Here is a 225,785-nt window from a genome sequence, read left to right as displayed (position 1 = left end):
AAAAGCCTTCCGGCACTTGGCGGTCGCCCTGGCGACGCTTGGGGCCGAGCTGACCCGACCAGCGGCACATCGGAAACGTCTTCAGATGGACGTAATGACCGTCCGACCGCATCTTCCAGATTTCGAGCTCCGCTTCCTTTTTATAGGCGCGGATCAGCATCGGCGCTTCCTTGGTCGTGCCGGCCTGCTCCATCAGCGCGACAGTCTCGGAAGGGATCGGCGCAAGCGAGCGATGCGCGAGACCGCTCTGCTCGCAGGCCGAAAGCGCAAAGGCCGCGAGGACGGCAAGCCCCAGCGCCGGCGCTATGCCTCGAGTCTTCATAATGTCCCCTCTGGCGGCGCAGTCGCCTCGCGAAGGTCTCAAAAGCGAGCCGCCGCGCCTGATCACGAAAAACAAATAATGGGACGAGAACATGTCCGAATTAGCGAAGAATCGCACGCGTACGGGCTTTTAGGGCCAATCTTCTGGAATTTACGTTAACGCTTCTCTTCAAGTTTCCGGCCCATGGCCAAAAACTTGTCGGCGCGGAATTGTCTCAGCTGTTCGCGCGACAAATTCGACAGGCCGGCAAGTTCCTTGGCGAGCGCGTCTCCGACTGCGCCAATCGCCGCTTGGGGATCGCGATGGGCGCCGCCCGGCGGCTCCGTCACAATCAGGTCGATGATGCCGAACTTTAAGAGATCCTGCGCTGTGATCTTCATGCTCGTCGCCGCCTCTTGCGCCTTGGCGGAATCGCGCCACAGGATCGAGGCCGAGGCTTCGGGCGACGCGACGGTGTAGACCGAGTGCTCAAGCATCAGCACTCTGTTGGCGGCGGCGATCGCGATTGCGCCGCCGGAGCCGCCCTCGCCCACCACCACCGCGACATTGGGCACGCCGAGCAAGAGCGACACGTCGGTCGAGCGGGCGATCGCCTCGGCCTGCCCGCGCTCTTCGGCGTCGATGCCCGGAAACGCGCCAGCCGTATCGACAAGCGAGACCACCGGCAGGCCGAAACGGTCGGCGAGCTCCATCAGGCGTACCGCCTTGCGATAGCCTTCCGGCCGCGCCATGCCGAAATTGTGACGAAGACGGCTCGAGGTGTCCGAGCCCTTCTCCTGGCCGATGACGCAGATCGGCTCGCCGCGGAAGCGCCCGAAACCGCCGACGATCGCGAAGTCCTCGCCGAACAGCCTGTCTCCGGCGAGCGGCGTGAACTCGTCGAAAAGCTGCCGCACATAATCCGAAAAATGTGGTCGCTGCGGGTGCCGCGCCACCTGGATCTTTTGCCAGGGCGTCAGGCCGGCGTAGAGATCCGCGAGCGCCTTCGCGGCTTTGCCCTGGAGCTTGCTGAGCTCCTCGCCGATCGACACGGCCTCTCCGTTTTCGGCCAGCGCACGCAGTTCGTCGACCTTGGTTTCGAGTTCTGCGACGGGCTTTTCGAAGTCGAGATAGGAGCGCATTGAGGCGGCGTTTTCCTTTAGGCGAGGGACGCCTCGCGGGCGCGGGCAAACTCGCCGCAACCGGGTTTGAAGTCAAGGAACACAAAGCGCCAGCGGCGCAGTTGCGAAACTCGATTCAGAGCGTCAAAGTCGCCGTCGACGGAGTAGGTTTCATGATGCGGGAATGGTCGTTCCATGGCGTCTGCGCAAGAGCCGGTTAGCCGCTACATTCGCGCGGCCGACGGGCTCCGCTTGCACTATTTCGACTATCCCGCGCCGCCGGGCGGCGGCGGGAGTCCGCTCCTCCCGGTCGTTTGCCTGCCCGGGCTTGCGCGCTCAGCCGATGATTTCGACCGCGTCGCCAGAACCCTGCAAGCCGACGGCCGCAGGATTCTTGCCCTCGACTATCGTGGACGCGGCCGATCCGACTGGGATCAGGACTGGCGCCGCTATGCCTTCGACGTCGAACAGGGCGACATCGCGGCTCAACTTGCCGATGCAGGCGTCGCGCAAGCGGTGTTTATCGGCACGTCACGCGGCGGTCTTCACACGATGCGCATCGCGGCGCGCCGGCCCGGCGTCGTACGCGGCGCCGTGCTCAACGACATTGGACCGAAGATCGAGCATGCCGGCCTGCTCCGCATTAAACGCTACGTCGGCAAGCTGCCGCCCATCCCGTCTATGCGCGAAGCGATCGCGTTGATGCGGATGACCGCCGGCGTCGATTTTTCCGGCGTCTCGCCGCAGGAGTGGGAAGACTATGCGCGCCTCACCTTTGTCGAGAAAGACGGCAAGGTTCAGCTGCGCTACGATCCGGAATTGTCGCATACGCTCGACTCTGTCCTGCCCGACGTTGCGCCAAAGGAACATTGGGACGACTTCGCCGCGCTGTCGAATGTTCCCATTCTCGCCATCCGCGGCGCGAACTCGGACATTCTCTCGCCCGAGGTCTTCGACGAAATGGCCCGGCGCGCGCCGCGCCTTGAGCGCGCCTGGGTCGAAGGCCAGGCGCACGCGCCGCTGCTGCTTGATCAGCCGACAATTGCGCGCATCGCGGACTTCGTGCGCCAATGTCCATAAATCGCGCGTCACCCACTGCTAAGGCGCATATCCCTGCGCCTGATTAAGTCGGGAGATCGCGACGCCGACATTGATTTCGGCGTTCGCCTCCATGCGCTGCGCCTCGAGTTGAATCTGGCGCACGCGATAGAGATCGAAGGCGCTGATCTCTCCAAGCTTGAACGCTTTGCGCGACAGGTCGAATTGATCGTTGGCGACGATGAGACGGGCGTTGGCGAATGTCGCTGCGCGCCGCGCCGCCGCCAATGATTCACGCGCAGCTTTTATCTCCGCCAGCACGACGCGCTTCGCGCGTTCATATTCGGCTGTGACGCGATCCATCTCGGCAAGCGCCTCGGCGCGTCTTGGCTCATTTCGACCGGCGGTCGGAATCGCAATCCGTAAGCGCACGCCAACTGTCGTCGCATCGGTGCGCTGGTCGGAAATTTGCTGCGACGGGTCGGTCGAATATTGATCGTTATGTTCCTGGCGGCCAAAAATTCCGATTTCGGGATTATCGATCGGCGTCGCGTCGACAAGCTCCGCCTGCGCCCGGGCGCGCGCAAGCGCGGCGCGCGGCGCGCGCAGCGATGGATGCTCCTCGATGTCGATGGCCGGGCGCACCGATTCCAATGCGCCGCTGGGCGGCGCGCCGCCGGTCAAGGCCATGTAAGTGACCTGCGCCACTTTTACCGCGCCCTCCGACTGCGCAAGCTCCGTTTCAGCGGCGAGCGTTTCGTTCTTGGCAAGCAGCGCATCGGTCTGGGCGGCGTCGCCAAGCTCGACGCGGCGCGTCATGTCCGCGCCGATATCGCGCGCAGTGGCGACGCGATTGCGCGCAACGGAAACTTCCCGCGCCGCACGCTGCGCGTTCCACCATGCGTCGCGCAAAACGCCGGCGACTTCCAATCGACGGAGCGCGAGGCGCTCCTCCACCTCGAAGAGTCCGGTGTTCACTGTTCCCGCGAGGGCGTCTCGCTGCCCCGGCAGCCATAACGGCATGCCCAGTTCAAGTTCGGTCTCGTTGTAGTTTCGTAGATTGCCGGCGGCCGCATTGCGCTGATAGCCTGCGACATAAGGCGAGCCTGGCGTCAGCGAATTGACCGTCGCGTAACGCGCGGAGATGGCGCGAAACTGCGCCTCGAGCGACCGGCTCTGGGCGTCGATCAGGACAGCCATCTCAAGATGTTTCGCCAACACGCCGCCGCTTCGCTGGGATGGCGGCCGCGCAGCGGCTTTCTTGGGCGATGTCACGCGCGCCTTCTTGGGCGCAGCTTTGACAGACGCTTTGATTTGCATCTCCGCCGGCTCGCCCTGCTCCTGTGCAAAGACTCCCGTCTCGAAAGGCAAAGCGAACGCAAACAAGGAAAATGCCGTGTAGACCGCGCCTATCTTCATGCGCGAGCGTCCTCGCGCTCATGCATCGGCGCGGGTCGCCGCATCGCGCGCGCGCGGAACTTCTGACGAATGGCCAAGCCCAGATTGGCGGTGCGGTCATAAAGAATCGGCAGCAGGATCAAGGTCAGCACCGTGGCCGAGATCAGCCCGCCGATGACGACGATGGCGAGCGGGCGCTGGATCTCGGCGCCGGGCCCATGCGCGAACAGGAACGGTATCAAGCCGAAGGCCGCGATGGTGGCGGTGAGCATAACGGGCCGCATGCGCCGACGCGCGCCCTCTAACACTGCTTCGCGCGTGCTGCGCGTGCCTTCAGCCACAAGCTTATTGATGTAGGAGATGAGCACGACGCCATTGAGAACCGCGATTCCGATAAGCGCGATAAAGCCGACCGACGAGGGCACGGACATGAATTCTCCCGAAAGCCACAGGCCCAAAATGCCGCCGATCGCCGCGAAAGGCACATTGCAGAACACCAGCGTCGCCTGTAGCACCGAGTTGAAGGTTAGATAAAGCAACAGGAAAATCAGCGCCAGCGCGATCGGCACGACGATCGCGAGTCGGGCCGATGCGCGTTGCTGGTTTTCGAACTGGCCGCCCCATTGATAGCGATATCCTGGCGGCGTCTTTACGTTTTTGGCGACGGCTTTCTTGGCTTCGTCGACGAATCCGACAAGATCCCGTCCCGTCACATTGGCGAGGACGGTGGCGAAGCGACGGCCTTCCTCGCGAATGATCTGGATCGGCCCGTTTTCCACGCGCACGTCGGCGAGTTGCGACAGTTCGACGACTTTGCCTTCCGACGACACCATCGGCAGCCGCGCGAAATCGACGGATGAGCGGCGCGAGGTCTCCGAGCCGCGGATGACGAGCGGCGTGCGGATCGGCCCTTCCAGCACGATGCCGACCGGCTGACCGTCGACCCACACGCGCAGCGCGTCCTGAATCTCGCCGGCGTTCAGGCCAAAGCGCCCGGCCGCCAGCCGATCGACGCGCGCCGTCAGATAGCGCATGCCGTCGTTCTGCAGACCGAAAACGTCGCGCGACCCCTTGATCTTGCGCAATGTCGCGGTAACCTCGCGGGTGAGGCGGTTGAGTTCATCGAGATCGTCGCCAAATATCTTGACGACCACGTCGCCGCGGGCGCCGATAATCATTTCCTGAACGCGCATGTCGATGGGCTGCGAAAAGGCGTAGGAAATGCCGGGCATGCTATCGAGCACGGCGCGAATCTCGCCCATCAGCCAATCTATATTCTTGCCGCGCCATTCGCTTTGCGGCGCAAGCGTCAGGAAATTATCGGTGTCGTTGAGGCCGACGGGATCGATGCCGAGTTCGTCGGCGCCAGCCCGGGCCATCATTCCCTTGACTTCCGGCACGCGCTCCATGATTGCGCGCTGAATGCGCATGTCGGTCTCCGCGGCCATATTGACGCTGATCGTCGGATGTTTGCGGATGGTGATGACGGGCGTGCCCTCGTTCATCACCGGCATGAAGGTCTGGCCGATGCGCGAATAGGCCGTGAAGGCGACGACGAGGCCAATGACGGCGGCGGCGCCGACAATTAGCGGCTTGTCGAGGGCGCGCTTGAGCAGCGGTTCGTAGACGGCGGCGAGCTTGCGCACAAGCCAGGGCTCGTCGGCATGGCCCGGCTTCAGCAACGTCGCGCTCAGCGCCGGCACGACGGTCAGCGACAGCACGAGCGCCGATCCGAGCGCGAAGGCGATGGTCAGCGCCACCGGCGCGAACAGACGCCCTTCCAGCCCTTCGAGAGAGAGCAGCGGCAGAAACACAGTGACGATGATGACGACGCCGGAAGTGAGCGGAACGGCGACCTCGCGAGTCCCTTCAAGCGTCATGAAAATGCGATCGGAAAGACTGACATCATGCGCGTGCGCCATGCGATGTTCGACGTTCTCCACGACGACGACCGCGCAGTCGACCAAAAGTCCAATGGCGATCGCAAGACCGCCGAGCGACATGATATTCGCCGAGAGCCCCCACCAGCGCATGATGCCGAACGTCGCGAGCGCGGCGAGCGGCAAAATGACCGACACGACAATCGCGGCGCGTAGATCGCCGAGGAACAAGACAAGCAGGATGACGACAAGGACGATGGCCTCGATCAGCACTTTCTGTACGGTCCAGACCGCCTTGCCGATCAATTCGCTGCGATCGTAGAAGATTTCGATCTTGGCGCCTTTCGGCAGCGTCGGCTCGATCTCGGCCAGCCGTTCCTTCACGCCCTTGACGACCATGCTCGCGTCGGCGCCGCGCAGACCCAGAACGAGTCCCCACACCGCCTCGCCTTCGCCGTTACGCACGACGACGCCGTTGCGCGGCAACGCGCCATTGCGCACTTCGGCGACGTCGCCGACGCGGACGATGCCGGTGTCCCGCGCGGCGATGACGACAGACCGTATTTCCTCCAGCGATCGCAAGCGGCCTTCGGCGCGCACGAGCAACGCTTCCTCGCCATCGCGCACGCGCCCCGCGCCGTCGTTCTTATTGTTGTTGGAGAGCGCCGACTGGAGCATCTCCACCGTGACGCCGCGAGACGCCATGGCGGCGGGGAACGGCGCAACTTCGAAGGTGCGCACGAAGCCGCCGAGCACGTTGAGGTCGGCGACGCCTGGCAGACCACGGATCGCCGGGCGTATCGTCCAGTCGAGCAACGTGCGTTGCTCCGTCGGCGTGAGGTCGCCGCCGACAATGGTGAACATCACCATCTCGCCGAGCGGCGTAACGATGGGCGCGAGGCCGCCGGAGACGCCTTCCGGCAATTGGCTCTGCGCCTGCGCCAGACGCTCGTTCACCTGCGCGCGCGCCCAGTAGATGTCGGTCCCTTCCGAAAATTCGAAGGTGATCAGCGTCACCGAATAACGCGTCATCGAGCGCATGCGAACGAGGTTGGGAATGCCCTTCGCCGCGAGCTCGATCGGCACAGTGACGCGCGCCTCCAACTCCTCTGGCGTGAGGCCCGGCGCGCGCATGGCGACCAGCACCTGCACCGGCGCGACGTCCGGAAAGGCGTCGATCGGCAGTTTGAAATAGCTGACCGCCCCCCACCCGGCGATGCCGAGCGCGCCAAGAAAGACGAGCAGCCGCTGCTGGAGCGCGACACGGATCAGTCTTTCAAGCATTGCGTATCGTCACCTTTCGGCCTCGGCGAGTTCCGCCAGCAAGGTCAGCAGGCCGCGGGTCGCAACGCGCTCGCCTGCCTTGAGCGCGCCCTGGACGGACGCGGACTGCGGCGTCTCGGAAAGTAGCGTCACCGGGGTCGCGACAAAGCCTTCCGGCGAGCGCACGAACACCCAATTGTGGTTTTTGAAGTTCACCAGAGCGTCGGCGGAAACGCGCCACTGGGAAGCGTCGCCGCCTTTAAGGCGCAGGATCGCCTGGACCGCTTGGCCAGGGCGCAGCGGACTCGATCCAGTCCGAAACTCGGCGACGGCCGTGACCGATTGCGTCGCCGCGTCCACGGTGCGGCCGATGCGAATAAGTCTGCCGTCGATGCCCGCTAAGGGCAAATGCACGCGGTCGACGTTGTCGAGTCCTGCGGCGCGGCCAAGCGGCACTTGCAGATTGACCCAAATGGGGTCGAGCCGCGCAATGGTGATGAGCGGCGCCGAGGCCTGCACGCGCTCTCCGGTGGTTCCGTGTCGCTGCAGCACGGTCCCGGCGACCGGCGCGCGCACGACAAGCGCGCTAGCGAGCTTGCGCTCGCGCTGAAGCGTATTGATCTCCTGATCCGTCATGCCGGCCAGCGACAGAATTTGTCTGCGCTCATCCAGCGCCGAGCGCGCCTGAGTCGCCTCGGCGCGCGTGACGATCAATCGCCGCTCGGCGATGATATGCTCCTTGAACAGCTGCTCGTCGCGCCGCAGCTTCTCGGCCGCGAGATTCGCCTCCGAGACAGCGTGCAGGAAGGCGCGCTGGGCTTCGATGAGCTCCGACGACTTCAGTGTCGCGATCGGCGCGCCTAGTTTGACATCCTCGTCGATTGCGACGAGCAGAGTCTCGACCAGACCGGCGGCGGGGGCCGCCACGATGAGGAGCTGCTGCGGCGGCACCGCGACGACGCCCGGCACGACGAGTTCGCCCATGCCCGACTCCTTCTCGACGGGCTGAGTCTCAACGCCGGCGACGCGCATCTGATCTTCGCTGATTTTGACGAGGATCGGCTCCAGGTTCTGTGTCTCGGCGGGGGCGCCTTGCGCTGTTGGAGCGCTGAGGCCGCCGAGAACGAAAAAGCCCGAGAGAATGCAAAGGACAAAGAAAGGAGCAAGCGCCCGTCGCATGTGTGTGATCATGAACCTTCGCTTTACAGGCCGTCCGCCTGCCTTCCGCTGTCGAGGGCAGCGGGACGCGTTCCAAAGGCGAAGCGGCGCACGCTGAAGTGACGCGCGCAACAGCGGCCGCCGCATTCCTACGGCGCCGCGATGGCGCTCATCTTGCCCGGATGCGGCGACAGGCTCAAGGCAATTCGGCCGCTCGCCGGAGACTTTCCAAAAAAAACCGGCCGTGCGCGTCCGTATTCGTCGGCTCTGGACGTCGCAAACGATGGCTACCGTTCTATAATCACCGCAGAAACGTGGCCCTAGCCCTGAGGAGCGAAATGCGTCATCCGTCGACCGCCGCCATCCGGCTCGCCGATTACCGTCCTGCCGATTTCGCGATCGATTCTGTCGAACTCGATTTCAGCCTGAATCCGACCAAGACCCGCGTCTCCGCGCGACTGGCGCTCCGCCGCAATCCAGCCGGTGATTCTTCTGCGCCACTCGTGCTCGACGGCGACGAGTTGATGCTGCTGGGCGTGAAGCTCGACGGCCGGACGCTCGGGCCCGGCGAATATGAAGCGACGCCGGATCGCCTTACTCTCGCCAACGTCCCTGACGCGCCTTTCACGCTGGAAATCGACACAGAGCTCAATCCGAGCGGCAATACGCAGCTTTCCGGGCTCTATCGCTCCGGCTCGGCCTATTGCACGCAGTGCGAGGCGGAAGGTTTTCGCCGCATCACCTATTTCCTGGACCGGCCCGACGTGCTCAGCGTCTATACGACGCGCATCGAAGCCGAGAAAAGCGAAGCGCCGATCCTGCTGTCGAACGGCAATCCGATCGAGTATGGCGATGTTGCAGGATCCAATCGCCACTATGCCCTCTGGCGCGATCCGTTCCCAAAGCCCTCTTATCTGTTCGCGCTCGTGGGCGGCGATTTGGGCGTTGTGCGCGACGAATTCACGACAATGTCGGGCCGCGTCGTCGAACTGGCCATCTACGTCGAACATGGCAAGGAATCGCGCGCGGCCTATGCGATGGACGCGCTGAAGCGCTCGATGCGCTGGGATGAAGAGAAATTCGGCCGCGAATATGATCTCGACGTGTTCAACATCGTCGCCGTTTCCGACTTCAACATGGGCGCGATGGAGAACAAGGGCCTCAACATCTTCAACGACAAATATGTGCTCGCCTCGCCCGACACCGCGACCGACGGCGATTACGCCGGCATCGAAGGAGTCATCGCGCACGAATATTTCCACAATTGGACGGGCAATCGCATCACCTGTCGAGACTGGTTCCAGCTGTGCCTCAAGGAAGGGTTGACGGTTTTCCGCGACCAGGAATTTTCGGCTGACATGCGCTCGCGCGCGGTTGAGCGCATCGGCGACGTGCGCGGCCTGCGCCTCGCGCAATTTCCCGAAGACGCAGGTCCGCTCGCGCATCCCGTGCGTCCGGACGTCTATCAGGAAATCAACAATTTCTACACGTCGACGGTTTACGAAAAAGGCGCTGAAATCATCCGCATGCTGCGGACGCTGATCGGCGAGGGCAACTTCCGCCGCGGCATGGATCTGTATTTCGAACGCTTCGACGGGACGGCCGCGACGATCGAAGATTTCCTCTCCTGCTTCGCCGCATCATCGGGCCGAGATCTGACGCATTTCGCGCTTTGGTACAGTCAGGCGGGTACGCCCGTCGTGACGACGTCAGGCGAATACGATTCCGCCGCCCAGACGTTCGCCTTGAAGCTCAATCAGCAAACACCTCCAACGCCGGGTCAAAGCGACAAGAAGCCCGTCGTGATCCCGCTGGCGCTCGCGCTCTTTGGCGAGAACGGGCAAAAGCTCGATCTCGTGAGCGAAGACGCCGCGCCGACTGAACTTGCCCGTGGCTTGATCGAACTCGACCGCGCCGAGCGCGTCATCCGTTTCCGCGAGATTCCCTCACGCCCCGTGGTCTCGCTGCTGCGCGGCTTTTCCGCGCCTGTGCGCCTCGAGCCGGCGCCGGCGAGCGAGGATCTTGAGCGTCTGCTCGCCTGCGACGACGATCCGTTCAATCGCTGGCAGGCGTCGCAAAACCTCGCCTTGCGCGCGATCTTCGGTCGACTCGAAACCGGCGCATTGGACGCCCGGGGACTGAGCGAAGCGCTGCGGCTGCTGCTGGCCAAGGCCGAGGACGATCCGGCTTTGGTCGCGCAGGCGCTGTCGCTGCCGTCGGACATCGACCTTGCGCGCGAAAAAGGGCGCGACGTCGACCCGGATCAGCTCTTTGAGGCGCGCATGGCGTTGCGCGCGGAGATCGGCAGGTCGCTCGGCGCTGAGCTCGACGCGATCCACACGCGCTTTTCTGCCGCTGGCGCCTTTACGCCCGACGCCGCGAGCGCGGGACGCCGCGCATTGCGCAACGTGACGCTTGATCTCCTGGCCGCGGGCGATGCTGACAAGGGGCGATCTCTGGCCACGGCGCAGTTCGAAACCGCCGGGAATATGACCGACAAGCTCGCCGCGCTCGCGACATTGGCGCTTCTCGGCGGCCACGCGCGCGAGGAGGCCTTCGCCAAGTTCTACGCACAATACGCCGGCGACGCGCTTGTCATCGACAAATGGTTCTCGCTGCAGGCGATGATTCCGGAAGCGGCGACAACTCAGCGCGTGTTGGGTCTGATGACACATCGGGAATTCTCGATGAGCAATCCCAACCGCGTGCGCGCTTTGATCGGCGCCTTCGCCAACGGCAATCTCACGCGATTTCATGCGCTCGACGGGTCGGGATATGATTTGCTGACGGCCGTCGTTCTCGAAGTCGATCCGAAGAATCCCCAGGTGTCCGCACGGCTTCTCTCGGCGCTGCGGTCCTGGCGCACGATGGAGTCGCGGCGCCGCGACCTCATTGAAGCCCGGCTCAAGCATATCGTCGCGCAGGAAAATCTTTCGGCGGACCTGCGCGACATCGCCACGCGGGCGCTTGGCTGAGGCGCTTGGTTGAGGCGCCCAAAAAAGAGTCGTTAACGTCGCGTTAAGTTCTGGACAATCGCGCGTCGAGAGATTCGAATGAAGGTGATTCGCTCGTAAGCCGCGTTCGCATCACAATCATTTTGGAGGCTATCGATGGCGCGCGCTCCCGCTGCCCGCGTGAAGACTCACGCCCATACCGTCTGGGGAGCGTACCGGTTCGATGAGGACGGCGCAAAGGGCCTGAAGGACTTCTCCTGGCTGCGCCCTCTGGCGTTCGCCGCCTGCGCGGTTTGCCTCGTCTCTCTCGCCGCCTTTGTCGTGTCGCTGACCAGCGCGATGCAGGATCGACTGGTCGAGCAGGCGGTCGACGATCTCGATCTTTTCGTTCGCGCCGTGTCGCAGGACCTGCGCGAAAAAATCAAGACCGACGCCCAAAAGCCGTTCGGCGCGCCGCTCAATCAGCTCGTGCCGCAAGGCGCGCTGGCGCGAGGACGACGCATTCTGGTGACAGACGAGCGCGGCCGCGTCGCCGCCGCCTTTCCGCCGATTCCCTCGACAGACCTCACGCTGTCGCAAGCCATCGGCGCCGAAGACGCGCTCGTCGACTTCGCCGACAACGCCGGCGTCTTGCGCGTCATTTTACCGGATGGCGTTCCCGCCCTCGTGAGCGTCAGAAAGCTGCCGACGCCATTCGGCCAGGTGGCGATGATTTATCCCGTGGACAATGTGCTCGGCGAGTGGCGCGTGATCGCGTCCCGCTATGCGCTGCTGTTCGCCTGCACCACGCTGCTGCTGCTCGTCATCGTCCTCGCCTATTTCCGCCAGAGTCGGCGCCGTCAGGACGTCGAACGCGCCAATACGTTGATCCGCAGGCGCCTCGAGGCGGCGCTTTCGCGCGGCCGCTGCGGCCTTTGGGAATGGGACATCGCGCGCGGCCGGATCTCCTGGTCGGACTCCATGTATGAAATGTTGGGGCTGCCGGCCGAGCGCCGCTCGCTCTCCTATACTGAATTGAGCGCGCTGCTGCATCCCGACGACGGCGACTTCCAATCGATGGCCGACATGGTCGCGAGCGCACGGACGAACAGCGTCGATCACGAGTTCCGGCTGAAGAACGCCGCCGGCGAATGGATCTGGCTGCGCGCGCGGGCGCAGATCGTCGAAGATGGTCGGGAAGCCGGCAAGCATTTGATTGGAATCGCCATTGACGTTTCGGAGCAACGCGCGCTCGCCGAACAAACGGAGATGGCCAATTTGCGCCTGCGCGACGCGATCGACGCCATTTCCGAAGCCTTCGTGCTGTGGGACGCCAAGAACCGCCTCGTGACCTGCAATTCGAAATTTCTCTCGCTGCATGGGCTTTCGCTGGAAGCCGCATCCGCCGGAGCCAACTATCGGCGGATCATGAGCTGCGCCACCGCGCCCTTGATCCGCACCCAGGTCGCTTCGCCAGACGGACCTTCGCCAGACGCCCGCACCTATGAGGCGCAGCTCATCGACGGCCGCTGGCTTCAGATCAATGAGCGCCGCACCAAGGACGGCGGCTATGTCTCCGTGGGCGCCGATATTACGGCGCTCAAGCGCAACGAGGAGAAGCTGCGTGAATCGGAGCGCCGACTCACGGCGAGCGTCGCCGATTTGACCCGCTCGCGACAGACGCTGGAGATGCAGGCGCAGCAGCTCGCGACGCTCGCCGAGCAGTATCATCACCAAAAGGCCGAGGCGGAAGCCGCCTATGTGGCGAAATCGGAATTCCTCGCCAATATGAGCCACGAGCTGCGCACGCCGCTCAACGCCATCATCGGCTTTTCGGAAATGATGGAGGCGGAGCCGTTCGGCGCGCTCGGGTCGCCAAAATATCTCGAATATTGCTGCGGCATACGCCAGGGCGGCAATTACCTCAACGAAGTGCTGTCCGACATTCTCGACATGTCGCGTCTCGAAGCGGGGCTCGTGCGTCTTGCCGAACGGGAGATCAACGTCGCGGAGGCGCTGCGCAAGGCCGTTGGCGCCTGGCGCGCGCGCGCCGACGTGAAGAACATCGAGCTGGTCGCCGACGCCCGCGAGAACCTACGTTGCGTCGGAGACGAAGCGGCGATCGTCAAGACGCTCAGCATCTTTCTGTCCAACGCCGTCAAATTCAGCGAATTCGGACGCGTGGTGCGGGTGCGCGCGCGCGCGCATGGCGGCGCAATCGACGTCTACGTCGAGGATTCAGGGCGCGGCATCGACCCGCGCGCCATCCCCAAGCTCGGCAAGCCGTTCGAACAATGCGCCGATCTGATGGAGAACGGCATGCGGGGGTCCGGGCTCGGCCTCGCCATCGCCCGCGCCCTCATCGAGCTGCATGGCGGCGCGCTGCGCGTCCGCTCCCGTCTTGGAGAAGGCACGGTCGTCATGATGCGGCTTCCGGCGGCCTCGGCGACGGTGACTCCTTTGAAGGCGCGCGCGATCGAAGCCGGCGCATCCGCGAAGATCGCGCCTTACGCGCGCTCCATCCGCGCCGTCGGGCCGACAGTTGTCCGCATCGCGGGCAGCGACAGCGCCACGCGCAATCCAGGCGCGTTGTCTTCGATCCGCAACGCGCCGTGATGCATCCGCGCGACCGCCGCCGCCAGCGACAGGCCGAGACCTGAGCCCGGCCGCGAACGGGAATTCTCAAGCCGCACGAAACGTCCCACGACGCGCTCGCGATCCGATGGCGCGATGCCGGGTCCGCGGTCCGCGACGATGATTTCCACACGATCGCCGACGCGCCGCGCCTCGATGGCGATGCGCGGCGCGTCGCCTGTCCCGCCATATTTCAGCGCGTTGTCCACGAGATTCACCAGCGCCTGCCCGAGCAGTTCGCGACTGCCGGTGACCGCAAGTCCGTCCTGCGCGTCGACATCGAGATTGACGCCCTGCTCTTCGGCGACGGGCTCATACATCTCGGCGATGTCGCGCACGACGGAGTCGGCGTCGAAGACGGCCATATTGTCGCTCGAATAGCCCGCCTCCGCCCGCGCGATCATCAACAAGGCGTTGAAGACGCCGATGAGATTGTCGGACTCTTCGATCACGGCGGCGAGCGCCGCACGATGCTCGCTGTCATCTGAGCCCGACCGCAAGGCCGCCTCGGCGCGGTTGCGCAATCGGGTCAACGGCGTCTTGAGGTCATGCGCGATATTATCGGAAACTTCGCGCAAGCCGGCCATCAGCTCGCTGATGCGCTCGAGCATGGCGTTGAAGTTTTCCGCCAGCCGGTCGAGCTCGTCGCCGGCGCCCGAGATGGCGAGTCGCTCGTGCATATCGCCCGCCATGATGCGGCGCGCCGAGCCCGACATCACGTCGACGCGCTCCAGCATGCGATACGAAACGAACAAGCCGCCAAGCGCCCCGACGAGCGCGAGCCAGAATAGCGACACGCCGAGCGCGCGGCGCAATATGTCGCGAAGCACTTCATGGTCTTCGATGTCATGGCCGATGAGCAGGCGAAAGCCGCCAGGCAGAAGAAACAGCCGCAGCAAGGCCGGATGCTTGACGCCCGGCTCGCCGCGTCGCTCATAGGGCGTCTCGACGAGTTCCGTGCCGCCGGAAGGTGTGAAATTCGGCGGCTCGATATTGCCGACGATGACGTCCCCGGCATGACTCGAGAGCAGATAGAGCGAACCGCCCGGCGCACGCACGCGGCGCTCCACTGCATTGACGAGCTGGCGCAGGCCACCCTGCGCATATTGTTCGGACAACGCCCGGATTTCGGCGTCGACAGTCTGCTCGATCTGCTCATCGAGCACTTCCTTGACGCGTGCGCCGACGCGCGCGAGCACGAGGCCCGCGCCAATTGAGAACAGCACGAGATAGGCGATCGACAGTTTGAACGCTGTCGTGCGGAAAAGCTTACCGAGCGCCGTCACGGATCATATACCCAGCCCCGCGGATGGTGTGCAGAAGCGGGTTCTCGCGGCCTTTGTCGATCTTGGATCGCAGACGGGAAATATGCACGTCGATGACATTGGTCTGCGGATCGAAATGGTAATCCCAGACATTTTCGAGCAGCATCGTGCGGGTCACCACCTGGCCGGCATGTTTCATCAGATATTCCAGCAGCCGGAATTCGCGCGGCTGAAGCACCACCTCCTGGCTGCCGACCGTCACCTTATGCGATAACCGATCGAGCTCCAGATCGCCAACGCGATATTGGGTTTCTTCGCCCTTGGGCCCGACCCGGCGGCGCGCCAGCGCCTCGACCCGCGCCAGCAATTCCGAAAAGGCGTAAGGCTTTGGCAGATAGTCGTCGCCGCCGGCGCGCAGACCCTTCACGCGGTCGTCGACCTGGCCGAGAGCGGAGAGAATGAGCGCCGGCGTTTGAACGCCTTGCTCGCGCAAGCCCGAGATCAGCGACAGCCCGTCCATCTTGGGCAGCATCCTGTCGACGATCAGCACGTCGTAACCGCCTTCGCTGGCGCGTCCATAGCCGGAAAGCCCGTCTGCGGCGTGTTCGGCGACATGGCCTTGTTCACGGAACGCCTTGACGAGGTATTCGCTCGCTTCGCTGTCGTCTTCAATGATCAGAATGCGCATGTTTCACTATAGCTGAGATTGCAAAAAAACGGCAGGCCGGCGCATTGTGCGCCAGCCTGCCCCGCGTTCGGAAGCCAGGAGGGGACTGGCTCTGCCCGACGCTCTTCGTTGCGGAGACCGGCTGCGGGCGGGTGCAGTGTGACGGCCTCGACGCAAGAAGTCCTTAAGCGGCCTTAGCCGGCTCCGCCTCTCACCGGAACGGCGATGAACTTCGCGCCGTCCGCAGATTTCACACGCAGCAGCACCGAGCGCCGTCCCTCTTTGCGCGCCGCCTCAAGTGCGGAGGCGAGTTCGCCACGGGAGCTCACCGGCTGCCCGGCGGCCTCGATAATCACGTCGCCCCTGCGCAATCCCTTTTGGGCGGCGGCGCCGGAGGGATCGAGATCAGTCACGAACAGCCCTTCCCGGCCCGCGCCGCGAATGTCGGCCGCCGGGGCGACCTCGAGCCCAAGGCCGGACAGTTCCGGCCCCCGCTCCGAGAAGCCTTCATCATCGGCGCGTGCTTCCCTTTCGTCAGGAAGGGCGCCCAGTTTCAGCTTCACCGTCTTTTCGGCGCCCGAGCGCAGATAGGTGATGTCCGCCGTCTTGCCAGGGCCAAGGGTCGCGATGCGGCGCGCGAGATCTCGCGACGTGTCGATCTTGTCGCCGTTGACGGCGACGATGATGTCGCCAGACTTCAGGCCGGCCTCTTCCGCCGGCGCGCCGCGCTGCGGCTGCGCGATCAGCGCGCCTTTCGTGGACTTCAGCCCCATGCTGTCGGCGATTTCCGGCGTCACGTTTTGAATCTTGACCCCGATCCAACCACGCGACACGGAGCCCTTTTCCTTAAGCGCCGCGACGACGTCCTTGGCCACCTCGGCCGGAATGGCGAAGCCGATGCCGATCGAACCGCCCGAAGGCGAATAGATCGCCGTATTGACGCCGATCACATTGCCGCGAGAATCAAAGGCCGGACCGCCGGAGTTGCCGCGATTGACCGGCGCGTCAATCTGCAGAAAGTCGTCGTAAGGGCCGGCGCCGATGTCCCGCCCGCGCGCCGAAACGATGCCGGCGGTGACCGAACCTCCGAGACCGAACGGATTTCCGACCGCGATCACCCAGTCGCCGACACGCGGCGCCGCAGAGCCCCAGTCAACATAGGGCAGCTTCGCGCCGTCGCTGATCTTGAGCAGCGCCAGGTCGGTGCGCTTATCCGTGCCGACAACCTTGGCGGGCAGCGTTCTTCCGTCGTCGAGCGCAACGTCGACTTCGCTGGCGTGTTCCACAACGTGGTTATTGGTGACGACATAGCCGTCGGGGCTGATGATGAAACCAGAGCCCTGCGACATCGTCATGTGTTTTTGCGGACGGCCCCCCTGACCTTCTCCGAAGCGCTTGAAAAAGCGATACATGGGGTCGTCAGGCGAGACGTCCGGCATCTCGAAGATGCCGCCGCCCTGTTGATCGTCGACGGCCTTGACCTTGATGGCGACGACAGCGGGCTTGACGCGCTCGACGACGTCCGCGAACGACGCCGGTCCGGCGGCGGTGACAGATCCTGAAAGCGGCGCTTCGGCGTAAGCCGGCGTCAGCGGCGCCGGACCGATCGCTGCGCTCAGCGCGAATGCCGCCGCAGCGCCCATCAGCGCCAGACGGGACGCGCGGCGCGGCGCTTCAACGGCGCGGGCGCGAGGATTGTTTGCGATAGGCATTTTTCGAAAATCTCCATCTTGAACGACGCCGCGTGGAGGAGAAGCGCAACGTCGCCGCAAGATGGAAGATGGAGATCACCGCTTTGCCGGCCAATGGCGGCGGGATGAAACTTTCGTAAGGCGCTAGGCCCAAGCAAACGGTCGCAGGGCGACTGCGCGTGAGAATGCGCAGCGTGAGAGCACTGGCGACGCGCCTCGGCCGGGATGGCGGGCGGCGTTCACAGCCAGCCCGCGCGACGGAGCCGGAAATAAAGATAGCCGCAGATACTCACCGTCACGCCGAGGACGACGTAATAGCCATATTTCCAGTCGAGTTCGGGCATGTGACGGAAGTTCATCCCGTAGACGCCGGCGATGGCCGTGGGCACCGCCAGAATCGCGGCCCAGGCGGCGAGCCGGCGCGAAATGTCGGTTTGCTGGATCTGCGCATTCATCAGGCTCGACTCGAAAGCGAAGGCGAGCGTCTCACGCATCGTGTCGATGCGTTCCTGGACGCGGCGCAGATGGTCGCGAACGTCGCGAAAATGCGGCCGCATCTCCCGGTCGATGGCGACGACGTCGCTGCGCTCCAAGCGACGGCAGACGTCCGAAAGCGGCGTCACGGCGTTGCGCAGATGCAAGAGGTCGCGCCGCAAACTATAGAGCTGCTCAATTTCCGGCTTGCCCATCGTCGTCGCGAGAACATGATCCTCGATGTCCTCGACCTGATCGTTGATCGCGTCGAGCACCGGAAAGTAGTTGTCGACGATGAAATCGAGAATGGCGTAGACAATGAAGTCTTCGCCCTCCGAGAGGCGTTCCGCGCGCGCCTCGCAACGCTCTCGCACATGCGCATACGAACTCGACGCGCCATGGCGCACGCTCACGACATAGCCGGCGCCGATAAAAATATGCGTCTCGCCGAAAGCGATGCGGCCCTCAACCATCTGCGCGGTGCGGGCAACGATGAAAACGCTGTCTTCATATTCTTCGAGCTTGGGAAACTGATGCGCCTTGAACGCGTCCTCGATCGCGAGATGATGCAGCGCGAACTGTTCGCCGACGCGCTCCAGCAGCTGTTGTGACGGCTCGTAGAGTCCGATCCAGACGACATAGCCTTCGCGCTTGGTCCACTCTCCGGCCTCGCCGATCTCAATATCGGCGATCTTATGTCCACCGTGATAGACCGCCGCTGCGACAACCCCCGCTTCCGGAGGCTTTGTCGCGGTCGCTCGCTCGTCCATGCGTCCTGCCCCGGTCAGGACGGCTTTGATCCGCCGCGCGCCACGCCGACTTTTGCAGGGCGCAACACGCGTTCGCCGATCATGTAGCCTTGCTCAACGACCTGAGCCACCGTGCCCGATGGTTGCGTCTCGTCGGGAATTTCGAAGAGCGCTTCATGCTGATTAGGATCGAACCGCGCGCCTTTGGCGTCGATCTTCCTGACGCCGAAGCGCGCGAGCCGCGCAAGAAAATCGCGCTCCATCACGTCGACCCCCTCAAGCAGCGACGCAACCGCCGGCTCGGCGCGCGCCGCCTCGGGCACGCTCTCGATGGCGCGGCGCAGATTATCGGCGAATGACAGCATCTCCCGCGCGAAATTCGCCACGCCATAAGTTTTCGCGTCGGCGATCTCGCGCTCGGCGCGACGGCGCACATTCTCGACTTCGGCGAGGGCGCGAAGAAGCTTATCCTTTAACCCTGCGTTTTCTGCATAGAGATTTTCGAGCTCGGTGAACGGCTCCGGCTGCGCAATGTCGGATTCGGCCGACGGCTGCGACAAGGATGAAGGCTCAGCGCCTTTCCGATTCTCCGTCGACTCAGCCTTTTTGTCTGCGTTCGTTGGATCGCTCATGCTGTCACCATCATTCTTTCGTAAAGGCTTCGATATCTGCGCGCGAAACGTCAAAATCAAGTCGCGGCGGCGGCGGGCGTTTTGGCCCCGCCCGCGCCGGGACCGCGAAACACGTCCAGGAGCTGGCGCTTGATCGTCGCCTGCCGCTGGGGCGAGGCGATCTTCGCGCCCGTCAAATCCGTGACATAGAAGGCGTCGACGGCGCGCTCGCCGAAGGTGACGATATGCGCCGAGGCGATATTGAGATTGAGCCGCGAAATCGAATTGGTGAGCTCGAACAGCAGCCCCTCGCGGTCGAGTCCGGAGACCTCGATGACCGTATAGACGTTCGACAGGCTATTATCGACGACGACCTCAGGCGCGACCGAAAAGGCGTCGGTCGGCAGATGCGCTTTGGCGCGCGCCCGCAGCTCTTCGGACACGACGACCTCGCCGCGCAGCGCCCTGGCGATGAGGCCGGCGATTCGCCCGGCGCGACGCATCTCGTCTTCGTCAAAATCAAAGGCGCGCGAGAAGAAGATCGTGTCGAGCGCGAGACCATCCGCCGTGGTGAAAATATGCGCGTCGACGATATTGGCGCCGCCTGCCGCGCAGCCGCCGGCGATGATCGACAGCAGACGCGGGTTGTCCGGCGCGACGACGGTCAGCTCTACGGCGCCGCGCGTCCTGTCGAGTTCAACCGCGGTCGCCAGCGGCGCGGATGCGTCGTTCATCTCGCGAAGCAGCTCCGCGTGACGCAGCTTGCGGGCGACGTCGACCTTGAGCCAATAGGCCGGATAGTGACGCTTGGCGTAGGCGTCGAACTCCTCGTCGCTCCACTCTGGAAGCGCCGCACGCAGATCGGCTTTCGCGGCCGCGACGCGACTCTTGCGATCGACCGCCGAATGGCCGCCGCCGAGCACAACCTCGGTCTCCCAGTAGAGCACGCGCAGCAGCTGCGCTTTCCAGGCGTCGAGCACGCCGGGCCCGACCGCGTTGATGTCGCAGACGGTAAGAACGAACAGCATCTTCAGCCGCTCCATCGTTTGAACGATGGCGGCGAAATTTTCGATGGTGACGCGGTCGGAGAGATCGCGGCTCTGCGCGAAGCTCGACATGGTGAGATGATGTTCGACGAGCCAGGCGACGGATTCGGTCTCGCCAGGGGTGAAGCCCAGACGCGGACACAGGCTGCGCGCCACCTCCATGCCGGCGAGCGAGTGGTCCTCCTTTCGGCCCTTGGCGATGTCGTGCAGGAGCAGGCCCAGATAAAGCACTTTGCGGTTGACGATCGTCGGCAGGATTTCGTCGACCAGCTGCTGATGCTCCGGCATGCGTCCGGCTTCGAGATCGGACAGTCCGCCGACCACGCGCAGCAGATGCTCGTCGACCGTATAATGATGATACATATTGAATTGCATCATCGCGACGATCTTGCCGAAATCCGGAATGAACCGCCCAAGCACGCCGGTCTCATTCATCCGGCGCAGCGTAATTTCGGTCATGTTGCGCGAGAGCAGGATTTCCAGAAACAGCCGGTTGGCTTCCTTATTCGCGCGCAGATTGGCGTCGATGAGACGCAGCGACAGAGTCACCGCGCGCAAAGCGTCGGGATGCAGCGGCAGGCCGTGATGATCGGCCGTCCAGAACAGCCGGATGATGTTGACCGGATCGCGCTTGAACACATCAGCGTCGACAATGCTGATGCGGTCGTGATCGACGATGAAGTCGCCTTGCGGGGCGCGGCTGCGCCGGCGCCGAAACGGCTGCAGAAAGCGCTCGAAGATGGCGCGCGGCTTCGCCTGCTTTTCTTCAAGCGCCGCGCAGACGATCGCGGTGAGATCGCCGACTTCCTTGGCGACGAGAAAATAGTGCTTCATGAAGCGCTCGACCGGCGAGAGGCCGCTACGGTCGTGATAGCCGAGACGCTTGGCGATCGTCGTTTGCACGTCGAAGGCGAGCCGTTCCTCGGCGCGCCCCGTCGCGAAATGCAGATGACAGCGCACGCGCCACAAAAACTCCTCGCAGCGCTCGAACAGGCTGAGCTCCGCCGCGGTGAAGAGGCCGGCGGCGACGAGCTCCTTCGCCTCGCGTACGCGATAGACATATTTGGCGATCCAGAACAGCGTATTGAGATCGCGCAGGCCGCCTTTGCCTTCCTTCACATTCGGCTCGACGAGATAGCGCGAGGCGCCGGCGCGCATCACCCGCGCGTCGCGTTCGGCGAGCTTGGCGGAGACGAATTCGCGCGTATCCGAACGGGCGATCTCGCGATCGAAGCTCTCGCGGAACTCGCTGAACAGCTCGGCGTTGCCGAGAATGAAGCGCGCTTCGAGAAGCGTCGTTCGAATGGTCATGTCGGCGCGAGCCTGACGCATGCATTCGGCGACGGAGCGCGTCGCATGGCCGACCTTCTGACGCAGATCCCAAAGGATATAAAGGATCGCCTCGATGACGCTTTCGCCCCACGGCGTCTGTTTGTAAGGGACGAGAAACAGCAGATCGATGTCGGAGCCCGGCGCCAGCGTCCCGCGCCCATAGCCGCCCACCGCGATAATGGCGAGACGCTCGGCAAAGGTCGGATTGTCGACGACGTAAACGTAGCGCACGACATAGTCGTAGATGGCGCCGATCAACTCGTCTTCGAGCCCTGAAATCAATCTCGCGCACGCCAGTCCCGAGCCGCGCGCCTCAAGCCGGGCGCGCGCGATCTCGCGTCCTTCCGCCAAGACCGAGCGAAACAATTCGACGATCGCCGTGCGCCGCGCATGGCCGCGCTCACCCTTGCAGATCGCGGCGACCGATGGCGCGAGGGCCTCGCGCAGTCCACGGAACTGCTCGTTGGGATCAAGCCCGGCGAAAACGCTGAGCGGCGCCGCTTCGTTCATGGAGTCAGTTCCGGCGATCGGCCCGATGCGCGCAGGGCGCGCAGACGCGCCTCGATGGCGTCGAAGAGCGGCGGCGCAAGATCCGGCCCGCCGATGCGTTTTAGCGCGCGGAGCCCTGTCGGCGAGGTCACGTTGATCTCGGTGAGCCAGCCATCGATCACGTCGATGCCGACGAAGACCAATCCGCGCCGTTTCAGCTCCGGCCCGAGCCGCGCGCAGATGTCTCTTTCGCGCGCGTTGAGTTCGGACGCCGCCGGCGCCCCGCCGCGCACCAGATTGGAGCGGATGTCGTCATCGGCCGGAATGCGGTTGATCGCGCCCATCGCCTCGCCGTCAATGAGAAGAATGCGCTTGTCGCCCTTGACGATCTCCGGCAGGAACCGCTGCACGACCCAGGGCTCGCGGAAGATCGTCGCGAACATGTCGAACAGCGAACCGAAATTCGGATCGCGCGGCGCGACCTTGAACACCGCGGCGCCGCCATGGCCGTAGAGCGGCTTCATGACGATCTCGCCATGCTTGGCGCGAAAGCGCTCCATCGCGGCGCGGTCGCGCGTGATCAGCGTCGGCGGCATCAGATCGGCGAACTCCATCACGAAGATTTTTTCCGGGGCGTTGCGCACATGCGCGGGGTCGTTGACGACGAGAGTCCTCGGCGCGAGCCGCTCCAGAAAATGCGTGGAGGTAATATAGGCGAGATCGAAGGGCGGGTCCTGACGCAGCAGCACCACGTCCATGTCGCCGAGTTCAAGGTCGGTGGCCTCGCCGAGCGCGTAATAGCGCGAAGGATCGTCGAAAACGTCGATATGGCGCCCGCGCGCCGTCAGCCGGTCGCCTTCGAGCGACAATTGATCCGGCGTGTAGAACCACAGGCGATGGCCCCTGCGCTTCGCCTCCAGCATCAGCGCGAAGGTGGAATCTCCAGCAAAATTAATGCGTTCCAAGGGGTCCATCTGGACCGCAATCTCGAGCATCGATCCCCCTGCCCCGGCCGCCGCCGTCCTGCGCCGGCCTTTGGCGACGGCGCCGCCGCGCGCGGCGACACATAGCAGGAGAACCGTGGCCCTGCGCAAGCCTCAATCGCCCCGGCCCTTAGCGGACGTGGCGGCGCGGGTCAGATCACGTAATCGAAAGAATCATAGGCGAGGCCGCGCAGGATCTGGTCCATGTCGCGCGCCGGCTCCATGCGTGATTCGGTCCCGACCACTTTCGCCGGAACGCCGGCGACGATGGAATTGGGCGGAACCGACTGCAGCACCACCGAGCCTGCGGCGATCCGCGAACAGGCGCCGATCTCGATATTGCCGAGAATTTTGGCGCCCGCGCCGATCATCACGCCGCGCCTGACCTTCGGATGACGGTCGCCCGCGACCTTGCCCGTGCCGCCCAGCGTCACGCCGTGAAGGATCGAAACGTCGTCGTCGACGACCGCCGTCTCGCCGACGACGAAACCGGTTCCGTGATCGAGGAACAGGCCTTTGCCGAAGCGCGCGGCAGGATGAATGTCCGCCGCCAGGGCGTCGGAGGCGCGGCTTTGGATATAAAAAGCGAAGTCGTGTCGCCGCCCGCGCCACAGCGCATGCGCCAGCCGCGCCGACTGGATGGCGTGAAAGCCCTTGAAATAGAGCAGCGGTTCGATCATCCGCCCGCAGGCGGGATCGCGCTCGACATAGGCGGTCAAATCGGCGCGGAAGGCCGCCGCGATCGCCGCATCGTCGCGCACCGCCTGCAGGAAGGCGTCGGCGATCGTCTCGGCGTCCACGGCTGACGCGCCGAGTCGCGCGGCGATGCGATGGACCACCGCCTCTTCGAGCGAGGCGCGATTGAGGATCGCGCCGAGCATCAGCGGCGTCAGCGACGGGTCGAGACGCAGCGCCTCCTCGGCTTCGCGGCGCATATGCGCCCACATCGCCTCCCGCGCAATCAGCTCTTCTGTCGGCGCGTCGGCGCTCATCGTTTAGAACTTCACCTCTGGCGGCGATTGCGCCGCGCCGGCCGCGGAGAATTCCGCCATCGGCTTCGTGCCGGCGAAGAACGTCTTCGCCCAGAGAAGCGTCGGAAAGGTGCGCAGCGACGTGTTGAATTCCCGCACCGCGTCGATGTAGTCGCGGCGCGCGACAGTGATACGGTTCTCGGTGCCTTCGAGCTGCGACTGCAGGGCGAGGAAGTTCTGGTTGGATTTTAAGTCCGGATAGGCTTCGCTCACCGCGATCAGCCGGCCAAGCGCGCCGGTCAGCTGATTTTGCGCCTCCTGGAACTGCTTCATTTTTTCGGGGTCGGTCAGCGAACCCGCGTCGACCTTGACCGACGTCGCCTTGGCGCGGGCCTCGACGACGGAGGTGAGCACGTCCTTCTCCTGCCTGGCGTAGCCCTTCACGGTCTCCACGAGATTTGGAATGAGATCGGCGCGGCGCTGATACTGGGACTGCACGTCCGACCATTTCGCCTTGGCGTTTTCTTCGAGCGTCGGAATCGTATTGTAGCCGCAGCCTGCAAGACTAAAGCTCAGAAAAATCGCGGCGGCGACGGCGCGCCAACGGGAAAAGTCGCTCATATAAATCTCCGTGAGAGCGGCGCGGCGCGCCAGCGATCATCGCGCGGAATGTAAGGCGTGGCCCTCGCCAAGAAAAGGGCGCGGCGCAGCGCCGGAATGAGGTAGAATGCGCCTTCGCCGGAAGGATGCGGAGCAAAATGCAGATCGACGAGATCATTGGCAATTTCGAGCTGCTCGATGAGTGGGAGGATCGCTACCGCTATCTCATCGAGCTTGGGCGCACGCTCGAGCCGCTGCCCAAAGAGGCCTATAAGGACGCGAACAAGGTGCGCGGCTGCGCCAGCCAGGTGTGGCTCGAAACGACGCCGACGCGCGACTCTGAGGGGCATACCGCGCTCGCGTTTCGCGGCGACAGCGACGCGCATATCGTGCGCGGCCTCGTCGCGCTCGTGCTGGCGCTTTACTCGGGACGCACCGCGCAGGAGATCGTCGACACCGACGCGGCGCCGCTGTTTAAGGAGCTCGGCCTCGCCGAACATCTGACGCCGCAACGCGCCAACGGCCTGCGGTCCATGGTCGAGCGCATCAAGAGGGAAGCCAAAGAGGCGATGGCGGCGTAGGCCCCCACCCTGTCCCTCCCCCGCTTCGCGGGAGAGGGGACGCAAACGAGCAGCGCAGCGCTATGGCGTCAGGGTAGATACGCCAGCGCGGCGTCGATGAAGCGCCCGAGTCTCACTCCCTCTCCCGCGAAGCGGGGGAGGGTTGGGGAGGGGGTCCCAGTCTAGCACCACTATGTTCTGTCATTGTTCGGCCGTTTCGCGACTTGAGCGACGCATGGGCTGCGAACCTCTGCCGCGTCACGCCCGCCTTGAGCCGGGCATCCACGAATGCGCCCGTTTTGACGTGGACAGCCCGTGGGACAAGCCCGGCCACGACGGACTGGCCAACGCGTCTCTCGCCGCCGACGAGTCTCGCGCGACGGCTCCGCTCATGTTACGCCTGTAGAATATTTGAGAAGATCCGCAGGGGCATTTTATGGGACGTCAGTCGGCGAGCGACGCCAAAGAAAAATATTCTCGTCGGATTTTTTTTGAAGGCGCGGAGGCGATCGCGGTTCATGCCGCGCTCTGGGCGATCTTCGCCTGTCTCAACCCGACCAGATCCGATGCTGCGCCACGCGCTTCGCATATACGTAATGCGCAATCGGCGGAGCATTTCGCGAAGCGTAGATCTTTGTCGCCGTCCGATAACAAGCGTCCCGAGTTATTGGCGCGCGAAGCGGAGGCGTTTTACAAGCGAGGAATTGCATCTGGAGATAAAGCCGCGTTTGACGCCGCTATTGATCGCTGGAAAAAACTTTTGGACCTGCTCCCGCGCCGAACGTTTCCGCTCCAATGGGCGATGGCCCAGAACAACATCGGCGCTGCGCTTGGCGCGCTTGGCGAGCGAGAGAGCGGGACGGCGACGCTGCAACAGGCCGTCGCCGCCTACCGAGAGGCGCTCAAAGAAAGGACGCGCGCGCGATCTCCGCGAGATTGGGCGGCGACGCAGAATAATCTCGGCGCCGCGCTTCAACTGCTCGGGACGCGGGAGAGTAGTAGAACAACCCTGGAGCAGGCTGCGGCGGCCCTGCGCGAGGCGCTAAAGGAGTGGACGCGCGAGCGGGTTCCGCATGACTGGGCGATGGCCCAGAATAACCTCGGCAATGCGCTTCGTGCGCTCGGCGAGCGAGAGAGTGGGACGGCGACCTTGAAACAGGCCGTCACCGCTTACCGTGATGCTCTCAAGGAATACACGCGCGCGCAGAATCCGCTCGAATGGGCGAGGACGCAGAATAATCTCGGCAATGCGCTTTTGCGGCTGGGGGAACGTGAGAGCGGGACCGCTACCTTGGAACAGGCCGTCACCGCATACCGTGAGGCTCTTAAGGAATACACGCGCGCGCAGAATCCGCTCCGATGGGCGATGGCGCAGAACAATCTCGGCTTTGCGCTTATGCGGCTTGGCGAGCGCGAGAGCGGGACGGCGACCTTGCAACAGGCCGTGGCGACTTTGCGAGAGGCGCTCCAGGAAAGGACGCGCGAGCGCGTTCCGCTGGACTGGGCGATGACCCAGAACGATCTCGCAGTCGCGTTGGCGCGGCTCGGCGAACGCGAGAGTGGGACGGCGAAACTGCAACTAGCCGTGGCGACTTTGCGAGAGGCGCTCCAGGAAAGGACGCGCGAGCGCGTTCCGCTGGACTGGGCGATGACCCAGAACGATCTCGCAGTCGCGTTGGCGCGGCTCGGCGAACGCGAGAGTGGGACGGCGAAACTGCAACTAGCCGTGGCGACTTTGCGAGAGGCGCTCCAGGAAAGGACGCGCGAGCGGGTTCCAGTCCAATGGGCGACGACGCAGAGCAATATCGGCCTTGTGCTCACGAGACTAGGCGAACGAGAGAGCGATCCGGCGACGCTGAGACAGGCAGCCGCGGCTTTCCAAGAGGCGCTCCTCGAAAGGACGCGCGAGCGGGTTCCGTTCGATTGGGCGATGACCCAGAACAATCTCGGCCTTGTGCTTTTTAGACAAGGCGAACGCGAAAGCGATCCAGCGACGCTGAGACGGGCCGCGGAAGCCTTCCGTGAGGCGCTCAAGGAATGGACGCGCGAGCGGGTTCCACTTCAATGGGCCGGGACTCAGAACAATCTCGGCCTTGCGCTGGTGCGGCTCGGAGAGCGCGAGAGCGGAACGGCGACCCTGCAAGAAGCGGCGGCGGCTTTCCGCGAGGCCCTCAAGGAAAGCGCGCGCGAGCGCGTTCCGCTCGATTGGGCGACGACGCAGAACAATCTGGGGAGTGCGCTGGCGATGCTCGGTGAGCGCGAGAGCGGTTGGGCGACGCTACAGGAAGCGGTGGCGGCTTTCCGCGAGGCGCTCAAGGAAAGAACGCGCGAGCGCGTTCCGCTCGACTGGGCGACGACACAGAACAATCTCGGCGGTGCGCTGACGCGGCTTGGGGGACGCCAGAGGGGAACGACGACTCTGCAAGAGGCCATAGCGGCCTTCCGCGAGGCGCTCAAGGAAAAGACACGCAAGCGCGTTCCGCTCGATTGGGCGATGACTCAGAATAATCTTGGGAGTGCGCTCGCTACGCTCGGCGCACGCGAGAGCGGGACAGCGACTCTGGAACAGGCCGTCGCGGCCTTCAGGGAGGCGCTCATGGAAAGGACGCGCGAGCGCGTTCCGCTCGATTGGGCGATGACGCAGAACAATCTGGGACTTGCGCTGGCGGCGCTCGGTGAACGCGAGAGCGGAACGAAGACGCTGCAACATGCGGTCGCCGCTTATCGCGAGGCGCTTGAAGAATGGACGCCCGAAGCTGCTTCCTACCAGCATGGCTTAGCGCAGCGAAATCTCAATCGCGCGCAGATGTTAATAACGCGACGAAGAAGATAGCACGCGTAGAAATCAAGGAATTTCTGCACTGGCGCGATCCGCGCTCGACGGTTGAGCGCATCCGAGGGAAGCGCGCGAGGCGATGGCGGCGTAGACCCCCACCCCAACCCTCCCCCGCTTCGCGGGAGAGGGAGTCCGACTCGGCGCTTCATCAACGTTGCGCCGGCGCATCAATGCCGCGCTGGCTGCGCGGCGCTGCTCGTTAGGGTCCCCTCTCCCATCCGAAGTCGGCTGTTGCCGACTTCGGCGTCGATGCGCAAACCGGGAACACCCGGTTTGCGAAGCGGGGGAGGGACAGGGAGGGGGTTGCCTCTCACACCCTCGGCCGATAATCCTCGGCGCCCCAATGCAGCAGCGCTTCGGCGCGGTCGCGGCCGCGCGCTTCGATCGCGAGCCCGTAATGGCGCGCCAATCGATCGAGCGCGATTTTGAGCACGACTTTCGCCGAGCGGGGCGGCCAGCCGCGTTCGCTTTCGACGATCTCAAGGCCCTTCAGATAGCCGCAGACGTCGGTCAAAAGGCCCGCCAGTTCCGGCCCCGTCGCGTCGACGGCGCGCGCAAGACGCCGGCGCGCGTCGATCGCCACCTCGGAGACGGCGCCGGCGTCGGCGCCTTGGCGCGCCGCGTTGATCGACGCCTCCCAATTCGCGGTCACGCGCTGCAGGAGCTGCGCCTGTTCGATGTCGCGGCGAAAGCGCTCGCCGGCTTCGAGCTGCGCGGCGTCGAGAAAGGTTCGGCCCTCGCGGTCCTTCCGCCGCGCCAGCCAGGCGAGGGGACTTTCCGCGCATCATTGACGAGCGTCGGACGCGCGCCCTTTTCAAGCTGCCGCAGCGCATAGGATGCGTGCTGGGCGCGAAACGGCTCCGCCTGATCGACGTCGAGCGCGGACAATCGGCGCAGATAAGCGCGGCCGGCGTCGGTGAGCGCCAGCCGACGCTCGCCGCCTTCCCGCTCCCATCGCACGAGTCCTTCGGCGAGCGCGGCGTCGGAGGCGGCCGCCGCAAATCGCGCGCGCGCCACGGTGACGCCCTTACGCGCGGCGAGCACGACGAGCGTCGAGGCTTCGAGCGGGCTGAGGGCGCCGCGCGCGCCCGGCTCGGCAAGCGCCTGCAGCAGCCGGCGCATCGCGCGGCCGGTTTCGTCCCTGGTTGGAGTTCGCGCGCTTTTCGTCATCGCACGCTCCCTTGGGCAATCAAGACGCAGATCATGTCGCGCTGCGCGGTCAGCGCGGTTTCGAGCCGGCGGGCGCCGGCGTCGAACAGCGGATCGTCGCGCAGATCTTCGATCGTCGCGCAGGCGTGACGGACAGTGGCGCGGTCGCGCGCGAAAGCTTTGGCGCAGGCCGAAACGCTGGCGCCGAGCGCGACATGGTGGAGATAGACGGCGAGCTGACGCGCCCGCGCGACCGAGGCGCGGGAGCGGCGAGGGGAAAAGAGATCGGCGAAGGGTGCGCCCTGTGCGGCGGCGGCCGCGGCGGCGCTAAGCCCCGGAATAAGCGTCGGATCGAGAAGCATCGAGGTCTCCAGCCAGGTGACGAACAACCGTAAGCTGGAAAATAATCCTATTCAAGGATAAAAAACTTATCCTCATCCGTTCGAGGGAAAGCATTCTGAGCGTCACGGAGGATCATCCATGTCGCACAGGCCACTTCCCGCCCCGCAAGACGACCGCCCCGCCCGCTTCGCCGCAGCAGCCGGCGCGGCGCTCGAGGGCGCCCTCGCCGCCGGTCTCAACGCCTATGACCGCACGAGCGTGCTGACGCGTTTCCATCGCCTGTCGCCTGACTCGATCGCCAGCGAATCGCCCGATGCGGCGCGCGCCGCGCTCAAGGAAATCGAGCGTGCGATGCGCGGCGAACGCGCCCGGCGCGGCCATTGGAGCTATGATCTCAACCGGCATATCAGCCTGCTCGTCGCCCATCGCGCCGAGACCGCGCGGCTCCATCGTCTGCTGAATGGCGGGTAGCGCGGCCGCGCTTCCGCCCAACTGCGCGATGCTTTAAGCTCCGCGCTTTCGATCAGAGACGCAAAGGTCGGCGATGTATCTGGAGAAAATTCTGGCGCTGCTGGCTGCGACGCTCGTCGCGGTCGGAGCCGGCATCGGCCTGACCTGGCTGGCCCTCAATCCCGCGCCGCGCATGGCCGATGCGGGATCGGGGATCGCGGCGCCCGCCAATGGGCAGGTCGACAAGGGAAGCGCGCGGCAGCAGATCGAGGCCCTGATCGCCTCGACGCCGGATTATGCGCGCTACTTCGCCCGGCTCCGCGAGACCTTCACCGCCGATTACGAAGCGGCGATCAATGATTTCGCCACCCGCCTCGCGCAGACGAAGGAAGAGCAGAGCGTCGACTATTATCTGTCCGAGGCGGTGCGCCGCATCCGCACCTCGCGCGGCGCCCTCGCGGCGAAGGCCGAGCCTGAGCCGATCGCCCGCGTCTTCGAAAAGCAGCTCGAAGTGCTGCAGGCGGTGGCGCGGGAGGATAAGCGCATGTGCGTCGCCTTCCTCTACGGCGCGACCAATCTCGACTTTCAGCGATTCGCCGCCTCCCGCCGCCAGATCGTCTCGGACATGGCGCTTGCCGGATTAGAGGCGATCGTCAGCGGACAAGCCAAGAAGATCGATCGGACCGCGCCGACAGAGGCCGACTTCCGGGTGTTGGAGACCGCGCTCGCCGCGCGGGGTCTGAACAAGGTCGAGATCGACGCGCTGCTCGACGGCAAGATGCCGACGCCGCCGCTGGAAGACGCCCGCATGTGCGGCGCCGGGCAGACTTATTTTGAAGTGCTGAAAACCCTGCCCGAACCCGCCCGCACGAAGGTCTACGGGCTGGCGCTGGAGCTGATGGCGCGCTCTTAGCGCGGAGAAGAGCGCGTTACGGCCCCGCATGCGCCGGGAGAGTCGGCGCAGCGCCGCCTCCCGGCTTTGTGGGCGCCTCGAACAGCTGGCGCAGTTGCACGACGGCGATCCGGATCAGCGCATCGCGCGGCCGCGCCGGCCCGATCTCGACCGCCGCCATATTCGCCATCACTTTGGCCAGATTTTCGGTCGGCGCGCCGTCGGCGGTGAACAGCGCCAGATCCTCGTTGGCGCCACCGACGACGCCCTGGGCTATGGTGGCTGCGTAAGTGGCGATCCGCGCCAGCTCCCCGGCGCAATTCGAAACGCCAACCGGCGGCGGTCGCGGCGCGGGCGACGGCGGCAGGTCGGCGAGCGTCGTTTGGGGCGACGGCTGGATCAGCTCGGCGAGCTTTTCCCGCCGCGCGGGAAGCTCGGAGACGCCGGCCATGATCGAGGGCGTCGGCATGAGGTCGACCGGTCTTGCGAGCGGTCGCCGCGCCGTCTTCAGATTGACCCCGCCGCGCCCATATGCCGCCAGCCAGCGCGAGCGGAGCGTGTTCTGAATGCCGCGCCGCGCAATCGCCATGGGGGCGACGCGCTGCGGCGGCATGCGCGCCAGGGTGCGCGGTTTCGCCGAACTGGAATCGGGACTTACGGCGGGCGCCGGCCGCCGGGGAACGGCGGGCGCGAACACAAGCGAACATTGCGCCGGCGCCCAGCGCTCGACGATGGCGCGCGCCGTGCGCCGCCCATAGTTGACGTAGTATCGGCGCAGCAGCAGCGCCGCGACGGCGGCGCCCTCCTCCGCCGATGCGAAGGCGACATGGCCGTCGGAATCGGCGGCGATCTCGCCATTCCACCCCGCGCTCTTGATGCACCAGTAATTGTTGAGCTTGACGCAGCGGGCCGGTTCGCCCGCCTCCGCGCCGAACGCCCGGCGGATCGCGGCGAGGGGCGCCATCTCCAGCGCCAGCGCGCTTTCGAAGCGCCAATTGTCCACGGCGCGCGCTTGAGGCTGATAGGCGGGATTCGGCGTCGCAGCGAACGCCGACAAGGGCGCAACCATCGCCGCCGGCGCCTTATGGGGCGCAGCTAGGGCCAGCATCGTCAGGAGCGCTTCGATCAGCATGGCCGCCTTGCGGGTTGCGAACTGCGCTAGATCACGCTGCATTTGGGCGGAATCGCCCAAATGCAGATAACGTGATCGATTCCAAAAGTTTAGAGCGCGCTCAACGCGAAAAACCGGTTCCCACTTTTTCGCAGCGCGCTCTAGTCGGGGTCTTCCGTCGCCTCGCCCCGTAGAATGCCCGGCGTGACGAAGCGCGCAAGTCGCGCCCCGCCCCTGCCGACGTCGCCCCAATGATCGGTCTCGAAGTCGAGCATCGCCAGCGCCGCCGTTGGGAATTTTGAGCGCATCAGCGCCAAATCTTCCGCCTCGCCCGAACCGGCGAGCCAGGAGGCAAGTTCGGCGAAGCCCGGATTGTGACCGACGGCGAGCAGCGTCGCGACCCTGTCAGGCGTCTGCCGCAAAATCTCGACCAGATGGTCGACGGTCGCAAGATAAATCGTATTCTCGATCAGATGCGTGACATGGCCTGGGAACGCTTCCAGCACCCGGTCGAGGGTCTGCTTGGCGCGACGCGCGTCGGAGGCGACGGCGAGGCCCGGCGCGATGTCGGCGTCGCGCAGATATTCGCCCATGCGCCGCGCATCCTCCATCCCTCGACGGGTGAGCGGACGTTGGCGGTCGCCGCCGGCCGAATGCCGGTCGGCCTTGCCATGGCGCAGGAGCAGGAGTCGACGCATGCGGCCTCTCTATCACGGCGCCGCCGCGCCGCCACGCGCCGCCCCTCGCGAAACGCCGGCTGCGACGAAACTACGCGCCTCTTTACCCCGAAAGGCGCGGCGTGCAAGCTCTCCTCGTTCGTCTTCACAAGGTTTCCTGATGCGCAAATCCCTCGCCATCGGCGTCGTGACGTCGCTTTCGCTCATGAGTTTCGCCGCGCCTTCTCCGGGCGCCGGCGAAAAACCGCTGACGCTCGACAATCTCGTCCTCACGCTCGGCGCGACGACCTATCGTATCCCGCACATCGAAATCGAAGGCGCGAGTCTGCCGGCGATGGAGTTGGCCGCGCTGTTTTTGAGCGGCGACGGAAATGTCGCGGCGCGTCTCGCGCGCATTTCGGCGCGGCGAATCGCCGTGCCTTCCATGTCGAGCGAAAGCCGCAATGAATCGAACATTGAACGCGCCGCGTATCGCCAGCTGCTTTTCGAGAATGTCGTTTCCGGACGCGCCGCGACGGTGCGCGGCGACGGCGGCGAGGAAACGATCGAATCAGCAAAAGGCGGCGTTCAGCGCGTCTCCTGGGGCGCCTCTGTCGCCAAGGGCGTCGATCTTGCCGAACTCGCGCGTCTGGCGCTCTCCACGCGCGGCGACGCCAATGAGCCTCTGAAACCATTGATCGAGGAGGAAATCGTCGAATCGTCGCGCCTTGAAGACGCGAGCGCCAATCTCGTTCTGACGACGGGCCGCCTGAAGATTGAGGGCGTGCGCGGCCGCGCGCTGCGGACTCCCGCCGGCAAACTCATTGAAAGATTCGCGAAGCTCGATCCGGCGAAATCCGAAGATGATCCCGCGCTGAGGCGCGATGTGCTCGACGCGCTTCAATCCTTCGAGGCGGCGGCGATCGACGCTGATGACGTCGTCGCCATCGGCAAGGGCGAACCCGCAGGGAAGCCGTTCACGGCGAAGATCGCGCGCGCCGGTCTGCGCAAAGTCGCGGGCGCCGGCGCCGGCGAGATGTTTTTGGACGATTTCTCGCTCGCCGCGTCTGACGGCGGCCAACTGTCGGTGAAGCGATTTGCGCTGAATGACGTGCAGCTCGCTCCAGTCCTAGAGGGCGCCGCCTATCCCAAGCTGGCGCGCATCGAGCTGCGCGGCGTCGCCGCCGATATTCCCGACCCAAAGATCAGTGAACCATCGCGCATGAAATTCAGCGTCGAGAACGCCAGCGCGACGTTCGACAATTTTATTGGCATGACGCCGACGAAATTCTCCGGCCGCGTCGACAATTTCGTCGTCGATCTTTCCGCGCGCGGCGAAACCCAGACGACATCGCATTTCCTGGCGCTCGGCTATCGCGAACTCGCGCTCTCCGGCGTCGCGGCTGGAGAATGGCGCGAGAAGACATCCGAAGCGGCGCTGGAGCCTGTCGCGATCGACGCCAAAGACATGGGCGTCGCGCATCTTACGGCGCGCTTCGGCAATGTATCGAACGCGGCGTTCTCAACCTCGCCCCTCATTTCGCGCGCCGCCATGCTCACAACATCGATTAAGTCGATCGATCTGACGCTCGAAGGCGACGGCCTCGTCGATCGTGTGCTCGCGCTTGAAGCCAAGGAGCAGAAAACATCCGTCGACAAGGCGCGCGCCGATTACGCCAAGGCCGCCGCGACGGCGATTACGGCGCTCGGCGGCGCAGGGGCAAACGCCAAGCGCATCGCCGACGCGGTTTCGGCCTATATCGAGAAGCCGAAGCGGCTGCATCTGCGCTTCGCCGCGCCAAAGGGCGTCAACGCGATCGACGTGCTGGCGCGAAAACCGAGCGAGATTTTGGAAAGCCTAGAGGTCGAGGCGAGCGCCGACAGGTGATACGCCAGCCGGGGGCTGCTGCTAACCGGCGGTCTGCCAACGCTACTGCACTGTCGCTGTCACTTCTCCGTTTATTGTTTCTATTTTCACGAGAAGTCGCCTGGAACAGATCGCGCCTGGCGCATCTCTATCTTTGGCGGACAGCTCTAAAGGATATTTCCTCTTTGAGGTCGTCGTTGACCATACGTCGAAAACTTTCACGAGCCGCGTGGCGTCCCAGCTCGCGACAATGCGCCAGCGCGCCACATTGTCCTCGTAATCGTCATCATCGCCCGGAACTGAAATCTGCTTTTCAGGAAGCGCCCTTCGAATATGTTCGTTGACATTGGCCTCCGGCGGAACAATGCAAATTGTGTCCGCGGAGAACAACTGGTTCAGATTCAGGATTTGGTTTTGACGAGGCGCGGACAATACGAACTCTGTGACGTCTTGCCCAGAGTCATCTGGCCATAAATATTGAGCAAGGCGAAACAACGGCAAAACGCCAATAATCACAAACGATAGAACGACCATGGTCAGCACAAAATAGTACGCGCGTCTTTCAGTTTTGCTAAACATTTCACTGCCATATTTTTCCTGTCACCGTGCTCTACTTCGGCAGCGGAACTCCTGGTCCTGCCTTCTTCAGAACTTTGCGCTCATAGACAGAAGAAGCCTGACCAAACGGCAATTCTTCTATAACGTTGAGAGCAGACTTGTTGGCAGTCCTCAGTCCATGAATACCTATGGCAAAGAAAGGGCTATCTGGACTGTTTCCAACTTCGTTGCAACCAGCAGCAGAAACGCTCTTTCTGCGATCTGCTGCCCGATATACACTAATATCGACAATATGATCCATTCTGTCGAACTCCGGTGGTGAGCCTTGCAATGAAAACGTTCTTACCGGCAACTCGGCGTCTATCACAATTCTTATACGAAAAATGAAGTACTTTATTGCACATCTCTCAGTCGTCGGCAAAAATTCTTTTGCTCGATCATAGCTTTGTATGTCTTTGAAGACACAATATTTGGCACCTTCTCCGACGGTGATGTACGCCAAATCCCTCGAATTCGATGCGTCCTTGACCGAGATGACGTTGTTCTCAAGGTTGAACTTCACGTCCGAATATTTGGTCGATCTCGCCGGAGCGCCGGGCGGCGCGGAAAATCGGTTGAGAATGTTGAAGTCCGAACTGCACTCGTAGGAGTCGGGATCATCGCCTCTGTAGGTCTCCGCCGCTCCGGCCGGAGCGGCGCTGCCGACCAGCATCGCGGCAAGCAGAACCGCGCCGAGGCGCAGCCTGCCTCCAGCGGCAGACGATGATCTGCGCAAACGCTTGTTGAAAGGCCTCAAGACAATCCTTCCCGTAATTCGCCGCTACACGGGGATAGGCATCGCCAATAGTCGCTGAAACAGTAACCGCTATGCCCACGCCGTCAAGCCGGCCTGCATAAGCAACAGGGCTCCGAATCCAGGTTCACAAGGCGGGCTCTCACCGCGTCATGGCCGCGCTTGTCGCGGCCATCCACGCGACGACACGATGTAATCGTGAGAACATGAGCCGAATGCCTCCACGCGATGCGTTTCGCGATGTCCCGGCGTAGACGCCCGGCGCAAGGCCGGGCATGACGGCTGAAAGAAAGCTGAAATTAACCCGAGTTCGAAGCACTGGCATAAGCAGAGCGCGCGTTTCCGCTGGCGACGACCCATCGCCCACGGCGCGCGCCCCGGCTGCGAGGCGCGTCAGCGCCCGGTAAAATTCGGCTCCCGCTTCTCCAGGAATGCGGCGCGCCCTTCCATGTAATCGGCGCTGTCGAAACAGGCGCGCGTCAGCGCTTCGCATTGCTCATGCGATGAGGCGCCGGGCAGGCGCGCGGCGGCGCGGATCGCCGCCTTGGCGGCGCGCAGTGTCAGAGGCGCGCCGCCGGCGATGTTTTCTGCGAGCGCATGCACGGCGCCTTCAAAACTCTCGGTGGCGAACAGGCGGCTGACGAAGCCGCGCTCCTTGGCTTCATCAGCAGTCAAGCGGCGCGCCGTGTAAAAGAGATCGAACGCCAGTTGCGGGCCGACGGCGGCGACGACATAGGCCATCGCCGCCGGCGGATAGCCGACGCCGAGCTTCGCCGCCGGAATCGCGAATGTCGCTTGCCCATCGGCGATGCGCAGGTCGCAGGCCGCGGCGATTCCGAATCCGCCGCCCATGCAGAAGCCCGACACGGCCGCGATCGTCGGCTTGGAGAGATTCGAAATCGAGTCGAAGGCCTCGACATTGGCGTCCTCATAGATGCGCCCGCCTTCGCTCGTCGCACGCAGGTTGGAGAATTCGCTGATGTCGGCGCCGGAACAGAACGGCAGACCCGGCGCTCCGCTGATGACGAGGATGCGCGCGTCCTCCGCCGCGTCGACGGCGCGCAGCAGCGGCGGCAGCGCGCGCCACATCTCGAAATCGAATGCATTCCGCTTGGCGGGATTTTCGATGTAGAGGCGCGCCACGCCGAATTCGATTGTGACGCGCAGCTTCGGGGTCGCAGATATAATCGCCATTGTTCCTCGGATGCAGAGTTTCAACGTCGCCGGATCGCTCAATAGCAGCCATTCGGCGTCCATGTCGGCTTGTTTTGGACCCCGACAAGGTCGTCCTCATGAACGGCGTCAACGACGCGCACCAGCACGTCGGCGCATCGGCCTCTGTCAAATATACGGGAAAACTCGTCGAGTATTTCGCCGACCGCCGACTCTCTATAACGCCGCCAAGCATTCGATATTGAGCTGTTTCCACGACGGAGAATTCATCGCGGCGTGGATTCACTCAGGAAAGCCGCGCCGGTCGTGAAATAGCGCCGTCTTGCGCGCGGCGCTGCTATAAGCCCGCCATGGACCTCCTTTCTCGCCTGCTCCACCGCGACGGGCTGATGCTGATCATCGACAAGCCCGCCGGCGTCGCCGTCCATCGCGGGCCGAAGGGCGGCGCGAGCCTTGAAGACGCCTTCGACCAGCTGCGCTTTGGCCTGCCCCGGCCGCCGGCGCTGGCCCACCGACTGGACAAGGACACATCCGGTTGCCTCGTTCTTGGGCGCCACCGTAAGGCTCTCGAGCGGCTCGGCGGCCTGTTCAAGTCCGGCCGCATCGGCAAGACATACTGGGCGGTGGTCGAAGGGGCCCCGGCGGGCCAAGAAGGGGAAATCGACCTCCCGCTCGGACGCCTTGACGCCACGCGCGGCTGGTGGATGCAGCCGGACCCTCTGGGTCTGCCCGCTCGCACCTCCTGGCGCGTGCTTGGCGGAAGTCCGGACAGCGCGCTGACGTTCATCGAATTCACGCCGCACACCGGCCGCACGCATCAGATCCGCGTGCATGCCCAGGCGATGGGCTGGCCGATCCTCGGCGATCCCATCTACGGCTCAGGTCGCCGCGAGGACTCAGCCCCGCTACATCTTCATGCGCGCGCGGTGAGCGTGCCGATGCAGGACGGCAAGCCGCCCGTGGAAGCCGTCGCTGCGCCGCCCGCGCATATGCGCCAGGCGCTCGCCGCATGCGGATGGAACGGCGAAGCGCAACCGTAACACGGCGATTGCAAATGACCGCCGAAACGACCACCATATGAGGGAATTCTGGAGCGACCAATGGCGGCCACGCCTTCGACGACCGAAGCCTCATGCGCGAGCGGCCGCAGCGCCTTCGCGCTGGACCGCGCGCTGCTCTACGATCTCGCCGATATCGCGCTGACGGGCGCGAGGCGAAACGGCGCCAGTTACGCCGACGTCAGAATCGGCGAAACGCGGCGCGAATATGCCTTCGCCAAGGACGACCGCTTGGAAAGTTTCGACGAGCGGGCGTCGCAAGGCTTCGGCATGCGCGTGCTGCTCGACGGCTGCTGGGGATTTTATGGCGCGCGGCGGCTCGATCCGCAGAGCCTGCGCGATGGCGTCGAGCGCGCCCTGGAGAACGCCCGCGCGGTGAAGCGGATACAAACCCAGCCGATCGCGCTTGAGCTGCTGCCCGTGCATGAAGCCGAATGGATCATGCCCATGGGCGTCGATCCCTTCGAAGTGTCCGCGGGCGAGAAGGCCGACCTGCTGCTTTCGATCATCGCCAGCGCGCGTGATCATGGCGCGGATTTTTGTTCCGCGTCGCTTTCGGCCACCTGCGAAGAGCGATTCTTCGCCAATAGTCTTGGCAGCCGCATTCATCAAACCCGCACGCGCGTCGCGCCGAACTTTCAGGCGACAGCCATCGACCGCGCCAGCGGCCGTTTCGCGACGCGCGATTGCCTGGCGCCGGCGCGCGGCGCCGGCTGGGACTATATCGTCGGCGCCGGCCTGATCGAGGACGCCGCGCGGGCCGGCGAGGAGGCGCGCGCGAAGCTTGGCGCCAAACCGGTGACGCCGGGCGACTACGACGTCGTGATCGACCCAACGAATCTGTGGCTCACGATTCACGAGACGGTCGGCCATTCGACCGAGCTCGACCGCGTGCTCGGCTGGGAGGCGAATTTCGCCGGAACGAGCTTCGTCAAACCGCATATGCTCAACGAACTGCAGTTCGGCTCCGAATTGATGACGATCGTCGCCGATCGCGCGCAGCCCGGCGCGCTCGCCACGATCGGCTTCGACGACGACGGCGCCCCCGCGGAAGCCGCCGACTTCGCCATCGTCGAAAAGGGCGTGTTCAGGAATTTCCAGATGGCGCTTGGACAGGCGCATCTCATCGGCCTGTCGCATTCGAACGGCTGCGCCTATGCGGACAGTCCGACGACGTTTCCCATTCAGCGCATGCCAAACATCTCGCTCAAGCCCAATCCTCAGAAATGCTCCTTCAGCGATCTCATCAACGATGTCGAGAACGGCATTTACGTCGTCGGCGCCGGCAGCTGGAGCATCGATCAGCAGCGCGACAATTTCCAGTTCGGCGGCCAGCTGTTCTATGAGATCAAGAACGGCAAGCTCGGCGATCTGCTGCGCGACGGCGCCTATCAGGGCCGCACCACGCAATTTTGGAATTCGCTTTCGGGCCTGTGCGATGCGAGCGCCTATCATCTCGACGGCACCTTCACCTGCGGCAAGGCCGAGCCAGTGCAGCTGGCGCCTGTCTCGCATGGCAGCCCGCCGGCGCTGTTTCGCAATGTGCGCGTGCTGAGCACGAGCGACGACGCATAGAGCATGTTCCTTTCTTCAGACGACGCAAAGTCGATCGCCGACAAAGTTCTCGCGCGCTCCAAAGCCGATGCCTGCACGGTGCAGATTCACGGCGGCTTGGACCAGAGTCTGCGTTTCGCGCGCGCCGGCGCGACGACCAATCTTGCGACCGCGGAAGCCAATCTGCGAATCTCATCGCATATCGGCGGGCGCATCGGCTCCTGCAGCACCTCGCGCTTTGACGACGAGGCTGTGGCCGCGGCCGTGGCGCGCTCGGAAGAAATCGCGCGCCTATTGCCCGTCGACCCGGATTATGTCGCGCCGCTCGGCCCGCAGAATTACGGCTTTTCCGACCGCTATGACGACGCGACCGCCAATCTGCGCCTCGACGCGCTCGCCGACGCGGCCGCGCGCGTCATCGCGGAAGGCGCGCGCATCGGCGTCGACACCTTCGGCTGCGCGACGACGGCAAGGCGATTCAACGCATATGCGACGAGCGCCGGCCTTTTCGCCTATGAGCGGCGCAGCGAAATCGATCTTTCCGCCACGGCGCGCAACCGCGCCGATGCTTGGTCGGGCTGGGCGGGCGCGCATCAGTTCTTTGCGGATCGTCTCGACGCCGAGCGAATCGCGCGCGTCGCCTGCGCCAAGGGCGCGTATGACGCGACGCCTGTTGATCTCGAACCCGGCGCCTATACCGTCGTTCTCGAACCGGATGCGACGGCGGAGCTTGCCTTCTGGCTCATCAGAACGATGGAGGCGCGCGCCGCCGACGAGGGGAGAAGCTTCTTCGCGCGTCCTGGCGGCGGAGCGCATTTGGGTGAGAAGCTCTTTGACGAACAGCTCACGATCCGCGTCGATCCGGCCGATCCGCTGGCGCCTGAAGCCGCCTTCGGCTTCGAGGGCGTGCCGCATCGCGCCCGCGCCTTCGTTGAGAACGGCGTCGTGACCACGCTCTATCGTTCGCGCGCGTGGGCGCAAAAGACCGGAGCGGAAGCAATTCCATTTGTACGCAATTTCGTCATGTCGGGCGGCGATGTTTCGATCGACGATATGGTGCGCTCGGTGCGGCGCGGCGTTCTGGTGACGAGACTTTGGTACACCAATATCGTCGACCGGAAGAGCCTGCTGCTGACCGGCCTCACGCGCGACGGCAATTTCCTCATCGAGAACGGCCGCATCGTCGCGCCGATGCGCAACATGCGCTTCAATCAGCGACTGGGCGAGCTGTTCAGCAACATCAAGGCGCTCGGTCCAACGCGTCGGACCTGGCGCGCGGCGGGCGAAGGCGGCGCGCCGGCGGCGCCGGCGATGCTCGTCGAAGGCTTCAATTTCTCGTCGAAGTCGAGCGGGATATAGAGCCCGCGCGCGTTCATGTATGATGCGCGCCTCGCAGCCGGAGCCGCACCATGCGCCTTGTCGCCTTGCTCATCGCTCTCCTCATCGCGGCGCCCGCCCTCGCGCTCGACAAGGTGCGCTTCGCCACCAATTGGCGGGCGCAAGCCGAGCACGGCGGATTCTATCAGGCTATCGCCGACGGCACTTATGCGCGATACGGACTCGACGTGACCCTTTTGCAAGGCGGTCCGCAGCTCAACGCGCGGCTGCTGCTCGCCGCAGGCCGGGTCGACTTCGCGATGGGCGCGAACACCATCCAGATGTTCGAATCGGTGCAGCAGAACGTGCCGGTCGTCACCGTCGCCAGCATGTTTCAGGTCGATCCGGTGATTTTCATGTCGCATCCCGGCGTCGGCCTCGATCGTTTCGAAGATCTGCCCAAGGCGACGGCCTTCATCGCCAGCGACATGCGCGCTTCCGTCTGGCAATGGCTGAAGCAGGCCTATGGGTTCAAGGACCAAAACGCCAAGCCCTATAATTTCAACTCGGCGCCTTTTCTTGCCGACAAGACATCGATTCAGGAGGGAATTCTCACCTCTGAGCCCTACGCGATCGAGCGCGCGGGCGGTTTCACGCCCAATGTCTTTCTTTTGCACGACTACGGCTATGACGGCTATTCGACGACGATCGAGTCGCGCGCCGACACAATCGCCAAGACTCCCGACCTCGTGCAGCGCTTCGTCGACGCCTCGATTGTCGGCTGGTACAATTATCTCTACGGCGACAATGCTCAAGCCAATGCGATGATCAAGCGCGACAATCCGGAGATGACCGACGGTCAGATCGCCTATTCTCTCGCCAAAATGAAGGAGCGCGGGATCGTCGATTCCGGCGACGCGCTGACCTATGGCGTCGGCGTCATCACCGACGCGCGAATGAAGAGCTTTTTCGATAAGATGGCGAAGGCCGGCGTGGTTCCCGCCGACATCGATTACAAACGCGGCTACACGCTGCGTTTCATCGGCAAGAAGGTCGGCATGGAGCTGCGGCCGAAATGACGCCAGGGATCCGACATGAGCGCGCGTGACATCGCGGATGTGCAAGTGACGGCGCCCGCGCTGGTTTCGCTGCGCGCCGTCGGCAAGATTTTCCCAAGCGGGCTCGTCGCCCTCGCCGACTATGATCTCGACGTGCGCGAAGGCGAGATCCTGACGCTGCTCGGTCCCTCGGGCTGCGGCAAGTCGACGGTGTTGCGGCTGATAGCGGGGCTCGCGAGCCCGACGGCAGGCGCGATCGACTGGAGCGCGCCTCAAGTGAAGAACAATATCGGCGTCGTGTTCCAGGATGCGACGCTGCTACCCTGGGCGAGCGTCTTCGACAATGTCTTTCTGCCGCTGCGGCTCAAGGGCGTTCCACGCGAAGCGGCGTCGCCGCGCATCGAAGAGGCGCTCGCGCATGTCGGTCTGCTCAACTTTTCGCGCGCGCTGCCGCGAGAACTCTCCGGCGGGATGCGGATGCGCTGCGCCATCGCCCGCGCCCTGGTGACGCGGCCCACGCTGATGATGATGGACGAACCTTTCGCCGCCCTCGACGAGGTGACGCGCTTCAAACTCAATGACGATCTTCTCGCGCTCAAACGCCGGTTCGGCGCGACGATCGTCTTCGTCACCCATTCGGTGTTCGAAGCCGCCTATCTCTCGACGCGCATCGTGGTGATGTCGCGGCGCGCCGGCAGACTCGTCGACGAGATCGAGATCGACCCGGAGATTCCCCGCGACGACGACTATCGCTCGAGCAAGATCTTCGCCGACGTGTGTCGCCGGGCGTCGCGGGCGCTTCGCGTCTCGATCGAAGAAGCGACGCCGTGATCCAGAAACCAAGCGCGATCCCCTGGCGCGACATCGGCGTGCCGCTCGCGGTTCTTTTCTTAGCGCTCGCGCTGTGGGAAGCGCTCGTGCGCTGGAAAAACATCCCGCCTTATATTCTCCCGGCGCCGAGCGTCATCCTCGCCAAACTCGTCGAGGACCGTGAACTCCTGTTCTCGTCGCTGATGATGACGCTCGGCGTCACCTTCGAGGCGCTTGTCGTCGCCACCATCTGCGGCGTGGCGCTGGCGCTGCTCATCGCGCAATCGAAATGGCTGGAGCGCGCGCTGCTGCCCTTCGCCATCACCTTGCAGGTCACGCCGATCATCGCCATCGCGCCTTTGCTGCTGGTTTATCTGCAACCCGGCAATGCAGTGCTGGTCTGCGCCTTTCTCGTCGCCTTCTTTCCGATTCTTTCGAATACCTCGCTCGGACTCGCCTCCGTCGACTTCGGCTTGCGCGATCTGTTTGACCTTTATCGCGCCTCGCCATGGCAGAAGCTGATTTATCTGCGACTGCCCTCGGCGCTGCCGCAATTCCTCGCTGGCCTGCGCATCGGCGGCGGACTGGCGCTCATCGGCGCCATCGTCGCTGAACTCGCGGCCGGCGCCTCGGGTCAGGGAACCGGCCTCGCCTATCGCATCGTCGAGGCGGGATTCCGTCTCGACATCCCGCGCATGTTCGCGGCGCTGGCGCTCATCTCGCTGAGCGGGCTGGCGATCTACGGCGCGCTCGCCGCGTTCTCCTATGTTCTGCTGCGCGGCTGGCACGAAAGCGCCAGAGCGCAAGACGAATGACGCTCATCCGGGACATTCGCGAGTGGGACGCCACGGCGTGGCGCAGGCTCTGGGCAAGCTATAACGAATTTTACGCAACGTCTGTGCCGATCGACGTGACGGAATTGACCTTGCGCCGCCTGCTCGACCCGACATCCACGATGATTGGACGGATCGCGGAAAGAAACGCGCGCGTCGTCGGCTTCTCGGTCTCTGTGCTGCATGAAAGCAGTTGGACCTCCTCGCCGACGTGTTACCTCGAAGACCTTTTCGTCGATCCAACGCTTCGGGGCGCGGGCCTGGGCCGCGCGCTCGTTCAAGACCTCATCGATCTTGGACGCGCTCGCGGATGGGCGCGCCTCTATTGGCACACGCAAGCCGACAATGAACGCGCGCGGCGTCTCTACGATTCATTCGTTGAAGCCGACAGTTTCGTTCGCTACCGCGTGACGCTGTAGCGCTCATACGGACAATACGTTTGGGCGCCATTCCCGACACGCGCGACGCGCATGATCGGGAATGCTCTGGATTCCCGGTCGGACCTTCGGTCCGCCGAGAATGACATCCGGGCCATTCAAGCGAACGAGGCTTCACTGCTCCGCAATCGCGCTCACTTCGTCGAGATGATAGACGTCGTCGCGAAAATGCACGAGGCCGTCCGCCGACGCCCAGCCGGTCATATAGACCCACGCCACCGGCACATGCTGCGTCAGCCTCACCTCCTCGCGTTCGCCCGACGCAATTTTTGCGTTGATTTCATCCTTGCTCATCGTAGGACCGGATTCGCCGTCAAGCAGCCAGGCCGCGAGATCGACGACGCCCTGCACGCGCACGCAGCCATGCGACAGGAAGCGATAGTCATTGGCGAAGAGATTTCGCGACGGCGTGTCATGCATGTAGACGGAATGGGCATTGGGCATCGAAATACGGATCGAGCCCAGCGAATTGTCCGCGCCGGAATCCTGCCGCAGCGTGTATTGGGCGGCGCGCTCGCTCGCCCAGTTGATCGAGCGCGGATCGACCTCCTCGCGTTGCGCATTGAGCACGCGAATATGCGAGCGCTGCAGATAGGTCGGGTCCTTCAGCATCTTCGGGGCGATCTCGTTCTTGATGATCGAGACCGGAACCGTCCAGGTCGGATTGATGTTGACCGCGACGACCTTTGCCTGCAGTTCCGGCGAATGGTGCTCGGGATCGCCGACGATCGCGGCGTAGCGGCGCACGACGCGATCGTCTTCCACCGCATCGACAGCCGTCGACGGAATATTGACGACGATGTAGCGCGGGCCAAAGGCGAAATCGAACGCGGTGAGCCGCTGTGCGGTGGACTCGAGCTGATGGAAGCGGGTCTCCGCCGGAACGTCGAGTTCGCGTAGCGTCGCGCCGGCGACGACGCCCGTCTGTTTCAGCCCCAGCCGATACTGAAAGCGCTTCACCGCCGCGGTGAGATCGGCGTCCCACTTCTCTTTCGCCGTGTCGACGAGGCTCTCGTCTTCGGCGGCGAGGCGCCGGCGCAGCGTCGACACCGCGGGTCCCTTCGCGCCAGGGCGAAGCGAGACCCCCACTCTCGGCCATCCGCCGCGATCGACGATCTGCCGATAGTGGTCCGCCGCTTTCGAGGTGGTGAAAAATGTCTGAGGCTGCAATGCGGGCGTCGGATCGTCGGACAGCGCCGTCTCGCGCGGCGGCGTGGGTTTTGGCTTTGGCTTTTTCACCGCGGTCTGAGCGGGCGCTGGCGTTGTCGCTTGCGGCACGGCGCTGACAGGCGGCGCAGACGTTACGGGCGCAGGTTCGGGCGGCGCCGCGGGCGCCGGCGGCGCAACGGGCGTCGGCGCCGACTGCGCGGGCGCAGGCGCCGTTTCGGGCGTCGCGGTTTCGGCGCGAAGCGGCGCGCCTGTCGCGAGCATCGACAACAGCGCCCCAATCAGGAAGCCAAGACGAGAAGCGGAAGGAGTTTTCTTCATTTTCATGCCATGTCGGCGCGTGCATAGCGCACAGCGGCGGCGCGCCGCCGCCCGTTGTGAATCACGCGCGCCTATGCTCTAATTTCATCGCATATTCTATTGTTTTGGGGGAGCCATGATTGCAAACAAAGCACTGCGCACGCCATTGCGTGCGCACATCGCCGCAGCTGCGCTGCTCGCACTTGCCGCGGCAAGTCCTGCGTCAGCCGAAGTGAAATACGCCGATCAGGGGGCCCATTGGGCGCCGGCGGACCGCGACGACTTCTATAGTCTCGACCAGGGCGCGCGAATCATGCCGCTCAACTGGATCAGGGCTCTGAGACATTCTGACGGCAAACATTTCCTCGAGGATGGGCTGACCCGCTATGGCTATCTGCCCAATCCGAACAGCCCGACTCCCGGACTGCCGGTGGGCTTTCTCGCCGCCTCCGAACAGGGGGCGCAATTCTTCAGCATGACATGTTCCGCCTGCCATACGCGTCAGATCGACGTCAACGGCGTCTCCTGGCGGATCGATGGGGGGCCGGCGCTCAGCGACTTTCAAAGTCTTCTCGCCGATATCGATACGGCGTTCCAAAAAATTCTCGCCGACGAGGCCGCCTTCGACGAATTCGCCAAAGAGGCGCTTGGCGGCGACCCCAACGAACGCGCGCTGAGGAAGCTGCGAAAGGAGGTCGAGGTCTGGTTCCAGCCTTACGACGTTCTGATGCGCAAATCGCTCCCCAAGCCTGGCTGGGGCGTCGCGCGCGCCGACGCCGTATCGATGATCTTCAACCGCGTCGCCGGACTGGACATCGGAACGACATCGTCGCGGATCATCGAGCAGAACATTGCACTGGCCGACGCGCCGGTGCGTTACCCGTTCCTGTGGAACGCGCCCATTCAGGATATGACGCAGTGGCCGGGATTCGCCCGCAACGGCGACGACATTCTTGGTCTGGCGCGGAACGTCGGCGAAGTCTACGGGGTTTTCGGCATCTACCGTCCGACGCCTCTCACGCTCGCATTGCCGCAACTCGTCAAATTCAATTCTTCCCGGCTCCCCAAACTCATCAACTTCCTCAATGATTCCTCGCTGAATTATCCGGGCCTCATGCGTCTTGAAAATTTGATCCAGCAGATCGGCCCGCCGAAATGGCCGTGGACTCTCGATCCAAAACTCGTCGCGCAAGGCGAAGAAATTTTCAATCGCGATCCCAAGCAGGGCGGCTGCGCGACAGGTTGTCACGAAGTCGCGAAAGGAACGCCCCGACTTTGCAATCTCAACACGTGGAAAACGCCGCTTCAGGATGTCGGAACGGACGTGCGCGAATACAACGTGCTCGGACGCGAGGCGGACACCGGCGTGCTCAATGGCGCAGCGATCCCCTTTGTCCCCGGGATCGACACGCCGCTAAAACCGAAAGACAAGATCATCAGCATTCTCGGCCTCTCGGTGATTGGATCGATCCTCGAAGCGCCGCTCCATTTCGGCGTCGACGTGTTCAAGCCGATCGTTGAAGAGTGCATCCCCGAGTCTCGACAAGCCAGGACGGAGACGGCCGCCAGTCTCATAACCGCCAAGTTCTCGGCGGACCTGCAAAATCTCTACAAGAAGCCCAGCGCGCAACCAGCCCCGGTCTTTGAAGCGCGGGTGATGCGCGGCATCTGGGCGGCGGCGCCTTATCTGCACAATGGCTCCGTGCCGACCCTCGCCGATCTCTTGAAAAAGCCCGCCGACCGTCCGGCCTCCTTCAAGGTCGGCCCGGCCTATGACATTGAGAACGTCGGCTTGGCGAGGGAACAGGGGTCATTCAACTCGACCTACAACGCCGACGATTGCTCGAAACGCGATTCCGGCAACAGCCGCTGCGGCCATGACTTCGGAACTTCGCTTTCAGATCCCGACAAGAAAGCGCTTCTCGAATATTTGAAGAGCCTCTAACGCGAAGGCCGCGCGCGACGATCGCAGCATGAAGACAAGGGGGACGCGCGTCCCCCTTGCCTTTTCTCGCGCCGCCCCGCATACCGCGCCGCAACGCGCAATCCAAAAACCGGGACGGATATGGGGTTCAAATGTGGCATCGTCGGCCTGCCCAACGTCGGCAAGTCGACCCTCTTCAACGCGCTCACGCAGACCGCGGCAGCGCAGGCCGCGAACTATCCCTTCTGCACGATCGAGCCCAATGTCGGCGAAGTCGCCGTTCCCGACCCGAGGCTTGAGGAACTGGCCAGGATCGCCGGCTCCAAAGAGATCATTCCGACGCGCCTGACCTTCGTCGACATCGCCGGCCTGGTGCGCGGCGCCTCCAAGGGCGAAGGGCTGGGCAACCAGTTTCTCGCCAATATCCGCGAATGCGACGCGATCGCCCATGTCGTGCGCTGTTTCGAGGACGGCGACGTGACCCATGTCGAGGGCGGCGTCGATCCCATCCGCGACGTCGAGACGATCGAGACCGAGCTGATGCTCGCCGATCTCGACAGCCTCGAAAAGCGCGTCGTCGCTATGGAGAAAAAAGCCAAGGGCGGCGACAAGGAGGCGAAGGAACTCGCCGATCTGATGAACCGCTGCCTTGTCTTGCTGCGCGAGGGCAAGCCCGCGCGTCTCGCCAAGGTGAGCGCGGAAGAACGCGTCGCCTTCGCGGGTCTCGGGCTCCTCTCGTCGAAGCCGGTGCTGTACGTCTGCAACGTCGAAGAGGCGTCGGCGTCCGAAGGCAATGCCCAATCTGCGAAAGTCGCTGTTCGCGCCGCCGAGGAAGGCGCGGCCGCGGTGGTCGTCTCGGCGAAGATCGAGAGCGAGATCGCCGTGCTGCCGGCCGCCGAGCAGAAGGATTATTTGGAGGCGGTCGGCCTCGTCGAGCCCGGGCTCAATCGCGTCATCCGCGCCGGCTACGACCTCCTGCATCTCATCACCTATTTCACCGTCGGCCCGAAGGAGGCGCGCGCCTGGACCATCGAGAAAGGCGTGCGCGCGCCGGCGGCGGCGGGCGTGATCCATACCGATTTCGAGAAGGGGTTCATTCGCGCCGAGACGATCGCCTATTGCGATTACGTTTCAAACAAGGGCGAAGCGGGCGCGCGCGACGCCGGGCGCTTAAGGCTCGAAGGCAAGGAATATGTCGTCGCCGACGGCGACGTGATGCATTTCAGGTTTAATACGTAAATCCGCAGCGACTCCCCTCTCCCGCATGCGGGAGAGGGTGGCCCGGCCAAAGGGCGTCTGTAAAGACGCCCGTCGCTAACGACGGCCTTTTGGCCGGGTCGGGTGAGGGCGTCGCAATTTCCTGAACGCCTTTGCCCTCATCCGTCGCGCCTTCGCGCGACACCTTCTCCCGCTTGCGGGAGAAGGAGAAACTCAGCATTACGCTAACCAGCCTCACCCCTTCGACAGATTATCGATCCGCTTGTTCAGCTCGTCGAGCTGGCGCTTCAGGTCGGCGACGTCGCCGCCTTCCTTCCGAACGCCGCCATTCTCCTGCTCGTCGAGCGAGGGCGCCGTGGTCATCATGCCTTCCGCCGGCACGCCGAAGGGATTGAACATGGTCAGCGCCTGACGGAAGACGGCCATGTTCTTGCGCGCCTGCTCTTCGAGCGACTGGAACGCCGCCCGTGTCGGCTCGGCGAACGGCGCGCCCCCGACGCCGAGCGCCGAGGTGAACTGATCCCGGAACCTTTGCTGTTCCTTCGTCAGCTTGTCGATCGAGAATTCGAGATAGCTCGGCACAAGCATCTGCATCGAGTCGCCGTAGAAGCGGATGAGCTGGCGCAGGAAGGCGATCGGCAGCAGGCTTTGGCCTTCCTTGCCCTCCTGCTCGAAGATGATTTGGGCCAGAACCGGGCGGGTGATGTCGTCGCCGCTTTTTGCATCGCACACGACGAAATCCTCGCCGCGCTTCACCATCCCGGCAAGGTCTTCCAACGTCACATAGGTGCTCGTTCCGGTGTCATAGAGCCGACGATTGGCGTATTTCTTGATCGTTGTGGGTTTTTTCTCAGTCGCCATACGCCTGACATGCTCCCCTCGCCCCGCGACCGCCACCCGCCTAAAAACAGCCGTCTAGCGTTGGACGATACGCGCAAATTGGCGCCTGCGGCAATATTTTCATGCCGAAAGCCTTTCGCTACCGCTCGATTCCGTGCAAAACGGGCCGCGCTTGCCCACCGCAAGCGCGAAAGGACCAACACTTCGCCCCCTGACTGGCTAAGGCGGTCGGGCGGTTGGACTTATTTTTCGAGGAGATCGACAGATGACCGATATCGTGATCGTTTCCGCGGCGCGCACCGCCGTCGGATCGTTCAACGGAGCCTTTGGAGCGGTTCCGGCCCACGAGCTCGGCGCCGTCGCCATCAAGGCCGCTCTCGAGCGCGCCAACGTCCAGCCCAATGAGGTCAACGAGGTCATTCTCGGGCAGGTGCTCGACTCCGCGCAGGGCCAGAATCCGGCGCGTCAGGCGGCGATCAAGGCCGGCGTTCCGGACAGCGCCACGGCCTTCGGGATCAATCAGGTCTGCGGCTCGGGCCTGCGCGCCGTGGCGCTCGCGGCTCAGCAAATCCAGGCGGGCGACGCCAGCATCATCGTCGCCGGCGGTCAGGAGTCGATGTCGCTCGCGCCGCATGCGTCGCAGCTGCGCACGGGCACGAAAATGGGCGACGTCAAATTCGTCGACACCATGATCATCGACGGGCTCACTGACGCCTTCAACAATTATCACATGGGCGTCACCGCCGAGAACGTCGCCCGGCAGTGGCAGATCACCCGCGAGCAGCAGGACGAATTCGCGGTCAAGTCGCAGAACAAGGCCGAGGCCGCGCAGAAGGCCGGCAAGTTCAAAGACGAAATCATCCCCTATACGATCTCGACCAAAAAGGGCGACGTCGTCGTCGACGCTGACGAATATATCAAGCATGGCGTGACCATCGAGGGCGTCGGCAAGCTGCGCCCGGCCTTCGCCAAGGACGGCACGGTGACGGCGGCGAACGCGTCCGGCCTCAACGACGGCGCCGCGGCGCTCATCGTGATGAGCGCCGAAGAGGCCAAGAAGCGCGGCCTGACCCCGCTGGCGCGCATCGCCTCCTGGGCGACCGCCGGCGTCGATCCGTCGCTGATGGGCTCCGGGCCGATCCCCGCGTCGCGCAAAGCGCTGGAGAAGGCCGGCTGGAAGGTCGCCGATCTCGATCTCATCGAGGCCAACGAAGCCTTCGCGGCGCAGGCGCTCGCGGTCAACAAGGACATGGGCTGGGATCCGGCGATTGTGAACGTCAATGGCGGCGCGATCGCCATCGGCCATCCGATCGGCGCCTCGGGGGCGCGCGTGCTCACCACGCTCCTGCATGAGATGGCGCGTCGCGGCTCCAAGAAGGGCCTCGCGACGCTCTGCATCGGCGGCGGCATGGGCATCGCGCTGACGGTGGAGCGGTAATCATCGGCAGTCGGCAATAGGACGTCGGCAGTAGGCATTCGGATTGCGATATTCTCCGACTGCCTGCTCACGACCGCCGACCGCCGTTTCAAACAATCAACAATTCTGGAGGAGACTCTTTAAATGGCAAGAACTGCAGTTGTGACAGGCGGCACGCGCGGCATCGGCGAAGCGATTTCCAAGGCGCTGAAGGCGGCGGGCTACACTGTCGCGGCGACTTACGCCGGCAATGACGAAGCCGCCAATAAGTTCAAGGCTGAGACAGGCATTCCGGTCTTCAAGTTCGACGTGTCCGACTACGACGCCTGCGCCGCCGGAATCGCGCAGATCGAGAAGGAGATCGGCCCGGTCGACATTCTCGTCAACAACGCCGGCATCACCAAGGACCGTCTGTTCCACAAGATGGAGCTTGCCCAGTGGCAGGCGGTGATCAACACCAATCTCAATTCGCTGTTCAACGTCACGCGCCCGGTCATCAACGGCATGCGTGATCGCGGCTTCGGCCGCATCATCGTCATCTCGTCGATCAACGGCCAGAAGGGCCAGGCCGGCCAGACCAACTATTCCGCCTCCAAGGCCGGCGACATCGGCTTCGTGAAGGCGCTGGCGCAGGAGAGCGCGTCGAAGGGCATCACCGTCAACGCCATCGCGCCGGGCTATATCGCCACCGAGATGGTGAAGGCCGTTCCGCAGGACGTGCTCGACAAGCACATCATTCCCTATATCGCCGTCGGCCGCCTCGGCGAGCCGGAAGAGATCGCGCGCGCCGTCGTGTTCCTGGCCGCCGATGACGCCGGCTTCATCACCGGCTCGACGCTGACGATCAACGGCGGCCAGTATCTGCACTAGATCACGCTGCATTTGGGCGGATCGCCCAAATGCAGATAACGTGATCGATCCCAAAGTTTAGAGCGCGCTCTACGCGAAAAACCGGTTCCCACTTTTTCGCAGCGCGCTCTAAGCGGATGGTCTGTGCGGGCCAGAGAATCGGCCGGTCTTCGCGCCGGCCATCTTTCTGGCCTACGAGGCGAAGCGCTATTCCGCGCAGAGCGAGATGGCCATGAGCGTAGAGGACGATCGACTTCAACCGACGCTTCTCGCGCCCGAGCTGCGATTGAGCGAGATCGTCTCGCCGGTCGGCGGCCTTCGGCCTTTGCCCCCCAGCGCCGGTGCGCAGCAAGCGACCAGCTCAATAAAGTTTATCTCTCAGCGCAGCGGATATGTCGCGCTGATTCTGAACGCCGCCTTTTTTGCCTACATCTCCTACTGGCTCTACCAGAACATCGAATTCGCCGATCTGTCGCAGGAGCTGAAGCAGATCCCCTTAAGCGCGATTCTGATCGCAATGACGATGAATGTGTTCGTCTTGCTGTTCTATGGGTCGCGCCTGTCGACGCTGCTTGGCGGCGGACTCTCGTCCGGTTTTCTGATCGCCACGATGGGATTCACCTTCAACAGTTTAGTTCCGTTCAGGGCTGGCGAAGGCGTGAAAATCTATTTTGGACATTCCTATTATAATTATGCGATCGGCGGCATCAGCGCCGCAGTCCTGCTGGAAAAACTCTACGACGTTACAGCGATCGTCCTTTTGTCATTGCTCATCCTTGCGAACTCAGATTCGCGCATCATCGATCCACGCCTGTTGACCGCAGCCGCCGTGATCCTTTCGATCGTTTTTTGCGGCATGTTCGTCTTCCGGCGAAAAGCCGTCGTCTGGCGCCTTCCGGATTGGCGCATCGTGGGCGCATTGCGGTTGGACGCTTTTTTCAAACAGGCCGGAGGATTGGTCGCCCATCATCGCGCCGCGAGAACGGCGTTCTTCACGGCCTCGATATGGACGACAAACGTCTGCCTGGTCTATGTCGCCTTCAGAACGCTGCTGCCTGAAATCGATTTCACGCTTATGCACGCGATGACGTTGCTGATCATCGGCGCGCTGGCGATCGCCGTTCCCGCGAGCCCCGCCGGCCTGGGGCTGTTCGAGGCCGGCATCGTCGCCTATCTCGTCAACGGCTACGGCCTCCAGAAGGAACGCGCCATTTCCGCGGCCTTGGCGTATCACTTCTCAATCACCGCGCCCCATACGCTGATCATCGTCGGTTTTCTTGGAATTGCATGTTTCAGATGGTTGAAAGAACGCGTGCGCCCTGAGGGCGCTGCGCAAGACTCGGCTTCGACGCTCACCTGAAGGAGCGCCCGCGTGCGCCGCCGCACGGTATGCGGGCGGCGCCTGTTCTACAACGCGCTCATCGAGACATCGAACATCGAGCGCAAGACAATGAACCGCCGCACGTCCAAGATCGCCCAATTCGCTTTCGCCGCCGCCCTCATCGGCGCCGCCTCGGCGCCGCAGGCCGCCGCCGCCCGCGAATTCGTTCATTATCACTCCGAGCTCGATCCCGGCTCCATCGTCGTTAGCGAGCACGAGCGCAAGCTCTATCTCATCGTCGATCAGGACGACGCCATCGCCTACAAGGTGGCGGTGCCGAAGGCAGGCAAAGAATGGAGCGGCGTCGTGCAGATCAACGCCAAATTCGTCGCGCCCGACTGGACGCCGCCGGAAGATGTGAAGCACGATCATCCGGAGCTTCCGGAGGTGATCCCCGGCGGCGCGTCGAATAACCCGATGGGCGCCCGCGCCATGACGCTCAGCGAGGGTCAGGTCGCGATCCACGGCACCACGCAGAAGATGCGCAAGTCGATCGGCTCGGCCGCTTCCTATGGCTGCATCCGCATGCTGAACGAGGACGTCGTCGATCTCTACGACCGCGTCGCCGTCGGCGCGACCGTGGTGGTGGAGCCGTGATACCAACAGCCGTCGCAGCAATGGTCGACGTTGTCATCGTATGATTTGAACGCGCGATTGTTCGATTTTTTGGACCTAGATTGAGGTCGCGGCGCCGGCCGCCGGGGCGAGTTGCTGCTCGAGTTCGGCGATCCGCGCCGTGAGCGGCGCCGTCATCGCGCGCACTTCGTCGAGCGTGTAGCGTTCGGTAATATGCTGCGGGCAGTTCCAGTCGAATCCCTCGACCCTGATCAGGAAGCCGCGTTCGACGCGGGCGCGGTAATCCGGGATTTCGAGCAGAGAGGTCGCCTCGTCGTCGAGACCGACGATCTTCGCGCGCCCGAAGAGCTTCAGCCGCGTCTTGTTTGGATAGTCCATGAAGAACAGCGACACGCGATCGTCGTTCGCGAGATTGCCGAGGCTGATATATTGCCGGTTGCCGCGGAAATCCGCGAAGCCGATCGTGGCGTCATCCAGCACGCGCACGAATCCCGTCGGCCCGCCGCGATGCTGGATGTAAGGCCAGCCGGTTTCGCTGACCGTCGCCATGTAGAACGAATTTCGCGCCGCGATGAATTGAGCCTCCGCTTGGCCGAGCAGATGGTTCCTGGTCTCGGGCGCTCCCTCCATACGCGCATAAGCGTTGCGGCTGCCAAATTGCTCCTGCGCCTTCTTCACCGTCGGGGTAAAGGCGATCTCGGCGTAACGATGCGGCATTGCGTCCTCCTGCAGGCCCACGCCCGCGCCTCTAAAGTCCGAGATCGGAAAGACCCGGGTGATCCGCAGGCCTCGGGCCTTGCGGCCAGCGGAACTTCCGTTCGCTTTCGCTGATGGGCTGATCGTTGATGCTCGCGAAGCGCAGTCGCATCAGACCGCATTCGTCGAACTCCCAATTCTCATTGCCATGGCTGCGGAACCAGTCGCCGCCGTCATCACACGACTCGTAAACGAAGCGCACCGCGATCCGATTCGCGGCAAACGTCCAGAGTTCCTTGATCAAGCGATATTCCAGTTCACGCGCCCATTTGCGCTTCAGGAACGCGACAATTTCGGTTCGGCCGACCGGGAACTCCGCGCGATTGCGCCAGCGGCTGTCCTCGGTGTAGGCGAGGGACACGCGCTCGGCGTCGCGCGTGTTCCAGGCGTCTTCGGCCATGCGAACTTTCTGTATGGCGGTTTCGCGTGTGAACGGCGGCAGCGGCGGGCGGGCGCCGGCGGATTGAGTCGTCTCGGTCATTGAAAGCTCCTCTCTGGATTGAGGAATCCGGCGCAGTGTCAGCCGCGCCGGATTCCAAGATCATCAGGCGGCCTTGTTCAGCTCGATTTCCGGAAAGTCGATCTCGATCTGGGTCGCCTTGCCCAGCAGATTGGTGAAGATGTTCATCGCGACATGCGTGATGATCTCGATGATCTCGCCATCCGAATGGCCGGCCGCGCGCACGGCGTCGAATTCGGCCTTGCTCACCTGTCCGGCATGTTCGACGAGCGCGCGGGCGAAGGCGAGCGCGGCTTCCGCCTTGGCCTCCGACGAACGGCCGTTGCGGTTCGCCAGCATCTCCTGACTGTCCAGACCGGCCTTGCGGCCGATGGCCGTATGCGCCGAGACGCAATACTGGCAGGCGTTCTGTTCGGCGACGGCCAGCGCGATGCGCTCCCGCGTTTTCGGGTCGAGAAAACCCGCGCCGGCGATCCCGTGGATGCCGAGGAACGCGTTCAGCGCCGCCGGGGAATTGGCCAGCACGCGGATGAAGTTGGGGACCGCGCCAAGATTGGCCTGGACGGCGTCCAGCAACTTCTTGGCTTCGCCAGTGGCGGATGTGGGGTCGATGACGGCAATTCGAGCCATAAGGTCAATCCTTGTTTCGTTGACGGCGCGGCGCGCCTCGGCGCCGCTCCTCCAGACAATGGCTGGTTATTTTCATTGTAAGAATATCTGACGTATGGAATTCATTATTCCGATTGGAGGAATAAAATGGATCGCCTCCACGAACTCGAGGTCTTTGTCGCCGTCGCCGACGCCGGCAGCTTCGTGAAAGCGGGAACGCGCTTGCGCCTGTCTCCCCCTGCGGTGACCCGGGCGATTTCCGCGCTTGAAGAGCGTCTCGGCGCCCGCGTCTTCAACCGCACGACCCGCAGCCTAACCATCACTGATGTCGGTCAGCGCTTCCTGGATAGCGCACGGCGCATCCTGACCGATCTCGATTACGCCCAACACGAAGCTGTCGGCGAAACGGCGGTTCCGAATGGCCATATCACGCTGACGGCCTCGGTGACATTTGGTCGGACGGCGCTCGCGCCGGTGGTGTGCGCCTTTCTTAGCCAGCACCCACGCGTAACCATGTCGGTGCTGTTGCTGGATCGCATCGCCAACCTCGTGGAAGAAGCGATCGATCTCGCCGTCCGCATCGGTCCCTTGCCGGCTTCAAATTTGGTCGCGAAAAAGATCGGAACCGTTCGAAGGATCTTGGTTGCGAGCCCGGACTATCTCGTGCGGCGGGGCGTTCCGCAGACTCCAGCCGATCTACGTCTCCACTCAATCATTGCGTTCACCGGCCTTATGCCGAACCGGGAGTGGCGCTTTCTCGACGGCAAAAAAGGCGACAGCGTTTCGTTTGTCCCGCGGCTCGAGATCAATGACGCGGCTGCGGCCATCGCCGCGGCGGAAATGGGGGACGGCATCACCGTGGCGCTGTCGTACATGGTCGCCGATCAGATTCGCGACGGCCGACTCGCGCCGCTTCTCGACGATTTCACGCCGCCGCCCGTCCCAGTTCACCTTGTCTATCCTCAGAGCCGCCTGGTCTCCGCCAAACTGAGAGCTTTCATCGACTTCGCCGCGCCGCGCCTGCATGCAACGCTCGATGGCCTCAGCCTTCCCGCGCCCAATGCCAATGGGCATCCAGCTGACGGGCTTTAGGCATGAGCGTTCGATGATTTTGTTCGTCTGGCTGGGAGTGGATGGTGGAATTCACCACATATATAAGCCGCCTGCCGCCGGATGGTCGGCGGCTGACCGCCCCTACTCTTCCGGCAGCGGAATGAACTCCGCGTCGCCCGGCACGGAAGGGAACTTCCCTTCCCGCCAGTCGCGCTTCGCCTGCTCGATCCGCTCCTTGCTGGAAGAGACGAGATTCCACCAGACAAAGCGGCGTCCGTCGACCGGCGCGCCGCCGAGCAGCATCATCCGCGCATCGGAAAGCGAGCGGATCGTGATCGCGGCGCCGGGGCTGAAGATCAGCAGTTGCGGCTCGTCGAAACGTTCGCCGGCGATCTCGATGACGCCCTCGACGAGATAAAGCGCGCGTTGCTCATAATCGGCGTCGAGCGGCGCTGAGGCGCCGGCGGAGAGACGCACCTCCACATAGAACCAGTCCGACAGGGTCTCCACCGGCGACGTCGTCCCGAACGCGGCGCCTGCGATGACGCGCGCGAACACGCCTTCATCCTCAACGATAGGAAGAACGTTCGCGCTAAAATGCTGGAAGCTCGGCGCGGTTTCTTCTTGCGCCAACGGCAAGGCCAGCCAGCTTTGCACGCCGAGCATCTGTTGCCCCGCCGCGCGCGGCCCCGGCGGCGTGCGCTCGGAATGCACGATGCCGCGCCCGGCGGTCATCAAATTCATCGCGCCAGGCGCGATCTCCTGCACATTCGCCAAACTGTCGCGATGCAGAATGCGCCCGTCGAAAAGATAGGTGACGGTCGCAAGCCCGATATGGGGATGCGGACGCACGTCTATCCCCTGCCCCGGCGCGAATTGAACCGGGCCGAAATGATCGTAAAAGATGAACGGCCCGACCATCTGGCGCCTGTCGTCGGGCAAGGCGCGCCTGACGCTGAAGCCGCCGAGATCGCGGGCGCGTGGCGCAATTCGCAGTTCGATCGTCTGAGCCGCCGTCTCGTCGCCGCCGGGAATGGACATGCTGAGCCTCTTTTCGCGTGTGAGGGTTGCGCGAGTAGCTAACGCCGCCCGTCGACGGATCAAGCGCTCCCAATTACGCGCTGCGGCGCTTGCCCTTCATGACGCATCCGGCGTTCGCCTGCCGCATTTTTTTGCTCTTAACGCAACGCGCCGGCGGATTGGCGTCGTGGCTCATCGCCTGCGGCGCAGAGGTCGACGCGCTCTTCAAGCCGCCAGCGCTCGAATAGAGACTGAAGGACATGGCGAGAGCGGCGACTACCAGGAAGATGAACATTCGCATCTCATCACTCCCCTTTTGATCATGAGACAAGCAGGCCACGACCTTCATCCGAAGCGCGTTGGTTCGCTGTGCTCTCGCACACAAGCGAGCGCCGGCCACGCTTGACGGCGCGAATAAAGGGGCATATGCATGTATTATGACTTCGTTAGATCAAGCCGACGTCACGCTCTGCGCGCAAAACTGCGCGGCCGCGAATATTCGTCGCGCCAGTCGCGCCATGACGCGGCTCTACGGGCAATTCATGGCGGCGACGGGTCTGGAGCCGACGCAATATTCGCTGCTCGTCGCCTGCTCTCTCACCGGAGGCGCGACGGTCAGCAAACTGGCCGAATATTTCGCGCTTGATCGCAGCGCGCTTGCTCGAAACCTAGCGGTTTTGGAGAAGCACGGGCTTGTGAAGGTAAAGCACGGCGACGATCGCCGCACGCGCAAGATTGCGCTCACGCCCTTCGGCGAGGCGACGCTCGCCAACGCGCTGCCGCACTGGCGAGAGGCGCAGAATGCGGTGGAGGCGAAATTCGGCGCCGAACGTCTGCAAAAGCTTCTCTCCGAGCTACGCGTTCTGACGGAGACGACCTCGCCAATCTAAGGTGAACGGCGCCGAGACCGTCGCCGCGCTAAAAGGGGTATATGCAATGGTAGATCGCAGCCTCTCCTTCGCACGTGACCCCGCAGATCTCGATGCGAACGCTCTCCGAGACATTGCTCTTGAGGCCGGCGCCGATGACGTCGGCCTTGTCTCGCTCGACGATCCGGCGCTTGACGATCAGCGGGGCGATATCCTCGCGGCCTTTCCCTTCGCGCGCACGCTCATCTCCTTCGTCCTCCGCATGAACCGCGAGAACATCCGCAGTCCCGCGCGATCCGTCGCCAATCTCGAATTCCACCATGCAGCCGATGATTGCGACGAAGTCGCGCGCGCGATTGCCCACTCCCTCGAAGCACGCGGCGTGCGCGCCGCCTATCCGTCAATGGGATTCCCAATGGAAGCGTCACGCTGGCCGCGCAAGATGTGGATCATCGCGCACAAGCCCGTCGCAATCGCCGCGGGGCTCGGACGGATGGGCATCCATCGCAATGTCATCCATCCGACGTTCGGCAATTTCATTCTGCTCGGCACGGTCGCCGTCGACGTCGATTGCGGCGCGCGCGCCAGGGCGCTCGACTTCAATCCATGCTTCGAATGCAAGCTCTGCGTTGCCGCCTGTCCGACGGGCGCGATTGCGCCGGACGGACATTTCGACTTCGGCGCCTGCTACACGCATAATTACCGGGAGTTCATGGGGGGGTTCGGCGAGTGGGTGGAGACGATCGCGGATGCAAAAAGCGCGCGCGCCTATCGCGCGAAAGTCAGCGACGCCGAGACCGTCTCGATGTGGCAGAGCCTCGCCTTCGGTCCGAACTACAAGGCGGCCTATTGCATGGCCGTCTGCCCGGCAGGCGCGGATGTGATCGGCGCCTATCAAGCGGACAAGAAGCGCTATCTTCAGGAGATCGTCGATCCTCTGCAGAAGAAAGCCGAGACGGTCTACGTCGTCGTGGACTCCGACGCGGAAAGCTATGTGACGCGTCGGTTTCCGGCTAAGCAACTGAAACGCGTCGGCGCACCCTTTCGTCCCCCGACGATCGAGAGCTTCCTCTCCGGACTCAGGCTCGTCTTTCAACGTGGCAAGTCAAACGGTCTCGACGCAGTCTATCACTTCGTCTTCACAGGCGCGGAACATCGCAACGCCACCGTCGCCATCGCAAACAGAACGCTCCGCGTCGACGATGGGCTCGTCGGCGACTCGCGGCTGACCGTGGTCGCCGACTCCGAAACCTGGTTGCGCTTCCTTCGCAAGGAGACGAGCCTCGTCTGGGCGCTGCTGCGCGGCAAGATCCGGCTGCGCGGCGATCCGCGTCTGCTGCTGGCCTTCGGGCGCTGCTTTCCAGGCTGACCCGCCTACCCCGCGTGCGCCTTCGCCGTATGCGCGGCGACGATGTCGCGCGCCTGCTTGCCGACGACTTCCGCGAGATGGTCGAAGCGCGCTTGATAGAAGCCCGCGCCCGCGGTCGCGGAGCGCAGCTCGACGATGAGATTGTCCATCTCCGCCTCGGGAATCAGCGTTTCCAGCTTGTCCCAGCCTTCCCACCCCTCACGCGGGCCGAAGCCCATGATCTGGCCGCGCCGCGCCGAGACGATGCCGGTGGCGCGCGACATGGCGTCGCTCGGCACGAAAATATCGACCGCGAGCACCGGCTCCAGCAGGATCGGCTCGGCCTTTTCCAGAGCTTCGCTCATGCCGATGCGCGCCGCGGTGCGGAACGCCATGTCGGACGAATCGACGGAATGATACGAACCGTCGGTCAGCACCGCCTCTACGTCGACCACCGGAAAGCCTAACGGGCCGTGCAGCAAGGCGTCCTGACAGCCCGCCTCGACGGACGAGAAATATTGCCTGGGCACGGAGCCGCCGTGCACGCGCTCGCTGAAGGCGAATCCTTCGCCGCGGCCGCGTGGCGCGATCTCCATCACCACGTCGCCGAACTGGCCATGTCCGCCCGACTGCTTCTTGTGACGGCCGCGGACGGTGACCTTATGGCGGATCGTTTCGCGATAGGCGACCGTCGGCTTCGAGAAGTCGACCGCGACGTTGAAGCGCGAGGCGAGGCGTTCGAGCGCGACGCGCAAATGCATCTCGCCCTGGCCGAAAAGCTTGATCTGCGACAGCTCCTGGTCATGAACGAAAACGAGCGAAGGATCCTCCTCGATGAGCTTCGTCATCGCCGCGGCGAGGCGCATCTCGTCCTTGCGGTCCTTCACATTGAGCGCCAGGGCGTGCACCGGATCGGGAGTTTCCGCGCGCGTCTTCTGCAGATCCGCCGCGCCCGCGCGCGCGTCGGCGATGATCGTGTCGCCGGTCTGCGCATGATCGAGACGCCCGAGAGCGACGACGTCTCCGGTCTTCGCCTCCGTCGTTTTGCTCGTCGCCGCGCCCATCAAATGCGACATGCCTGAAATGCGATCCTCCCCCTGCGGCGAAGCGACGGTCTGGCCGTCCGCAAAGGCGCCGCGCAGCACGCGCGCAACCGACATTTTTCCGCCGTGCGGCGTGTGGATCGTGCGGAAGACGCGCGCGAGCGCGGGGCCGCTCTCGCCGACGCCAAGCCGCACGCGGGTCGCTTCGATTCCCGGCGCCTCGTGACGCATCGCTTTCAACAACCGCGTCACGCCGGCGCCGCGTTCGGCCGAGCCGATGAACAAAGGCACGACCAGTCCGGCGCGCAATTCCTTGGTGAGATCGTCGAAAATCTGATCGCGCGGCGGCTCGATATCGGAAATCAGCTCCTCCATCAGGGCATCGTCGTAGTCGGCGAGGCGCTCCAGCATCGAGTAGCGGGCTTCCTTCTCGGTCGCGACGTCGCCTCCGGAAATGTCGACGACTTCTGACGGCGCATGTTCGCGATAGACATAGGCGCGCTCCAGCGCGAGATCGATGAAGCCGACCGCGACGCCATTGTTCCAGATCGGGATCTGGCGCAGCAGCAGCGGCGTGCGCGAAGCTTGCTGCAGAATGCTGAGCGCCTCGCGCACATCGATGGTCGCGGCGTCGATCTTGTTCAGGAAGATGAAATGCGGCACGCCAAGCTCTTCGAGCTGGCGCAAAATGAGCTGCAGCGCCGGTATCTTGCGGGGGTCGGCCTCGCAGACGACGACGGCGGCGTCGGCCGCCGGCAGGATATTGCGCGAGTCATGGGCGAATTCGACGGAGCCCGGCAGATCGACGAATGTGTAGCGGTCGCCCATGTAATCGACCGTCGCGACATTGGCCTCGACGCTCATCTGATGGGCGCGGGCTTCCGGACTGGGGTCGCCGACGCTCGCCCCTGCGGCGACGGGACCCTGCCGCGGGATCGCGCCGGCGTGGGCCAGAATAGCCTCGAGAAGTGTGGTCTTGCCGCATTGGAAAGGGCCCGCCAGCGCAATCAGCCGGGGGCCCTGTGCTCTCGCCTCGTGAGAATGCGCTCCTTGGGACGACGCTTGGGACAATGTCTGGCCCATCACTCCCTCCTTATCGTCGGAGCCTGGTTTCGTCCGGCCCCGTTAGCTCATGGTTTCACCATGCGGCCGGGAGCGCAAGACGCCGTCCCTCGCCTGGCGCTTTCACGGTTGCGGAAAGCGCGATAGAAGGCGCAACCCATACGACAACGGAGCTATTATGCGCCCCAGTAAACGCGCGCCCGACGAGATGCGCCAGGTGAGTTTCGAGCGAGGCGTCGCCCGCTACGCCGAGGGCTCTTGCCTTGTTAAATTCGGCAATACGCAGGTGCTCTGCGCGGCGTCGCTCGAGGACAAGCCGCCGCCGTGGCTGCGCGGCCAGGGCCGAGGCTGGGTCACGGCGGAATATTCCATGCTGCCCCGCGCCACCCACACGCGCACGCGTCGCGAGGCCGCCGCCGGAAGGCTCTCGGGACGCACGCAGGAAATCCAGCGTCTCATCGGCCGCTCGCTGCGCGCGGTCACCAATCTGCCAGCGCTTGGCGAGCGGCAGATCGTCGTCGACTGCGATGTCATCCAGGCGGATGGCGGCACGCGCACGGCGTCGATCACCGGCGCCTGGCTGGCGCTGCATGATTGCCTTGATTGGATGCGTTCGCGCTCCATCGTCAAGGAAAGCCCGCTGCGCGATCATGTCGCCGCGGTGTCCTGCGGCATCTTCAACGCAACGCCGGTGATCGATCTCGATTACGCCGAGGATTCGACCGCGGCGACCGACGCGAATTTCGTTCTCACCGGCTCGGGCGGCCTCGTTGAAATTCAGGCGACGGCCGAAGTCGCGGTGTTTTCCCAAGATGAGCTGTCGGCCATGCTGGCGCTCGCCCAGCAGGGAGTTGCGGACCTCGTCGCGCTGCAGAAGGCGGCGCTCGCGTGAGCGATCTCGTCCACGTCAGCAGCAGAAAGACCGCGATCTGATTTTGAAGAGACGGCGCGGCTCAAGCCGCAGGGAAGCTCGTCCCGCGCCGCGCGCCCCGCATCGATCGGGCGTCTCTTTCAGCACCGCTTACGCCGGCGACGGCGGATTGATCGGCTGAGGATCAGTTTCCAACAGCGCATAAAGCAAATGGTCGCGCCACTGTCCGTTGATGTTGAGATAAGAGCGCGCATAGCCCTCCTGCTTGAAACCGACGCGCTCCAGCAAACGCTTGGAGGGCTCGTTCGTCGGTAGGCAAGCCGCCTCGATACGATGGAAGCCGCGCTTCTCGAAAGCATAGGCGCAAGCGGCGCGCGCGGCGCGGGTCATGTGGCCCTTGCCTGCATAGGGTTCGCCCATCCAGTAGCCGAGCGTCGCCGCCTGCGAGACGCCCCGCCGGACATGACCGAAGGAGAGGCCGCCCATCAGCGCATCGTCCTCCTCACGGAAGATGAAGAAGGAATAGGCCTCGTCACGGGCCATTTCCTCGGCGTGGCGGCGCACGCGATAGCGAAAGCTCGCCCGTGTGAGATCGTCGATCGGCCACAGCGGCTCCCAGGGCGTCAGGAAGGAGCGGCTTTTTTCGCGCAGTTCGGCCCACTCCATGTAATCGCGCATTTCGGACGCGCGCAGATAAAGACCGTCGCCTCTAATCGGCAGGTCGCGTCGCCCGATTACGCTGAAGATCGCCATCGTTCTCCTTGCCAGACCTTGTCAGTTCTTCGCCGCCCGCGCGTGCGATGAAATAAATTCGGCGACTCGCGCGCCATCATTTTCAAGAATCGTGAATCGTTCCGGCGCGTCAAGTCGGGCCGCAATATTTTCAGGCGGCTGCGGGCGCAGTCCGATGGCGCGCTCAATAGCGTCCGGAAACTTTGCCGGATGCGCCGTCGAAAGCGCGATGACGGGCGTCGCCGGATCTTTCGCAAGCCGCGCGCGCGCCGCGGTGACGCCGGTCGCCGTATGCGGATCGAGCACATAGCCGGTCTCGCGCCAGGTGCGGCGAATCTCCTCCGTCGTCTCGGCCTCGCCGACGGACTCCGCGTCGAATTCGGCGCGAATGGCGGCGAGCGCCGCAGCTGGAATCTCGAAGGCGCCGGATTGGTCGAGCGAGGCGAAAGCGGCGCGGATCACCGCCGGATCGCGCCCGCTTGCGTCGAATAACAAGCGTTCGAAATTGGATGAAACCTGAATGTCCATCGACGGCGACTGAGTCGGCGTGACGCCCCGCGGCTCGTAACGCCCGCTGGCAAGCGCGCGCGCAAGAATGTCGTTGGCGTTGGTGGCGACGACCAATCTCTCGATCGGCAACCCCATCCGCTTGGCGACATAGCCGGCGAGCACGTCGCCGAAATTGCCCGTCGGCACGGCGAAGGAAATATGCCGATGCGGGGCGCCGAGCGCCACGGCGCTCGTGAAATAATAGACGGTCTGCACGACGACGCGCGCCCAGTTGATCGAATTGACCCCGGCGAGTCCGACGCGTGAGCGAAAGTCGGCGGCGCGAAACAGCCGTTTCAAAATCGCTTGCGCGTCGTCAAACGAGCCCTGCAGCGCGATCGTATGAACATTGTCGTCAGCGACCGTGGTCATTTGCTTGCGCTGCACGTCGGAGACCCGGCCGTGCGGAAACAGGATGAAGACGTCAACGCGATCCAGGCCCTTGAACGCGTCGATCGCCGCGGCGCCCGTATCGCCGGACGTTGCGCCGACGATGGTGGCGCGCAGATTTCGCTCTTCGAGCACATGATTCATCATGCGCCCGAGGAGCTGCATCGCCAGATCCTTGAAGGCGAGCGTCGGCCCGTGAAAAAGTTCGAGTACGAAGAGATTGTCGGCGATCTGCGTCAGCGGCGCGATCGCGCGGTGACGAAACCCGCTATAGGCGCTCTCGGTCTGCGCCCGCAAAATCTCATGCGAAAACGTCTCGCTGAGATAAGGCGCGATCACTTGCGCCGTCGCTTCGGCATAGGGCCGGCCCGCGAGCGCGGCGATCTCGGATGGCGCGAGACGCGGATAGGCGAGCGGCGTGTAGAGCCCGCCGTCGGTCGCGAGACCGGCGAGCAGCACGTCGTCAAAGCCAAGCTGCGCGGCCTCGCCGCGGGTTGAGAGATAGCGCAATCTTCGATCCATCGATGCGGCGGGCGCGCCGCTTGCGACGCGCATGTCATACGATTTCCTTCTGAGCCGTTCAGGGGTCATTCCCGACGCGCGGAGCGCGATTGGGAATCCAGAGCAATACCAGCGCTCCTAGGTAGGCTCTGGATTCCCGATCAGGCCTTCGGCCTTTCGGGAATGACAGATCAGCGAACGGATCAATCGGCGTTCAGTTCATTGCGCCTTTTCATAGCATATTCGCGATCGCCGCAAGGCCGAGGCTACGGCGCGTCGGCGCGCGCCAGGACGCCGCGGGCATAAAGCGCGAATATCACTAGAAGCGCGAGCGACAGGCTGAACCACGTCACGGCGTAGGAGAAGTGATTATTGACGATCATTGGAACGCCCCCCACCGGGCGCGGCCAATCCGGCCCCGCTGCGGGAGCCGCATCAATGACGAGCGCGAAAGGCGCGACGTCCGCTAAGCCGAGAGCGGCGGCGATCGCCGCGGGATCGCGCGCAAAGAAGACGCCCTTCTCGGGCTGGTCGGCGGGCGTGAAGGGGTTGCGGCGCTCCGGCGCGCGCAGCAGTCCAACGAGCGTCGCTTCGCCCGGAGGAGCGGCGCGCACGGCGGCGTCGCCGGCTTTTGAGGCGGGAAGAAATCCCCGATCGACAAGCATGAGGCCGCCGCCCGTCAGCGCGAAGGGCGTGAGCAGCCAATAGCCCGGCTCTCGGCTCGCGCCCTCCGGCGGCGCGGCGAAGACCAGCGCATCGCGGCCGTCGATAAAACGACCCGCCGCGCGCACATGCATGAAGTCGTAATCTTCAGCGCGAAGGCTCGCCCATCCCTCAGGCGGCGGAATCGGCTGCGGCGACTGCGTGGAGCGCTGCTCGACGCGTGCGATCAGCGCCTCTTTCTCGCCGAGCCGCCGCACCTGCCAAAATCCCAGACTGACCAGCAGCGCAAAGAGCAGCGTCGTCGCAACCGCCGGCCCCAGAAGCGCGCGGACGGCGGCGCTCACGACTGATGGCGGCTTTCTTCAGCCTTGTTGAAATATTGCAGGGCGATCAGCAGGCCCTTCATCGGCCGCAGCAGCCCGACGCAGAGAATGGCCGACAGGGGCACCAGGATCGCGGCGTGCACCCAATAGGACGGTTGATATCCCACCTCGACATACCACAGCACCGCGATCGCGACGAAGCCGACGATGGTCATGACCAAGATCGCCGGGCCGTCGCCCGCGTCGGCAAAGGAGAAATCGAGCCCGCAAACCTCGCATGTCGGCGCAACGGTCAGCAGGCCCCGGATCATATGGCCCTTGCCGCAGCGCGGACATCTGCCGAGGATTCCGTCGACATAGAGCGAAACGGGCGGATAGACGTGCTCTTGTGACATGTTGGTCCTCCAACGAAAACGGTCACGGGCGCGCCCGTGACCGTCCAATGTTCAAATTAGCGCAGGCGCGCCTATTCCATTGTCCCGCCCCAGTTCCCCCACACGTAAATGCTGGCGAACAGAAACAACCAGACGACGTCGACGAAGTGCCAGTACCAGGCGGCGAATTCGAAGCCCAAATGCTGGTCCGGCGTGAAGGCGCCCTTGAAGACGCGCAGCAGGCACACGACGAGGAAGATCGTGCCGACGATCACGTGGAAACCGTGAAATCCGGTCGCCATGAAAAAAGTCGAGCCGTAATTCGTCGCCGCCGGCTTCGCCGGGTCGAAGGCGAAGGCGAAGGGCGCGTGGAGATATTCATAGGCCTGAATCGCCGTGAACAGCAGGCCGAGCGCGATCGTCGCGATCAAGCCCTTCTTCAACACGCCGCGATTGTTTTCCAGAAGGCCATGATGGGCCCATGTCAGAGTCGCGCCGGAGCTGAGCAGAATGAGCGTATTGAGGAGCGGCAGTTTCCAGGGGCTTAGCACTTCGATGCCCTTGGGCGGCCAGATGCCCTGGAACAATTCGGTGCGCAGGACCTGCGCCGCATCGGCCGGGAAAAGCGCCGAATTGAAGAACGCCCAGAACCAGGCGACGAAGAACATCACCTCCGAGAAGATGAACAGGATCATGCCGTAGCGATGATGCAGGCGCACGACGGGCGAGTGGAATCCGCCGGCGCTCGCTTCGTGGATGATGTCGCTCCACCACGCGTACATCACCAGCAGAATGCCGCCCAGGCCGACAAAGAACATTGTGCCGCCGAAAGTCATGCCGCCGATCGGCGCGCCCTTGTGCTGCGCCATCCACATGACCGCGCCGATCGCCGTGATGAGCGCGGCGAGCGCGCCCACGATCGGCCACGGACTCGGATCGACCAGATGATAGTCGTGTTCGGGTTTCGCGTGTCCGTCCGCCATCTTGCTCTTCCTTGTCATCGGCCGGCGGTACCGGCCAGTCCCCTAGTTTGCCGTGCGGCCAAGTCGCGCGGCGCCGTCAACCCTTCGGCTTTGCGATCGCCGTCTCGCTCGTCTTCGCCGCGGTGGAATCCTTGATGGCGAAGAACGTGTAGGACAGCGTGATCTCGCGAACGCCGCGCATGCCTTCTTCACGCTCAAGAGCGGGATCGAGATAGAAAACCACCGGCCATTCCTCGGCCTCGTGCGGTCCGAGCCGCTTCTCCTCGAAGCAGAAGCAGGCGACCTTGACGAAGAAGGCGCCGGCCTGGCCGGGCGTGACATTGTAGGCCGCCTGGCCGCTGGTCTCGCGATCAGAAAGATTGGCGACCTTGTAATAGACGGTTTTCGTCTCGCCGGTGCGCAAGGAGATCTTGGCGACCTCGGGCTCGAAGCGCCACGGAAGATCGCGGGCGACATTGGCGTCGAAGCGCACGGTGAGCACGCGCTCGCCGGGGGACGGCGCGCCGGCAAGATTGGTCCTCGGCGTGCCGCCAAAGCCAGTCGCGGCGCAAAAGGCCCGGTAAAGCGGAGCGGAAGCGAAAGACAGGCCGAGCATCGCCGCCGTGCCCACGACCAGCGCCGCCGCGATCATCTGCGGGCGTTTGCGTGATCGAGGCGCCGGCGCGTTCATGGTCAGATCGTCCGATTGACGATGGCCGCGCCAAACTTCACCAGCGTGACGGCGTAGAACAGCACAGCGAGGAGCGCGATCGTCACACCGATCGCGATGTTGCGCGCCCGACGGCTGCGCGCCTGCTCTTCGGTCAGAACGACCCCTGGCCGGTCGAATAGACTGGCGCGCTCTTTCATTTTGTCTCCTGCATCGATCATTTCGCTCACCATTCGCTTGGCCGCCTAGATCAGCGCAAAGATATGCGCCGTCTGCTCGACGACGAGGACCAGGAACAGCAGGAATAGATAGAGGATCGAGAACAAAAACATCCGGCGGGCGGCGAGACGCGCCGCGTCGCCTTCGCGCCGCCTGAAGACCATCGCCGCGACAGCGACGAGCGCGATCCCGCAGCCGATCGAGATGAGCCCATAGGCGAGCGAGGCGAAGCCCATCAGCCAGGGCGCAACGCCGAGCGGCGCGAGCGCCAGCGCATAGATCAGGATTTCGAGCCGCGTGCGGTCTTCGCCGGCGACATTGGGCAGCATCGGCACGCCGGCGCGAGCGTAGTCCTCGCTTCTCAGCAAGGCGAGCGACCAGAAGTGCGGCGGCGTCCACATGAAGATGATCGCAAAGAGCACGACGCTCGCGAGATTGATCTCGCCCGTCGCGGCGGCATAGCCGACCATCGGCGGAAGCGCGCCGGCGGCGCCGCCGATGACGATGTTCATCGGCGTCCAGCGCTTCAGCCACATCGTATAGATCACGACATAGAAGAGAATGGTGAAGGCGAGCAGCGCGGCGGCGAACCAGTTCGCGACATAGCCGAGCGTAAAGACCGACAGCGTCGCCAGCACGAGGCCAAAGGCGAGCGCCGTTTCGGGATCGAGCCGGCCGGCGGGAATTGGCCGCTTGCGCGTGCGCGTCATCAGCGCATCGATATCGGCGTCGTACCACATGTTGAGCGCCCCGGAAGCGCCGGCGCCGACCGCGATCGCGAGGAGCGAAGCAAAGCCGATCAGCGGATGCGGCGGCGTCGGCGCGAGCAACAGGCCGGCGAGCGCGGTGAACACCACAAGCGACATCACGCGCGGCTTGAGCAACGCGAAATAGTCCGACGGCGCCGCGACCGAGATGCGCGGAGCCTGTTCGTCATGCAGATAGGATGCGTCGCTCATGGCGTTTCACTCAAAACCTTGGCCGCCGAGGCGGGCGCAGCGAGCAGCGTCATGCTCGCCAGGGCCGGCTGCATCGTCGGCGCGAGTTCATTCGCGCCGACGCTTCGTTGGTTACCGGCTCGCCCCGGTGATGCGCGGCAGAACCTGGAACTGATGGAACGGCGGCGGCGACGACAGAGTCCATTCCAGCGTCGTTGCGCCCACGCCCCAGGGATTGGCCCCGGCCAGACGCTTCTTCATGAAGGCCTCAATGATCGCGTAGAACCAGACGATCAGCGAGAGCGTGACGAAGATCATGCCGGAGGACGACACCAGATTCCACAGCGCGTAAGCGTCCGGATAGTCGATGTAGCGGCGCGGCATCCCGCCCAGTCCGAGGAAGTGCTGGGGGAAGAAGACGACGTTGACGCCGATGAACAGCAGCCAGAAGTTCGCCTTGGCCAGAGTCTCCGAATACATGTAGCCGGTCATTTTGGGGAACCAGTAATAGAACCCCGCATAGAGCGCGAAGACCGCGCCGAGCGACAGCGTGTAATGGAAGTGCGCGACGACATAGTAGCCCTCGTGGAACTGCTTGTCGGCGCTGGCGTTGGCGAGCACGACCCCGGTGATGCCGCCCATCGTGAACACGAAGATGAAGCCGATCGCCCAGACCATCGGCGCGCGGAACGAGATCGACCCGCCCCACATCGTCGCGATCCAGGAGAAGATCTTGATGCCGGTCGGCACCGCGATCACCATGGTCGCCAGCGTGAAGTAGCGCTGCGCATTGAGCGACATGCCGACCGTATACATGTGGTGCGCCCACACGATGCTGCCGAGCACGCCGATGCTGACCATGGCGTAGGCCATGCCGAGGTAGCCGAACACCGGCTTTTTCGAGAAGGTCGACACGATCTGGCTGATGATGCCGAAGCCGGGAAGAATGACGATGTAGACTTCCGGATGGCCGAAGAACCACAGCAGATGCTGGAACAGAAGCGGATCGCCGCCGCCCGCCGGGTCATAGAACATCGTGCCGAAGTTGCGGTCGGTGAGCAGCATCGTCACGCAGCCGGCAAGCACCGGCAGCACGAGCAGCAGCAGGAAGGCGGTCACGAGCATCGACCACACGAACAGCGGCATCTTGTGCAGCGTCATGCCGGGCGCGCGCATGTTGAAGATCGTCGTGATGAAGTTGATTGCGCCAAGAATCGACGATGCGCCGGCGAGATGCAGCGCCAGGATCACGAAATCCATCGCCGGGCCGGGCGAGCCGGTGTTCGACGACAGCGGCGGATAGAAGGTCCAGCCGCCGCCGAAGCCCTTCATGCCCGGCGCGCCTTCGACGAACATCGAAATGACGGCGAGCACGAGCGAGGCGAAGAGCAGCCAAAATGAAATGTTGTTGAGGCGCGGGAAGGCCATGTCCGGCGCGCCGATCATGATCGGCACGAACCAGTTGCCGAAGCCGCCGATGAGGATCGGCATGGCCATGAAGAAGATCATGAGCACGCCATGGACCGTGATGAACACGTTGTAGAGGTTCTTGCCCGCGTCCAGCGCCATCGACGGATCGGCGCCCTGGAGCGCTTCCGCAAGCCCTGGAAAAATCTGCACGCCCGGATACGCCAGCTCGAGCCGCATGCCGAGCGACAGCAGGAAGCCGATGACGCCGCCAATCGAACCGAGAATGATGTAGAGCGTGCCGATGTCTTTGTGGTTGGTGGAGAAGAGGAAGCGGCGCAAACCCCTCGGATGATCATGCGCCCCGGCCATCGTCGAACTCGCCATCGTCATGTTCCTTAGAAAAACTAGTGTGTACCGTTGCGTCTCGTTTCAGCGGCTATTCAGTGGCTTTCGGCGGCGACCCGCACCCGCGAGTCGGCGCTGGCGAACTTCTGCTTCGCCTGGGCAAGCCACTCATTGTATTTCTCGCGGCTGACCGCGCGGATCACGATCGGCATATAGGCGTGATCCTTGCCGCAGATGAAGAAGCACTGGCCGTAGTAGACGCCTTCCTTCTCGATCTTGAACCATGTCTGATTCAAACGACCGGGGATCGCGTCCATGCGAACGCCGAACGACGGGACGCCGAACGCGTGGATGACGTCGTTCGACGTGATGTGCACGGCGATGACCTCATTGACCGGCACAACCGCCTCATTGTCGACAGACAGCAGACGAAGATCGCCGGGCTGAAGTTCGGATTCGGGCTTCAGCATCTGATCGAAGCCAAAGCCGCCGCCCTGATCCTCGGGATACTTGTAAGACCAATACCACTGATTGCCGGTCACTTTGATCGTGACGGACGCCTCCGGCACCTCAACTTGCTCCGCCAGCAGTCGCAGCGACGGAACGGAGATGAACAGAAGGATCAGAACCGGAATCAAGGTCCAGACGATTTCGAGCGGCGTATTGTGCGTCAGCTTCGAGGGAATGGGGTTCCTCTGCTCGTTGAAGCGATAGCTGACATAGACCAGCAAGCCCAGAACGAAGAGCGCGATGAACGAAATGATCGGCATCAGCACCATGTTGTAGAATTGCTGAGTCCCCAAGCCGACCGGCGTCACCATGTTCGGCAGGCCGAGGCCGCCCGGGGTGGGCTGCCCTTCAACTTGTGCGAGGGCGAAGCCGGCGAACAAAGTCGCAGGAATCGTCACGGCGGCCGCCAATGCGCCACGTGTGAGCATTCGTCGATTGACGTTAAACATTAAAGCCGCCTTTCGAACCCTTCGCCAGACAGTCGTTGTTCTTTTTGCGATTTCCGTGCGCAGCCCGCCCAAAGCCCGCCCCGCTCGGTAGTCGGCCGGTTCAATCACAAACCGTCGGTCCGCGCAATTGTTGCAACGCCAGATTCGGCAGACAAATCGTCGCGTCAAAGCGTTTGCCAAACAATGCGGCGCGAACGCCGTCGACCTTGACAGTTGGAGTCCATTTGATAGGCAACGACCTGTCGCGCTGGACGGCCGGCGGAGACCGGCCAGTTCCCTGCGTTACCATTTGAACGGCCGCGGCGCCGTCAGCCAGGAGCCATCATGAAGTCCTTGCGCGCTGCGAAAACGCGTCGCCTGTTGCGACATCAGGTCGCGCCGGCGGCCTCATTGCTGTTGCTCGGGCTCAGCGCCGTCGCGAGCCACGCGCAAGGCGGCCCCGCCAGAGCTAAATTCGGCGACTGGGAAATGCGCTGCGAGAAGCCCGCAGGCGCGGCTGCGGAACAATGCGCGCTGATCCAAAGCGTGGTCGCCGAGGATAAGAGCAACGTCAACCTCGTCGTCATCGTCTTGAAGACAAGCGACGGCAAGAGCCGTCTGCTGCGTGTGATCGCGCCTCTCGGCGTGCTCCTGCCAAGCGGGCTCGGCTTGAAAATAGACCAAACCGACGTCGGCCGCGCCGGCTTTGTCAAATGTCTGCCGACGGGCTGCGTCGCCGAGGTGATGATGGACGACAAGCTCATCGATCAGCTGAAGAGCGGCAAGACCGCGACCTTCATCATTCACCAGGTTCCGGAAGAAGGCATAGGTCTGCCGCTGACTCTGCAGGGATTCAAGGATGGATTCGCAAAGCTGCCGTAACGATTGCATGAAGCGCCCGGTGGGCAAGCTCTCCAGGACTGCGCGGAGCCGCCTGGCCATTGCTGTTTCAGCGTCCATCGCGCTTACGCCTGTGGCGGCGGCTTTCGAACTGCCGCGGCTTCGCGTGCCCAGCATCTTCGGCGGCGGCGAACAAAAAGAGGGACAGCCCGCGCCGCCTGGCGCGACGCCAGATTGTCCGGAAGTCTTCGTTGAAAGCGGCGCGGCCATGCTGCGCTCGCCGCCGGACGCCGACAGCGCCAACGTGCGCTACCAGCTTTCGCTAGGCGAAACTGCGCGCGAATGCGTGGTCGACGGCGATCGTCTGACGATCAGAGTGGGTCTTGAAGGCTCCGCCGTGCTCGGCGCGCTCGGTCAGCCCGGCGCCTTTGGCGCCAATCTGCGGGTGGCGATTCGCCGTCTGAAAGACGATACGCTCGTCGCCTCGAAGACCTATCGCGTCAGCGCGTCAATCCCAAAAGGCGGCACGCGCGGCGAATTTCAAGTCGTCGCCGATCCGTTCACGGTGCCTCTGATGAGCCCGCGCGCCCAGGACGATTATGAAATTCTGGTCGGCTTCACCCAGGGCGCAGAAAAGCCCGCAGCCGAGAAAAAGCGCAAGGGCGGCTAGAGCAGGCTGCGAAAAGGTTGACAGACTTTTTCGACGCCAACCTGCTCGAGCATTGCGATTTTGAGCGATTCCTTATCGATCACGGGATTCCATGTGATCGGGAAGCGCTCTAAGCCGCCCGTCTCATCAGTGCGCGAGCGACTTCAATTCCTTGATGCCGTCGCCGACGAAATCCTTGCCAGCGCCCGCGCCGGCGGCGAGCGCGCGCTCGGCGATCTTAACCGCGGCGTCGGCGGCGGCGGCGCGCACTTCGGCCGAGGCCTGCGCCTCCGCCTGTGCGATCTTCTGTTCGACCTGCTTGACGCTGCGGTCCATGAATTCGCCGAGCCGGCGACGCCCCTCGGCGGCAATCAGTTCCGCCTCTTCCTTCGCCTGCGCGACGATGGCCTTGGCTTCGGCTTCCGCTTCCGCCCGCTTCTGTTCGAAGGACGCCAGGAGCGCCTCCGCTTCGTTGCGCAACCGTTCGGCTTCGGCGAGCTCGCCCTTGATGCGGTTGATGCGCGCATCAATGAAGGCGGTGAACTTCGAATGCGCGCCGACCCAAATCATCCCGAGAACGAAGATTGAGAAGCCGACGGCGACGTAAAATTCCGCGTCGAAATGCATTGAGCCTCTCCTCAGTTCGACGACGCCGCGTGATGCTTGGCGAGCGCGGCTTGGTCGATTTTGGCGCCGGTGAGCTTCTCGACGATGGCGGCGGCGGCGTCGACGGCGATCTGCTCGACGTTGCCCAGCGCCGTGCGCTTAGCGCTCGCGATGCGCTCGTCGGCGGCGCGGAGCTTCTCCGCGGCCGAAGATTCGGCGAGCGTGCGCTGCTTGGCGGTCTCCTCGCCGATCTTGTGCTGCGCCTCGCGGCCGATGGCTTGCGCTTCGTCGCGGCGATGACGAAGGTTTTCGTCATTGGCGGCCGCGGCGGCCTGCGCCTTCGACTGCATCTCGCGCGCCGCGCCGAGATCTGAAGCGATCTTGGCGCCCCGGTTCTCGATGATGCCGCCCACGCGCGGAAGCGCGATGCGCGACATCAGCACGTAGAGCAATCCGAAAATCACGACGAGCCAGAAGATCTGCGGCGCGAAATTCTCGGTCTGGAAGGGCGGAAAAACGCCCTCATGATGCGCTTCGCCGGCGCCGACGGCCTCGTGCGTCGTCTGCTCGCCCTCGGCGGCGAAAGCGGAAGAGATGATCGCCATGGACATGATCCAAGTCTCGGACAGGGGCCGCGCGGCGGCCGCGCAGCGCATGAGAAAATGCGCCCGGCCGCAAGGCCGGACGCGAAAATTCACTGCTTCAGGAAGAGCAGTATGGCGATGAGAAAGGCGAAGATGCCCAGGCCTTCGGCCAGCGCCGCGCCGATGATGGCGTTGGTGAACTGGGAAGCGGCCGCCGACGGGTTGCGCAGGGCGCCGTTGACGAAGTTGCCGAAAATGATGCCGACGCCGATCGCCGCAGCGCCGGTGCCGATCGCCGCCAGTCCGGCGCCGACGAGTTGCATTTCTGACATATCTTACTCCTGCTGAATGGGGCGACGTTTATTGTTCGATTTTTATCAGTGGCCCGGGTGAATTGCGTCGTTCAGATAGACGCATGTGAGAACGCTGAAGACGAACGCCTGCAGACAGGCGACGAGCAGCTCGAGCGCATAGAGCGCGACGATCGCGAGGATCGGCACGGGCGCGAGCGCCGCCCAGACGCCGGCGCCGAGCAGCATCACCACGAAGCCGCCGAACACGGCGAGAGTGATGTGGCCGGCGAGGATGTTGGCGAACAGACGGACGGAAAGCGACACCGGCCGCGACAGAAAGGAGATGATCTCGATCGGCACCAGCACGACGAGCACCGGCAGCGGCACGCCATGCGGCACGAAAAGGTTAAGGAAGCCGAAGCCGTGGCGATAGAGGCCGTAAACGACCACGAGCGAGATCACCACGATCGCGAAGGCGAAGGTGACGACGATCTGGCTCGTCACCGAATAGCTGTAGGGCACAAGCCCGATCAGATTGGCGATGAGAATGAAGGCGAAGAGCGTGAAGACGAAGGGAAAGAATTTCATCCCTTCCGTCCCGGCGGTCTGACGCACCATGCCGGCGACGAATTCATAGAGCATCTCGGCCATGGCCTGCACGCGGCCCGGCACGATCGCCTTCTTTGTGGTCGCCAGGATCATCAGCGCGACGACGCCAAGCGCGGCGAGCAACATGAACAGCGAGGCGTTGGTGAACGACGTCTCGACGCCGTTGATCTCGAAGGGCCACAGTCGATGCAGCTCGAACTGCTCGATGGGATTGGGCTTTGCGGCTGCTTCTTCCGGATTCATCGCTTTTTCCGGGCGTCGCCGCCCGGCCCCGCTTGGCGCTTGCACGCGCCGTCGTGTTCCCTAGAGGGCTTGCCGATCACATGGACTCATGCGGTCGACAAGGAATCGCTCAAAATCAAAACATTGGAGCAGGTTCTCATCGAAAAAGTCTGTCTTTTTCGGAACCTGCTCTACTCCTCGCCCGGCGCTTTCGGCTTCGCCACGCGATAAACATTCCAAAACCCCGCCGCGACGCCCAGTCCCAGCATGACGATCAAAAGCCAGGGCGTCGTGCCAAGCCATTTGTCCGCCTGCCAGCCGATAACGGCGCTGACCAACACCGCCCCGACGAATTCGGAGAACGCGTTGAGGCCGACGCGCATGGCGCGCGTGAAGCCCTTGCGCTCGGTCCGCGGCGCCGCTTCGGCGGCGGCCTGCTCTTCATCGACCTTGCGCAAGGCCGCGTTGAGCTTTTGAAGCCGCGCGTTGAGCGCCGCGCGCTCCGCGTCTTCCGCGTCGTCGTCGTTCTCGTCGCTCATCGGCGCTGTTCGCCTCGCAAATTGCGCCATGCGCAAAAATTGAACGATGGCGCGACGTCGCGCGACGGAAAAGTCGAACCGTTCGGGAGACGGCGCGAAACTCTCGGCCTTGCGGCCAATCCTTTCGAGCCGCGCGCAACATATTTCCGGTCTTTCATTTAGTCAAGGCGAGGCTCGTTTAGATAACACATTGAACTTTAAGCGTATTTGTCGGAGCCGACCCATCTGCTCTTCGACGAGGCGCCGCGACGCGTCAAAATGCCGGCGCTCGGGCGCGCGGAACTGTGACAGGGGAAAGTCTGTTACGCTTTTATGACGCTTCCCCTGCGATCCTTGGCGCCGCTGATCGGCTTCGTGCTCTTGCTGCTCGCGCCGAGCCTGGGGATCGCCGCCGGCGCGCTATCATTCCAAATCCGCTTCGAGGCGCTGCTTGTCGTTTCCGGTCTTTGCATCGCGGCCTGCGTGCTCGGCGGCTATTCCTTCGCGGAACTCGGTCTGGGCGCGCCCCGAGGCGCTCGCGCCTGGCTGATCTGCGGCGCGCTGACCTGCCTGCTTCTGGCGGGAATCGTCGTCGAAGCGCAGTTCCTGAGTCATTCAAATCCCGAGCCGAACTGGGTCGCCTTCGCGCCCTTCTACTTGCTGGTGTCGAGCCCCTGCCAGGAGATCGTCTGCCGCTCGGTCCCCAAGCTGATCGCCGATCGGCTGCAGATGAGCGGACGCAATTACGTGCTGTTTTCCTCGGCGGTCTTTTCGCTGATGCACGGGGCCTATGGCGACCCCGTGCTGCTCGCCAACACGTTTCTCGCTGGCGTCGCTTGGAGCACCGCCTATCTTTTCACGCGCAACGTCTGGCCGCTGACCGCCTCTCACGCCGCCGTCGGCTCTTTCGCGTTCTGGATCGGACTCGCCTGATCGTCGGTGCGCGGTCCGACGACGATCGCCGCGCGCAGCAGCAGCCACAACACGCAGGCGTTCAGCATATGCCACAGAAAATGCGCGCCGAGCGGAACGGCGGGACAGATCGCGCGGTCGATCGTTCGAAAGACCAGCGAGATGGCGAAAAGCAGCGCGGCGACAGCAAGTGTGCGGGCCGTACCGCGTTGACCGCTCCGTGACCACAGCAGCGCGGCGAAAATCGCTAGCGCGGCGAGCGCCGGCAGATACCCGACCGAACCGTTCAGCGCCTCGAGTGTCGTTGCGAAAAATGAGAGGGCCGCGAAAGCCAGCGTGATCGCCATCGCGCGCATCATCGACAGACGAAAGTAACGGCGAAGCGCCAGTAGGAAATAGCCGTAAATGAAAATTGCAATGGGGATCACGTCGAGCAGCATGGCGCCGCGCGTCGCGACCGTATGGAAGACGAAGCTCCCGACGCCCACCGACGCCGTGACGATGATGAGCGCGAGCGCAGGATAATCCGCCCCGCCCCGCCGTCGCCAAAGAAGAAAGGCGCTGGCGGCCGCGATCACGAAAGCGAAATTGCTCAGCGCATTCGCCGGCTCCGCCCAGAAGGCCGAACTCTGCCTTTCGCAATAATCCATTACCGGCGCGCGCCAATCCATGAGCTTTTTTGCTGGTCAATTGCTACGGCAGGAAGACGCTCTCAAAAGTCGCGGCTCGCGTCGTTGAATTTGTTTGTTTTCATGTTTCACGTTATTGTGACACACGTCGTTACATAAGCTTTGACACATGCAGTTACATTGCTGCGACGCCTTCCTTCAAATCAAGACGCCTTCACGCAGTCCTCGCAAATACAGTGACTTGTATTCACAGACCGCCCTACAGATTTTTGAGACGGTGGCCAGGTCGGTTCATCCAACGGGACTGCGATAGCTCGAGATAATTATGACAGTCAGCAGCGTAGACGAGAAACAAATACGCCAGAGCCGATTTTGATCCACCCATTACTTGAAAAACGCCTGGACTGGAGATACCGCTAAGGCTAAGTTTGGCCATGGATCTTTCCGCTTGCGACAAAGAACCGATCCACATATCCGGCGCGATCCAGCCGCACGGGATTTTGCTCGCGCTCGACCCTGAACACATGACCGTGGTCCAGGTCGCGGGCGACACAATGGCGCTTCTCGGCGTGCCTCCGGAGGCATTGCTCGGCCAGAGTTTGGAGGCCCGCCTCGGCTCTGTTGCGGCGACCAAATTATGCCGTCTCATTGATAAGGCGATCATAATTCCACGCCCGCTACTGGTGTTCGAGACGTCTATCGGCGATTCGACGATGGCGCTCGATGGAGTCGTGCACATCTCCGAGGGATTGATCATCATTGAACTTGAGCCGCAACGCTCCGGGTTCGAGCGGGAGCCTCTGGCGCTCGTGCAGCGCATGATCGCCAATTGCACCGCAACGGAGACGATTTCGCAATTCCTTGCATCCGTAGCCGAAGAGGTTTTCAGAGCCACCGGCTTCGACCGCGTGATGGTCTATCAATTTCTACAAGATGGGTCGGTAAGCGTTATTGCCGAGTCGCGCGCCGAAGGCGTCGACTCGTTTCTCGGGCTTCGATATCCTGCGTCTGATGTTCCGCAGCAGGCGCGACGGCTTTATGTCGCCAATTGGTTGCGACTGATTCCCGACGTAGATTACACGCCAGCGCCGCTCATTCCGGCGGACAACCCGAAAACCGGCCGGCCGCTCGATTTGAGCCACAGCGTCCTGCGAAGCGTCTCGCCCATCCATGTCCAGTATTTGAAGAACATGGGCGTGCAGGCTTCCATGTCGATGTCGATCGTGATCGACGGAGAGTTGTGGGGCTTGATTGCCTGCCATGACTATTCCCCGCATTTTTTAGACACGCGGTTGCGCGCAGCCTGCGAATTGTTTTCGCAAGTCGCTTCCCTTCAGCTCCAGGAGAAGATCTCATCAGAGCTGGCGCGAGAGCGCGTGAAAGCCGGAGAGATCGAGCGCGCGATTGTCACATCGATGGCGCGAGAAGGCTTCAACGACGCGCTGATTTCCAGTCCGCCGAATCTGTTGGATCTCATCCCAGCGAATGGTTGCGCGGTCTTTGTCGATGAAAAATTGACGAGCATTGGCGACGTGCCTTCTGAAAAGCAGATTATGTCGCTGATCCATTGGCTCGACGCCAATGGGCAAGATGGCGTTTTCGTCAGCGAATCTCTCCCTGTGCTGTTTGCGCCAGCAGAAGACTTTCGTCAGGTCGGCTCCGGGGTGCTCGCGATATCCGTTTCGCGGACGCCAAGGGATTACGTGATCTGGTTCAGACCGGAAGTCACGGAAATCGTGAAATGGGCTGGAAACCCGGAAAAGCCCGTTCAGCCCTCGTCCGATGGCGAGACGCTGTCGCCCCGCGCCTCCTTCACGGCCTGGGAACAAATGGTGCGCCTGAAGTCGGAGCCTTGGACCGGAAGGGAAGTGGAATCCGCCAAAGCGCTGCGCACATCGATTATGGAGGTTATTCTTCGCACGCTCGATGAAGCTTTGCGGGAGCGTCATGCAGCGAAAGCCCGTCAAGACATGTTGATGGCCGAACTCGACCATCGGGTGAAAAACACGATCGCCGTCATCCAGTCGCTCGTTCGATTCACGTCACGGTCCGCGGCCTCGCTCGAAGCGTTTCAGGAGGATTTGCAAAATCGGCTGTTCTCCATGGCGCGGATGCAAACTCTCTTGACCGAAAGCAGGTGGGAAGGAGTGTCCATCAAGACATTGGTCGAATCGGAGCTCGAAACTCTTCCTTCGGATTGTTGCCGGGTCACAGGCGACCCGGTGGTGCTCAAACCAAAGGCGGCGCTCGCCATCAGTCTCGCCATTCACGAACTCGCCACGAATGCGCAGAAGTATGGATCTCTCTCGATCCCGGGCGGGCTCGTCAGCATCGACTGGGGCGCCGAAGAGAACAGCCCGGCGGAGTCTTTTGTCATCACATGGAAGGAGAGTGGCGGCCCGCGCGTTACACCGCCCACCAAAAAAGGCTTTGGACGGGTGCTGCTCGGCAAGGCAATCGCGCTCGATCTACAGGGCGCCGTCGAGCTTACGTTCGACCCCGAGGGCGTGCAATGTCGCTTGTCGATGCCGCTCACTCAGATCGCGCGGCGAGATGAGCCGCTCGACAAGAAGAAAGGCGTGCACGTCGCGCCCGCGACCCTCGCAGCGTGCGACAACGCGCGCGTGCTTGTTGTTGAAGACTCCGGTCTAGTGGCGCTGAATGTGTGCGAACTGCTTCGCATGCATAAAATGATCCCGGTCGGACCCTTCGGAATTATTCGAGAGTGTTTGCGCGCGCTCGAGGTCGAAAATTTCGATATCGCTCTGCTAGATATCGATCTCAACGGCGAGCCAGCTTGGCCGATCGCGGACGCGTTGAAGGATGCGGGGAGGCCGTTCGTTTTCACGACCGCTTACGACAGCGATATGCTCATTCCTGCCCGATTCGCCGCCATACCCGTGGTCAACAAGCCCTACTCGGACCAACGATTATTGGAGACGCTGTCCAAGGCTTTAACGCCAACACCCGGCAATTAAGAAAGGGTGTAGGCCGGCATCGGCCTGCTCGGGCGGCACTGTTTTCATTCGGGCAGCTTGTGACCACATGTGGTTTTCGCTGGCGTAAGTCGATGCGCGGGCGGCTGTTTTCAATTTGATCGCCGCCGACGACGATCTCCACCCTCCCCTTGAGGGGGAGGGTCGAAACGCGAAGCGTTTCGGGGTGGGGTGACTTACGGATAAATGCATAAACAAAGTCGCACTGAAATGGCGCACGTCATAAGCAATCATCGGAGAAGGGCTTCACCCCACCCCGCGCCTTCGGCGCGACCCTCCCCCTCAAGGGGAGGGTGTTTACGCCTTCTCTCCCGGCAGCGGCGTCGACTCGCCCAGCGTATCCCGCACATAGAGCTTGATCACCGCGACATAGATGACGACCGTCAGCGGCGCCGCGAAGATCGTCGCGCCCAATCCGAACAGCGTGCCGAACAGCGCGATCGAAATGAGCATGAGCGCCGGCGGCACGCGCACCAATTGCCGCTGGATGAGCGGCATGATCATGTTGCCGTCGAGCTGATGAATGGCGAGGTAAGCGAGGATCGTCCAAAGCATCGTGTAGGGTCCGATCGTGGCCGCGACCGCCACTGAAGGAAAGATCGCCAGAATCGGTCCGATATAGGGGATGAATTCCGAGAGCCCCGATATGGCGCCTAGCGCGAAGGGCGACGGCAGGCCGATGAGCCAGACCGCCACGCCGGCCATGACGCCCATTGTGACCATTTCAATCATCTGACCAAGCAGCCAGCGGCGCAGCGCGGTGGAGACGTGACCGAGCGTTTCGCGCGCTCTGTTGCGCCAGCGCGGCGCAAACAGCAGCGTGAAGCCTTCGCTGTAGAGCGCCGGCTCGCTCGCGATGAACACGCCGGCGAAAAAAGCCACGAGCGCGCCAAGAACGGCCTCGATGCTGATGGTGAACGACCGTCCGATCAGATCCGACAGCGAAAAATCTTCGCTCAACGATTTTGGCAGATAGTCGGACAGTCCCGATCGGGCGATTTCGAGCGAGATCGCGTCCGCCGTGTCCTCGGCGCGGCGCAGCACCTCATGAAATTCCGAAGCCATCGTCCGGCCGAAGAGATAGAAGGTTCCACCGATGATCGCGGCGATCAGCAGGCCCGAAAGCGTGAGCGCCACGCCGCGCGGCAGTCGCAGCTTGAGGAAAGGCGTCGCCACAAGATGAATGAGCGTCGCGACGAGCACCGCGCCTGTCGCAAGCACGATGACATTGAAGAGCAGCCAGATGAGAAACGGCGCGAGGGCGAGCGCAATGAAAATCGCCGAACGCAGAACAAATTCGCTTCTGGTCATGTCAGCTTCGCCCGATCACACGATTGTCATTCGAACCGCTCGCAGGTCATTCCCGACGCGCGTCTTGCGCGCGATCGGGAATCCAGAATCAAAACCAGCATTCCTGGATCGGCTCTGGATTCCCGGTCAGGCCTTCGGCCTGCCGGGAATGACGGCGTTGCGAACAAGATCAAGCGAAATTGCCATCACGCGTTCGCGCCCAAGCGGAGGCCAAGCGCGTTGAACGTCTCAATCCCTCAACTCGCCAACGCGAATTTCTCCGCCTGCTCGAGATCGACCGAGACCAGCTGCGAGATGCCGCGCTCGGCCTGCGTCACGCCGAACAGCCGGTCCATGCGCGCCATGGTGATCGGATTATGGGTGATGGTGACGAAGCGCGTGTCGGTCTTCTTGCGCATCTCCTCCAAGAGATCGCAGAAGCGCTCGACATTGCTGTCATCGAGCGGCGCGTCGACCTCGTCGAGCACGCAGATCGGCGATGGATTGGTCAGGAAGACCGCGAAAATGAGCGACATCGCGGTCAGCGCCTGCTCGCCGCCCGACAGCAGCGTCATCGTCGTCGGCTTCTTGCCCGGCGGGCGCGCGAGAATGTCGAGGCCGGCCTCAAGCGGATCGTCGCTTTCGACAAGCTGCAGTTCGGCCGCGCCGCCGTCAAAAAGGATGGTGAACAACTCCTTGAAATGCGCGTTGACCTTGTCGAAGGCCGCGAGCATGCGCTCGCGCCCCTCCTTGTTGAGACTGGCGATCGCGGCGCGCAATTTCTTGATCGCTTCCGAAAGGTCGTCGCGCTCGGCGATCATCTTTTCGCGCTGCGCCTCGACCTCGGTGAGTTCGTCCTCGGCGCGCAGATTGACCGCGCCGAGCCGTTCGCGGTCGGCGCGCAAATTCTCAAGCCGCCGCTCGATGTCGGCGATCTCCGGCAGATCGTCGCCGTCTTTGACCTCGGCGAGTTGGGCGAGCGCCTGCGGCGTCGATTCGAGATCATGCGCGATGGCGCGCTCGACGTCGGCGACGCGCTGGCGCGCGGCCTCCAGCTGCGCCTCGCTGCGCGCCATCTCTTCGCGCGCGGCGCTCATCGCCTCGAGGGCGGCGCGGGCGGCGCGGTCAGATTCGGCAAGACGCGTTTCGGCGCTGGCGCGCGCGTCGGATGCGTCGCGACGCGCGGCCTCGGCCTCTTCGAGCGCATTCATCAGCGCGCGGCGCTGGCCGATGAAGGCGTCGGGCGCGTCGCCTAGGCGCGCGTTTTCCTCTTGCGCCGTCGCCAGCCGCTCTTCCAGCTCGCCGATGCGGTCCTGCGCCCGATCGCGGCGCTCCGCCCATGACGCCGTTTCTCGCGCGATCGCCGCGAGCCGCGACGCGCGCGCGGCTCTTTCGTGGCGCAGGGAGGCAACCGCGGCCCGCGCCTCGCCGGCCTGGGCGCGCTCGGCCAAAGCGCGGCCACGCAAATTCTCCAAAGCGCCGGCGAGAAAGGCCGGCTCCTCAAGCTGGTCGAGCGCCTGCGTCACGCTTGTGCGCTTCTGCGCGGCCTCGTCGCGATTGGCGAGCGTCCGCGCCTTGGCTTCCTGCAGCGCTGACAGGCGCTGGCCGATCTGCGCCTGACGACGCTCCGCCGTCGAATGGCGTTCGCGCGCTTCCTCCAGGCCAACGCGCGCGCGGCGATGCGCGTCGCGCGCCTCCGCGTCGGCCTGGGCGGCCGCTCGCGTGGCTTCGCGCGCCGCGTTCAGCTCGGCGGTCAGCGAATCGGCAGCGGCCCGCGCGGCGGCGGCTTCGACGCGCAGATCGGCGAGCCGGTTCTTCTCGGCGAGGCGGCGCGCGGCGGCGGTCGGCGCCTCGGCGGCCTGGGTGAAGCCGTCCCAGCGCCACAGATCGCCCTCTTTCGAGACGAGCCGCTGGCCGGGCTTTAGAAGCTTGCGCAGGCTCTCGCCCTCGGTGCGCAGCACGACGCCGATCTGCGCGAGGCGACGGCGCAGCGCCGGCGGCGCCTCGACCAGCGCGGCGAGCGCGCGCACGCCATTGGGCAGGGCCGAATCGCCCTCCCCAGACGTCACCGACCAATGCGCCGGCGCCGAATCTTCGGCCGAGGCGTCGAGATCGTCGCCGAGCGCCGCGCCCAGCGCGGTCTCATAGCCCTTCTCGACGGTCATGCTCTCGACCACCGGCGCCCAGAGGCCGCCGGAGCCGGTTTGCAGCAAATGTTCGAGCGTGCGGATCTCGGTCTCGAGCCGCTGGGCGCGCAGCGCCGCCGGCTCCAGCGGCGTGCGAGCGGCGGTCTCGGCGTCGCGCGCCCGCCGGGTGGCGGCCTCGGCCTCCTGCGTAGCTTCTTCCGCTCCGCGCGCGTCCTGCGCCGCCTGTTCGAACGCCTGGGCGAGACGCTCGACCTCGTCGGCGCCGCCGCCCTGCCCGGCGATCAGCGCAAATTCCGTCTCGATGCGGGTGAGCTCCGCCTCGAAGCGCGCGACCCGCTGATTTTCATCGCGCAGCGCCGCTTCAAGAGCCGATCGCCTGGCGTTGACGCCGGCGAGTTGCTCCTGCGCGCTCGACAGCTCGGCCTCGGTCGCCGCCAGCGCCGCTTCGACGTCGATCAGCCGCGCTTGCGCCTCGGTCTCGCGGCCGGCGTCGTGGGCGTCGCCGCCTTGCAGCTCGGCGCGCTCCTCCTCAAGCCGCTGCGCGACCTCCGCCGCGTCCTGAATCAGCGCGCGTTCGCGCTCGAGATCGCGGCCGAACTGTTCGATATGGCGCTGAAGCTCGGCGATTCTCTGCTTGGCGCGCTGCTCGTCGGCCTCGAGCGCCTGACGCGCGACGACGAGCCGATGCAGCGCCGCGCCGGCCTCCGCCTCCTTGTCGCGCAGCGGCGGCAGCTCATGCGCGGCGACCGCCTGGAACTTCGCCGCCTCCGCCTGCTCCAGCGTGCGGTCCTGCACGCTGCGCCGGCCGGCGTCGAGCTTCGAAGCGGCGCCCTGCAGCTGCTGTGCGGCGAGCTGATAGGCGAGAAGCGCCGCCAGCGCCTCGTTCTTGCGGATCTGCGCCGCGAGCCCGCGGTATTTTGTGGCCTGGCGCGCCTGGCGCTTGAGGCTGTCGGCCTGGCCGTCGACCTGTTTCAACACGTCTTCGAGGCGCGTGAGATTTTCCGACGCGGCGTTGAGGCGCAGCTCAGCCTCGTGCCGGCGCGAATGCAGCCCGGCGACGCCGGCGGCGTCTTCGAGGATGCGGCGGCGCGCCTGCGGCTTCGCCGAAATGATCTCGCCGATCTGTCCCTGGCGCACGAGCGAAGGCGAGCGGGCGCCGGTGGCGGCGTCGGCGAAGAGAAGCTGCACGTCGCGGGCGCGCACCTCGCGGCCGTTGATTCGGTAGGTGGAGCCCTGCTCGCGCTCGATTCGGCGCGTGACCTCGATCGCGTCGGCGTCGTTGAAGGCCGCCGGCGCCGTGCGCGACGAATTGTCGAGCACCAGCCCGACCTCGGCCAGATTGCGCGCCGGGCGCGAGCCGCCGCCCGAGAAAATCACGTCGTCCATGCCGGACGCGCGCATGTTTTTATAGGAGTTTTCGCCCATCACCCAGCGCAGGGCTTCGACCAGATTCGACTTGCCGCAGCCATTGGGGCCGACGACGCCGGTTAAGCCCGGCTCGATGAGGAAATCGGTCGGCTCGCAGAAGCTCTTGAAGCCCAGAAGGCGCAGGCGCTCGAATTTCATTGCCTAAAGACCGCCACAAACTGCAGGGGAAAGCAAGAAAACCGACGCGATATGTTGTGGGTAGGCGCTACCGAAGGCGCTCCCGAGACGGAGGCGCGTCGCATTCCGCCACCGAATCACGATTTTCATTGCATCGCAGGATTGCGGCGGAAAAAATGGATTCGAGACATGAGTCGGCCGTCAGGTGACGGTTCCCTCATCCTTCGAGACGCCTGCGCCGATCTCGGGTTTACCCGTGATCGGCATTTGAAGCCCAAGTCAGGCAAGCCCGACTTGGGTGCAGGCTCCTCAGGATGAGGAAACCTTCAGTCCAACACTGCGAATTTTTGAGCGAAATCGCGAGGCTTAAAAGGCGTAGAATGGGTTCAGCCAGTCCGCGGGACGAAGATTTCTGGGTGTTCGGCTACGGGTCGCTGATGTGGCGGCCGGGCTTCGACTTCCTCGACAGCGCGCTCGCCTGGGTGCACGGCTATCACCGGGCGCTGTGCATCTTCTCGCATGTCCATCGCGGCACGCCGCAGCGGCCGGGGCTGGTGCTCGGGCTCGATCGCGGCGGCTCCTGCCAGGGCGTCGCCTTCAAAATCGCGGCGCGCGACCGCGCCGAAACGATTCGCTATCTGCGCGAACGCGAACTCGTCACCTCGGTCTATCTCGAAAAAACGCTCGGCGTGCGATTCGTCGACGGCGGCGGCGCCAAGGCCCTCGCCTATGTCGTCGACCGCACGCATATCCAATACGCCGGGCGGCTGCCGGAAGATGAGATGATTCGCCTGATCGCCGAAGGCGTCGGCCTCAACGGCGACAATCCCGCCTATGTGCGCAACACCTACGAACATCTGCTGCGGCTCGACATCCATGACGCCGAACTCGCCGAGGTCGTCCGCCGGCTCGATCACGAGTCCTGCAGGACCGGGCCCGCGACCGGCGGCGCCGGCGATGAGCCGACGCCGCTTTGACGCAACGCTTTGCACAACGCTTTTACGCAACGACTAACGCTTGCGCGCACAGACTTGCGCGCACGAAACTCGCGACGCAACGCTGACGCTACAGACGGTCCGCCTGATCAGTTGAGCAGCGACGCGGAAAGATCGCGCAACGACGCGGCGTCGGCGCAAAAATGCACATGCCATTCGGCGACGCCGAGCTCCCGCGCGATCTCGCGCAGCCCGCGGCGGTCGCCGTAGCTGCGTTCCTGCGCGAGAAAGACGCAGACCGGCCGCGTCGCCGCGCCCTCCCGCGCGACGCCGATGACGACGCCATTCGTCACGTCGGCGACGAAAGACTCCTCGCCCGACTGAAACACCGAGCACACATAGCGGCGGCCGGAAGCGCCGCGCCAGGAAAAGAACCGGCTGCGCAGCGAATCCGTCTCGGCGAGCGATAGAAGCGCCTGGCCGCGCGGCGCGGAATCCTCAAGCCCCAAGACGCTGCTAGAGGCGCTGCTAGAGACGCTGCGAGCGATGCTGAAAGACGGATAACGGGGCTGATACATGGCACGATCCGCTAACGAGGATGAACACGGAACATGACTAGAACGAAACGGGCACAACGTCAAGGAGCGCGCGCCCATCCATGTCTCTTGGGTTCCTGGCAAAAGACAGGACAGGCGCGCACGCGCCGCTACTCGCCAACGGCGCAAGACGGTTTCCCGTCTCGCGCTTAGTTATGCATGGCGATGATCTTGGAAGATGTGCGCCAACGCGCATGACGAACGCTTTACCTCTTATCGAGGTGGGCGCCGATTGAGGCTTTCGCAATAGCGCGCGCGCCCTATCCGTTCGCGCCGCCGCCCGCCGTGCGCAGCCAGGCCGCGCCGCAGGCCTTGGCGAGTTCGCGCACGCGCAAAATATAGCTCTGGCGCTCGGTCACCGAGATCACGCCGCGCGCGTCGAGAAGATTGAAGGCGTGGCTCGCCTTGATGCATTGGTCATAGGCCGGCAGCGCCATGAGATGCATCTCGTCGCCCGAGCCCGCGCCAAAATGCAGCAGGCGCTCGCATTCGGATTCGGCGTCCTTGAAATCTTTAAAAAGTTTTCCCGTGTCGGCGGCCTCAAAATTGTGGCGCGAATATTCCTGCTCGGCCTGCAGAAAGACGTCGGCGTAGGTGACTTTTTCGTCGCCGTCGCGGCCGTTGAAATTCAATTCCATGATGCTGTCGACGCCCTGCAGATAGCAGGCGAGACGCTCCAGCCCATAGGTCAGTTCGCCGGCGACCGGCGCGCATTCGAAGCCCGCCACCTGCTGGAAATAAGTGAACTGCGAGACCTCCATGCCGTCGCACCAGCATTCCCACCCGAGCCCCCAGGCGCCGAGCGTCGGGCTTTCCCAATCGTCCTCGACGAAGCGGATGTCGTGGAGCTTCGGATCGACGCCAATCGCCGAAAGCGAAGCGAGATAGAGCTCCTGCAGATCGGGGGGCGAGGGTTTGAGGATCACCTGGAACTGATAGTAATGCTGCAGGCGATTGGGATTCTCGCCATAGCGCCCGTCCTTGGGGCGCCGGCAGGGCTGCGCATAGGCCGCGCGCCACGGCTTCGGGCCGAGCGCGCGCAGCGTCGTGGCCGGATGAAAGGTGCCCGCGCCCATCTCCATGTCATAGGGCTGCAGAATGACGCAGCCCTGCGCCGCCCAGAAGTTTTGCAGGGTGAGGATGAGCCCCTGGAAGGAGCGGATGGGGGAAAGATGGGGGGCGATGGGGGGCATCGCCGCGTATACTCCCTCTCCCAGTTCCTCGGAAGTCGGCTGTTGCCGACTTCCGCATTCAACGCGCAAGTCGGAAAAATCCGACTTGCGTTGAGAGGGTTGGGGTGAGGGGCTGGGAGCGTTGGCTGAAGGATTCTTGACGTTTGCTTCCGTGCTTCGATCAACGCTCATGTCAAAACCCCAAGCCCCTCACCCTTCCCTCTCCCCGCCAGCGGGGAGAGGGTTTGCGCGCAAGCTATTGGCGGGGCCAACGCAGGTCAACGACATGCTTTGCAGACGGCGGGCGGGTGAATATCCGGGATGGGCCAGAGCCGACGTTAAATCCTGAGATTAGGATGCTGCACAGCGGTCCAGTCACGCCCGTCTTCGGCAAAGTCACAATAGATTTCGCTAGGCGTCCATTGAGGAATCTCCTGGAACCGGAAATACGCGCTTAAATCAGAATGCCCACCGAGACCAATCGAGGGAGTGAACTGTGCAGCCAACATAACAACGCATGCGCTGACAGCGTTAATCGCGTGTTCCAAGCTTGCCTGTCGGAAAGCACCCTCACGATCATGTTTGACTTGGTTATACGCGTCATACCAGCTGAGCGATTTTGTCGGCCGCTCGGTGTTCCAGCCGAAAAAAGGCTTGACCGCTGGTAGCCAAGGGTAGCTGGAGAAGCTCACGGCATAACCATCGAGCCTCATTGGCCGAACGAGACGCACGTAGTCTCTGGTGCGGAGCTGTTCCGTGACGGCGCGGTTCGCGACTAGAACGCCGCGCCAGTGAGCCTCTACTTCCGTGGACGCTAAGATCAGAAGGTTCCGAATTTCATGTCCGAATACATCAAGCGTGTCCGGTGCCGGATGCACCGTCTGACAGATTAGGTCCAAGCGGCGCATACGAGCGTTCGCTTGGCCCAACCCTAGAGCGACAATATTCGGATTCTCCGTTACACTCGGGCTACGCATGTAGCGCTGCTTTTCATAGCTCAAGGGGCGTGCCATGCGCGGACAGTATTGCCGCGGGTCAAGCTCTATCTTGTGAAACGAAAGTCGGGACCACCCCCCGCGTTCGATAGCCTCCCAGATCGTTTCTTGTTGAGACGCCTCGAAGTAAGAACCGGGGCCTCTTTCTGGATTGCTGACGCCAAGACGAACCGCCTTACGATCTTTGATCCGCCACACCTGTTCCGCGTGGCCGGAGCCTACAATCCGTAAATAGTAGCCCACATCCGCACCCCGAATTCCATAACTAAGCCTATCGAGGCCAATCTAACAGAGGGTCACGCCCTGGATGGGCAACCCAACTGCCTCCTTTGGGTCATAAGCACTCGTTCAATCCGACCTTCGACCGCCCCAGTCGATGCCGACAGCACAAAACCTAACTCAAAACTCCTGCACCGCGGGGATCGCCTGACCGGCGAGCGGCTCCATGAATTCAGACCGCCCTTGTGCGGGGCGCCGGTGCCAATTCGGCGCCAACCGCGCCGGGCATGATGTCGTCGTGCGATCCTGCAGCCGATCTCAGCGCAACCCTTCCGAAATCTCGCCCCCGCGCGCTACGAGGTCGCGCCTCGCGATTGCGCCGAGGCGCTTTGACGCGCCCGTTACGGCCAACCTTGCATCCGATGGGCGCTTCAAATAGTTCAGACCGCGTCCCCTTTCAGAACCTTTTTCAGAACGACTTGAAGCAGCGCAGCTTTCGCCGTCGCGCGTCGTCAAAACGCGCCTGCGAGAGAGCGCCAATCTTGGCGCCACATTTGGCGCCAAAGCGGCGGCGAACTTGGCCGCGCCCTGGTGGGACATTTCGTGAAAGCCGGCATTTTCAAAGCCTTAACTATTCGTCTTTACCGTAAGCGCGGACAAGAATTCGCCCTAAAGCAGCCCAAGCAAGGCCGTTTAGTTCTGGTGAGAATATGTGAAGGCGTTCCGTGCAGTTCTGGCTTTCGCCGAACTTTGTCGCGATTTCGCGCAAATGTCAGCGAAGCTCAGAGCCTTGCGACGGAAGAGTAATTCGGAGGTAGGGGCGAATGATGCAAGGGATCGGTGCGCCAATCGATTTTATTTCTTTGGATCGTCGCATTTATTCTCGCAAGAGCTCGTCTCATCTGGTCATCGCCGGCGTCGCGCTGGCGGTGAGCCTGTCGGCGGGGTGGTGGGCGCTCTCGCAGCGCCAGGCCGCCCGCTCTGAGACAGCCGCGGCGTTCCACACGCAAAGCGCCTCTGTCGCGCAAAACCCCTACGGGGCCATCGTCGGCCTCGGCGGCCGGCGCCAGACGCTGGCGTTCGCTGAACCGACGCTGCGCGGCGCGCTTGACGCCAGCATCCAGCCCGCGGCGCAAACGCCGTCCGCCATCGTTCCCGAGCAACAGGACGTCGACGACGCGCAGGTCGCCTCGGCCGAGGACGCGCCGCTGCCGCCGCGCCGCCCGGTCGAACTCACCGTCGCCAATCGCGGCCTCTATGAGGGCTCGCTGCGCCGCATGGCGCGCACCACCGTCGTGCCGGGCTCCGGACCGGACGACCGCTCGATCTTCGAGAGATTCTTCGGGCTCGGCGACGCCGCGCAATCGGCGCAAGAGGCGCGCCAGCAGCAGCCGCGCGGACAGGCGCTCGCCTATGCGGCGCCGGACGGCGGCACGCTCTCCGACCTGAAATCCGGCATCCTCGGGGGCGTTTCGGGCGCGGCCGGCGCGGCGGTCGGACCTGCGACGCGCTACGACCGCTACACCGCCGTCTACGACATCTCGACGCATACGGTCTATCTGCCCAGCGGCGCAAAACTCGAGGCGCATTCAGGCCTGCGCGAACATCTCGACGATCCGCGCTACGTTCATTTGCGGATGCGCGGCGCGACGCCGCCGCATGTTTACGATCTCAAGCCGCGCGAAGCGCTGTTCCATGGCGTCGAAGCGCTGCGTCTCACGCCGGTCGGCGGCGAGGGCGCGATCTTCGGCCGCGCCGGCCTTCTCGCCCATACCTACATGCTCGGCCCGAACGGCGATTCGAACGGCTGCGTGTCGTTCCGCGACTATCAGGCCTTCCTGCGCGCTTATAAGAACGGCGAGGTGCGCCGGCTCGCCGTCGTCGCGCATCTGTAAACACTTATTCTTACGCGTGAAAATGAAAGGCGGCCGGTAGCGGCCGCTTTTCTTTGTGATTTGCGCTCGGTCATCCACTTTGGATCGATGACAAGTTCTTGTCGGTATTGCGAAGTTCCATTAGCGTAAAGTTCGGAGCGCATGAGGGGTCGTGCATGTCCGTTTCGATTTATCTCATCAATCCTGCTGGTGATTTTCCAACTTATTTCGGCGGCGAGGCGCTGGCGGCGTCGGGCGTGGCGGGCGGCGTGATGATGGCGGACCTCGCCACGGCGACCGTCGCGGCGCTCGCGCCCAGGGACTTCGCCTTCGAACTTTGCGAAGAGCAGGTCGAACCGGTGAATTTCGACCATCCTGCCGACTACGTCGCGATCACCGGCAAGGTCAGCCAGCGCGGCCGGATGATCGCCATCGCCGACGAATTCCGCCGCCGCGGCAAGCGCGTCATCATCGGCGGCCCTTATGCGAGCCTTTCGCCGGCGCGGCTGCGCGACCACTGCGACGTGCTGGTCAGCGGCGAGATCGAGGAAATCGCCGGCGAAATTTTCTCCGATCTTAGCGCCGGCAAGCCGAAGGACAGCTATGTCGGCGACAAGCCGTCGCTCGCCGCTTCGCCGCCGCCGCGCTGGGATCTTTATCGCAACGACCGCGCGATTCTCGGCGCGGTGCAGACCTCGCGCGGCTGTCCGTTCGAATGCGAATTCTGCGACGTCATTCAATATCTGGGGCGCAAGCAGCGTCACAAGCCGATCGCCAACGTCCTCGCCGAACTCGACGCGCTCTGGGCGGCGGGCTATCGCACGGCCTTCCTCGCCGACGACAATTTCACCGCGTATCGCGCGCACTGCAAGGAGCTGCTCGCGGCGATCGCGCATTGGCGCCGCGATCGTCCGATGGAGTTCGTCACGCAGATCTCCATCGACGCGACGCGCGACGAGGAACTGCTCGACATGTGCGTCGCGGCGGGCCTGACGCAGGTCTTCGTCGGCATCGAGACGCCCAATGTCGAAAGCCTGCGGGAGACCGGCAAGCGGCAGAATCTCAAGATCAGCCTCGTCGACGAAATCCAGAAGCTCGTCCACCATGGCATGTCGGTGATGGGCGGCATGATCGTCGGCTTCGACCATGACGGCCCGAGCGTATTCGCCCAGCAATATGAGTTCGCCATGGCGACGCCGATTCCGATCTTCAGCCTCGGCGCGCTGATGGCCTCGGAGGCGACGCCGCTCTTCGACCGCATCACCCGCGAGGGGCGGCTGCTCACCGGCGGCGTCGAGACCCAGGCGGTGCCGTGGAGCTCCAACATCCAGTGCCAGACGATGAGCATGGAAGAGCTGCATCACGGCATGCAGAATCTCTGCAACGCGATCTACGCCCCGGCCGCCTTCGGCGAACGCATGCTGCGCCTGATCAGCACTTTTGGCCGCCACCGCAAGGCGCCGGCGCCGCAGCCCTTCGATCCGAAATCGCTGCGCGAGGTCGAACAGCAGGCGATGCAGGTCGGCATGGACGTGCGCAAGATGGGCGAGGCGGAAGGCCGCATGTGGAACAAGGTCTGGGGCGCCGCCGTGCGCAAGCCGGAGACCATCACCATCGTCGCGCGCATCATGTTTCAATATGCGCAGGCGCGGCACATGTTTGATAAGGGCAATTACTGGGAGCCGCAGCTCTCGAGCCCGCCCGCGGCGTCGCAGCGCGCGGCGTAAATACGCGTTTCGCCTGAGTCGCAGGCCTGTCATTCCCGACGCGCATCTCACGCGCGATCGGGAATCCAGAGGAAAATCAGCGCTGCTGTATCGGCTCTGGATTCCCGGTCAGGCCTGCGGCCCGCCGGGAATGACAAGCCCAGCGAACTGATCAACCGGGATTCATATTAGACCACTATCGCCTTCAAGATCGACAGCGGCGCTTTCGAGCCCTTGACGCCGGCGAGAAGAATGCGCGTCGCCGGCGCGTCGGCCCGCGTGTGGATCGCCTGGATCGACACGCCCCCTATTCTGCCCTGCACAGCCGCGAGGCATTCGGCGAGCGCGTCGGCGCGGTGGATCATCACGAAAGTTCCGCTAGGCGCGAGCAGCGCGAGACAGGCCCGGACCCAATCCATCAGCGGCGCGCTGGCGATATGGGCGCGCGCCTTGGCCGCGTCGGGCGTCGCGCGCACCTTGCCGGCGTCGTGAAACGGCGGATTGGTGAGCACGAGCGCCGCCCTCTCGTCGATCAGTCCAGCGGCGCGGCGCGATTTCGCCGCGAGAACGTCGGCTTGGTAAACCGTCGCCCTTGCGCCCAGCGCATTTTCGGCGACGTTTTCGCGCGCGAGCGCGCAAGACTCGGGGTCGATCTCCACAAGGCCAACGATCGCGCCAGGCGCGCGCAGCGCCGCCATCAGCCCGACCGCGCCCGACCCCGCGCCGACGTCGAGAATGAGCCCCTGCTGATGTTGGGGCGTCGCGGCGGCGAGAAGCTCCGCCTCGGTGCCGGAGCGGTGGCCGGCGGCGCTTTGACGCAGGCGCAGGCGCCCGCCGAGAAAACCATCCAAACTCGCGTCTTTCATAGGAGCCGAGAGGCTCACATCCCGCGGCGCTCCACCCTCCCCTTGAGGGGGAGGGTGGAGCGCCGGGGTGGGGTGAACCCAAGGTCTTTGCCGCCTGTCACCCCACCCCGCATTGCTATCGCAATGCGACCCTCCCCCTCAAGGGGAGGGTGATTGCGATAGCCTACGCCGCCGACTTGCCGCCTCCATCCCAAAGCCGTAAGTTCGCGCCAGAAAACGTAAGGCTTAAGGGGGGTCCGTGGGTATCGTCATTCCGCTCGATGAGAAAAAGGACGCCGGCCTCGACAGTCTCCTCGAACTCATCAAGCCCGACCTGGAGCGCACCAATCAGCTGATCATTCAGCGCATGGGCTCCGACGTCACGACGATTCCCGAGGTCGCCAATCATCTCATCTCCGCCGGCGGCAAGCGTTTGCGGCCGATGCTCGTTCTCGCCACCGCCGGCATGTGCGGCTACAGGGGCGACGGGCATCTGAAATTCGCCGCCGGCATTGAATTCATGCATACGGCGACGCTGCTCCATGACGACGTCGTCGACGAAAGCGACATGCGCCGCGGCAAGATCGCCGCCCGCATGCTGTGGGGCAATCAGACCTGCGTGCTCGTCGGCGACTTCCTGCTCGGCCACGCCTTCAAAATGATGGTCGAGCCCGGCGTCATCGCGCCGCTCTCCGTGGTTTCGCAAGCCGCCGCGGTGATCGCCGAAGGCGAGATCATGCAGCTCAACGCCGCGAAGGACACTACCACCACCGAGGACGCCTATATGGGCGTCATCCGCCGCAAAACGGCGGAGCTTTTCGCCGCCGCGGCCGAAGTCGGCGTGATGCTCGGCGGCAAGCCGAAGGCGGACGAAGCCGCCGCGCGCAGCTATGGCATGAATCTCGGCGTCGCTTTCCAGCTTATCGACGACGCGCTCGATTATGGCGGCTCGTCCACCAAGCTCGGCAAGAACGTCGGCGACGACTTCCGCGAGGGCAAGATCACGCTCCCCGTGGTGCTCGCCTTCCGTCGCGGCAATGAGAAAGAACGCGAGTTCTGGCGGCGCACGCTGGAAAAGGCCGAAATCAAGGACGGCGACGTCGAGACCGCCTGCGGTCTGATGAAGAAGCACAAGGCGCTCGAAGATACGATCGAGCGCGCGGCGCATTACGGCGCCATCGCACGCGACGCGATGGAGATTTTCCCCGCATCGCCATGGAAGAGCGCGCTGCTCGAAGTCGTCGACTTCTGCATCGACCGCGTCTACTAAAGCAGGTTCCGAAAAAGTTGATCGGACTTTTTCGGTGAGAACCTGCTCCAACGCTTTTATCTGGAGCGATTCCTTATCGATTACATGATTCCATGTGATCGGGAAGCGCTCTAGCGGCGCCGGCCGCGCGAGGCGACCGGCGGACCTATCATCCCTTCAGACAGTCGGTCTTGAAGTGTTTGCGGTCTTTGCCGTGAAGCCCTTTAGCGTCGGCTTGCGCGCGGCAGTCTTTTTCCCTCTCCGCATGCGTCTTCGCCCCTGTCGCGGCGCTCGCCGGCTGCGTAGCGGCGGCAGGCGCCTCGGCGCTCGGCGCGGGCGCTGCTGCAGTCGCGACGCTCTTTGGCGCGATTTCCGCAGGCGGCGCCCAGGCGGTCGGCGCGTCAGGCGCCTTCGTCTCGGCGAGCGCGGCGGCGCCGAAGGAGAGGCTGGCGCATAGGACGCCAGCGACAATGCTTTTCATATTGGTGAACATCTACGTTTCTTCTTTGCTTCGAGGCGCGCCGCAACGCCGCATGTTGATCCAATTGCGGCGCGACTCCATCACGCGCGAGCGCGCGTGCGCCATCGGCCACACCTGAAGCTTAGGCGATTTATGACAGTTTGTCTTTGACGCAACGCAGCAGCGCCAAAAATGGCTAGCGTCGCCACCACACGTAGATCGCGACGCCGGCGATGAAGCTCGAATAGAGGATCTTCCATGCGAGCCGGCGCAGCGCGGACGCGCGGCGCACAGGAATGTCGTTGGGGCGGGAAGTCCTTCGCTCGCCGACGGAAACCGGACTGAGCGCAGCGTGGGAGTAACGCATGAATCGCTCCTCATCCAAAAGCGGACAGGTCATTAGCGGCAAGGCTAAGGCGCGATTGATTTACAAATTGCTTCGATCTCAACTGACCCGAGAGATCGCTTCCAGAGAGATCGCTGCGCGGCGCTGCAAGCAGTGATAAAAGCCTCGGAAAGCAATCGGCGGAGAACGACATGGCCCGCGATACGACGGCGAAGACATCGGATTGGCGCTTCGAACTCGCGGGCGCGGCGCCGCCCGTCGCCGCGCAGCGCCACACGCGCAGAGTCATCCATGGCCGCGTGCTCGATGATCCCTACGACTGGCTCGCGGCGAAAAACTGGCGCGAGGTGCTGCGCGACCCGGATGCGCTTCCCGACGACATCGCCGAGCTGATCGAGACGGAAAACGCTTACTGCGATGGCGTCATGGCGCCGCTCAAAAATTTACGCAGGGCGCTGGTGGCCGAAATGCGCGGCCGCATCAAGGAGGATGACAGCGAGGTTCCCGAGCCGGACGGGCCTTACGCCTATTACGAACGCTTCCACGAGGGCGCGGAACATCCGCTCTACTGCCGGACGCCGCGAGACGGCGGCGCCGAAACCGTGCTCCTCGACGGCGATGCGCTCGCCAAAGGCCACGACTTCTTCGATATCGGCGACGCGGCGCATGCGCCCGATCATGCGCAGCTTGCCTGGAGCGTCGACGACGCGGGCTCGGAGCTATACGACATCCGCACCAGGGCGTTGAGCGATGGCCTCGACCGCGCCGACGTCGTGAGCGACAGCGACGGCGCCGTTGTCTGGCAGGCCAATTCGAAAGCCTACTACTATGTGCTGATCGACGAGAACCATCGCACCGCGCAGGTCTTTCGACACGAAGTGGGCGCCGATCCCGCCGACGACGCGCTGATCATCGAGGAAACCGACAGCGCCTGGTTCGTCAGCCTGCATGAAAGCCGCTGCAGGCGTTTCGCGATTGTGTCCATCCACGGCCATGACGCGACGGAATGCTGGCTCATCGATCTTCGCGAGAGCAATCCGACGCCGCGCATCGTCGCGCCGCGCGAACCGCGCCTGCGCTACGACGTCGAGCCGCATGGCGACCTTCTCTACATACGCAACAACGCCGACGGCGCCGATGATTTCCGCATTTCCGTCGCGCCGCTCGCGGAGCCCGGCCGCGAAAACTGGAAGGACGTCGTTCCCCATCGCCACGGCGTCATGATCGACTCCTTCACCGTCTATGCGCGTTATCTTGTCTGGCTGCTTCGGGAAAACTCCTTGCCGACGATCGTCATCCGCGCGCTCTCCAGCGGCGAGGAACATGCGATTCACTTCGAGGAGGAAGCCTATGCGCTGTCGATCGATCCGGGGCTGGAATTCGACACCGACATTCTGCGCTTCGTCTATTCGTCGATGACGACGCCAGATGAGACTTATGACTACGACATGGCCGCGCGCACGCGCATCCTGCGCAAGCGCCAGGAAATTCCCTCCGGACATGATCCCAAGAAGTATGTAACGCGGCGCTTTCTCGCGACGGCGCGCGACGGCGAAAGCGTGCCGATCACGCTCCTGCATCGCGCCGACTTCATGCCCGGCGGAGACGGCGCGCCGCTGCTGCTCTACGGCTATGGCGCCTATGGCTATGCGCTGTCGGCGGGCTTTAACGAAGACGCGCTATCGCTCGTCGATCGCGGCTTTGTCTATGCGCGCGCCCATATTCGCGGCGGAACGGACAAGGGCTGGCGCTGGTACGAGGACGGCAAGCTCGAGAAGAAGCAAAACAGCTTCTTGGACTTCATCGATTGCGCGCGCCATCTGATCTCCGCCGGCTACACGCGCGAAGGCGGCGTCGTCGCGCAGGGAGGATCGGCGGGCGGTCTGCTGATGGGCGCCGTCGCCAATGAGGCGCCGGAGCTGTTCGCCGGCATCATCGCCAGCGTGCCTTTCGTCGACACGCTGAATACGATGCTGCGCGACGATCTTCCGCTGACGCCGCCCGAATGGCTGGAATGGGGCAACCCGATCGCCAGCGCCGAAGCCTATGATCGCCTCGCGTCCTATTCGCCTTACGACAATGTGCGCGCGCAACACTATCCGCCGATTCTCGCTGTCGCGGGCGTGACCGATCCTCGGGTCACCTATTGGGAGCCGCTCAAATGGGTCGCGAAGCTTCGCGCTACGATGAGCGGCGGCGGACCAGTGATGCTGTTCACCCATATGGGCGCGGGCCACGCCGGCGCCTCGGGCCGATTCGAAGCGCTTGAAGACACGGCGCTGGAATATGCTTTCGCACTCGCCTGCGCCGCGCGCGCCTTCAATGACGCGAAGGATTTCGTGTAATAATATTGAATAAAGCCGCTGCATTTCCCGAGAGAGGGAAATGCAGCGAAGAAAGTCATTTGGTGGGATGCACCCACTCCGAATCGGGGGGAATGACGGGCTTGCTCTCGGCGGCCGGCGGGCTGGTTTCGGCGGGAGCGCTGGGCGCCGCCGTTTCGGCGGGCGCTTCGCTCACCGCAGCGGGCGCTTCGTTTTGATCTTCGGCGCGCACGGGCGCGCTGAAGATTGCGCCCGCGGCGATTGCGGCCGTCAACAGCAGTAGTTTTTTCATATGGCGATTTCCCCTTTGGAGTAAGCCCGAGTCGCGGGGTTGCGCTCATTTATGGCCGGCGCGGATTATAGTCGGCGACTCCTTCCACTCAAGCCGCCGATTGATCATCCGCAGCGAGTCCTGACTCGCAGCTCGAACGGACGCTACGAGCTTGGCCCCTTCTTCCGCCTGATCTCTTCGGGCGGAGCCCATTCCTGGCCGCTTTGTGTTCCTTTCTTTCCCTCGACGCCCGGCGAGCCGGCGGAGGTTCCACTCGACCCCGCCAAACCGCTTTCGTTGACATCAGCCGCTTTCGGATTGTCCTTCTGCACGGCGCCCGATGGCTCGACCGGACTTCCAGCCGCCGGTCCCGAGGTCACGCCCTGCTCCTGCGGTTGCTGAGACTGCTGATCTGGCGGCTGCTGCTGCGTTTGCTGCGGCTGTTGCTGTTGGTCCTGCTGCTGGTCCTCGGCCAACGCGGCAGGCGCCAAAAGGGCGAGGGCGAGGCTTCCGACGACGGCTAATCTTGTCTTCATGTCGACTCCTTGGAGGGGCGCCAATGCGCGACATTCGCCCTGCGGGTAAATGGAGGAGGGAACAAAACTAGCAATGGCGCGAGGCGCGCCATGTAGGGCGCGCCCTGTAGCGCTCGCGTACGCTTTGCCGTATTCAGCTTGCGCTTACGCTAGGAGAAACATGATGGCCGTCGACAGCAAGCACGCCGAAACGATTGCGCTCCACGCCGGCTGGCGCGCTGATGAAACCAACGGCGCCGTCGCCGTTCCGATTTACCAGACGACCTCCTATCAGTTTCACGACACCGAGCACGCCGCCAATCTTTTTGCGCTGAAAGAACTCGGCCACATCTATACGCGCATCGGCAACCCGACGACCGGCGTATTGGAGGCGCGGCTCGCGGCGCTGGAGGGCGGCGTGGCGGCCCTGGCGCTGGCGTCGGGACAGGCGGCGTCGGCGCTGTCGATTCAAAATCTCGCGCGCGTCGGCGACAATGTCGTCTCGTCCACCGATCTTTACGGCGGCACCTGGAACCTCTTCGCCAATACGCTGAAGGACCAGGGTCTCGAGGTGCGCTTCGTCGATCCGGCGGATCCGGAAAATTTCCGCCGCGCCACCGACGATCGCACGCGCGCCTATTACGCCGAGACTCTGCCTAATCCCAAACTCACGGTGTTTCCAATCGCCGAAGTCGCGGCGATCGGCCGGGAGCTCGGCATTCCGCTGATCATGGACAACACCGCCGCGCCGATTCTCTGCCGGCCGATCGATCATGGCGCGGCGATCGTCGTTTATTCGACGACGAAATATCTCGGCGGCCACGGCACGTCGATCGGCGGCGCCATCATCGATTCCGGCAATTTCGACTGGGAGAAATTTCCGCAACGTCAGCCGGCGCTGAACACGCCCGATCCGAGCTATCACGGCGCCGTCTGGGTTGAGGCGGTCAAGCCGATCGGTCCGGTCGCCTATATCATCAAGGCGCGCGCGACGCTGCTACGCGATCTCGGCCCGGCTCCCTCGCCGTTCAACGCCTTTCTGACACTGCAGGGCGTCGAGACGGTGACGCTGCGCATGGAGCGTCATGTGCAGAACGCGCAGAAGGTCGTCGACTTCTTGAGCGAGCGCAGCGAAGTGACGCGGGTCATTCATCCGTCGCAGCAGACAGGCGAGATGCGCCGCCGCGCCGACGCCTATCTGAAGGGCGGCTATGGCGCGCTGCTCGGCTTCGAATTAAAGGGCGGTCTCGACGCCGGCCGCAGATTTATCGACGCGCTGCAGATGTTCTATCACGTCGCCAATATCGGCGACGCGCGCAGCCTCGCCATCCATCCGGCGACGACGACGCATTCTCAGCTCGCGGAGGAGGCGCAGATCGCGAGCGGCGTGACGCCCGGCTATGTGCGGCTCTCGATCGGCATCGAGCACATCGATGACATTATCGCCGATCTGGAAAAGGGGCTGAAAGCGGCGGGCGCGTAAGGCGCTCCCTTCTCCCGTGAAGCGGGAGAAGGTGGCCCCGCGAAGCGGGGTCGGATGAGGGCGATCGCAGCAATGCTTCTTGGTTTACGAAGAATGGCGCCAGCGAAGTTCAAGAGCCATGAGAGCGGATCGTCCATCGCTCGGACGCGTCCCGCGAAGACGAAAGGATTTCCGATCGCACTCTAAAGCCCTCATCCGACCCTCGCTGACGCGAGGGCCACCTTCTCCCACCAAGTGTGAGAAGGATGCGCACAAACGCCATGCGTGTTGCGCCTGACTCAAGGCTTCGTCGCGAGCCGGTCCACGATCGCGCGAATGGCGGCGATCTGCGGCCCCTTCTTGGTGTGGTGCTCGGCGTTGTCGTAGCCCCACCAGTCCCAGCAGGCGTTGGGATTCAACACGAAGTTCAACGTATAGAACGGCCAGCCCCATCCCCAGCGGCTGATCGTTTGCGGGTAAACGACGATGATGTGGTTCGTATCGGCCCAGCGATTGTAGCCGGCGTTTTTGTAGAACGCGTCGCCAACTTCGGCCGCCTGCTGTTTGCAGCCATGCAGGGCGACATGCACGCGGCACGTCTCCAGCGCGCAGACATGCGGCACATACGCGTAGCCGACATCGCTTAGACTGTGATTGTAGGGATTGCCGTCGGGCAGAAATTCCTTCTGGTCGAACTCGACATATTTTCCGGCGGGCTGCGCGCTCGGCGGGTTGAGCGGCCCGTAAATCTGTTCGAGCAAGGCTTTCGCGGCGTCGAAGTCGCAATCGACGATGAACGGAGCCTTGTTCACGCCGCATTGCTTGTCGCCATAGTCCTCGGTCACCATGGCGTGACCCGCGCCGATATCGTTTCGATAGACGATGCGGTCCGGCGGCACATAAAACGCGTAATAATCGCGCGCCGCATCCATCACGACGGGGTGCACCACCTCGTCCTTGCGGCCGGAAAACAGCCAGACGCGCGCGTCATTCAAATTGGCGACGTCGTCTATGGCGCCGGAGCGCGCGAGCGAATCGGTGATGTTCGTAAGATGCGCCGGATCCGGGACAGGATGGCCGGCGTCCGGCTTCATGCAATTATTGGTCGCCTGGTTCGTACTCTGCTCCGCGCAGTCGTAAGGCACGCCGGCGATGATCCCGGCGCCCTTCACAATGCCCGAATGCGCCACATGGAATTGCAACGCCATGGCGGCGCCCGATGAAAGCCCTGACACGGAAGTCTCGGAGAGATTTGCGCCGTAGGGCGGCAGGCGCTCGGCCCCTGACGCGGCGTCGGCTGCAAGACAGCACGTCACGGCGACGGCGATGTGTAATCTGCGCAAAGGAATAAACATGAACTTCTCCTCTAAAATCGTGTGGCGAAGCTTTAGCGGCGGGGAGAAATGATCACATGATCGGCGGCCCCTTCACGATCAGCGGATTGCCCGCGACGACGAGCGCCACTCTTCCCGCACTCCGGGAAACAGCCTGATGCAATTCGCCTGCCGCATCCCGAAAAGCACGCGCCAATGCGTTGTCCGGCACGATCGACAATCCCACCTCGGACGAGACGGCGACGGTCGGCGCCGAGCGGGACGACAACGCGTGAACAAGCGCGGCGCGATCACGCGAAAGATCGGCGCCGCCAATAAGCCGATTGCTCAGCCACAAGGTGAGACAGTCGATCAGCAACGGGCGATCCGCTGGCGCATCGCCAATCGCTTCGACGAGCGCCTGCGCCGCTTCGACGGTGCGCCAATCCTCGCCGCGTCTTGCGCGATGCGCGTCGACGCGCGCACGCATTTCCTCATCGAGAATGTCCGCCGTCGCAATATAGGTCCAGGGCGACGGATGCGTGACGATGAGACTCTCCGCATAGGCGCTTTTGCCTGAACGCGCGCCGCCGAGCACAAGGGTGAGATGCGGATTTTCAGTCATATGCTGGCTCTTTGAAACGGCGTGCGGGCGAGCAACGCCCCCTCGCGGTCGAATATGATGATCTCCAATTCGCTCTCCGCCGGATCCAGCAGCCGCGCGGCGGTTTTCCACGCGGCGCGCGCGACCGGCGCCGAAAGATCGATTCCTGCGCTTTGCCCGATCTGCAACGCTTCGAGCGCGCTGTTGGCGCTCTCGATCAGCGCCGCAATCTCTTCGCCCGCGCCAACCTCGCGCGCGGTTTGGGCGAGCCGCGCAAAATCAACGCTCGAGCGCCCCGAATGAAGATCGAGCCGCCCTTGCGCGAGCTTGGTCATTTTGGCGAAGCCGCCGCCGATCGTGACGCGCGCGACCGGATGGGTGCGAAGATATTTCAAAAGCCCGCCGACGAAATCGCCCATTTCGATGAGGGACGTCTCCGGCAGATCATAAAGCCGCTTCACCGCCGCCTCGGAGGTCGAGCCCGTCGTGCCGGCGACATGCGTCAGGCCGCTGGCGCGCGCCACATCGACGCCGCGATGGATGCTGTCGATCCACGCGGCGCAGGAAAACGGCGTCACGATGCCGGTGGTGCCTAGTATGGAAAGTCCGCCAACGATGCCGAGGCGGCCGTTGAGCGTGTGCTTGGCCAATTCCCTACCGCCGGGGACCGAAATTTCGATGTCGGCGTCCGCGCCGACGCCGATCTGGGCGCTCGCCTCGATGATCGTCTCAACCATCATCTTACGCGGCGTGGGATTGATCGCCGGCTCGCCGGGCGCCAGCGGAAGGCCCGGGCGCGTCACGACGCCGACGCCCTCTCCCGCGAAAAACCGCACGCCCGCGCCGGCAGCGCCGCGGCGCACTTGCACGCATATAAGGGCGCCGTGGGTGACGTCCGGATCGTCGCCGGCGTCCTTGACCACGCCGGCGCGGGCGAAATCCTCGCCGCGTTCGAAGGTCGCGAGCGCGAAGGCGACGCGCTTTCCCGACGGCAACGCGATCTCGACCGGATCGGGAGGCGGCGCATCCGTCATCAGCGCCTCAAAGGCGGCGCGCGTCGCGGCGGTCGCGCAGGCGCCGGTCGTCCAGCCGCGGCGCAAAGGACGCCCACTTCCCGCATCGCTCATGCGCCCTCTTTACCGCGAAGCGCGAGCGCGCGACACCGGCGCGTCGATCCGCTAAAGATGCGGCGATTTCCAGATTTGAGGAGCACGCTTACATGTTGCGCAGCGTTTCATCCTTTCTCGGTCTTATTGCGCTGGCCGCCGATTCGAGCGGCGCCCAGGCGTTCGAGCTCACAAGCCCCGACGTCGCCGAAGGCAAGACGATCGATATGAGGCATGTCTATGATTCCATGAGCTGCACCGGTGAGAATATCTCGCCGGAGCTCCATTGGAGCGACCCGCCGCCCGGCACCAAGAGCTTCGCCGTGCTCGTGCATGATCCCGATGCGCCCACCGGCGGCGCCGGTTTCTGGCACTGGCTCGTCGTCGATATTCCGGCCGACGTTCACGGCTTGAAGCGCGGCGCCGGCGACGCTTCGGGGAAAAATCTGCCGTCCGGCGCGCATCATTTGGAGACGGACTTTGGCGACAAGGCCTATGGCGGTCCCTGCCCGCCGCCCGGCAAGCCGCACCGCTACGTTTTCACCGTCTACGCGCTCAAGACTGAGAAGCTCGGCGACGCCGCTCATGGCCGCACCGCCGCCGCCGGCTTCACCATCAATCAGAATGCGCTGGCCAAGGCCTCGATCACCGCGCTTTTTGGACGGTGAATTTCGGCGTTGCGCTTCTGGCGCTCGCCATTGAGGCGGGCGCCGGCTATCCGGATGCGCTTTTTCGCCGGATCGGCCATCCGATGACATGGATGGGCGCGCTGATCGCCGCGCTCGACCGAGGGCTGAACCGTGAGGGCGACTCCTTCGCGCTTCGACGGGCGAAAGGCGCGGTCGCTCTCGTGGCGCTTCTTGTCATCGCCGGTGGGAGCGGCGCGCTGATCGAACGCGCGGCGCTCGCGCTTCCGCTCGGCTGGATTGCGCTCGCTGTCGTGGCGTCCAGCCTTCTGGCGCAGCGCAGCCTGCATGCGCATGTCGCCGCGGTCGCGGAGGCTCTGACGATCTCGGTGGAGGACGGCCGGGCGGCGGTCGCGAAAATCGTCGGCCGCGACGTAGCGGCACTGGACGAGGCTGGCGTCGCGCGCGCCGCCATCGAGAGCCTCGCCGAGAATTTCTCCGACGGCGTCGTCGCGCCGGCGCTCTGGCTCGCGGTTTTCGGCTTACCTGGCGCTCTCGCCTACAAGGCCGTCAACACCGCCGACAGCATGATCGGCCATAAGTCGGCGCGCTATCTCGCCTTCGGCTGGGCCGCCGCGCGCTGCGACGATTTGATGAATGTTCTCCCCGCGCGCGCATCTGCGGGCCTGCTGACGATCGGCGCCTTGGCGGTGAACGGCGCCTCTCCGGCCAAGGCGCTGGCGGCGGCCTGGCGTGATGCGCCAAAGCACGCCTCTCCCAACGCAGGCTGGCCCGAAGCGGCGGCTGCGGGCGCTCTTGGTCTCAAGCTCGGCGGTCCCCGATCCTACGGCGGGGCTGAGGCGGTGGAGGGCGCGAGTCTGGGCGACGGCAGGCGCGAGGCCAATGCGGCGGATATTCGCCGCGCTTTGTCGCTCTATGAGATTTCAACCGCCACGCTCTGGTTTTCGCTTGCAGTCTGCGCCTTGGCTGCGAGAATATGACAGAGCTGCAAATTTTCAGGTCCGTGGCGCCACAGCTCTGCTCGCCAGATTTCTAACTTAGCCCATCTTGAATGTGTTATAAGTTAGATTGTGCGGTGCAGCATGAAACGCAGCGCGGCGGCTGCGACGGGGGTGGCGGGGAGAAGCGTAAAGATGGACCGTATGTCGTACCAGCTATACGAAATGTTGCACTTGGCTTTCGCGCCGGCGCGGGCGGCGACGGACGCGATGCTGCACGCGATGAAGAATCCGCTCAATCCGCTGCATCACACGTCGTTCGGCCGCAACGTCGCCGCCTCGGCGGAACTGTTCGAGCGTATGACCCGCCGCTACGGGAAACCGCTGTTCGGCCTGGACACGACGGTTGTCGACGGCGCCGAGGTCGAGATCTTCGAGGAGGTTGTCTGGAGCCGTCCGTTTTGCGGCCTGCTGCATTTGAAGCGGCTGTTTACCGGTCCGGCGCCCCGACAGTCGAAATTGCTGATTGTCGCGCCGATGTCCGGCCACTACGCCACGCTGCTGCGCGGCACGGTCGAGGCCTTCCTGCCGACCCACGACGTCTACATCACGGATTGGAGCGACGCGCGCTCGGTGCCGCTCGTCGACGGCTCCTTCGATCTCGATGATTACATCGATTATCTCAGCGAAATCATGCGATTCCTCGCGTTGAACGGAACTGAAACGCCTTTGCATACGCTGGGCGTCTGTCAGGCGTCAGTGCCGCTCATCTGCGCGATCGCCGCGATGGAGGCGGACAACGATCCTGACGTTCCCGAATCCATGGTGCTGATCGGCGGCCCCATCGACACAAGGGTGAATCCGACGGCGGTCAACAAGCTGGCGCAGCAGCGCGGCATGGATTGGTTCCGCAGCCATTGCATTCACACCGTGCCGTTTCCGCACGCGGGCATGGGACGCCAAGTCTATCCGGGCTTTCTGCAGCTCTCCGGCTTCATGTCGATGAATTTCGAGCGCCATATCTCGGCCCATCTCGAAATGTTCGACCATCTCGTCGAGGGGGACGGCGACTCCGCCGAAAGACACCGCGATTTTTACGACGAATATCTTGCGGTGATGGATTTGACCGCAGAATTCTATCTGCAAACCGTGGATCGCATCTTCGTCCGCCACGAGGTGCCGCTCGGACTGTTGCGCCACCGGGGCAATCTCATCGACCTCAAAGCGATCCGCCGCACGGCGCTGTTTGCCGTCGAGGGTGAAAAAGACGACATTTCCGGCGTCGGCCAGACCGAAGCCGCGCTGGATCTCTGCGCCAATATTCCTGCCGCCCGGAAACGCCATTATGTGCAGAAAGGCGTCGGCCATTACGGCGTCTTCAACGGCTCGCGCTTTCGCGACGAGATTGCGCCGCGCATTCGCGCATTCGCGGCCGACATGGAGAGTGTCGACGGCTTAGGGACGACGCGTCCTCGCCTTGCATGGAGCGCGGAATAAAGGCAAACTCCGCGCCCTCGCCGCGATTAGAGTGGGCGTTTTCGCGCGCCCGACCCAATCATCCAAGGAACATTCGATGGACGTGCAGGACGCAGCCTCGCGCGAAGCGCTGCAAAAAGAAATTGACGCCATTCATTGGTATCATGAGTTCGATTTCGGAAACGGGCTGCGCGCCCTCAGCGTGTCGCAGGCCGACGATCACCGCCGCATCTGGCGCTTCATCGAGAACGAGCTCGACAAGATCGATTTCACCGGCAAGAGCGTGCTCGAAATCGGCTGCTGGGACGGTTTCTGGAGCTTTTACGCCGAGCGGCGGGGCGCCAAGCGCGTTGTCGCCACCGACGACGTGAGCCAGAACTGGGCGAGCGGCGCCGGGCTGCGCCTCGCCAAGAAGCTTTTGAATTCCAACGTCGAGATCAATCAGAACGTTTCGATCTACGAAGCCTCGAAGCTCAATGAGACCTTCGACATCATCATCTGTCTCGGCGTCTACTACCACCTTGTCGATCCCTTCGCGGGATTCGCCGAAGTGCGGCATCTCATGCACGAAGGATCGATCGCGATTTTCGAAGGCGACGCGACGCTCGAATTGCGGCCCGACACTTTTTACTGGGACATGTCGGATTCGGCGAAGTCCTGCTTCGTGCCGACGCAGTGGGGCCTCAACCACATGCTGAAGACAACCTATATGGATGTCGCCGCGCAAAGCTGGATGCGTCCGCCGCCGGCGTTCAAGGTCAATGTCGATCCCGCGCATCTTTTCGGTTTCACCGGGGCGCAGGATCCTTCAGGCTTCCCGCCCCTGAAACATCGCGAGCGCATTCTCACCGTGGTGAAGCCCTTCAGCGGCGAAAATCCGCTGCATCCCTATAAGCCGCCGTTCAATCTCGCGAAATTCGACACGCGCTGGAAATAGTACGGAGATCCGTGCATTTGGGCCGTCATTCCCGGCAGCCCAAAGGCCTGACCGGAAATCCAGGGCCGATCCAAGCGCGCTGGTCTTGCTCTGGATTCCCGATCGCGCGCTTTGCGCGCGTCGGGAATGACGCAAGCAGCTTACAGCGTAGGCGTGAGGCCCGCGACGAAATTCTCGCGCGCCAATCTCATCAGCAATCCGCTCGTCGCCTCGTCGGCGACCCAGGCGTCGACGCGCGGATTGCTGAGCTGCGAGGGATCGTGGCCGCTATAGATCTTGTAGCAGGAGGCGATGTACTGCGGCAGCGTCAGGAAGTCGCCCACCGCCGTCGATATATGGTGGTTCTGCAGTTTGAACATATAGCCGCCCTGCGCCCCATAGCGCTTCGCGATTGGCGGATAGATCGGGAAGATCTCGCTGCGCGCGAGATCATGAATGGCGTAATAGTTGAAGTTCACTGTCCGCGGCTTCAGTCCGACCGTCTCGAAAAGCTTCTTGGAGAGATCGAACAGCACGAAGCTCATCGGATGCACGGTGCTGTACATGAAGACGCCGCGGCGCGACCAGTTCATCAGCTCGGCCGAAAGATCGAGGCCATATCTGTCGCGCGTACCGTCGACCAGTTCGCGCGACGCGTCGTTCCACATGTCGAAATAGCCGAGCGCGTCAAAGACGTTCTCGTTGAAGAGCGCGTTCGCCATCTCGACCGACAAGCCCTTGCGATAGGCGAAAAGCGCGATCGCCGAGTGGTAGGGACCGATCGGCCCGCACACGAAACCGTGCATGCGCGACAGATCGTGAATATAGACGAGATCGGGATGAAAGGCCGCGAAGGTGATCGCAGGAAAGATCATCGTCTTCGGCAGGCGCTTGCACAATTCCTCGGATCCGCCGCCGCGCACATGACCGTCTAGAAAGTCATGCGAGAAGACGTAGTCGTAAGTCTCCAGCGTCTTGGCGAAGAGGCCCATCGTCGAGCGGGCGCGGGCGATCATCGAAAAATGGTCGACGGTCGCGCTCGGATCGAGCACTTTCATCGCATAGGCGACGCCGAAACTCTGGCAATTGCCGATGATGGCGATCCGCGGCCCGGTGTTGCGCATGACGCGGCCGGTGATCTTCGCGAGCCGCGGCTCGACGGCGTATTGCCGCCAGGATTTGAGAATTTGTCTGTCAACCTGCGTTAACATGCGGTCTTTCATGGATTGGCGACGACGCGGGCGTTCTCAGCGGCGCCGCCGGGTGACAAGCGGACGGGCGCCGTCTATGTTGCGACGCCAGAAGGCGGCTCGCGAACGACGCGGGAAAAGCTCGATCCGCGACCATCGGCCGGATCAGAAAGGAGTGCGACCATGGCGGAGAACCCCTATAGCTCCCTACCCGACCATCGCTTTTGGCGCAAGGCGGTGACGTCGCTGCCGCCCTTCGCGCTCGATCCGATCATTCGCACGCCTTTCAAGATTTCGCCGCAGGACAAGGTCGCGACGGGCGGCAGCTGCTTCGCGCAGGAGATCGCCATGGGCCTGCAGGCGAGCGGATTCCATTATTATCTCGCCGAGCAACCGCCGGACGGCATGTCCGCGGATGAGGCGCTGCGCCGCAACTACTCAATGTATTCCTGCCGCTACGGCAATCTCTACACGACCGCGCAGCTGCTGCAATTGATCGAACGCGCCTATGGACGCTTCACGCCGCAGCTCGATCACTGGAACAGGCCGGAGGACGGCCGCTTCGTCGATCCGTTCCGGCCGCGCATCGAGCCCGACGGATACGCCACTGTCGACGAGATGCGCGCCGATCGTGAGCGGCATCTCGCCGCGGTCCGCCACATGTTCGAGACGATGGACGTCTTCGTTTTCACATTCGGCCACACCGAGACCTGGCGCCATAAGCCGGATGGCGCAATCCTGCAGCTTGCGCCGGGCGTCGCCGGCGGCGCCTGGGATCCGAGCGTCTACGAGTTCTACAATATGACCGTCAGCGAAGTCGTGCGCGACTTCATGGCCGCCGTCGACCGAATTCGCGAGGTCAATCCCAAGGTTCGCATCGTGCTGAGCGTGTCGCCCGTCGGCATCATCGCGACCTATGAAGACCGGCACGTGATCGAATCGAACTGCGCGGTCAAAGCGATTTTGCGCGCCGCCGCCGACGAGGTGGTCCGGGCCAGGCCGAACATCGCCTATCTCCCGTCTTATGATCTCGCCACGGTTTCTCCGAACGTGCCGATGTTCTATCGGGAGGATACGAGACGCATCAATCCCTATGGCGTCGATCGCGCCATGAGGGTGTTCTTCGACCATTTCACCGATCGCCGAAAAGAGCAGGATGCGGTGAAGGCGGTGAAAATCGACGTCGCCGCTGAAGCCGAGAGCAACTCCCGCGTCGTCTGCGACGAGGAAGCGATCGAGTCAGCTTAAGAACAACGGCGGCGGGTCGGCGGTCGGGGTCGATTCGCCAGGAACGCCGAGTTATGCGCCGACCGCCAAAGGACGCTTGAATGATTATTGGTTCGCTTGCGCTCGCGACGGCTGGCGCTTTCACCGGCGCCTCGCTCTATGTCAATTACGTTGAACAGCCGGCGCGGCTTGCGCTCACTGACGACGCGCTGATCAAGGAGTGGGAGCCCTCCGATCACCGCGGCTTCATTGTGCTCGCAAGTTTTGCCGCGCTTGCCGCCCTCTTCGGCTTCATCGCCTATCGCGAACTCGATGACGTCAGATGGCTTTTCGGCGCGCTCATCGCGATTGCGACCTGGCCCTACACCTATCTTGCCATCGTGCCGCTCAACAATCGCATCCTGGCGCTGATCCAGGCCGACGCGGCGCATGAGGCGCGCAAGGTCATCGACCTTTGGGGGCGTCTGGAGCTGGGTCAAACCGCGCTCGGACTCGTCGCGACGCTGATCTATGTGTGGGCGGCAGGCTGATTCCCGAGACGGCGTTTAGCCAAGGTTCATCGCGGATGCGTTATCTGAGCAACGCATCTTGGAAGCGGCGCCATTCTTGAATTGCGGATGACATGACCTACGATCTTATCGTGATCGGATCCGGTCCAGGCGGTTACGTATGCGCGATCCGCGCGGCGCAACTTGGATTGAAGACGGCCGTCGTCGAGAAGGATTCGACGTTCGGCGGCACATGCCTCAATGTCGGCTGCATTCCGTCGAAGGCGCTGCTCCACGCTTCACATATGTTCGAAGAAGCGGCGCATGGACTCGCGCCGCTTGGCGTCATCGTCGATCCGCCGCGCCTCGATCTTGCGGCGATGATGAAGCACAAGGACGACACCGTTGGCGCGAACGTCAACGGCGTCGCCTTCCTGTTTAGAAAACACAAGATCGAGTCGTTTCGCGGCGTCGGCCGGCTGAAAGGCGCCGGGCGAGTCGAGGTCGTCGGGGCGGACGGCGCCGTTCAGACGCTGGAAGCGAAAAACATCGTCCTCGCCACCGGCTCGGCCGTCGCGCCGCTGCGCGACGCCTCCGGCGCGGAGATCGCGATCGACGAGAAGCTGATCCTTTCATCCACCGGCGCTTTGGCCCTGGCGGAGACGCCGAAGCGGCTGGTCGTCGTCGGCGCGGGCGTCATCGGACTGGAGCTCGGATCGGTCTGGCGGCGGCTGGGAACGGAAGTGATTGCGATCGAATATCTTGATCGCATTCTGCCGGGCTTCGATCTTGAGATCGCCACGCGCTTCCAGAAGATCCTCGAAAAACAGGGCTTCGAATTCCGGCTCGCCTCCAAGGTGACTGGCGTGCGGCGCGAGGGAACCGGCAAGGCCGAGCGCGCCGTCGTCTCCTATTCGTCGGTCGATGGCGCGACATCCGACACGATCGAGGCCGACGCCGTGCTCATCGCGACGGGCCGCATCCCGTTCACGCAGGGCCTCGGACTCGAGGACGCCGGCGTCGCCCTGGAGCGCGGACGCATCGTCATCGACGGCGGCTTCGCGACCAATGTCCCGGGAGTCTACGCCATCGGCGACGTGGTGCGCGGACCGATGCTCGCCCATAAGGCCGAGGATGAAGGCATCGCCGTCGCCGAAATCCTCGCCGGACAGGCGGGGCATGTGAATTACGGCGTCATTCCCAGCGTCGTCTACACGATGCCGGAAGTCGCAGCGGTCGGCATCACCGAGGAAGAGGCCAAATCCGGAGGGATCGAAGTCGCGATCGGCAAATTCCCCTTTACCGCCAATGGCCGCGCGCGCGCGATGCGCGCGACCGACGGTTTCGTGAAGATCATCGCCGACGCCGCGACCGACCGGGTGCTCGGCGTCCATATTGTCGGCGCCGCGGCCGGCGAATTGATCGCTGAAGCTGCTGTGTTGATGGAATTTTCCGGCTCGGCGGAAGATCTCGCGCGCACCTGCCACGCCCATCCGACGCTCTCGGAGGCGATGCGCGAAGCGGCCTTCGCCGTCGCCAAACGCGCCATCCACATGTGAGCTGGTGGTCCATGTCGCCGTCGTGATTCCCGCCGCGCGCGGGCGCTACGCGCCCGCCGCATGTGAGAGGAAGAATTTATGGAAGATTGGAAACGGCGTCTGAGGGAGGCGTTCTGGTTCGCGCTCGCCGTCCTCTTTCTGGTCGAAACCTGGCTGTGGGATCATTTCAGCGCATGGTTGCACGATCTTGGACGCGCACTTGGGCTTGAACGTTACGAACAGCAGTTCAAGGACTTCGTTGCGACGCTTACGCCCCTAAAAACATTGGCGATATTTATCGCGCCGGCGTTCGCGATTATCCCGGCCAAGCTGGTTGGTTTTGAGTTGATCGCGCATGGCCATGTGTTCACGGGACTTTTGGCGATTCTTCTCGCCAAAACACTGGCGCTCGGCGTCATGTCGTTTCTTTTCGACATCTGCCGGGACAAGCTGATGCAGATCGACCGATTTCGTCAGATCTATTCGGTTGTCCTCGAAATTCGCGCCTGGGCGGCGCGACTGGTCGCCCCGTTCAAACAGCGCGTCTTTCAGACCGCCGACGCGATGTGCGGGCGAATAGAAGCGTTCATCGGCGTTGAAGCAGGCTCGCTGACGCGCAGCGTCGCACGCTTGCGCGAACTCGCGCGTCAGAAACGGTCCGCCTGATTATTCGCAGATTGCATATCCAAAGCAAAAATCGTCGCCGTTGGGCGACGGTCGGGAGAGAATTGTCGTGGCGCTTGCAACGCTTGCCGCGAACAGGAACAACATCAAAACGTACAAAACCAAATTGCGCATGACAGGCCCAGCCTTCCGCCTCTCGCTGCAACGGATATAAAAACTTGAAAGGCGCAGCGCTCCGAGTCTCCGCTCTTTCGAGCATTGATTTTGGGCGCGCCGGCCTTTCAAAACAGAAACGCAAATGTCGCGCGCGCGTTCCACGAATTGCGCGACCGAATGATAATTTTTACTGGCAAATCGCATAGCCGTAGCAAGGGTCCGAGGGTTTTGCTTGCGCGGACGAGGCGAGGTAAGCGCCCGCGCCGGCGACTTCCAGCAAGAGAATGCTGACCACCAGGACTAAGCAGCCCATGCTTGTCGTCGGACGCATAACCAATCCCCCTCTTCGATCGCCCGCACCCTGCGAACAATCGCGACATTAAGGTCCGCTTTACCAAGGCGCCGTGCGAGAGCGCACACTGGCGAATGCCAGGGCGAGGCGTCGAAACCACGGTCTACGCGGGCGCGCGGCGCGACTGCGCCCGGCGTATGGCAAAAAAGACGACGCCCTCGCGCGCTGGGCGGAGGGCGTCGTAGGGAAGCTTGATAAACGGGCGAAAAGCTTAGAGCACGACGACTTTCGTGCCGACCTTCACGCGGGTGTAGAGATCGATCGCGTCGATGTCGCGCATGCGGATGCAGCCCGAGGACACCGCCTGTCCGATCTTGTCCGGCTCATTGGTGCCGTGGATACGATAGAGCGTATCCTTGCCGTTCTGATAGAGGTAGAGCGCGCGCGAGCCGAGCGGATTGTCGGGACCGCCCGGCAGACCGCCGGCGTCCGCCGTGGGCTGCAGGTGCGGCCAACGCTCAAGCATGTCCTTGGGCGGGATCCAGCGCGGCCATTCCTGCATGCCACCCACATAGGCGCGGCCGGTGAAGGCCATCGCGTCCTGACCGGTGGCGACGCCGTAGCGCACAGCCTTGCCGCCCGGCATGGTATAATAGAGGAATTTCGAGCGGTTATCGACGATGATCGAACCGACCGGCTCGTTCGTCTTGTAATCGACGAGGTAGCGTTCGTATTGCGAACTTACCCCAGCCTTCGGCGCGAGCGCCATGAATTCGGCGTCGCGGCCGTTAAGCCTCGGATCGGGAAGAGGCGTCCCCCCGTTGCAACCAGCCAAAAAGACAGCGAGAAGCGCGGACGCCGCTGTCACATATCTGAAACTCATTTCAGGCACTCCTTCCCGCCGCAAAACAGTTGTTACGATTTTCTTATCATGAACTTTGGCGCTGGGATCACGTCTTCCGAATTATTCCCTTACTGTTGCGCCGGCGCCACGCTAGCCGGCGCGGCCCACGCTTGACCTTTACTATTTCTTTTTCATGGACAGGAAGCCCGGGAAGGCGGAAAATCATGGTGTTGACTGGCGTAGCGTCGCCCGCCCGGATTGCGTCGCAGCATTGAAAACCCTCCTCGTCACACATGAAAGCGGGCTCCTTCACGAGATGGGTCCCGGCCATCCCGAAGCCCCCGAACGGTTGCGGGCGATCCTGCGCGGCTTGGAGCACGCGCGATTCGCGTCCCTGAACCGGATGAATGCGCCCCAAGCGCAAGCGGAGGCGCTGCAACGCGTCCATCCGCAATCCTATCTTGCAGCCCTAGAGCGCGCCGCGCCGCGCGAAGGCTATACGGCGCTCGATAGCGACACGCTGATGTGTCCTCAGACGATTGAAGCGGTTTGGCGCGCCGCCGGCGGCGCCGTCGCGGCCGTGGACGACGTCATGTCGGGACGCGCCGACAACGCCTTCGTCGCCGTCCGCCCGCCGGGTCATCATGCCGGCGCGCACAATCCGATGGGTTTTTGCTTCGTCAACAATGTCGCCGTGGCCGCGCGCCACGCCTTGGCGGCGCATGGGGCGGAACGGGTGGCGATCGTCGACTTCGACGTCCATCACGGCAATGGCACGCAAGAGATTTTCTGGGCCGACGACAAAGTGCTGTTCTGCTCCACGCATCAGGCGCCCTTTTATCCAGGCACGGGCGGGCGTAACGAGACGGGCGATCATGACAACATCGTCAATGCGCCGCTCCTCGCCGGCTCGACGGGGGACGCCTTTGGCGAAGCGCTCGCCGACCGAATCCTGCCGCGGGTGCGCGATTTCGCGCCCGACCTGATCTTGATTTCGGCGGGCTTTGACGCCCATGAGCGGGATCCGCTCGGCGGCCTGCGGCTCCGCGAGACGGACTTCGGCGATGCGACTAAACGGCTGATGGATATCGCCGACCGGCGCTGCGGCGGCCGCATCGTCTCGATGCTCGAAGGCGGCTATGAGGTCGACGCTCTCAGCCGCAGCGTCAACGCGCATGTGCTCGCGCTCATGGGCGTTGCGGAGAACGCGAACGCCTAGCGGGCGGCCGGTAGCCCTGTGCGCAACCCTGGGCGGTAATGCAAAAGGGCCGCGAGCTGACGCTCCGGCCCTTCTTCATGCGTCTGGATCAACAGGCCTGGCGAACTCAGCCCTGGCGGGCCTTATAGCGCTTCTGCACCTTGTTGATGATGTAGACGCGGCCTTTGCGGCGCACGATCTGGTTGGCGCGATGGCGCGAACGCAGAGATTTCAAAGAGTTGCGGACTTTCATCGGTCTATCCCCGGCAATGGTGAACTGGCCGGGATAACGCCCAGCGCTTCGTTGGCCCCGCCTATGCCCTATTTCGCCCCGGCGATCAAGCCGAGCCTCGGCGCTCAAAACCGCGCATTCGCGAAAAACCGCAGATTCGCGCCCGGGAGCAGCACTTCATCCTTGCGGAAAGAGACGCTGTTGCGGATGTCCTCGTTGAGGAGATTGTCGCCGACGAGTCCCAGCCTCAACTCGCGGCTCAGCGGATCGCCCGGATCGAGCAGCATGCGGTAGCTGATTTCGGCCTTCAGCAGATTATAGCCCTTCGTTGGCGTTTCATTGGTGGGGTCGATATTGCGCTGCGCGAAGGCGTGCAAAAAATTGACCCGCAGCAACCAATTCGAATCTCGCCAGAACAATCCGCCGCCGAGCCGAACGGGCGGGATGCGGGGGACGTTGCCGCCGCCCACGAATGTCGCCCGCACCACGTCAAACTGGTGCTCCGCCCCAAAAACGCCGCCTGCCAGCGTCGCGACGTCGAGTTGGCTCTGAAACTCGCCGCCCCGGAATAGCGCATTGCGCTGCGAATAGATCGCTTCACGCAAATCGCCCTCGCCTTCCAAGGCGCAGCTCGCGATAGTTTCCTCGCAGACCGCGCCGGTGAGATTTCGGAAGATAAAGCCGTCAAAGCGCGTGAGGTAGGCTGTCGCCTCGAAGCGGAATGGGCCGACTGGGCGGCGCAAACCGATTTCGATGGTCTTCGCGCCTTCAATTCGAAGATTCGGATTGCCGATGTCGAAGGTGCCCGTCGCCTCATGGATTCCGCGCGAAAAGAGCTCGGGCGCACGCGGCGCGCGTTCGACATATTGGGCGGTCAGGCTGGCGACGACGCCTTGCGGCAGATCCTGCAGAAAGCCAAAGGCCCCGCTTTTTGGCGTGAAATTGCGCACGCGGGCGATTTGCAGTGCTGGATCAGCGAGGGGTTCGGGAAATGCGTCGAAGACGAGGAGTTCGGGAAATGCGCCGGAGACGGTCGCATGTTCGATGCGTCCGGCCAGCTGCATTCTCGATGTATCGCTCAACCTGAATTCATTGAACCAATAGCCGGCGACGCTTCGCGTCCGATTGGGGTCGAAGAGCCCGCCCTCGCGTCCGGGCGAAGTCAGGATCTGATGCATGCCCTGCACGCCGAAGGCGCTCGTCAGAGTCGCGAAGGACAAGTCCACCGGACGAAGCTGCGTTTCGACCCGCGCCTCGAGATCCTTGTTGGTGAAGGTCTGCTGAACGCCATCGAAACCGCCCTCATTGGCGAGTTCGTGGTGCTTGTAGTCGGTCAGACCCGCCCAGAAGCGGACCGCTTCGATATAGGCCGACTGCGGACGGAGCTCGCCCTTGGTCGTCACGCGCGTCTGACGAAGCTCGATGCGCGTATTGGTCTCCGTCGGCTCGATGCCGGGGATGCGATAGCGCGAGTTGAACTGCGTCACCGCGACGCCGACAAAGCCGCCGTCGAAGAAATAGGAGCCGCCGACCGAACCGCCGGCCGAGCGCATCGACGAATTGGGCTGGCGTCCGAACACCGGCGGCGGCGGGTCCGGCGGAAAAAGATAGGGATAGCCGGGAATAAGGTAGTCGCTGCTGCGCCGGCCGTGGACATCCATGTGGAAGGCGACGTTGCCGCGGCCGACGTCGAGCAGGGTCGCGTTCTCGAGCGAGTTGTCGACAGTCATCACCGCGCCGCGAGTCTCGATGACCGAGCACCCTTCCGTCTCGGCCGTGGGGATGAAAGCAAGACGGCACGGCAAGGCGGTGGGAATGCGGTTGTTCTCGACGTTGACGACGCCGCCGATCGCTTGCGACCCCCAGCGCAGCGTCGCGGGGCCGCGCACCACCTCGACCTGGCTCGCGGCGACGGGGTCGAGGGGTACGGCGTGGTCCTCGCCAAGTTCCGACACGCCGCTGTTGCTGACGCCGTTTTCCTGGATTCGGACTCGGTAGTTGTCGAGCCCGCGCACAATCGGACGGCTCGCCGCGCCGGGCGCGAAGCTCGATCCGGTGACTCCCGGTTTGGAGAAAAGCACGTCGCCCAGCGTCGCGCCCGGCGAGCGCCGCAGCTCCTCATTGGTGACGACCGTGACCGTCGCGAATTGATCGGCGACGATAGGAAGGACGCCTTGCGGCGCCACGGCCGGTTCGCGCGGCTCGGGTCCGCTCGGGCCGGCGACGCTGCGGTTGCGCCCGCCGGGCGCTGGGGGAGTCTGTGGCGGGGAGACGATCTTGGCGCGCTTGATCGGACTCACGGAGCCGACTTCAATCGGCGGCAGGGCCTGCTGAGCCAAGGCGCTCGCAACGCAGGTGAAAATCCCGACGACGGCGCCGCCGGCCGCCGCGCCGACCAAAACACTCTTCTTCATCGACGCCCGCTCTCGCTGATAATGTTATAACATATCATATCCGAGGCGGACTGAGCCGTGTCAATACGCTGTCGCTCGGCGTAAGCAGGTCAGCGCCGACTGTGGCCTCGACGCCACACTTGAGCGGTCAGAGGTTCAGGCGGTCACCTGCGTCTGGCCGGCGCGATAGTTCTCCCAGCCGTGCGCGCGCAGCTTGCAGGCGGGGCATTCGCCGCAGCCATAGCCCCAGTCGAAGCGGCGGCCCCGCTCGCCGAGATAGCAGGTGTGGGTTTCTTCGACGATGAGCCGCACCAGCGTTTCGCCGCCGAGCGATTCCGCCAGTCGCCAGGTCGCCGCCTTGTCGATCCACATCAGCGGCGTATGGATGTTCATGCTGCGGTCCAAGCCGAGACTGAGCGCCTGCGCCATGGCGCGGATCGTCTGGTCGCGGCAATCGGGATAGCCCGAATAGTCCGTCTCGCACATGCCGCCGACGAGATCGGCGACGCCGCGACGATAGGCGAGCGCCGCGGCAAAGGTCAGAAACAGCAGATTGCGCCCTGGAACGAATGTGTTGGGAAGCCCGTCGGCGGCGAAGGCGATCTCGGCGTTCCGCGTCAGCGCCGTCTCGGAGATGGCCCCGAGCGCCTCGATCGAAATCGTGCGATCTTCGCCAAGCCGCTCCGCCCAAAGCGGCGAAAGGCGAACAAGCCCCTCGCGCAACCCGGCGCGGCGCGAGAGTTCGACGCGGTGGCGCTGGCCGTAATCGAATCCGACCGTCTCCACGCGCTCGAAGCGTGACAGCGCCCAGGCGAGGCAGGTCGTCGAGTCCTGCCCGCCTGAAAACAGCACGAGCGCGGCGGAGGAGTGAGTCGGGAGATCGTTCGTCATCGCGCTTAACTTAAATCATGCCGCTAAAACTGCGAGCCGTTGCACCCATATCGAAACCCGAACCGAGATCGACATGCTGCTCTATAATACGCCGCTCGCGCCCAATCCCAGACGCGTCCGCATTTTTCTGGCTGAGAAAAACGTCACGATTCCCATGCGCGACGTCGACCTCATGACGCATGAGCACAAGCAGGAGTCCTATGTGGCGGTCAATGCGCTGGAGGAAGTTCCGGCGCTCCTTCTCGACGATGGCGCGACGCTCACAGAGTCGGTCGCCATCTGCCGCTACATCGAATCGCTCTACCCCGACCCGCCGCTCCTTGGCCGCAACGCGCGCGAACAGGCCTTCATTGAGATGTGGCAGCGCCGGGTGGAATTCCGCCTGTTCACGCCGGTGGCGCTCGCCTTCCGGCACAGCCATCCGGCGCTGGCGCGGCTTGAGTCGCCCCAAAAACCTGAATTCGCCGAGCATCAGCGGCCGCGCGCGCAGAAAATGATGCGCTTTCTCGACCAGGAACTCGCCGCGCGGCGCTTCATCGCTTCCGACGACTTCACCATCGCCGACATCACCGCCATCGTCGCCATGGACCTGACCAAGGCCGCGCGGGTCGAGATCCCTCAAGATCTGCCGAATCTTTCGCGCTGGCGCGCGGAAGTGTCGGCGCGTCCCAGTTTCGTTCGCTGATGACGATACGCGCATCTCGCAAGAAAATTGACGAGATCGCGGCGCATATCCGCGCCTGCCGTCTCTGCGCGGAGACGCCCGAGGGCGCGACACTGCCGCATGAGCCGCGGCCGGTGCTGCGCGTTTCGTCCAGCGCGCGGCTTCTCCTGGCGAGCCAGGCGCCCGGCAATCTCGTCAATCAGACCGGCGTCCCTTTCAACGATCCTTCCGGCGATCGTCTTCGCGACTGGATGGGCGTCGATCGCGAGACCTTCTACGATGTCTCGCGCATCGCCATCGTCCCGATGGGCTTCTGCTTTCCCGGCAACGACGCCGCCGGCGGCGATCTGCCGCCGCGCCCCGAATGTCGCCCGCGCTGGCACGATTCGCTGTTCGCGGCGCTGCCGCAGATAGAGACGGTCGTCGCGATCGGCCGATATGCGCAGGACTATCATTTCGCGCGGCTCGGCCATGCGCTGCCGAGGGGCGCCAGCGTTTCGGAGATCGTCGCGCGCTGGCGCGAATTTGAGAACGCTAGCCCGCTGATCTTTCCCCTCCCCCATCCGTCCTGGCGCAACAGCGGTTGGCTGAAGCGTAATCCCTGGTTCGAAGCCGAGGTCCTGCCGGCGCTGCGCGCCGAGGTCGCGCGGCTCGTGAAAACATGAGACAAGGCGCGCCGTGACGATAGTTCTCATTGGACATGGCGCGCGGCGCGTCGAGATCGGCAATGATTTGCCGCTGACGCTCATCGCCGGCCCCTGCGCGCTGGAGAGCCGCGACCTGGCGCTCAAACTCGCCGGCGAACTCGCCGCAATCGGCGAGCGACTGAAGATCGGAATCGTCTTCAAGGCGTCCTTCGACAAGGCGAACCGCACCAGCGGCGATGCGGCGCGGGGCGTCGGTCTCGACGCCGCGCTGCCGATCTTTGCTGAAATTAGAGAGAAGACCGGCTTGCCGATAACGACCGACGTGCATGAAGCATGGCAATGCGCGCGCGTCGCCGAGGTCGTCGACCTGCTGCAGATCCCCGCCTTTCTCTGCCGGCAGACGGACCTCATCATCGCGGCGGCGAAAACCGGACGCCCGGTCAATATCAAGAAGGGTCAGTTTCTCGCGCCCTGGGACATGATCCACGCCGTCAAGAAAGCGCGCGAGGCCGGCGATGGCGGCGTGCTCGTCACCGAGCGCGGCACGAGCTTTGGCTATAATGCGCTGGTCGCCGACATGCGGGGGCTGCCGATCCTGAGGGAGACCGGCGCGCCCGTCGTCTTCGACGCCACGCATGCCGTGCAGCAGCCGGGCGGACAAGGGACGTCGTCGGGCGGCGAGCGGCGTTTCGTTGCAACGCTCGCCCGCGCCGCCGTAGCGGTTGGCGTCGCGGCGCTTTTCGTTGAGACGCATCCCGATCCGGGCGCGGCGATCTCGGACGGCGCGACGCAAGTCCCGCTCGACGAGCTCGAAACAATGGTCAAGGAGCTGATGGCGTTCGACCGTCTGGCGAAGAATGCGGGTCAATGAAATATTGACCAAAGATTGAAATCTCTCGTGACCATTATCTGATGTCGCGGGCCTTCATGGCGAATAGGTGGACCTTCGTAGCCACACCGCCAACGCCCTGTCAGCATGGGCCGCGTCTCGAAGGACGAGGAGACCTTCCTGCGCGCTCTGGAGCTCACCCTCGTGCTTCGAGACGGCTCCGACGGAGCCTCCTCAGCATGAGGGCGAGGATGGCTGTCCTTCACCTGATTTCCCCTGGCGCGCGCTCCGAGCCTCGGCGGCCATGAAGGACACTGAGCCTAACCCGCCTCCGCATAATCCGTCAGCCAGCCGACCGCGATGATGACAAGGCCCATTCCCGCGAAAAAGGCGAAGGCCGTTCTTTCGGCGGAGATGGCGGGCAAAAAGGCGATCGCGATAAGCGCCGGGCCGACGATCCTTTCGACCCAGCCATGAAGCGCGAAGGCCAATCGCCGAAAGACGCCGAGCGGAAATTTCGTCACGAGCGTCATCGCCAAATGCACGCCCGCGAGCAGCCATGAGAGCTGCGCCGGCAGGCCGCTGAAGCCAAGCACCGCTGGCGCGGCGAGGAAAATCAACACCGTCAGATAGTCGAGATAGCCATGCAGGCGCGCCGTGAGTGGTTTCATTGTGGTTTCTCCGCGTTGGCGGCGCGGCTCGGCCGCTTTCTCCCTCGTTAGGGCGCGGCCCGGTGGCGGTCTGTCACCCGCGTTACAAATCGGCGGGCTTTTCTTTCGCGAGGGATTGCAGCGCGACGTGATTGACGCAGATAAGGTCGCGCCGATAGTCGAGCGCCCCCCGGCGCCGCAAATCGTTCATGATCCGCGTCACGACTGGGCGGCTCGCATGGACGAGATCGGCGATGTCCTGCTGCGTGAGCCTGATTTCGAGCGAATAGCCGTGTGGACAGGGCGCGCCGAACGCGAGCGCAAGCTCTCCCAGCGTTTCGATCAGCCGCGCGGCGACTGTCTTGGTCTGGCGGTCGATCAGCCTGCGCTCGGCGCGTTCCCGCGACGCTTCCAGTCCCGCGCTCAGAAAGCTCGAGAACGACGGGCTTTTCGCGAGGAGACGGGCCACGTCCGAAGGGTCGAACATCAGGACGCACGCGTCGCCGATGGCGCTTGCCGCGTGCGCCGACGCTCGTCCCGGCGACACGCGCCCGAAGAGATCGCCGGCGCCCGCGATGGCGAGCGTGATCTGCGCGCCGCTTTCGGCGACATGAGAAAGCCTGACGACGCCCCGCATCAAACAATAGAGAAAGCCCGGCTCCTCGCCTTGCCGATACAGCGTTTCGCCGTCGGAGAGCTCCGCATCCCGCAGCGAAGGCGCGCAGAGCCGCCACGCGGCGATATTCTCTTCCGACAGCATGTCGTTCCCCGGCGCTTCCGCCTGATCGCGCATCCTATCAAAATCGAAGCTGCGCAAACCATGTTGCTCAAGAGACCGCTGGCGAAGACGATCCACTAAGCCTCCCGCTGGTCAACGTATGAACTTTCCTAATTAAGCGATTACGGTTAAAGGTCTTTATTGCTCAGGCGGGGGTCATGGCGCTCAATCCTTTCGATGACCTAGGCGACAATTTCAAAGCCAAGGCTGCGGCGACCTATGGCTTGATTATCGCGGCGAATGTCTTCGCCTGGACTTGGGCGTGGACGGCCTTCTCCGATCGACCGGGCCTGATGGGAGCGGCCGTTCTGGCCTTTATGTTCGGTCTTCGCCACGCCTTCGACGCCGACCACATCGCCGCCATCGACAATGTCGTGCGCAAATTGATGCAGGACGGCAAGACGCCCTATTCCGTCGGATTTTTCTTCTCGCTCGGCCACTCCACCTTCGTCACCCTCGCATCGGTCATGATGGCGGCGGCGGCCGTGGCCCTGCAGGGCCAGGCGCATGACTATCAGGCCCTCGGCGGCGCCATCGGCACGATGGCGTCTGCTTCATTCCTCATTGTCATCGGCCTTGCAAACCTGCTCCTGCTCAGAGGCATCTGGTCGGCCTACAACCGCGCCCGACTGGGCGAACCCGTCCTCGAAGAGGACCTCGACCGTCTGCTCAACGGGCGAGGCGTGTTCACCCGGGTTTTCCGCCCGCTGTTCCGCTTCGTGTCGCGGTCATGGCACATGTATGTCGTTGGATTTCTGTTCGGACTGGGCTTTGACACGGCGACGGAGATCGGCCTGCTCGGGATTTCGGCGGCGCAGGCCGCGCAAGGCATGTCCTTTTCGACGATTCTGGTGTTTCCGGCCCTGTTCACCGCCGGCATGACCTTGATGGACACCACGGACAGCCTCGTGATGACTGGAGCCTACGGCTGGGCGTTCGACGATCCGCTGAGGAAACTTTGGTACAATCTGGTGATGACCGCGATGTCGGTCATCGTCGCCATTTTCATTGGCGGCATCGAAGCGCTCGGCTTGATCGGCGATAAGCTCGGCTTCGAAGGCGGCCTTTGGCGCCTGGTTCAAGGGCTTAACGACAATCTCGCCAATTTCGGCTTTGCGATCGCCGCGATCCTGATCGCGAGCTGGCTCATCTCTATGCTCGCCTATCGAAGCCAGGGACAAATGAAGGCGTATCGCGGCGCAGTCGGGATGGACTACCCCCCGCAGCGCCAGGAGTCGTGAAGTCCAAGATTCCCGGCATCTGCGTCTTCTTGCCAATCAGAAAGAAAGAACGCGTCGCCTCTTTGCCCTTCAATTCGACGGTCCCGCCGTCCACCAATACGTAATCGTCGCTGAGACGCACCTTCACCGCTTCGGACACGTGAATCTTGTCGGGCTTGGAAGTCGACTCAAATCGGCTGGCGACATTCACGACGTCGCCCCACAGATCATAGGAAAATCGTTTTTTCCCCACGACGCCGGCCGCCACCGTGCCGGTGTGCACGCCCATGCGCATTTGGAGCGGGTAAGAAAGCCCTTCCGCGAAACTCATGATGAAACTTTGCGCGTCTAAAGCAAAGTCCGCGATATGCTGACAGTGCAACGGGTCCCGGTTCGGGACTCCGCCGACCACCATATAGCTGTCGCCGATCGTCTTGATTTTCTCGACGCCGTGCTTTTCGACCAGTTCGTCGAATTTCTCGAAGAGAACGTTGAGCATATTGACGGTGGCATGCGGACCAAGCTTTGCCGAGAGTCCGGTGAAACCGACGATGTCGGAGAAAAACACCGTAACCTCAGGGAAAACTTCCGCGATCGTCTCCTCTCCGCCACGCAGTCGTTCGGCGATCGCGGCAGGAAGAATATTGTGGAGCAGTTTTTCCGAACGGGAGCGTTCGATCTCGAGGTCCGACAAGGCTTTGCCCGAAAGCTTTATCTTGTCTTCGAGCTTGTCGAACGCGACGTTCAGATTTGCAGCCATCGTATTGACGGTGGTGGCGAGTTCGCTGATCTCGTCGCTTCCGAAGACCGAGGCCTGAGCCGCCAGATTTCCCGAGCCAATCTCGCGAACGACCGACATGAGGTGCGACGCTCGAACCGCGAAGCGATTGCGCAAAAAGATCAGGGACAAAACAACCACGCCAAATAATCCGATATTCAAGTAAGAGTTGGCTTCAAACAATTTGTTGGCGAACGACTCTTCTTGCGAAATTCGCCCCGCGTATCTCTGTCGGATCAAATTCTGCATCTGCGCAATGCGCAGCGTTAAATCGCCGTTGAGCTTGCGATATTCATCGCTGAACAGCAGCTTTGTCGCTAAAGCGCGATCGGGCTTGCCCTTGCGGACGAAGGTTCCAGCGCCGTCATCGAACTCGCCATCAACGGCATGCATTGCGGCGCGTTCGATCGCGACCACTCTTTCCAGGAAGCTTCGCGCTTCCTTAAGCTTATTCAATTCATGCGCGGTGACATTTTGGCTTAAGAAGCGCTCTTCGATGGAAACTGCGCCGTCGCTTTTCTTCTCGGGCGGCGGAATGATTCCGCCATTCACGAGATCCCAATAGCCGAAGTTATAGTCCTTCGGCCGAGCGGTTTCGCCGTTGAGAATGGCGCCGATGATGTTGTACCACTCAACGCGTCTCGGATCGTTGCTGGAGATGTAACCGCGCGCAAAGCGCGTCTGCCACTGCGAGGAAAAAACCAAATCCTCAGCAAGCGTGGTCAAGGATTGCAATTCGCGGTGCGATGTCTCCAGACCCTTCTGAGCTTTTTCCAGAAAAACGCCCAGCGCCAAATTGCCGCCTGCGAGCGCGACGAGCAACAGGAAGAAGATCGAGAAGAACGTCCGAAGCTTCATGTTCTCTGGGCCCCGCGATCGGACGGTCTCTTGGTCAGGAGACCGCTGTGACCCATAGGTGATTTGCTAGCGGAGGCACAAGGTTCGACTTTGGGGCGCCCAAACGCCTAGCCTCGCCCCCGGTAGGGCGGCACGCCCTGGTCAGGAAGCCACAGCCCCTCTGGCGGGGCGCCGGTCTGCCAGAAGACGTCGATCGGCATGCCGCCGCGCGGATACCAGTAGCCGCCGATGCGCAGCCATTTCGGCGTCATCGCCGCAACGAGATCGCGCGCGATCCGCAGCGTGCAGTCTTCGTGAAAGGCGCCGTGGTTTCGGAAACTTCCAAGGTAAAGCTTCAGCGCCTTCGACTCGACCAGCCATTCGGCGGGGACATAGTCGATGACGATATGTGCGAAATCGGGTTGCCCGGTCACCGGGCAAAGCGAGGTGAACTCGGGCGCGGTGAAGCGCACGAGATAGTTCGCGTCTTTGTGGGGATTGGGAACGAGATCGAGTTCGGCCTCGTCCGGCGAAGCCGGCAGCGCGGCCATGCGGCCGAGCAGCGCGGCGCCCTTATGCGTCTTGGTCATGCGCGTAACTTGGTCATGCGCGTAACAAAGGCGCGATCGCCGCCGCGTCAAGCGCCAAACGGCTCACGGGTCGCGCGAGTCGGGACATTCGCCCGCGCGCAAGGTGATCGGATGCGCCGACATCCAGCCCGAGAGAAGGCGATTCTCGGGGCTCTCCAGCGCCTTCAGCATTTCGATGCGCACCATTTCGAGCCATTTTTCGCGCCTGTCCGGCGTGTTCATCTCCGCCGGCACGGCGATTTCGAGCGCCTTCACCGCGAATTGATAGGGCAAGGTGTTCCACAACGCCACGCCGCCACGGTCGAGCATCGCCGAAACGTCTTTTTCGGGCATATGCGCGATCTGCTCCTGTTCTGGGATCGGCACGGCGCCCGGCATCCCGCTTTTTGGCGCAACGATCGCGACGCCGTTGCGATAAAAGCGATTTTGCTTCACGCCGCCGCGCGCCGCGATCAGATTGCCGCCGATCACAAAGCTGGCGCCTGTGCTGTCGAGCGCGCATTTCAACGTCCGGTCGAAACAATGGCCGGCGCCGACCATCAGCGCGCTGCATCCGGCCTCGACCCAGCGCGCCAGAGTTTCCGGCTTGACGTCGAGCACATAGGCGAGGCCAGGCATATCCTCGCGCTGATATTCGCAGCGCTGCACGAGGCTCGCCGGCCAGCCGAGAAAATCTTCCTGCGCCGGCGCGCAATTGCCTCGGACGGGAGATTTCTCCAAAGTCGCCTTCGCGGCGGCGACATGCTCCGGCGATTGAGCCCAAGCGGAACTCCAAAGGCCCAAGCAAAGGCAAAAAACGACGCCACGCGCGAATCGCGTTGTGTTTAGGGCCATCCGAACCTCCCGCCGACCGTCGCGCTTGGCGGCGAACGTCCGCTCATTAATCAAGCTCAAGGATAGGGAGGTCCCCTCCCCAGTCAACGGATTTCACCGGCGCGTCTCGCCGCGGCGCAGCACAGATCCCACAAAAGCCCGCAGCGGACACAGAACCTTTTTACGGCTGAGGCTTTTCCGGACCGCGCAATAGGTCTAAGAAGTCGCGCCGCTCCGCGCCGCATCATGAAGAGGCATCCATGACCGAGATCGTCGACATCCACGCCCGCGAAATTCTGGATTCTCGCGGGAACCCGACCGTCGAGGTCGACGTCACCCTGGAGGACGGATCGTCTGGACGCGCGGCGGTGCCGTCCGGCGCCTCGACCGGCGCGCATGAAGCGGCGGAAAAGCGCGATGGCGACAAGTCGCGCTATCTCGGGAAGGGCGTGCTCGCGGCGGTCGACAACGTCAACGACGAAATCGCCGGCGCGCTGCTCGGCTTCGAGGCTGAAGATCAGGTCGCCCTCGACGAGGCGATGATCAAGCTCGATGGGACGCCGAACAAGTCGCGGCTCGGCGCCAACGCCATTCTCGGCGTCTCGCTCGCGGTCGCCAAGGCGGCGGCCGAGGCCTCGGCGCTGCCGCTCTATCGCTATGTGGGCGGCGTGCAGGCGCGGGTGCTGCCGACGCCGATGATGAATATCGTCAATGGCGGCGTGCATGCCGACAATCCGATCGACTTCCAGGAATTCATGATCATGCCGACCGGCGCGCCGAATGTGCGCGACGCCATCCGCTGGGGCGCGGAGATTTTCCACACGCTCAAGTCGGCGCTCAAGAAAGCCGGCCTCAGCACCTCGGTCGGCGATGAAGGCGGTTTCGCGCCCAATCTTCCTTCCGCCGAAGCGGCGCTCGACTTCATCATGAAGGCGATCGAAACGGCAGGCTTCAAGCCCGGCGTCGACGTGCATCTTTGCTCCGACTGCGCCGCGACGGAATTCTTCAAGGACGGCAAATATGTCTACGAAGGCGAAGGCGTGACGCGCTCGATCGACGAGCAGGTCGCCTATCTCGCCAAGCTCGCCAGCGCCTATCCGATCGTGTCGATCGAGGACGGCATGGCCGAAGACGATTGGGAGGGCTGGAAGAAGCTCACCGACGTTCTGGGCGACAAAGTTCAGCTCGTCGGCGACGATCTTTTCGTCACCAATGTCGTGCGCCTCAATGAGGGCATTAAGTTGGGCGTCGCCAATTCGCTGCTCGTCAAAGTCAATCAGATCGGCACGCTGACCGAGACGCTGGCTTCGGTCGAGACCGCGCATCGCGCCGGCTACACCACCGTCTTCTCGCATCGCTCCGGCGAGACCGAGGATTCGACCATCGCCGATCTCGTCGTCGCGACCAACAGCGGCCAGATCAAGACCGGCTCGCTCGCCCGCTCCGACCGCACCGCCAAATACAACCAGCTCATCCGCATCGAGGAGGAGCTGGGCGACGCGGCGATCTACGCCGGCAAAGGCGCGCTCAAGGCGCTGGCGTAACCCCCTCCCCTGCCCTCCCCCGCTTCGCGGGAGAGGGAGTAGATTCGAGCCTTCACTGACGTGCGACGAACCGCCGATCGTTAGCGTCCCCTCTCCCGCGCAGCGGGGGAGGGACAGGGTGGGGGCCAAAAGGCTCCTGCCCAATGACCATGGAAAAAACCTTCGCTCCCGCCTCGATTGAATCGCGCATCCGCGACGCGTGGGAAGAGGCGCAAGCCTTTCGCGCCGGACGGCCCGAACGCGCGCCGGCGGCGCCCTACTCCATCGTCATTCCGCCGCCAAACGTCACCGGCAGCCTGCATATGGGCCATGCGCTCAACAATACGCTGCAGGACATTCTCGTTCGCTATCGCCGCATGAAGGGCGACGACGTGCTCTGGCAGCCGGGCACCGACCACGCCGGCATCGCGACGCAAATGGTCGTCGAACGCCAGCTAATGGAGCGCCAGGAGCATCGCCGCGAACTCGGACGCGAGAAATTCGTCGAGCGCGTATGGGAATGGAAGGCCGAGTCAGGCGGCAAAATCGTCGAACAGCTGAAGCGGCTCGGCGCCAGCTGCGACTGGTCGCGCGAACGGTTCACGCTCGATGAAGGCCTATCGCGCGCGGTGGTGAAGGTTTTCGTGCAGCTCTATCGCGACGGGCTGCTCTACAAGGACAAGCGCCTCGTCAATTGGGACCCGGCGCTGCACACGGCGATCTCCGATCTCGAAGTGCAGCAGGTGGAAGTGAAGGGCCATTTGTGGCGCTTCAAATATCCCATCGTCGACGACGCTGGGAAAGAGACCGGCGAATATATCGTCGTCGCGACGACGCGCCCCGAGACGATGCTTGGCGACACGGCCGTCGCCGTGCATCCGGAAGACGAGCGCTACACGGCGCTGGTTGGAAAACGCGTGCGTCTGCCATTGGTCGGCAGGCTGATCCCGATCGTCGCCGACGAATATTCCGATCCCGAGAAGGGCACCGGCGCGGTGAAAATCACGCCGGCGCATGACTTCAACGATTTCGAGGTCGGCAAGCGGCATGGCCTGCGGCTCGTCAACGTGCTCGACCCGCAGGCGCAGATGACGCTCGCGGCCAACGCCGAGTTTCACGAAGGCGTCGATCCTTCTCCCGAACTCGCGGCGACGGTCTCCGCCCTCGACGGGCTCGATCGTTTCGCGGCGCGCAAGCGCGTCGTCGAAATGATGGAAGAGCGCGAGCTGCTCGACGGCGTCGACGATAATAGACATGTGGTGCCGCATGGCGACCGCTCGGGCGCCGTGCTCGAGCCGCGCCTCACCGACCAGTGGTATGTCGACGCCAAGACTCTGGCGCAACCGGCGCTCAAAGCCGTGCGCGAGGGCCGCACGAACTTCGTGCCGAAGAATTGGGAGAAGACCTATTTCGAGTGGCTGGAGAACATCCAGCCCTGGTGCGTGTCGCGTCAGCTCTGGTGGGGTCATCGCATCCCGGCCTGGTATGACGAGGACGGCAACGCCTATGTCGAAGAGACGGAAGAAGCGGCGCTTGCCGCGGCGCGCGCCAAACGCGGCGATGGCGTGACTCTGACGCGCGACGAAGACGTTCTCGACACCTGGTTTTCATCGGCGCTCTGGCCGTTCTCGACTCTCGGCTGGCCGGAGAAGACGCCGGAGCTCGCGCGCTATTATCCGACGAGCGCCCTCGTCACCGGCTTCGACATCATCTTCTTCTGGGTCGCCCGGATGATGATGATGGGCCTCTATTTCATGGACGAGGTCCCCTTCCGCGACGTCTATATCCACGCGCTCGTTCGCGACGAGAAGGGCGCGAAGATGTCGAAGTCGAAGGGCAATGTCATCGACCCGCTGCGCCTCATCGACGAATATGGCGCCGACGCGCTGCGCTTCACGCTCGCGGCGATGGCGGCGCAAGGCCGCGACATCAAGCTCTCGACGCAGCGCGTCGAAGGCTATCGCAATTTCGCGACGAAGCTGTGGAACGCGTCGCGCTTCGCCGAGATCAACGGCTGCGCGCGCGTTCCAGGCTACGATCCGCGCGGCAATAAGATTACGCTGAACCGCTGGATCGTCGGAGAGGCCGCGCGCGCAACGGCGGACGTGAGCGCGGCGATCGAAGCCTATCGCTTCAATGACGCGGCGAACGCCGTCTATCGCTTTGTCTGGAGCGTCTTCTGCGACTGGTATGTCGAGCTGGCGAAGCCAATGTTGCAAGGGGCCGACGGCGCGGAGAAGGACGAAACGCGCGCAACGACAGCCTTCGTTCTCGACCAAATCTATGCGCTGCTGCATCCCTTCATGCCCTTCCTCACCGAGGAGCTTTGGGCGATCAAGGGCGCGGACGGTCCCAAGCGCGAGACGATGCTGGCGCTCGCCGCTTGGCCCTCGCTCGAAGGACTCGAAGATGCGGAGGCCGAAAGCGAAATCGGCTGGGTCGTCGATGTTATTTCCGAAGTCCGCTCGCTGCGCGCCGAGATGAATCTCACGAGCGAGACCGAGCTGCTGCTGATCGGCGCCGACGACGCGCTGAAAGCGCGTGCGACCCGCTGGGACGAGACGATCCGCAAGCTCGCGCGCCTCTCGCACATCGGCTTCGCTGAGGCGGCGCCAAAGAGCAGCGCCCAGATCATCGTGCGCGGCGGCGTCGCCGCCATGCCGCTCGAAGGCGTAATCGACCTTGGCGCCGAGAGAGCGCGACTGGCGAAAGAGATCGGCAAGCTCGAAGGCGAGGTGAAGAAGCTCGACGCCAAACTCGCCAATGAGGGCTTCCTCGCCAAGGCCGAAGAAGAGGTGATCGACGAGCACCGCGAACGGCGCGAAGAGACGGCGGCGCGCGTCGAAAAGCTCAATGCCGCGCTTACCCGACTAAGCTAGCGACTCGCCTTCTCGACGACGCCGACGATCGGCCCCATCGTCGGCGCAAAACGGTCGTGACGCGAGAGCGAGCGCGCATAGAGCGCCGACGCCGAGCCGCCATCGAGAAACAGCGCGTCCTTGCACTGCAGGCGATCGCGAAAGAGCCGCGCGAATTGATGGAACGTCACCGGCTGGTTGGAGATCGCGAAGCGCACGAGATGACCGTCTTGAACACAGACGCCGTTGCGAAATTTCTGCGACATGCCGTCCCCATGGATGCGGGGATGAATGCGCCCGCCGATGACGAGCATTGGTCCTGACTGGGTGGCGAATTGCGCCCGCTGACGGCTTTTCAGGAAGCGCGCTGTCTCGGTGACGCCGGCGCGCGCGCCGTCGACCCAGAACACGCCATTGGGCTTCAGGTGGAAATTGCCGGCGCCGGAACGCGTATTGGCGCCGCTCAGCGTGCGGCCGTTTTCGACGTAGAGGCCGACCGGCGTGCGATCTTCCGCATACATGCCGGCGTTCATGGCGAAAACGAGCGTTTCGCCCTTATTCGCCAGTCCATCCGCAAGCCGCGCGAAAGAGCCATATATTTCGCCTTTCTCGTCGCGCAGAAAAAGCCGAATGTCGCTTTTGCGCGCATCGAAGTCGCATAGCGTATAGGCGCCGCCCTCCTCGATTTCGGCGCAGGGGCCGGGCTCGGCCGCCGCGGTCGGCGCAAGCCAGAGGACGAAGAGAAGCGCGAGCGGCGAAAGGCGTCTGAACTTCTTCATGAGCCTCCTCATAGCACGCCGCCTCGTTCCGGAATCTGCGCGAGCGGATTGGCGTCAATCGCTCGAGGCCGCCCAATCTTGTCGCGCATTCGCATTCACCAGCGTTAGCACGAGCGTTTCAGATAGCCATTGTTGATATCGATCCGGCGTCCAACCGCCATCACAGACGAGCATGCGATAGACATCGCGACTCGTATACATCCAGAGGATGCGCCGAGCCTCGATCAGTTGGAGACCTTTCTGCTGCTTTTCCGCCGCGAACAGCAAACTCACCCGTTTTTCCTGCATCTCGAATCGGATCCTCTCGAAATCTTGCTCCAATTGTCGAAGAGCGGGCGAGAAGGCCGAAGCGCCCCGAATCAATCCAAGCTCCGCGCTTTCGCTCTCGTAAATGGCGCGTGCGACATGGGCTGACATCGCGATTAATTCGACGGGGTCGGTCACACCTTCCAGCCTTGCAACGGCTTCCTGAAATTGTGGGCCGAATAGGGCGGCATGCATCAGCGCGTGGAGCAATCCCTCCTTTGACTTGAACAGCGAATAAACAGTGGCGGCGGCCACGCCGGCCTTTTCGGCGATCCTAGCGATGGTGACCCCGTCTATTCCCTGACTTGCGAAAAGCTCCTTCGCGGCGTCGAGAACTCGGGTCCGGGTGGCTTCCGCCGACCGGCTCCGGAGTTTCGACGCGTATGGCCGCTTGCCCTGTTCGGACATATTAGATATATCTCACTATATTGAATATATATAACATGGAGCGACTGCGCATGACGTTCCAAGCTTATCTCGACAATATCCGAGCGAAGACAGGCAAGGGGGTCGACGACTTCAAGAATCTCGCGGACGAGAAGGGCTTCACTCAACAAGGGAAATTGAAGGAAGGCGTCAAAGCCGGCGAGATCGTCAAGTGGCTCAAGGACGATTTTGGTCTGGGTCGCGGCCACGCGATGGCCATCTACGCGGCGCTCAAGCCCGCAAAAGCGCCCCTGACTCCATGACCGCGCAGCAAATTCGTCAATGCCGCGAGCCTCGAACGAAGGGAAACTCATCTGACGCAAAAAAATACGACAGCAACTCGCAAATGGTCGCGGTGGGCCGGCTACGGTCTGAGCGGACTTGTAATCCTCTTCATGCTGATGGACGTGACGATGAAGCTCGCGCAGCTCCCTGTCGTCTTGGAAACGACTGTTCAGCTCGGGTGGCCTGCCACGACGGTGAATTCAGTAGGGCTCGTCTTGCTCGCATGCACGGCGCTGTATGCCTATCCCAGAACATCTGTGCTCGGAGCGATCCTTCTCACTGCTTATCTCGGCGGGGCCGTCGCGACTCATGCGCGCATTGGGAGCCCTTTTTTCAGTCACACGCTCTTTGGAGTTTATGTCGGCTTCATGCTTTGGGGCGCTCTCTACTTAAGGAATGATCGCATACGCACGCTCGTCCCATACAGTCGATGAAAGCCCTTCGTCATCCGACGGAACGGGCGTGACCTGCAATCGACAGCGACGCGATTCCTCGAAGTGCTTCTCCGTTCCGAATGTTGGTTGCGATATTCAGCCGACGATGTGCGTGATCGTCCAAACGCCTGGCGCTTCCCTCGTTAGCGATGCCCTGCAAGCGATCGAGCAGCTCGCATCGATGGGAATTTTCAACGTTCTTTTCGCCGATGAATGTCGCGTTATGCTCCAGATCATGGGCGATCGATCGATCGAGACGTCCGCGAGGCGATCGACGGGATCGTGAGCAGAGTATACGATGTCGTCCCGACCAATGACTTGGCGATCGCCGACCGCGTCTTGGGTCTCGCCTATGCCGCCGATGGCGATGTCCCCCGGACAATGATCATTCCCCGCACATCGCTGGGCCTCGACGCCATCTCCGCCAGACTGTTTGAATCCCGCCTGCGCCCGGAGTAAATCTCCACGTCCTGGCCCCCGGCGCAGAGCAATGCGCCGGCCCCACACCGGAGCCACCCTTGTCCCATTCCATCACTGAAGCCGTCGAGGCCGTGGCCCGTGGCGAAATCGTTATCGTCACCGATGACGACGATCGCGAGAACGAAGGCGACCTCGTCGTCGCCGCGTCGCTCTGCACGCCCGAGAAAATGGCCTTCATCATCCGCCACACGAGCGGGATCGTCTGCGCGCCGCTCACGCTCGAGGAGGCGCGCCGTCTGCACCTTGCGCCCATGGTCGCGGAAAACGACGCGCCGCTCGCCACCGCATTCACCATCACCGTCGACACGCGCCACGGGCTCACCACCGGAATCTCCGCCGAGCAGCGCTGCAATACGGTGCGCGCGCTCGCCAATGGCAATATGGGCGCGAGCGACTTCGTGCGGCCCGGCCATGTCTTCCCGCTGATCGCCAAGGACGGCGGCGTGCTGATGCGCTCCGGACATACGGAAGCCGCCGTCGATCTGTGCAAGCTTGCCGGCCTGCCGCCGGTCGGCGTCATTTGCGAACTCGCCAATGACGACGGCACGGTGATGACCGGCCGCCAGATCGAGGAATTCGCGCGCGCGCACGCCTTCAAACTCGTGTCGGTGTCCGATCTTATCGCGTTTCGGCAGGCGCGCGAAAAGCTCGTCGAACGCGTCGCGACTTTCCCCGTCGCCACAGAGGCCGGGGAAATGATCGGCCACGCCTATGTGACGCCGTTCGACAGCGTGCAGCACTTCGCCTTCGTTCTGGGGGCGATCGGCGACGGACGCGACGTGCCGACGCGGCTGCATCGCGCCGATATTCTCGCGGATGTGTTCGGGGGCGCCGACACGATCAAGAAGACGCTGCATCGCTTTGCCCGCGAAGGGCGCGGCGTGCTGGTCTATCTGCGCGACGGCGCGGCGGGCGTCCCGGCCAATATTGTCGGACGCCAAGGGGGGCAAGCGGGCCAAGGGGACCAAGAGGAAAACGCCGCGGAAACGCGCAAGCGGCAATGGCTCGACGTCGGCCTCGGCGCGCAGATTTTGAAGGACCTCGGCGTTTCGTCGATCCGTCTGCGCTCCTCGTCGTCAAAGCCCCGCGCCTTCGTCGGGCTCTCGGGCTTTGGCATCGAGATCAGCGCGGTGGAGCCGGTGGAGTGAGCGGCTTCTGACGGGCTCGCCGCACGCTTGTCTCCATAGACCTCACTTCGCGCGCGGATGCGCCGAGCGATAGGCGTCGAGGAGCCGCGTCTTGTCGACGGCGGTATAGATCTGCGTCGTCGAGAGCGAGGCGTGGCCGAGCAATTCCTGGATCGTGCGCAGATCGCCGCCGCGACCCAGAAGATGCGTGGCGAACGAATGACGCAGCGCATGCGGCGTCGCGCTCTCGGGCAGACCGAGCGCCCCGCGCAGGCGCTGGACGGCGAGCTGGATGATGCGCGGCGAGAGCGGCCCGCCGCGCGCCCCAACAAACAGCGGCCCGCCGGCGAGATCATAGGGACAGAGCGCGAGATAGGCCTCGATCGCCGCGCGCACCGGCGCGATGACCGGCACGGTCCGGCTCTTGCCGCCCTTCCCCAGGATCGTGACCCGATCGGCGGCGCCGATCGGCGCCGCGGCGCTTCCGATCGACAGCGCCTCGGAAATTCGCAGGCCGGCGCCGTAGAGCAGCGCCAGCACGGCGGCGTCGCGCGCGATCACCCAGGGCTCTCGCGCCTCGCCCGCTCTCTGTGCGGGGTCCACGATGTCGCGGGCGTCGGGGATGGTGAGCGCTTTGGGGAGGCTGTGCGGACGCTTGGGCGGACGCACGGCGCCAAAGACATCGGTGCGGGCGAGGCCCTTCTTCTCGATGAAGCGCAGAAAATTGCGAACCGCGGCGAGCGCCCGCAGCAGCGACCGGCTTTCCAAGCCATCGCGGCGACGCTTGGCCATGAAAGCGCGCAGGTCGGGGGGTTGAAGCGACTTAAGCGCGGCCGCGTCCGGCCGCTCTCCCAGATGCTGCGCCAGAAAACCCAAAAAATTGGCGAGGTCCCGGCCATAGGCGTCGACCGTGTGCCGAGAGGCGCGCCGCTCGCCGGCAAGATAGCGCAACCATAGCGCCGCTTCCTCGGCGATGGCCGGCGCCGCCTGAAAGTAAGAGGCGTCGGGAAGCGGCTTCTGTCGGGGCGCTCTGACGGGCGAATCGCGCATAAGCGACTATCGCCCAAAAAGATGAATGAAGGCCGTGAATCGTCGGTTATTCGCCCGACTTGATCTCGGCTTTCGCCTTGGTCAGCATCTCGTCCATGGTGCGGCGGATCTGATGCTCGGACTGGTTCACGCCCGCCGCCTCAAAATCCTTCTTCACCACAGCCACGACCCGCTCATCGGCGTCGGCGGCGACTTCCGCTGCGACCAGAGCGTCCGCGTAAGCCTGCGCCTCGGCGCCGGTCTTGCCGAGCTTTTCAGCCGCCCAGAGGCCAAGCAGCTTGTTGCGGCGCGCTTCGGCGCGAAACTGCAGCTCCTCTTCATGGACAAAGCGTTTTTCGAAGGAATCTTCGCGCTGGTCGAACGTGCTCATGTCCATCCTCGGCCGGGTTGTTCTTAAATCAGGACTCGGCGATCATGCGCCGCATCGGCGTCGGCTCGATATATGCGTATTCGCGCGCAAAGCCAATGCCGGAAAGCGTCGTCCTGGCCGCGACGAAAACGACCGCTATGATGCGGGCGCGGACGCGGACATGGCGCGCCGCGCGCCGAATTGCAAAAGGCGCGCCGATTCGGCAATTTGTAACAGCCTAGAGAGTTTTCCGTCCGGCGATCGGACCAAGCAGGGGCGCTTCATGAAGAAATTTGCATGCGTTATTTTATCCGCCTTGGCCCTGACGAGCCCGGCCTTCGCCCAGAAAATGACCAGCGACGACCTCAAATGGATCAACCAATGCATCAGCGATAACAAAGGCGAGGAAGGCGGGACGCCCGCCATTATCCGCGCCTATTGCATGTGCATGAACGAGAAGATGGACGACAACGAAACCCGATCCGTCACTCAGTGGGAAAAGGCCAATCCTGAGGCCCGGCAGGACTGCGAGAAACAGGCCGGCTGGAAGTAGCGTAAACGCCAAAGCCGCTTTGTGTTTGCGCCATGAGCGTCGCAGGGGCGAACGGGCGCGGTCGGAAAATCGTCGACCAGATGCTCAAATTACGGGCGCCCGCGCGTGCAAGAGGAACCAACACGGCGACGCCGCCGCTGGCCGCCGCCCTTTCAGTTTCATTGTATCGTCTTTCTCTTTGCGATAGAGTGCGCTGTCGGCTTGTCACTGGCCGCCAAAGACGCTACGACCGCCGGTGCTCGCGGCAGGGCGCACGCCCGCCGCCGCTCCCTGAGAGCCGCCCAGAAGCCGGCATGCGTTCACACTTCGGAGGAGCGACGACCCGCCACATGGACTTCCTCAAGCCCCGGTTGATCCCAATGAACCGCCGACGCCGCATCTACGAAGGCAAGGCCAAGGTCCTCTATGAGGGCCCTGAGCCCGGCACTTTGATTCAGCACTTCAAGGACGACGCCACGGCCTTCAACGCGAAGAAACACGAGGTGATCGACGGGAAGGGCGTGCTCAACAACCGGATCTCCGAATATATCTTCCAGCATTTGAACAGCATCGGCGTGCCGACCCACTTCATCCGCCGGCTGAACATGCGCGAGCAGCTCATCCGCGAGGTGGAGATCATCCCGCTCGAAGTCGTCGTGCGCAACGTCGCGGCCGGCTCGCTGGCCAAGCGTCTCGGGATGGAAGAGGGCACGCAACTGCCCCGCTCGATCATTGAATTCTACTATAAGAATGACGCGCTCGACGACCCGATGGTGTCCGAGGAGCATATCACCGCCTTCGGCTGGGCGACTCCCCAGGAGATCGACGACGTCATGGCGCTCGCCATCCGCGTCAATGACTTCCTTTCGGGCCTGTTCCTCGGCGTCGGAATCCGCCTCGTCGACTTCAAAATGGAATGCGGTCGGCTCTGGGAAGGCGACATGATGCGAATCGTCGTCGCCGACGAGATTTCGCCCGACAGCTGCCGGCTGTGGGACATCAAGTCGAACGACAAGCTCGACAAGGATCGCTTCCGTCGCGATCTCGGCGGGCTGGTCGAGGCCTATACCGAAGTCGCGCGCCGTCTCGGCATCATGCAGGAAAACGAGACGATCCGCACCGGCGCGCCGAAGCTCGTGCAGTAGGCAATCCCGAAGGGCCGCCATGGGCGTTCCTCATCTCGATTCAGGTCCAATGGGCGCGGAGGAATTCTTCGCGTTCACCGCGACACGCCCCGACGACGAAAAATGGGAGCTGATCGAAGGGGAGCCGGTCTTGAACGCTTCCGCCAGCCGTCTGCATCAAAAGATCATCGGCAACGTATTTTTTGCCCTGTCAGAGATTTCTCGCCAAAGAAATCCGGGTTGGGAGATCATTCCCGGGATCGGCGTGCGCCTCTCTGAATTAAGCGTTCCCGTTCCTGATCTGCTGATCCGACCCGATGACAATCTTGAGGGCGTCGAATGCAATGACATGATCATCGCGTTTGAGGTTCTGTCGCCATCCACAGCGAACAAGGATCTGCGCTGGAAACGGAAAGCCTATGCGACGCTGCCATCGCTCAGGCAGTATGTGGTCATCGCGCAGGACGCGGTTGAAGTCGTCTCCTTCGATCGCGCCAATGAGTTCTCGGAACGCCGCTTCGAGACGGCGGAGAGCGTGCTCGACCTGCCCCTTATCGGCGCGTCGATCGACTTGCGCGAGATCTATCGCGGCACGGGTCTGCTCTAACGCGCCGGCTTGCGCTTCGCGCGTCGAGCCAGTAACCGTTCGCCATCTTCTGAACTTGGAATAGCGCATGAAAGCCCGCGTCGTCGTCACCCTCAAATCCGGCGTCCTCGATCCGCAAGGCAAGGCGATCGAAGGCGCGCTGAAGTCGCTTGGCGTCGAAGGCGTCGCCAGCGTGCGGCAAGGCAAGGTGTTTGACGTGGAGCTCGCCGGCGCCGACGCCACCGCCGCCAAGGCGCAGTTGCAAGCCGCCTGCGAGAAGCTGCTCGCCAACACCGTGATCGAAAACTATCAGATCGATCTGTGATGAAAGCCGCCGTCGTCGTTTTCCCCGGCTCCAATCGCGAAGGCGACATGGCCCGCGCGCTGACACAGGCGACCGGGCGCCAGCCATCGATGTTGTGGCATGCCGATCACGAGCTGCCCGCCGGGACTGACCTCGTCGTATTGCCCGGAGGCTTTTCCTACGGCGATTATCTGCGCTGCGGCGCGATCGCCGGCCGCGCCGCCATCATGGACGCGGTGCGCGCGCACGCCGCGCGCGGCGGACTGGTGCTGGGCGTCTGCAACGGCTTCCAGATTCTTTGCGAAAGCGGCCTGCTGCCAGGTGTGCTGATGCGCAACGCTAATTTGCGCTTCGTCTGTCGGATGCAGCATCTCAAGGTCGAACGGAACGACACCGCCTTCACCCGGCAATATGCAAAGGGTCAGACGATCGAAGTCTGCATCGCGCATGGCGAGGGCAATTACGAAGCCGATGACCCGACGATAGATCGCCTGGAGGGCGAAGGCCTCGTCGCCTTCCGCTACTGCGACTCGGCCGGCAATGTCGGCGGCGAGGCCAATCCCAACGGCTCGCGCAACGATATCGCCGGAATCTATTCGGAAGGGCGCAATGTCCTCGGCCTGATGCCGCATCCCGAAAATCTCATCGACGCGCTCGTCGGCGGAACCGACGGCCGCGGGCTTTTCGAGAGCCTCGCCAGCGCGGCGTGATCCTCACGCTTTTGGCGGCAGCGGAAAGAGCCCGGTGAAGCGTTCGGCGAGGGCGCGGTCGCCCTCGACCCAAAGCGCCTTCTCAGCTTCAAGCGCCTCGAGCGGCGCGCCGCCATAGACCGCCGCGGCGATCGCCCTCGCCGGCCCGGCGAAGACGACGTCGGCGCCCTCCAACGCTTGCCGGGCGGCGTCGCATGCGCCGCCGTGGATTTGCACGAGGAACGTCTCGTCGCCGATGCGAAACCCGATGCGCGCGTTCAATCCCTCTGCTTTGCGGGCGTCGAACATCGTCTTGAACGACAGCATCAGCGAGGCGGCGCTGAGAGGCAGCGTTGGGTCATGCAGTGGCGAGCGCGCCGCCCAGCGGCCGAGGACGCCCAACACCGGCTCGATCTCATAGCCCCAGGGCGTCAGCTCGTACACATGGCTCGCCGCCGGCGGCGGCAGCTTGCGCCGGCTCAGCGCGCCGATGCCCTCCAGCCGCTCCAGCCGCTGCGTCAGCACATTGGCGCTGATTCCGGGAAGATCGGCGCGCAGGTCGCTGAATCTTTTCGGCCCGAACATCAGTTCGCGCATCACCAGCAGCGCCCAGCGTTCGCCAATCAGATCGAGCGCATGGGCGGCGCCGCAGGCGTCGTCATAGGTGCGCGCGGAAGGGCGACTCTTATCCGCGGTCTTTTTAGTTATTTTTACTAACTTCATTGTTGCATTTTATAACTTGTGCGGTAGGTTCGGCAACGTGCGGTTTGAGGAGCGTCCATGTCCAAGCTTATTTTCGTCAATCTTCCTGTCACCGATCTGCCCAGGGCGACCGCTTTCTACGAGGCGGTCGGGGCCAGGAAAAACCCGCAGTTCTCCGACCACACGGGATCCTGCCTGGTTTTCTCCGACACCATTCACGCGATGCTTTTGACCCATGAAAAATTCCGCCAGTTCACGACGAAAGAGATCGCCGATGCGCATAGGAGCGCAGAAGTTCTGATCTGTATTTCGGCCGACAGCCGCGCCGACGTCGACGCCGTCGTTGAAAAGGCGACTCGCGCCGGCGGCGCCCCGGATCCGACGCCGACGCAGGATTTCGGCTTCATGTATGGCCGCAGCTTCGAAGATCCCGATGGTCATATCTGGGAGATTATGTGGATGGACGCCGAGGCGGCGTCGAAGGCATGCCAACAAGAAAAGACCTGCCAGCAAGAAGGAGCGACGCAATGAGCTATGTCGACGGTTTCGTGATTCCCGTGCCCACTGGCAAGAAGGAAGATTACCATAAGGCCGCCGCGCAGATGTGGCCGATCATGAAGGAGTGGGGCGCGCTACGCGTCGTCGAATGTTGGGGCGACGACCTGCCCGACGGCAAAGTCACCGACTTTAAACGCGCCGTCGCCGCCGAGAGCGGCGAAAACATCGTGTTCTCGTGGGTCCTATGGCCGTCCAAAGAGGTGCGCGACGCGGCGCACAAGAAAATGCATGAAGACCCGCGCATGAAAGACATGCCGATGCCCTTCGACGGCAAACGCATGATCTTCGGCGGCTTCAGCGTATTGATGGACGAAGGCGCGTCATGACGCTCGCGCTGTATGGCCATCCGTTTTCGTCCTACACGCAAAAGGCGCTGATTGCGCTTTACGAGAACGACACGGCTTTCCAGTTTCGCTCGCTCGAAGACAAGCAGGCGGAAGCGGAGTGGGCCGCGCTTTGGCCCATCAAGCGGATGCCGCTTCTGCTCGACGATGATCGCAGCGTCATGGAGGCCAGCGTCATCGTCGAATATCTGGACCTACGCCACCCTGGCCGAACGACGCTCGTGCCGCGCGATGCGCAGGCGGCGATCGAGGTCCGCTTCATGGACCGGTTCTTCGACAATTACATCATGACGCCGATGCAAAGAATTGTGTTCGATCGTCTGCGCTCGGAAGAGGATCGCGATTCATTTGGAGTCGCTGAAGCGCGTCGGGCGCTGGACACGGCATACGGCTGGCTAAACGAAAATATGGAAGGTCGCGAATGGGCGGCGGGAGAGGATTTCTCGCTCGCCGATTGCGCAGCGGCGCCGGCGCTTTTCTACGCCGACTGGACGCACCCCATCGACAACGCGCTCGTCAATTTAAAGGCCTATCGCCAGCGGCTGCTTGCGCGCCCCTCCTTCGCGAGAGCCGTGGACGGAGCAAGACCTTATCGCGCTTATTTTCCGCTCGGCGCGCCGGATCGGGACTGACGCCGCCCGCTTACCGCCGCGCCGCGCGCGCGACGTTCCACAGCGCGCGCTCGGCCTCCATCTGCGCCACGCCGGCGTTGGCGCGCGCCCGCATCTGTGCGGCGCGCAGCGGCTCGATCAGCGCGCCAAGCCGCGCGGATGACCAGCTCTTGAGCTGTTCGTCCATCAGCGCGCGGTGCATGAAGCCGAAGCCGGCGCGCATCAGCGCCGAAACGCCGACATCGGGTCGCCCGCCCTCGCGCTCCATGGCGAGACGGGCGCGATGCAGCGCCACGGCGTAGCGCAGCGCCCCGATGACGAGCTGCTGCGCATCGCCGCCCTGCGCGAAATAAGCGTCGAGCGCCGCGCCCATATCGGCGGCGCCCGCGAAAGCCGCCGTCACCATGCGATCCGACGCGATGTTCGAGGCATGCGCGACAATCGCTTCGACGTCCTTGGCTTCGACATGCTCGCGGCCATGCATATAGAGCGCGAGCTTTTCAAGCTCGGCGCGACTCATCAGCCGGTCTTCCCCAAGCGCGCCGAGCAGCAGGCCGCGGGCTTCCGGACTCGCGACAAGGCCGGCGTCGCGCAGGCTACGATCGATCAGCGCCTGCAAATCCGCTTCCGCGTCGGGCTGGCACTCGATCGCCGCGCCCTGCTTGGCGCCCTCGACCAGCTTGCGCAGCGGCGCGTCGCGCCTCAGCGCGCCAGCGGTCAGCACGACCGTGCAATGCGCCGGCGGCGCGCCGATAAGCGACGTCAGCGCCGGAATGACGGATTTGGCGCCGGTCTCGACGAGGATGGCGCGCCGTCCGCCAAAGAGCGGCGTGGTGTTGGCCTCGTCGAGCAGCGCAAGCGGGTCGGAGGAGACGCCATCGCCGCTCATCTCGACGAACTGGAAAGGATCGCGGCGATCGTCGACGCGTTTTTCGACAAGCGCGAGCGCGCGCTCACGCACCATGCCCGCGTCGGAGCCAAAGACCAGGAAAAGAAAGACGCCCTCGGGCGGCGCGGCGATGAAGCGTTCGGCGTCGCGACTCTTGACCGCCGTCATGAGGCGCTATCGTCCGCCCCTGCCGTCAATAGCGAACGACGGCGGGAGCCGGTACAGAAGACAGGCGCGTAGCGAGCACGGTGGCGATTCTGGTGCGGATCGAATCCGCGATCACCCGCGCGTTACGGATCTCTGCGTCGCGCGCGGCGCGCACATTGGAGAAGCGGTTCGAGAATCGATCGTAGCTCACGATGTTGAAAGCGATGCCTTTCGTGACCTCCACCTCATCAGGGATGGTGACGAGCCGATATTCGGCGTCGACGATCACCGTCGCCGATGTGGCGCGGCCGGTCACAGTGTCGAGAATCGGCGTCTGCACGCGCTCGCGGAGCACGACCATCAGACGGTAGCGCGGCGGCGGCTGCGAGCCAGTCCCGTTCAGGCCGAAGATCAGATCGTTTCGGACATAGTGGCCGAGCCGCTGCGGAATTTCGTCAACCGCGACCGACTGCAGCTCGGCCGCGAGCGGCGCGGAGTCGAGCCCAAATCCTGCCGGCGCATAAAGCGGCTGGATGCAGCCGGCGAGCGGCAGGGCGAGCAGCGCTGCGCACATCATCGCCAAGCGCCGGAACCGGGCAATCGGCAGGTCGGCAGTCGGCAGTCGTCCGAATGCCGATTGCCGATTGCCGACTGCCGCTTTGCTAAACGACCACATTGACGATCCTTTTCGGAACGAGAATGAACTTCCTCAGCGGCTTGCCTTCCATGGCGCGCTGAACGCCATCTTGCGCCAAAGCCTCTTTGCGAATCGTTTCTTCGTCGGCGTCATGGGCGACAAGAATTTCGGCGCGCTTTTTGCCGTTGACCTGCACCGGCAGGCTTATCATCTCCTGGGCCAACAGGGTAGGATCGGCCGCCGGCCAAGCCGCTTCAGCAACCAGACCTTTGTGGCCCAAATCGGCCCAGCACTCCTCGGCGACATGCGGCGTCATCGGCGCGACAAGCCGAATGAGCGCGTCGGCCGCCTCGCGGAAGGCGAAGGCGAGATCGTCCGGAACCGGCGTTTGCGTCACGGCGTCGAGCGCGCTGGTCAGCTCATTGGCGAATTCGCGTATGCGGGCGATGGCGCTGTTGAACCGCAGCCGCTCGATATTTTCGCTCGCCTGGGCGATCGAACGATGCGTCGCCTTGCGCACGGCGAGCGCGAGATCGTGAAACGCCGCCGGCGGCTCAGCCCCGACGGGGGCCGCCACATGCCCCAGTTCGCCGGTCAGGCGCCACAGGCGCTGCACGAAGCGCCAGGCGCCCTGCGCGCCCTCGTCCGACCAGATGACGTCGCGGTCGGGCGGGCTGTCGGACAGGACGAAGAGCCGCGCCGTATCGGCGCCATAACTCGCGACAATGTCGTCGGGATCGACAGTATTCTTCTTCGACTTCGACATTTTCTCAATCGCGCCGATTTCGAGCCGCTCACCGGTGCTTACAAGATTCGCAACGCGAATGTTGCCAGTCGAAATCTTCAGACCGCCCTTTGCCGGCTCATTAGGGGTAGAGCTCGTTGCCGTTTGAATGGCTGTGCCCGCACTCGGAACACTCGACGCCGGCACAAATTCAAATCGAACGTCAGAGGGAGACACCCATTCCCCAGTCTGAGCCTTATAGGTCTCATGCACGACCATGCCCTGGGTGAAGAGCCCGGCGAAGGGCTCGGCGACCGCCGCGTGGCCGGAATCGCGCATGGCGCGGGCGAAGAAGCGCGAATAGAGAAGATGCAGAATCGCGTGCTCGATGCCGCCGATATATTGATCGACCGGCAGCCAGCGCGCGAGCGCCTCGGCGCTCGCCGGCGCCGTCTCATTATGCGGGTCGGCGAAGCGCGCGTAATACCAGGACGAGTCGACGAACGTGTCCATCGTGTCGGTCTCGCGCCGCGCCGGCGCGCCGCATGAGGGACAGGGGACATTTTTCCAGCTTGCGTGGCGATCGAGCGGATTGCCGGGCTGATCGAAGGAGACGTCTTCGGGCAACCGCACCGGCAGATCGGCCTCCGGAACCGGGACCGGGCCGCAATTCTCGCAATGAATGATGGGGATCGGGCAGCCCCAGTAGCGCTGGCGCGAAATCCCCCAGTCGCGCAGCTTGTAATTCACCTTCCGCTCGCCCTGGGGATGGCCGAACAGCGCCGTGGTCGTCAGACGGTTGGCGACGTCGTCCTTCGCCTCCGGCACAGTGAGCCGGTCGAGAAAGCCGGAATTGACCAGCCTCCCCTCGGCCTCGAAGGCTTCGCCGCTTGTCGCGATCTGCTTTTCGAGCTCTTGGGGATCGAGGTCTTCCGGGCAGACGACGACCTTGAAGCCGAGCGCATATTTCGTCGCGAAATCGAGGTCGCGCTGGTCATGCGCCGGGCAGCCGAAGATCGCGCCCGTGCCGTAGTCCATCAGAATGAAGTTCGCGACATAGACCGGCAGCGTCCAGTTCGGATCGAACGGATGAACGACGCGCAGCCCCGTGTCGTAGCCCATCTTTTCCGCGGTCTCGATCGCTTCCGCGGACGTCGCGCCGCGCCGGCACTCCTCGGCGAAGGCGGCGAGCGCCGGGTCCTTCTGCGCGGCGGCTTTCGCCAGCGGATGATCGGCGGCGAGCGCGACGAATTTCGCGCCAAACAGCGTATCGGCGCGGGTGGTGAAGACTTCGATCTCGCGCATCCCGTCAAGCGGCTCGGCCAGCGCGAAGCGCACGAGCATGCCCTCCGAGCGCCCGATCCAATTGCGCTGCATGAGGCGCACCTTCTCGGGCCAGCGGTCGAGATCGTCGAGCGCGGAGAGCAGCTCTTCGGAATAGTCGGTGATCTTGAAGAACCACTGCGTCAGCTCGCGCTGCTCGACGAGCGCGCCGGACCGCCAGCCGCGCCCGTCGATGACCTGCTCATTGGCGAGCACCGTCATGTCGACCGGGTCCCAGTTCACCTTCGACTTCTTGCGGACGACGATGCCGGCTTTCAGGAAATCGAGAAAAAGCTTCTGCTGGCGCCCGTAATATTCGGGATCGCAGGTCGCGATCTCGCGCGACCAGTCGAGCGACAGCCCCAGCGTTTTGAGCTGCGCCCGCATCGCCGCGATGTTGGCGTAGGTCCATTGCGCCGGATGCGCGCCGGTCTGCGCCGCGGCGTTTTCGGCGGGAAGGCCGAAGGCGTCCCAGCCCATCGGATGCAGGACGTCAAAGCCCCTGGCGCGCATGAAGCGCGCGATCACGTCCCCCATCGAGTAATTGCGCACATGGCCCATGTGCAGCCGGCCCGAAGGATAGGGAAACATCTCGAGCACGTAATATTTGGGCGCGCCGATGCGTTCGCCTGCCTTAAAAGACTGTTTTTCTTCCCAAATCTTTTGCCATCGGGGCTCCGCCTCGGCAAAATTATAGCGTTCGGGTCTCATTTGCTGGCGAGTCCGGTCAAAAGGCTTGCGGGATTGCGCCTCTAATGCCGGGCGGTCGGGGGGATGTCAAAGGCAGGAGCCGTTCGCAGAGCCACGAAAAAGCTCGGGGGCCGTAAGCACGGCCCCCGACAGTTCCCCATGATCTCACGCCTTCGCCGAAAGCCCGACGGTGATCCAGCTGACGCCCTCGAAGATCAGATTGATCGCGAGGAAGAGGCCAAGGATGTAGAGGCCTGACATCGGCCACTGGGCCAGGATCATTCCGCCCAGCACGATGCTGATCACGCCCGAGAACGCCACGAGGCCCCAGGGGCCGACGTCGCGGATGTGCCAGGCGAGGATCAGCTTGAACAGGCCGGCGGCGATCAGCGCGACGCCGATGATCGCCGTCAACGACACCGCCGCGAGCAAAGGATCGCGGAAGACCAGAAAGCCCGCGACGATCGTGATAAGCCCGATCGCGCCCCAGAGCAGCGCCCTGGTCCAGGGCCGGATCTGAACGGCCGTGATAATCTCCATCGCGCCGGCGACGAGCATCGCCGCGCCGACATAGAAGACGGTCACGAGCGTGGCGGTGGTGACGTCGTAGAGTGCGAACAATCCGCCGATGAGCATGAGCGCGCCAAGCGCGACGATCCATCCCCATTTGCGGCGCAGATGATGCAGTTGCATCGTGCGCCCGTCGTAAGTCAGGCTGTCATTGACCATTATCGGCCTCCAATTCGGTGGGAACAATCCTTGGTAGGCGGGACGCGTTTCTCAATAATGAACGTGTGCGACGATACCGCCCCTCGCCCGCCCTTTTGCCCGCCGCAAGCTTAACGCGCCGGACTGCACGAAGTTCCGCGCTGCGAAGTCGTAAACCATTCGGCGCTTGACCCGGCCGCCGAAATCGCGATTTTCGCGCCATGGGAGCCGCCGATCGCCTTGAATCGACACGCGAAGCGATTCGCCGCGCTGCAGTGGACTGTGGCCGCGATCCTGGCGCCATTCGCCTCATCTGCGTCACCAAGACCTTTCCGGCCGAGGACGTGGCGCCGCTGCTGGAAGCGGGCCATCGCGTCTTCGGGGAGAACCGCGTGCAGGAGGCTTTGTCGAAGTGGCCACCCTTGCGCGAAAAATATCCGGACATCGAATTGCATCTCATCGGCCCGCTGCAGTCGAATAAGACGCGCGAGGCGGTCGAGCTCTTCGACGTCATCGAGAGCGTCGACCGCGAAAAGATCGCCAAGGCGCTGTCCGAGGAAATCGCCAGGACCGGCAAGCGCCTGCGGCTCTTCGTTCAGGTCAACACCGGCGCCGAGCCGCAAAAGGCCGGCGTTCTTCCCGAAAGCGCCGACGGCTTTCTGGCCGCCTGTCGCGACATTCATGGGCTGCGCATCGAAGGGCTGATGTGCGTGCCGCCCGTGGGCGAACAGGCGTCGCCGCATTTCGCGCTGCTCGCCGACATCGCCGCGCGCAATGGGATCAAGGAACTGTCCATGGGCATGAGTTCGGATTTCGAACTCGCGATCCAGTTAGGGGCGACCTATGTCCGCGTCGGCTCGGCGATCATGGGCGAGCGGGATTATCCCGCGTGAAATGGCGGCCCCCTCCCCAACCCTCCCCCGCTTCGCGGGAGAGGGAGCAGGCCACGCCCCTCATCGCCATTTCTCGAAAAGCGTCGCGGCTCCGGTTCGCGAATACCGCTCGTTAGCGTCCCCTCTCCCATCCGAAGTCGGCTGTTGACGACTTCGGGGTCGATGCGCAAACCGGGAGCACCCGGTTTGCGAAGCGGGGGAGGGACAGGGAGGGGGCTCAGCGCTATTCGATCAACAGCGCGACCTTGCGTCCCAACCGCGGCAGAAGCCGCGCCATATCGCGGGCGCGCAATGCGACGCAGCCGGCCGTGGGCGAAAGATCATCCGTGGCGATATGAAAGAAAATCGCGCTGCCGCGACCGCGCACCCGCGGACAAAGATTATAGCCCATGACGCCGACGGCGTCATAGAGCACGTCCTTGCGCCACATTTCCTCATGGCCGAGGCGCGACGGCGCCTGCAGCGGTTTGTTATAAAGAAACGAGCGCGGATCATCGCACCAGAGATCATGCGGCCGCGTTCGCCGCCATGGCAGATGCAAGGGCGCAGGCGCGCGCAGGTAAAAATAGAGGAGCGGCCAACGGCCGGCCGGGCTCGCGCCGTCGCCTTCGCGCTTGTTGCGTTTAATTCCGCTGCGGCCAAGCGCACAAGGAAGAACGAGCGAGCCGGCGATCAGCCTTCCCTCGTGCGGGCGGCCGCCAATGCGCCGCGCGACGCGCAGCAAGGCCAGTCCGGCAGGTTTCGTCCGGGTCGTTCGGCAGTGCATGATGCGTTCATATGCGCCGCTCGCCGGCGCGTCTGACCGCCTATAGCAGGAATACCCGCGAGGAGCGCCACCAGCTGATGTCCCTTTCGCGCATTTTGAGCATCGCCGCCAACGCCACGTTGCGGGCGACGCTCGTCGAGCAATTCGCCGCGCTCGGCCGCTATGCGCTGCGCGAAGGCCAGCTCGGCGCGCCGGGACAAGATTGGCCGGATGCGGCGATCGTGGACGACGCCCATTGCGATCTCAAGGCGCTTGCCGATGCGCGCGCGCGGGGCTGCAGGACCCGTGTCGTGCTCATCGCCGATGAACCGAAATCGCCGCCGCTCGGGGTCGACGCCGTCGTGACGCGTCCCATCCGCTTTGCGGAATTGGTCGAGCTCATCGATTTCGCGCCGGCGCGGGCCGCAGTCGGCCCCTTTCATTTCGAGGCCGGCGAACTCCGGGCGCCTTCTGGCGCGCGCTTGAAGCTGACCGAAAAAGAGACGGCGATTCTCGCGAGGCTGGCGCGCGCCCATGGCGCGGCGGTCTCGCGCGAGGCGCTGCTTCGCGACGTGTGGGGCTACGGTCCGAATATGTCGACCCGTACGCTCGAAACGCACATTCACCGTCTGAGACGCAAGCTCGAGCCGTCGCCCGAACAGCCGCGCTGGCTCAAAACCGAACGCGACGGGTACCGGCTCGCCGCCAGCGAAGAGGACCCCGCGTCTTAACGCTTACGCCACGCCGCCGGCGCATATAGAGATAGCGTGGGGCACGCCGAACAAAGTGACATGACGCTGGACGACGATATCGACAATCTCGCGCGCATCCCTCTCTTTTCGATCTTCGAGCCGAACGCCCTGCGTCTGCTCGCGCTTTCCACAGAAACGCGCCTGCTGCGCGCCGGCGATGTCCTGTTTCGACGCGGCGAAATGTCGGACGGCGGCTATGTGCTCACCTTGGGGTCGATCGCGCTGACCGCCTCAAACGACGGACGAGCACAATCGAAGATCGTCCGGCCCTGGACGCTGATCGGCGAAACCGCCCTCCTCGCGCCCTCGACCCGCCCCGCCAGCGCCATCGCCCAGGAGCCGGCCACGGTGCTTAAGATCTTGCGGCCGTTGTTTCATTTGATTTTGGAGCAGCATCCGGCGACCGCCGCTCGCGTGCGCGATTTCTTTCGTTGCAGGCTTTTGGATTTCATCCACGATATCGGCGCCGAGGCGTCGGCGTCTGACCGCGACGTTGGGCGCTTAACGTAAACGCCAAAAAAAGTCCCGTTTCAGCCTCTCGCAGCGGATCATGTTCAGCCTAAGTAAGTTGTTAGTGCGGCGTGAGCTCCAGGGGAGTTTGCGACGCACGCGGCGAGACGCCGCGCCAGGAGGAGGATAAATGATGCGAAAAGCCCTAAAATTGGCGCTCTCCGGCGCGCTCTGCAGCGCGACATTGGCGACCGCCGTTCCCACCGAAGCGCTCGCCGGGCCGATGAGCGCGCCCGATCGGTCAATTGTCGCACCTTCGAGCCCGGTCGAAAATGTTTGGTATCGTCGCGGCTGGGGCAATCGCGGCGGCTGGGGCCGGCGCTACGGCTACCGGCGCGGCTATTACAACCCCGGCGGCGCCATCGCCGCGGGCGTGGGCCTCGGACTTCTGGGCGCCGGCCTCGCGGCTTCGAGCGGTTATGGCGGCTATGGCTACCCCTATGGCTATTACCCGGCCGCCTACAGCGGATGGGGAGATCCCTGGGGCGGCTGGGGCGGCGGCGGCTGGGGTGGCGGCGGCTGGGGCGGCGGCTGGGGTGGCGGTGGCTGGGGCGGCGGCTGGGGCGGCTGGGGCGGCGGCTGGGGCTGGTAAGCTCAACATTTCTCCAGGCGGTCTGAACGGCGGCGCGGGACTCGCGCCGCCTTTTTGCCGTTGCCGGAGACGAATTGTAGAAGCGGACGCCGCGTCCCCGCGGCGCCGACAAACACGCTAGGCCTCCGCTCCAAAATGGGGAATTCTCAGGCGACCACCATCGCAACGACGCCCTTCGCCGATCAACGCCCGGGCACATCCGGCCTGCGCAAGAAAGTCGAGGTCTTCAAGCAGCGCCACTATCTTGAAAACTTCATTCAATCGATCTTCGACAGTCTGGAGGGCTATCAGGGCGCAACGTTCGTCGTCGGCGGCGACGGCCGCTATTACAACCGCGAGGCGATTCAAAAGATCTTGAAGATCGCCGCCGCCAACGGCGTCGGCCGAATCGTCATCGGACAAAGCGGCATATTGTCCACGCCCGCGGCCTCGGCGCTCATTCGCGCGCTTACGGCCTTCGGCGGAATCGTACTGTCGGCCAGCCATAATCCTGGCGGTCCGCATGGCGACTTCGGCATTAAATACAACGTCGCGAACGGCGGCCCGGCGCCCGAGAAGGTGACGGACGCGATCTACGCGCGCACGCGCGAGATCACCTCGTTCAGGATCATCGAAGCCCTCGACGTCGATATCGACAGGCTCGGCGAAACCGCGATCGGCGACATGCGCGTCGATGTGGTCGACAGCGTCGCGAATTACAAAGCGCTGATGCAGACGCTCTTCGACTTCGATCGCATCCGCGACGCTTTTCGCTCAGGCTTCACCTTCACCTTCGACGCCATGTCGGCCGTCACCGGCCCCTATGCGCGCGTGCTGTTCGAAGAGGAGCTCGGGGCGCGGCCGGGCAGCGTCATCAACGCGACGCCCCTGCCCGATTTCGGCGGTCATCATCCCGACCCCAATCTCGTCCACGCCAAGCATCTTTACGATCTCGCCATGTCGGACGCCGCACCCGATCTTTGCGCAGCGTCGGACGGCGACGGCGATCGCAATCTGATCATCGGCCGCGGCCGTTTCGTCACGCCTTCGGACAGTCTCGCGATCCTCGCCGCCAACGCCACGATCGCGCCGGGCTATCGCAAAGGCGTCGCAGGAATTGCGCGATCCATGCCGACAAGCGCCGCCGCCGACCGTGTCGCGGAAAGGCTCGGCGTCCCGCTCTTCGAGACGCCGACGGGGTGGAAATATTTCGGCAATCTGCTCGACGCCGGTCTCGTGACGATCTGCGGCGAGGAAAGCGCCGGCGCGGGCTCCGACCATGTGCGCGAGAAGGACGGGCTGTGGGCGGTGCTGTTCTGGCTCGACATTATCGCAGCGCGCAAAGAGAGCGTCGACGCCATCGTTCGACAACATTGGACGACCTATGGACGCAATTATTATTCGCGTCACGACTATGAGGAAGTCGCGAGCGACGGCGCCCATGCGCTGATCGACGCGCTGCGCCAACGTCTGCCGACTCTCAAGGGCCAATATTTCAGCGGCCTTGAAGTCGCGACGGCCGACGACTTCGCCTATCACGATCCGGTCGACGGCTCGGACTCGCAGCATCAGGGCCTGCGGGTGATTTTCACTGATGGCTCACGGATCGTCTATCGGCTGTCGGGCACCGGCACGGCCGGCGCCACGCTGCGGGTCTATATCGAGCGCTACGAACCCGATCCCGCGCGGCAACATATGGAGACGGAGGCGGCGCTCGCCGATCTCGTAAGCCTATCGCGCGACCTCGCCGCCATCGAACGCTATACGCAGCGCGCTGCGCCGAGCGTCATCACCTGAGCGTGCGTGCGCTTCCGTACAAATCCGCAGCTACCGTTTGCGTCTGACGAAGGGAATTGGTTTTGCCGCAGCGGACTTCTCGGTCGTCGACGCTGTCGCGCTGAACAGAGCCTTTCGCACCGCCTTCGCTACGGATTGCTCGGCGTCGATTGCGATCACGCCGAGATCGAGCGCGGATTGCGGCGCAAGCGCGCCGTCGAGCACGGAGGCGAGGACTGTTTCATTGGTCACGACCACGACATCGCCGGGCGCTGGTCCTGCGACATGCATTTCGATGTCGTAGCCCCCCGCGCTTGCGGCCAATCGCGACCACAGCTGAGAGTCGATGAAGAGAACGGAGATTTTCGGCGCCAGGATCAGCGTCTCGGGAGTCGCCGCAAGCCGACGCTCGAGGCTTTGGATGCGGCCTGCGGCGCGCCAATAGCCTTTCGGGCCAGGCTCGATCGGCGCAATCGCAGCGCGACTGACGACGCCGCTTGCGACCGCGTCGCTGAGTGCGAAAGCGACCGCAAGCGACTTTGGATGCATTGCGCTGAATCCGTCGCCGAGCCGCCCATCGAAGCCGCAGGCCATGCCCGTCTGAGGGCTGACGAAAACGGCAAAAAAAAGCGTCAAGCCGGCGACGACGCTGAGCTGCGGGCGCATATCGAGAGCGCTCCCGCCGCTCAAGGCGTCACGATGTGGAACCAGAACGGGAACTTGTCGAGCAATCCGACGAACTCCACAAACGTCTCGCGCTTGCCTTCGACTTTCAGCTCTCCCGAGGCGATCGCCTGTTCGGGCGTGAGCAGGCCAAGCTCGATCCGATCGAGCGTCGATTTTTTGAGCGTGGCCTTCGCGTCCGGATTGAGAGCTGGCTTGTCAGAATAGTTCAGCACGCCATTTTCGACCGCCAGCCTGTAGAGCTTTTTCAGGTCGGTGAACTCAACATTGAGGATCAGCTTTTTCCCGACGGCCTTCGGTCCGTTCAAGCGTACGGCAAGATAATCCCACGTCATTTCCGGAGGCATCGCCTCGATCGTGTCGGCGCTTGCCGTGTTCAGGCCGCCCGACTCTGGAACGCCATTGCGCAATTCGAACGCGCCTTGCAGATAGATGGCGCGCCACGGCCCGGACTCGGCCTGGTAGCCCATCTGTTCATAGGCGTCGGCGAGCAGATCCTTGGCTTCCTTATTGTTGGGATCGGCGAAAACCGCATGGGTGAGCGCTTCGGCTACCCAGCGATACCCGCCCTTGTCGAAATCCGCTCTGGCGCGTTTTAAAATCGCCGGCGCGCCGCCCATGTATTCGACGTATTTCTTCGCCGCCTCGGCGCGCGGTAGCTGGTCCAGCGTCGTCGGGTTGCCGTCGTAGAAGCCCATATAGCGCTGATAGACCGCGCGCGAATTGTGTTTGAGCGAGCCATAATATCCGCGGTCGGCCCATGTCTTGTCGAGTTCCGGCGGAAGCTGAATCATGTTGGAGAGTTCAACGCCCGTGTAGCCCTTGTTCAACAGGTTTACGGACTGGTCGTGAATATATTTGTAAAGATCGCGTTGCTTCTTGAGATAGTCGACGATCTTTTCTCGTCCCCAGAGCGGCCAGTGATGGCTCTGGAACTTGACGTCGATCTTGTCCGCGAAAAGATCGATCGTCTCATCGAGGTAACGCGCCCATTTCAGCGCGTCCCGCACCTGAGCGCCGCGCAAGGTGAGAATGTTGTGCATCGTGTTGGTCGCATTCTCGGCCATCCACATCGCGCGGAACTGCGGGAAATAGGTGTTCATCTCGGCCGGCGCCTCGGTGCCCGGCGTCATTTGGAAGACCATGCGCACGCCGTCGATCGTGACGGTCTCGCCGGTTTTCTTGATCTCGCGCGTCGGCAAAATGAGCGATATGACGCCGGTCGACGTAGTCTGGCCCAGTCCTGCGCCCACGCTGCCGCGTTCGTCGCGCGGCAACATCGCGCCATACATGAAGATCGCGCGGCGGCTCATGGCGTTGCCGGCGATGACGTTTTCGCTCACCGCATGTTCAGCAAAATGTTCCGGCGCGAGAACCTGGATCTTGCCCGCCTTCACATCGGCTGCATCAACGATGCCGCGCGCGCCGCCGTAGTGATCGACATGCGAGTGGCTGTAGACGACGGCGACGATCGGACGCTTGCCGAGGTTCTGCGCGACGAGCTCGAAGGCGGCCTTCGCGGTTTCGGTCGAGATCAGCGGATCGAAGACAATCCAGCCTTTGTCGCCTCTGATGAAAGTTATGTTCGATAAATCATAGCCGCGGACCTGAAAAATGCGGTCGTGAACCTTGTATAGGCCGTAATGCATGTTGAGTTGCGCATTGCGCCAAAGACTCGGATTGACCGAATCGGGCGCTGGCTTGTCGACGATGAAGGACTTGAAGCTTTCCATGTCCCAGACGACCCTGCCCGAAGCGTCCTTGATCGTCAGCGAGTCGGGCTTGGCGATGAGACCGCGCGCGGCGTTGTCAAAATCTTCACGGTCGTCGAAATTCAGGCTCTGCAATACGGCCCGATTGGCGGACTTCGTGGCTTCCGTCGCAGGCTTGGGCGCCGTTTGCGCGTAAGCGAGGGTGGCGGCGATTGCGATGAGTGCGCTCAGGATCGACGAGAATGATTTGCGTCGCGCGTCCAACATGCGGCCCTCCATTAAAGGCTTGCCCCGTCGGCTGTCCCGCGCAAAGAATTATCTGGAATAGAATTCATGGCAACCAAAAAACGGACCCGCCCCCGCCGTCATTGCGCCGATCATGACAGACGGGCCGTGACGCCGGTGATTCGCGTGAATGATGCAGCCCTCCAATGCGAGACAAGCGACGCAATGGAAATCAGCGAAGACGAACCCAAGACTCTCAGCGAGCATCCATTCCGCGAGGCTGTTCTCGCGGAGCTGCACGCGCGGCCGTTCCTGCCGCTCGATGCGCCGCGGCGCGTCTATCACTACGCCTTCGCCACGGACCACGAAGCGGCGGCCGCCGATCGAGAAGCGATCGGCGCGCTCGCGCTCGCGCATGGCGTGCTGGCGCCGGACCCGGGCGCGCGATTCCACTACTTTATCTTTGGCGACTGGCGGCTTCGCTGGGAGCAACATAGCGAATTCACCACCTACAGCTGGTCGACCGGCGTCGGCGCTGAAATCCCCTTCGCGCATGCCGACCCGTTCAAAGCGGGCGAAATCTCCTTCAAGCCGCCAGGCGTTCTCATCGTCGCGACGCAGCTCTGCGTCGTCGACGGCGCACGATCGGTCGAAGAGCTTGCATCCTGTTTCAATTCGCAGAGTCTGTGCGTCGTCGGCGTCGAAGATCGTGAAGCGCAGGTTCTGACCGACTTCGCCGTCGACGCCTATGGCTTTACGCGCATGCTGATCCGCGGAAATGCGCTGCCGCGTTTCGAAGCCGGCCGACTCGCGCAGCGCGTCCTCGAGATCGAAACCTATCGTACGATGGCGCTGCTCGGGCTGCCGCTCGCGCGGCAAGTGTCGCCGCAGCTCGCCGATATGGAGCGAGAGCTGTCGGGCATCACCGAGGCGCTGAACGAAGCGCATGATATGCGCGTCAATCACCTTTTGCTGAAACGGCTCTCGGACCTGCTCGCGAGCGGTCAGGCGCTGTCGACGCGCACGGCCTTCCGTTTCGACGCGAGCCGCGCCTATCGCGCGCTGGTGAAGAACCGGCTTACCCAGCTGCAGGAACGCCGCGAAGGACAATATGTGACGATTTCTGATTTTCTTAGCGCGCGACTCGATCCGGCGATCGAAACCTGCAACGCCGTCGAGGCGCGCCAGACCCGCTTTTCAACGCAGGTCGAGCGCGCGACCGATCTGATGCGCACCGGCATCACGCTGGAGATGGAGCGGCAGAACGGCGCGCTGCTTGAAGAGATGAACCGCCGCACACGGTTGCAGATGCGGCTCAACCGCATCGTGCAGGGAATCACGATCGCCGGGCTCGCCTATTTTCTTACCGGACTCTTCAGCTTTATCGCCAAGGGGCTCAAGGCCGCCGGCGCCCTTCCGCCGCAGGTTTCCGCCGATCTCGTCGCCGCTCTCGCGATGCCGATCGCCGTGCTCATCGCCATGGCGTTCATGGCCCGCGTTCACAGATTGTCGCGAGAGGCGGCGGAGGAGGAACACTTGGATTAACGTCTATTCGACGTCGAAGGGCGCGACTCCTGTCGGCTGGCCGTTTTCGCCAAGGGTGATCTTCTCGATGCGCGCTTCGGCCTCGGCGAGAAGCGCCTCGCAGCGCGCCTGCAGCGCCTTGCCGCGCGCATAGAGCTTTACCGACTCGTCGAGCGAGACGGCGCCTTTCTCCAGGTCGGCGACGATACGCTCGAGCTCCTGCATCGCCTGTTCGAAAGGCAATGATGCGATGTCAGCGGCGGCGTCCGGCTTCTGCGTCATGGCGTCTCTCATAGACGAAGCGCCCATCATTGGCTATGCGGCGGCTGCGCGATCGCCGGGCTCGGCACGGCCCACAATGCGCAGAATCGCCGGAAATTCCTCGCGCGTGCGGCGCTCGATCTCGTCGAGCGCGTCATGGGCGCATTGCACGGATACGGCCGCGTTCAGACGGCAACGGAAGTTGACGACGATGCCCCCGGCCGTTTCGCGGACTCGAACGTCCCGCACTTGCGCCGGCGGTCGGGTCTGAGCGGCGACGCGCGCAAGCGCCGCCTCGATGGCCCCAGCAGTTGCGGGATCGGCGACCTGCGCCGCGAGCAATTGCAGTTCGAGCGGCTCGATATGCGTATCGACTTCGGCGTCGGCGCCGAACTCGTCGCGCAGCGCGCTCTCGAAGTCGGCGGCGATCGCATGCGCGCGGCCGAGCGGCATGGCGCCATCGAGTTCGACGTCGACGCCGATCGATAGCCTGCCCTCGATCTGCTGGGCGATGACATGATGGGCGTGGATGTGGCGACGCGCCCCAACCAGCAGGATCCGTTCCGCGATCGTTTCGTCGTCCAGCGCCCGCGGCTCGATCGACAGCGTGACCCGGGCGCGCGGCGTGACTGTGGCGATCGCGTCGGCGACGGCCGATTTGATGCGCGCCGCCTGCTCGACGCGCAGGCCGCGCGAAACGCCGATCGTCGCCTCGCCGACGATGTCAGGGCCAATCGTGCGCAGTCGCAGCGAATCGATCGCGATGACGCCCGGCACGTCGACGATCGCGCTCTCCAGATGCGGCGCCATTTCGCGTGGGGCGGCGTCGAGCAAAGTGTCGATGGTGCGACGGCCCAGCCGGAAACCCGCGATGGCGATGAAGACGGCGACGCCCAAGGCGGCGAGCGCGTCGCCGCGCTCGAACCCGTAATGCGCCGCAACGAGACCGAGCAGCACCAGCGCCGATGACACCAGATCGCTCGAAAAATGCAGCGCGTCAGCGGCCAGAGCGTCGCTGCCCTCTTCCTTTGCGATCCGCCGCAACTGCCGCGAGCGCACGAAATCGACGACGATCGAAACGACCAGAACGCCATAGATCGGCCAGCCGGCGTCGATCACGACATCCGTCTCCTGCAGCCGCCTCCAGGCTTCGCCGACGATGAACAAGGCGAGGCCGAAGAGGAAGCCGGTTTGGATCAGCGCGGCCAGCGCCTCATATTTGCCATGGCCATAGTGATGTTCCTCGTCCGCCGGCTTTTCTGCTTCGCGCACCGCGAAGAAGGTCAGCACTGTCGCGCCGGTGTCCACGAAGGCGTGCCCCGACTCCGACAGCAGCGCGAGCGAGCCAGACCACAGACCGGCCGCGAGCTTTGCCGCCGCGAGCAAAGCGCTGGCGGCGATCGACGCCTTGGCGGCCGCCAGCTTGACGCTCGGCGCCGCTCGAGGAAGAGACTTCGTCTCGGTCACGTCAATAGGAACCTGTGTTTGGGAGCGCCTGCGCTCTAGCAGGCGCCCGGCGTGGGCGCAAATCCGCGCCCGCGGAACGCTATTATTATGGCGGACGCACCAAATAGGAGCCTCATGTGAGATTTCTGCACACCATGATCCGAGTCGGCGACCTCGACCGCTCGCTTGAATTCTTTTGCGGCGTGCTTGGACTTCAGGAGGTGCGCCGCACCCAGAACGAAAAGGCGCGCTATACGCTCGTCTATCTCGCCGCGCCCGAGGACGCCGCGCAAGCCAAGGAACACGGCGCGCCGACGATCGAACTCACCCATAACTGGGACGAACACGAATATTCCGGAGGGCGGAATTTCGGTCACATCGCCTTCGCCGTCGATAATATTTACGACGTTTGCGCGCGGCTGCAGGCGGCGGGCGTGACGATCAATCGGCCACCGCGCGACGGCCATATGGCCTTCGTGCAATCGCCGGATTTGATCTCCATCGAGCTGTTGCAGAAGGGCGCGCCGCTGCCGCCAACGGAACCCTGGGCGTCGGCGCCTAACATTGGCGGTTGGTAGAGGCAAGGCTACTGCGGCGCCGCACGATCTTTTGCGTCGCATCTACGAATTTTTCAGCTGCTCGGAACTATTGCTCTGGCCATGAGTTGAGTCCCGAGTCGTGCTGCGGCCTCAGCTCGGCTGATCACTATGTCGTTGATTTACCGGCGAACTTCGTCGTGAAGCTGTCATGGCCCTCAGTTAGAAGGCGGCAGCGCGCGGCATGGGGAGCGAAAGTCTCTCGGCTCTTGCGCCGATAGCCTTGTTCGCGGGGCTTGAGAGATCCCGTCCGATCGTCGGACGCGGAATTTTTTCAGCAGTCATACAGATAACGTTCAGCTTGACTGGATAGCTTGGCGGGAACGAACGCGCCTGAACGGGGCGACGGAAACTGATGTCGCGGAGATAAGCAACCGCGGCCAACAAAGGGTTCCAAAACATGGAACGTTCAAGGGCGGAGGTCGTCATGGTCATCGTGGATCTGATCAATTCCTGCTCGAACGACAAGGTGGCGCATGCCGCCTTGGCTTGCATTGGCGGCGGCTTCGCCGAGCGCGTGCGCGCCGCGGCAGAAGAGAAAGGCGTCAGCGTTGGCAGATTCGTCGCGATGGCGGTGCGCGATTTCGCGAGCCGGTCGGATGAAGCCGCGCAAGAGGCGCTTCGGGCCAAGGTTGTCCGCGACGACCAGCCTCTGCTCCGAGGATTGCGGGAGGTCCTTCAAGTGGCGCTGGAGCGCGGCCCCTTCGTCCTCGACAGCGAGGCGATGGCGGCGACGCCGCCCTACGCCTTCAGCGCCGCGCGAGAGAATGCGCTGCGATATCACTGACACTGTCCAATCGACGTTTATGAAATGGCGGCCTCGCTTCGGCGACGTCGCCATTTGCGCGTTTAGGCCTACATGAGAGTAGCGTAAGACACTTTCCGGGCCAGGGATGACGCATTTTCTCGACCAGGCGCAGATCGCCGCCATCCTTTCGACCTACGGCTATTGGGCGATCTTTATCGTCGTGGCCCTGGAAAGCGCCGGCATTCCGCTGCCCGGCGAAACCATGCTCGTCGGCGCGGCGATTTACGCGCGGCTCTCCGGAGCGATCGCCATCGAGAATATCGTCGTGGCGGCCGCTGCTGGCGCGATCGTCGGAGACAATGTCGGTTATTGGCTGGGGCGGGAATACGGAACGAAGCTTCTCGAACGCTACGGCCATCATGTCGGGCTCGGCCCGGAGAAGCTGCGCCTTGGCCAATATCTCTTCTATCGCTGGGGCGGCGCGATCGTCTTTTTCGGCCGCTTCGTCGCGCTGCTGCGCATTCTCGCGGCCTCGCTCGCCGGCGCAAACCATCTGCCGCCTGGCCGCTTCTTCATCTATAATGCGACGGGCGGCGTCGTTTGGGCCTGCGTATTCGGCTTTGGCGCTTATTACCTCACCGCTGGCTTCGAAAAAATCGAAGGTCCCATCGCAATGGCCCTCATCGGCGGGCTCGTCATCGGGCTGTTTGTGCTTTGGCGCTACTATAAACGGCACGAGGCGCGGCTGATGCGGGAAGCCGACGCCATGCTAAGCCAGCGACGCTAGATCACCTGCATTTGGGCGCTCTAGCCGAAACGGGCGCCCATGCGCGCGTCGATGAGCGCGCGGTTCAGTTCGCGCGCCAGCTCCGCTTTCTGATCCGGCCCTAAGAAGGCGCCGATCTCGATGCATTCGCCGCGCGAGATCAGCGCCACCCGCTCCGTCCCGAATTCTTCGTGGACCGTCTGTTCAAGCCGCACCCAGGAGGGGTTGAAGCGCCATTCCTTTCGTTGTCCGCGCGCGCCGATTTGCGCGAAAACGAGCTCCAGCGGCGTGAGGTCGAGCGTCTCATGACTGCGGGCGGCGCGGAAGCTGACGCGGAAGGCGAGATAGAGACCGACCGCGTCGAGGCCCATGAAGCCGGCGACGGGCCAGGCGCCCATGAAGAAGAAGGGCAGCGCAAAAAGGGCCTGTCCAAAACAGAAAATCAAGATGAAAAGGTAGAAGGCGTGCGGCGTCATCGACCGATGCGGCGTCAGCCGCGCTTCGTAAATTTTCCGCTCGAAGGGGTCGGACATTTCTCCTGCCGGCTTTGTCCCTGAGATTCTAAAAGTTATAACGCGCCCATGGCGGAAACAATCAGTCAGCGCGCGCGCGTCGCTAAAAAACCGCGCGCCGGCCGGCGGCCGGCGGCCGCTGAAGCCGCGCGCATCGAAGAGATTTTCGCGCGTCTCGCAGCCGCGAATCCCGAACCCAAGACTGAACTCGGTTACAAAAATTCGTTTACGCTGCTCGTCGCCGTCGTTCTGTCCGCGCAAGCGACCGACGCCGGCGTCAACAAGGCGACTCCCGCGCTCTTCGCGCTCGCCGACACGCCCGCCAAAATGGCGGCGCTCGGCGAAGAGCGCGTGCGCGACCTCATCAAAACGATAGGCCTGTTTCGCGCCAAGGCGAAAAATATCGTCGCCCTGTCGCGATTGTTGCTCGAACGGCATGGCGGAGAGGTGCCGCGCACGCGCGAGGAATTGACGGCGCTCCCAGGCGTCGGCGGCAAGACCGCGAATGTCGTGCTCAATGTCGCCTTCGGCGAGCCGGCGATCGCGGTCGACACCCATATCTTCCGGGTCTCCAACCGGCTGCCGCTCGCAAGCGGCAAGACGCCCGAAGAGGTCGAAGCGGGACTGGAACGCATCGTGCCAGAGAAATATCTCCTGCACGCGCATCACTGGCTCATTCTGCACGGTCGCTATGTGTGCAAGGCGCGCACGCCAGAATGCCCGCGCTGCCCCATCGCCGATCTCTGCCGGTTCAAAGCCAAGACGCTCTGATCGTCCGATCCTTGCAGCCCCACGCGGCGTTGAGGACAAAGTCACAGACGCGCATCGGGCGACGTGGGATCTGTTCCAATCAAGCCGAAGGACCGAACGATGTCGGAGCGAGCCGTGATGAATTACAAAATGGCGATCATCATCATGGGCGGACTGCTGCTTGTCGCCGCCATGATCCCTTATGCCTACAAATCGCGATGCACGACTGCGGAATGCACGCCGGAGCGTCCGTATTGATCCGCCAGACGGCGATCCGAGACGCCTGCCGCGCAGGCGTCTCGCAATGTTCTCGCGTCAATTGACCTGGCAGGTCGATTCATATCTTCCGCAGGCCCGGGCGTCGCCCCTGTCGCAGCTCTGTTTCCAGGTCCGGCAACCCGGCTTTTTCCACGGCTGGCTTTCGAATTCCCCGCCTCCCCCGCCGCGACTCGGCCGCTGTCCCTGGCCGCTGTCGACGCAGAACTTCTGGGAGATGAAGCAGCTCACCCTGCCGCCTTCCTGACAGGAAGACCTGGCGGGCTGATAATGAACAGCGCCGCTCCCATAGTTCGCTTCGAGCCTTCGAACCTCGACCAGCCCCTTGTTGTTGGCCTTTGAAAGCGCTTCGTCTCTGGAATAGCCGCTGGCCGAAGCCTGCAACACGCCGCAGAAAGCCAAGGCGCTTCCAGAAAGCGAAACCAGCGAAAGAAACATCGTGGTCGAGATAAGCGCAATACGTCTGAAGTTCATTCTGCCCCCCCTTTTTCGCCCCGGCTCAGGCTAAGCCTGCCGCGGGACGAAAGATAGAGGGCGAGAGTTCTACCGGCCCAAGATCCAGCCTTCCCAAACAGCGCTTGAAGGCGGCAATACCACGCTCGCCTCTGCAAGGTCTTTCTTTATCACGCTGATCATCGCGAGGAGGCCGACAAGAGCATCGAAAGCGTCTTCCCCACCCTCGCTTTCGTCGAACCCTCTTCGCACTACGTTTTCCGCAGCGTGGAGACAAACCTTACGCTCCCGAGCCCAGCGTAGGATTGCCTCTGCTTTCTTTTGTCTGTCCTCCTGCCTTCGCTTGCTTTCTCCATGCCGGAAGCTTGCGCCAAGACATGCGTATGCATCCGCCGGATAGGTTTCAGCGATGACCAAGCAGGCGTGCGATGCTAGGTCCTCAAGCTGGCCGGCAAAGGGCCAGAGAAGAGCTCCGCCTTTCAATGCAGGTCGAACAATTTCCTGCCAGCCTGTGAGAGCGCCCTTACCGACCTGATTTGCTCCCAAAGTCCAAAAAAGTGAGCAGGCCGCTCGTCTGCCATTTCCGCCCTTTTCGCATTTCCGAATGAGGTCGCTGAACGACTCTACACCTAGTCCAGCTACGAGCGAGTCTCGCCTCACGCCCCTAAACGACCTATGAGGAAAGAAAGGTCGTTTGAGCGTGACTTCGGCGGCGGATTCGGCGACGGCAAAGAAATTGTCCCATCCTGGCGCGTTGCCGAACGCCAAAAGAGCTTTCTGGAAGCTGCCGAAACAGGTCTTACTTCCGTATGCGAGAGGAACGCCTATCGGAAAGTCGAAGCCGGCTAGGACGCGATTGCCGCGAGATTTTTTCTCAAACAGTTCGTCCAGAAAGAGCTCCGCCACGCCGACTTTACGCGGGACATCAACAGTCCAATTCTCAACAGTGCGCGTGGCACACGCGACCCAACGCTTGTTCGCATGCATGCTCCAGTCGGCATGATAGAGAATGTTGAACATCACGGTCCTTCGCCGGCCGGCTGCAAAAGGGCTAGATGACCTTCCCCAGCCGCCCGGCCAGGTCCTGAATATATTGCCAGGCGACACGGCCGGAGCGGCCGCCGCGGGTGATCGACCACTCCAGCGCCTCGGCGCGGATCGTCGCCTCGGGCGCGTTAAGGCCAAAATGGTCGGCGTAGCCGAAGACCATCGCGAGATAGTCGTCCTGGCTGCAATTGTGAAAGCCGATCCAAAGTCCAAAGCGATCGGAGAGCGAGATTTTCTCCTCGATCACCTCGCCGGGATGGATGGCGGTGGCGCTCTCATTTTCCATCATGTCGCGCGGCAACAAATGGCGGCGATTCGACGTGGCGTAAAACAGCACATTGTCCGGCCGTCCTTCGACGCCGCCTTCGAGAGCGGTCTTCAGCGCCTTGTAGCTCGTCTCCGCGCCGTCGAACGACAGGTCGTCGCAAAAGACGATGAAGCGGAAGGACGCCTGCGCCAACGCGCCGAGCAGCGCGGGCAGCGCTTCAATATCCTCGCGATGAATTTCGATGAGTTTCAGCCCCTTCTCGGCCAGCGCCCCGTGAATCGACTTCACCAGCGAGGATTTGCCCATGCCGCGCGCGCCCCACATCAGCGCGTTGTTGGCGGGCAGGCCTTGCGCGAAGCGGCTGGTGTTGGCGAGAAGCATGTCGCGCTGACGGTCGACGCCCTTGAGCAGCGCCAGGTCGACGCGATTGATGCGGCGCACGGGATGGAACGCCCCGCCGGCGGCGCGCCAGACGAACGCCTCGGCGGCGGAGAAATCCGGCGCGGACGGCGGCGGCGGCGCGAGGCGCTCCAGCGCCCCGGCGATGCGGGCCAGCAGCTGCGCGAGATCCTCTTGCGACATGAAATCTTTCTCATCATTGGCGCCACGCTCCCTCGTCCTTCGAGACGCGTGCTCCGCACGCTCCTCAGGATGAGGGAGCTTGTAGCTCGCGTCAGTCCGTATACGAGTGATGGGGTCAAGCCCTTTGATTTCGCGGAACCAAGGCCCCCTCATCCTGAGGAGCGCCCGTAGGGCGCGTCTCGAAGGACGAGGGGCCTGCTCCTTTTCCCATTGACGACCGCTTGTCGACTCTCAAAGCTGATTTAGGGGGATAGCCGGATTATATCCCGGCGCAAAGCCGCTTTCTCGCTGTCCAAAAAGGAAGGTTCCTTGACGTCAAACGCCAACGCCCTTTTGGACCGCGCCAAGGTCGTCATTCAGCCTCTCGACGCGAAGAGGGCCGAAGAGGCGCTCGCCCGGGTGTTGGAGAGGGACCGGGCCGCCAATAGCGCGCTCGCGGCGCTGTTGCGGGAGCGGCCGAAAGCGCGCGATCTGCTGCTCGGCGTCTTGGGCGCGTCGCCCTATCTGACCGACCTTGCCGCGCGCGATCCGGCTCGGCTCGTGAGAGCGCTTGAGAGCGATCCCGCGCAGCGCGTCGAGGCGCTGATCGACGAAACGCGAAACATCGAAACCCCAGACGAAGCCGAACTGATGCGCCTGCTGCGCGTCACGAAGCAGGAGGCCGCGCTCGTCATAGCGCTCGCCGATCTTTCCAAAGTCTGGGACATGCCGGAGGCGACGCAGGCGCTCACGCGGATCGCCGACGCCACCCTTTCCGCCGCCATTCGCTTCACCCTGCGCGCCGCGGCGCTCGCCGGCAAGATCGAACTCGCCGATCAGCGCGATCCGGAACGCGGCTCCGGGTGGATTTTTCTCGGCATGGGCAAGGGCGGCGCCTTCGAGCTGAACTACTCCTCCGACATCGATCTCATCGTGTTCTTCGACCGCTCGCGGGCGCGCCTCGCCGAACCGTCGGAGGACGTCGATTTCTTCGTCAGACTGACGAAACGGATCGTGCGGATCATGAGCGAGCGCACCGCCGACGGCTATGTGTTTCGCACCGATTTGCGGCTGCGTCCCGATCCGGGCGCGACGCCGATCGCGATCCCGCTCGAAGCGGCGATGAGCTATTACGAAAGCATGGGCCAGAACTGGGAGCGCGCCGCCTATATCAAGGCGCGGCCGGTGGCGGGCGACATCTTCGCGGGCGAGCAGTTCCTGCAGGAGCTCGCGCCCTTCATTTGGCGCAAATATTTCGACTTCGCCGCCATCGCCGACGTGCATTCGATCAAGCGCCAGATTCACGCCCATAAGGGACATGGCGCGATCGCCGTCGCCGGCCACAACATCAAACTGGGACGCGGCGGCATTCGCGAGATCGAATTCTTCGTGCAGACGCAGCAGCTCATCACCGGCGGCCGCGATCGGCGCCTGCGCGGGCGCTCGACTCTGGCGATGCTCGACCAGCTCGTCGAGAGCGGCTGGGTGGCGCGCGAGGCGCGCGACGATCTGCGCGAGGCCTATCTCTTTCTGCGGGACGTCGAGCATCGCATCCAGATGGTCGCCGACGAGCAGAAGCACACGCTGCCGGAGACTGAAGACGGCGTCGCCGTCATCGGCTGCATGATGGGGTTTTCAGGCTACGCCGACTTCGCCGAAGCGCTGCTGAAGCGGCTCGACGTGGTGCAGAGCCATTATGCGAAGCTTTTCGAAAGCGCGCCGCAGCTCACCTCGTCGGCCGGCAATCTCGTCTTCACCGGCGACGACGACGATCCGGGCACGATCGAGACGCTCGCCAATATGGGTTTCGCCAACCCCAAGACGGTGACGGCGACCATTCGCGGCTGGCATTTCGGCCGCTACGCCGCGACCCGCTCCACCGTCGCGCGCGAACGGCTGACGGAACTGACGCCCATCCTGCTCGAAGCCATCGCCGCAACGGAGAACGCCGACGCCGCGTTTCTCGCCTTCGACAGGCTCATCTCAAAACTGCCGGCAGGGGTGCAGCTCTTTTCCCTCCTCGTCTCGCAGCCGCGGCTTCTCAAACTCCTCGCCGCGATTACGGGCGCGGCGCCCAAGCTCGCCGCAACGATCTCCCGGCGCCCGCGCGTGCTCGACGCGCTGATGGAGCCGGCTTTTTTCGAGACGGCGCCGACGCAAAGCGATTTGGAGGAACGCCTCGCCGGGCAATTCGCCGAAGCGCGCTCTTATGAAGACGCGCTCGACCGCGCCCGCATCTTCGGACAGGAGCAGAAATTCCTCATCGGCGTGCGCATTCTGACGGGCTCACTGTCGGTCGAGGAAGCCGGCTTCGCCTATACGCGACTCGCCGAAACGCTGATCGCCCGGCTCTTCGCGCGCGTCTGCGAGGAATTCGCCAAAACGCATGGAGCGATCGATGGCGGCGCGTGTGCGGTCATCGCCATGGGCAAGCTTGGCGGATGCGAGATGACGGCCGCGTCCGATCTCGATCTGATGCTGCTCTATGACGCCGACCCACTGGCGGAATCAACGGGCGGCGGACGGCCGATTTCAACGCAGCAATATTATGGCCGCCTCACGCAGAGGCTGATCAGCGCCCTTTCCGCGCCCACGGCCGAAGGCCTGCTCTATGAGGTGGATTTTCGTTTGCGCCCGTCCGGCAACAGCGGGCCGCTCGCCGTAAGTCTCGCCGCCTTTTCGGACTATCAGGCTCATGAAGCGTGGACATGGGAGCACATGGCCTTGACCCGCGCGCGCGTCGTCGCGGGTCCCGAGGCGTTCACACAACGGGTCGAAGCAGCGATCCAAGTGGCGCTGACGCATCCTCGCGACGCGCAAAAACTAAAGGACGACGTTTTGTCCATGCGCCGGCGGATCGAAAAGGAAAAGGGCGCGACGAGCCCTTGGGAGGTCAAGCAGGTCCCCGGCGGATTGATCGACGTCGAGTTCATCGCGCAATATTTGATGCTGCTGCATGGTCCGCAGCGCCCTGAGCTTTTTTCAACGAACGCCACGGTCGCCCTGCAGCGTGTAAAAGACGCCGGGTTTCTCGACGCGGGCGCGGCGGATTCGCTGGCGGAGGCCTCAAAGCTCTACCAAGGGCTGACGCAATTGCTGCGGCTCGCCATCGACGACGCGTTCCGTCCCGCCGACGCGCCGCGCGGACTGGCGGAGCTGTTGCTGCGCGTCGGCGACGCGCCGGATCTTTCCAATCTTGAAGCGCTGCTCGCCGATACGCAGAAGCGAACCCGGGAAATTTTCACGAGCGTCGTCGGCGAAGTGGCCGAGCGCCCGGTTTCGGCGTAGCCGGGAGTTGTCAGAACCGCCCGCTCGGGCATAGATACGCCGGATTCCTCGCGCAGGAGCATTTCCCGCCGGCGGCGACGGCCGCTTTTGTTCAGGGCCGGCCCGGCCTCTTTTTGGAGCACATCATGTCTCACGCCCGCAAGAATGCGCGTTCTTTCGCCCGCGCCGCGCTCGGAGCGACCGCGCTCGCCGCCCTGCTGGCGATGAGCGCCGTCGGCGCCTCATCTGCGGTCGCGAAAACCCTCGCCAAGGTCAATGGCGTCGAGATCACCGACGAGGATCTGAAGCTCGCGATGGAGGATCTTGGCCCCGCCATTCCGCGTCAGCTCGAGGGAAAGGCGCGCGAAACCTATGTGCTCGACTTCCTCATCGACGAGCAGCTCGTCGTGCAGAAGGCGCAGGCCGACAAGCTCGCCGAGACGCCGGAATTCGCCAAAAAGCTCGCCTATTTGCGCGACAAAGCGCTGATGGAGACGCTGCTCGGCGACGTCGCCAAGAATGCGGCGACTGCAGCGGCCGTCAAGCAGACCTATGACGAAGCGGCGAAAAACCAGAAGCCCGAAACCGAATATCACGCGCACCACATTCTGGTGCCGACCGAAGAAGAGGCGAAAGCCGCGCTGAAGCGCGTCAAGGCCGGCGAGGATTTCGGCAAGGTCGCGACCGAACTTTCCAAGGACCCCGGCGCCAAGGGCGGCGACCTCGGCTGGTTCACGAAAGACCGCATGGTGCCGGAGTTCGGCGACGCGGCGGCGAAGATGGAGCCGGGTCAGGTCTCCGATCCGATCAAGACGCAATTCGGCTGGCACATCATCAAGCTCGACGAGAAGCGCCCGAAAGTCTTCCCGCCGCTCGATGAGGTGAAGGATCAGGTCGGCCGCTACGTCGTGCAGAAGGCGCAGAGCGAACTCGTCATGAAATTGCGCGAGGGCGCCAAGATCGAACGCTCCGACGCGCCGGCCGAGGGCGCGCCCGGCGCCAAGCCGGCCCCGGCGCAGAAGCCCGCCGAAGCGCCGAAGAAGAAGTAAGCGCGCCCCCTTCGCCCTCCCCTCAAAGGGGAGGGTCGAAAGGCAAGGCTTCGGGCGGGGACGCGGCCGGTGCGGATAAAAGTCGAGGGAAGCGAAGCGGGCCCGACCGTCAGCCTTGACGCCGACCTGTAGCGCCGGGCACATCCGCGCAGGTCCACTCCGATTGACAAGGCTCCGCAATGGCTCACGACGCCGCCGTCTCCCCGCTCGCGCCGAAATCGGCGCCCCAAATCCCGCCGCTCGAGGGCGTGCGCTTCGGCGTCGGCGCCGCAGGCGTGCGCTACGCCGGACGCACCGATGTGATGCTGGCGTTGCTCGATCCGCGAACGACGGTCGCGGGCGTTTTCACCAAATCCAAATGTCCCTCGGCGCCGGTGGACTGGTGCCGCGACAAGCTGAAGGGCGGCAAGGCGCGCGCGCTGCTGGTCAATTCCGGCAACGCCAACGCCTTTACCGGCAAGACCGGCGCGCAGGCGGTCAAATTCTCGGCGAAGCTCGCCGCCGCGGCGACCGGCGCGCCCGAGCGCCAGATTTTTCTGGCGTCCACGGGGGTCATCGGCGAACCGCTCGACGCGCATAAATTCGATGGCGTGCTGGAGAGGCTCGCGCAGGAGGCGCGGCCCGACGGCTGGCTGGACGCCGCGCACGCCATCATGACGACCGACACCTATCCGAAGCTCTCCACCCGGACGACGACGATCGCCGGCGTCGAAGTGACGATCAGCGGCTTCGCCAAGGGCGCGGGCATGATCGCGCCGGATATGGCGACGATGCTCGCCTTCGTCTTCACCGACGCCGCCATCGGCGCCGAGGCGCTACAGACGATGCTCGAGAGCGGCGCAAAGGGAAGCTTCAACGCCATCACCGTCGACGGCGACACGTCGACGTCAGACACGCTACTGCTCTTTGCGACGGGAGCGACGAAGAAACGCGGCGCGCCGAAGATCGAAAAGGCGAGCGACAAGCGGCTGATCGAATTCAAGCGTGCGCTCGACGCCGTGCTGCTCGATCTCGCCCATCAGGTGGTGAGGGACGGCGAAGGCGCGCGCAAATTCGTCGAGGTGACAGTGACGGGCGCCGACAGCGCCAAGGCGGCGAAGCGCGTCGCCTTCTCCATAGCCAATTCGCCGCTTGTGAAGACGGCGATCGCCGGCGAGGACGCCAATTGGGGCCGCATCGTCATGGCGGTCGGCAAGGCCGGCGAGAAGGCAGATCGCGACAGGCTCGCGATCTGGTTCGGCGGCGTGCGCGTTGCCCACAAGGGGCTGCGCGACCCCGATTATGACGAAGCGGAAGTGTCGCAGATCATGAAGCGCGACGACATCGTCATCAACGTCGATCTTGGACTGGGCAAAGGCGCCGCGACCGTGTGGACCTGCGATCTCACCAAGGACTATGTCGCGATCAACGGCGATTACAGGAGCTGATCCGCCGGATGATCCTCTCGGGCGCGATGACCATCACGGCGCCCGACCTCGCGCCAACGACGGCGGCTGAGCGGCCGCTGAGCGGCGCAGTCGTCAGAACGATGCCTGACGTGCTAGATTGCCGCATCGGCGCCGAAGCCGCCTCGCCGGTCTGATCCGCGGGGCGTGCAGCGTCGGCGCCGGTTAAAGTGTGCGATCTGCGTTTTCGTGGAGCGTTATTGTCATGCGTTGCGTCAAGCTTCTCTTCGTGGCGCCGCTCGCCCTGCTCTCAGCCTGCAACGCCGCGCGCGGCCCCTCGCCGGGCGTCGGCTTCGATCCGTCGCAGGCGAATTACATCCGGGCGCCCGGCCGGGGCGTCATCGCCGGACAGGCCTTTCTGCGCGATGGCTCGGGATCGAACGTGCGCTACGCCGCCGGCGAAACCGTGAGGCTGATACCGGCCACGACCTATGCGCAGACCCGCATCAAGAATTTTTACGGCTCGGTGAAATTCCTCCCGGCCGCGTCAATTCCGAAGGTCGAGCCGGACACGCAATACGCCTCTTTGACCCGCACGACGACGACGGAGCCGAACGGACGATTCACCTTCGAGAATGTCGCCCCCGGACGCTATTATCTCACCACCCAGCTCATCTGGAAGCCGAAGGATGCGCACGCGCCTGAAGGCGGCGCAATGTATGAAGAAGTGACGCTCACCGGCAAGGAAAACGGCCCGGTGAAAGTCGTTCTCTCCGGCAATTGAGCGCGCCTGTGTCTCTCTTGCTCGTCGTGGCGGCGGCGCTCGTCGACGCCGACAATCGCGTGCTGATCGCGCAACGTCCCGAAGGCAAACAGCTCGCCGGTCTGTGGGAGTTTCCCGGCGGCAAGCTGCATCCCGGCGAGCGGCCGGAAGACGCTCTCGCCCGCGAACTCGAAGAAGAACTCGGCGTGCGGGTCTGCGCGCCCTGCCTCGCGCCGTTGACCTTCGCGAGCCACGCCTACGACGACTTCCATCTTCTGATGCCGCTCTACGTCTGCCGTAAGTGGGAGGGCTTTATTTCTCCGATGGAGGGACAGGCGGTGAAATGGGCGCGGGCGCGCGATTTGCGCAACTATCCGATGCCGCCCGCCGACGCGCCACTGATCGGGCCGCTGATCGATCTGCTGGGTTGATCGGACGGCCGGCTGGCGAATTTTTTTGAGCGTTGGTTCTATGAGCTGAAGGATTTGCTGATCATGATCAGTGACGGCGCTGCGCGTACAGAAAGCTCCAACCGTCGCGCCCGCCATGCGGCTGGGAAAACTTTGCGCCAGCTCGTCCCGCGCGAGTCGCTGGCGGATTTTACGCCTGCCGCAAACCGAAACGCTCTCGCGATCATCGCCGAGACCGAACGGGATCGAATCCAATCCTTGATTCCGCTTCGCCGCAAATCCATGGCGGAGTCGCCGCACGCCTTTCTGCGCGGCGCCGCCGATGTGATGGCCGCCGATCTTTCGACGCAACCGGCGCCCGGCATTCTCGCGCAGGTCTGCGGCGACTGCCATTTGATGAATTTCGGCGCCTTCGTCTCGCCGGAAGGACATCCGCTCTTCGATCTGAATGATTTCGACGAGACATTGCCGGATGTGGACGTCACGATCGATTTGCGCCGCTTGGCGACAAGCGCCGTCGTCGCAGCCCTTGGCGCCGGCAAGAGCGAGCAGACAGCAAGATCCACGGCGCGCGCCGCCGTCAAAGCCTACCGCCGCGCGGTGACCAAACTCGCCGCCTTCTCGCCGCTCGAGGCGTGGAATACCCGCGTGCCGCTGCGTGACGTCGCCGCCGGCCTCCGCGATCGGGTTCTCCACGACGCGGTACACGCCGCGATCGCGTCGCACAAAAACGAAGATGATTATGCGGACAATTTTCCAAGGATCGCGAAAGACTCTTCCGGCGATTGGCGAGTCGAGGACAAGCCGCCGCGGCTCTTCCATCTCGATGACGGCGAGGCCAATCAATTCGACGTCAACGGACTCATTGCCGCCGCCTTCGCGAAGTTGCCGCCGCACGTCGCCTCTTTGTTGCGCCGCTATGGTTTGTGCGACATCGCTTTCAAGGCCGTTGGCGTCGGCAGCGTCGGCACCTATTGCACGATCGCGTTGTTCATGAGCCCGGACGATGAGCGGCTCTTCCTTCAAATCAAGGAAGCGAAGCGCTCAGTGCTGGAACGCTTCGGCCTTGGCGCATGGCCCGGCGCGCAGGCCGAGCGCGTCGTGGAAGGTCAGCGCATGATGCAGGCGGCGTCGGACATATTTTTAGGGCCCATGCTCGACCCTGCGTCTAAGCGCGAATTCTACATGCGCCAGCTGAAGACGCGCCGTTTGGGCGGACTTACCGAATTGCTGCAGAATCACGACCTTCTGAATTACGCGAAACTATGCGGACGCACCTTGGCGCGCGCCCATGCGCGTTCCGCCGACGCCGTGACTCTCGCCGGATACATGGGCAAGAGCGAAGCGTTCGACGACGCGCTCGCATCTTTCGCGATGCTCTATGCGCAGCAAAACGCTATGGACTACGAAGCATTCTGTAAGCAGGGCGACGCTAAGCCTGCTCGTCCCTGACGGTCGCGTAGCTCGCCGGAATCGACAGCGTCCAAATCAATCCATCGGGCGGAAAGTTGAGCGTCGCCGTCCCATCCAGCGCCTGCGCGACAAGTCGCTTGATGACCTTATGGCCAAAGCCTTCGCGCGGCGGCATCGCCACCGCCGGGCCGCCGCTCTCGCGCCATTCGATATTGAGCCGACCGTCTTCGAAGCGCCATGTCAGCGAGACGGCGCCGTCCGGCCGCGACAGGCCGCCAAAACTTAGCGCGTTCGTGGCGAGTTCATGCAAAGCGAGGCCGATGTTCTGGGCCGCCTCCGGCTTCAGCATGATTTTCGGGCCATCGATCGTCGCGCGCGACGACACGTCGCCCTGCGGCACGTCCATGCAATAGGCGAGCTGAGCGCGCACCAATTCGCGCATCGAGGCGCCGCGCCAATCCTGCGACACGAGCAGATCATGCGCCATCGACAGCGCCTGCAGGCGGGCGCCGAATTTGCGCTGGAAATCTTCGACCGAAGGCGAGCCGGCGGCCGTCTGCCGCGACATCGCCTGCACCACGGCGAGCAGGTTCTTCGAGCGATGCACGAGTTCACGCAAGAGCACGCGCACATGCTGCTCGCGCTGCTTGCGCGGCGTGATGTCGCGCGCGGTGCCGAGAATGCGGACCGCGCGCCCTTCGTCGAAAAAAGTGCGGCCGCGCACCGAGACCCAGCGCTCGATGCGGTCGGTCTGGCCGATGACGCGATATTCGATCTCGTAATCGCCCTCGTGGGTGGGATCGAGCGCGACGCCGACAGCCTCTTTCGTACGCTTCTTGTCCTGCGGATGCAGCGCGCTGCGGAAAATCTCGAAACTCGCCGGAACGCCTTCTGGAAGGCCCCACAAGCGGCGCACGCGCTCGTCGATATGCACTTCGCCCGTCAGCAGGTTCCAGTCCCAGATGCCGGTGCGCCCGGCGTCGAGCGCAAGCTGCATCCGCTCCAGGGCGAAGGCCTGCTCGTCGCAGAAGGACCGCGGGTCGCGCGCATCCTCGGTCGTTGGGCGAATTTCCGTGTCGGTCACGCGGCGCCTATCGTCGTGGGAGAGCGACACCATACTCCCAGACGCGTCCGGGCGCGAGGGGCTAGATATCCACGAGTTCCGTCGCGAACGCGGCGCGCTCCTGGATGAAGGCGAAGCGCGCTTCAGGCCTGTTGCCCATCAGCCGCTCGACGCAGTCTGCTGTCTCCTCGCGATCTTCCGGCTCCACGACGACTTTGAGGAGCGTGCGCTTGCTCGGGTCCATCGTCGTTTCCTTGAGCTGAGCCGCGCTCATCTCGCCCAGCCCCTTGAAGCGGCCGGTCTCGATCTTTCCCTTCCCGGTCAGCTCCTTGGCGATCAATTCGTCCCGATGTTCATTGTCGCGCGCATAGACGGTTTTCGCGCCCTGCGTCAGCTTGTAGAGCGGCGGCTGCGCCAGATAGAGATGGCCGTTCTCGATGAGGCGCGGCATCTGCCGATAGAAGAAGGTGATGAGCAGCGACGCGATATGCGCGCCGTCGACGTCGGCGTCGGTCATCACGATCACTTTCTCGTAACGCAGATCTTCGTCGCGGTAATGCGCGCCCAGTCCGCAGCCGAGCGCCTGCGTCAGATCGGCGAGCTGCTGATTGGCGAGGAGCTTGTCCTTCGTCGCCGAGGCGACATTCAAAATCTTGCCGCGCAGCGGCAAAATGGCCTGCGTCGTGCGGTTGCGCGCCTCCTTCGCCGACCCGCCGGCGGAGTCGCCTTCGACGATGAACAACTCCGATCCCTGCGCCGAATTATTCGTGCAGTCGACGAGCTTGCCGGGCAGCCGCAGCTTGCGGGTCGCGGTCTTGCGGGCGATGTCCTTCTCGGCGCGCCGGCGCAGGCGCTCCTCGGCGCGCTCGACGGCGAAGTCCAAGAGCTTATTGGCCTGCGAGGGCGCGCCGGCGAGCCAATGATCGAAGGCGTCCCGCACCGCGCTTTCGACGATGCGCGCCGCCTCGGCGCTCATCAGCCGGCTTTTGTTCTGTCCCTGAAACTCCGGCTCGCGCATGAAGACCGAGATCATCGCGGCCGACTGGCCCATGAGATCGTCGGCGGCGATGTCCTTGGCGCGTTTCGCCTGTCCGACCCGCTCGGCGTGATCCTTGAGCGCCTTTAGGAGCGCGGCGCGAAACCCCGCCTCGTGCGTGCCGCCGTCGGGCGTCGGAATCGTGTTGCAATAGGAATGGACAAAACCGTCATCCTCGGCGAGCCAGGAGACCGCCCATTCGAGCGAGCCATGGCCGCCTTCGCGCGTGATCTTGCCGACGAAGGGCTGATCGGCGACGAGTTCCTTCCCGTGAATCTCGCGCGCCAGATAATCCTTCAGGCCGCCGGGAAAGCGCAGCACCGCCTCCGGCGGCGTGTCCGCGCCGGGGTCGATCAGCGAAGGATCGCAGCGCCAGCGGATTTCGACGCCGCCGAAGAGATAGGCCTTGGAGCGCGACATGCGGAAGAGCCGCGCCGGCTTCCAATGCGCGCCCGCGCCGAAAATCTGCGCGTCGGGCTTGAAGCGCACCTTGGTGCCGCGCCGATTGTTGACGCGGCCAAGCGTCTTGAGCTTGCCGAGCGGCAGGCCCCGTGAAAACTCCTGGCCGTAGAGTTGGCCGGCGATCGCCACCTCGACTTCAAGCTTTTCGGACAGCGCATTGACGACCGAGACGCCGACGCCGTGCAGACCGCCGGAGGTCTGATAGGCGCCTGAATCGAACTTGCCGCCCGCGTGGAGCGTGGTCATCACCACTTCCAGCGCCGATTTCTTGGGAAATTTCGGATGGGACTCGACCGGAATGCCGCGGCCGTTGTCATTGACCGTGAGCCAGCCGTCAGTTTCCAGCGTCACTTCGATGAAGGTCGCATGGCCGGCCACGGCCTCGTCCATGGCGTTGTCCAGCACCTCGGCGAAGAGGTGGTGCATCGCCGCCTCGTCGGTGCCGCCGATATACATGCCGGGGCGCCGGCGGACGGGCTCAAGCCCCTCCAGCACTTCGATGGAGGCGGCGGAATATTCCGCCGGCCCGCGCTTTGGGGCGGGTTTCGACGCGGGCGCCTTGCGCGGCGCGCCGCTGAACAGATCGGGTTTTGAAGCCATGGGCGATCTTAGCGCGATTCGCGACAGCGTGGGTCGGTTCGGCGCACGCGCATTCGCCTGGCCGACATAGGGAATTCACAAAAAAGGCAGACGAGGCTTGCGCTTGTCGCACAGGCGACGCTGAGGCATGCTCGCGCCCCGGCTAAATACTCACTTAAGGATTTTTGCTCAACCGAAAAAATTGGAGCCAATCCATGGCGCACGACAAACAATTAGCGGTGTACGAGGTCGCCCCGCCACCCGCCGCCAAGGCCTTCACGCCCGCTTTCTTCGTCGAAAGCACGGCGCCCGATAATATCGACGACAAGGAAAGCGCGCCGTCAACTCCTGAAAATTGCGAACCTTCGGAGATCGATAAGATCGTCAAGCTATTGGCTAAACAGGAGAACCCTAAACTTCTGATTACCGTCCACGGCTTCAACACGCCGCGAAAGAAAGTTCTCGAAACCTTCAAAGAATCTTTCATCGCGTTGAACGACGACGACGCGCTCAAGAACCGCGGTCTCGTTTGCATCGGTTATCGTTGGCCCTCAGAAGCGATGGGAACCCCTTGGCGAAGCGGTTTGAACGCCGCGCCGTTGTTCCTCCTTGGCATTCTCTTCGTCTCACTCGCCGCCGTATATCTCGTGAACTTCTCTTTCGAAATTTGCGACTGGTGGAAGCTCACGCGCGTCGTCGTGACGGCCGTGACCGCGGCGATGGCCATCATTCCCCTCACGCTTTTTGGCTTGCGGCTCATCGTCTATTTTCGTGACGGCTTTCGAGCGACGAATTACGGCGTGCCCGACCTCGTCAACCTTATTCGCGAGATCGACGACAGGCTTCCCAAACGGCCGAGCGATGATCCCGACGACCTTATCGGAAGAGTTGATCTTTCCTTTATCGGCCACAGCATGGGCGGCTTCGTCGTCACCAACGCCGTACGCATTCTCTCCGACGTGTTTTCCCCACTTGCGATCGCCGCCATGCGCCATGGCCCGGAGACGCTGGGAAGCGAAGAGGAGCGCATGCGGCGGGAGCTCAGATCGAAGATCGGGAAAAATTTTATATTGCGCCGCCTCGTGCTGGTCTCGCCCGACATTCCCTCGGAAGTGCTGCTGCTCGGCCGAAGCAATGCGCTGCATTCGTCGTTGATCCGCTTTCAGGAGGCCCATCTTTTCTCCAATGAAGGCGACGAAGTCCTGCGCGACATTTCGACGACGGCGAATTTCTTCTCGCTGCCCACGAAGAGCCGCAGGTTCGGCTATCGCCTCGGCAATGTCGGCGTGCTGACCGGCTGGGGACTTTCCGAACAACTGACGCTCGGCAATCTGCGCGTCGGCGCGCGCACCCTTTACGAGCTTTACGCGGAACTCGACGCCGTGCAGTCGGAAGAGTCATTCGCGCAGCGGCTGACCTATTTCGACTGCACCGACAGCATCGACGCCGAGGGCCGCGGCGTGGTGACGGACGCCGCGCCCGGCGTGTCGCCGAATCTGTCCTGGCTTGGACATCTGCGCCTGCTTTGGGTCTATGTCAGAGGCGATGTTGACGTCCACTCCGGCTATTTCCTGAAGCCCAGCCTCGTGCGCGAACTGATCTATCGCTTCGCCGCCATCGGCTATGGCGACGCCGAGAGGCTTTACGGCGGCCTCGCCGCGTTGAGCGCGGAATGTGAAAAATATCAGATCAAGGCGCTCAAAGCGGGTGAGCGCAGCGTCGCCGCCGCCGCGGCGGAAGACGCGAAAGCAGCCGTGTCGCCATGATCGGCCTCATCGTCGCGCTCTTCAGCGTGCTGCTGCCGCTGGCGCATCTAACGCTCAGCAAGACGCCAATGACTCGCGCGCGCGTCGTTCGGCTGCTACTGCTGTACGCGCTGGTTCTCGACGTCGGCGTCATCGGCCTGCCGCTCGGTTTCGTGCCGCACGTCTTCTTCCCCGATCAGACCGCGCGCAGCATCGGCTGGGCGCCGGGCAGCCCGTTCCAATTCGAAGTCGGCGTTCACGACGGCGCCTGGGGCATTCTGGGTTTTCTCTGCATTTGGATCCGCGGCGCCTTTTGGCTCGCCACCGGACTTGGATGGTCGTTGTTCATGCTCGGGGCGACCTATGGCCACATCGAGCAGACGCTTCGCGCAGGGGACTATGCGCCCTACAACTTTTTGACGATCTTCTCCGATGGCTTTATCGCCGTCTGGCTGCTCCTGCTGCTTTACCTTCGCCATCGATGGGACGCGGAGAAAGGCTAGGCGCAGATCGAGGGGCCGCGCGGATTCACGCATGCGGCGAGCGAGCGCCATCAGAGGGTGAGATGGAAACGAAGGTCGATGAAATCGCCGAGCGCATCTATCGCCTGTCGACATTCGTGCCGGAGATCGCGGCGCCGGCCGGTTTCACCTTCAACCAGTTCCTCATCGACGCCGACGAGCCGCTGCTGTTTCACTGCGGACCACGTGCGCTGTTTCCTTGCGTATCGAAGGCCTTGGGCGCGACCATGCCGATCGAACGGCTGCGCTGGATTTCCTTCGGCCATGTCGAAGCCGATGAATGCGGCGCGATGAATCTGTGGCTCGCGGCTGCGCCGCACGCGCAAGTGATTCATGGCCAGACCGCCTGCATGGTGTCGCTCAACGATCTCGCCGACCGGCCGCCGCGCGCGCTTGCGGATGGCGAAATCTTGCACATCGGCGAAAGGCGCGTGCGCTACATCGATACGCCGCATGTGCCGCATGCGTGGGAATCAGGTCTGATCTATGAGGAGACGACCCGCACGCTATTTTGCGGCGATCTTCTCACGCAAATCGGTGAAGGGCCGGCCGTCACGAAAAAGAGTGTGCTCGAAGCGGCGATGACGGCGGAGAACGCCTTTCAGGCCACGTCGCTGACGCCGATGACAGGCCCGACGATCCGCATGCTCGCGGCGCTGGAGCCCCGTCGCCTCGCCGTGATGCATGGCTCGAGTTTCGAAGGCGACTGCGCCGCCCTGCTCTCGCAGCTCGCGGATTTTTATGACGCGGCGATCGCAGCGAAGAGCGCGCATCCGCCTTCCCCTTGAGGACGAAGCGCGTAACCTCACCCTCCCCTTGAGGGCGGGTCGCATTGCGCAGCAATGCTCAATCCGTCAACAGGCGCGCGTTGAGCCGTCGCTTAACGACAAATCCTTTGCGATGTGGCACCCCACCCCGGCGCTGCGCGCCGACCCTCCCCCTCAAGGGGAGGGTGGGTAAAGCGCCGCATGGATCGTATCCAGCACGCCATCGATATTGTCGTAAACTTCGGCATTCCAGAAGCGCAGAACGCGGTAGCCTTCGCTTTCGAGCCATGCCGTCCGGCGCGCGTCTTTGTCCGCTACGCCTGGTTCCGTATGCGACGGTCCGTCGAGTTCGATCACAAGCCGTGCGCGCAGCGAGACGAAATCGACGACATACGGACCGACCGGCGCCTGACGCCGAAAATGCGTCTTGACGAGCGGCACGCGGTCGAGCGCGCGCCACAGGCGATCTTCGGCGCTCGTCGTATTGACGCGAAGCCGCTTCGCATTGGCGCGACGAAAGCCGCTAAGCCCGTCATTATTTTTCATCGAGCCTCATTCTTACGCTTCTTTGGGCAAAGGGCGTAACCTCACCCTCCCCTTGAGGGGGAGGGTCGCATTGCGCAGCAATGCGGGGTGGGGTGACCGCGCGGAATCTATTAAATTGGAAGAAGTCAGTTTGGCGACGGCTGCTCCGTGGCGAAGATTTTCGACACGCGTCACCCCACCCCGGCGCTTCGCGCCGACCCTCCCCCTCTAGGGGAGGGTGAAATCGCGCGAGTGGGATCGAACGCTATCGTCAAGAGAGTTTTCGTCGAGCTTCGTGCATCGGTTAGCCACCCTCCCCTTGAGGGGGACGGTCGCATTGCGAAGCAATGCGGGGTGGGGTGAAGGCGCAGACGCATCGACGCCATGTCCATCCTGCGGTAAGACATTCAGCCAAAACCTTAAGGAAAACATGCAACGCTTCTTCGTCGCTCTCGCCGCCTGTCTCGCCTGCGTCTTCCTCGCCACGCCGGCCCAGGCGGAAAAACTGCGTATCGCGCTGCAGAAGACCGGCGCGCTTGGCTGGGAACTTGCCGTCGCCAAGGCGTTCGGCCTCGATACGGAAGCCAAGCTCGACATCGACGCCACCGAACTCGCCTCGACCGACGCCGGCAAGATCGCCATCCAGGGCGGCGGCGCCGACCTCATCCTCTCCGATTGGCTCTGGGTCGCGCGCCAGCGCGCGCAGGGCGCGAAGCTGACCTTCTACCCGCATTCCTCGGCGATCGGCGCGGTGATGACCAAGAACCCCACGATCAAGAGCGTCAAGGATCTCGCCGGCAAGAAACTTGGCGTCGCCGGCGGGCCGCTCGACAAGAGCTGGCTCATGCTTAAGGCCTATGCGCTCAAGAATGGCGTCGATCTCGACAAGTCCGCAACCGTGCTCTACGGCGCGCCGCCGCTCATCGCCGAAAAGGCGCTGCAGGGCGAGATTGACGCGGCGCTCGTATTCTGGAATTTCGCCGCCGATCTTGAAGGGCAAGGCTTCACCCGCGCCGTCGAACTCACCGACGTCGAGAAGGCGCTCGGCGCCAAGGGCGACGTCGTCGTCACCGGCTATGTCTTCGACGAAGGTTTCGCAGCGAAGAACAGCGACGCGCTGGCGCGCTTCTTCTCAATGACGAAGAAGGCGAAAGAGCTGATCGCGACTTCTGACAAGGCTTGGGACGTGGTCAAGACGCAGCGCCTCGTCGGCAAGGACGCCAAGACGCTCGACGTCTACCGCAAGCGCTATGTCGCCGGCGCGCCGAAACGCTCGATCGCGCAGGAAGAGGCCGACGCGCGCGCGCTCTATGGCGCGCTCGCCGCGCTCGGCGGCGAAAAGCTCGTCGGCCCCAGCAAGACGCTTGATCCCGGAACCTTCTACAAGGACGCCAAGGGCAAGCCGCATTGATCCGTTTCATCTCGCTTGCCGCTCTGCTCCTGCTTTGGCAAATCGGTGCGTCACTATCCGATCCGCGCCGCCTTCCGGGACCTTCGGCCGTTTTCGAGAAGATTTATGAAGAGGCGGTCTCCGGCGCCCTCTTCTCCAATCTCGCGATCACGCTGGCGCGGGTTATCGCCGCCTTCGCGCTCGCCATGAGTTTCGGGACGGCGATCGGCTATGTCATGGGTCGCAACAAGCTCGCGGACCGGCTGCTCGATCCCTGGCTGATCACGCTGCTCAATCTGCCGGCGCTGGTCGTCATCGTGCTCGCTTACGTCTGGGCGGGCCTCACGGAAGTCGCCGCGATCGGCGCCGTCGCGCTCAACAAGCTGCCCAACGCCATCGTCGTCGTGCGCGAAGGCGCGCGGGCGCTTGATCCGCATCTTGAGGACATGGCGCATGTGTTTCGCTTTTCTTCCGCCGCGCGTGTCAAGCATCTCGTCCTGCCGCAGCTCGCGCCCTATCTTGCGGCGGCGACGCGCTCCGGCCTGTCGCTCGTCTGGAAGATCGTTCTCGTCGTCGAACTGCTGGGGCGCTCGAACGGCGTCGGATTCGAAATCAACATGGCCTTCCAGCTCTTTGACATGAAGCTTCTGCTTGCTTACGCGCTTCCCTTCGTCGCGCTGATGCTCGGCGTCGAAACTTTCCTGGTGCAGCCTCTTGAACGACACGTCTCGCGCTGGCGGCGCGGCGTCTCTCGACGTCTCGATCGCGTCTAAGGATTATCATTCCGGCAGCGGCAGCTCGCTTCGCGCGCTGGAAGATTTGCGGCTGACGCTGCCAGCGGGACAGGCGGGCGCGGTCGTCGGCCCTTCCGGCTGCGGCAAGACCACGCTGCTGCGGCTCATCGCCGGACTCGACAAGGACTATGTCGGAACCATCGTCCTGCCCGAACACGGCCGACTCGGCATGGTTTTCCAAGAGCCGCGATTGCTGCCCTGGCGCAGCGTCATCGACAATATCCGCATCGCCGCGCCGCATGCGCGCGAAGACGACATCGCCGCGCTTCTCGACGAACTCGGTCTCGCCGAGCACGCATCGCATTTCCCGCGCGAACTCTCGCTGGGGCTCGCCCGGCGCGTCGCGCTTGCGCGGGCGCTCGCCGTCAAGCCGGACCTGCTGCTGCTCGACGAGCCGCTTGTGTCGCTCGACGCGGCGCTTGCCCGAGATCTGCGCGAGATGATCGCAAGGCTCATCGATGAGCGGCGCATCACCACGCTGATCGTGACGCACGATCTGCGCGAGGCGATTGCGCTGGGCGACAGGCTGTTTCTATTGTCGGCGCGCCCTGCCTGCGTCGTCGCGACGATTGATGTGCCAGCGCCGCGCAGGCTGCAGAAAGATGCCGCCGAGGCGCTCGAGACCCAGGCGCGAGAGGCGCTCGCCGCTGCGCGCGCCGGGGCGCAGCCGAGACATCACTAGCGCTTGAGCGTCTCCTGCTTCACCAGGGAATATTTTCGCCGCGGTAGTCGAGATAGCGGCGCGTGTCGGCGAGGGTCAGGGACTCGGCGACTCGAATGATTCCGGCCACGCTGTCGCGCACGTCGAGCTTGGCGTCCGGCCCGCCCATGTCGGTGCGCACCCAGCCGGGATGCATCGCGACGACGATAATGCGCTCCGCCTTCAGATCGGCGGCGAGACATTGCGCGATCTTGTTCAGCCCCGCTTTAGACACGCGGTAGGCGACGTTGAATGTCCCCTCGAGCGACATCGAGCCGAGTATGCTCGACATCATGACGATGCGGGGATGCGCGCCGCGTTTTATCAGCGGCAGAAAGGCCTGGACGACGCGCAGCGGGCCCAGCGTATTGACCGAGAGAAGATCGAGCGCGCCTTCGAAATCCATATCGGTGGAGGATTGGCGCTGCGGCCCATAGGCGCCGGCGTTGACGATGAGCGCGTCGACAGGATCGGAAACCTGCGCGGCGGCGGCCTCGATCTCGGCCTCATTGCGAACGTCGAACTGCAGGATCGCCGCCTCGGGCGCGGCCGCTTTCAACGCCGCCGCTCCCGCCGCGCTGCGCACGCTCGCGGTCACCCGCTCCCCGCGCGCTGTAAGCTGACGCGCAGCCTCCAATCCAATGCCGCGGCTCGCGCCGGCGATGAGCCAATGGGACATGTCCTGTTCCTATGCGTTTGCATAAAATATCTCTGCTGCTTGGGAATATAGCGTCGATGCGGCGCGGGACAGGCTTGTCCAAGGTCATGTGGCGGTGCAGTATTCGCCTTGTTCAAGGGGGCTTTTTTCATGAACGACATGACAATGGAGGCGGCGCAACGCGCGCCGGAGTCGAGCGATATTGTTTTCACCGGCCACGACGACGAATTTCGCGACCTCCTGTTCAAAGGCGCGCCTCTCGAGATCGTCACCGTCGGCTTCTACCGTTTCTGGCTCGCCACAAAAATCCGCCAGCATCTGTGGTCGCATACGATTCTCGACGGCGACGCCTTCGCCTATCTCGGCACGGCGCGCGAATTGCTCATCGGCTTCTTCTTCGCCATGGCGATCCTGGCGCCGATCTATCTCGCCTCCTTCCTGCTCGGCGTCGAAGTCGAACGTGAGAAGTCTTTCGCTTCTTTGCTGATCGGCGTGTTCTTTGTGGCGTTCTGGCAGTTCGCCACCTATCGCGCCCGGCGCTATCGCCTGCATCGCACCGCCTGGCGCGGACTACGCTTTCAAATGGATGGCTCCGGCCTTTCCTATGCGCTACGCGCCATGGGCTGGGAACTCCTAACGATCATATCCCTGGGGTTGGCTCTGCCATGGATGCAGGCGGCGCTGGAGCGCTACAAAATGCGCCACACCTACTATGGCGAGCTTCGCGGCGATTTCGTCGCGACCGGCGACAATTTCTTCAAGCACGGCTGGCGACTATGGGTCGGGGCTGCGCTCACGACGACCACTTTCTTCGCGGGTCCAGTCCTCACTGGAATAACGAAGGAAGCAGGCTGGCTCCTGTTGATGCTGCCGACTCTTGCCGCCACCGTCTTCATCTACGCGCGGTATAAGGCGTTGCAGTGGAAGTGGTGGCTCGAGGGCGTGTGCATCGGCGACGTGCGGGCGACTTCGACCCTGGAGCGTCACGCGCTGTCAGGAAATTACTGGACTTTTACCGGCCTTCTCTTTGCTTCGGTAGTGGCCGCGCTGACCGTCGCACTCGCCATTGGGCTCATGCCTAAGATCCCCGGAATCATTTTGGGCGTACTGATCTATCTCGCGCTGATCGTGCAATATTCGATTCTGTGGCGAACCTACTTCGTCCAGCGGGTGTGGCGGATCGTCGTCAATTCGCTGACGATTCACAATTTGCACGCCGCTCAAGAAGTCGCGATGCGGCTCGATGCATCGCCGCCGACGGCGCTCGGCGAAGGCTTCGCCGACAGTCTTGATGTCGTGGGGTTCTGATCAAGGTGACAGCGAAGTTCGAAGCGATCTATTTCGACGGCTTGGTCAATAAAAAGCGCCGAGTGACGCTCGTTTTAGGTCCGACGCTGGACATATGCGAGGACGGCGCGGTTCTCTCCGCGTGGTCCTACGTCGACGTGCGGCGCATTCCAGCGCCGCCCGACGTGATGCGGCTGCGGGCGATTGGCGCGGCGCAATTGGCGCATCTCGATATCCGAGATGGTGACACTCAGCGCGAGATTGAACGCCATTGTCCGAAGCTCGCGGATGACGCGGCGCTGCACGCCGACGGGTCGACGCTTAACATCGTCGGCTGGTCGTTCGCTGCAACCGTTTCAATCGTCGGCCTGGTCTGGTTCGGGGTTCCCTTCGCCGCCGACCGGCTCGCGCCACTCGTGCCGGTCGCGTGGGAAAAACGTCTCGGCGATGCGGCTGAAGGGCAAGTGCGGGAGCTATTTGACGGGAAGAGCTGTGCGTCCCCCAAGGGCGCCGCCGCGCTCGCGAAGCTTTCCCAACGCTTGCAGGATGCATCCGGCCTTCGCCTGCCAGCGACAATCGAGGCGATCTCCTCGAAGACGCCAAACGCCTTCGCGCTGCCAGGGGGCAAGGTCTTCATCCTGGCCGGGCTCTTGGAGAAGGCGCAGTCGCAGGACGAAATCCTCGGCGTTCTGGCGCACGAGTTCGGCCATTTACAGAACCGCGATCATCTTCGCCGCGTCATCGCCGATGGCGGAATCGCCTATCTCTTCGGCCTGCTCTTTGGCGACGTGACGGGCGGCGGCGCCATCGTCTTCGTCGGCAAGACCCTGCTCACCGCCGCCAATTCGCGCGAAACCGAAGCGCAGGCCGACGCATTCGCAGCGCAAACGCTGGCCCGCCTCGGCCGGCCCGCGAAACCGATGGGCGAATTGCTGCTGCGCGTGACGGGCAAGGAAAAAGACGGCTTCCTCACCATCCTTCACGATCACCCCTTGAGCGAAGACAGACTCGCCAAGCTCTCGGCGGCGGACAAAGCCACGGCTGAACCCGTGCTCACCGCCGACGAATGGAAGGCGTTGCAGAAGATCTGCGACTAGCCCCGCCTAGATCGCCGGCGCATGCGTCGACTCGATTCGCGCGACGCCGTCGCGCACCGCCGCCTGCACCTTCTCGAAGGCGCGCACCTCGATCTGGCGCACGCGCTCGCGCGACACGCCGAATTCCTCGGAGAGCGTTTCGAGCGTGACAGGATCGTCGGACAGACGCCGCGCCTCGAAGATGCGCCGCTCGCGCGGATTGAGCACGTCAAGCGCGCCGCGTAGCGCCTTCAGGCGATTGTCGCTTTCTTCGTGGGCGACGAGCAGATGCTCCTGATCGACGCTGTCGTCGACGAGCCAGTCCTGCCATTCGCCTTCGCCTTCCTCGCGCAGAGGCGTGTTGAGCGAAGCGTCGCCGCCCATGCGGCGATTCATGTCGATGACGTCCTGCTTGGACACGCCAAGCCGATGCGCGATCTTTTCGACGTTCTCAGGCCGTAGGTCGCCTTCCTCGAAGGCGGAGATGCGGCTCTTGGCCTTGCGAAGATTGAAGAAGAGCTTTTTTTGACTCGCGGTGGTGCCCATTTTGACGAGCGACCAGGAGCGCAAAATATACTCTTGGATGGAGGCGCGGATCCACCACATTGCATAAGTCGCGAGGCGGAAGCCGCGCTCGGGCTCGAAGCGCTTGACCGCCTGCATGAGGCCGACATTGCCTTCGGAAACGATTTCCCCGATCGGCAAGCCGTAGCCGCGATAGCCCATGGCGATCTTCGCCACGAGTCGCAGATGCGACGTGATGAGCTCCTGCGCGGCCTTGGCGTCCTCATGCTCGCGCCAGCGCTTGGCAAGCATATATTCCTGCTGCGGCTCCAACATTGGAAACCGCCTGATTTCAGAAAGATAGCGGGCTAGGCCATCTTCTGAGACGATTGGCAAGGCATTCGCCATAAGTCCCTCCTGACGAACCCCCTGAGTAAGGCGGGTCCGCGATGCGCGGCCACAAAACGCCGGCCGCGACAGGGGGTCATTATAGGGCGCCCCTAGTGGGCTGGAAAATGACAATTGCGTGAAGGGAGGCTAAAGCACGGATTAAGATTCAGCAATGTGAATGACGCGTTTCAAAGGCTCGGCCGCGCGAGTTCGGCCGCGCAAGTTTGGCGAAGATTCTGCCCGTTATATTTCGCGATCTTCGGGCGCGAACTCATTTCGACATGCCGCCCAGCACGCCGCGCAGAATTTGGCGCGCGATCTGTGTTCCGGCGGACCGCGCCGCCGATTGAATCGCGGCGCGCGCCGCAAGTTCCGCGGTCGACATGCGCTTCTTGTCGCCCTTGCCAAAAATGCCGCCCAATATGCCGCCGAGCGCGCCGAGCAGACCGCCGCCCGCGCCGCTTCCAGCCTCGTCCTTGCCGGCGCCCTTGGCGCGCGCCTGCAGCATTTCGAATGCGGATTCGCGATCGACCATCGTGTCGTATTTTCCCCCGAAGGCGCTCGCGGCCATCACGGCCTTCCGCTCCTGCGGCGATATCGGTCCCACGCGGGCGGACGGCGGCGCGATCAACGTGCGTTCGACGACTTCGGGCGTTCCCTTGGCGTCGAGCATCGACACCAGCGCTTCGCCGACTCCAAGCTGCATGATCGCCTCGGCTTCCTCGAGGGCGCGATTGTCGCGAAAGGTCTCCGCGGCGGCGCGCACCGCCTTCTGATCGCGAGGCGTGAAGGCGCGCAGCACATGTTGAATGCGATTGCCGAGCTGGCCCAGAACCGTGTCCGGCACGTCGAGCGGATTTTGCGTGATGAAATAGACGCCGACGCCTTTGGACCGGATCAGGCGCACGACCTGCTCGATCGCGGACAGCAGCGCCTTCGGCGCGTCGCTGAAGAGAAGATGCGCCTCGTCGAAGAAGAACACGAGCTTCGGCTTTTCGAGATCGCCCACTTCCGGCAGGGCTTCGAACAGCTCGGAAAGCATCCAAAGAAGGAAGGTCGCGTAGAGGCGCGGCGCGCGCATGACTTTGTCTGCGGCGAGAATATTGATCACGCCGCGGCCGTCGCGATCGACTCGCAGGAAATCCATGATGTCGAGCGCCGGCTCGCCGAAGAAGTTTGCGCCGCCTTGCGTCTCCAGCACCAACAGCTGCCGCTGAATGGCGCCGACGCTCGCGGGCGCCACATTTCCGTATTTCTGTTTGTAGGCTGCGGCGTTCTCCGCAACATGCGCGAGCATCGCCCGCAAATCCTTCAAATCGAGCAGCAACATGCCCTGCTCGTCCGCAACCCTGAAAACGACATTCAGAACGCCCTCTTGGACGTCGTTCAAATCGAGCAGGCGCGACAGAAGCAGCGGCCCCATTTCCGAGATCGACGCCCGAACCGGGTGTCCCTGTTCGCCAAAAACGTCCCAGAAGGCGACGGGAAACCGATCGGGTTCGTAGAGAACGCCAATCTCCTTGGCGCGTGCGACGAAGGCCGACTTGCCTTCGCCCGGCTGCGACAGACCCGCAAGATCGCCTTTGACGTCGGCGAGAAAGACGCAGGTTCCGGCGTTCGAGAAGCCTTCGGCGAGCAGCTGCAGCGAAACGGTTTTGCCGCCGCCGGTGGCGCCCGCGATCAAGCCATGGCGATTGCCAAGCGCGAGCAGAAGGTAGTGGCACGCGCGTGGTTTTCCGTCCGCTACGCTTGCGCCGACGAGGATTTTGCCGGGAACGGCGCCTGAAGTTTCGCTCATGGTTAAAGCGCTTTCACAGATCGGGAATCGCGATTGCGCGAAGCTACACCATCGGCGCGGGACACGCATGTCCGTCCCGTTCGGCGCAGTCTGGGCGCGACAGCGCTTGGCGAATGCAAAAGGGCGGGATAAGTTCCCGCCGGGAGAGGGTCCAATGAAGCTACGCTTGGCGATGATCGGCGTCGTCGCCGCCGCCGGCGTCGCGCAGGCGGTCGGCGCGACGAAGCCGCGAACGGCGCCGGCGAAGCTGGCGCAAACCGTCGATCTGGAGAACCAGCGTCCCGTGCCGCTGAAAAGCTTCGAGATCGTCATGGCGGCAAAAGACAAGACGACGCCGGAAGCCATCGTCGGGAAGCTTGATCAGCCGCTGGCCGCCGGAGGCCGCACGCGGTTTCCGATCACCGGCGCCAGAGGTTGCCGCTTTGAGGCGCGTTGGGCGTTCGACGACGCCAAGGATTCAGGCGACGTGGACTTATGCAATGACGCCCATATAGTTTTCGCGGATTAATCCTATTCGCGGTCCGCTCAGCGGACCGGCTGCGGCGCGCGCCGCCCATGACAACAATCAGGAAACGCACGATGGCCAACGGATCGAAGGGTGGCGCAAAGGGAGTCAAGCGCGGCGCAAAGGGCGCACAGTCCACAAGCGGACTAGGAATTTCGAGGCCGCTGCTGATCGGCGTCGGCGCTGTCTTCGCGCTCATCTTCGGCGCCTTTGTCTACTTCACCAGCGGCAAGCCCACGACGTCGACGGAAACCATCGGCGGACCTTTTCAGCTCACCGCGCATACCGGGCAGCCGGTGACAGAGCAGGATTTCCTCGGACGCCCCTTCCTCGTCTTCTTCGGCTATACGCACTGTCCCGATATTTGTCACACCACGCTCTTCGAGATGTCGGAGATCTTGCGGGCGATGGGGCCGGACGCGAAAGTCGGCGCGCTGTTCGTCACCGTCGATCCGGAACGAGACACGCCCGAAGCTCTCAAAGATTATCTCTCCAATTTCGATCCGCGCATCATCGGCGTCACCGGTTCGCGCGCGTCGCTCGATCCCGTGTTGCGGGAATATCGCATCTTCTCTAAGCGTGCGCCCGGCAAAGACGAGGACTATTCCGTCGACCACACCACTGTCGTCTATCTGATGGACAAGAACGGCCGCTTTGTAAGCCCGTTCAACGTGGCGCGGCGCCCCGCCGAAGCCGCGCGTGAGCTTGAACGCCATCTGTAGCGCGCACAGTCGCCTGCATCGCAGAGCGCGCAAAAAAGCAACGCAAGGGAAATATTTTCATCAAGCCGCAATTTTGGAACTCGCGACTCATATGGCCTTTGCGCTAGCATGAGCGTTATGCTTCGACTCCTGCGCCAAGGACCGACGCCGACTGGCGGCGCGTCAATTCTCACATTGGTCCACGCCGGCGAAACAATTCTCGTCGCTTTGCGTCGGTCACAGAATGCGCGGCGATTCACTTTGCGCGTGCGCTTCGCCGCACGCGATGCGGTGTTGACGATGCCGCAGCGGGCGTCATTGCGCGATGCGCGAGATTTCGCTCAGCGCCACGCCGCCTGGATCGCTTCGCGTCTCGACAGGCTTCCCGCAACCATCCCCTTCGCGCATGGTTCGGTCGCGCCTCTTCGCGGCGTCGATCATGTGATCGCCCATCATCCGGACCGCCGGGGGGTCACCTGGATCGAGCCAAGAGACGACGCCGAGGCTCCCTTCGCGCTTTGCGTCGCGGGTCAGACCGAACATGTGCACCGCCGCGTTCAGGACCACCTGAAGCGGGAGGCGCGACGCGACCTTGAAGAGGCGGTCGCCCGCCATACCGGCGCACTCAGTCTGCCGCCCCGCGGCGTAAGCCTGCGCGATCCGATCAGCCGATGGGGATCATGTTCGGCCTCCGGCTCGCTGAATTTTTCCTGGCGGCTGATCATGGCGCCGCCGTTCGTCCTCGATTACCTCGCCGCCCATGAGGTCGCGCATCTCGTGCATCTCGACCATTCGTCGCGATTTTGGACGCTGACGCGGCGGCTCTGCGCCGACACGGATCACGCCGAAGCCTGGCTCTCCGCCCATGGCGCGCATCTCCATAAATACGGAGCCAAGGCGCGATGATCGACCGCCGCGCCCTGCTCGGACTCGCCCTGCTCCTGCCCCTGCAGCAAGCCGCGTCGGCGCTGGCCGAAGAGCCACGCAAACGCTTGCTCGTTCTCGATTTCGAGCTGGTCGACACGTCAAACGAGCCTGTCGACCAAAGCGCCGAACATGCAAAGCGACTGGCGCGGGCGCGTGACGACATCGGCGCGGGACTCGCCGCGCGGGGCGTCTATGACGTCGTCGACCGGGCTCCCATCGCCGCGGATCTCGACGCGATCTTGAAACAGACCTACATTCGCACCTGCAACGGCTGCGAGTTGACGCTTGCGCGCAAGGCCGGCGCCGATCTCGTTCTGACGGGCGTCGTCAATAAGGTCAGCACGCTGATTCTCAGCATGGGCGTTTCAATCGCGCGCGTCTCGACGAGCGAACTGATCTATCATCAGGGGTTCGATTTTCGCGGCGACAATGATCAATCCTGGGCGCGCGCGACGAAATTCTTCGTCGATCGCATCGCCCGCGATCCGCTGAATTGAACCAAGGAGGCCCGTATGAGCCAGAGCGCTGGCTGTGAGCCGACGGCGACGTCGCGCCCGCCCTGGTCTATGGTGGCGCAAGCCCGCGCGCGCGGCGCCTTGCTCGACGCCCTCGTGCGGCGGGCGCAGGCGCTGCCGCCCATCCGCATGGGCGTCATCCATCCTTGTGACGCGCGCTCGGTCGAAGGCGCGATCGCCGCGCGCGACAAAGGGCTGATCGTCCCGACTCTTATCGGACCGCGGGCGAAGATCGAGGCGGCCGCGCGCGCGAGCGGGGTTTCGCTCGAAGGCGTCGAGATCGTCGACGCGCCACACAGCCACGCCGCCGCCGATCAGGCGGTGGAGCTCGTGCGCCGCGGCCGGCTGCACGCGCTGATGAAAGGCGCGCTGCATACGGACGAACTGATGACCGCGGTCATACGCGACGGCGCCGGGCTGCGCACGGACCGGCGGATCAGCCATGTCTTTGTGATCGACGCGCCGTATTATCATAAGTTGCTGCTCGTCACCGACGCCGCGATCAACATTGCGCCGACGCTCGACACCAAGCGCGACATCGTGCGCAACGCCGTCGATCTCGCGCATGCGATCGGCATCGAGCGTCCCAAAGTGGCGCTGCTTTCTGCGGTGGAGACCGTCGAGGGGAAAATCCCGTCGACCATCGAGGCGGCGGCGCTCTGCAAGATGGCCGACCGCGGCCAGATCGCCGGCGCCGCGCTTGACGGACCGCTGGCCTTCGACAACGCCATCTCGCGCGAAGCGGCCGACGCCAAGCACATTGAGTCCGAGGTCGCCGGCGACGCGGACATTCTGGTCGCGCCCGATCTCGAGGCGGGCAATATTTTGGCGAAGCAGCTCGTGTTCCTGGGCGGCGCCGACACGGCGGGGCTGGTCCTCGGCGCCCGCGTCCCGATCGTGCTGACGAGCCGCGCCGACGACGTCGATTCGCGCGTCGTCTCTTCGGCGCTGGCGCAGATTTTTACGCATCGGCCGCGCGCCGCGCCGTAGAGCGCGCTGCGAAAAAGTGGGACCCGGTTTTTCGCGCAAAGCGCGCGCGCCCAAATGCTGCGTGATCTGGCGTTCTCGACAGAACGCCCCCCGCGTGGCAGAACGCGGCGCAAGATTTCCCGAAAAGGGCGGCTGACCTTCGCCCGCATGCTTCGAGACGGCTCCTTCGGAGCCTCCTCAGCATGAGGGCGCAAGCGGCGCGCTTTACGTTTCCCTCATCCTGAGGAGCCCGCGGAGCGGGCGTCTCGAAGGACGAGGAAACGTCCACATTAGAAACCAATATGACCGACCTCGCCAAACTCGAAGATGACACGCTGCGCCAGATCGACGAGGCCGCCGACGAGGCGGCGCTTGAAGCCGTGCGCCTCGCCTCGCTCGGCAAGAAGGGCGCGATTTCGGCGCTGCTCGCAACGCTCGGAAAAATGTCGCCCGAGGAGCGCAAGACCGAGGGCGCGAAGATCAACGCGCTGAAAGACAAGGCGGCCGGGGCGATCGCCGCGCGACGCGAACAGCTTGCGGAAGCGGCTTTGGCGGCGCGCCTTACGGCCGAGACGCTCGATATGACGCTGCCTGCGCCGGCGGGTGCGCTGGAGCGCGGTCGCATCCATCCGATTTCCCAGGTCACGGACGAGCTCTCGATCATCTTCGCCGACATGGGCTTCGCTGTCGCCGAGGGGCCGGACATCGAGAGCGACGATTATAATTTCACCAGGCTCAACTTCCCCGAGGGGCATCCGGCGCGGGAGATGCAGGACACGTTCTTTCTGACCGCCGAGTCAGGAGAGAAACGGCTGCTGCGGACCCATACGAGCCCGGTCCAGGTGCGCACCATGCTGTCGCAGACGCCGCCGATCCGAGTCATCTGCCCTGGCCGGGTCTATCGCTGCGACTTCGACCAGACGCATACGCCGATGTTCCATCAGATCGAAGGACTCGTCATCGATGAGACGACGCATCTTGGGCATCTCAAATGGACGCTCGAAGAATTTTTAAGGAGCTTCTTCGAAGTGAAGGGCGTCAAGCTGCGCTTTCGACCCTCCTTCTTCCCCTTCACCGAACCCTCGATGGAGGTCGATGTTCAGTGCCGGCGCCAGGGCGGCGAAATCCGCTTCGGCGAGGGCGAGGACTGGATGGAGATCCTGGGCTGCGGCATGGTGCACCCAAACGTGCTGAGAAACTGCGGCATCGATCCGGACCGTTATCAGGGCTTCGCCTTCGGCGTCGGCGTCGACCGGCTGGCCATGCTGAAATATGGCATGTCGGATCTGCGCGCCTTCTTCGACGCGGACACGCGCTGGCTGGAGCATTATGGTTTCAGGCCGCTCGACTTCCCGACGCTCGCCGGCGGGTTGAGCAGCTAACGACAATCCCTCCGCGTCATGGCCGGACTTGTCCCGGCCATCCACGTAACGCCGAACAGTAATAGAGACACGAAACCAGAATGGCGCCGCTCACTTTCATTATTCCGCAGCCTCACGGCGTGGATGCCCGCGACAAGCGCGGGCATGACGAGCCCTTGGCGCCGGCGCTCGACAACTTCAAAGTTCTCAACAAATGAAACTCACCCTCTCCTGGCTCAAGGAACATCTCGACACGTCGGCCTCGCTGAGCGAGATCGTCGAGACGCTGACGCGCATCGGCCTTGAGGTCGAACATGTGCACGACCCCGCCGCGCAGCTGAAAGATTTCACCATCGCGCGGGTGATCGAGGCGAAACCGCATCCGAACGCCGATCGTTTGCGGGTCTGTATGGTCGACACGGGGAGCGGCGCGCCGGTGCAGGTCGTCTGCGGCGCGCCCAACGCCCGCACCGGCATGAAGAGCGTTTTTTCAGCCCCCGGCACATTCATTCCCGGAAAGAAGATCACGCTCGGCAAGGGCGTCATCCGCGGCGTCGAGTCGCTCGGCATGCTGTGCTCTGCAGCCGAACTCGAACTTTCCAACGACCATGAAGGCATCATCGATCTGCCGGAAGACGCGCCGGTCGGCGCCGTCTATGCGCAGTGGGCCGGGCTCGACGATCCGATCATAGAGATCAATCTGACGCCCAATCGCCCCGACGCCGCCGGCGTCTACGGCATCGCGCGCGACCTCGCGGCGGCGGGCCTCGGCGTCCTCAAGAACAAAGACATTGCGCCAGTCGAGGGCAAGTTCCCCTGCCCTGTCGGCGTGACGCTCGACTTCGCGCAGGAAGACAAGCATCTCGCGCCCTTCTTCGGCCTGCGCCTGGTGCGCGGCGTCAAAAACGGACCCAGCCCGGCCTGGCTGCAGGCGCGCTTACGCGAAATCGGCCTTCGCCCGATCAACGCGCTGGTCGACATCACCAATTTTCTGACCTTCGATCGCGCGCGCCCGCTGCACGTCTTCGACGCGAAAAAGGTGAAGGGCGATCTCGTCGTGCGCCTTGCGCGAAAAGGCGAGAGCCTGCACGCGCTCGACGGGCGGACATACGAACTCGACGAGAGCATGGTCGTCATCTGCGACGAGGCCGGACCGGAATCGCTTGCGGGCGTGATGGGCGGCGAGGCCTCCGGCTGCGATGACTCGACGACCGACGTGCTGATCGAAACCGCGCTCTGGGACCCGATGAATATCGCGCACACCGGCCGCAAGCTCGGCATTGTCACCGACGCGCGCTACCGTTTTGAGCGCGGCGTCGATCCGGCCTTTGCGCTGCCGGGGATCGAACTTGCGACGCAGCTCGTGCTGGAATTCTGCGGCGGCGAGCCGTCCGAACTCACGCTTGCGGGCGAGCTGCCGCTGCTCTCGCGCGCGATCAATTTCCCCTGGAGCGAAACCAAGCGGCTCACGGGCCTCGACGCGCCGCGTGAAGACGCGGCGAAGATTCTCGAGCGCCTCGGCTTCAGCGTCGAGAGCGCCGGCGCCGACGTCGCCCATGTCGCCGCGCCAAGCTGGCGTCCGGACATCGAGAGCAAGGCCGACATCGTCGAGGAAATCGTGCGGATGATCGGCGTCGACAATGTGCCCTCGACGCCGCTGCCGCGCGCCGAGGGCGTCGCGCCGCCCGTCCTGACCGTGATGCAGAAGCGCGCCCGCAACGCGCGCCGTGCGCTCGCCGGCCAGGGCCTCGTCGAGGCGGTGACCTGGTCCTTCGTCTCCAAGGAGCAGGCGGAGGCGTTTGGCGGCGGCAAGCCGTCGCTGGCGCTCGCCAATCCGATCGCCGCCGATCTTTCCGACATGCGGCCGAGCCTGTTGCCGGGCCTTGTCGCGGCCGCCGGCCGCAACGCCGCGCGCGGGCTTGGCGATCAGAACCTGTTCGAAGTCGGCCAGATCTTTTTCGACGCCACCGAGACCGGCCAGCGCCTCGCGGCGGCGGGCGTGCGGCGCGGACTCGCCGGAGCCGGGCGACACTGGTCAGCGCCGGCGCGGGAGGCTGGCGCTTTCGACGCCAAGACCGACGCCATGGCGTTGCTGAATGCGCTCGGCGTCGCGACCGGCGGATTGCAGATGGTTCCTGGCGGCCCGCCATGGTTTCACCCCGGCCGCTCGGCGACGCTGCAATTCGGACCGAAGAACATCGTCGGCCATTTCGGCGAACTGCACCCGCGCGCGTTGAAAATCATGGATGTCGAGGGGCCGGTGGCGGCTTTCGAGATCATTCTCGACGCGCTCCCCGCACCCAAGGCGAAGCCGACGAAGATCAAGCCAAAGCTCGATATTTCGGATCTTCAGCCGGTTTCGCGCGATTTCGCCTTTATCGTCGATCGCACGGCGGCGGCCGGCGATCTGGCAAAGGCGGCGCAGGGCGCTGATCGGACTCTGATCGCCGATGTCGCCGTCTTCGACGTCTATGAAGGCAAGGGCGTCCCCGAGGGCAAAAAATCGATCGGTCTCGCCGTCACCCTGCAGCCGCGCGAAAAGACCCTGACCGACGCGGAGATCGAGGCGGTGGCCCAGAAGATCGTGGCGGAGGCGCAAAAAAAATGCGGCGCGGCGCTGAGAGGATGATTAACCGTTATTTCACAGCGAGCCGTCATTGCGAGCGAAGCGAAGCAATCCAGCGCTTTGAGGCCGCCCCTGGATTGCTTTGTCGCTGCGCTCCTCGCAATGACGCGCGCATTTTTGGCGCCGTGTTCTTCGCCGCGTCGCTCCTCCTCGCCAGCCCCGCGCTCGCCGCGCCGCGAAGCATCGACGATTGCGAAGCGATCAAGGAAGCCGACGGCTACAACCGCTGCCTCGCCTCCTTCGGGCCGACGCGCGGCCAGCATGGGGCGACCTATCCCGGCGTCGCCGCCGAAGGCGGCCACAGCGGGAAAGCTTCGAACCGCAGCGCCTCTCGCCCGCCGTCTCGCTCTGGCGGCGCGCGGCTTTCCGCCAGCCGGGGCGGCCGCGTTCGGATGGAGTTCACGCCGGGCCGGCGGTAACGCCGCTGAACAGGGTGAGAAACATCGTTTTTCCCCTTGGCAAACTCCTCTACTCCCCTTAAATAGACGATCCGGGGCTGGCCAATCGACCTGCGGCCCCGTTTTCAGTTTTGAGCTTCCGCCTCGACTCAAGTCCATACAGGGCTTAGGAAAAGGCGGTGGATAGGCCGGCGGACCCGGGGGTTCTCCCTCGTGTCCCGTCCGGCCATGTCCTGTCCGAGACTGCCGGCGCACGCAAGGGGTTCTTACCCTGTAGCGGCTCAATCGGCCAAAGGGAAGGCGGAGCGATCCGTCGTCTTAAAGGCGGCCTGCACAGACGGGGAAACCGGAATTTTAGAGGCCGCAAACGGGCTTCCCGCGTGCGTCCTTCGAATTTGGTTCGCGCCCCTTCAACCGCCGCGGCGTTGCGCCGTGACGGGGACAGGATCTACGGCGTCGCTCGCCTCAAGCGAGCGGCATGTCGCAACCGGCGGGATTTCCCGCCAGTAGAGAGAGCAACCGTGGACAGAGCGGAGAAAAAGGAAGCGGTCGCGGCGTTACGCGAAGTCTTTTCGAAGACCGGCGTCGTCGTCGTCGCTCACTACTCCGGCCTGACCGTGGCCCAGCTGCAAAACCTGCGCAAGCAGGCCCGCAATGCTGGCGCGACGGTCCAGGTCGCGAAGAACCGCCTCGCCAAGATCGCTCTCGATGGCGCCGACGTCGCCTCTATCGCGCCCCTGCTCAAGGGGCCGACCCTGATCGCCTATTCGGACGATCCGGTGGCGGCGCCGAAAGTCGCCGTGGCCTTCGCCAAGGACAACAACAAGTTTGTCATCCTGGGCGGCGCCATGGGCAAGACTGCTCTGAATCCGGACAGCGTCAAGTCGCTTGCGACGATGCCGTCCCTCGACGAACTGCGCGCCAAGCTCGTGGGCCTCATCCAGGCGCCCGCGACCAAGATCGCTCAGCTCTCGACCGCGCCAGCCGCCAAGCTCGCGCGCGTCTTCGGAGCCTACGCCAATCGAGACGCGGCCTAAGAGGCCGACAACCAGACAAACCAAATTCAAAGGACGCAACAAATGGCAAATCTTGAAAAGATCGTCGAAGACCTCTCGGCGCTGACCGTCCTCGAGGCGGCTGAACTCGCGAAGCTCCTCGAGGAGAAGTGGGGCGTTTCCGCTGCCGCCGCCGTCGCCGTCGCCGCCGCTCCGGGCGCCGCCGCCGCTGCGCCGGTCGTGGAGGAGAAAACCGAGTTCAACGTGATCCTGGCCGCGACCGGCGAGAAGAAGATCGAGGTCATCAAGGAGGTCCGCGCGATCACCGGCCTCGGCCTGAAGGAAGCCAAGGACCTGGTCGAAGGCGCGCCCAAGCCCGTCAAGGAAGGCGTGAACAAGGACGAGGCCGAGAAGATCAAGGCCGCCCTCGAAAAGGTCGGCGCCAAGGTCGAACTCAAGTAATTCCTCCGCCGCCTTTGGCGGCGTTGCGATTGTCGCAGCCCCGGCGCGCCGGGGCTGCGGCCAATGAACAAAAGGCGCTCACGGCCGCGGGAACCCGCCGCAAGACGAGCGCCTGACGGGCAAGGACCTCTCGCAGCGGGACGGTCGGCTCAACGAAGAAAGAGGCTCGAAAAGCGACATGGCTCAGACGTCGGCGAGAAAGTTCACCGGTCGCAAGCGCATCCGCAAATTCTTCGGACATATCCGCGAAGCGGCGGAAATGCCGAATCTGATCGAGGTCCAAAAGGCCTCCTATGATCAGTTCCTTCTTGTCGACGAGCCCAAAGGCGGCCGTCCCGACGAGGGGTTGCAGTCTGTCTTCAAGTCCGTCTTTCCGATCTCCGACTTCGCGCAGGTCTCTCTGCTCGAATTCGTGCGCTACGAGTTCGAGCAGCCGAAATATGACGTCGACGAGTGCCGCCAGCGCGGCATGACCTACGCTGCGCCGCTCAAAGTGACGCTGCGCCTCATCGTGTTCGATGTCGATCCCGATACGCAGGCGAAGTCGGTCAAGGACATCAAGGAGCAGGACGTCTACATGGGCGACATGCCCTTCATGACGTCGAACGGCACCTTCGTCGTCAACGGCACCGAGCGCGTCATCGTCTCGCAGATGCATCGCTCGCCGGGCGTGTTCTTCGACCACGACAAGGGCAAAAGCCATTCTTCGGGCAAGCTGCTGTTCGCCGCCCGCATCATTCCCTATCGCGGATCCTGGCTCGACATCGAGTTCGACGCCAAGGACATCGTCTATGCGCGCATCGACCGCCGCCGCAAGATTCCGGTGACGTCGCTCCTGTTCGCGCTCGGCCTCGACGGCGAAGAGATTCTGTCGACGTTTTACAAGACCATCATGTACACGCAGGACGGCGAAAACTGGCGCATGCCGTTCGACGCCGAGCGCATCAAGGGCGTGAAGGCTGTCGCCGATATGGTCGACGCCGACACCGGCCAGGTGATTCTCGAAGCCGGCAAGAAGCTCGCCGTGCGCGCCGCGCGCCAACTCGCCGAGAAGGGCGTGAAGGCGATCCGCGTCGCGCCCGAAGAGCTCTACGGCCAATATCTCGCGCAGGACCTCTTCGACCCCGCCACCGGCGAGATCTTCGCCGAAGCGGGCGAAGAGATCACCGTGAAGACGCTGCCGCTGCTGATCGAAAAAGGCTTCGACGAGCTGCCGGTGCTCGACATCGACCACATCAATATCGGGCCGTACATCCGCAATACGCTCGCGGTCGACAAGAACTCGATCCGCGAAGAAGCGCTGTTCGACATCTATCGCGTCATGCGCCCGGGCGAGCCGCCGACGATGGACACGGCGGAAAACATGTTCCACTCGCTGTTCTTCGATCCCGAGCGCTATGATCTCTCGGCCGTCGGCCGCGTGAAGATGAACATGCGCCTCGATCTCGACGCGCCGGACACGACGCGGACGCTGCGGCGCGAGGATATCCTCGCGGTCGTCAAGGCGCTCGTCGATCTGCGCGATGGTCGCGGCGAAATCGACGACATCGACCATCTCGGCAATCGCCGCGTGCGTTCGGTCGGCGAGCTGATGGAGAATCAGTATCGCCTCGGCCTGCTGCGCATGGAGCGCGCGATCAAGGAGCGCATGTCGTCGGTCGATATCGACACGGTCATGCCGCAGGACCTGATCAACGCCAAGCCGGCGGCCGCCGCCGTGCGCGAGTTCTTCGGTTCGTCGCAGCTGTCGCAGTTCATGGACCAGACCAATCCGCTGTCGGAGATCACGCATAAGCGTCGTCTCTCGGCGCTTGGCCCGGGCGGACTCACCCGTGAAAGGGCGGGCTTCGAGGTGCGCGACGTGCATCCGACGCATTACGGCCGCATCTGTCCGATCGAGACGCCGGAAGGTCCGAACATCGGCCTGATCAATTCGCTCGCGACCTTCGCCCGCGTCAACAAATACGGCTTCATCGAAGCGCCGTATCGCCGCGTGCGCGACAGCAAGGTGACCGGCGAAGTCGCCTATCTGTCGGCGATGGAGGAGGCGAAATATCACGTCGCTCAGGCGAACGCGCAAGTCGACAAGGACGGCAATCTGACGGAAGACCTCGTGCTCTGCCGTCACGCCGGCGACGTCATGCTCGTGCCGCGCGAGAAGGTCGACGCGATGGACGTGTCGCCCAAGCAGCTCGTGTCGGTGGCCGCGGCGCTGATTCCGTTCCTCGAGAACGATGACGCCAACCGCGCGCTGATGGGCTCGAACATGCAGCGCCAGGCCGTGCCGCTCGTCAAGGCCGACGCGCCGCTCGTCGGCACCGGCATGGAGGCGATCGTGGCGCGCGACTCCGGCGCCGCCATCTCGGCGCGCCGGACCGGCGTGGTCGATCAGATCGACGCGACCCGTATCGTCATCCGCGCGACCGAAGAACTTGATCCGGGCAAGCCCGGCGTCGACATCTATCGGCTGATGAAGTTCCAGCGCTCGAACCAGTCGACCTGCATCAACCAGAAGCCGCTCGTTCGCGTCGGCGATCTTGTGGTGAAGGGCGACATCATCGCCGACGGTCCGTCGACCGACCTTGGCGATCTGGCGCTCGGGCGCAATGTGCTCGTCGCCTTCATGCCTTGGAACGGCTACAACTTCGAGGACTCGATCCTCCTGAACGAGCGCATCGTCAAGGACGACGTGTTCACCTCCATTCACATCGATGAATTCGAGGTGATGGCGCGCGACACGAAGCTCGGTCCGGAAGAAATCACCCGCGATATTCCCAACGTCTCGGAAGAGACGCTGAAGAATCTCGACGAGGCGGGCATCGTCTATATCGGCGCCGAAGTGCAGGCGGGCGACATTCTCGTCGGCAAGATCACGCCCAAGGGCGAAAGCCCGATGACGCCGGAAGAGAAGCTTCTGCGCGCCATCTTCGGCGAAAAGGCCTCCGACGTGCGCGACACGTCGCTGCGCGTGCCGCCGGGCGTTCAGGGAACGATCGTCGAGGTGCGCGTCTTCAACCGCCACGGCGTCGAAAAGGACGAGCGCGCCCAGGCGATCGAACGCGAGGAGATCGAGCGTCTCGCGAAGGACCGCGACGACGAGCTCGCGATCCTGGACCGCAACGTCTATACGCGTCTGTGTGAAACGCTGATCGGCAAGGTCGGCATCGCCGGCCCGAAGTCCTTCAGGAAGGGCGAGAAGCTGACTCAGGCGATCCTCGACGAATATCCCCGCTCGCAGTGGTGGACCTTCGTCGTTGAGGACGACGCGCTGATGGCGTCGATCGAAGCCGTGCGCAAGCAATATGACGAGTCGAAGAAGGGGCTTGAAAACCGCTTCCTCGACAAGGTCGAGAAACTGCAGCGCGGCGACGAACTGCCGCCCGGCGTGATGAAGATGGTCAAGGTCTTCGTCGCGGTGAAGCGCAAGATCCAGCCCGGCGACAAAATGGCCGGCCGCCATGGCAACAAGGGCGTCGTTTCGCGCATCGTGCCGCAGGAAGACATGCCGTTCCTCGAGGACGGCACGCCTGTCGACATCGTGCTCAATCCGCTCGGCGTGCCGAGCCGGATGAACGTCGGACAGATTCTCGAGACGCATCTCGGCTGGGCCTGCGCCGGTCTCGGCAAGCAGGTCGGCCAGGCCGTCGACGCCTATTATCGCAACAAAGACGTCAAGCCTTTGCGCAAAGCGTTGACCGGAATCTACGGCGACGATCCGGAACTCGCCTCGCTCGACGATACGAGCCTCGTGGAAGTCGGCAAGGATCTGAAGCGCGGGGTTCCAATCGCGACGCCGGTGTTCGACGGCGCGCGCGAGAAGGACATCGTCGAAATGCTGGAGAAGGCGGGGCTAGCCTCGTCAGGTCAGGTGAGGCTCTTCGACGGACGCACCGGCGAAACCTTCGACCGTAAGGTGACCGTCGGCTACATCTATATGCTGAAGCTGCATCATCTCGTCGACGATAAGATCCACGCGCGCTCCATCGGCCCCTACTCGCTCGTCACCCAGCAGCCGCTGGGCGGCAAGGCGCAGTTCGGCGGTCAGCGCTTCGGCGAAATGGAGGTCTGGGCGCTCGAAGCCTATGGCGCCGCGTACACGCTGCAGGAGATGCTGACCGTGAAGTCGGACGACGTCGCCGGCCGCACCAAGGTCTATGAGTCGATCGTGCGCGGCGACGACACGTTCGAGTCGGGCATTCCAGAGAGCTTCAACGTGCTCATCAAGGAGATGCGCTCACTGGCGCTGAACGTCGAACTGACCAACGCCGAGCCGGAAGAAGAAGAAGCGCCGCCCACGGCGGCCGAGGCGGCGGAGTAATCGCATAGCGAAGCGCGCCCCTTCTCCCGCTTGCGGGAGAAGGTGTCAGGCGAAGCCTGACGGATGAGGGCTGGCGCCGCTTCTTGAAGATCGAAGCGCCCTCACCCGACCCCGCTTCGCGGGGCCACCCTCTCCCGTGAACGGGAGAGGGACGCGCAAATGGATTTAGACCGGCGGAGCGTACAAGCGCTTCCATCCCGGTCCAGGAGAAGACCATGAATCAGCAAGAGGTCATGAATCTCTTCAATCCGGTCGTGGCGACGCAGGCCTTCGACCAGATTCAGATTTCGATCGCAAGCCCGGAGAAGATTCTTTCCTGGTCTTACGGCGAGATCAAAAAGCCCGAGACGATCAACTACCGCACGTTCAAGCCCGAGCGCGACGGTCTGTTCTGCGCGCGCATCTTCGGTCCGATCAAGGACTATGAATGCCTGTGCGGCAAATATAAGCGGATGAAATACAAGGGCGTCATTTGCGAGAAGTGCGGCGTCGAGGTCACCCTCGCGCGCGTGCGGCGTGACCGCATGGGCCACATCTCGCTCGCCGCGCCCGTCGCCCACATCTGGTTTTTGAAGTCGCTGCCCTCGCGCATCGGCCTGTTGCTCGACATGACGCTCAAGGATCTTGAGCGCATCCTCTACTTCGAGTCGTATATCGTCCTCGACGCGGGCCTGACGCCGCTCAAAGAGCGTCAGTTGCTGTCGGAAGACGAATATATGCGCGCGCAGGACGAATATGGCCAAGACACGTTCACGGCCATGATCGGCGCGGAAGCGATCCGCAAACTTCTTGAGTCGATGGACCTGGAAGGGATCGCCGCGTCGCTGCGCATCGAGATCTCCGAAGCGAAGACCGAGCTCAAGCCCAAGAAGCTGGCGAAGCGCCTCAAGATCATCGAAGCTTTCCTGCAGTCGGGCAATCGCCCCGAATGGATGATCCTCAAGGAAGTTCCGGTCATTCCGCCGGATCTGCGTCCGCTCGTGCCGCTGGACGGCGGCCGCTTCGCGACCTCGGATTTGAACGATCTCTACCGCCGCGTCATCAACCGCAATAATCGTCTGAAGCGGCTGATCGAATTGCGCGCGCCGGACATCATCATCCGTAACGAGAAGCGCATGTTGCAGGAGGCCGTCGACGCGCTGTTCGACAACGGCCGCCGCGGACGCGTGATCACGGGCGCCAACAAGCGTCCGCTGAAGTCGCTCGCCGACATGCTGAAGGGCAAGCAGGGCCGCTTCCGTCAGAACCTGCTCGGCAAGCGCGTCGATTATTCCGGCCGCTCGGTGATCGTCGTCGGTCCCGAGCTGAAGCTGCATCAGTGCGGCCTGCCGAAGAAGATGGCGCTCGAGCTGTTCAAGCCCTTCATCTATTCGCGTCTCGACGCCAAGGGCTATTCGGCGACCGTCAAGCAGGCGAAGAAGCTCGTCGAAAAGGAAAAGCCGGAAGTCTGGGACATCCTCGACGAGGTCATTCGCGAGCATCCGGTGCTGCTGAATCGCGCGCCGACCCTGCACCGTCTCGGCATTCAGGCGTTCGAGCCCGTGCTGATCGAGGGCAAGGCGATCCAGCTGCATCCGCTCGTCTGCGCCGCCTTCAACGCCGACTTCGACGGCGACCAGATGGCCGTCCACGTGCCGCTGTCGCTTGAAGCGCAGCTCGAAGCGCGCGTGCTGATGATGTCGACGAACAACATTTTGCACCCGGCCAATGGTCAGCCGATCATCGTGCCGTCGCAGGATATCGTTCTCGGACTCTATTATCTCACGCTTGAGCGCGACGGCGAACCCGGACAGGGGATGGCGTTCGCGAGCCAGGGCGAGATCGAGCACGCGATCGCCGCCAAGGCGGTCACGCTCCACACCAAGATCAAGGGCCGCGCCTGGACCTATGATGAGAAGGGCAAGCGCGTATCGAAGATTTTCGACACGACGCCCGGCCGCATGATCCTCGGCCAGCTCATGCCGAGGCACGACAAGATTCCCTTCGACGTCGTCAACAGACTGATGACCAAGAAGGAAATCTCGAACATGATCGACACCGTCTACCGCAACTGCGGTCAGAAGGAGACGGTCATCTTCTGCGATCGCATCATGTCGCTTGGCTTCCGCGAAGCCTTCAAGGCGGGCATCTCCTTCGGCAAGGACGACATGGTCGTGCCGGAAAACAAGGAGGCGATCGTCTCCGAGACGCGCGCGGCGGCCAAGGAGTACGAGCAGCAGTATAATGACGGCCTGATCACCCAGGGCGAAAAATACAACAAGGTCGTCGACGCCTGGATGAAGTGCACCGACAAGCTCGCCGAAGAGATGATGCAGCGCATCTCGTCCGTGAGCAAGGACGAGCATGGCCGCGACATGCCGATCAACTCGATCTATATGATGTCGCATTCCGGCGCGCGCGGCTCGCCGCAGCAGATGAAGCAGCTTGCGGCGATGCGCGGACTGATGGCCAAGCCCTCGGGCGAGATCATCGAGAGCCCGATCATCTCGAACTTCAAGGAGGGCCTCACCGTCCTTGAATACTTCAACTCCACCCACGGCGCCCGCAAGGGTCTCGCCGACACGGCGTTGAAGACGGCGAACTCGGGCTATCTCACGCGACGCCTCGTTGACGTCGCGCAGGATTCGATCATCTCGTCGACCGACTGCGGCTCCCAGAACGGCATCCGCATGCGCGCGATCATCGACGCGGGACAGGTCGTCGCCTCGTTGACGTCGCGCATCCTCGGCCGCACCGCGGCGGAGCCTCTGATGTCGCAGGACGGCAAGACCGTGATCGTGCCCGCCGGCGAGATGATCCAGGAGCAGCACATCGACGCGATCAACGCCGCCGGCATTCAGGAGGTGAAGATCCGCTCGGTCCTGACCTGCGAGGCCAAGAACGGCGTCTGCGGCAAATGCTATGGACGCGATCTCGCGCGCGGCACGCCCGTCAATATGGGCGAAGCCGTCGGCGTCATCGCGGCGCAGTCGATCGGCGAACCGGGCACGCAGCTCACCATGCGCACCTTCCATATCGGCGGCGCGGCGCAGCTGGCTGACCAGTCGTTCATCGAGTCGAACTTCGAGGGCAAGGTGCATGTCCGCAATCGCCATCTCGCCCTCAACTCGGATGGCGATCTCATCGTCATGGCGCGTAACGTCGCCATCGTGATCGTCGGCCCGAACGGCGAGGAGCGGGCGGTGAACCGCCTCCTCTATGGCGCCAAAATGAAGGTCGACGAGGGCGACAAGGTGAAGCGCGGCCAGCGAATGGCTGAGTGGGACCCCTACACGCGTCCGATCATCAGCGAAGTCGACGGCGTCATCGGCTTCGAGGAACTCGTCGAAGGCCAATCGATGGCGGAGACGGTCGACGAATCGACCGGCATCACCAAGCGCATGGTCATGGACTATCGCCTCAACCTGCGCTCGGCGAGCCTGAAGCCGTCGATCGTCATCAAGGCCGCCGACGGCAAGATCGTCAAACTGGCCCGCGGCGGCGACGCGCGCTACTTGCTGCCCGTCGACTCGATCATCGCCGTCGAACCCGGCGGCACGGTGAAGGCCGGCGACATTGTCGCGCGTATTTCGGTGGAGAGCGCCAAGACCCGCGACATCACCGGCGGTCTGCCGCGCGTCGCGGAGCTTTTCGAGGCGCGGCGTCCGAAGGATCACGCGATCATCGCGGAAATCTCCGGCACGGTCGCCTTCGGCAAGGACTACAAGAACAAGCAGCGCATCACCATCACGCCGACCGAGGAAGGCGCGGATCCGGTCGAGTATCTGATCCCGAAGGGCAAGCATATCCATCTTCAGGATGGCGACGTCGTCGAGAAGGGCGATTACATCGTCGACGGCAATCCGGCGCCGCATGACATTCTGGCGATCAAGGGCGTGGAGGAGCTTGCGGCTTACCTCGTCAACGAGATCCAGGAGGTCTATCGGCTGCAGGGCGTCAACATCAACGACAAGCACATCGAAGTGATCGTGCGTCAGATGTTGCAGAAGATCGATATCGTCGATCCGGGCGACACCGGCTTCCTCGAGGGCGAGCAGGTCGACAAGCTGGAGCTCGAAGAAGCGAACGCCAAGGCGCTCGAGAACGGCGGCAAGCCTGCTCACGGCACGCCGGTGCTTCTCGGCATCACCAAGGCCTCGCTGCAGACGCGGTCCTTCTTCTCGGCCGCGTCCTTCCAGGAGACGACGCGCGTCCTCACCGAGGCCGCCGTCAACGGCAAGATCGACCCGCTCGTCGGCCTCAAGGAGAACGTCATCGTTGGCCGGCTCATTCCGGCCGGCACCGGCGCGGCGATGTCCAAGTTCCGCGCCGTCGCGGGCGGGCGCGATGAACTCATCATCGAGCAGCGCGCCGAAACCGCTGAACCTGCGCCGGCGCTGCCGCCCGCGGAATGAGATCGCCTACACGCTGAGACCAAAAAGGCCGCCCCTCGCCGGGCGGCCTTTTTTGTTGGACGGATTGGAGCCGTTACACATCGAGAGTTCCCCTCGCCTGCGACCGCTCCACCCTTCCGATCGTGTCGCCGACGACATAGATTGCCGTCGTGTCCTCCCTGCTGTCCTCCTCTCTGTCCCTCCCCGCTCGCGCGGCGCGCGGGCTGATCTTCGTCTACCGCGTCACCTTCTCAGCCTTCGCGGGACGCTTTTGCCGCTATGCGCCCACCTGCTCCGAATACGCCGACGAAGCCATCGCCAAACATGGTTTATGGGCCGGAGGCTGGATGGGATTCGCGCGCATCTGCCGCTGCCGTCCGGGCGGCGGCGCGGGTTACGATCCCACGCCCGAGGCTCTGCGCGCCGACGCCAGCCCGCTGACGCCCTGGCGCTATGGCGTCTGGCGCCAGCGCCCGTTTTGCGAAGCGGTCGACTCTGAGCGCGAGACAGACGCCGGGCGCCCTTAATTGAGCACGACGACTTTCGTTCCGACCTTCACGCGGCTGTAGAGATCGACGACGTCCTTGTTGGTCATGCGGATGCAACCCGATGACACGGCGGCGCCGATCGTGTCCGGCTCGTTGGAGCCATGAATGCGATATTGGCTCGAGCCGAGGTAGAGCGCGCGCGCGCCAAGCGGATTTTCCATGCCGCCGGCCATGTGGCGCGGCAAATCCGGTCTGCGTTTGAGCATCTGCGGCGGCGGACTCCAGTCCGGCCACTCGCGCTTGCGCGAAATCGTTTTTTCGCCGGACCAGGTGAAGCCCATTCGGCCGACGCCGACGCCATATTCAATCGCGCGTCCATCGCCGAGCACGTAATAGAGCCGACGGTCCTTGGTCGAGATGACGACCGTGCCGCGCTTGAATTGCGGATGGCGCCAATAGACGGCCTGCCGCGGTATCGCCTGCTCGCGAAACACATTGAGGAAGTCGGCGAGCGGACCGCGATTGATCGGACTGTCGAACGCCTGCGCCGGGGCCGCCGTGAAGAGAAGCGCGGCAAAAATGATTGATCCGTTGTTTCGGCGCATGGTTGATCTCCCAAAAGCTGCGGACAGACCTTTTTGGGCGATTGCGGCTGATTTCGGGTCGCCGATAGGACGAGAAAATCCCGCGCGCCGTTCGGCTGCTCAGATCGTCGCGTTCGACGCGCCCCCGGCCCTCTTGGCGCATCGGTTGAGGATTTCGATCACTTCATCATCGCTGATCTGGCGAAAATCCCGGTAGAAAAAGCCGATCGCGCCGAATGCGCGATGCGTCTCAAGACAAACAATCTCATCGACTTCAGCGCTAAGAGACTCCAGCGTATCTGGAGGCGCGACCGGCACGGCCAGCACAAGCTTCTTCGGCGCGCGGGCGCGGACGGCGCGCAAGGCCGCGCGCGTCGTCGCGCCGGTGGCGACGCCGTCATCGACGACGATGGCGATGCGCCCTTCAACCGCCGCTCGCTCACGGCGGCCGAGATAGAGCCGCCGGCGCCGCTCGATTTCCTCCAGTTCGCGCGCGCACACTCTCTCAAACTCCTGTTCGCTCACATCCGCCATAGCGATCACGTCCTCATTGCGCACGACGACCGGCGCGCCGCCGTCCGCCACGGCGCCCATCGCCAGCTCCGGCTGGAAGGGCACGCCGATTTTCCTGACGAGCACGAGATCGAGCGGAGCCTTCAGCAAAACCGCGATCGGTTCTGCAACGGGCGCTCCGCCGCGCGGCAGGGCGAAGATGACGACATCCTCGCCCTTGAATTTCTCAAGCGCGGCGGCAAGGCGACGTCCAGCGTCGATTCGGTCGTAAAAGGACATGGCGCCCTCACCTTCCTGTCGGCGCGTCGGCGGCGAGCGCCGACTGCGCAACATTAAGATAGCGCGTCGCCAGCGGTTCCCACTTCGTTGGCTCACGTGGCGACTCATCGAGAAGATGCGCCACGGACTGCCGCGCGCGCAGCACCGCACGCCAAGCCGCGTAAAGCGACACCAGGCGTCGCGGGGGTTCGCAGGAGAGGCGCTGCGCCACTTTGTCGACGAGTTCGACGCCGAGCGCGCTCGCGCCAAGCAGCGCGCATTCGACGCCAAGATAGGCAAGCTCATCGAAGGGATCGACCTGGCGCAGTTCGGCGTTGAACTCCAGACAGTCGAATATGGCGATGGTGTCGCGAAAACAGATGTGCTCCGGGCGCAAGTCGCCATGCCGTCGACGACCTGGCGTTGAAAGACGCGCTCCTGCAACAGTGATCGGCTGGCAGCCAGCCTCGCGTCGAGGATGTCGAGTAGAACGGGCGTGCGCCCATGGTCGAGCGCGAAATCCCGCCGCGTCAGAACGTCTCGATTCTTTTCCTGCTCGCGAAAAAAACGCAGCGCATAATCCTCGGCGCTGATCGAGGAGCGTTCGACGCCGCGATAGAAATTCCCCAATGTGTCGCAAAGCGCGTCAATCTGCGCCGCGCTCAAGCGATCTTCGGCGATCAGCCGATCAAGCATCGCTTCGCGCGGCAGTCGGCGCATTTCGACAAGCCAGTCGACGACGGCCCCCTCGCCGCCAAGCGCCATGCCGCCCACCGCGCTATCGGTCAGCGGCGCGACGCCCAAATACACATCGGCCGCGAGCCGGCGGTTCAGGCGCACCTCCTCGCGACAATTGTGTTCGCGAGAATCGATCGTCGAGAAGTCGAGAAAGGGATAGCGAACGGGTTTCTTGAGCTTGTAGACCTTGTCGCCTGCCAGAAAGACATAGGACATATGCGTTTCCAGCACGGCCACCGACGCCGGCGCGTGTGGATAGGCGCCAGGCGCGCTGAGAAATCGAACCTTCTCGGCAATTGAGGGCAAGCCCGCGTCGCCAATGGCGCGCGTTCCGCTATGAGGGATCGACTGCATCGTCGCGGCTTTCTCAGCCCGTGACACAGATGAAGGGCGCAGCTCGCGTGCGGGCCTTTCCGGACGACCGCCTGTCAGACAGGACAAGATGCAGGTTGTTCTCGGAACGCCGGCCGATGAGCTGCCCGTCCGGATCTTTGATCGAGACGCGACAGGCTGTCGCACCTGCACAGCCATCCTCGAGCCTTTCGATCATGCGCATGATCTTCTCTTGAGGTCGGAGGGCGGCTCAAAGCCCTGAAAATCGATCTTCCGCTGCCTTTGCATCGAAATTCCTCCAAAGCTGAGGCGCGCATGAACGTCCTCAAGAGGATATGGCGAGGGCTGAGCGGATTCTCCAGAAGAAGATTCATACTGCGACGCCATGAAGGACGCCATGTAGGCTGAAACGTCCAATCTGCACGAGGTCCCTATGACGAGCGACTTCACGACCGCCGACGTCGCGATCGGCCCCCATCGATTGGAGGGATCGCTGTACCTGCCTCAATCGCCACAGGGGCTCATCATTTTCGCGCATGGCAGCGGCTCCTCGCGCTTCAGTCCGCGCAACAGATATGTCGCGGAGCGACTCGTCGCGCGGGGATTCGCCTGTTTGCTGTTCGATCTCCTCACCGCCGAGGAAGGCGAATTCCGCCGCAACGTCTTCGACATTGAACTGCTCGGCGCGCGCGTTGGCGAGGCGATCGACTGGACGAGGGACAGCGATGTTGCGCGCTTGCCCATCGGGCTGTTCGGGGCGAGCACGGGCGCCGCCGCCGCGCTCGTCGCCGCAGCCGACGAACCACGCGTCGCCGCCATCGTCTCGCGTGGCGGTCGGCCCGATCTTGCAGGCGACGCGCTGCGGCGGGTTCAAGCGCCGACGTTGCTGATCGTCGGCGGACTGGACTATGGCGTGATTGAACTCAATCGCAGCGCGCAGCAGCTGCTCGGATGCCGGAACCGTCTCGACATCGTTCCCGGCGCCACCCATCTCTTCGAGGAGCCCGGCACATTGGAGAGCGCCGTCGAGCGCGCGACCAAATGGTTTGTAGAGTGTCTTTGCGCGCCTCAGGCGTGACCCAAGAATAACGCCCAAGAATAACACATGCTAAATAATTTTCTTAGCGCAGGGGGTTTGAAACATGATGACGGAGGCGCTGACCGAACCGCCGCGCGAAGCGGATGGCAGCCTTGCGCTCTTCGCGCTCGGCGCCAGCATATCTTTTGGCGAAGACGTCGCAGAGGCGCTTGGCGCTGAGCTCGCGCCGCTGGAAGACCGCGAGTTCGAAGACGGCGAATATAAGATCAGGCCGCTCGAAAATGTGCGTGGCCGCGACTGCTACATCGTTTTCACCCTAAACGGCGACGAGGTCGCGAGCAGCGCCGACAAGCTCTGCAAACTGCTGTTCTTCGTTGGCGCGCTGAAGGACGCGGGCGCTCAGCGCGTCACGGCCGTCACGCCCTATCTGTGCTTCGCGCGCAAGGACAGGCGCACCAAGCCCCGCGACCCGGTCACCACGCGCTATGTCGCGCAGCTGTTTGAAGCGCTTGGGACGGACCGTGTGGTCTGCGTCGACGTCCACAACATCGCCGCTTTTCAGAACGCCTTTCGTTGCGAGACGGTTCACCTTGACGCTCAAGCGCTGTTTGCGCGTCATGTCGTGGCCAACATCGGGGACGGGCCTGTCGCCGTGGTCTCTCCCGATCTTGGCGGCGAGAAGCGCGCGGAGCTTTTTCGGCTGCGGCTTGAACGCATGCTGAAGCGGCCCGTGGCCAAGGCCTTCATGGATAAATACCGAAGCGAGGGCCGCGTCGTTGGCGATATTTTCGCGGGCGACGTCAAGAATCGCACCGCGATCATCATCGACGACCTCATCGCCGGCGGCGGCACGGTGGCGCGCACCGCTGCGGCCTGCCGCGCGAATGGCGCGGCGCACGTCTGGGTCGCGGCGACGCACGGCGTCTTTTCGCAAAAGGCTGCGTCCGCGCTAAAGAGTGCGCCGATCGACCAGCTCATCATCACCGATACAACGCCGCTGCAACCATCCATGGCGGCCGCGCTTGGCGATCGGTTGATCCTGGTCAGCGTCGCCGGTCTCCTGGCAGAAGCGATCCGACGCCTGCACGCAAATGGCTCGATCACGCAGCTTCTGGAGGACGGGCCCTAGCCGCTGGGCGCTCTGGTTGCGTCCTGCAGCGACTCGCGCCACAAGCCTCGCATGAACTTGGAAGACATCGTCATTCGCGAAATGTCCAAGAGCGAACTTGATCGCGCGCTCGATTGGGCCGCGGCCGAGGGCTGGAATCCGGGGCTTTACGACGCGGAGAGTTTCTACGAAGTCGATCCGAAAGGATTCTTCATCGCCGAACGCGCGGGCGAGCCTCTGGGCTGCATCTCCGCCGTCGCCTATGACGAGTCCTTCGGCTATGTCGGGCTATTCATCGTTCGTCCGCCCTACCGTGGACAGGGCGTCGGCCTTCGCCTCTTGGACGTCGTACTGCGGCATGTGCGGGGGCGCAATGTCGGGCTCGACGCCGCGATCGACCTTCAACAGACGTATGCGCGATACGGATTCACATTCGCCTATCGCAACATACGTCATCGATGCGGCGGCGGCGGCGAAGCGCCTCCAGACCTGACTGAATTGGCCGACGTCCCCTTCGACGAGATCGTGCAATATGACCAGACGGTCTTTCCGACATCGCGACCGAATTTTCTTTCGCGCTGGATCGCTCAGCCGCAGAGCGCGGCGCTCGCCGTGGTGAAGCAAGGGCGGCTCGCCGGCTATGGCGTGCTGCGCGCGTGTCGCGACGGCTACAAGATCGGGCCGCTGTTCGCGAATGATTCTGAAATCGCCGACGCGCTGTTTCAAGGCTTATGCGCGCGCGCCGCGGGTGCGCCGGTGTTTCTCGACACGCCCGAAGCGAACGCCGCCGCCATCGCGCTGGCGCAGCGACGCCAGATGACCGCTATGTTCGACACGGCGCGCATGTATACGGAAGGAACGCCGCCGGGTCGCATCGACCGCTGCTACGGCGTCACGACCTTCGAACTCGGGTGATTCGCTTCGCCGGACTGGACGCCGAGGCGATCGATAAGATCAGAGGCCGCGGCGCTCGGCGCGATCAACGTCGGATCGTCGTCGGCTTCGCCCGAACGGTTGACGCGCGGCGAGACGATCCATTCCTGCAGAGCCTCTTCGGGCGGCAATCGGAGCAATGCGCCAGGATCCTCGCCCGACATCCATGCGTTGGCGTCGCGCCAGTCGAGAATGACCGGCATGCGATCATGGAACCGGCGCATCCAGCCATTCGCAGGACCGACGATGATCGTCGTGGAGTCGATCGTGGCATCGCTCTCAATATCGCGACAGCTCTCGCACAAGCCGGCGAAGGCGAGCGGGCGGCCGTCGGGCGTTGTGAAATAATGCGGCGTCCTAGCGCCTTTCGCCCCGGTCCATTCATAGAAGCCCGACGCCGGGATGATGCAGCGCCGAGATGCGAAGGCCGAGCGGAACATCGGTTTTTCGGCGACCGTCTCGGCGCGCGCGTTGAAGGTTGCAGGCAGTTCGCGCAGGGGCTTCTTCCACCAGGAGGGCGCAAAGCCCCAGCGCATCTGGACAAGCTCATGTCCTGCCGGCGTCGGTCTGATGACCTCGATCATCGTCGTCGGCGCCACATTGTAGCGCGGCTGCAGATTGCGCGGCTGGCCGATCAAATCGGCAAGCCGCTGGAGCTCCTCCCAGGAGAGATGCTGCGTAAAGCGCCCGCACATTGAGCGAGACCGTCCTGTCTCAGTAGTAGTAGTGCCGATGACGGCGGTAATATGGGCGCGGCGCCGTCGCGGCGCCAATGATCGCGCCGCCCGCTGCGCCGACCGCCGCCGTGGCGAGCGTCGGGCCGGCGAGTCCGCCCGAGGCAAGCGCGCCGATGCCGGCGCCGCCCAGACCGCCGATGACGCCGCCGCCGAGGGCGCGTTCCGCGGGCGTGTAGCAGCCATAAAGCGGCAGTGAGGCCGCCAGAAGCGTCGCAAGGACGAGGGCTTTCTTGGCCCGGCGGGGCGTGGCGATGCTGTGCATTTTCATTCCCTTGTTCACACTCTTCTCGCCGCTTTGGCGCTGAAGCCAAGCCTTCGCGGCGCATCGCCGAATGAACCCAGATTTACGCCAGAACGATGGCCCTGTCGTGAAGCCACAGGCCAGAACGAGGCCTCGAGAAGGCCACAGCCGGGGCGCTCGATGACGACGCGCAACACTTGTTTCGTCTTCCTTCTAATTGGAACATTTCGCAAATAAGAACGCTGCGAACAGCGATTTCTGCAAGACTTCCGATGAGGGATCAATTGTATTGACGCAGGAAGTCGCCTGTTAAATCTTTATACCATGCACGCGGCGCCGCTGAGACTTTCAGCATCGAACCCTCAACCAAAAAATCCGGCGCGCAACCCCTCGCGTGACGTTCCGTGCCCTCAAGGAGAGAATGATGTGCGATCTGGCGCGCGAGAGAAAACGCATTGATTCGATCCTCGCCGAAGCGATGAACCAATACTCGGCGCGGCTGTCGATCGATGAAACCGAGCTTGCCGGCTATGGGCTTGCGGCGCTGCGCAGCCACTATGCGCTTTCCTGTTCTGATGAATGCATGCGCAAGCGATGTGACGAATTCGCCGCGCTCGTCGCGCTGTCGCGTCGTGCGCAGCAGCATGCGTGGCAGACGGCATGAAATATTCGGCGACAGGAAAGAAGGAACGCGCGATGTTCATGGCCTCGAACCAGTTCAAGGTCGTCAAGGGCTGCGAAGAAACATTCGAAACGGCTTGGCGAGAGACAAGCGTCCGCCTGCGGGAAGCTGCCGGTCTCATCGGCTTTCAATTCCATAGGGGAAAGGAGTGCGGTCCGCACGTGCTCTATTTCTCGGTGACCATGTGGGAGACGGAGGAGCGCTTCATCGATTGGCGACGCGCCGAACTCTATGGCCCGCCAAGCGGCGACACTGGACCGCGCTGCGCCTCAAGGCTGGAGGAGTTCGACGCGACGGTCTCCAGAAGCAATCCGCAATAAGCGCCGATGGCGTTTTCTAGGAGAAAGACATGTTGGGAATTGGGGACAGCATACCGCCTTTCGTCGTGACCGGCGTAAAGCCGGGATTTAACGAGATCGAAGAAAACGGCGAGACAGCCTTCGAAACGCTCTGCGAGACGAGCTTTCCAGGCATGTGGAAAATCATCTTCTTCTATCCGAAGGACTTTACCTTCGTTTGTCCGACGGAAATCGCGGCTTTCGCGCGCTTGTCGAAGGATTTCGCCGAGCGCGACGCCGTCGTTCTCGGCGGCTCGAGCGATAATGAGTTCGTGAAGCTTGCTTGGCGGCGCGACCACCGTGACCTGAAGAGCTTGCCGATCTGGCAGTTCGCCGACTCGAAGGGCGATCTGATCGATGGCCTCGGCGTGCGCGCGCCTTCAGGCGTCGCCTATCGCGCCACCTTCGTCGTCGATCCTGGCAATGTCATTCAACATATCTATGCGACGAATCTCGACGTCGGCCGCGCGCCGGACGACACGCTGCGCGTCCTCGACGCCTTGCAGACCGGCGCGCTTTGCCCCTGTAGCCGGCCGGTCGGCGGAGAAACGCTTATCCCCGCGGCATGATCGCGGACGCGGCGCCCGGCAACTGCAGCGTCAGACATTTCGCGGCGCCGCCCGCTTTCATGAATTCCGAGAGCGGCGTCACGACGGGCGTGAAGCCGGCGTCGGTCAGGCGTGAGCGAAGATCGTCGGAACAGGCGTTGAGGAAAACGCGCCCGGCGACTTCGACAGCGTTGCAGGCGAAAGCGAGCGCGTCCTTCTCGCCGACTTCGATCCGCTTCTCCGCTGGCGCGATGGCGCGGATCGCTTCCCGCGACGCGATGTCAAAGGCCGCCGGGTAATACATCAGCCAGCCGCCGCTTAAGGGGCAGAAGCAGGTGTCGAGATGATAGAAGCGCGGGTCTATGAGCCTCAGCGCGACGGCGCGCCGACCGAAGATCTTTTGAAGATGCTTGGGCGCTTCTTCGCTTGAGCGCCAGCCATAGCCGCACCAGACAATGGCCCGCGCGTGATCGAGAAGCGCGTCGCCGGCGCCCTCGAACGGAACATTCTCCGGCCAGGGCGCGATCGAATAACCCTGCGCTTCGAACCATTCGCAAAACAGACGCTCCTCGGGCCGCCGCTCCTTGGCGTGGAATCGGCTCACGACAGCCTTCTCGCCGATCGCAAGTCCCGCATTGGCGGTGAAGACCATGTCCGGCAGGCCCGGCGTCGGCGCGACGAAAGCGATATCGCTATGCGCCGCCAGCTTGCCGCGCAAGTTCTCCCATTGCGCCTGCGCGCGCGGCAGCGCTGCTTGCCCGATCTGGTTTTCCATCCACGGGTTGATGATGTAGTCGATGCCGAAATGATCCGGCGCGCACATCAGCAGCGCACCACGCGCAGGCGCAGGCCGTGGCGGCGCGGCCTCGCGCGCGTCGCTCCGCGGCGCATCGCTCAACACAGCGGCTTCAGCGTCGAAGCGCATCAACGAATTCTCTGGCGTTGAACGTCCGTCGATCATGCGGGCTGTCCCGTCCTTACGTGAGTTGCGACGTCTTCCTGCTCCGCGTCGAGCGGATGCAGCAGTGAGAACAGATCTTTCGGGTCTGCGGGCTCAGCGATCAGCTCGATCGTTCGGCCGACGCCCGTCTCCCGCGCAAGGTCGCGCAACAGGCGCAACACCGAAAAATCCTCGATGGCGAAACCGACGCTGTCGAAGATGGTGATCGCGTCTTTGGAGGAGCGCCCTGGCTGATGACCGCGTAGAATTTCCCGCAGTTCCGTCACCGGATGCTCCGGGCCGAGTTGCTGAATTTCGCCCTCGCCGCGCGTCTGCGGCGCATATTCGACGAATATTTCGGCGCGCAGCAGCAGGTCGCGCGCAAGCTCGGTCTTGCCCGGACAGTCGCCGCCGACCGCATTGATATGGGTTCCAGGCCCAACCATGTCATCCGTTAGTATCGTGGCGCATTTCTTGTCCGCCGTGATCGTCGTGATGATGTCTGCGCCGGATGCGGCGCTGCGCGCGTCGATGCACCGAATGATCGTCAGACCGAAGTCGGCCATGTTGCGCTCGAACTTCTCGACGGCGTCAGGGTCGACATCGAAGACGCGAAGCCGGTCAACGCCAAGAACGGCGTGAAAGGCGCATGCTTGAAACTCCGATTGGGCGCCAAGGCCGATCAGCGCCATTGTCTTGCTGTCGGGCCGGGCGAGATGCGCCGCCGCCAGCGCCGAAGTGGCGCCGGTCCGGAAGGCGGTGGCGAGCGTCATGTCGGCGATGAGCGTCGGATAGCCAGTTTCGACATCGGCGAGCGCGCCGAAGGCGACGACGGTCTGCAGGTTGAAGTGCGTGTTGCCGGGATGACCGTTGACGAATTTAAAGGCGAAAGCTTCGCCGTCGCTCGTCGGCATCAATTCAATGACGCCGCGCGGCGAATGGCTCGCGTAACGCGGCGACTTCTCGAACGCGTCCCAGCGGATAAAGTCCCGACGCAGATAGTCGACGAGCCGCAACCAAAAGCGTCGCGCGCCCACTTCTCCAACAATGCGGGCGATATCTCGCGCGCTGAGAAACGTCACCATGCCTTCTCCCATCGACCCATGTCGGGAGACTAGAACGCGGCGCTGCTAATCAAAATCACCATAAATTGTCAAAAAAGCTGGAGTTTTGTCATTTCGGCCATAGATATTGACCGTTTCCACAGAGGCGTGGGCCATGGACGACCTCGACCACCGACTCATCGCGCTGCTGCGGACGGACGCGCGGGCTTCTTTATCCCAGCTCGCCAAGGCGCTCGGCGTCTCGCGCGGAACGGTCCAGAACCGACTCGACAAGCTCATCGCGTCCGACGTGATCCTGGGCTTTACGGTTCGGCTGAAAAATCCTTCCGCACCCGATCGCATCCGGGCGATCATGATGGTCGAAGTCTCCGGCAAGAATTCCCGCCGCGTCGCTCAGGCGCTACGCGGGCTTCCGCAGATCCACACGCTTTACAGCACCAACGGGCCTTTCGACCTCATCGCGGAAATCGAATGCGCCAATCTCGAGGAATTCGATCGGGTGCTGTCGGGCGTGAGGATGATCGAAGGGATCGCTCGAAGCGAGACGAGTCTACTGCTCGCTCCCGCCTGAGCCTTCTCAGTGCAACGCCTGCGCTGCTTTTGAATCGCTGGGAGCCAGCCTCTCGTCCCCCTCCGATGCGCGCGGCAGGAACACGCGCGCGATCAGTCCGTGGGGTTCGCGGTCGAGCAGCGACACGGATCCGCCGTGGTTCTCGACGAGCGAGCGCACGATCGATAGCCCCAATCCAAATCCGCTGTGCTCGTCAAGGGTTCGTCCGGGCTGACCGCGAACGAAAGGCTCGAATGCGGTCTGCTTGCTTTCCGCTGACATTCCTGGCCCGTCGTCGATGACGTCGACCTGTATCAGTCCTTCCGGCCGATCGGTCAGAAGCACGTCCACTTTCTTCGCGTGATGCGTCGCGTTCTCGACGAGATTGGTAAAAATGCGCTGCATGTCGGGGAGCGATCCGAAAATCATTTGGCGTCCGCCGCCGTGGTAGGTCACATGATGCCCGAGGTCGCAGAACTCGTCGGCGACCGTTTGCAGAACGCTGTCGAGATCGACCAGGGAACAGTCGGACTTGTCGTCTCCTTCAGCGCGCAAATACTGCAGATTCTTGAACAGCATTGCGTCCATGAGATCGACGTCGCGCATCATCCGCTGCTGAAGGCTTTGATCTGGCACGAACTCCGTTTTTAGCTTCAGGCGCGTGATAATTGTTCGCAAGTCATGACTCACCGCCGCAAGCACATGGGCGCGCGCGGCGATCATCTTGCTGATGCGCGCCTGCATACGATTGAGCGAGCGGGTCAATTCGCGCACCTCGTGAGGACCTCGTTCGGGAAGCGGCGACTTCGTATCGACATCGTTTGGAATCTGCTCAGCATATTTTGCCAGTCGTCGCAGCGGCGCCATGATCGCGTTCAGCGCCCAGAACACGAAGATCGCCGTGAATATGATAAAGGACAGCGCCGTTCGCGCGCCCTGAGTCAGGATAAACGGTTCGTCATCGGCATGCTGCCAAAGCCATCGCCATATCGAACCGGGAGATTTTTGATGCTCGGCGATTGAGACCGTCGCGTAGCCGCCTCTATGCAATTCGACAGCGAGGACGCCGTAATCTTCAGGCGTTGAATTGTCGACCTTGAACACGTCTGCACCGTTCCACAACAGCGAGTCGATGTGGCGAATTTCATTGTCAAAGGCGAGATCGCCGCCGCCCGTCGAAGAATTCGCCGCCGGAGGACGCGCCTCCTGAATCTCGATACTGGCGTAGGGAACGGCGTGAGAGAGCGCTGAAATGACATTGGCTCTCTCCGAGAGCGGCGCGACGTCCAGAGCGAGGATTATGCTCGCGATGAAATCTCCTTGGTCGACGATGTGCCGCCTGCCGAACACATGGAACATGCCGATGACGATGGTTTGGAACGCCACGATCGACACGAAAATGAGCAGCGTAATCTGCACGGCCAGTTTGTTGAGCCGGAACCGCCAGGGAACGCGAGTTGAGTTCATGCGCGTGTGACCTGCGTGGAAAAGATATAGCCTTCGGACCGCACCGTCTGGATGAACGCGGGCTTTTTGGGATCCGTTTCGATCTTCTGTCGAAGCCGGCTGATCAGCACGTCAATGCTCCGCTCAAAGGGACCGGTCGTTGGGCCATGCGTCATGTTGATCAGTTGCTCGCGCGTCAACACCCGGTTGGGATTTTCGCACAAGGCATGCAACAGATCGAATTCGGCGCCGGTCATGGCCACCTTTATGCCGCACGGCGCGACGACCTCTCGAGCGAGCACGTCGACGCGCCAGCCCGAGAAAAGATACGCTTGCCGTACAGCGCGCCCGTCGACGACGTTCGCGTTCGGGGTTTCGGTTCGCCTCAAAACGGCGCGGATACGCGCCAGCAGCTCGCGCGAATTGAAGGGCTTGACGATGTAGTCGTCGGCCCCGAGCTCCAGCCCCAATATCTTGTCGATGTCCTCCGACTGCGCCGTCAGTATGATTATTGGAATGCGTCTCTCGGCGCGCATACGCCGGCAAATGGAGAATCCGTCTTCGCCCGGAAGATTAAGATCCAGGATCAACAGGTCGTAGACGCCGGCGCTGAACGCCGCGTCCATTTCCTGGGCGTTTGCGGCGACCTTCGTCTGAAGGTCGTGACCCGCGAGATAAAGCGAAATGAACTCGCCGATTTCGGCGTCATCCTCGACGATCAGAATTGAAATGGGAGATGCCACTGGTCGCGCGATCACTTTCGTTGGGAGGAGCGGAAACTAATAATGCAGTGTTTCTACAGTGTTTCCATCACAAAAACGATTGCGCCCCGCGACGATTCCGCAGCTCTGTCCGATCTCGTCCGATTTGAGAAAAGAATCAGAAACAATCTCCGTGGTCTGAAAAACTGGAGAAACACGACGGCCACTGGCCTGTCCTATGTTGCGACCGCTAAGGGGTGCGCCAAGGTTTCGACTGAGCGCGATGGCAAGGACACCATATGAAAAGCAAGGCTCATGCTGTCACCCGCGACCTGGAAGCGGACGTGGTTGAGGCAAGCGCCTCTCGGCGCGCCGGGTCATCGGCGCAAGACGAATGGCTGGGCAAGGACCTATGCGGACCCGCCATGGATGAGAATCGCTCAAATTTCGCAGGGACGAGTCCCACCCGGTTCACGCCGAAAACCGGCCTCGCCGGATTGGCCGAAAATTGGCGCGCCGACATTCTGTCCGGCTTTCTGGTTTTTCTTATCGCGCTGCCGCTCTGCCTCGGCATTTCGATGGCCTCCGGCTTTCCGCCGCAGGCGGGCATCATCACCGCCGTCGTCGGCGGCCTGCTGGTGTCACGAATCAATGGCTCCTTCGTCACCATCACCGGTCCGGCGGCGGGCCTCATCGTGGTCATTCTGGACTCGGTGCAGGCGCTCGGCGACGGCGACGCCAAAGCTGGCTACCACTACACCTTAGCCGCGATTGTATGCGCCAGCGTCATTCAGATGCTGATGGGCGTCATGAAAGCCGGCAAGATGAGCGCCTTTTTTCCGTCCTCAGCCGTGCACGGCATGTTGGCGGCGATCGGCATCATCATTATGGCCAAGCAGATTCACGTCATGCTCGGCGTGAAGCCGGATGCGCAGACTCTGTTTGAGACGATTGCGGCGATCCCCGCAAGCATTCGCGACATGAATCCGGAAGTCGCCATAATCGGCGGCATTGGGCTTTTGATCCTGATCGCCTGGTCGCTGGTGAAGAGTCGCCGACTGAAAATGATCCCGGCGCCGCTCGTCGTCGTCATCATCGGCATGGCGCTCGCGCAATATTACGATCTCGACGATGAACATATCTATCTCTTCCTGCCGGACACGCCGTTCCTGCCGCATCACGAATTCACGATCGGTCCGAAATTCCTCGTCTCGATTCCGCAGAACTTCCTGTCCGGCTTCGCCTTCCCGAACTTCTCGCTGATCGGCTCCAGCATGTTCTGGCAGCAGGTCTTCGCCATCTGTCTCGTCGGCAGCCTGGAGAGCCTGCTCAGCTCGGCGGCGGTCGACAAGCTCGACCCTTATAAGCGCACCTCAGATCTCAACCGCGACCTCGCGGCGGTCGGCTTCGGCAACATCATCTGCGGCCTGATTGGCGGTCTGCCGATGATCGCAGAAATCGTCCGCAGCTCCGCCAATGTGAATAATGGCGCGCGCACAGGATGGGCGAATTTCTTCCATGGATTGTTCCTGCTGATCTTCGTCGCACTCTTTCCGAGGGTCATTCACGAGATCCCGCTTGCCGCCCTTGCCGCGCTGCTGGTGTTCACCGGCTACCGACTTGCGTCGCCGCTCGAGTTCAAGAAGACGCTGGCGATCGGCTGGGACCAGCTCACCGTTTTCGTGATCACCATCATCGGCGTGCTGGCGACCGATCTCTTGATCGGCGTCGCCATCGGCATCGCCGCCGAGTTCCTGTTCCACTTCTGGCGCAGCGTCAATTGGGGACAGGTCTTCAAGCTGCGTCGCGACATCGTGGAGAGCGAGCCCGGCGTCTACGAGGTCAAGATCGGCGGCGCGGCCTTTTTCGCCAATTACCTCGCGCTCAAGGGCGATCTCGCGAAGCTCCCAAAGGGCAAAGCGGTGATCTTTGATCTCTCAGAGTCCTGGTGCGTCGATCATACGGTGATGGAGAACCTTCATCACTTCTGCGAGGACTATGAAGCAAATGGCGGCCACGCAGAGGTTCGCGGACTGGATCAACACGTCGCGACGTCAAAGCACCCCCTCGCCCCGCGCAAGCGCAGCGTCTAGTCCGTAAAGTTCACGCAGGGCGCGACCGACGACCGCCGCGTCGAATCGAAGGTGATACGTATGCCGCTCTACCTGGCGCTGACCTCTGTCAGCGCCCTGCTCGCCGTCAGCGTCTACGCCATCCTGGACAGGCGGAACCATGACGTCAGCCGCAACGTCTACCGCCTTTGCATCGGCCTCTGCGGCGTCATTTTCCTCGCAGCGGTCATGCCAAGGGGCGCTCATGTCATTTCGACGGCTTTGCCGCTCGGACTGCCGTGGATCGGCATGCATTTTCGCATCGACGTCCTGACCGCTTTTTTTCTCGCCGTCGTCAATCTGGGCGGCGCGGCGGCGAGCGCCTACGCGATCGGCTATGGCGCGCATGAGAAAGAGCCGATGCGCGTGCTGCCGTTCTATCCAGCTTTTCTCGCTGGCATGAACCTCGTCGTGCTGGCCGACGACGCCTTCACCTTTCTCGTCGCTTGGGAGTTCATGTCGCTCACGTCATGGGCGCTCGTGCTGACGCACCATCATGAGGAGGAGAACAGGCGCGCGGGCTTCGTCTATCTGTTGATGGCGAGCTTCGGCGGTTTTGCGCTGTTGATGGCGTTTGGCGTTCTCGGGGGCGTCGGCGGCGCCTACGACTTCGCCTCGATTCGCGAGTCGACGAAGGCGGGATGGACGTCGGGCCTCGTCCTGGCCCTCGCGTTAGTCGGCATGGGGTCCAAAGCCGGACTCGCGCCCTTGCATATCTGGTTGCCGCTCGCCCATCCCGCGGCGCCGAGCCACGTCTCGGCCCTGATGAGCGGCGTTATGACGAAGGTCGCCGTCTACGGCTTCATTCGCGTCGTGTTCGATTTGCTCGGGCCGCCGGCCTTCTGGTGGTCGGTCGAGCCGATGACCTTTGGCGCGGCGAGCGCGCTCATCGGCGTTCTCTTCGCGACGATTCAGAGCGATTTGAAGAAGCTGCTCGCCTACAGCACTATCGAAAACATTGGCGTCATTTTCATCGCGCTCGGACTCGCCTTGGCGTTCAAGGCCAATGGCATGGCGCTGCCGGCCGCGCTCGCCTTCACGGCGGCGCTCTTTCACGTTTTCAATCATTCGCTGTTCAAGAGCCTGCTGTTCTTTGGCGCCGGCGCGGTATTGAATGCGAGCGGCGAAAGAAGCATCGAGCGGCTCGGCGGTCTTATTCACGCCATGCCGAAAACGGCGTTCCTTTTTCTCGGCGGCTGCGTCGCCATCGCCGCCCTGCCGCCGCTGAACGGCTTCGTGTCGGAATGGCTGGTCTTTCAGGCGATCCTGCTGAGCCCGGCGCTGCCGCAATGGACCGTGAAGCTCCTCGTTCCGGCGGTCGGCGTGGCGCTGGCGCTGAGCGCGGCGCTCGGCGCCGGCTGTTACATCCGCGCCTATGGCGTCGCTTTTCTGGGGCGTCCCCGCAGCGAAGCGGCGCGCAGGGCGCACGACCCGGATCGCTGGTCGCTCGGCACTATGGCGGTTTTGCTGACGCTGTGCCTCATCGCCGGTCTGCTGCCGAGCCTCCTCATCGACACGATCTCACCCGTGGCGAAAGATTTTGTCGGCGGCCGCATGCCGACGCAGGCCGAACTCTCCTGGCTCTCGATCGCGCCCGTCGCCGAAAGCCGCAGCTCCTACAATGGGCTTCTGGTCTTCGTGTTCATTCTTTTCTCCGCCTATTCGGCGAGATGGGTCATCCACAAATTCGGCACGGCGCGGTCGCGGCGCGCGCCGGCGTGGGATTGCGGCTACATCGAAGCCAGCCCCACGACCCAATACACCGGCAGCAGCTTCGCGCAGCCGATCCGGCGCACCCTTGGCGTTATGGCCTTTTCGGTGCGGGAGCGCCTCGACATGCCGGCGCCCGGCGATACGCGGGCCGCGCGCCTCAGCGTCGAAATCAAGGATCGAATCTTCGATTATCTTTATGCGCCCCTCACCCGGGCGGTCGAGTCCTGCGCCGAGCGGCTGAACGTCCTCAGTCTTATGACGATCCAGGAATATCTCGCGCTGGTTTTCGCCGCGCTCGTCTTCCTCCTGGTGCTGGTGGCGATATGACTCTTCTTTTCAACCTCCTGGCGCAGAGCCTCCAAATGCTTTTAGTGCTTGCGCTGGCGCCGCTTCTGATCGGCTTCGTTCGAAAGCTGAAGGCGCGTCTCTTGCGCCGCAAAGGACCGCCGATCATTCAGCCCTGGCTCGACCTCATTCGGCTGCTGCGCAAGGAGGTCGTCCTCGCGGACAACGCGTCGTGGCTGTATCGCTCGGCGCCTTATCTGATCTTTGCGATGATCTGGGTCGCCGCATCGCTGGTGCCGACATTCGCCACCGGACTGACGTTCAGCTGGTCGGCCGATCTCATCGCCATCATCGCCCTGCTCGGCAGCGCCCGTTTCTTCCTTGCTCTCGCGGGCATGGACATTGGAACGAGTTTTGGCGGCATCGGCTCCAGTCGCGAGGCGATGTTCGGCTCGCTCGCGGAGCCGGCGATGATGATGATCGTCTTCACCGTCTCCTTCGTCGCCGGAACGACGCAGCTCTCGGAAATTGCAGCCTACATGGTCGCGAATATGGAATTGCGCGCCTCGGTCGGGATGGCGCTCGTCGCGCTCCTCATCGTCGCCATCGCAGAAAATGGACGGATTCCCGTCGATAATCCGGCGACCCATCTTGAGTTGACGATGGTGCATGAGGCGATGGTTCTCGAATATTCCGGGCGCTATCTCGCGCTCATTGAACTCGCTTCCGCGCTCAAGCTGCTGCTTTATATCTCGCTCATCGCTTGCGTCTTTTTCCCCGTTGGGCTCGCGTCGCACGATGCCGGCGCGGAGGCGATGATGATCGGCCTTTGCGCTTACGTCCTGAAGCTGGCGATCGGCGGCGGCGCGCTCGCGTTGTTCGAGACGTCCACTGCCAAGATGCGCATCTTTCGCGTGCCGGACTTTCTCGGCGCGGGGCTGATGCTTGGCCTCCTGGCGACGCTGCTCGTTTTCGTAACACGGAGCCTCTGATGGAGCTTTTGACGATCGACATCGCCCATGTGCTGGCGGGCGCGCTCCTCCTGACGAGCTTCATGCTGCTGTATCAGGACAGAATATCAGGGCTCATCAATATCTACACGCTCCACGCCGTCATTCTGTCGCTGTCGGTCGCCTGGCAGGCCTATTACCAGGACGCGCCGCACCTCTATTTCACAGCTTGCATCGCGGCGGTCTTCAAGGCGCTGATCATTCCCTTCAGCCTTCGCCGCATCATCAAGCGTTTGCGCATCCACCGCACCGTCGAGGTCGTTGGCGGCGTCGGCATAACCATGCTCATCGGCATATTTCTTGTGGCGCTGTCGCTCGTCGTCATGCTGCCGGCGACCGCCTCCGCTGATCCGCTGTCGCGCGAGGACATCGCTTTCGCCTTGGCGATCGTGCTGCTGGGGCTGTTGATGATGGTGACGCGACGCAACGCCGTGAGCCAGATTATCGGCTTCATGTCGCTGGAAAATGGTCTGGTTTTAGCTGCGGCAGGGGCGAACGGCATGCCGCTCGTCGTCGAGATCAGCGTCGCCTTTTCCATTCTCATCGCCTTCATCGTGATCGGCATCTTCCTGTTTCGCATCCGCGAGCGATTCGACAACGTCGACCTTTCTGAACTCGATCGCGTGCGCGGAGGACGTTCATGAGTTCCGATCTCTTCCTGGTCTCGAACGCGCTTATTGGCATTCCCGCCGCCGCGGCCATTGCGGTCGCGCTTGAACCGGCCTACCGACGCTCGGCGATCATCAATCTCTGCGCCTCCGGCGCGACGTTTCTCTTCGCGCTTGTGCTTCTCGTCGTCGAGCCCGAAAGCGGCGGCTATCTCTTTGTCGACGACCTCAACATCGTCTTTATTGTGCTCTCGACCTTCATCGGCTTCACCACGAGCGTCTATAGCGCGAGCTATATCGACCATGAGATGGAAACTGGCCGGCTGACCACGAGGAACGTGCGCTTCTATCACGCGATGTATCAGTCGCTGATGTGCGCGATGAATCTGGCGCTGCTCGCCAGCAACATCGGCCTCATGTGGGTCGCGGTCGAAGTCGCGACCCTGACGACCGTGTTGATGGTCGGCATGTACCGCACGCCGCACGCGCTCGAGGCCGCTTGGAAATATTTCATCCTCGGCAGCGTCGGGATCGCCCTGGCGCTCTTTGGCACGATCCTCATTTACATGGCGGCCGAGCCGGTTCTGGGACAGGGCTATGACGCCATGGTCTGGACGACGCTGATGTCGCAGGCGCCGCAGTTCAATCCCCGGATGCTCAACGTCGCCTTCGTGTTCCTGATGCTCGGCTACGGCACCAAGGTCGGCCTGGCGCCGATGCACGCCTGGCTCCCGGACGCGCATGCGGAAGGCCCGACGCCGATTTCGGCGGTCCTGTCCGGCCTCCTGCTCAATGTCGCGCTCTATGCGGTGCTGCGGTTCAAGATGCTGCTGACCGCGAATGCGGCGGCGATTACGCCGGGTCCGCTGATGATCACGCTCGGCCTTGCATCGCTCATCATGGCGGCCTTCATGCTCTACCGCCGCGGCGACATTAAGCGGCTGTTCGCCTACTCCTCCATCGAGCACATGGGCATCATCGCCTTCGCCTTCGGCATGGGCGGACCGCTCGCCAACTTCGCCGGCCTGCTGCACATGACGATGCACAGCCTGACGAAGTCCGCGATCTTCTTCTCGGTCGGCCACATCGCGCAGGCCAAGGGCACGCAGAAGATCGCCGACATCAGAGGACTGACGCAGAGCCATCCGGCGCTGGGCTGGTCTCTCGTCGTCGGCGTCGTGGCGATCATCGGTCTGCCCCCGCTCGGAATCTTCATGAGCGAATTTCTCGTCGTGAGTTCGACCTTCGCGCGCCAGCCGCTCCTCGCCATTCCGCTGGTTTTCGGCCTGCTGCTGGCTTTT

216 protein-coding genes (2 of these 216 cut by a window edge) are annotated in these 225,785 nt (G+C 63.4%); 114 read left to right on the top strand and 102 right to left on the bottom strand.

The features are described 5' to 3' along the window. On the bottom strand, positions 1-322 hold the beginning of the coding sequence (locus IYY11_RS20725) for a murein L,D-transpeptidase family protein (RefSeq protein WP_196405616.1). It extends 935 nt beyond the left edge of the window; the window shows 322 of its 1,257 coding nt (coding positions 1-322); the start codon lies at positions 320-322; the stop codon falls past the left edge of the window. A gap of 155 nt (positions 323-477) precedes the next feature. Then, positions 478-1,443 (bottom strand): acetyl-CoA carboxylase carboxyltransferase subunit alpha, encoded by a 966-nt coding sequence (locus IYY11_RS20720; RefSeq protein WP_196405615.1) that lies wholly within the window; start codon positions 1,441-1,443, stop codon positions 478-480. 174 nt (positions 1,444-1,617) lie between these two features. Between IYY11_RS20720 and IYY11_RS20715 the strand changes: the two genes are divergently transcribed. Beyond that, entirely contained in the window at positions 1,618-2,502 is an 885-nt protein-coding gene (locus tag IYY11_RS20715) for an alpha/beta fold hydrolase (protein ID WP_196405614.1), read from the top strand. A gap of 18 nt (positions 2,503-2,520) precedes the next feature. Here IYY11_RS20715 and IYY11_RS20710 read toward each other — a convergent pair whose 3' ends face one another. The 3 genes from IYY11_RS20710 to IYY11_RS20700 are packed head-to-tail and all read right to left on the bottom strand — an operon-like array spanning position 2,521 to position 8,192. Next, positions 2,521-3,879 (bottom strand): TolC family protein, encoded by a 1,359-nt coding sequence (locus IYY11_RS20710; protein ID WP_196405613.1) that lies wholly within the window; start codon positions 3,877-3,879, stop codon positions 2,521-2,523. Continuing rightward, positions 3,876-7,022: an efflux RND transporter permease subunit gene (locus IYY11_RS20705; RefSeq protein ID WP_196405612.1), complete on the bottom strand. Its 3,147-nt coding sequence runs from the start codon at positions 7,020-7,022 to the stop codon at positions 3,876-3,878. Before IYY11_RS20705 ends, IYY11_RS20710 begins: the two co-directional genes overlap by 4 nt. Before the next feature lie 9 nt (positions 7,023-7,031). After that, positions 7,032-8,192: an efflux RND transporter periplasmic adaptor subunit gene (locus IYY11_RS20700; protein ID WP_196405611.1), complete on the bottom strand. Its 1,161-nt coding sequence runs from the start codon at positions 8,190-8,192 to the stop codon at positions 7,032-7,034. Between the two features lie 305 nt (positions 8,193-8,497). Here IYY11_RS20700 and pepN point away from each other — a divergent pair, with 305 nt between their 5' ends. Next, entirely contained in the window at positions 8,498-11,134 is a 2,637-nt protein-coding gene (pepN, locus tag IYY11_RS20695; protein ID WP_196405610.1) for an aminopeptidase N, read from the top strand. A gap of 135 nt (positions 11,135-11,269) precedes the next feature. Beyond that, the gene (locus IYY11_RS20690) at positions 11,270-13,708 is read left to right on the top strand and encodes a PAS domain-containing sensor histidine kinase (protein WP_196405609.1); all 2,439 of its coding nucleotides are present in this window, start codon (positions 11,270-11,272) and stop codon (positions 13,706-13,708) included. Here the strand turns inward: IYY11_RS20690 and IYY11_RS20685 are convergent. The 9 genes from IYY11_RS20685 to IYY11_RS20645 form a co-directional block, all read right to left on the bottom strand. Beyond that, positions 13,600-15,012: a HAMP domain-containing sensor histidine kinase gene (locus IYY11_RS20685; protein ID WP_196405608.1), complete on the bottom strand. Its 1,413-nt coding sequence runs from the start codon at positions 15,010-15,012 to the stop codon at positions 13,600-13,602. The two genes, IYY11_RS20690 and IYY11_RS20685, sit on opposite strands and share 109 nt — an antisense overlap. Continuing rightward, positions 14,996-15,679 (bottom strand): response regulator transcription factor, encoded by a 684-nt coding sequence (locus tag IYY11_RS20680; RefSeq protein WP_018407552.1) that lies wholly within the window; start codon positions 15,677-15,679, stop codon positions 14,996-14,998. The genes IYY11_RS20685 and IYY11_RS20680 overlap by 17 nt, the downstream gene beginning before the upstream one ends. Before the next feature lie 173 nt (positions 15,680-15,852). Beyond that, complete coding sequence (locus IYY11_RS20675) at positions 15,853-17,370, bottom strand: Do family serine endopeptidase (RefSeq protein ID WP_409455269.1); 1,518 nt, start codon at positions 17,368-17,370, stop codon at positions 15,853-15,855. 218 nt (positions 17,371-17,588) lie between these two features. Continuing rightward, a complete protein-coding gene (gene corA, locus IYY11_RS20670) occupies positions 17,589-18,593 on the bottom strand; it encodes a magnesium/cobalt transporter CorA (RefSeq protein WP_196405607.1) in 1,005 nt (334 codons plus the stop codon). A gap of 14 nt (positions 18,594-18,607) precedes the next feature. Then, on the bottom strand, positions 18,608-19,204 hold the full coding sequence (gene grpE, locus IYY11_RS20665) for a nucleotide exchange factor GrpE (protein ID WP_196405606.1): 597 nt from the start codon (positions 19,202-19,204) through the stop codon (positions 18,608-18,610). A gap of 56 nt (positions 19,205-19,260) precedes the next feature. Further along, entirely contained in the window at positions 19,261-22,071 is a 2,811-nt protein-coding gene (locus IYY11_RS20660) for a [protein-PII] uridylyltransferase (protein WP_196405605.1), read from the bottom strand. Next, a complete protein-coding gene (gene gshB / locus IYY11_RS20655; protein ID WP_196405908.1) occupies positions 22,068-23,045 on the bottom strand; it encodes a glutathione synthase in 978 nt (325 codons plus the stop codon). The genes IYY11_RS20660 and gshB overlap by 4 nt, the downstream gene beginning before the upstream one ends. Positions 23,046-23,185: 140 nt before the next feature. Beyond that, positions 23,186-24,025 (bottom strand): serine O-acetyltransferase, encoded by an 840-nt coding sequence (gene cysE / locus IYY11_RS20650; protein WP_196405604.1) that lies wholly within the window; start codon positions 24,023-24,025, stop codon positions 23,186-23,188. A 3-nt stretch (positions 24,026-24,028) separates the two neighbouring features. Beyond that, entirely contained in the window at positions 24,029-24,625 is a 597-nt protein-coding gene (locus IYY11_RS20645; RefSeq protein WP_196405603.1) for a LemA family protein, read from the bottom strand. 137 nt (positions 24,626-24,762) lie between these two features. Between IYY11_RS20645 and IYY11_RS20640 the strand changes: the two genes are divergently transcribed. The 3 genes from IYY11_RS20640 (at position 24,763) to IYY11_RS20630 (ending at position 27,997) form a co-directional block, all read left to right on the top strand. Continuing rightward, positions 24,763-25,185 carry a SufE family protein gene (locus IYY11_RS20640; RefSeq protein ID WP_196405602.1) on the top strand — a complete coding sequence of 141 codons (423 nt, stop codon included), beginning with the start codon at positions 24,763-24,765 and terminating at the stop codon, positions 25,183-25,185. Between the two features lie 214 nt (positions 25,186-25,399). Next, positions 25,400-25,570 carry a hypothetical protein gene (locus IYY11_RS20635; protein WP_196405601.1) on the top strand — a complete coding sequence of 57 codons (171 nt, stop codon included), beginning with the start codon at positions 25,400-25,402 and terminating at the stop codon, positions 25,568-25,570. A gap of 354 nt (positions 25,571-25,924) precedes the next feature. Then, entirely contained in the window at positions 25,925-27,997 is a 2,073-nt protein-coding gene (locus tag IYY11_RS20630) for a tetratricopeptide repeat protein (protein ID WP_246720141.1), read from the top strand. A 313-nt stretch (positions 27,998-28,310) separates the two neighbouring features. Here IYY11_RS20630 and IYY11_RS23125 read toward each other — a convergent pair whose 3' ends face one another. From IYY11_RS23125 to IYY11_RS20620, 3 genes are read right to left on the bottom strand one after another with little or no spacing between them, the layout of a single operon-like run. Next, on the bottom strand, positions 28,311-28,760 hold the full coding sequence (locus IYY11_RS23125; RefSeq protein ID WP_246720166.1) for a DUF6456 domain-containing protein: 450 nt from the start codon (positions 28,758-28,760) through the stop codon (positions 28,311-28,313). Continuing rightward, positions 28,649-29,170, bottom strand: coding sequence for a hypothetical protein (locus IYY11_RS23120; RefSeq protein WP_246720140.1), 522 nt, complete (start codon positions 29,168-29,170; stop codon positions 28,649-28,651). Before IYY11_RS23120 ends, IYY11_RS23125 begins: the two co-directional genes overlap by 112 nt. After that, positions 29,167-29,511 carry a helix-turn-helix domain-containing protein gene (locus tag IYY11_RS20620; RefSeq protein WP_196405600.1) on the bottom strand — a complete coding sequence of 115 codons (345 nt, stop codon included), beginning with the start codon at positions 29,509-29,511 and terminating at the stop codon, positions 29,167-29,169. The genes IYY11_RS23120 and IYY11_RS20620 overlap by 4 nt, the downstream gene beginning before the upstream one ends. Before the next feature lie 118 nt (positions 29,512-29,629). Here IYY11_RS20620 and IYY11_RS20615 point away from each other — a divergent pair, with 118 nt between their 5' ends. Then, positions 29,630-29,962, top strand: coding sequence for a DUF6477 family protein (locus IYY11_RS20615; protein ID WP_196405599.1), 333 nt, complete (start codon positions 29,630-29,632; stop codon positions 29,960-29,962). A gap of 73 nt (positions 29,963-30,035) precedes the next feature. After that, on the top strand, positions 30,036-30,854 hold the full coding sequence (locus tag IYY11_RS20610) for a hypothetical protein (protein WP_196405598.1): 819 nt from the start codon (positions 30,036-30,038) through the stop codon (positions 30,852-30,854). Positions 30,855-30,870: 16 nt separating this feature from the next. On the opposite strand, the gene IYY11_RS20605 is transcribed toward IYY11_RS20610, so the two are convergent. Beyond that, positions 30,871-32,007, bottom strand: a complete 1,137-nt coding sequence (locus tag IYY11_RS20605) for a hypothetical protein (RefSeq protein WP_246720139.1) — start codon at positions 32,005-32,007, stop codon at positions 30,871-30,873. Positions 32,008-32,105: 98 nt separating this feature from the next. After that, entirely contained in the window at positions 32,106-32,642 is a 537-nt protein-coding gene (locus IYY11_RS20600; RefSeq protein ID WP_196405597.1) for a SixA phosphatase family protein, read from the bottom strand. Between the two features lie 139 nt (positions 32,643-32,781). Here IYY11_RS20600 and IYY11_RS20595 point away from each other — a divergent pair, with 139 nt between their 5' ends. After that, positions 32,782-34,488 (top strand): hypothetical protein, encoded by a 1,707-nt coding sequence (locus tag IYY11_RS20595; protein WP_196405596.1) that lies wholly within the window; start codon positions 32,782-32,784, stop codon positions 34,486-34,488. Positions 34,489-34,530: 42 nt separating this feature from the next. Here IYY11_RS20595 and IYY11_RS20590 read toward each other — a convergent pair whose 3' ends face one another. The 3 genes from IYY11_RS20590 to IYY11_RS20580 all read right to left on the bottom strand — a co-directional run bounded on the left by IYY11_RS20590 (position 34,531) and on the right by IYY11_RS20580 (position 37,012). Continuing rightward, on the bottom strand, positions 34,531-35,046 hold the full coding sequence (locus tag IYY11_RS20590) for a hypothetical protein (RefSeq protein WP_196405595.1): 516 nt from the start codon (positions 35,044-35,046) through the stop codon (positions 34,531-34,533). Between the two features lie 31 nt (positions 35,047-35,077). Continuing rightward, positions 35,078-35,821, bottom strand: a complete 744-nt coding sequence (locus IYY11_RS20585) for a hypothetical protein (RefSeq protein WP_196405594.1) — start codon at positions 35,819-35,821, stop codon at positions 35,078-35,080. A 390-nt stretch (positions 35,822-36,211) separates the two neighbouring features. Further along, positions 36,212-37,012 (bottom strand): enoyl-CoA hydratase, encoded by an 801-nt coding sequence (locus tag IYY11_RS20580; RefSeq protein WP_196405593.1) that lies wholly within the window; start codon positions 37,010-37,012, stop codon positions 36,212-36,214. A 329-nt stretch (positions 37,013-37,341) separates the two neighbouring features. On the opposite strand from IYY11_RS20580, the gene IYY11_RS20575 reads away from it, so the two are divergent. The 7 genes from IYY11_RS20575 to IYY11_RS20545 are packed head-to-tail and all read left to right on the top strand — an operon-like array spanning position 37,342 to position 44,040. Next, a complete protein-coding gene (locus IYY11_RS20575) occupies positions 37,342-38,031 on the top strand; it encodes an RluA family pseudouridine synthase (protein WP_196405592.1) in 690 nt (229 codons plus the stop codon). 60 nt (positions 38,032-38,091) lie between these two features. Beyond that, positions 38,092-39,624: a TldD/PmbA family protein gene (locus IYY11_RS20570; RefSeq protein ID WP_196405591.1), complete on the top strand. Its 1,533-nt coding sequence runs from the start codon at positions 38,092-38,094 to the stop codon at positions 39,622-39,624. Between the two features lie 3 nt (positions 39,625-39,627). Then, positions 39,628-40,962, top strand: coding sequence for a TldD/PmbA family protein (locus IYY11_RS20565; RefSeq protein ID WP_196405590.1), 1,335 nt, complete (start codon positions 39,628-39,630; stop codon positions 40,960-40,962). A 50-nt stretch (positions 40,963-41,012) separates the two neighbouring features. Further along, complete coding sequence (locus IYY11_RS20560) at positions 41,013-41,999, top strand: ABC transporter substrate-binding protein (protein WP_196405589.1); 987 nt, start codon at positions 41,013-41,015, stop codon at positions 41,997-41,999. A 15-nt stretch (positions 42,000-42,014) separates the two neighbouring features. Next, positions 42,015-42,809, top strand: a complete 795-nt coding sequence (locus tag IYY11_RS20555) for an ABC transporter ATP-binding protein (protein ID WP_196405588.1) — start codon at positions 42,015-42,017, stop codon at positions 42,807-42,809. Further along, a complete protein-coding gene (locus IYY11_RS20550; protein ID WP_196405587.1) occupies positions 42,806-43,603 on the top strand; it encodes an ABC transporter permease in 798 nt (265 codons plus the stop codon). The genes IYY11_RS20555 and IYY11_RS20550 overlap by 4 nt, the downstream gene beginning before the upstream one ends. Then, entirely contained in the window at positions 43,600-44,040 is a 441-nt protein-coding gene (locus tag IYY11_RS20545; protein WP_196405586.1) for a GNAT family N-acetyltransferase, read from the top strand. Before IYY11_RS20550 ends, IYY11_RS20545 begins: the two co-directional genes overlap by 4 nt. Before the next feature lie 132 nt (positions 44,041-44,172). On the opposite strand, the gene IYY11_RS20540 is transcribed toward IYY11_RS20545, so the two are convergent. Next, positions 44,173-45,546 carry a murein L,D-transpeptidase gene (locus IYY11_RS20540; protein ID WP_246720138.1) on the bottom strand — a complete coding sequence of 458 codons (1,374 nt, stop codon included), beginning with the start codon at positions 45,544-45,546 and terminating at the stop codon, positions 44,173-44,175. 115 nt (positions 45,547-45,661) lie between these two features. Between IYY11_RS20540 and IYY11_RS20535 the strand changes: the two genes are divergently transcribed. Both IYY11_RS20535 and ychF read left to right on the top strand, forming a co-directional pair. Next, on the top strand, positions 45,662-47,470 hold the full coding sequence (locus tag IYY11_RS20535) for a di-heme-cytochrome C peroxidase (protein ID WP_196405584.1): 1,809 nt from the start codon (positions 45,662-45,664) through the stop codon (positions 47,468-47,470). A gap of 120 nt (positions 47,471-47,590) precedes the next feature. Then, positions 47,591-48,688 (top strand): redox-regulated ATPase YchF, encoded by a 1,098-nt coding sequence (gene ychF / locus IYY11_RS20530; RefSeq protein ID WP_196405583.1) that lies wholly within the window; start codon positions 47,591-47,593, stop codon positions 48,686-48,688. Between the two features lie 213 nt (positions 48,689-48,901). Here ychF and phaR read toward each other — a convergent pair whose 3' ends face one another. Next, positions 48,902-49,528: a polyhydroxyalkanoate synthesis repressor PhaR gene (gene phaR, locus IYY11_RS20525; protein WP_196405582.1), complete on the bottom strand. Its 627-nt coding sequence runs from the start codon at positions 49,526-49,528 to the stop codon at positions 48,902-48,904. A gap of 244 nt (positions 49,529-49,772) precedes the next feature. Here phaR and IYY11_RS20520 point away from each other — a divergent pair, with 244 nt between their 5' ends. The 4 genes from IYY11_RS20520 (at position 49,773) to IYY11_RS20505 (ending at position 53,751) form a co-directional block, all read left to right on the top strand. Then, positions 49,773-50,945: an acetyl-CoA C-acetyltransferase gene (locus tag IYY11_RS20520; protein WP_196405581.1), complete on the top strand. Its 1,173-nt coding sequence runs from the start codon at positions 49,773-49,775 to the stop codon at positions 50,943-50,945. A gap of 123 nt (positions 50,946-51,068) precedes the next feature. Continuing rightward, positions 51,069-51,794, top strand: coding sequence for an acetoacetyl-CoA reductase (phbB, locus tag IYY11_RS20515; RefSeq protein WP_026222828.1), 726 nt, complete (start codon positions 51,069-51,071; stop codon positions 51,792-51,794). Between the two features lie 211 nt (positions 51,795-52,005). Further along, positions 52,006-53,133 (top strand): lysylphosphatidylglycerol synthase transmembrane domain-containing protein, encoded by a 1,128-nt coding sequence (locus IYY11_RS20510; RefSeq protein ID WP_246720137.1) that lies wholly within the window; start codon positions 52,006-52,008, stop codon positions 53,131-53,133. 12 nt (positions 53,134-53,145) lie between these two features. Further along, the gene (locus IYY11_RS20505) at positions 53,146-53,751 is read left to right on the top strand and encodes a L,D-transpeptidase (protein WP_196405580.1); all 606 of its coding nucleotides are present in this window, start codon (positions 53,146-53,148) and stop codon (positions 53,749-53,751) included. 75 nt (positions 53,752-53,826) lie between these two features. On the opposite strand, the gene IYY11_RS20500 is transcribed toward IYY11_RS20505, so the two are convergent. From IYY11_RS20500 to IYY11_RS20490, 3 genes are all read right to left on the bottom strand, one after another. Continuing rightward, positions 53,827-54,447 carry a pyridoxamine 5'-phosphate oxidase family protein gene (locus tag IYY11_RS20500; RefSeq protein WP_196405579.1) on the bottom strand — a complete coding sequence of 207 codons (621 nt, stop codon included), beginning with the start codon at positions 54,445-54,447 and terminating at the stop codon, positions 53,827-53,829. 31 nt (positions 54,448-54,478) lie between these two features. Further along, positions 54,479-54,967, bottom strand: coding sequence for a DUF1348 family protein (locus IYY11_RS20495; protein ID WP_196405578.1), 489 nt, complete (start codon positions 54,965-54,967; stop codon positions 54,479-54,481). A 63-nt stretch (positions 54,968-55,030) separates the two neighbouring features. Next, positions 55,031-55,576: a carboxymuconolactone decarboxylase family protein gene (locus tag IYY11_RS20490; protein WP_196405577.1), complete on the bottom strand. Its 546-nt coding sequence runs from the start codon at positions 55,574-55,576 to the stop codon at positions 55,031-55,033. A 126-nt stretch (positions 55,577-55,702) separates the two neighbouring features. On the opposite strand from IYY11_RS20490, the gene IYY11_RS20485 reads away from it, so the two are divergent. After that, the gene (locus tag IYY11_RS20485) at positions 55,703-56,647 is read left to right on the top strand and encodes a LysR family transcriptional regulator (protein ID WP_196405576.1); all 945 of its coding nucleotides are present in this window, start codon (positions 55,703-55,705) and stop codon (positions 56,645-56,647) included. 102 nt (positions 56,648-56,749) lie between these two features. On the opposite strand, the gene IYY11_RS20480 is transcribed toward IYY11_RS20485, so the two are convergent. Together IYY11_RS20480 and IYY11_RS20475 are read right to left on the bottom strand one after the other, a co-directional pair. After that, positions 56,750-57,649 carry a pirin family protein gene (locus IYY11_RS20480; protein WP_196405575.1) on the bottom strand — a complete coding sequence of 300 codons (900 nt, stop codon included), beginning with the start codon at positions 57,647-57,649 and terminating at the stop codon, positions 56,750-56,752. Positions 57,650-57,722: 73 nt separating this feature from the next. Further along, positions 57,723-57,929 carry a hypothetical protein gene (locus IYY11_RS20475; RefSeq protein ID WP_246720136.1) on the bottom strand — a complete coding sequence of 69 codons (207 nt, stop codon included), beginning with the start codon at positions 57,927-57,929 and terminating at the stop codon, positions 57,723-57,725. Between the two features lie 136 nt (positions 57,930-58,065). On the opposite strand from IYY11_RS20475, the gene IYY11_RS20470 reads away from it, so the two are divergent. Both IYY11_RS20470 and IYY11_RS20465 read left to right on the top strand, forming a co-directional pair. Then, positions 58,066-58,518, top strand: a complete 453-nt coding sequence (locus IYY11_RS20470; RefSeq protein ID WP_196405574.1) for a MarR family winged helix-turn-helix transcriptional regulator — start codon at positions 58,066-58,068, stop codon at positions 58,516-58,518. 46 nt (positions 58,519-58,564) lie between these two features. Next, a complete protein-coding gene (locus tag IYY11_RS20465) occupies positions 58,565-59,866 on the top strand; it encodes an SCP2 sterol-binding domain-containing protein (RefSeq protein ID WP_196405573.1) in 1,302 nt (433 codons plus the stop codon). Positions 59,867-59,871: 5 nt separating this feature from the next. Here IYY11_RS20465 and IYY11_RS20460 read toward each other — a convergent pair whose 3' ends face one another. Beyond that, a complete protein-coding gene (locus IYY11_RS20460) occupies positions 59,872-61,971 on the bottom strand; it encodes an elongation factor G (RefSeq protein WP_196405572.1) in 2,100 nt (699 codons plus the stop codon). 157 nt (positions 61,972-62,128) lie between these two features. On the opposite strand from IYY11_RS20460, the gene rph reads away from it, so the two are divergent. Next, complete coding sequence (rph, locus tag IYY11_RS20455) at positions 62,129-62,842, top strand: ribonuclease PH (RefSeq protein ID WP_018407504.1); 714 nt, start codon at positions 62,129-62,131, stop codon at positions 62,840-62,842. Positions 62,843-62,971: 129 nt separating this feature from the next. On the opposite strand, the gene IYY11_RS20450 is transcribed toward rph, so the two are convergent. From IYY11_RS20450 to coxB, 10 genes are all read right to left on the bottom strand, one after another. Further along, positions 62,972-63,574 carry a GNAT family N-acetyltransferase gene (locus IYY11_RS20450; protein WP_014892534.1) on the bottom strand — a complete coding sequence of 201 codons (603 nt, stop codon included), beginning with the start codon at positions 63,572-63,574 and terminating at the stop codon, positions 62,972-62,974. A 21-nt stretch (positions 63,575-63,595) separates the two neighbouring features. After that, positions 63,596-65,002 (bottom strand): threonine synthase, encoded by a 1,407-nt coding sequence (thrC, locus tag IYY11_RS20445; protein ID WP_196405903.1) that lies wholly within the window; start codon positions 65,000-65,002, stop codon positions 63,596-63,598. A gap of 257 nt (positions 65,003-65,259) precedes the next feature. Then, complete coding sequence (locus IYY11_RS20440) at positions 65,260-66,000, bottom strand: SURF1 family protein (protein WP_196405571.1); 741 nt, start codon at positions 65,998-66,000, stop codon at positions 65,260-65,262. Then, the gene (locus tag IYY11_RS20435) at positions 65,997-66,374 is read right to left on the bottom strand and encodes a DUF983 domain-containing protein (protein WP_196405570.1); all 378 of its coding nucleotides are present in this window, start codon (positions 66,372-66,374) and stop codon (positions 65,997-65,999) included. The genes IYY11_RS20440 and IYY11_RS20435 overlap by 4 nt, the downstream gene beginning before the upstream one ends. A gap of 71 nt (positions 66,375-66,445) precedes the next feature. After that, complete coding sequence (locus tag IYY11_RS20430; protein WP_196405569.1) at positions 66,446-67,336, bottom strand: cytochrome c oxidase subunit 3; 891 nt, start codon at positions 67,334-67,336, stop codon at positions 66,446-66,448. Between the two features lie 76 nt (positions 67,337-67,412). After that, positions 67,413-68,006, bottom strand: a complete 594-nt coding sequence (locus IYY11_RS20425) for a cytochrome c oxidase assembly protein (RefSeq protein WP_196405568.1) — start codon at positions 68,004-68,006, stop codon at positions 67,413-67,415. A 2-nt stretch (positions 68,007-68,008) separates the two neighbouring features. Then, positions 68,009-68,185 carry a CoxF gene (locus tag IYY11_RS20420; RefSeq protein ID WP_175093738.1) on the bottom strand — a complete coding sequence of 59 codons (177 nt, stop codon included), beginning with the start codon at positions 68,183-68,185 and terminating at the stop codon, positions 68,009-68,011. 45 nt (positions 68,186-68,230) lie between these two features. Beyond that, positions 68,231-69,163 carry a heme o synthase gene (locus tag IYY11_RS20415; RefSeq protein WP_196405567.1) on the bottom strand — a complete coding sequence of 311 codons (933 nt, stop codon included), beginning with the start codon at positions 69,161-69,163 and terminating at the stop codon, positions 68,231-68,233. A gap of 111 nt (positions 69,164-69,274) precedes the next feature. Beyond that, complete coding sequence (gene ctaD / locus IYY11_RS20410; protein ID WP_196405566.1) at positions 69,275-70,936, bottom strand: cytochrome c oxidase subunit I; 1,662 nt, start codon at positions 70,934-70,936, stop codon at positions 69,275-69,277. Between the two features lie 56 nt (positions 70,937-70,992). Continuing rightward, complete coding sequence (gene coxB, locus IYY11_RS20405; protein WP_196405565.1) at positions 70,993-71,856, bottom strand: cytochrome c oxidase subunit II; 864 nt, start codon at positions 71,854-71,856, stop codon at positions 70,993-70,995. Between the two features lie 324 nt (positions 71,857-72,180). Here coxB and IYY11_RS20400 point away from each other — a divergent pair, with 324 nt between their 5' ends. Together IYY11_RS20400 and IYY11_RS20395 are read left to right on the top strand one after the other, a co-directional pair. Then, entirely contained in the window at positions 72,181-72,717 is a 537-nt protein-coding gene (locus IYY11_RS20400; RefSeq protein ID WP_196405564.1) for an invasion associated locus B family protein, read from the top strand. 7 nt (positions 72,718-72,724) lie between these two features. After that, a complete protein-coding gene (locus IYY11_RS20395) occupies positions 72,725-73,345 on the top strand; it encodes a hypothetical protein (RefSeq protein WP_196405563.1) in 621 nt (206 codons plus the stop codon). 126 nt (positions 73,346-73,471) lie between these two features. On the opposite strand, the gene IYY11_RS20390 is transcribed toward IYY11_RS20395, so the two are convergent. From IYY11_RS20390 to IYY11_RS20370, 5 genes are all read right to left on the bottom strand, one after another. Next, on the bottom strand, positions 73,472-73,951 hold the full coding sequence (locus tag IYY11_RS20390; RefSeq protein ID WP_196405562.1) for an ATP F0F1 synthase subunit B: 480 nt from the start codon (positions 73,949-73,951) through the stop codon (positions 73,472-73,474). Between the two features lie 11 nt (positions 73,952-73,962). Continuing rightward, positions 73,963-74,535, bottom strand: a complete 573-nt coding sequence (locus tag IYY11_RS20385; RefSeq protein WP_246720135.1) for an ATPase — start codon at positions 74,533-74,535, stop codon at positions 73,963-73,965. An 89-nt stretch (positions 74,536-74,624) separates the two neighbouring features. After that, positions 74,625-74,846, bottom strand: coding sequence for a F0F1 ATP synthase subunit C (locus tag IYY11_RS20380; RefSeq protein WP_014892520.1), 222 nt, complete (start codon positions 74,844-74,846; stop codon positions 74,625-74,627). 45 nt (positions 74,847-74,891) lie between these two features. Beyond that, positions 74,892-75,659, bottom strand: coding sequence for a F0F1 ATP synthase subunit A (locus IYY11_RS20375; RefSeq protein WP_196405560.1), 768 nt, complete (start codon positions 75,657-75,659; stop codon positions 74,892-74,894). A gap of 170 nt (positions 75,660-75,829) precedes the next feature. Beyond that, the gene (locus IYY11_RS20370) at positions 75,830-76,177 is read right to left on the bottom strand and encodes an AtpZ/AtpI family protein (RefSeq protein WP_196405559.1); all 348 of its coding nucleotides are present in this window, start codon (positions 76,175-76,177) and stop codon (positions 75,830-75,832) included. A gap of 312 nt (positions 76,178-76,489) precedes the next feature. On the opposite strand from IYY11_RS20370, the gene IYY11_RS20365 reads away from it, so the two are divergent. Next, complete coding sequence (locus tag IYY11_RS20365) at positions 76,490-77,089, top strand: CPBP family intramembrane glutamic endopeptidase (RefSeq protein WP_196405558.1); 600 nt, start codon at positions 76,490-76,492, stop codon at positions 77,087-77,089. Here the strand turns inward: IYY11_RS20365 and IYY11_RS20360 are convergent. Beyond that, positions 77,044-77,718: a ceramidase domain-containing protein gene (locus IYY11_RS20360; protein ID WP_409455268.1), complete on the bottom strand. Its 675-nt coding sequence runs from the start codon at positions 77,716-77,718 to the stop codon at positions 77,044-77,046. The genes IYY11_RS20365 and IYY11_RS20360 overlap by 46 nt on opposite strands. A 413-nt stretch (positions 77,719-78,131) precedes the next feature. Between IYY11_RS20360 and IYY11_RS20355 the strand changes: the two genes are divergently transcribed. Beyond that, the gene (locus IYY11_RS20355) at positions 78,132-80,675 is read left to right on the top strand and encodes an HWE histidine kinase domain-containing protein (protein WP_196405556.1); all 2,544 of its coding nucleotides are present in this window, start codon (positions 78,132-78,134) and stop codon (positions 80,673-80,675) included. A 315-nt stretch (positions 80,676-80,990) separates the two neighbouring features. Here the strand turns inward: IYY11_RS20355 and IYY11_RS20350 are convergent, their stop codons facing one another. Both IYY11_RS20350 and smc read right to left on the bottom strand, forming a co-directional pair. Beyond that, positions 80,991-82,004: an AI-2E family transporter gene (locus tag IYY11_RS20350; protein WP_196405555.1), complete on the bottom strand. Its 1,014-nt coding sequence runs from the start codon at positions 82,002-82,004 to the stop codon at positions 80,991-80,993. Positions 82,005-82,240: 236 nt separating this feature from the next. Then, on the bottom strand, positions 82,241-85,696 hold the full coding sequence (smc, locus tag IYY11_RS20345) for a chromosome segregation protein SMC (protein ID WP_196405554.1): 3,456 nt from the start codon (positions 85,694-85,696) through the stop codon (positions 82,241-82,243). Positions 85,697-86,055: 359 nt separating this feature from the next. On the opposite strand from smc, the gene IYY11_RS20340 reads away from it, so the two are divergent. Further along, the gene (locus IYY11_RS20340; protein WP_196405553.1) at positions 86,056-86,652 is read left to right on the top strand and encodes a gamma-glutamylcyclotransferase; all 597 of its coding nucleotides are present in this window, start codon (positions 86,056-86,058) and stop codon (positions 86,650-86,652) included. Between the two features lie 107 nt (positions 86,653-86,759). On the opposite strand, the gene IYY11_RS20335 is transcribed toward IYY11_RS20340, so the two are convergent. The 3 genes from IYY11_RS20335 to IYY11_RS20325 all read right to left on the bottom strand — a co-directional run bounded on the left by IYY11_RS20335 (position 86,760) and on the right by IYY11_RS20325 (position 89,616). Then, positions 86,760-87,188 carry a hypothetical protein gene (locus IYY11_RS20335; RefSeq protein WP_246720133.1) on the bottom strand — a complete coding sequence of 143 codons (429 nt, stop codon included), beginning with the start codon at positions 87,186-87,188 and terminating at the stop codon, positions 86,760-86,762. Between the two features lie 278 nt (positions 87,189-87,466). Continuing rightward, on the bottom strand, positions 87,467-88,399 hold the full coding sequence (locus IYY11_RS20330) for a glycine--tRNA ligase subunit alpha (protein WP_196405552.1): 933 nt from the start codon (positions 88,397-88,399) through the stop codon (positions 87,467-87,469). Positions 88,400-88,716: 317 nt separating this feature from the next. Beyond that, complete coding sequence (locus IYY11_RS20325) at positions 88,717-89,616, bottom strand: hypothetical protein (protein ID WP_196405551.1); 900 nt, start codon at positions 89,614-89,616, stop codon at positions 88,717-88,719. Between the two features lie 800 nt (positions 89,617-90,416). On the opposite strand from IYY11_RS20325, the gene IYY11_RS20320 reads away from it, so the two are divergent. Continuing rightward, on the top strand, positions 90,417-91,487 hold the full coding sequence (locus tag IYY11_RS20320) for a DUF2778 domain-containing protein (protein ID WP_196405550.1): 1,071 nt from the start codon (positions 90,417-90,419) through the stop codon (positions 91,485-91,487). Between the two features lie 155 nt (positions 91,488-91,642). Then, positions 91,643-93,193: a radical SAM protein gene (locus tag IYY11_RS20315; RefSeq protein WP_196405549.1), complete on the top strand. Its 1,551-nt coding sequence runs from the start codon at positions 91,643-91,645 to the stop codon at positions 93,191-93,193. Between the two features lie 167 nt (positions 93,194-93,360). On the opposite strand, the gene IYY11_RS20310 is transcribed toward IYY11_RS20315, so the two are convergent. Continuing rightward, positions 93,361-94,023 (bottom strand): tRNA1(Val) (adenine(37)-N6)-methyltransferase, encoded by a 663-nt coding sequence (locus IYY11_RS20310; protein ID WP_246720132.1) that lies wholly within the window; start codon positions 94,021-94,023, stop codon positions 93,361-93,363. Between the two features lie 253 nt (positions 94,024-94,276). On the opposite strand from IYY11_RS20310, the gene IYY11_RS20305 reads away from it, so the two are divergent. Further along, a complete protein-coding gene (locus IYY11_RS20305) occupies positions 94,277-95,287 on the top strand; it encodes a polyprenyl synthetase family protein (RefSeq protein WP_196405547.1) in 1,011 nt (336 codons plus the stop codon). A 148-nt stretch (positions 95,288-95,435) separates the two neighbouring features. Here the strand turns inward: IYY11_RS20305 and IYY11_RS20300 are convergent, their stop codons facing one another. After that, positions 95,436-95,759, bottom strand: coding sequence for a PsiF family protein (locus IYY11_RS20300; protein WP_196405546.1), 324 nt, complete (start codon positions 95,757-95,759; stop codon positions 95,436-95,438). 163 nt (positions 95,760-95,922) lie between these two features. Further along, positions 95,923-96,093 carry a hypothetical protein gene (locus tag IYY11_RS20295; RefSeq protein ID WP_196405545.1) on the bottom strand — a complete coding sequence of 57 codons (171 nt, stop codon included), beginning with the start codon at positions 96,091-96,093 and terminating at the stop codon, positions 95,923-95,925. A 170-nt stretch (positions 96,094-96,263) separates the two neighbouring features. Here IYY11_RS20295 and IYY11_RS20290 point away from each other — a divergent pair, with 170 nt between their 5' ends. Beyond that, a complete protein-coding gene (locus IYY11_RS20290) occupies positions 96,264-98,417 on the top strand; it encodes a S9 family peptidase (RefSeq protein ID WP_196405544.1) in 2,154 nt (717 codons plus the stop codon). A 55-nt stretch (positions 98,418-98,472) separates the two neighbouring features. Here IYY11_RS20290 and IYY11_RS20285 read toward each other — a convergent pair whose 3' ends face one another. Next, on the bottom strand, positions 98,473-98,688 hold the full coding sequence (locus IYY11_RS20285) for a hypothetical protein (protein ID WP_196405543.1): 216 nt from the start codon (positions 98,686-98,688) through the stop codon (positions 98,473-98,475). A 143-nt stretch (positions 98,689-98,831) separates the two neighbouring features. Next, a complete protein-coding gene (locus IYY11_RS20280) occupies positions 98,832-99,203 on the bottom strand; it encodes a hypothetical protein (protein ID WP_196405542.1) in 372 nt (123 codons plus the stop codon). A gap of 163 nt (positions 99,204-99,366) precedes the next feature. On the opposite strand from IYY11_RS20280, the gene IYY11_RS20275 reads away from it, so the two are divergent. Continuing rightward, entirely contained in the window at positions 99,367-100,665 is a 1,299-nt protein-coding gene (locus IYY11_RS20275; RefSeq protein WP_196405901.1) for an O-acetylhomoserine aminocarboxypropyltransferase/cysteine synthase family protein, read from the top strand. Positions 100,666-100,943: 278 nt separating this feature from the next. Here the strand turns inward: IYY11_RS20275 and IYY11_RS20270 are convergent, their stop codons facing one another. The 3 genes from IYY11_RS20270 to IYY11_RS20260 are packed head-to-tail and all read right to left on the bottom strand — an operon-like array spanning position 100,944 to position 103,688. Beyond that, on the bottom strand, positions 100,944-101,999 hold the full coding sequence (locus IYY11_RS20270) for a polyhydroxybutyrate depolymerase (RefSeq protein WP_196405541.1): 1,056 nt from the start codon (positions 101,997-101,999) through the stop codon (positions 100,944-100,946). Positions 102,000-102,051: 52 nt separating this feature from the next. Continuing rightward, a complete protein-coding gene (gene cobU, locus IYY11_RS20265; RefSeq protein ID WP_196405540.1) occupies positions 102,052-102,582 on the bottom strand; it encodes a bifunctional adenosylcobinamide kinase/adenosylcobinamide-phosphate guanylyltransferase in 531 nt (176 codons plus the stop codon). Further along, complete coding sequence (locus IYY11_RS20260; protein WP_196405539.1) at positions 102,579-103,688, bottom strand: cobalt-precorrin-5B (C(1))-methyltransferase; 1,110 nt, start codon at positions 103,686-103,688, stop codon at positions 102,579-102,581. The genes cobU and IYY11_RS20260 overlap by 4 nt, the downstream gene beginning before the upstream one ends. A gap of 92 nt (positions 103,689-103,780) precedes the next feature. Between IYY11_RS20260 and IYY11_RS20255 the strand changes: the two genes are divergently transcribed. The 4 genes from IYY11_RS20255 (at position 103,781) to IYY11_RS20240 (ending at position 107,665) form a co-directional block, all read left to right on the top strand. Next, on the top strand, positions 103,781-104,335 hold the full coding sequence (locus IYY11_RS20255; RefSeq protein ID WP_196405538.1) for a YbhB/YbcL family Raf kinase inhibitor-like protein: 555 nt from the start codon (positions 103,781-103,783) through the stop codon (positions 104,333-104,335). After that, entirely contained in the window at positions 104,332-105,294 is a 963-nt protein-coding gene (gene cbiB / locus IYY11_RS20250; protein ID WP_196405537.1) for an adenosylcobinamide-phosphate synthase CbiB, read from the top strand. Before IYY11_RS20255 ends, cbiB begins: the two co-directional genes overlap by 4 nt. A gap of 153 nt (positions 105,295-105,447) precedes the next feature. Continuing rightward, positions 105,448-106,749, top strand: a complete 1,302-nt coding sequence (locus tag IYY11_RS20245) for a polyhydroxyalkanoate depolymerase (protein ID WP_196405536.1) — start codon at positions 105,448-105,450, stop codon at positions 106,747-106,749. 76 nt (positions 106,750-106,825) lie between these two features. Continuing rightward, the gene (locus IYY11_RS20240) at positions 106,826-107,665 is read left to right on the top strand and encodes a bifunctional 2-polyprenyl-6-hydroxyphenol methylase/3-demethylubiquinol 3-O-methyltransferase UbiG (protein ID WP_196405535.1); all 840 of its coding nucleotides are present in this window, start codon (positions 106,826-106,828) and stop codon (positions 107,663-107,665) included. Positions 107,666-107,805: 140 nt separating this feature from the next. Here IYY11_RS20240 and IYY11_RS20235 read toward each other — a convergent pair whose 3' ends face one another. After that, on the bottom strand, positions 107,806-108,855 hold the full coding sequence (locus IYY11_RS20235) for a WcbI family polysaccharide biosynthesis putative acetyltransferase (RefSeq protein ID WP_196405534.1): 1,050 nt from the start codon (positions 108,853-108,855) through the stop codon (positions 107,806-107,808). A 162-nt stretch (positions 108,856-109,017) separates the two neighbouring features. Here IYY11_RS20235 and IYY11_RS20230 point away from each other — a divergent pair, with 162 nt between their 5' ends. The 4 genes from IYY11_RS20230 (at position 109,018) to IYY11_RS20215 (ending at position 112,753) form a co-directional block, all read left to right on the top strand. Continuing rightward, positions 109,018-110,082, top strand: coding sequence for a GSCFA domain-containing protein (locus tag IYY11_RS20230; RefSeq protein WP_196405533.1), 1,065 nt, complete (start codon positions 109,018-109,020; stop codon positions 110,080-110,082). 80 nt (positions 110,083-110,162) lie between these two features. Further along, the gene (locus IYY11_RS20225; RefSeq protein WP_196405532.1) at positions 110,163-110,591 is read left to right on the top strand and encodes a DUF1772 domain-containing protein; all 429 of its coding nucleotides are present in this window, start codon (positions 110,163-110,165) and stop codon (positions 110,589-110,591) included. 92 nt (positions 110,592-110,683) lie between these two features. Then, positions 110,684-112,108 carry a dihydrolipoyl dehydrogenase gene (gene lpdA / locus IYY11_RS20220; protein ID WP_196405531.1) on the top strand — a complete coding sequence of 475 codons (1,425 nt, stop codon included), beginning with the start codon at positions 110,684-110,686 and terminating at the stop codon, positions 112,106-112,108. A gap of 78 nt (positions 112,109-112,186) precedes the next feature. Next, on the top strand, positions 112,187-112,753 hold the full coding sequence (locus tag IYY11_RS20215) for a hypothetical protein (RefSeq protein ID WP_196405530.1): 567 nt from the start codon (positions 112,187-112,189) through the stop codon (positions 112,751-112,753). Between the two features lie 677 nt (positions 112,754-113,430). Here the strand turns inward: IYY11_RS20215 and IYY11_RS20210 are convergent. Continuing rightward, positions 113,431-114,042 (bottom strand): L,D-transpeptidase, encoded by a 612-nt coding sequence (locus IYY11_RS20210; protein WP_196405529.1) that lies wholly within the window; start codon positions 114,040-114,042, stop codon positions 113,431-113,433. 277 nt (positions 114,043-114,319) lie between these two features. On the opposite strand from IYY11_RS20210, the gene IYY11_RS20205 reads away from it, so the two are divergent. Further along, positions 114,320-115,222, top strand: a complete 903-nt coding sequence (locus tag IYY11_RS20205) for a histone deacetylase family protein (protein WP_196405900.1) — start codon at positions 114,320-114,322, stop codon at positions 115,220-115,222. A 106-nt stretch (positions 115,223-115,328) separates the two neighbouring features. Here IYY11_RS20205 and ykgO read toward each other — a convergent pair whose 3' ends face one another. From ykgO to queC, 3 genes are all read right to left on the bottom strand, one after another. After that, positions 115,329-115,454, bottom strand: a complete 126-nt coding sequence (ykgO, locus tag IYY11_RS20200) for a type B 50S ribosomal protein L36 (RefSeq protein ID WP_018407448.1) — start codon at positions 115,452-115,454, stop codon at positions 115,329-115,331. Between the two features lie 104 nt (positions 115,455-115,558). Next, the gene (locus IYY11_RS20195) at positions 115,559-117,847 is read right to left on the bottom strand and encodes a TonB-dependent receptor (RefSeq protein WP_196405528.1); all 2,289 of its coding nucleotides are present in this window, start codon (positions 117,845-117,847) and stop codon (positions 115,559-115,561) included. 135 nt (positions 117,848-117,982) lie between these two features. After that, the gene (queC, locus tag IYY11_RS20190; protein ID WP_196405527.1) at positions 117,983-118,717 is read right to left on the bottom strand and encodes a 7-cyano-7-deazaguanine synthase QueC; all 735 of its coding nucleotides are present in this window, start codon (positions 118,715-118,717) and stop codon (positions 117,983-117,985) included. A 73-nt stretch (positions 118,718-118,790) separates the two neighbouring features. Here queC and IYY11_RS20185 point away from each other — a divergent pair, with 73 nt between their 5' ends. Genes IYY11_RS20185 through kdsA form a run of 3 tightly spaced genes read left to right on the top strand, consistent with a single transcriptional unit; the run spans position 118,791 to position 120,899 of the window. Further along, positions 118,791-119,402, top strand: coding sequence for a glutathione S-transferase family protein (locus tag IYY11_RS20185; RefSeq protein ID WP_196405526.1), 612 nt, complete (start codon positions 118,791-118,793; stop codon positions 119,400-119,402). Next, positions 119,402-120,046, top strand: a complete 645-nt coding sequence (locus IYY11_RS20180) for a uracil-DNA glycosylase family protein (protein ID WP_196405525.1) — start codon at positions 119,402-119,404, stop codon at positions 120,044-120,046. Before IYY11_RS20185 ends, IYY11_RS20180 begins: the two co-directional genes overlap by 1 nt. A gap of 13 nt (positions 120,047-120,059) precedes the next feature. Then, positions 120,060-120,899: a 3-deoxy-8-phosphooctulonate synthase gene (gene kdsA, locus IYY11_RS20175; protein ID WP_196405524.1), complete on the top strand. Its 840-nt coding sequence runs from the start codon at positions 120,060-120,062 to the stop codon at positions 120,897-120,899. Between the two features lie 278 nt (positions 120,900-121,177). Here the strand turns inward: kdsA and IYY11_RS20170 are convergent, their stop codons facing one another. Next, on the bottom strand, positions 121,178-121,528 hold the full coding sequence (locus IYY11_RS20170) for a hypothetical protein (RefSeq protein ID WP_196405523.1): 351 nt from the start codon (positions 121,526-121,528) through the stop codon (positions 121,178-121,180). Between the two features lie 82 nt (positions 121,529-121,610). Next, positions 121,611-122,300: a Crp/Fnr family transcriptional regulator gene (locus IYY11_RS20165; protein WP_246720128.1), complete on the bottom strand. Its 690-nt coding sequence runs from the start codon at positions 122,298-122,300 to the stop codon at positions 121,611-121,613. Positions 122,301-122,443: 143 nt separating this feature from the next. Here IYY11_RS20165 and IYY11_RS20160 point away from each other — a divergent pair, with 143 nt between their 5' ends. Then, positions 122,444-123,526, top strand: coding sequence for a HoxN/HupN/NixA family nickel/cobalt transporter (locus tag IYY11_RS20160; RefSeq protein ID WP_196405521.1), 1,083 nt, complete (start codon positions 122,444-122,446; stop codon positions 123,524-123,526). Here IYY11_RS20160 and IYY11_RS20155 read toward each other — a convergent pair. The 3 genes from IYY11_RS20155 to IYY11_RS20145 form a co-directional block, all read right to left on the bottom strand. Continuing rightward, positions 123,438-125,141 carry an adenylate/guanylate cyclase domain-containing protein gene (locus tag IYY11_RS20155; RefSeq protein ID WP_196405520.1) on the bottom strand — a complete coding sequence of 568 codons (1,704 nt, stop codon included), beginning with the start codon at positions 125,139-125,141 and terminating at the stop codon, positions 123,438-123,440. The two genes, IYY11_RS20160 and IYY11_RS20155, sit on opposite strands and share 89 nt — an antisense overlap. A gap of 107 nt (positions 125,142-125,248) precedes the next feature. After that, positions 125,249-125,710, bottom strand: a complete 462-nt coding sequence (queF, locus tag IYY11_RS20150; protein WP_196405519.1) for a preQ(1) synthase — start codon at positions 125,708-125,710, stop codon at positions 125,249-125,251. 63 nt (positions 125,711-125,773) lie between these two features. Continuing rightward, positions 125,774-126,430 (bottom strand): hypothetical protein, encoded by a 657-nt coding sequence (locus IYY11_RS20145; RefSeq protein WP_246720126.1) that lies wholly within the window; start codon positions 126,428-126,430, stop codon positions 125,774-125,776. 353 nt (positions 126,431-126,783) lie between these two features. Between IYY11_RS20145 and eno the strand changes: the two genes are divergently transcribed. Both eno and IYY11_RS20135 read left to right on the top strand, forming a co-directional pair. Beyond that, positions 126,784-128,067, top strand: coding sequence for a phosphopyruvate hydratase (gene eno / locus IYY11_RS20140; RefSeq protein WP_196405517.1), 1,284 nt, complete (start codon positions 126,784-126,786; stop codon positions 128,065-128,067). A 149-nt stretch (positions 128,068-128,216) separates the two neighbouring features. Beyond that, positions 128,217-130,925, top strand: a complete 2,709-nt coding sequence (locus tag IYY11_RS20135) for a valine--tRNA ligase (protein ID WP_196405899.1) — start codon at positions 128,217-128,219, stop codon at positions 130,923-130,925. Here IYY11_RS20135 and IYY11_RS20130 read toward each other — a convergent pair. Further along, positions 130,922-131,683: a phosphodiester glycosidase family protein gene (locus IYY11_RS20130; protein ID WP_196405516.1), complete on the bottom strand. Its 762-nt coding sequence runs from the start codon at positions 131,681-131,683 to the stop codon at positions 130,922-130,924. The two genes, IYY11_RS20135 and IYY11_RS20130, sit on opposite strands and share 4 nt — an antisense overlap. 54 nt (positions 131,684-131,737) lie before the next feature. Further along, positions 131,738-132,397 (bottom strand): TetR/AcrR family transcriptional regulator, encoded by a 660-nt coding sequence (locus IYY11_RS20125; protein WP_196405515.1) that lies wholly within the window; start codon positions 132,395-132,397, stop codon positions 131,738-131,740. A gap of 50 nt (positions 132,398-132,447) precedes the next feature. On the opposite strand from IYY11_RS20125, the gene IYY11_RS20120 reads away from it, so the two are divergent. From IYY11_RS20120 to ribB, 4 genes are all read left to right on the top strand, one after another. Then, a complete protein-coding gene (locus IYY11_RS20120; protein ID WP_196405514.1) occupies positions 132,448-132,678 on the top strand; it encodes a DUF4287 domain-containing protein in 231 nt (76 codons plus the stop codon). Between the two features lie 51 nt (positions 132,679-132,729). Continuing rightward, positions 132,730-133,134, top strand: coding sequence for a DoxX family protein (locus IYY11_RS20115; protein ID WP_196405898.1), 405 nt, complete (start codon positions 132,730-132,732; stop codon positions 133,132-133,134). A gap of 282 nt (positions 133,135-133,416) precedes the next feature. Further along, complete coding sequence (locus tag IYY11_RS20110; RefSeq protein ID WP_196405513.1) at positions 133,417-133,593, top strand: hypothetical protein; 177 nt, start codon at positions 133,417-133,419, stop codon at positions 133,591-133,593. Positions 133,594-133,652: 59 nt separating this feature from the next. Further along, positions 133,653-134,762 (top strand): 3,4-dihydroxy-2-butanone-4-phosphate synthase, encoded by a 1,110-nt coding sequence (ribB, locus tag IYY11_RS20105; protein ID WP_196405512.1) that lies wholly within the window; start codon positions 133,653-133,655, stop codon positions 134,760-134,762. Positions 134,763-134,804: 42 nt separating this feature from the next. On the opposite strand, the gene IYY11_RS20100 is transcribed toward ribB, so the two are convergent. Beyond that, positions 134,805-135,791, bottom strand: a complete 987-nt coding sequence (locus IYY11_RS20100; RefSeq protein WP_196405511.1) for a tyrosine recombinase XerC — start codon at positions 135,789-135,791, stop codon at positions 134,805-134,807. Between the two features lie 46 nt (positions 135,792-135,837). Continuing rightward, positions 135,838-136,161 (bottom strand): DUF1476 domain-containing protein, encoded by a 324-nt coding sequence (locus IYY11_RS20095; RefSeq protein WP_196405510.1) that lies wholly within the window; start codon positions 136,159-136,161, stop codon positions 135,838-135,840. A gap of 160 nt (positions 136,162-136,321) precedes the next feature. On the opposite strand from IYY11_RS20095, the gene IYY11_RS20090 reads away from it, so the two are divergent. From IYY11_RS20090 to purQ, 5 genes are all read left to right on the top strand, one after another. Further along, entirely contained in the window at positions 136,322-136,693 is a 372-nt protein-coding gene (locus IYY11_RS20090) for a hypothetical protein (protein WP_246720125.1), read from the top strand. Between the two features lie 329 nt (positions 136,694-137,022). Beyond that, positions 137,023-137,817, top strand: coding sequence for a phosphoribosylaminoimidazolesuccinocarboxamide synthase (gene purC, locus IYY11_RS20085; RefSeq protein ID WP_014892432.1), 795 nt, complete (start codon positions 137,023-137,025; stop codon positions 137,815-137,817). 19 nt (positions 137,818-137,836) lie between these two features. Further along, complete coding sequence (locus tag IYY11_RS20080; RefSeq protein ID WP_196405509.1) at positions 137,837-138,403, top strand: Uma2 family endonuclease; 567 nt, start codon at positions 137,837-137,839, stop codon at positions 138,401-138,403. Between the two features lie 67 nt (positions 138,404-138,470). Next, positions 138,471-138,707, top strand: a complete 237-nt coding sequence (gene purS / locus IYY11_RS20075; protein WP_196405508.1) for a phosphoribosylformylglycinamidine synthase subunit PurS — start codon at positions 138,471-138,473, stop codon at positions 138,705-138,707. Further along, on the top strand, positions 138,707-139,396 hold the full coding sequence (gene purQ / locus IYY11_RS20070) for a phosphoribosylformylglycinamidine synthase subunit PurQ (RefSeq protein WP_196405507.1): 690 nt from the start codon (positions 138,707-138,709) through the stop codon (positions 139,394-139,396). Before purS ends, purQ begins: the two co-directional genes overlap by 1 nt. A gap of 3 nt (positions 139,397-139,399) precedes the next feature. On the opposite strand, the gene IYY11_RS20065 is transcribed toward purQ, so the two are convergent. Further along, the gene (locus tag IYY11_RS20065) at positions 139,400-140,098 is read right to left on the bottom strand and encodes a winged helix-turn-helix transcriptional regulator (protein ID WP_196405506.1); all 699 of its coding nucleotides are present in this window, start codon (positions 140,096-140,098) and stop codon (positions 139,400-139,402) included. A gap of 57 nt (positions 140,099-140,155) precedes the next feature. Between IYY11_RS20065 and IYY11_RS20060 the strand changes: the two genes are divergently transcribed. The 3 genes from IYY11_RS20060 to IYY11_RS20050 are packed head-to-tail and all read left to right on the top strand — an operon-like array spanning position 140,156 to position 141,611. Next, entirely contained in the window at positions 140,156-140,608 is a 453-nt protein-coding gene (locus tag IYY11_RS20060) for a VOC family protein (RefSeq protein WP_196405505.1), read from the top strand. Further along, on the top strand, positions 140,605-140,961 hold the full coding sequence (locus IYY11_RS20055; RefSeq protein ID WP_196405504.1) for a DUF1428 domain-containing protein: 357 nt from the start codon (positions 140,605-140,607) through the stop codon (positions 140,959-140,961). Before IYY11_RS20060 ends, IYY11_RS20055 begins: the two co-directional genes overlap by 4 nt. Continuing rightward, positions 140,958-141,611, top strand: a complete 654-nt coding sequence (locus IYY11_RS20050) for a glutathione S-transferase family protein (protein ID WP_196405503.1) — start codon at positions 140,958-140,960, stop codon at positions 141,609-141,611. The genes IYY11_RS20055 and IYY11_RS20050 overlap by 4 nt, the downstream gene beginning before the upstream one ends. Positions 141,612-141,621: 10 nt before the next feature. On the opposite strand, the gene holA is transcribed toward IYY11_RS20050, so the two are convergent. The 4 genes from holA to IYY11_RS20030 all read right to left on the bottom strand — a co-directional run bounded on the left by holA (position 141,622) and on the right by IYY11_RS20030 (position 146,729). Beyond that, complete coding sequence (holA, locus tag IYY11_RS20045; RefSeq protein ID WP_196405502.1) at positions 141,622-142,647, bottom strand: DNA polymerase III subunit delta; 1,026 nt, start codon at positions 142,645-142,647, stop codon at positions 141,622-141,624. Between the two features lie 25 nt (positions 142,648-142,672). Beyond that, positions 142,673-143,302, bottom strand: a complete 630-nt coding sequence (locus IYY11_RS20040; protein WP_246720124.1) for an LPS assembly lipoprotein LptE — start codon at positions 143,300-143,302, stop codon at positions 142,673-142,675. Further along, positions 143,289-146,021: a leucine--tRNA ligase gene (gene leuS, locus IYY11_RS20035; protein WP_196405500.1), complete on the bottom strand. Its 2,733-nt coding sequence runs from the start codon at positions 146,019-146,021 to the stop codon at positions 143,289-143,291. The genes IYY11_RS20040 and leuS overlap by 14 nt, the downstream gene beginning before the upstream one ends. Before the next feature lie 144 nt (positions 146,022-146,165). After that, positions 146,166-146,729: an HdeD family acid-resistance protein gene (locus IYY11_RS20030; protein ID WP_196405499.1), complete on the bottom strand. Its 564-nt coding sequence runs from the start codon at positions 146,727-146,729 to the stop codon at positions 146,166-146,168. A gap of 200 nt (positions 146,730-146,929) precedes the next feature. Here IYY11_RS20030 and IYY11_RS20025 point away from each other — a divergent pair, with 200 nt between their 5' ends. After that, positions 146,930-147,601, top strand: a complete 672-nt coding sequence (locus tag IYY11_RS20025; RefSeq protein WP_196405498.1) for a YggS family pyridoxal phosphate-dependent enzyme — start codon at positions 146,930-146,932, stop codon at positions 147,599-147,601. A 223-nt stretch (positions 147,602-147,824) separates the two neighbouring features. On the opposite strand, the gene IYY11_RS20020 is transcribed toward IYY11_RS20025, so the two are convergent. After that, on the bottom strand, positions 147,825-148,367 hold the full coding sequence (locus IYY11_RS20020) for a L,D-transpeptidase (RefSeq protein ID WP_196405497.1): 543 nt from the start codon (positions 148,365-148,367) through the stop codon (positions 147,825-147,827). A 77-nt stretch (positions 148,368-148,444) separates the two neighbouring features. On the opposite strand from IYY11_RS20020, the gene IYY11_RS20015 reads away from it, so the two are divergent. The 4 genes from IYY11_RS20015 (at position 148,445) to IYY11_RS20000 (ending at position 151,976) form a co-directional block, all read left to right on the top strand. Then, positions 148,445-149,077, top strand: coding sequence for a winged helix-turn-helix domain-containing protein (locus IYY11_RS20015; RefSeq protein WP_196405496.1), 633 nt, complete (start codon positions 148,445-148,447; stop codon positions 149,075-149,077). 60 nt (positions 149,078-149,137) lie between these two features. Further along, positions 149,138-149,608, top strand: a complete 471-nt coding sequence (locus IYY11_RS20010; RefSeq protein WP_196405495.1) for a cyclic nucleotide-binding domain-containing protein — start codon at positions 149,138-149,140, stop codon at positions 149,606-149,608. Positions 149,609-149,738: 130 nt separating this feature from the next. Further along, entirely contained in the window at positions 149,739-150,200 is a 462-nt protein-coding gene (locus tag IYY11_RS20005) for a hypothetical protein (protein ID WP_281431710.1), read from the top strand. A gap of 135 nt (positions 150,201-150,335) precedes the next feature. Next, a complete protein-coding gene (locus IYY11_RS20000; RefSeq protein WP_196405494.1) occupies positions 150,336-151,976 on the top strand; it encodes an alpha-D-glucose phosphate-specific phosphoglucomutase in 1,641 nt (546 codons plus the stop codon). A gap of 30 nt (positions 151,977-152,006) precedes the next feature. On the opposite strand, the gene IYY11_RS19995 is transcribed toward IYY11_RS20000, so the two are convergent. Together IYY11_RS19995 and IYY11_RS19990 are read right to left on the bottom strand one after the other, a co-directional pair. After that, the gene (locus IYY11_RS19995) at positions 152,007-152,621 is read right to left on the bottom strand and encodes a hypothetical protein (protein ID WP_196405493.1); all 615 of its coding nucleotides are present in this window, start codon (positions 152,619-152,621) and stop codon (positions 152,007-152,009) included. A gap of 20 nt (positions 152,622-152,641) precedes the next feature. After that, a complete protein-coding gene (locus IYY11_RS19990) occupies positions 152,642-154,618 on the bottom strand; it encodes an alkyl/aryl-sulfatase (protein ID WP_196405492.1) in 1,977 nt (658 codons plus the stop codon). 183 nt (positions 154,619-154,801) lie between these two features. Between IYY11_RS19990 and IYY11_RS19985 the strand changes: the two genes are divergently transcribed. Further along, on the top strand, positions 154,802-156,121 hold the full coding sequence (locus IYY11_RS19985) for a DUF3422 family protein (protein ID WP_196405491.1): 1,320 nt from the start codon (positions 154,802-154,804) through the stop codon (positions 156,119-156,121). Between the two features lie 3 nt (positions 156,122-156,124). Here the strand turns inward: IYY11_RS19985 and IYY11_RS19980 are convergent, their stop codons facing one another. Next, positions 156,125-156,382: an exodeoxyribonuclease VII small subunit gene (locus tag IYY11_RS19980; protein WP_196405490.1), complete on the bottom strand. Its 258-nt coding sequence runs from the start codon at positions 156,380-156,382 to the stop codon at positions 156,125-156,127. A 33-nt stretch (positions 156,383-156,415) separates the two neighbouring features. Continuing rightward, positions 156,416-157,828 carry a cation diffusion facilitator family transporter gene (locus IYY11_RS19975; RefSeq protein WP_196405489.1) on the bottom strand — a complete coding sequence of 471 codons (1,413 nt, stop codon included), beginning with the start codon at positions 157,826-157,828 and terminating at the stop codon, positions 156,416-156,418. 116 nt (positions 157,829-157,944) lie between these two features. Between IYY11_RS19975 and gloA the strand changes: the two genes are divergently transcribed. From gloA to IYY11_RS19960, 3 genes are all read left to right on the top strand, one after another. Continuing rightward, complete coding sequence (gene gloA, locus IYY11_RS19970) at positions 157,945-158,385, top strand: lactoylglutathione lyase (protein ID WP_196405488.1); 441 nt, start codon at positions 157,945-157,947, stop codon at positions 158,383-158,385. 418 nt (positions 158,386-158,803) lie between these two features. Further along, a complete protein-coding gene (locus IYY11_RS19965) occupies positions 158,804-159,190 on the top strand; it encodes a hypothetical protein (protein WP_196405487.1) in 387 nt (128 codons plus the stop codon). A 106-nt stretch (positions 159,191-159,296) separates the two neighbouring features. Beyond that, positions 159,297-159,938, top strand: coding sequence for a DedA family protein (locus IYY11_RS19960; protein ID WP_196405486.1), 642 nt, complete (start codon positions 159,297-159,299; stop codon positions 159,936-159,938). A 20-nt stretch (positions 159,939-159,958) separates the two neighbouring features. On the opposite strand, the gene IYY11_RS19955 is transcribed toward IYY11_RS19960, so the two are convergent. Continuing rightward, positions 159,959-160,450, bottom strand: coding sequence for a DUF2244 domain-containing protein (locus IYY11_RS19955; protein ID WP_196405485.1), 492 nt, complete (start codon positions 160,448-160,450; stop codon positions 159,959-159,961). Positions 160,451-160,498: 48 nt separating this feature from the next. Between IYY11_RS19955 and nth the strand changes: the two genes are divergently transcribed. Then, positions 160,499-161,200, top strand: coding sequence for an endonuclease III (gene nth / locus IYY11_RS19950; protein WP_196405484.1), 702 nt, complete (start codon positions 160,499-160,501; stop codon positions 161,198-161,200). A 99-nt stretch (positions 161,201-161,299) separates the two neighbouring features. Continuing rightward, entirely contained in the window at positions 161,300-161,437 is a 138-nt protein-coding gene (locus IYY11_RS19945; protein ID WP_196405483.1) for a hypothetical protein, read from the top strand. A 57-nt stretch (positions 161,438-161,494) separates the two neighbouring features. Here the strand turns inward: IYY11_RS19945 and IYY11_RS19940 are convergent, their stop codons facing one another. The 3 genes from IYY11_RS19940 to IYY11_RS19930 form a co-directional block, all read right to left on the bottom strand. Next, on the bottom strand, positions 161,495-161,929 hold the full coding sequence (locus tag IYY11_RS19940; protein WP_196405482.1) for a hypothetical protein: 435 nt from the start codon (positions 161,927-161,929) through the stop codon (positions 161,495-161,497). Positions 161,930-161,998: 69 nt separating this feature from the next. Then, positions 161,999-162,928: a DUF429 domain-containing protein gene (locus tag IYY11_RS19935; RefSeq protein WP_196405481.1), complete on the bottom strand. Its 930-nt coding sequence runs from the start codon at positions 162,926-162,928 to the stop codon at positions 161,999-162,001. Positions 162,929-162,959: 31 nt separating this feature from the next. Next, complete coding sequence (locus IYY11_RS19930; protein ID WP_196405480.1) at positions 162,960-163,805, bottom strand: ATP-binding protein; 846 nt, start codon at positions 163,803-163,805, stop codon at positions 162,960-162,962. Between the two features lie 309 nt (positions 163,806-164,114). On the opposite strand from IYY11_RS19930, the gene IYY11_RS19925 reads away from it, so the two are divergent. From IYY11_RS19925 to IYY11_RS19895, 7 genes are all read left to right on the top strand, one after another. Beyond that, entirely contained in the window at positions 164,115-167,072 is a 2,958-nt protein-coding gene (locus IYY11_RS19925) for a bifunctional [glutamine synthetase] adenylyltransferase/[glutamine synthetase]-adenylyl-L-tyrosine phosphorylase (RefSeq protein ID WP_196405479.1), read from the top strand. A 125-nt stretch (positions 167,073-167,197) separates the two neighbouring features. Beyond that, positions 167,198-168,100 (top strand): peptidylprolyl isomerase, encoded by a 903-nt coding sequence (locus tag IYY11_RS19920; RefSeq protein WP_196405478.1) that lies wholly within the window; start codon positions 167,198-167,200, stop codon positions 168,098-168,100. Between the two features lie 179 nt (positions 168,101-168,279). Next, a complete protein-coding gene (argJ, locus tag IYY11_RS19915) occupies positions 168,280-169,527 on the top strand; it encodes a bifunctional glutamate N-acetyltransferase/amino-acid acetyltransferase ArgJ (protein WP_196405477.1) in 1,248 nt (415 codons plus the stop codon). Positions 169,528-169,535: 8 nt separating this feature from the next. Beyond that, positions 169,536-169,682 (top strand): hypothetical protein, encoded by a 147-nt coding sequence (locus IYY11_RS19910; RefSeq protein ID WP_196405476.1) that lies wholly within the window; start codon positions 169,536-169,538, stop codon positions 169,680-169,682. A 68-nt stretch (positions 169,683-169,750) separates the two neighbouring features. Continuing rightward, positions 169,751-170,269, top strand: coding sequence for a carboxypeptidase-like regulatory domain-containing protein (locus IYY11_RS19905; RefSeq protein ID WP_196405475.1), 519 nt, complete (start codon positions 169,751-169,753; stop codon positions 170,267-170,269). A gap of 17 nt (positions 170,270-170,286) precedes the next feature. Continuing rightward, complete coding sequence (locus IYY11_RS19900) at positions 170,287-170,679, top strand: (deoxy)nucleoside triphosphate pyrophosphohydrolase (RefSeq protein WP_014892397.1); 393 nt, start codon at positions 170,287-170,289, stop codon at positions 170,677-170,679. Between the two features lie 63 nt (positions 170,680-170,742). After that, entirely contained in the window at positions 170,743-172,110 is a 1,368-nt protein-coding gene (locus IYY11_RS19895; RefSeq protein ID WP_196405474.1) for a DUF2252 domain-containing protein, read from the top strand. On the opposite strand, the gene IYY11_RS19890 is transcribed toward IYY11_RS19895, so the two are convergent. Beyond that, positions 172,091-173,155: a sensor histidine kinase gene (locus tag IYY11_RS19890; RefSeq protein ID WP_196405473.1), complete on the bottom strand. Its 1,065-nt coding sequence runs from the start codon at positions 173,153-173,155 to the stop codon at positions 172,091-172,093. The genes IYY11_RS19895 and IYY11_RS19890 overlap by 20 nt on opposite strands. A 61-nt stretch (positions 173,156-173,216) precedes the next feature. Next, entirely contained in the window at positions 173,217-175,232 is a 2,016-nt protein-coding gene (gene parE, locus IYY11_RS19885) for a DNA topoisomerase IV subunit B (protein ID WP_196405472.1), read from the bottom strand. 194 nt (positions 175,233-175,426) lie between these two features. Between parE and IYY11_RS19880 the strand changes: the two genes are divergently transcribed. The 3 genes from IYY11_RS19880 to IYY11_RS19870 all read left to right on the top strand — a co-directional run bounded on the left by IYY11_RS19880 (position 175,427) and on the right by IYY11_RS19870 (position 178,265). Beyond that, positions 175,427-176,977, top strand: coding sequence for an alpha/beta hydrolase (locus IYY11_RS19880; protein ID WP_196405471.1), 1,551 nt, complete (start codon positions 175,427-175,429; stop codon positions 176,975-176,977). Further along, positions 176,974-177,459 (top strand): DUF6790 family protein, encoded by a 486-nt coding sequence (locus IYY11_RS19875; protein ID WP_196405470.1) that lies wholly within the window; start codon positions 176,974-176,976, stop codon positions 177,457-177,459. The genes IYY11_RS19880 and IYY11_RS19875 overlap by 4 nt, the downstream gene beginning before the upstream one ends. Positions 177,460-177,521: 62 nt before the next feature. Then, positions 177,522-178,265, top strand: a complete 744-nt coding sequence (locus IYY11_RS19870; RefSeq protein ID WP_196405469.1) for an MBL fold metallo-hydrolase — start codon at positions 177,522-177,524, stop codon at positions 178,263-178,265. A gap of 153 nt (positions 178,266-178,418) precedes the next feature. Here IYY11_RS19870 and IYY11_RS19865 read toward each other — a convergent pair whose 3' ends face one another. Beyond that, complete coding sequence (locus IYY11_RS19865) at positions 178,419-178,790, bottom strand: endonuclease domain-containing protein (protein WP_196405468.1); 372 nt, start codon at positions 178,788-178,790, stop codon at positions 178,419-178,421. Positions 178,791-179,199: 409 nt separating this feature from the next. On the opposite strand from IYY11_RS19865, the gene IYY11_RS19860 reads away from it, so the two are divergent. From IYY11_RS19860 to IYY11_RS19850, 3 genes are read left to right on the top strand one after another with little or no spacing between them, the layout of a single operon-like run. Further along, positions 179,200-180,180 carry an ABC transporter substrate-binding protein gene (locus IYY11_RS19860; RefSeq protein ID WP_196405467.1) on the top strand — a complete coding sequence of 327 codons (981 nt, stop codon included), beginning with the start codon at positions 179,200-179,202 and terminating at the stop codon, positions 180,178-180,180. Then, positions 180,177-180,932, top strand: a complete 756-nt coding sequence (locus IYY11_RS19855) for an ABC transporter permease (RefSeq protein WP_196405466.1) — start codon at positions 180,177-180,179, stop codon at positions 180,930-180,932. The genes IYY11_RS19860 and IYY11_RS19855 overlap by 4 nt, the downstream gene beginning before the upstream one ends. Beyond that, complete coding sequence (locus tag IYY11_RS19850; RefSeq protein WP_196405465.1) at positions 180,874-181,635, top strand: ABC transporter ATP-binding protein; 762 nt, start codon at positions 180,874-180,876, stop codon at positions 181,633-181,635. The genes IYY11_RS19855 and IYY11_RS19850 overlap by 59 nt, the downstream gene beginning before the upstream one ends. A 19-nt stretch (positions 181,636-181,654) precedes the next feature. Here the strand turns inward: IYY11_RS19850 and IYY11_RS19845 are convergent, their stop codons facing one another. Continuing rightward, entirely contained in the window at positions 181,655-182,332 is a 678-nt protein-coding gene (locus IYY11_RS19845) for an SDR family oxidoreductase (protein WP_196405464.1), read from the bottom strand. A gap of 129 nt (positions 182,333-182,461) precedes the next feature. On the opposite strand from IYY11_RS19845, the gene IYY11_RS19840 reads away from it, so the two are divergent. Both IYY11_RS19840 and IYY11_RS19835 read left to right on the top strand, forming a co-directional pair. Beyond that, positions 182,462-183,619, top strand: a complete 1,158-nt coding sequence (locus IYY11_RS19840; RefSeq protein WP_196405463.1) for a YjgN family protein — start codon at positions 182,462-182,464, stop codon at positions 183,617-183,619. Between the two features lie 5 nt (positions 183,620-183,624). Further along, positions 183,625-184,695 (top strand): M48 family metallopeptidase, encoded by a 1,071-nt coding sequence (locus tag IYY11_RS19835; protein WP_196405462.1) that lies wholly within the window; start codon positions 183,625-183,627, stop codon positions 184,693-184,695. A 6-nt stretch (positions 184,696-184,701) separates the two neighbouring features. Here IYY11_RS19835 and rpoH read toward each other — a convergent pair whose 3' ends face one another. Both rpoH and IYY11_RS19825 read right to left on the bottom strand, forming a co-directional pair. Then, complete coding sequence (gene rpoH / locus IYY11_RS19830) at positions 184,702-185,586, bottom strand: RNA polymerase sigma factor RpoH (RefSeq protein WP_196405461.1); 885 nt, start codon at positions 185,584-185,586, stop codon at positions 184,702-184,704. Positions 185,587-185,839: 253 nt separating this feature from the next. Then, a complete protein-coding gene (locus IYY11_RS19825; protein WP_196405460.1) occupies positions 185,840-187,366 on the bottom strand; it encodes a helicase HerA-like domain-containing protein in 1,527 nt (508 codons plus the stop codon). A 154-nt stretch (positions 187,367-187,520) separates the two neighbouring features. On the opposite strand from IYY11_RS19825, the gene IYY11_RS19820 reads away from it, so the two are divergent. The 13 genes from IYY11_RS19820 (at position 187,521) to yidD (ending at position 206,043) form a co-directional block, all read left to right on the top strand. Further along, positions 187,521-187,874, top strand: a complete 354-nt coding sequence (locus IYY11_RS19820; protein ID WP_196405459.1) for a hypothetical protein — start codon at positions 187,521-187,523, stop codon at positions 187,872-187,874. Positions 187,875-187,945: 71 nt separating this feature from the next. Then, positions 187,946-188,593 carry an SCO family protein gene (locus tag IYY11_RS19815; protein WP_196405458.1) on the top strand — a complete coding sequence of 216 codons (648 nt, stop codon included), beginning with the start codon at positions 187,946-187,948 and terminating at the stop codon, positions 188,591-188,593. 117 nt (positions 188,594-188,710) lie between these two features. Further along, positions 188,711-189,478 carry a M48 family metallopeptidase gene (locus IYY11_RS19810; protein WP_196405895.1) on the top strand — a complete coding sequence of 256 codons (768 nt, stop codon included), beginning with the start codon at positions 188,711-188,713 and terminating at the stop codon, positions 189,476-189,478. Continuing rightward, on the top strand, positions 189,475-189,996 hold the full coding sequence (locus IYY11_RS19805) for a DUF3280 domain-containing protein (protein WP_196405457.1): 522 nt from the start codon (positions 189,475-189,477) through the stop codon (positions 189,994-189,996). The genes IYY11_RS19810 and IYY11_RS19805 overlap by 4 nt, the downstream gene beginning before the upstream one ends. A gap of 15 nt (positions 189,997-190,011) precedes the next feature. Further along, complete coding sequence (locus IYY11_RS19800) at positions 190,012-191,004, top strand: bifunctional enoyl-CoA hydratase/phosphate acetyltransferase (protein WP_246720123.1); 993 nt, start codon at positions 190,012-190,014, stop codon at positions 191,002-191,004. Between the two features lie 281 nt (positions 191,005-191,285). Beyond that, positions 191,286-192,365 (top strand): phenylalanine--tRNA ligase subunit alpha, encoded by a 1,080-nt coding sequence (gene pheS / locus IYY11_RS19795; protein WP_196405456.1) that lies wholly within the window; start codon positions 191,286-191,288, stop codon positions 192,363-192,365. Between the two features lie 193 nt (positions 192,366-192,558). After that, positions 192,559-194,973 carry a phenylalanine--tRNA ligase subunit beta gene (pheT, locus tag IYY11_RS19790; RefSeq protein ID WP_196405455.1) on the top strand — a complete coding sequence of 805 codons (2,415 nt, stop codon included), beginning with the start codon at positions 192,559-192,561 and terminating at the stop codon, positions 194,971-194,973. Positions 194,974-195,095: 122 nt separating this feature from the next. Further along, the gene (locus IYY11_RS19785) at positions 195,096-195,389 is read left to right on the top strand and encodes a hypothetical protein (protein WP_210331467.1); all 294 of its coding nucleotides are present in this window, start codon (positions 195,096-195,098) and stop codon (positions 195,387-195,389) included. A gap of 500 nt (positions 195,390-195,889) precedes the next feature. Then, complete coding sequence (gene rplJ / locus IYY11_RS19780; protein WP_018407366.1) at positions 195,890-196,405, top strand: 50S ribosomal protein L10; 516 nt, start codon at positions 195,890-195,892, stop codon at positions 196,403-196,405. Between the two features lie 42 nt (positions 196,406-196,447). Further along, on the top strand, positions 196,448-196,825 hold the full coding sequence (gene rplL / locus IYY11_RS19775) for a 50S ribosomal protein L7/L12 (RefSeq protein WP_196405453.1): 378 nt from the start codon (positions 196,448-196,450) through the stop codon (positions 196,823-196,825). Between the two features lie 178 nt (positions 196,826-197,003). Beyond that, positions 197,004-201,143: a DNA-directed RNA polymerase subunit beta gene (rpoB, locus tag IYY11_RS19770; protein WP_196405452.1), complete on the top strand. Its 4,140-nt coding sequence runs from the start codon at positions 197,004-197,006 to the stop codon at positions 201,141-201,143. A gap of 215 nt (positions 201,144-201,358) precedes the next feature. Next, complete coding sequence (gene rpoC, locus IYY11_RS19765; protein WP_196405451.1) at positions 201,359-205,537, top strand: DNA-directed RNA polymerase subunit beta'; 4,179 nt, start codon at positions 201,359-201,361, stop codon at positions 205,535-205,537. Between the two features lie 149 nt (positions 205,538-205,686). Then, the gene (gene yidD / locus IYY11_RS19760) at positions 205,687-206,043 is read left to right on the top strand and encodes a membrane protein insertion efficiency factor YidD (protein ID WP_196405450.1); all 357 of its coding nucleotides are present in this window, start codon (positions 205,687-205,689) and stop codon (positions 206,041-206,043) included. On the opposite strand, the gene IYY11_RS19755 is transcribed toward yidD, so the two are convergent. The 3 genes from IYY11_RS19755 to IYY11_RS19740 all read right to left on the bottom strand — a co-directional run bounded on the left by IYY11_RS19755 (position 206,040) and on the right by IYY11_RS19740 (position 208,653). Continuing rightward, positions 206,040-206,609 (bottom strand): L,D-transpeptidase, encoded by a 570-nt coding sequence (locus tag IYY11_RS19755; RefSeq protein ID WP_196405449.1) that lies wholly within the window; start codon positions 206,607-206,609, stop codon positions 206,040-206,042. The two genes, yidD and IYY11_RS19755, sit on opposite strands and share 4 nt — an antisense overlap. Positions 206,610-206,708: 99 nt before the next feature. Beyond that, the gene (locus IYY11_RS19750; RefSeq protein ID WP_196405448.1) at positions 206,709-207,380 is read right to left on the bottom strand and encodes a phosphoribosyltransferase; all 672 of its coding nucleotides are present in this window, start codon (positions 207,378-207,380) and stop codon (positions 206,709-206,711) included. Positions 207,381-208,464: 1,084 nt separating this feature from the next. Beyond that, positions 208,465-208,653: a hypothetical protein gene (locus IYY11_RS19740; protein WP_196405447.1), complete on the bottom strand. Its 189-nt coding sequence runs from the start codon at positions 208,651-208,653 to the stop codon at positions 208,465-208,467. Positions 208,654-208,863: 210 nt separating this feature from the next. Here IYY11_RS19740 and IYY11_RS19735 point away from each other — a divergent pair, with 210 nt between their 5' ends. From IYY11_RS19735 to IYY11_RS19725, 3 genes are all read left to right on the top strand, one after another. Then, the gene (locus IYY11_RS19735) at positions 208,864-209,508 is read left to right on the top strand and encodes a dienelactone hydrolase family protein (protein WP_196405446.1); all 645 of its coding nucleotides are present in this window, start codon (positions 208,864-208,866) and stop codon (positions 209,506-209,508) included. A 64-nt stretch (positions 209,509-209,572) separates the two neighbouring features. Next, on the top strand, positions 209,573-210,598 hold the full coding sequence (locus IYY11_RS19730; protein ID WP_196405445.1) for a ribose-phosphate pyrophosphokinase: 1,026 nt from the start codon (positions 209,573-209,575) through the stop codon (positions 210,596-210,598). Positions 210,599-210,649: 51 nt separating this feature from the next. After that, the gene (locus IYY11_RS19725) at positions 210,650-211,492 is read left to right on the top strand and encodes a GNAT family N-acetyltransferase (protein WP_196405444.1); all 843 of its coding nucleotides are present in this window, start codon (positions 210,650-210,652) and stop codon (positions 211,490-211,492) included. On the opposite strand, the gene IYY11_RS19720 is transcribed toward IYY11_RS19725, so the two are convergent. Both IYY11_RS19720 and IYY11_RS19715 read right to left on the bottom strand, forming a co-directional pair. After that, complete coding sequence (locus tag IYY11_RS19720; protein ID WP_196405443.1) at positions 211,462-212,205, bottom strand: SOS response-associated peptidase; 744 nt, start codon at positions 212,203-212,205, stop codon at positions 211,462-211,464. The two genes, IYY11_RS19725 and IYY11_RS19720, sit on opposite strands and share 31 nt — an antisense overlap. 19 nt (positions 212,206-212,224) lie before the next feature. Beyond that, positions 212,225-212,509 carry a hypothetical protein gene (locus IYY11_RS19715; protein ID WP_196405893.1) on the bottom strand — a complete coding sequence of 95 codons (285 nt, stop codon included), beginning with the start codon at positions 212,507-212,509 and terminating at the stop codon, positions 212,225-212,227. Between the two features lie 400 nt (positions 212,510-212,909). Here IYY11_RS19715 and IYY11_RS19710 point away from each other — a divergent pair, with 400 nt between their 5' ends. The 3 genes from IYY11_RS19710 to IYY11_RS19700 are packed head-to-tail and all read left to right on the top strand — an operon-like array spanning position 212,910 to position 214,077. Beyond that, complete coding sequence (locus IYY11_RS19710; protein WP_123175101.1) at positions 212,910-213,152, top strand: hypothetical protein; 243 nt, start codon at positions 212,910-212,912, stop codon at positions 213,150-213,152. Continuing rightward, positions 213,149-213,490 carry an antibiotic biosynthesis monooxygenase gene (locus IYY11_RS19705; RefSeq protein WP_196401486.1) on the top strand — a complete coding sequence of 114 codons (342 nt, stop codon included), beginning with the start codon at positions 213,149-213,151 and terminating at the stop codon, positions 213,488-213,490. The genes IYY11_RS19710 and IYY11_RS19705 overlap by 4 nt, the downstream gene beginning before the upstream one ends. Positions 213,491-213,519: 29 nt before the next feature. After that, positions 213,520-214,077 carry a peroxiredoxin gene (locus IYY11_RS19700; protein WP_196405442.1) on the top strand — a complete coding sequence of 186 codons (558 nt, stop codon included), beginning with the start codon at positions 213,520-213,522 and terminating at the stop codon, positions 214,075-214,077. Here IYY11_RS19700 and IYY11_RS19695 read toward each other — a convergent pair. Both IYY11_RS19695 and IYY11_RS19690 read right to left on the bottom strand, forming a co-directional pair. Further along, positions 214,061-214,981 (bottom strand): dimethylarginine dimethylaminohydrolase family protein, encoded by a 921-nt coding sequence (locus IYY11_RS19695; RefSeq protein WP_246720122.1) that lies wholly within the window; start codon positions 214,979-214,981, stop codon positions 214,061-214,063. The two genes, IYY11_RS19700 and IYY11_RS19695, sit on opposite strands and share 17 nt — an antisense overlap. A 32-nt stretch (positions 214,982-215,013) precedes the next feature. Then, positions 215,014-216,081 (bottom strand): ornithine cyclodeaminase, encoded by a 1,068-nt coding sequence (locus IYY11_RS19690; protein ID WP_196405440.1) that lies wholly within the window; start codon positions 216,079-216,081, stop codon positions 215,014-215,016. A gap of 133 nt (positions 216,082-216,214) precedes the next feature. Between IYY11_RS19690 and IYY11_RS19685 the strand changes: the two genes are divergently transcribed. Next, positions 216,215-216,631 carry an Lrp/AsnC family transcriptional regulator gene (locus tag IYY11_RS19685; RefSeq protein WP_196405439.1) on the top strand — a complete coding sequence of 139 codons (417 nt, stop codon included), beginning with the start codon at positions 216,215-216,217 and terminating at the stop codon, positions 216,629-216,631. A gap of 6 nt (positions 216,632-216,637) precedes the next feature. On the opposite strand, the gene IYY11_RS19680 is transcribed toward IYY11_RS19685, so the two are convergent. Together IYY11_RS19680 and IYY11_RS19675 are read right to left on the bottom strand one after the other, a co-directional pair. Then, positions 216,638-218,077 carry an ATP-binding protein gene (locus tag IYY11_RS19680; protein ID WP_196405438.1) on the bottom strand — a complete coding sequence of 480 codons (1,440 nt, stop codon included), beginning with the start codon at positions 218,075-218,077 and terminating at the stop codon, positions 216,638-216,640. Next, complete coding sequence (locus IYY11_RS19675; RefSeq protein WP_196405437.1) at positions 218,074-218,799, bottom strand: response regulator; 726 nt, start codon at positions 218,797-218,799, stop codon at positions 218,074-218,076. Before IYY11_RS19675 ends, IYY11_RS19680 begins: the two co-directional genes overlap by 4 nt. 257 nt (positions 218,800-219,056) lie before the next feature. Here IYY11_RS19675 and IYY11_RS19670 point away from each other — a divergent pair, with 257 nt between their 5' ends. The 5 genes in view from IYY11_RS19670 to IYY11_RS19650 are tightly spaced (at most 60 nt apart) and all read left to right on the top strand, a layout consistent with a single transcriptional unit that may run on beyond the window. Then, complete coding sequence (locus tag IYY11_RS19670; RefSeq protein WP_210331466.1) at positions 219,057-220,850, top strand: SulP family inorganic anion transporter; 1,794 nt, start codon at positions 219,057-219,059, stop codon at positions 220,848-220,850. A 60-nt stretch (positions 220,851-220,910) separates the two neighbouring features. Next, entirely contained in the window at positions 220,911-222,908 is a 1,998-nt protein-coding gene (hyfB, locus tag IYY11_RS19665; protein WP_196405436.1) for a hydrogenase 4 subunit B, read from the top strand. Continuing rightward, positions 222,905-223,858: a respiratory chain complex I subunit 1 family protein gene (locus tag IYY11_RS19660; RefSeq protein WP_196405435.1), complete on the top strand. Its 954-nt coding sequence runs from the start codon at positions 222,905-222,907 to the stop codon at positions 223,856-223,858. The genes hyfB and IYY11_RS19660 overlap by 4 nt, the downstream gene beginning before the upstream one ends. After that, positions 223,858-224,520 carry a hydrogenase-4 component E gene (locus IYY11_RS19655; RefSeq protein WP_196405434.1) on the top strand — a complete coding sequence of 221 codons (663 nt, stop codon included), beginning with the start codon at positions 223,858-223,860 and terminating at the stop codon, positions 224,518-224,520. The genes IYY11_RS19660 and IYY11_RS19655 overlap by 1 nt, the downstream gene beginning before the upstream one ends. Further along, on the top strand, positions 224,517-225,785 hold the 5' portion of the coding sequence (locus IYY11_RS19650; protein WP_196405433.1) for a hydrogenase 4 subunit F. The gene runs 180 nt beyond the window's last position; only the first 1,269 of its 1,449 coding nucleotides appear in the window; it begins with the start codon at positions 224,517-224,519; its stop codon lies beyond the right edge, outside the window. The genes IYY11_RS19655 and IYY11_RS19650 overlap by 4 nt, the downstream gene beginning before the upstream one ends.

The sequence above is a fragment of the Methylocystis sp. H62 genome (genome assembly GCF_015709515.1).
Classification (GTDB): Bacteria; Pseudomonadota; Alphaproteobacteria; order Rhizobiales; family Beijerinckiaceae; genus Methylocystis.
Note: the sequence above shows the minus strand (reverse complement) of the source record. Positions and strands in the feature narration are given on the sequence as shown.

Bases quoted from the DNA above. Each gene is read 5' to 3' on its own strand.
- IYY11_RS20720 (WP_196405615.1), bottom strand. From the start codon at position 1,443: ATGCGCTCCTATCTCGACTTCGAAAAGCCCGTCGCAGAACTCGAAACC.
- IYY11_RS20715 (WP_196405614.1), top strand. From the start codon at position 1,618: ATGGCGTCTGCGCAAGAGCCGGTTAGCCGCTACATTCGCGCGGCCGAC.
- IYY11_RS20710 (WP_196405613.1), bottom strand. From the start codon at position 3,879: ATGAAGATAGGCGCGGTCTACACGGCATTTTCCTTGTTTGCGTTCGCT.
- IYY11_RS20705 (WP_196405612.1), bottom strand. From the start codon at position 7,022: ATGCTTGAAAGACTGATCCGTGTCGCGCTCCAGCAGCGGCTGCTCGTC.
- IYY11_RS20700 (WP_196405611.1), bottom strand. From the start codon at position 8,192: ATGATCACACACATGCGACGGGCGCTTGCTCCTTTCTTTGTCCTTTGC.
- pepN (WP_196405610.1), top strand. From the start codon at position 8,498: ATGCGTCATCCGTCGACCGCCGCCATCCGGCTCGCCGATTACCGTCCT.
- IYY11_RS20690 (WP_196405609.1), top strand. From the start codon at position 11,270: ATGGCGCGCGCTCCCGCTGCCCGCGTGAAGACTCACGCCCATACCGTC.
- IYY11_RS20680 (WP_018407552.1), bottom strand. From the start codon at position 15,679: ATGCGCATTCTGATCATTGAAGACGACAGCGAAGCGAGCGAATACCTC.
- IYY11_RS20675 (WP_409455269.1), bottom strand. From the start codon at position 17,370: ATGCCTATCGCAAACAATCCTCGCGCCCGCGCCGTTGAAGCGCCGCGC.
- corA (WP_196405607.1), bottom strand. From the start codon at position 18,593: ATGGACGAGCGAGCGACCGCGACAAAGCCTCCGGAAGCGGGGGTTGTC.
- grpE (WP_196405606.1), bottom strand. From the start codon at position 19,204: ATGAGCGATCCAACGAACGCAGACAAAAAGGCTGAGTCGACGGAGAAT.
- IYY11_RS20660 (WP_196405605.1), bottom strand. From the start codon at position 22,071: ATGAACGAAGCGGCGCCGCTCAGCGTTTTCGCCGGGCTTGATCCCAAC.
- gshB (WP_196405908.1), bottom strand. From the start codon at position 23,045: ATGCTCGAGATTGCGGTCCAGATGGACCCCTTGGAACGCATTAATTTT.
- cysE (WP_196405604.1), bottom strand. From the start codon at position 24,025: ATGAGCGCCGACGCGCCGACAGAAGAGCTGATTGCGCGGGAGGCGATG.
- IYY11_RS20645 (WP_196405603.1), bottom strand. From the start codon at position 24,625: ATGAGCGACTTTTCCCGTTGGCGCGCCGTCGCCGCCGCGATTTTTCTG.
- IYY11_RS20640 (WP_196405602.1), top strand. From the start codon at position 24,763: ATGCAGATCGACGAGATCATTGGCAATTTCGAGCTGCTCGATGAGTGG.
- IYY11_RS20635 (WP_196405601.1), top strand. From the start codon at position 25,400: ATGGGCTGCGAACCTCTGCCGCGTCACGCCCGCCTTGAGCCGGGCATC.
- IYY11_RS23120 (WP_246720140.1), bottom strand. From the start codon at position 29,170: ATGACGAAAAGCGCGCGAACTCCAACCAGGGACGAAACCGGCCGCGCG.
- IYY11_RS20620 (WP_196405600.1), bottom strand. From the start codon at position 29,511: ATGCTTCTCGATCCGACGCTTATTCCGGGGCTTAGCGCCGCCGCGGCC.
- IYY11_RS20615 (WP_196405599.1), top strand. From the start codon at position 29,630: ATGTCGCACAGGCCACTTCCCGCCCCGCAAGACGACCGCCCCGCCCGC.
- IYY11_RS20610 (WP_196405598.1), top strand. From the start codon at position 30,036: ATGTATCTGGAGAAAATTCTGGCGCTGCTGGCTGCGACGCTCGTCGCG.
- IYY11_RS20605 (WP_246720139.1), bottom strand. From the start codon at position 32,007: ATGCAGCGTGATCTAGCGCAGTTCGCAACCCGCAAGGCGGCCATGCTG.
- IYY11_RS20600 (WP_196405597.1), bottom strand. From the start codon at position 32,642: ATGCGTCGACTCCTGCTCCTGCGCCATGGCAAGGCCGACCGGCATTCG.
- IYY11_RS20595 (WP_196405596.1), top strand. From the start codon at position 32,782: ATGCGCAAATCCCTCGCCATCGGCGTCGTGACGTCGCTTTCGCTCATG.
- IYY11_RS20590 (WP_196405595.1), bottom strand. From the start codon at position 35,046: ATGTTTAGCAAAACTGAAAGACGCGCGTACTATTTTGTGCTGACCATG.
- IYY11_RS20580 (WP_196405593.1), bottom strand. From the start codon at position 37,012: ATGGCGATTATATCTGCGACCCCGAAGCTGCGCGTCACAATCGAATTC.
- IYY11_RS20575 (WP_196405592.1), top strand. From the start codon at position 37,342: ATGGACCTCCTTTCTCGCCTGCTCCACCGCGACGGGCTGATGCTGATC.
- IYY11_RS20570 (WP_196405591.1), top strand. From the start codon at position 38,092: ATGGCGGCCACGCCTTCGACGACCGAAGCCTCATGCGCGAGCGGCCGC.
- IYY11_RS20565 (WP_196405590.1), top strand. From the start codon at position 39,628: ATGTTCCTTTCTTCAGACGACGCAAAGTCGATCGCCGACAAAGTTCTC.
- IYY11_RS20560 (WP_196405589.1), top strand. From the start codon at position 41,013: ATGCGCCTTGTCGCCTTGCTCATCGCTCTCCTCATCGCGGCGCCCGCC.
- IYY11_RS20555 (WP_196405588.1), top strand. From the start codon at position 42,015: ATGAGCGCGCGTGACATCGCGGATGTGCAAGTGACGGCGCCCGCGCTG.
- IYY11_RS20545 (WP_196405586.1), top strand. From the start codon at position 43,600: ATGACGCTCATCCGGGACATTCGCGAGTGGGACGCCACGGCGTGGCGC.
- IYY11_RS20540 (WP_246720138.1), bottom strand. From the start codon at position 45,546: ATGAAGAAAACTCCTTCCGCTTCTCGTCTTGGCTTCCTGATTGGGGCG.
- IYY11_RS20535 (WP_196405584.1), top strand. From the start codon at position 45,662: ATGATTGCAAACAAAGCACTGCGCACGCCATTGCGTGCGCACATCGCC.
- ychF (WP_196405583.1), top strand. From the start codon at position 47,591: ATGGGGTTCAAATGTGGCATCGTCGGCCTGCCCAACGTCGGCAAGTCG.
- phaR (WP_196405582.1), bottom strand. From the start codon at position 49,528: ATGGCGACTGAGAAAAAACCCACAACGATCAAGAAATACGCCAATCGT.
- IYY11_RS20520 (WP_196405581.1), top strand. From the start codon at position 49,773: ATGACCGATATCGTGATCGTTTCCGCGGCGCGCACCGCCGTCGGATCG.
- phbB (WP_026222828.1), top strand. From the start codon at position 51,069: ATGGCAAGAACTGCAGTTGTGACAGGCGGCACGCGCGGCATCGGCGAA.
- IYY11_RS20510 (WP_246720137.1), top strand. From the start codon at position 52,006: ATGAGCGTAGAGGACGATCGACTTCAACCGACGCTTCTCGCGCCCGAG.
- IYY11_RS20500 (WP_196405579.1), bottom strand. From the start codon at position 54,447: ATGCCGCATCGTTACGCCGAGATCGCCTTTACCCCGACGGTGAAGAAG.
- IYY11_RS20495 (WP_196405578.1), bottom strand. From the start codon at position 54,967: ATGACCGAGACGACTCAATCCGCCGGCGCCCGCCCGCCGCTGCCGCCG.
- IYY11_RS20490 (WP_196405577.1), bottom strand. From the start codon at position 55,576: ATGGCTCGAATTGCCGTCATCGACCCCACATCCGCCACTGGCGAAGCC.
- IYY11_RS20485 (WP_196405576.1), top strand. From the start codon at position 55,703: ATGGATCGCCTCCACGAACTCGAGGTCTTTGTCGCCGTCGCCGACGCC.
- IYY11_RS20480 (WP_196405575.1), bottom strand. From the start codon at position 57,649: ATGTCCATTCCCGGCGGCGACGAGACGGCGGCTCAGACGATCGAACTG.
- IYY11_RS20475 (WP_246720136.1), bottom strand. From the start codon at position 57,929: ATGCGAATGTTCATCTTCCTGGTAGTCGCCGCTCTCGCCATGTCCTTC.
- IYY11_RS20470 (WP_196405574.1), top strand. From the start codon at position 58,066: ATGACTTCGTTAGATCAAGCCGACGTCACGCTCTGCGCGCAAAACTGC.
- IYY11_RS20465 (WP_196405573.1), top strand. From the start codon at position 58,565: ATGGTAGATCGCAGCCTCTCCTTCGCACGTGACCCCGCAGATCTCGAT.
- IYY11_RS20460 (WP_196405572.1), bottom strand. From the start codon at position 61,971: ATGGGCCAGACATTGTCCCAAGCGTCGTCCCAAGGAGCGCATTCTCAC.
- rph (WP_018407504.1), top strand. From the start codon at position 62,129: ATGCGCCCCAGTAAACGCGCGCCCGACGAGATGCGCCAGGTGAGTTTC.
- IYY11_RS20450 (WP_014892534.1), bottom strand. From the start codon at position 63,574: ATGGCGATCTTCAGCGTAATCGGGCGACGCGACCTGCCGATTAGAGGC.
- IYY11_RS20435 (WP_196405570.1), bottom strand. From the start codon at position 66,374: ATGTCACAAGAGCACGTCTATCCGCCCGTTTCGCTCTATGTCGACGGA.
- IYY11_RS20430 (WP_196405569.1), bottom strand. From the start codon at position 67,336: ATGGCGGACGGACACGCGAAACCCGAACACGACTATCATCTGGTCGAT.
- IYY11_RS20425 (WP_196405568.1), bottom strand. From the start codon at position 68,006: ATGAACGCGCCGGCGCCTCGATCACGCAAACGCCCGCAGATGATCGCG.
- IYY11_RS20420 (WP_175093738.1), bottom strand. From the start codon at position 68,185: ATGAAAGAGCGCGCCAGTCTATTCGACCGGCCAGGGGTCGTTCTGACC.
- IYY11_RS20415 (WP_196405567.1), bottom strand. From the start codon at position 69,163: ATGAGCGACGCATCCTATCTGCATGACGAACAGGCTCCGCGCATCTCG.
- ctaD (WP_196405566.1), bottom strand. From the start codon at position 70,936: ATGGCGAGTTCGACGATGGCCGGGGCGCATGATCATCCGAGGGGTTTG.
- coxB (WP_196405565.1), bottom strand. From the start codon at position 71,856: ATGTTTAACGTCAATCGACGAATGCTCACACGTGGCGCATTGGCGGCC.
- IYY11_RS20400 (WP_196405564.1), top strand. From the start codon at position 72,181: ATGAAGTCCTTGCGCGCTGCGAAAACGCGTCGCCTGTTGCGACATCAG.
- IYY11_RS20395 (WP_196405563.1), top strand. From the start codon at position 72,725: ATGAAGCGCCCGGTGGGCAAGCTCTCCAGGACTGCGCGGAGCCGCCTG.
- IYY11_RS20390 (WP_196405562.1), bottom strand. From the start codon at position 73,951: ATGCATTTCGACGCGGAATTTTACGTCGCCGTCGGCTTCTCAATCTTC.
- IYY11_RS20385 (WP_246720135.1), bottom strand. From the start codon at position 74,535: ATGGCGATCATCTCTTCCGCTTTCGCCGCCGAGGGCGAGCAGACGACG.
- IYY11_RS20380 (WP_014892520.1), bottom strand. From the start codon at position 74,846: ATGTCAGAAATGCAACTCGTCGGCGCCGGACTGGCGGCGATCGGCACC.
- IYY11_RS20375 (WP_196405560.1), bottom strand. From the start codon at position 75,659: ATGAATCCGGAAGAAGCAGCCGCAAAGCCCAATCCCATCGAGCAGTTC.
- IYY11_RS20370 (WP_196405559.1), bottom strand. From the start codon at position 76,177: ATGAGCGACGAGAACGACGACGACGCGGAAGACGCGGAGCGCGCGGCG.
- IYY11_RS20365 (WP_196405558.1), top strand. From the start codon at position 76,490: ATGACGCTTCCCCTGCGATCCTTGGCGCCGCTGATCGGCTTCGTGCTC.
- IYY11_RS20360 (WP_409455268.1), bottom strand. From the start codon at position 77,718: ATGGATTATTGCGAAAGGCAGAGTTCGGCCTTCTGGGCGGAGCCGGCG.
- IYY11_RS20355 (WP_196405556.1), top strand. From the start codon at position 78,132: ATGGATCTTTCCGCTTGCGACAAAGAACCGATCCACATATCCGGCGCG.
- IYY11_RS20350 (WP_196405555.1), bottom strand. From the start codon at position 82,004: ATGACCAGAAGCGAATTTGTTCTGCGTTCGGCGATTTTCATTGCGCTC.
- smc (WP_196405554.1), bottom strand. From the start codon at position 85,696: ATGAAATTCGAGCGCCTGCGCCTTCTGGGCTTCAAGAGCTTCTGCGAG.
- IYY11_RS20340 (WP_196405553.1), top strand. From the start codon at position 86,056: ATGGGTTCAGCCAGTCCGCGGGACGAAGATTTCTGGGTGTTCGGCTAC.
- IYY11_RS20335 (WP_246720133.1), bottom strand. From the start codon at position 87,188: ATGTATCAGCCCCGTTATCCGTCTTTCAGCATCGCTCGCAGCGTCTCT.
- IYY11_RS20330 (WP_196405552.1), bottom strand. From the start codon at position 88,399: ATGCCCCCCATCGCCCCCCATCTTTCCCCCATCCGCTCCTTCCAGGGG.
- IYY11_RS20320 (WP_196405550.1), top strand. From the start codon at position 90,417: ATGATGCAAGGGATCGGTGCGCCAATCGATTTTATTTCTTTGGATCGT.
- IYY11_RS20315 (WP_196405549.1), top strand. From the start codon at position 91,643: ATGTCCGTTTCGATTTATCTCATCAATCCTGCTGGTGATTTTCCAACT.
- IYY11_RS20300 (WP_196405546.1), bottom strand. From the start codon at position 95,759: ATGTTCACCAATATGAAAAGCATTGTCGCTGGCGTCCTATGCGCCAGC.
- IYY11_RS20295 (WP_196405545.1), bottom strand. From the start codon at position 96,093: ATGCGTTACTCCCACGCTGCGCTCAGTCCGGTTTCCGTCGGCGAGCGA.
- IYY11_RS20290 (WP_196405544.1), top strand. From the start codon at position 96,264: ATGGCCCGCGATACGACGGCGAAGACATCGGATTGGCGCTTCGAACTC.
- IYY11_RS20285 (WP_196405543.1), bottom strand. From the start codon at position 98,688: ATGAAAAAACTACTGCTGTTGACGGCCGCAATCGCCGCGGGCGCAATC.
- IYY11_RS20280 (WP_196405542.1), bottom strand. From the start codon at position 99,203: ATGAAGACAAGATTAGCCGTCGTCGGAAGCCTCGCCCTCGCCCTTTTG.
- IYY11_RS20275 (WP_196405901.1), top strand. From the start codon at position 99,367: ATGGCCGTCGACAGCAAGCACGCCGAAACGATTGCGCTCCACGCCGGC.
- IYY11_RS20270 (WP_196405541.1), bottom strand. From the start codon at position 101,999: ATGTTTATTCCTTTGCGCAGATTACACATCGCCGTCGCCGTGACGTGC.
- cobU (WP_196405540.1), bottom strand. From the start codon at position 102,582: ATGACTGAAAATCCGCATCTCACCCTTGTGCTCGGCGGCGCGCGTTCA.
- IYY11_RS20260 (WP_196405539.1), bottom strand. From the start codon at position 103,688: ATGAGCGATGCGGGAAGTGGGCGTCCTTTGCGCCGCGGCTGGACGACC.
- IYY11_RS20255 (WP_196405538.1), top strand. From the start codon at position 103,781: ATGTTGCGCAGCGTTTCATCCTTTCTCGGTCTTATTGCGCTGGCCGCC.
- IYY11_RS20245 (WP_196405536.1), top strand. From the start codon at position 105,448: ATGGACCGTATGTCGTACCAGCTATACGAAATGTTGCACTTGGCTTTC.
- IYY11_RS20240 (WP_196405535.1), top strand. From the start codon at position 106,826: ATGGACGTGCAGGACGCAGCCTCGCGCGAAGCGCTGCAAAAAGAAATT.
- IYY11_RS20235 (WP_196405534.1), bottom strand. From the start codon at position 108,855: ATGTTAACGCAGGTTGACAGACAAATTCTCAAATCCTGGCGGCAATAC.
- IYY11_RS20230 (WP_196405533.1), top strand. From the start codon at position 109,018: ATGGCGGAGAACCCCTATAGCTCCCTACCCGACCATCGCTTTTGGCGC.
- IYY11_RS20225 (WP_196405532.1), top strand. From the start codon at position 110,163: ATGATTATTGGTTCGCTTGCGCTCGCGACGGCTGGCGCTTTCACCGGC.
- lpdA (WP_196405531.1), top strand. From the start codon at position 110,684: ATGACCTACGATCTTATCGTGATCGGATCCGGTCCAGGCGGTTACGTA.
- IYY11_RS20215 (WP_196405530.1), top strand. From the start codon at position 112,187: ATGGAAGATTGGAAACGGCGTCTGAGGGAGGCGTTCTGGTTCGCGCTC.
- IYY11_RS20210 (WP_196405529.1), bottom strand. From the start codon at position 114,042: ATGAGTTTCAGATATGTGACAGCGGCGTCCGCGCTTCTCGCTGTCTTT.
- IYY11_RS20205 (WP_196405900.1), top strand. From the start codon at position 114,320: ATGGGTCCCGGCCATCCCGAAGCCCCCGAACGGTTGCGGGCGATCCTG.
- ykgO (WP_018407448.1), bottom strand. From the start codon at position 115,454: ATGAAAGTCCGCAACTCTTTGAAATCTCTGCGTTCGCGCCATCGCGCC.
- IYY11_RS20195 (WP_196405528.1), bottom strand. From the start codon at position 117,847: ATGAAGAAGAGTGTTTTGGTCGGCGCGGCGGCCGGCGGCGCCGTCGTC.
- queC (WP_196405527.1), bottom strand. From the start codon at position 118,717: ATGACGAACGATCTCCCGACTCACTCCTCCGCCGCGCTCGTGCTGTTT.
- IYY11_RS20185 (WP_196405526.1), top strand. From the start codon at position 118,791: ATGCTGCTCTATAATACGCCGCTCGCGCCCAATCCCAGACGCGTCCGC.
- IYY11_RS20180 (WP_196405525.1), top strand. From the start codon at position 119,402: ATGACGATACGCGCATCTCGCAAGAAAATTGACGAGATCGCGGCGCAT.
- IYY11_RS20170 (WP_196405523.1), bottom strand. From the start codon at position 121,528: ATGAAACCACTCACGGCGCGCCTGCATGGCTATCTCGACTATCTGACG.
- IYY11_RS20165 (WP_246720128.1), bottom strand. From the start codon at position 122,300: ATGCGCGATCAGGCGGAAGCGCCGGGGAACGACATGCTGTCGGAAGAG.
- IYY11_RS20160 (WP_196405521.1), top strand. From the start codon at position 122,444: ATGGCGCTCAATCCTTTCGATGACCTAGGCGACAATTTCAAAGCCAAG.
- IYY11_RS20155 (WP_196405520.1), bottom strand. From the start codon at position 125,141: ATGAAGCTTCGGACGTTCTTCTCGATCTTCTTCCTGTTGCTCGTCGCG.
- queF (WP_196405519.1), bottom strand. From the start codon at position 125,710: ATGACCAAGACGCATAAGGGCGCCGCGCTGCTCGGCCGCATGGCCGCG.
- eno (WP_196405517.1), top strand. From the start codon at position 126,784: ATGACCGAGATCGTCGACATCCACGCCCGCGAAATTCTGGATTCTCGC.
- IYY11_RS20135 (WP_196405899.1), top strand. From the start codon at position 128,217: ATGGAAAAAACCTTCGCTCCCGCCTCGATTGAATCGCGCATCCGCGAC.
- IYY11_RS20130 (WP_196405516.1), bottom strand. From the start codon at position 131,683: ATGAAGAAGTTCAGACGCCTTTCGCCGCTCGCGCTTCTCTTCGTCCTC.
- IYY11_RS20125 (WP_196405515.1), bottom strand. From the start codon at position 132,397: ATGTCCGAACAGGGCAAGCGGCCATACGCGTCGAAACTCCGGAGCCGG.
- IYY11_RS20120 (WP_196405514.1), top strand. From the start codon at position 132,448: ATGACGTTCCAAGCTTATCTCGACAATATCCGAGCGAAGACAGGCAAG.
- IYY11_RS20100 (WP_196405511.1), bottom strand. From the start codon at position 135,791: ATGCGCGATTCGCCCGTCAGAGCGCCCCGACAGAAGCCGCTTCCCGAC.
- IYY11_RS20095 (WP_196405510.1), bottom strand. From the start codon at position 136,161: ATGAGCACGTTCGACCAGCGCGAAGATTCCTTCGAAAAACGCTTTGTC.
- IYY11_RS20090 (WP_246720125.1), top strand. From the start codon at position 136,322: ATGGCGCGCCGCGCGCCGAATTGCAAAAGGCGCGCCGATTCGGCAATT.
- purC (WP_014892432.1), top strand. From the start codon at position 137,023: ATGGACTTCCTCAAGCCCCGGTTGATCCCAATGAACCGCCGACGCCGC.
- IYY11_RS20080 (WP_196405509.1), top strand. From the start codon at position 137,837: ATGGGCGTTCCTCATCTCGATTCAGGTCCAATGGGCGCGGAGGAATTC.
- purS (WP_196405508.1), top strand. From the start codon at position 138,471: ATGAAAGCCCGCGTCGTCGTCACCCTCAAATCCGGCGTCCTCGATCCG.
- purQ (WP_196405507.1), top strand. From the start codon at position 138,707: ATGAAAGCCGCCGTCGTCGTTTTCCCCGGCTCCAATCGCGAAGGCGAC.
- IYY11_RS20065 (WP_196405506.1), bottom strand. From the start codon at position 140,098: ATGAAGTTAGTAAAAATAACTAAAAAGACCGCGGATAAGAGTCGCCCT.
- IYY11_RS20060 (WP_196405505.1), top strand. From the start codon at position 140,156: ATGTCCAAGCTTATTTTCGTCAATCTTCCTGTCACCGATCTGCCCAGG.
- IYY11_RS20055 (WP_196405504.1), top strand. From the start codon at position 140,605: ATGAGCTATGTCGACGGTTTCGTGATTCCCGTGCCCACTGGCAAGAAG.
- IYY11_RS20050 (WP_196405503.1), top strand. From the start codon at position 140,958: ATGACGCTCGCGCTGTATGGCCATCCGTTTTCGTCCTACACGCAAAAG.
- holA (WP_196405502.1), bottom strand. From the start codon at position 142,647: ATGACGGCGGTCAAGAGTCGCGACGCCGAACGCTTCATCGCCGCGCCG.
- IYY11_RS20040 (WP_246720124.1), bottom strand. From the start codon at position 143,302: ATGTGGTCGTTTAGCAAAGCGGCAGTCGGCAATCGGCAATCGGCATTC.
- leuS (WP_196405500.1), bottom strand. From the start codon at position 146,021: ATGAGACCCGAACGCTATAATTTTGCCGAGGCGGAGCCCCGATGGCAA.
- IYY11_RS20030 (WP_196405499.1), bottom strand. From the start codon at position 146,729: ATGGTCAATGACAGCCTGACTTACGACGGGCGCACGATGCAACTGCAT.
- IYY11_RS20025 (WP_196405498.1), top strand. From the start codon at position 146,930: ATGGGAGCCGCCGATCGCCTTGAATCGACACGCGAAGCGATTCGCCGC.
- IYY11_RS20020 (WP_196405497.1), bottom strand. From the start codon at position 148,367: ATGCACTGCCGAACGACCCGGACGAAACCTGCCGGACTGGCCTTGCTG.
- IYY11_RS20015 (WP_196405496.1), top strand. From the start codon at position 148,445: ATGTCCCTTTCGCGCATTTTGAGCATCGCCGCCAACGCCACGTTGCGG.
- IYY11_RS20010 (WP_196405495.1), top strand. From the start codon at position 149,138: ATGACGCTGGACGACGATATCGACAATCTCGCGCGCATCCCTCTCTTT.
- IYY11_RS20005 (WP_281431710.1), top strand. From the start codon at position 149,739: ATGATGCGAAAAGCCCTAAAATTGGCGCTCTCCGGCGCGCTCTGCAGC.
- IYY11_RS20000 (WP_196405494.1), top strand. From the start codon at position 150,336: ATGGGGAATTCTCAGGCGACCACCATCGCAACGACGCCCTTCGCCGAT.
- IYY11_RS19995 (WP_196405493.1), bottom strand. From the start codon at position 152,621: ATGCGCCCGCAGCTCAGCGTCGTCGCCGGCTTGACGCTTTTTTTTGCC.
- IYY11_RS19990 (WP_196405492.1), bottom strand. From the start codon at position 154,618: ATGTTGGACGCGCGACGCAAATCATTCTCGTCGATCCTGAGCGCACTC.
- IYY11_RS19985 (WP_196405491.1), top strand. From the start codon at position 154,802: ATGGAAATCAGCGAAGACGAACCCAAGACTCTCAGCGAGCATCCATTC.
- IYY11_RS19980 (WP_196405490.1), bottom strand. From the start codon at position 156,382: ATGACGCAGAAGCCGGACGCCGCCGCTGACATCGCATCATTGCCTTTC.
- IYY11_RS19965 (WP_196405487.1), top strand. From the start codon at position 158,804: ATGGAACGTTCAAGGGCGGAGGTCGTCATGGTCATCGTGGATCTGATC.
- IYY11_RS19960 (WP_196405486.1), top strand. From the start codon at position 159,297: ATGACGCATTTTCTCGACCAGGCGCAGATCGCCGCCATCCTTTCGACC.
- IYY11_RS19955 (WP_196405485.1), bottom strand. From the start codon at position 160,450: ATGTCCGACCCCTTCGAGCGGAAAATTTACGAAGCGCGGCTGACGCCG.
- nth (WP_196405484.1), top strand. From the start codon at position 160,499: ATGGCGGAAACAATCAGTCAGCGCGCGCGCGTCGCTAAAAAACCGCGC.
- IYY11_RS19945 (WP_196405483.1), top strand. From the start codon at position 161,300: ATGTCGGAGCGAGCCGTGATGAATTACAAAATGGCGATCATCATCATG.
- IYY11_RS19940 (WP_196405482.1), bottom strand. From the start codon at position 161,929: ATGAACTTCAGACGTATTGCGCTTATCTCGACCACGATGTTTCTTTCG.
- IYY11_RS19935 (WP_196405481.1), bottom strand. From the start codon at position 162,928: ATGTTCAACATTCTCTATCATGCCGACTGGAGCATGCATGCGAACAAG.
- IYY11_RS19930 (WP_196405480.1), bottom strand. From the start codon at position 163,805: ATGTCGCAAGAGGATCTCGCGCAGCTGCTGGCCCGCATCGCCGGGGCG.
- IYY11_RS19920 (WP_196405478.1), top strand. From the start codon at position 167,198: ATGTCTCACGCCCGCAAGAATGCGCGTTCTTTCGCCCGCGCCGCGCTC.
- argJ (WP_196405477.1), top strand. From the start codon at position 168,280: ATGGCTCACGACGCCGCCGTCTCCCCGCTCGCGCCGAAATCGGCGCCC.
- IYY11_RS19910 (WP_196405476.1), top strand. From the start codon at position 169,536: ATGATCCTCTCGGGCGCGATGACCATCACGGCGCCCGACCTCGCGCCA.
- IYY11_RS19905 (WP_196405475.1), top strand. From the start codon at position 169,751: ATGCGTTGCGTCAAGCTTCTCTTCGTGGCGCCGCTCGCCCTGCTCTCA.
- IYY11_RS19895 (WP_196405474.1), top strand. From the start codon at position 170,743: ATGATCAGTGACGGCGCTGCGCGTACAGAAAGCTCCAACCGTCGCGCC.
- parE (WP_196405472.1), bottom strand. From the start codon at position 175,232: ATGGCTTCAAAACCCGATCTGTTCAGCGGCGCGCCGCGCAAGGCGCCC.
- IYY11_RS19880 (WP_196405471.1), top strand. From the start codon at position 175,427: ATGGCGCACGACAAACAATTAGCGGTGTACGAGGTCGCCCCGCCACCC.
- IYY11_RS19875 (WP_196405470.1), top strand. From the start codon at position 176,974: ATGATCGGCCTCATCGTCGCGCTCTTCAGCGTGCTGCTGCCGCTGGCG.
- IYY11_RS19870 (WP_196405469.1), top strand. From the start codon at position 177,522: ATGGAAACGAAGGTCGATGAAATCGCCGAGCGCATCTATCGCCTGTCG.
- IYY11_RS19865 (WP_196405468.1), bottom strand. From the start codon at position 178,790: ATGAAAAATAATGACGGGCTTAGCGGCTTTCGTCGCGCCAATGCGAAG.
- IYY11_RS19860 (WP_196405467.1), top strand. From the start codon at position 179,200: ATGCAACGCTTCTTCGTCGCTCTCGCCGCCTGTCTCGCCTGCGTCTTC.
- IYY11_RS19845 (WP_196405464.1), bottom strand. From the start codon at position 182,332: ATGTCCCATTGGCTCATCGCCGGCGCGAGCCGCGGCATTGGATTGGAG.
- IYY11_RS19840 (WP_196405463.1), top strand. From the start codon at position 182,462: ATGAACGACATGACAATGGAGGCGGCGCAACGCGCGCCGGAGTCGAGC.
- rpoH (WP_196405461.1), bottom strand. From the start codon at position 185,586: ATGGCGAATGCCTTGCCAATCGTCTCAGAAGATGGCCTAGCCCGCTAT.
- IYY11_RS19825 (WP_196405460.1), bottom strand. From the start codon at position 187,366: ATGAGCGAAACTTCAGGCGCCGTTCCCGGCAAAATCCTCGTCGGCGCA.
- IYY11_RS19820 (WP_196405459.1), top strand. From the start codon at position 187,521: ATGAAGCTACGCTTGGCGATGATCGGCGTCGTCGCCGCCGCCGGCGTC.
- IYY11_RS19815 (WP_196405458.1), top strand. From the start codon at position 187,946: ATGGCCAACGGATCGAAGGGTGGCGCAAAGGGAGTCAAGCGCGGCGCA.
- IYY11_RS19810 (WP_196405895.1), top strand. From the start codon at position 188,711: ATGCTTCGACTCCTGCGCCAAGGACCGACGCCGACTGGCGGCGCGTCA.
- IYY11_RS19805 (WP_196405457.1), top strand. From the start codon at position 189,475: ATGATCGACCGCCGCGCCCTGCTCGGACTCGCCCTGCTCCTGCCCCTG.
- IYY11_RS19800 (WP_246720123.1), top strand. From the start codon at position 190,012: ATGAGCCAGAGCGCTGGCTGTGAGCCGACGGCGACGTCGCGCCCGCCC.
- pheS (WP_196405456.1), top strand. From the start codon at position 191,286: ATGACCGACCTCGCCAAACTCGAAGATGACACGCTGCGCCAGATCGAC.
- pheT (WP_196405455.1), top strand. From the start codon at position 192,559: ATGAAACTCACCCTCTCCTGGCTCAAGGAACATCTCGACACGTCGGCC.
- rplL (WP_196405453.1), top strand. From the start codon at position 196,448: ATGGCAAATCTTGAAAAGATCGTCGAAGACCTCTCGGCGCTGACCGTC.
- rpoB (WP_196405452.1), top strand. From the start codon at position 197,004: ATGGCTCAGACGTCGGCGAGAAAGTTCACCGGTCGCAAGCGCATCCGC.
- rpoC (WP_196405451.1), top strand. From the start codon at position 201,359: ATGAATCAGCAAGAGGTCATGAATCTCTTCAATCCGGTCGTGGCGACG.
- IYY11_RS19755 (WP_196405449.1), bottom strand. From the start codon at position 206,609: ATGCGCCGAAACAACGGATCAATCATTTTTGCCGCGCTTCTCTTCACG.
- IYY11_RS19750 (WP_196405448.1), bottom strand. From the start codon at position 207,380: ATGTCCTTTTACGACCGAATCGACGCTGGACGTCGCCTTGCCGCCGCG.
- IYY11_RS19740 (WP_196405447.1), bottom strand. From the start codon at position 208,653: ATGCGCATGATCGAAAGGCTCGAGGATGGCTGTGCAGGTGCGACAGCC.
- IYY11_RS19735 (WP_196405446.1), top strand. From the start codon at position 208,864: ATGACGAGCGACTTCACGACCGCCGACGTCGCGATCGGCCCCCATCGA.
- IYY11_RS19730 (WP_196405445.1), top strand. From the start codon at position 209,573: ATGATGACGGAGGCGCTGACCGAACCGCCGCGCGAAGCGGATGGCAGC.
- IYY11_RS19725 (WP_196405444.1), top strand. From the start codon at position 210,650: ATGAACTTGGAAGACATCGTCATTCGCGAAATGTCCAAGAGCGAACTT.
- IYY11_RS19720 (WP_196405443.1), bottom strand. From the start codon at position 212,205: ATGTGCGGGCGCTTTACGCAGCATCTCTCCTGGGAGGAGCTCCAGCGG.
- IYY11_RS19715 (WP_196405893.1), bottom strand. From the start codon at position 212,509: ATGCACAGCATCGCCACGCCCCGCCGGGCCAAGAAAGCCCTCGTCCTT.
- IYY11_RS19710 (WP_123175101.1), top strand. From the start codon at position 212,910: ATGATGTGCGATCTGGCGCGCGAGAGAAAACGCATTGATTCGATCCTC.
- IYY11_RS19705 (WP_196401486.1), top strand. From the start codon at position 213,149: ATGAAATATTCGGCGACAGGAAAGAAGGAACGCGCGATGTTCATGGCC.
- IYY11_RS19700 (WP_196405442.1), top strand. From the start codon at position 213,520: ATGTTGGGAATTGGGGACAGCATACCGCCTTTCGTCGTGACCGGCGTA.
- IYY11_RS19695 (WP_246720122.1), bottom strand. From the start codon at position 214,981: ATGCGCTTCGACGCTGAAGCCGCTGTGTTGAGCGATGCGCCGCGGAGC.
- IYY11_RS19690 (WP_196405440.1), bottom strand. From the start codon at position 216,081: ATGGTGACGTTTCTCAGCGCGCGAGATATCGCCCGCATTGTTGGAGAA.
- IYY11_RS19685 (WP_196405439.1), top strand. From the start codon at position 216,215: ATGGACGACCTCGACCACCGACTCATCGCGCTGCTGCGGACGGACGCG.
- IYY11_RS19680 (WP_196405438.1), bottom strand. From the start codon at position 218,077: ATGAACTCAACTCGCGTTCCCTGGCGGTTCCGGCTCAACAAACTGGCC.
- IYY11_RS19670 (WP_210331466.1), top strand. From the start codon at position 219,057: ATGAAAAGCAAGGCTCATGCTGTCACCCGCGACCTGGAAGCGGACGTG.
- hyfB (WP_196405436.1), top strand. From the start codon at position 220,911: ATGCCGCTCTACCTGGCGCTGACCTCTGTCAGCGCCCTGCTCGCCGTC.
- IYY11_RS19660 (WP_196405435.1), top strand. From the start codon at position 222,905: ATGACTCTTCTTTTCAACCTCCTGGCGCAGAGCCTCCAAATGCTTTTA.
- IYY11_RS19655 (WP_196405434.1), top strand. From the start codon at position 223,858: ATGGAGCTTTTGACGATCGACATCGCCCATGTGCTGGCGGGCGCGCTC.